The sequence below is a fragment of the Acinetobacter sp. CIP-A165 genome (genome assembly GCF_000367985.1).
Lineage (GTDB): Bacteria > Pseudomonadota > Gammaproteobacteria > Pseudomonadales > Moraxellaceae > Acinetobacter.
Map to the genome: position 1 here is coordinate 420,260 of NZ_KB849200.1, position 171,603 is coordinate 591,862.

At 41.2% G+C, this 171,603-nt stretch carries 154 protein-coding genes, 2 tRNA genes, 9 pseudogenes, 1 riboswitch and 2 other annotated features (1 of these 168 running past the window's edge); of the genes and pseudogenes, 94 read left to right on the forward strand and 71 right to left on the reverse strand.

What is annotated here, in order from left to right; translation table 11 throughout:
* Positions 1-1,354, forward strand: the 3' portion of a protein-coding gene (locus F991_RS01850; RefSeq protein ID WP_004668407.1) for a polyphosphate:AMP phosphotransferase. Its footprint begins 65 nt before the window's first position; 1,354 of the gene's 1,419 nt are visible here — the last part of the coding sequence; its start codon lies off the left edge, out of view; the stop codon is at positions 1,352-1,354.
* Between the two features lie 38 nt (positions 1,355-1,392).
* Here F991_RS01850 and F991_RS01855 read toward each other — a convergent pair whose 3' ends face one another.
* Both F991_RS01855 and F991_RS01860 read right to left on the reverse strand, forming a co-directional pair.
* Positions 1,393-2,706 carry an MFS transporter gene (locus F991_RS01855; RefSeq protein WP_004668409.1) on the reverse strand — a complete coding sequence of 438 codons (1,314 nt, stop codon included), beginning with the start codon at positions 2,704-2,706 and terminating at the stop codon, positions 1,393-1,395.
* 261 nt (positions 2,707-2,967) lie between these two features.
* A complete protein-coding gene (locus F991_RS01860; RefSeq protein ID WP_004668411.1) occupies positions 2,968-3,468 on the reverse strand; it encodes a hypothetical protein in 501 nt (166 codons plus the stop codon).
* A gap of 213 nt (positions 3,469-3,681) precedes the next feature.
* On the opposite strand from F991_RS01860, the gene F991_RS01865 reads away from it, so the two are divergent.
* The 3 genes from F991_RS01865 to recD all read left to right on the forward strand — a co-directional run bounded on the left by F991_RS01865 (position 3,682) and on the right by recD (position 12,912).
* A complete protein-coding gene (locus tag F991_RS01865) occupies positions 3,682-7,344 on the forward strand; it encodes an exodeoxyribonuclease V subunit gamma (protein WP_004668414.1) in 3,663 nt (1,220 codons plus the stop codon).
* Between the two features lie 3 nt (positions 7,345-7,347).
* Positions 7,348-11,061: a UvrD-helicase domain-containing protein gene (locus F991_RS01870; protein WP_004668417.1), complete on the forward strand. Its 3,714-nt coding sequence runs from the start codon at positions 7,348-7,350 to the stop codon at positions 11,059-11,061.
* Between the two features lie 99 nt (positions 11,062-11,160).
* Positions 11,161-12,912: an exodeoxyribonuclease V subunit alpha gene (gene recD, locus F991_RS01875; protein ID WP_212749343.1), complete on the forward strand. Its 1,752-nt coding sequence runs from the start codon at positions 11,161-11,163 to the stop codon at positions 12,910-12,912.
* A gap of 704 nt (positions 12,913-13,616) precedes the next feature.
* Here the strand turns inward: recD and F991_RS01880 are convergent.
* Complete coding sequence (locus tag F991_RS01880) at positions 13,617-14,915, reverse strand: serine hydrolase domain-containing protein (protein ID WP_004668420.1); 1,299 nt, start codon at positions 14,913-14,915, stop codon at positions 13,617-13,619.
* A gap of 238 nt (positions 14,916-15,153) precedes the next feature.
* On the opposite strand from F991_RS01880, the gene rpsO reads away from it, so the two are divergent.
* Together rpsO and pnp are read left to right on the forward strand one after the other, a co-directional pair.
* Entirely contained in the window at positions 15,154-15,423 is a 270-nt protein-coding gene (gene rpsO / locus F991_RS01885; RefSeq protein ID WP_004668422.1) for a 30S ribosomal protein S15, read from the forward strand.
* Positions 15,424-15,682: 259 nt separating this feature from the next.
* A complete protein-coding gene (gene pnp / locus F991_RS01890; protein ID WP_171063386.1) occupies positions 15,683-17,770 on the forward strand; it encodes a polyribonucleotide nucleotidyltransferase in 2,088 nt (695 codons plus the stop codon).
* 44 nt (positions 17,771-17,814) lie between these two features.
* Here pnp and F991_RS01895 read toward each other — a convergent pair whose 3' ends face one another.
* Both F991_RS01895 and F991_RS01900 read right to left on the reverse strand, forming a co-directional pair.
* Complete coding sequence (locus tag F991_RS01895; protein ID WP_004668424.1) at positions 17,815-18,141, reverse strand: chaperone modulator CbpM; 327 nt, start codon at positions 18,139-18,141, stop codon at positions 17,815-17,817.
* 11 nt (positions 18,142-18,152) lie between these two features.
* Positions 18,153-19,103 carry a DnaJ C-terminal domain-containing protein gene (locus F991_RS01900; RefSeq protein ID WP_004668425.1) on the reverse strand — a complete coding sequence of 317 codons (951 nt, stop codon included), beginning with the start codon at positions 19,101-19,103 and terminating at the stop codon, positions 18,153-18,155.
* 143 nt (positions 19,104-19,246) lie between these two features.
* Here F991_RS01900 and F991_RS17735 point away from each other — a divergent pair, with 143 nt between their 5' ends.
* On the forward strand, positions 19,247-19,393 hold the full coding sequence (locus F991_RS17735; protein ID WP_004668426.1) for a DUF6881 domain-containing protein: 147 nt from the start codon (positions 19,247-19,249) through the stop codon (positions 19,391-19,393).
* Between the two features lie 38 nt (positions 19,394-19,431).
* On the opposite strand, the gene F991_RS01905 is transcribed toward F991_RS17735, so the two are convergent.
* The 3 genes from F991_RS01905 to F991_RS01915 form a co-directional block, all read right to left on the reverse strand.
* A complete protein-coding gene (locus F991_RS01905) occupies positions 19,432-20,304 on the reverse strand; it encodes an Hsp33 family molecular chaperone HslO (RefSeq protein ID WP_004668427.1) in 873 nt (290 codons plus the stop codon).
* A 120-nt stretch (positions 20,305-20,424) separates the two neighbouring features.
* Entirely contained in the window at positions 20,425-22,242 is a 1,818-nt protein-coding gene (locus F991_RS01910) for a cation:proton antiporter domain-containing protein (protein WP_004668428.1), read from the reverse strand.
* 288 nt (positions 22,243-22,530) lie between these two features.
* Positions 22,531-24,756, reverse strand: coding sequence for a primosomal protein N' (locus tag F991_RS01915; protein ID WP_171063375.1), 2,226 nt, complete (start codon positions 24,754-24,756; stop codon positions 22,531-22,533).
* Positions 24,757-24,970: 214 nt separating this feature from the next.
* Between F991_RS01915 and gspF the strand changes: the two genes are divergently transcribed.
* The gene (gene gspF, locus F991_RS01920) at positions 24,971-26,176 is read left to right on the forward strand and encodes a type II secretion system inner membrane protein GspF (RefSeq protein ID WP_004668430.1); all 1,206 of its coding nucleotides are present in this window, start codon (positions 24,971-24,973) and stop codon (positions 26,174-26,176) included.
* Between the two features lie 8 nt (positions 26,177-26,184).
* Positions 26,185-26,718: a type II secretion system major pseudopilin GspG gene (gene gspG / locus F991_RS01925; RefSeq protein WP_004668431.1), complete on the forward strand. Its 534-nt coding sequence runs from the start codon at positions 26,185-26,187 to the stop codon at positions 26,716-26,718.
* Positions 26,719-26,941: 223 nt separating this feature from the next.
* Here gspG and F991_RS01930 read toward each other — a convergent pair whose 3' ends face one another.
* Positions 26,942-27,280, reverse strand: coding sequence for a transposase family protein (locus tag F991_RS01930; RefSeq protein WP_000543647.1), 339 nt, complete (start codon positions 27,278-27,280; stop codon positions 26,942-26,944).
* Positions 27,281-27,372: 92 nt separating this feature from the next.
* Positions 27,373-27,777: a transposase family protein gene (locus F991_RS01940; protein WP_000669095.1), complete on the reverse strand. Its 405-nt coding sequence runs from the start codon at positions 27,775-27,777 to the stop codon at positions 27,373-27,375.
* A 159-nt stretch (positions 27,778-27,936) separates the two neighbouring features.
* On the opposite strand from F991_RS01940, the gene F991_RS01945 reads away from it, so the two are divergent.
* Complete coding sequence (locus tag F991_RS01945) at positions 27,937-28,281, forward strand: hypothetical protein (protein WP_004668433.1); 345 nt, start codon at positions 27,937-27,939, stop codon at positions 28,279-28,281.
* Between the two features lie 52 nt (positions 28,282-28,333).
* Here F991_RS01945 and lnt read toward each other — a convergent pair whose 3' ends face one another.
* Both lnt and F991_RS01955 read right to left on the reverse strand, forming a co-directional pair.
* On the reverse strand, positions 28,334-29,893 hold the full coding sequence (lnt, locus tag F991_RS01950; protein WP_004668434.1) for an apolipoprotein N-acyltransferase: 1,560 nt from the start codon (positions 29,891-29,893) through the stop codon (positions 28,334-28,336).
* Positions 29,890-30,729 (reverse strand): HlyC/CorC family transporter, encoded by an 840-nt coding sequence (locus tag F991_RS01955; protein ID WP_004668435.1) that lies wholly within the window; start codon positions 30,727-30,729, stop codon positions 29,890-29,892. The genes lnt and F991_RS01955 overlap by 4 nt, the downstream gene beginning before the upstream one ends.
* Positions 30,730-30,904: 175 nt before the next feature.
* Here F991_RS01955 and tusA point away from each other — a divergent pair, with 175 nt between their 5' ends.
* Positions 30,905-31,162: a sulfurtransferase TusA gene (gene tusA / locus F991_RS01960; RefSeq protein WP_004668436.1), complete on the forward strand. Its 258-nt coding sequence runs from the start codon at positions 30,905-30,907 to the stop codon at positions 31,160-31,162.
* Between the two features lie 65 nt (positions 31,163-31,227).
* Here tusA and F991_RS01965 read toward each other — a convergent pair.
* Positions 31,228-31,842 (reverse strand): annotated as a pseudogene (locus F991_RS01965) (DoxX family protein).
* 163 nt (positions 31,843-32,005) lie between these two features.
* On the opposite strand from F991_RS01965, the gene F991_RS01970 reads away from it, so the two are divergent.
* The 4 genes and pseudogenes from F991_RS01970 to F991_RS01985 all read left to right on the forward strand — a co-directional run.
* On the forward strand, positions 32,006-32,314 hold the full coding sequence (locus F991_RS01970; protein ID WP_004668438.1) for an HvfA family oxazolone/thioamide-modified RiPP metallophore: 309 nt from the start codon (positions 32,006-32,008) through the stop codon (positions 32,312-32,314).
* Between the two features lie 79 nt (positions 32,315-32,393).
* Complete coding sequence (locus tag F991_RS01975) at positions 32,394-33,248, forward strand: HvfB family MNIO-type RiPP peptide maturase (RefSeq protein ID WP_004668439.1); 855 nt, start codon at positions 32,394-32,396, stop codon at positions 33,246-33,248.
* Between the two features lie 9 nt (positions 33,249-33,257).
* Positions 33,258-34,007, forward strand: coding sequence for an HvfC family RiPP maturation protein (locus tag F991_RS01980; RefSeq protein WP_004668440.1), 750 nt, complete (start codon positions 33,258-33,260; stop codon positions 34,005-34,007).
* A 1-nt stretch (position 34,008) separates the two neighbouring features.
* Positions 34,009-34,419 (forward strand): annotated as a pseudogene (locus F991_RS01985) (sigma-70 family RNA polymerase sigma factor); the annotation flags it as partial.
* A 4-nt stretch (positions 34,420-34,423) separates the two neighbouring features.
* Here the strand turns inward: F991_RS01985 and F991_RS01990 are convergent.
* Both F991_RS01990 and cadR read right to left on the reverse strand, forming a co-directional pair.
* Positions 34,424-35,496, reverse strand: a pseudogene (locus tag F991_RS01990) (IS3 family transposase); the annotation flags it as partial.
* Positions 35,252-35,368: a sequence feature (AL1L pseudoknot), on the reverse strand. It overlaps the preceding pseudogene by 117 nt.
* A gap of 45 nt (positions 35,497-35,541) precedes the next feature.
* Positions 35,542-35,982: a Cd(II)/Pb(II)-responsive transcriptional regulator gene (gene cadR, locus F991_RS02000; protein ID WP_004641918.1), complete on the reverse strand. Its 441-nt coding sequence runs from the start codon at positions 35,980-35,982 to the stop codon at positions 35,542-35,544.
* 85 nt (positions 35,983-36,067) lie between these two features.
* Between cadR and F991_RS02005 the strand changes: the two genes are divergently transcribed.
* The 4 genes from F991_RS02005 to F991_RS02020 all read left to right on the forward strand — a co-directional run bounded on the left by F991_RS02005 (position 36,068) and on the right by F991_RS02020 (position 43,208).
* Complete coding sequence (locus tag F991_RS02005; protein WP_004641917.1) at positions 36,068-38,476, forward strand: heavy metal translocating P-type ATPase; 2,409 nt, start codon at positions 36,068-36,070, stop codon at positions 38,474-38,476.
* Complete coding sequence (gene lspA, locus F991_RS02010; protein ID WP_004641914.1) at positions 38,473-39,549, forward strand: signal peptidase II; 1,077 nt, start codon at positions 38,473-38,475, stop codon at positions 39,547-39,549. The genes F991_RS02005 and lspA overlap by 4 nt, the downstream gene beginning before the upstream one ends.
* A 129-nt stretch (positions 39,550-39,678) precedes the next feature.
* Positions 39,679-40,236: a recombinase family protein gene (locus tag F991_RS02015; RefSeq protein ID WP_004213590.1), complete on the forward strand. Its 558-nt coding sequence runs from the start codon at positions 39,679-39,681 to the stop codon at positions 40,234-40,236.
* Between the two features lie 2 nt (positions 40,237-40,238).
* Entirely contained in the window at positions 40,239-43,208 is a 2,970-nt protein-coding gene (locus F991_RS02020; protein WP_004213592.1) for a Tn3 family transposase, read from the forward strand.
* 32 nt (positions 43,209-43,240) lie between these two features.
* Here F991_RS02020 and F991_RS02025 read toward each other — a convergent pair.
* Positions 43,241-43,393 (reverse strand): annotated as a pseudogene (locus tag F991_RS02025) (IS3 family transposase); the annotation flags it as partial.
* A gap of 51 nt (positions 43,394-43,444) precedes the next feature.
* On the opposite strand from F991_RS02025, the pseudogene F991_RS02030 reads away from it, so the two are divergent.
* A pseudogene (locus tag F991_RS02030) lies at positions 43,445-44,527 on the forward strand (hypothetical protein); the annotation flags it as partial.
* Between the two features lie 182 nt (positions 44,528-44,709).
* Entirely contained in the window at positions 44,710-46,200 is a 1,491-nt protein-coding gene (phoA, locus tag F991_RS02035; RefSeq protein ID WP_004668447.1) for an alkaline phosphatase, read from the forward strand.
* A gap of 157 nt (positions 46,201-46,357) precedes the next feature.
* On the opposite strand, the gene F991_RS02040 is transcribed toward phoA, so the two are convergent.
* Positions 46,358-47,577, reverse strand: a protein-coding gene (locus F991_RS02040) for an IS3 family transposase (protein WP_155757136.1) whose coding sequence is annotated in 2 segments (ribosomal slippage) — positions 46,358-47,301 and positions 47,301-47,577 — 1,221 coding nt in all. Because the reading frame shifts where the segments join, the coding sequence is not laid out codon by codon here.
* Positions 47,186-47,302 (reverse strand) — a sequence feature (AL1L pseudoknot). Its footprint overlaps the gene before it by 117 nt.
* A 49-nt stretch (positions 47,578-47,626) precedes the next feature.
* Here F991_RS02040 and F991_RS02050 point away from each other — a divergent pair.
* Positions 47,627-47,872: pseudogene (locus F991_RS02050) on the forward strand (sigma factor-like helix-turn-helix DNA-binding protein); the annotation flags it as partial.
* On the forward strand, positions 47,866-48,057 hold the full coding sequence (locus F991_RS02055; protein ID WP_004668449.1) for a zf-HC2 domain-containing protein: 192 nt from the start codon (positions 47,866-47,868) through the stop codon (positions 48,055-48,057). The pseudogene F991_RS02050 and the gene F991_RS02055, both read left to right, overlap by 7 nt.
* Before the next feature lie 152 nt (positions 48,058-48,209).
* On the opposite strand, the gene F991_RS02060 is transcribed toward F991_RS02055, so the two are convergent.
* Positions 48,210-49,922: an electron transfer flavoprotein-ubiquinone oxidoreductase gene (locus tag F991_RS02060; RefSeq protein ID WP_004668450.1), complete on the reverse strand. Its 1,713-nt coding sequence runs from the start codon at positions 49,920-49,922 to the stop codon at positions 48,210-48,212.
* A gap of 188 nt (positions 49,923-50,110) precedes the next feature.
* On the opposite strand from F991_RS02060, the gene F991_RS02065 reads away from it, so the two are divergent.
* The 5 genes from F991_RS02065 to F991_RS02085 all read left to right on the forward strand — a co-directional run bounded on the left by F991_RS02065 (position 50,111) and on the right by F991_RS02085 (position 54,538).
* Positions 50,111-50,722 carry a DUF1285 domain-containing protein gene (locus tag F991_RS02065; protein WP_004668452.1) on the forward strand — a complete coding sequence of 204 codons (612 nt, stop codon included), beginning with the start codon at positions 50,111-50,113 and terminating at the stop codon, positions 50,720-50,722.
* 44 nt (positions 50,723-50,766) lie between these two features.
* On the forward strand, positions 50,767-51,645 hold the full coding sequence (murI, locus tag F991_RS02070) for a glutamate racemase (RefSeq protein WP_004668454.1): 879 nt from the start codon (positions 50,767-50,769) through the stop codon (positions 51,643-51,645).
* A 103-nt stretch (positions 51,646-51,748) separates the two neighbouring features.
* The gene (locus F991_RS02075) at positions 51,749-52,777 is read left to right on the forward strand and encodes a DUF4062 domain-containing protein (RefSeq protein WP_004668455.1); all 1,029 of its coding nucleotides are present in this window, start codon (positions 51,749-51,751) and stop codon (positions 52,775-52,777) included.
* A gap of 70 nt (positions 52,778-52,847) precedes the next feature.
* Entirely contained in the window at positions 52,848-53,864 is a 1,017-nt protein-coding gene (hemH, locus tag F991_RS02080) for a ferrochelatase (RefSeq protein ID WP_004668456.1), read from the forward strand.
* A 29-nt stretch (positions 53,865-53,893) separates the two neighbouring features.
* A complete protein-coding gene (locus F991_RS02085) occupies positions 53,894-54,538 on the forward strand; it encodes an MBL fold metallo-hydrolase (RefSeq protein ID WP_004668457.1) in 645 nt (214 codons plus the stop codon).
* Positions 54,539-54,604: 66 nt separating this feature from the next.
* On the opposite strand, the gene F991_RS02090 is transcribed toward F991_RS02085, so the two are convergent.
* Entirely contained in the window at positions 54,605-56,341 is a 1,737-nt protein-coding gene (locus tag F991_RS02090) for a hypothetical protein (protein ID WP_004668459.1), read from the reverse strand.
* Between the two features lie 446 nt (positions 56,342-56,787).
* Here F991_RS02090 and pqqA point away from each other — a divergent pair, with 446 nt between their 5' ends.
* The 6 genes from pqqA (at position 56,788) to F991_RS02120 (ending at position 61,118) form a co-directional block, all read left to right on the forward strand.
* Positions 56,788-56,862 (forward strand): pyrroloquinoline quinone precursor peptide PqqA, encoded by a 75-nt coding sequence (pqqA, locus tag F991_RS02095; RefSeq protein ID WP_001982218.1) that lies wholly within the window; start codon positions 56,788-56,790, stop codon positions 56,860-56,862.
* 75 nt (positions 56,863-56,937) lie between these two features.
* Positions 56,938-57,849: a pyrroloquinoline quinone biosynthesis protein PqqB gene (gene pqqB, locus F991_RS02100; RefSeq protein ID WP_004668462.1), complete on the forward strand. Its 912-nt coding sequence runs from the start codon at positions 56,938-56,940 to the stop codon at positions 57,847-57,849.
* Between the two features lie 9 nt (positions 57,850-57,858).
* A complete protein-coding gene (gene pqqC, locus F991_RS02105; protein ID WP_004668463.1) occupies positions 57,859-58,620 on the forward strand; it encodes a pyrroloquinoline-quinone synthase PqqC in 762 nt (253 codons plus the stop codon).
* Positions 58,613-58,897, forward strand: a complete 285-nt coding sequence (pqqD, locus tag F991_RS02110; protein WP_004668464.1) for a pyrroloquinoline quinone biosynthesis peptide chaperone PqqD — start codon at positions 58,613-58,615, stop codon at positions 58,895-58,897. Before pqqC ends, pqqD begins: the two co-directional genes overlap by 8 nt.
* Positions 58,894-60,054 carry a pyrroloquinoline quinone biosynthesis protein PqqE gene (gene pqqE / locus F991_RS02115; protein WP_004668465.1) on the forward strand — a complete coding sequence of 387 codons (1,161 nt, stop codon included), beginning with the start codon at positions 58,894-58,896 and terminating at the stop codon, positions 60,052-60,054. Before pqqD ends, pqqE begins: the two co-directional genes overlap by 4 nt.
* The gene (locus F991_RS02120; RefSeq protein ID WP_004668466.1) at positions 60,054-61,118 is read left to right on the forward strand and encodes a dipeptidase; all 1,065 of its coding nucleotides are present in this window, start codon (positions 60,054-60,056) and stop codon (positions 61,116-61,118) included. Before pqqE ends, F991_RS02120 begins: the two co-directional genes overlap by 1 nt.
* Before the next feature lie 15 nt (positions 61,119-61,133).
* Here F991_RS02120 and F991_RS02125 read toward each other — a convergent pair whose 3' ends face one another.
* Positions 61,134-61,331: a DNA gyrase inhibitor YacG gene (locus F991_RS02125; protein ID WP_004668468.1), complete on the reverse strand. Its 198-nt coding sequence runs from the start codon at positions 61,329-61,331 to the stop codon at positions 61,134-61,136.
* A gap of 91 nt (positions 61,332-61,422) precedes the next feature.
* On the opposite strand from F991_RS02125, the gene F991_RS02130 reads away from it, so the two are divergent.
* From F991_RS02130 to F991_RS02150, 5 genes are all read left to right on the forward strand, one after another.
* Positions 61,423-62,067, forward strand: a complete 645-nt coding sequence (locus F991_RS02130; protein ID WP_004668469.1) for a class I SAM-dependent methyltransferase — start codon at positions 61,423-61,425, stop codon at positions 62,065-62,067.
* Positions 62,060-63,256: a TIGR03862 family flavoprotein gene (locus tag F991_RS02135; protein ID WP_004668470.1), complete on the forward strand. Its 1,197-nt coding sequence runs from the start codon at positions 62,060-62,062 to the stop codon at positions 63,254-63,256. The genes F991_RS02130 and F991_RS02135 overlap by 8 nt, the downstream gene beginning before the upstream one ends.
* 125 nt (positions 63,257-63,381) lie before the next feature.
* Positions 63,382-64,644 (forward strand): C4-dicarboxylate transporter DctA, encoded by a 1,263-nt coding sequence (gene dctA / locus F991_RS02140; protein WP_004668471.1) that lies wholly within the window; start codon positions 63,382-63,384, stop codon positions 64,642-64,644.
* A 128-nt stretch (positions 64,645-64,772) separates the two neighbouring features.
* On the forward strand, positions 64,773-65,186 hold the full coding sequence (locus tag F991_RS02145; RefSeq protein ID WP_004668472.1) for a GFA family protein: 414 nt from the start codon (positions 64,773-64,775) through the stop codon (positions 65,184-65,186).
* A 15-nt stretch (positions 65,187-65,201) separates the two neighbouring features.
* Complete coding sequence (locus tag F991_RS02150; protein ID WP_004668473.1) at positions 65,202-65,804, forward strand: flavin reductase family protein; 603 nt, start codon at positions 65,202-65,204, stop codon at positions 65,802-65,804.
* A 39-nt stretch (positions 65,805-65,843) separates the two neighbouring features.
* Here the strand turns inward: F991_RS02150 and F991_RS02155 are convergent, their stop codons facing one another.
* The gene (locus F991_RS02155; RefSeq protein ID WP_004668474.1) at positions 65,844-67,091 is read right to left on the reverse strand and encodes a winged helix-turn-helix domain-containing protein; all 1,248 of its coding nucleotides are present in this window, start codon (positions 67,089-67,091) and stop codon (positions 65,844-65,846) included.
* Positions 67,092-67,192: 101 nt separating this feature from the next.
* Complete coding sequence (locus tag F991_RS02160; protein ID WP_004668475.1) at positions 67,193-67,525, reverse strand: HopJ type III effector protein; 333 nt, start codon at positions 67,523-67,525, stop codon at positions 67,193-67,195.
* 134 nt (positions 67,526-67,659) lie between these two features.
* Positions 67,660-67,726, forward strand: a riboswitch (Fluoride riboswitch).
* Between the two features lie 131 nt (positions 67,727-67,857).
* Between F991_RS02160 and crcB the strand changes: the two genes are divergently transcribed.
* Both crcB and F991_RS02170 read left to right on the forward strand, forming a co-directional pair.
* Positions 67,858-68,238 carry a fluoride efflux transporter CrcB gene (gene crcB, locus F991_RS02165; RefSeq protein WP_004668476.1) on the forward strand — a complete coding sequence of 127 codons (381 nt, stop codon included), beginning with the start codon at positions 67,858-67,860 and terminating at the stop codon, positions 68,236-68,238.
* Between the two features lie 15 nt (positions 68,239-68,253).
* Positions 68,254-68,583, forward strand: a complete 330-nt coding sequence (locus tag F991_RS02170) for a DUF190 domain-containing protein (protein WP_004668479.1) — start codon at positions 68,254-68,256, stop codon at positions 68,581-68,583.
* Between the two features lie 112 nt (positions 68,584-68,695).
* On the opposite strand, the gene F991_RS02175 is transcribed toward F991_RS02170, so the two are convergent.
* From F991_RS02175 to F991_RS02190, 4 genes are all read right to left on the reverse strand, one after another.
* The gene (locus F991_RS02175; protein WP_004668481.1) at positions 68,696-68,950 is read right to left on the reverse strand and encodes a type B 50S ribosomal protein L31; all 255 of its coding nucleotides are present in this window, start codon (positions 68,948-68,950) and stop codon (positions 68,696-68,698) included.
* A gap of 139 nt (positions 68,951-69,089) precedes the next feature.
* Positions 69,090-70,382 carry an ABC1 kinase family protein gene (locus tag F991_RS02180; protein ID WP_004668483.1) on the reverse strand — a complete coding sequence of 431 codons (1,293 nt, stop codon included), beginning with the start codon at positions 70,380-70,382 and terminating at the stop codon, positions 69,090-69,092.
* A gap of 282 nt (positions 70,383-70,664) precedes the next feature.
* Positions 70,665-72,014, reverse strand: coding sequence for an MATE family efflux transporter (locus F991_RS02185; protein ID WP_004668484.1), 1,350 nt, complete (start codon positions 72,012-72,014; stop codon positions 70,665-70,667).
* A gap of 287 nt (positions 72,015-72,301) precedes the next feature.
* A complete protein-coding gene (locus F991_RS02190) occupies positions 72,302-72,763 on the reverse strand; it encodes a DMT family transporter (protein WP_004668485.1) in 462 nt (153 codons plus the stop codon).
* Between the two features lie 140 nt (positions 72,764-72,903).
* On the opposite strand from F991_RS02190, the gene hemW reads away from it, so the two are divergent.
* Positions 72,904-74,058 carry a radical SAM family heme chaperone HemW gene (gene hemW / locus F991_RS02195; protein ID WP_004668486.1) on the forward strand — a complete coding sequence of 385 codons (1,155 nt, stop codon included), beginning with the start codon at positions 72,904-72,906 and terminating at the stop codon, positions 74,056-74,058.
* A 128-nt stretch (positions 74,059-74,186) separates the two neighbouring features.
* On the opposite strand, the gene F991_RS02200 is transcribed toward hemW, so the two are convergent.
* The 4 genes from F991_RS02200 to F991_RS02215 form a co-directional block, all read right to left on the reverse strand.
* Positions 74,187-74,262: transfer RNA gene (locus tag F991_RS02200), tRNA-Lys, on the reverse strand.
* 97 nt (positions 74,263-74,359) lie between these two features.
* Positions 74,360-74,435: transfer RNA gene (locus F991_RS02205), tRNA-Lys, on the reverse strand.
* Positions 74,436-74,666: 231 nt separating this feature from the next.
* A complete protein-coding gene (locus F991_RS02210) occupies positions 74,667-76,508 on the reverse strand; it encodes a long-chain-acyl-CoA synthetase (protein WP_004668487.1) in 1,842 nt (613 codons plus the stop codon).
* Between the two features lie 189 nt (positions 76,509-76,697).
* On the reverse strand, positions 76,698-80,114 hold the full coding sequence (locus F991_RS02215; RefSeq protein WP_004668488.1) for an Rne/Rng family ribonuclease: 3,417 nt from the start codon (positions 80,112-80,114) through the stop codon (positions 76,698-76,700).
* Positions 80,115-80,902: 788 nt separating this feature from the next.
* Between F991_RS02215 and F991_RS02225 the strand changes: the two genes are divergently transcribed.
* From F991_RS02225 to F991_RS02250, 6 genes are all read left to right on the forward strand, one after another.
* Positions 80,903-81,835, forward strand: a complete 933-nt coding sequence (locus F991_RS02225; protein WP_004668490.1) for an RluA family pseudouridine synthase — start codon at positions 80,903-80,905, stop codon at positions 81,833-81,835.
* Between the two features lie 20 nt (positions 81,836-81,855).
* On the forward strand, positions 81,856-82,530 hold the full coding sequence (locus F991_RS02230; RefSeq protein WP_171063390.1) for an HAD-IA family hydrolase: 675 nt from the start codon (positions 81,856-81,858) through the stop codon (positions 82,528-82,530).
* Between the two features lie 69 nt (positions 82,531-82,599).
* Positions 82,600-83,298 (forward strand): helix-turn-helix transcriptional regulator, encoded by a 699-nt coding sequence (locus F991_RS02235; protein ID WP_004668492.1) that lies wholly within the window; start codon positions 82,600-82,602, stop codon positions 83,296-83,298.
* A 51-nt stretch (positions 83,299-83,349) separates the two neighbouring features.
* Positions 83,350-83,958, forward strand: a complete 609-nt coding sequence (locus tag F991_RS02240; RefSeq protein ID WP_004668494.1) for a glutathione S-transferase family protein — start codon at positions 83,350-83,352, stop codon at positions 83,956-83,958.
* 421 nt (positions 83,959-84,379) lie between these two features.
* Positions 84,380-85,432, forward strand: a complete 1,053-nt coding sequence (locus tag F991_RS02245) for an MBL fold metallo-hydrolase (RefSeq protein ID WP_004668495.1) — start codon at positions 84,380-84,382, stop codon at positions 85,430-85,432.
* Positions 85,433-85,478: 46 nt separating this feature from the next.
* Positions 85,479-85,910, forward strand: a complete 432-nt coding sequence (locus F991_RS02250; protein ID WP_004668497.1) for a GNAT family N-acetyltransferase — start codon at positions 85,479-85,481, stop codon at positions 85,908-85,910.
* Positions 85,911-85,967: 57 nt separating this feature from the next.
* Here F991_RS02250 and F991_RS02255 read toward each other — a convergent pair whose 3' ends face one another.
* Positions 85,968-87,488, reverse strand: a complete 1,521-nt coding sequence (locus tag F991_RS02255) for a catalase (protein ID WP_004668500.1) — start codon at positions 87,486-87,488, stop codon at positions 85,968-85,970.
* A gap of 545 nt (positions 87,489-88,033) precedes the next feature.
* Between F991_RS02255 and F991_RS02260 the strand changes: the two genes are divergently transcribed.
* Positions 88,034-88,483: a hypothetical protein gene (locus tag F991_RS02260; RefSeq protein WP_004668501.1), complete on the forward strand. Its 450-nt coding sequence runs from the start codon at positions 88,034-88,036 to the stop codon at positions 88,481-88,483.
* Positions 88,484-88,562: 79 nt separating this feature from the next.
* On the opposite strand, the gene ptsP is transcribed toward F991_RS02260, so the two are convergent.
* Both ptsP and F991_RS02270 read right to left on the reverse strand, forming a co-directional pair.
* Positions 88,563-90,857 carry a phosphoenolpyruvate--protein phosphotransferase gene (gene ptsP / locus F991_RS02265; RefSeq protein ID WP_004668504.1) on the reverse strand — a complete coding sequence of 765 codons (2,295 nt, stop codon included), beginning with the start codon at positions 90,855-90,857 and terminating at the stop codon, positions 88,563-88,565.
* 92 nt (positions 90,858-90,949) lie between these two features.
* Positions 90,950-91,426 (reverse strand): RNA pyrophosphohydrolase, encoded by a 477-nt coding sequence (locus F991_RS02270; RefSeq protein WP_004668505.1) that lies wholly within the window; start codon positions 91,424-91,426, stop codon positions 90,950-90,952.
* Positions 91,427-91,610: 184 nt separating this feature from the next.
* Between F991_RS02270 and F991_RS02275 the strand changes: the two genes are divergently transcribed.
* Positions 91,611-92,261, forward strand: a complete 651-nt coding sequence (locus F991_RS02275; protein WP_004668508.1) for an HAD family hydrolase — start codon at positions 91,611-91,613, stop codon at positions 92,259-92,261.
* On the opposite strand, the gene F991_RS02280 is transcribed toward F991_RS02275, so the two are convergent.
* The 3 genes from F991_RS02280 to F991_RS02290 all read right to left on the reverse strand — a co-directional run bounded on the left by F991_RS02280 (position 92,258) and on the right by F991_RS02290 (position 94,427).
* Positions 92,258-93,115: a LysR family transcriptional regulator gene (locus tag F991_RS02280; RefSeq protein ID WP_004668510.1), complete on the reverse strand. Its 858-nt coding sequence runs from the start codon at positions 93,113-93,115 to the stop codon at positions 92,258-92,260. The two genes, F991_RS02275 and F991_RS02280, sit on opposite strands and share 4 nt — an antisense overlap.
* 60 nt (positions 93,116-93,175) lie before the next feature.
* Positions 93,176-93,385 carry a DUF2061 domain-containing protein gene (locus tag F991_RS02285; RefSeq protein WP_212749344.1) on the reverse strand — a complete coding sequence of 70 codons (210 nt, stop codon included), beginning with the start codon at positions 93,383-93,385 and terminating at the stop codon, positions 93,176-93,178.
* A gap of 376 nt (positions 93,386-93,761) precedes the next feature.
* Positions 93,762-94,427: a hypothetical protein gene (locus F991_RS02290; protein ID WP_004668515.1), complete on the reverse strand. Its 666-nt coding sequence runs from the start codon at positions 94,425-94,427 to the stop codon at positions 93,762-93,764.
* A gap of 293 nt (positions 94,428-94,720) precedes the next feature.
* Between F991_RS02290 and leuC the strand changes: the two genes are divergently transcribed.
* The 4 genes from leuC (at position 94,721) to leuB (ending at position 98,612) form a co-directional block, all read left to right on the forward strand.
* Positions 94,721-96,139, forward strand: a complete 1,419-nt coding sequence (gene leuC / locus F991_RS02295; protein ID WP_004668517.1) for a 3-isopropylmalate dehydratase large subunit — start codon at positions 94,721-94,723, stop codon at positions 96,137-96,139.
* Between the two features lie 12 nt (positions 96,140-96,151).
* Positions 96,152-96,799: a 3-isopropylmalate dehydratase small subunit gene (leuD, locus tag F991_RS02300; protein ID WP_004668518.1), complete on the forward strand. Its 648-nt coding sequence runs from the start codon at positions 96,152-96,154 to the stop codon at positions 96,797-96,799.
* Between the two features lie 114 nt (positions 96,800-96,913).
* Positions 96,914-97,489, forward strand: coding sequence for a hypothetical protein (locus F991_RS02305; RefSeq protein WP_004668520.1), 576 nt, complete (start codon positions 96,914-96,916; stop codon positions 97,487-97,489).
* A 43-nt stretch (positions 97,490-97,532) separates the two neighbouring features.
* The gene (leuB, locus tag F991_RS02310; protein WP_004668521.1) at positions 97,533-98,612 is read left to right on the forward strand and encodes a 3-isopropylmalate dehydrogenase; all 1,080 of its coding nucleotides are present in this window, start codon (positions 97,533-97,535) and stop codon (positions 98,610-98,612) included.
* 57 nt (positions 98,613-98,669) lie between these two features.
* Here leuB and F991_RS02315 read toward each other — a convergent pair whose 3' ends face one another.
* On the reverse strand, positions 98,670-99,077 hold the full coding sequence (locus F991_RS02315) for a hypothetical protein (RefSeq protein ID WP_004668524.1): 408 nt from the start codon (positions 99,075-99,077) through the stop codon (positions 98,670-98,672).
* A 231-nt stretch (positions 99,078-99,308) separates the two neighbouring features.
* Complete coding sequence (gene infA / locus F991_RS02320) at positions 99,309-99,530, reverse strand: translation initiation factor IF-1 (RefSeq protein WP_001284370.1); 222 nt, start codon at positions 99,528-99,530, stop codon at positions 99,309-99,311.
* A 229-nt stretch (positions 99,531-99,759) separates the two neighbouring features.
* Between infA and F991_RS02325 the strand changes: the two genes are divergently transcribed.
* Complete coding sequence (locus tag F991_RS02325) at positions 99,760-100,770, forward strand: AraC family transcriptional regulator (RefSeq protein WP_004668526.1); 1,011 nt, start codon at positions 99,760-99,762, stop codon at positions 100,768-100,770.
* 46 nt (positions 100,771-100,816) lie between these two features.
* Here the strand turns inward: F991_RS02325 and truA are convergent, their stop codons facing one another.
* From truA to asd, 5 genes are all read right to left on the reverse strand, one after another.
* Positions 100,817-101,614 (reverse strand): tRNA pseudouridine(38-40) synthase TruA, encoded by a 798-nt coding sequence (gene truA, locus F991_RS02330; RefSeq protein WP_004668529.1) that lies wholly within the window; start codon positions 101,612-101,614, stop codon positions 100,817-100,819.
* 15 nt (positions 101,615-101,629) lie between these two features.
* Positions 101,630-102,595: an asparaginase domain-containing protein gene (locus F991_RS02335; RefSeq protein WP_004668530.1), complete on the reverse strand. Its 966-nt coding sequence runs from the start codon at positions 102,593-102,595 to the stop codon at positions 101,630-101,632.
* A 63-nt stretch (positions 102,596-102,658) separates the two neighbouring features.
* Positions 102,659-103,867 (reverse strand): type IV pilus assembly protein FimV, encoded by a 1,209-nt coding sequence (locus F991_RS02340; RefSeq protein ID WP_004668533.1) that lies wholly within the window; start codon positions 103,865-103,867, stop codon positions 102,659-102,661.
* Positions 103,868-103,931: 64 nt separating this feature from the next.
* Entirely contained in the window at positions 103,932-105,359 is a 1,428-nt protein-coding gene (locus F991_RS02345; RefSeq protein ID WP_004668534.1) for a type IV pilus assembly protein FimV, read from the reverse strand.
* A 186-nt stretch (positions 105,360-105,545) separates the two neighbouring features.
* Positions 105,546-106,664, reverse strand: coding sequence for an aspartate-semialdehyde dehydrogenase (asd, locus tag F991_RS02350; RefSeq protein ID WP_004668535.1), 1,119 nt, complete (start codon positions 106,662-106,664; stop codon positions 105,546-105,548).
* Positions 106,665-106,850: 186 nt separating this feature from the next.
* On the opposite strand from asd, the gene F991_RS02355 reads away from it, so the two are divergent.
* The gene (locus F991_RS02355) at positions 106,851-107,987 is read left to right on the forward strand and encodes an endonuclease/exonuclease/phosphatase family protein (protein ID WP_004668536.1); all 1,137 of its coding nucleotides are present in this window, start codon (positions 106,851-106,853) and stop codon (positions 107,985-107,987) included.
* Between the two features lie 248 nt (positions 107,988-108,235).
* On the opposite strand, the gene F991_RS02360 is transcribed toward F991_RS02355, so the two are convergent.
* Positions 108,236-109,171, reverse strand: coding sequence for an LpxL/LpxP family acyltransferase (locus F991_RS02360; RefSeq protein WP_034595334.1), 936 nt, complete (start codon positions 109,169-109,171; stop codon positions 108,236-108,238).
* 136 nt (positions 109,172-109,307) lie between these two features.
* Between F991_RS02360 and F991_RS17940 the strand changes: the two are divergent.
* Both F991_RS17940 and F991_RS17945 read left to right on the forward strand, forming a co-directional pair.
* Positions 109,308-109,415: pseudogene (locus tag F991_RS17940) on the forward strand (RNase III inhibitor); the annotation flags it as partial.
* Positions 109,411-109,560, forward strand: a complete 150-nt coding sequence (locus tag F991_RS17945; RefSeq protein ID WP_416201906.1) for a macro domain-containing protein — start codon at positions 109,411-109,413, stop codon at positions 109,558-109,560. The pseudogene F991_RS17940 and the gene F991_RS17945, both read left to right, overlap by 5 nt.
* 49 nt (positions 109,561-109,609) lie before the next feature.
* Here F991_RS17945 and F991_RS02365 read toward each other — a convergent pair whose 3' ends face one another.
* On the reverse strand, positions 109,610-111,508 hold the full coding sequence (locus F991_RS02365; RefSeq protein ID WP_004668539.1) for an ATP-binding cassette domain-containing protein: 1,899 nt from the start codon (positions 111,506-111,508) through the stop codon (positions 109,610-109,612).
* Positions 111,509-111,540: 32 nt separating this feature from the next.
* On the opposite strand from F991_RS02365, the gene F991_RS02370 reads away from it, so the two are divergent.
* The 10 genes from F991_RS02370 (at position 111,541) to F991_RS02415 (ending at position 120,369) form a co-directional block, all read left to right on the forward strand.
* On the forward strand, positions 111,541-111,786 hold the full coding sequence (locus tag F991_RS02370; RefSeq protein ID WP_004668540.1) for a SlyX family protein: 246 nt from the start codon (positions 111,541-111,543) through the stop codon (positions 111,784-111,786).
* 95 nt (positions 111,787-111,881) lie between these two features.
* Positions 111,882-112,331: a hypothetical protein gene (locus F991_RS02375; protein WP_004668541.1), complete on the forward strand. Its 450-nt coding sequence runs from the start codon at positions 111,882-111,884 to the stop codon at positions 112,329-112,331.
* A 33-nt stretch (positions 112,332-112,364) separates the two neighbouring features.
* Positions 112,365-115,004, forward strand: a complete 2,640-nt coding sequence (gene topA, locus F991_RS02380; RefSeq protein WP_004668544.1) for a type I DNA topoisomerase — start codon at positions 112,365-112,367, stop codon at positions 115,002-115,004.
* A gap of 89 nt (positions 115,005-115,093) precedes the next feature.
* Positions 115,094-115,852 (forward strand): hypothetical protein, encoded by a 759-nt coding sequence (locus F991_RS02385; RefSeq protein ID WP_004668546.1) that lies wholly within the window; start codon positions 115,094-115,096, stop codon positions 115,850-115,852.
* Positions 115,853-116,052: 200 nt separating this feature from the next.
* Positions 116,053-116,625: an HdeD family acid-resistance protein gene (locus tag F991_RS02390; protein ID WP_004668549.1), complete on the forward strand. Its 573-nt coding sequence runs from the start codon at positions 116,053-116,055 to the stop codon at positions 116,623-116,625.
* A 120-nt stretch (positions 116,626-116,745) separates the two neighbouring features.
* On the forward strand, positions 116,746-118,725 hold the full coding sequence (locus F991_RS02395) for an ATP-dependent helicase (RefSeq protein ID WP_004668550.1): 1,980 nt from the start codon (positions 116,746-116,748) through the stop codon (positions 118,723-118,725).
* 64 nt (positions 118,726-118,789) lie between these two features.
* Positions 118,790-119,035: an RNA recognition motif domain-containing protein gene (locus F991_RS02400; RefSeq protein ID WP_004668553.1), complete on the forward strand. Its 246-nt coding sequence runs from the start codon at positions 118,790-118,792 to the stop codon at positions 119,033-119,035.
* Positions 119,036-119,041: 6 nt separating this feature from the next.
* The gene (locus tag F991_RS02405) at positions 119,042-119,398 is read left to right on the forward strand and encodes an ASCH domain-containing protein (protein WP_004668555.1); all 357 of its coding nucleotides are present in this window, start codon (positions 119,042-119,044) and stop codon (positions 119,396-119,398) included.
* Positions 119,399-119,473: 75 nt separating this feature from the next.
* Complete coding sequence (locus F991_RS02410) at positions 119,474-119,977, forward strand: DUF6586 family protein (protein WP_004668556.1); 504 nt, start codon at positions 119,474-119,476, stop codon at positions 119,975-119,977.
* A gap of 113 nt (positions 119,978-120,090) precedes the next feature.
* A complete protein-coding gene (locus tag F991_RS02415; protein WP_004668558.1) occupies positions 120,091-120,369 on the forward strand; it encodes a hypothetical protein in 279 nt (92 codons plus the stop codon).
* Positions 120,370-120,428: 59 nt separating this feature from the next.
* On the opposite strand, the gene F991_RS02420 is transcribed toward F991_RS02415, so the two are convergent.
* From F991_RS02420 to F991_RS02435, 4 genes are all read right to left on the reverse strand, one after another.
* Positions 120,429-122,144, reverse strand: coding sequence for a cation:proton antiporter (locus F991_RS02420; RefSeq protein WP_004668560.1), 1,716 nt, complete (start codon positions 122,142-122,144; stop codon positions 120,429-120,431).
* A gap of 240 nt (positions 122,145-122,384) precedes the next feature.
* On the reverse strand, positions 122,385-122,540 hold the full coding sequence (gene rpmG / locus F991_RS02425; protein WP_003654787.1) for a 50S ribosomal protein L33: 156 nt from the start codon (positions 122,538-122,540) through the stop codon (positions 122,385-122,387).
* A gap of 12 nt (positions 122,541-122,552) precedes the next feature.
* Positions 122,553-122,789 (reverse strand): 50S ribosomal protein L28, encoded by a 237-nt coding sequence (gene rpmB / locus F991_RS02430; RefSeq protein WP_004649871.1) that lies wholly within the window; start codon positions 122,787-122,789, stop codon positions 122,553-122,555.
* Positions 122,790-122,956: 167 nt separating this feature from the next.
* Complete coding sequence (locus F991_RS02435) at positions 122,957-124,411, reverse strand: coniferyl aldehyde dehydrogenase (protein WP_004668562.1); 1,455 nt, start codon at positions 124,409-124,411, stop codon at positions 122,957-122,959.
* 122 nt (positions 124,412-124,533) lie between these two features.
* Here F991_RS02435 and F991_RS02440 point away from each other — a divergent pair, with 122 nt between their 5' ends.
* From F991_RS02440 to F991_RS02460, 5 genes are all read left to right on the forward strand, one after another.
* Complete coding sequence (locus tag F991_RS02440) at positions 124,534-125,232, forward strand: TetR/AcrR family transcriptional regulator (protein WP_004668564.1); 699 nt, start codon at positions 124,534-124,536, stop codon at positions 125,230-125,232.
* Between the two features lie 84 nt (positions 125,233-125,316).
* Positions 125,317-126,180: a formyltetrahydrofolate deformylase gene (gene purU / locus F991_RS02445; RefSeq protein WP_004668566.1), complete on the forward strand. Its 864-nt coding sequence runs from the start codon at positions 125,317-125,319 to the stop codon at positions 126,178-126,180.
* A 242-nt stretch (positions 126,181-126,422) separates the two neighbouring features.
* Positions 126,423-127,181, forward strand: coding sequence for an energy transducer TonB (locus F991_RS02450; RefSeq protein ID WP_004668568.1), 759 nt, complete (start codon positions 126,423-126,425; stop codon positions 127,179-127,181).
* 43 nt (positions 127,182-127,224) lie between these two features.
* Complete coding sequence (locus F991_RS02455; protein ID WP_004668569.1) at positions 127,225-127,845, forward strand: MotA/TolQ/ExbB proton channel family protein; 621 nt, start codon at positions 127,225-127,227, stop codon at positions 127,843-127,845.
* Between the two features lies 1 nt (position 127,846).
* Entirely contained in the window at positions 127,847-128,251 is a 405-nt protein-coding gene (locus F991_RS02460; protein ID WP_004668571.1) for an ExbD/TolR family protein, read from the forward strand.
* A gap of 56 nt (positions 128,252-128,307) precedes the next feature.
* Here the strand turns inward: F991_RS02460 and msrA are convergent, their stop codons facing one another.
* From msrA to F991_RS17790, 6 genes and pseudogenes are all read right to left on the reverse strand, one after another.
* Positions 128,308-128,832: a peptide-methionine (S)-S-oxide reductase MsrA gene (gene msrA, locus F991_RS02465; RefSeq protein ID WP_004668572.1), complete on the reverse strand. Its 525-nt coding sequence runs from the start codon at positions 128,830-128,832 to the stop codon at positions 128,308-128,310.
* A 107-nt stretch (positions 128,833-128,939) separates the two neighbouring features.
* A complete protein-coding gene (locus F991_RS02470; RefSeq protein WP_004668574.1) occupies positions 128,940-129,416 on the reverse strand; it encodes an META domain-containing protein in 477 nt (158 codons plus the stop codon).
* 126 nt (positions 129,417-129,542) lie between these two features.
* On the reverse strand, positions 129,543-130,598 hold the full coding sequence (locus tag F991_RS02475; protein WP_004668575.1) for an Lnb N-terminal periplasmic domain-containing protein: 1,056 nt from the start codon (positions 130,596-130,598) through the stop codon (positions 129,543-129,545).
* 20 nt (positions 130,599-130,618) lie between these two features.
* Positions 130,619-131,128 carry a dihydrofolate reductase gene (locus tag F991_RS02480; protein WP_004668576.1) on the reverse strand — a complete coding sequence of 170 codons (510 nt, stop codon included), beginning with the start codon at positions 131,126-131,128 and terminating at the stop codon, positions 130,619-130,621.
* A 22-nt stretch (positions 131,129-131,150) separates the two neighbouring features.
* Positions 131,151-131,435, reverse strand: a pseudogene (gene thyA, locus F991_RS02485) (thymidylate synthase); the annotation flags it as partial.
* A 341-nt stretch (positions 131,436-131,776) separates the two neighbouring features.
* Positions 131,777-132,004, reverse strand: a complete 228-nt coding sequence (locus F991_RS17790) for a helix-turn-helix domain-containing protein (protein WP_004668581.1) — start codon at positions 132,002-132,004, stop codon at positions 131,777-131,779.
* Positions 132,005-132,081: 77 nt separating this feature from the next.
* On the opposite strand from F991_RS17790, the gene F991_RS16830 reads away from it, so the two are divergent.
* Positions 132,082-132,570, forward strand: a complete 489-nt coding sequence (locus F991_RS16830) for a hypothetical protein (protein WP_004668582.1) — start codon at positions 132,082-132,084, stop codon at positions 132,568-132,570.
* 257 nt (positions 132,571-132,827) lie between these two features.
* Complete coding sequence (locus F991_RS16970) at positions 132,828-132,974, forward strand: helix-turn-helix domain-containing protein (protein ID WP_228127763.1); 147 nt, start codon at positions 132,828-132,830, stop codon at positions 132,972-132,974.
* A gap of 3 nt (positions 132,975-132,977) precedes the next feature.
* On the opposite strand, the gene F991_RS02500 is transcribed toward F991_RS16970, so the two are convergent.
* A complete protein-coding gene (locus F991_RS02500; RefSeq protein WP_004668583.1) occupies positions 132,978-133,520 on the reverse strand; it encodes a hypothetical protein in 543 nt (180 codons plus the stop codon).
* A 163-nt stretch (positions 133,521-133,683) separates the two neighbouring features.
* On the opposite strand from F991_RS02500, the gene F991_RS02505 reads away from it, so the two are divergent.
* The 8 genes from F991_RS02505 to F991_RS02540 all read left to right on the forward strand — a co-directional run bounded on the left by F991_RS02505 (position 133,684) and on the right by F991_RS02540 (position 142,669).
* Entirely contained in the window at positions 133,684-135,165 is a 1,482-nt protein-coding gene (locus F991_RS02505) for a type I restriction-modification system subunit M (RefSeq protein WP_004668586.1), read from the forward strand.
* The gene (locus tag F991_RS02510; RefSeq protein WP_004668588.1) at positions 135,162-136,283 is read left to right on the forward strand and encodes a restriction endonuclease subunit S; all 1,122 of its coding nucleotides are present in this window, start codon (positions 135,162-135,164) and stop codon (positions 136,281-136,283) included. The genes F991_RS02505 and F991_RS02510 overlap by 4 nt, the downstream gene beginning before the upstream one ends.
* A gap of 32 nt (positions 136,284-136,315) precedes the next feature.
* Positions 136,316-139,759 (forward strand): DEAD/DEAH box helicase family protein, encoded by a 3,444-nt coding sequence (locus tag F991_RS02515; protein WP_004668589.1) that lies wholly within the window; start codon positions 136,316-136,318, stop codon positions 139,757-139,759.
* A 70-nt stretch (positions 139,760-139,829) separates the two neighbouring features.
* The gene (locus F991_RS02520; protein ID WP_004668590.1) at positions 139,830-140,351 is read left to right on the forward strand and encodes a toll/interleukin-1 receptor domain-containing protein; all 522 of its coding nucleotides are present in this window, start codon (positions 139,830-139,832) and stop codon (positions 140,349-140,351) included.
* 13 nt (positions 140,352-140,364) lie between these two features.
* Positions 140,365-140,736, forward strand: a complete 372-nt coding sequence (locus tag F991_RS02525) for a TIR domain-containing protein (protein ID WP_004668593.1) — start codon at positions 140,365-140,367, stop codon at positions 140,734-140,736.
* Between the two features lie 11 nt (positions 140,737-140,747).
* Complete coding sequence (locus F991_RS02530; protein WP_004668594.1) at positions 140,748-141,740, forward strand: caspase family protein; 993 nt, start codon at positions 140,748-140,750, stop codon at positions 141,738-141,740.
* Positions 141,741-141,749: 9 nt separating this feature from the next.
* Positions 141,750-142,031, forward strand: coding sequence for a hypothetical protein (locus F991_RS02535; protein ID WP_004668596.1), 282 nt, complete (start codon positions 141,750-141,752; stop codon positions 142,029-142,031).
* A 38-nt stretch (positions 142,032-142,069) separates the two neighbouring features.
* The gene (locus F991_RS02540; RefSeq protein ID WP_004668597.1) at positions 142,070-142,669 is read left to right on the forward strand and encodes a DUF6338 family protein; all 600 of its coding nucleotides are present in this window, start codon (positions 142,070-142,072) and stop codon (positions 142,667-142,669) included.
* A 214-nt stretch (positions 142,670-142,883) separates the two neighbouring features.
* Here the strand turns inward: F991_RS02540 and F991_RS02550 are convergent.
* Positions 142,884-143,629, reverse strand: a protein-coding gene (locus tag F991_RS02550) for an IS5-like element ISAba31 family transposase (RefSeq protein WP_119027238.1) whose coding sequence is annotated in 2 segments (ribosomal slippage) — positions 142,884-143,002 and positions 143,002-143,629 — 747 coding nt in all. Because the reading frame shifts where the segments join, the coding sequence is not laid out codon by codon here.
* Positions 143,630-143,951: 322 nt separating this feature from the next.
* Between F991_RS02550 and F991_RS02555 the strand changes: the two genes are divergently transcribed.
* Positions 143,952-144,803: a thymidylate synthase gene (locus tag F991_RS02555; RefSeq protein WP_004668601.1), complete on the forward strand. Its 852-nt coding sequence runs from the start codon at positions 143,952-143,954 to the stop codon at positions 144,801-144,803.
* A 78-nt stretch (positions 144,804-144,881) separates the two neighbouring features.
* Here F991_RS02555 and F991_RS02560 read toward each other — a convergent pair whose 3' ends face one another.
* The 5 genes and pseudogenes from F991_RS02560 to thyA (F991_RS02580) form a co-directional block, all read right to left on the reverse strand.
* Positions 144,882-145,382 (reverse strand): hypothetical protein, encoded by a 501-nt coding sequence (locus F991_RS02560; protein ID WP_004668606.1) that lies wholly within the window; start codon positions 145,380-145,382, stop codon positions 144,882-144,884.
* Positions 145,379-147,481 carry a site-specific integrase gene (locus tag F991_RS02565; protein WP_004668609.1) on the reverse strand — a complete coding sequence of 701 codons (2,103 nt, stop codon included), beginning with the start codon at positions 147,479-147,481 and terminating at the stop codon, positions 145,379-145,381. Before F991_RS02565 ends, F991_RS02560 begins: the two co-directional genes overlap by 4 nt.
* Positions 147,481-150,348: a site-specific integrase gene (locus F991_RS02570; RefSeq protein WP_004668610.1), complete on the reverse strand. Its 2,868-nt coding sequence runs from the start codon at positions 150,346-150,348 to the stop codon at positions 147,481-147,483. Before F991_RS02570 ends, F991_RS02565 begins: the two co-directional genes overlap by 1 nt.
* On the reverse strand, positions 150,345-151,580 hold the full coding sequence (locus F991_RS02575; RefSeq protein WP_004668611.1) for a tyrosine-type recombinase/integrase: 1,236 nt from the start codon (positions 151,578-151,580) through the stop codon (positions 150,345-150,347). Before F991_RS02575 ends, F991_RS02570 begins: the two co-directional genes overlap by 4 nt.
* Before the next feature lie 95 nt (positions 151,581-151,675).
* Positions 151,676-152,281 (reverse strand): annotated as a pseudogene (gene thyA / locus F991_RS02580) (thymidylate synthase); the annotation flags it as partial.
* 171 nt (positions 152,282-152,452) lie between these two features.
* Between thyA (F991_RS02580) and F991_RS02585 the strand changes: the two are divergent.
* Positions 152,453-153,226 (forward strand): YwqG family protein, encoded by a 774-nt coding sequence (locus F991_RS02585; RefSeq protein ID WP_004668615.1) that lies wholly within the window; start codon positions 152,453-152,455, stop codon positions 153,224-153,226.
* Positions 153,227-153,273: 47 nt separating this feature from the next.
* On the opposite strand, the gene F991_RS02590 is transcribed toward F991_RS02585, so the two are convergent.
* The 3 genes from F991_RS02590 to F991_RS02600 all read right to left on the reverse strand — a co-directional run bounded on the left by F991_RS02590 (position 153,274) and on the right by F991_RS02600 (position 155,574).
* The gene (locus tag F991_RS02590) at positions 153,274-153,849 is read right to left on the reverse strand and encodes a xanthine phosphoribosyltransferase (RefSeq protein WP_034594882.1); all 576 of its coding nucleotides are present in this window, start codon (positions 153,847-153,849) and stop codon (positions 153,274-153,276) included.
* 132 nt (positions 153,850-153,981) lie between these two features.
* A complete protein-coding gene (locus tag F991_RS02595; RefSeq protein ID WP_034595365.1) occupies positions 153,982-154,695 on the reverse strand; it encodes a DUF3108 domain-containing protein in 714 nt (237 codons plus the stop codon).
* Between the two features lie 195 nt (positions 154,696-154,890).
* A complete protein-coding gene (locus F991_RS02600; RefSeq protein WP_004668618.1) occupies positions 154,891-155,574 on the reverse strand; it encodes a hypothetical protein in 684 nt (227 codons plus the stop codon).
* Positions 155,575-155,805: 231 nt separating this feature from the next.
* On the opposite strand from F991_RS02600, the gene F991_RS02605 reads away from it, so the two are divergent.
* Both F991_RS02605 and F991_RS02610 read left to right on the forward strand, forming a co-directional pair.
* Complete coding sequence (locus F991_RS02605; protein WP_034595366.1) at positions 155,806-156,690, forward strand: energy transducer TonB; 885 nt, start codon at positions 155,806-155,808, stop codon at positions 156,688-156,690.
* A 271-nt stretch (positions 156,691-156,961) separates the two neighbouring features.
* Entirely contained in the window at positions 156,962-159,133 is a 2,172-nt protein-coding gene (locus F991_RS02610) for a TonB-dependent siderophore receptor (RefSeq protein ID WP_004668621.1), read from the forward strand.
* 84 nt (positions 159,134-159,217) lie between these two features.
* Here F991_RS02610 and F991_RS02615 read toward each other — a convergent pair whose 3' ends face one another.
* The 4 genes from F991_RS02615 to miaB form a co-directional block, all read right to left on the reverse strand.
* Positions 159,218-159,505 carry an antibiotic biosynthesis monooxygenase family protein gene (locus F991_RS02615; RefSeq protein WP_004668624.1) on the reverse strand — a complete coding sequence of 96 codons (288 nt, stop codon included), beginning with the start codon at positions 159,503-159,505 and terminating at the stop codon, positions 159,218-159,220.
* An 11-nt stretch (positions 159,506-159,516) separates the two neighbouring features.
* A complete protein-coding gene (ybeY, locus tag F991_RS02620) occupies positions 159,517-160,002 on the reverse strand; it encodes an rRNA maturation RNase YbeY (RefSeq protein WP_004668625.1) in 486 nt (161 codons plus the stop codon).
* A gap of 61 nt (positions 160,003-160,063) precedes the next feature.
* On the reverse strand, positions 160,064-161,146 hold the full coding sequence (locus F991_RS02625) for a PhoH family protein (RefSeq protein WP_004668628.1): 1,083 nt from the start codon (positions 161,144-161,146) through the stop codon (positions 160,064-160,066).
* 38 nt (positions 161,147-161,184) lie between these two features.
* Complete coding sequence (gene miaB / locus F991_RS02630; protein ID WP_004668629.1) at positions 161,185-162,636, reverse strand: tRNA (N6-isopentenyl adenosine(37)-C2)-methylthiotransferase MiaB; 1,452 nt, start codon at positions 162,634-162,636, stop codon at positions 161,185-161,187.
* A 248-nt stretch (positions 162,637-162,884) separates the two neighbouring features.
* On the opposite strand from miaB, the gene F991_RS02635 reads away from it, so the two are divergent.
* From F991_RS02635 to F991_RS02650, 4 genes are all read left to right on the forward strand, one after another.
* Positions 162,885-164,843: a lytic transglycosylase domain-containing protein gene (locus tag F991_RS02635; RefSeq protein WP_171063378.1), complete on the forward strand. Its 1,959-nt coding sequence runs from the start codon at positions 162,885-162,887 to the stop codon at positions 164,841-164,843.
* A 47-nt stretch (positions 164,844-164,890) separates the two neighbouring features.
* Positions 164,891-165,559 carry a ribonuclease T2 family protein gene (locus tag F991_RS02640; RefSeq protein ID WP_004668633.1) on the forward strand — a complete coding sequence of 223 codons (669 nt, stop codon included), beginning with the start codon at positions 164,891-164,893 and terminating at the stop codon, positions 165,557-165,559.
* Between the two features lie 166 nt (positions 165,560-165,725).
* Positions 165,726-166,712: a malate dehydrogenase gene (locus F991_RS02645; RefSeq protein WP_004668635.1), complete on the forward strand. Its 987-nt coding sequence runs from the start codon at positions 165,726-165,728 to the stop codon at positions 166,710-166,712.
* A gap of 162 nt (positions 166,713-166,874) precedes the next feature.
* Positions 166,875-167,117: a DUF2789 family protein gene (locus F991_RS02650; RefSeq protein ID WP_004668638.1), complete on the forward strand. Its 243-nt coding sequence runs from the start codon at positions 166,875-166,877 to the stop codon at positions 167,115-167,117.
* A gap of 26 nt (positions 167,118-167,143) precedes the next feature.
* On the opposite strand, the gene F991_RS02655 is transcribed toward F991_RS02650, so the two are convergent.
* Together F991_RS02655 and F991_RS02660 are read right to left on the reverse strand one after the other, a co-directional pair.
* A complete protein-coding gene (locus F991_RS02655; protein ID WP_004668639.1) occupies positions 167,144-167,671 on the reverse strand; it encodes a hypothetical protein in 528 nt (175 codons plus the stop codon).
* Between the two features lie 114 nt (positions 167,672-167,785).
* Entirely contained in the window at positions 167,786-168,394 is a 609-nt protein-coding gene (locus F991_RS02660; RefSeq protein WP_004668640.1) for a 2OG-Fe(II) oxygenase, read from the reverse strand.
* Positions 168,395-168,512: 118 nt separating this feature from the next.
* Between F991_RS02660 and F991_RS02665 the strand changes: the two genes are divergently transcribed.
* Genes F991_RS02665 through F991_RS02675 form a run of 3 tightly spaced genes read left to right on the forward strand, consistent with a single transcriptional unit; the run spans position 168,513 to position 171,320 of the window.
* Positions 168,513-169,370: a 23S rRNA (adenine(2030)-N(6))-methyltransferase RlmJ gene (locus F991_RS02665; RefSeq protein ID WP_004668641.1), complete on the forward strand. Its 858-nt coding sequence runs from the start codon at positions 168,513-168,515 to the stop codon at positions 169,368-169,370.
* 38 nt (positions 169,371-169,408) lie between these two features.
* The gene (pssA, locus tag F991_RS02670) at positions 169,409-170,242 is read left to right on the forward strand and encodes a CDP-diacylglycerol--serine O-phosphatidyltransferase (RefSeq protein ID WP_004668642.1); all 834 of its coding nucleotides are present in this window, start codon (positions 169,409-169,411) and stop codon (positions 170,240-170,242) included.
* Between the two features lie 16 nt (positions 170,243-170,258).
* Positions 170,259-171,320: a DUF6670 family protein gene (locus F991_RS02675; RefSeq protein WP_004668643.1), complete on the forward strand. Its 1,062-nt coding sequence runs from the start codon at positions 170,259-170,261 to the stop codon at positions 171,318-171,320.
* Positions 171,321-171,603: the final 283 nt, after the last annotated feature.

Below are 171,603 nucleotides of genomic sequence, written 5' to 3' on the forward strand. Positions count from 1 at the left end.
GGCGCAGTACGCATTAAAACAAAGCCAAGATCAAAAAAATGCAAAAAGTGTGTTAGTGCTGGTCAGTGGTATTGAGCTGGCAGGCAAGGGCGAAGCGGTTAAACAGCTAAGAGAGTGGGTCGACCCGCGTTATCTCCGTGTTAAAGCGGATGCACCGCAACGTATGTCAAATAGCCAAGCATTTTGGCAATCGTATACGCGCTTTATACCTGCTGAAGGTCAAATCGTGGTGATGTTTGGCAATTGGTACAGTGATTTACTCGCAACTGTGATGCAGGATGCGAAGGCTTTGGATGACAAAGCATTTGATCGTTATGTCGAAAAAATGCGGGCATTTGAGCATGATTTACAACAGAACCATGTGCATGTGATTAAAGTTTGGTTTGATCTGTCTTGGAAAGCATTGCAAAAACGTTTGGATCAAGTAGATCCATCTGAACAGCATTGGCATAAACTGCATGGGTTGGATTGGCGCAATAAAAAGCAATACGAGACTTTGCAAAGCTTTAGTCAACGTTTTACTGAGGACTGGTTTATCATTGATGGCGAAGATGAAAAACGCCGAGATCAATGTTTTGCTCAGTATGTGTTACAGACTTTGCAAGCCTTGCCAGAACATCAAACATCCGCAGCAAAAACATGGCAGCAGGCCGAGATTCCTCAACAATTGATACAACCAGAGCAGCAAGTTTTAGAAAAAGAACGCTATAAAGATGAGTTGAATGAGCTGACCAAAAAAGTTGCTGAAGCATTACGTTGTGATGAACGTAAAGTGATTATTGCGTTTGAGGGAATTGATGCAGCAGGTAAAGGCGGTGCGATTAAGCGGATCGTGAAAAAGTTAGATCCGCGTGAATATGAAATTCATAGCATTGCCGCACCTGAGCGCTACGAATTGCGCCGTCCTTATCTTTGGCGCTTTTGGAATCGACTCAATGACAGTGGCAAAATCACTATTTTTGATCGGACATGGTATGGCCGTGTGTTGGTGGAGCGTGTTGAAGGATTTGCATGTATACCTGAATGGCAACGTGCTTATGATGAGATCAATCGTTTTGAACAGAACTTAATTGATAGTCAAACCGTCATTGTTAAGATTTGGCTGGCGATTAGCAAAGATGAACAAGCATTACGCTTTAAAGAACGGGAACAGACACCGCATAAACGTTTTAAGATCACAGAAGAAGACTGGCGTAACCGTGAAAAATGGGATGATTATTTAAACGCAGCCGCGGATATGTTTGAACGGACCAGTACCAAGAATGCCCCGTGGCACATCATTGCGACCAATGATAAATATAGTGCACGTATTGAGGTATTGAAGGCGATATTAAAACAACTGAGCGTAGATTAAGCGCTCAGTTGTTTATTGACCTTGGAAACTTCAGTCGATTAAGTCTGTTGAACCAAACCCGCATCTATTGAAGATGGTTTAGCGGTAACATTTTTATGCTGGCGGAACACAATGAGTGTGGCAATCAGACTAATGATCGCGGCAAACATCAGCCAAAAAGCAGGCATACTTTTACTGCCAGACTCTTGAACAAGATAAGTGGCAATCATAGGGGTTAAGCCTCCAAAGACTGACGTTGCTAAGCTATAGGCGACGGAGAACCCTGCGATACGCACTGAGCTTGGCATCATTTCGGTGAGTGAAACGACCAGTGCCCCATTGTAGAAACTATAGAGTAGTGATAACCACAACAGCGCCATCAACATATGCGCAAGACTAATGTCATGTGCTAACCAGTTGAGCAACGGATAGGCGCTGATAAAAATCAACACAGTTGTGATGATCAAGAGTGGTTTTCGACCAAACTTATCTGAGAGATGACCACCAATCGGTAACAGTAAAAAGTTGCTGGCACCGACCATAACGGTTGCGATTAAACTTTCGGTACTGCTTAAATGCAGCACTTCCTTACCATAGGTCGGTGTATATACCGTAATAAAATAAAACATGGTGGTGGTGGTCGCGACCATGCACATACCCACCAGTACAATTTTCCAGTTTGCAGCGAGTGTCGCCATGATTTGTCGCGTGCTTGGATGCTCTTTACGTGAAGCAAAGGCTTCTGTTTCTTGCAAAGATTTTCGTAACCAGAAAATGAACGGAATAATGGCGCAACCGACAAAAAACGGAATGCGCCATGCCCAAGCATCAACTTGTGCCTTGGTAAATGCTAAGCTGACCAGATAACCCAATGTTGCAGCAAAAATAACAGCGACTTGTTGGCTAGCAGATTGCCAACTGGTGATAAAACCACGGTTATGTGGTTCAGCTATTTCTGATAAATAGACAGATACGCCACCGAGTTCGACACCTGCTGAAAACCCTTGAGCCAGACGGCCGACGAAGATTAAAACCGTGGCTGCAAATCCAATACTGGCATAACCTGGGGTCAGCGCGATCAGCAAAGAACCTGCGGCCATGATGCTCAACGTGGCCATTAAGCCTTTACGTCTTCCGATTCGATCAACGTATGGACCAAGAACCAAAGCGCCGATCGGACGCATTAAAAAACTCACTGCGAAGACCAAAAAGGTTTTCATCAGTGCGGCATAGCTACTATCGGAGTGAAAAAAGGTTTGACCTATGGCTTGTGCATAAAGCCCAAAAAGGAAGAAATCATATTGTTCGAGAAAATTCCCGCTGGTGACATTAAAAATTGCACGTATTTTTGACGTTGTTGGTCCGTGTTGCACAACGACTCTCCATCATTCATTTGTCATCGTGTGATGGAGCATAAAAATACAATCTTGATCTAAACTTAAAAAATTAAGTGAATATTAATGCTTCTGTTGTTTTTATGTAGTCCGTACTTCCCTGCGAGACTGGTCATTTTACAGGGAACAAAAGACCTCTTTCATTGTGATTCACACCCACTGTGTTGTTCTCTCACTGGGAGAAACAAAAGGGATTGATGAACGAGGTCTAAATCAATATTTTAATGCGGAGAAATTTATTTAATTGAGTGTCAGGCTTTTTTGTTGAATACGTTTGGCTAGGTTATAGCAGTCTTCGATATGTAGTTCGGTGATTTTTTTCATCATAAAATACCCTAAACTTGCTGCAATAATTTGTCCACCTAAAGGAATAAATTTAGTCACTTGTTTGGTCGCAATTTTGGCAAAGAAACCATTAAAGGATTTTTTCATGGCAGTGCGTGCGACAAGGAATCCTGAAAACTCAAAACCACGTTTGCGTAATTCATTCCAATGGATTTTTTTAGTTTCTGGGTCATAGACGCTGATATGTTCAGGTGCAAGACCAAAGCGTGCATTAATATCTGGAATGACTTGGGTCAGCATGCTTAAGTCAACCACAACATCAAAAAATGGAATGGGTATAATCGCTGCACCTGCCGAATAATAAGCGGTTTTTTTTGTACGTTCTAAGCATTCTTTACGGATTTGTTCCAAATTTAAACTTGGGTCAATAAAGTCAGGCGTTTTTTCAATTTTCATAAAGTTATACCTAAGTCTATCCTTTGAATATGGGATTTTTTGGGGTGTATGTATAAATAGTCAACAATACTTTATTCAACCTTATTCAATAACAGTTTTCAAAACAATTTTTATATTTCATTGTTTGATTAACGTGACATAGTTCTACAAGCTTGTATAGTAACAATTATGTGCATGTGAAATGGTGCTTTTTTGATGAGGTTGTATTAACGCATGGCGATTCATGTTATTCAAAGTCAACGCCTTGAAGTATTATTGCAAGGCGTGATGGCATCCATCACTCAACCAAGCGCTACGCCATTTCAAGTGTTTAAAACGCAACACTTTGTTGTCCCTAGTCCTGCTCAAGAACAATGGTTAACGCAGAAAATCGCAGAGCAACAGGGCATGACTGCAAATTATCAATTTCATCAAAGAATCCGTGGTTTCCAATGGTATGCCTACCAACAAGTTCTCGATGATAAAGAGAAGGTGCGTAAAGCCAATATTCCGCGCTTGATTTTAAAATGGCGAATACATCAAGCTTTGCAACCTTTTATTCAAGCAGATCAAATCAGCTTGGCGATGGAACATCCTCTCTATTCAATCGTACAGCGTATCTATGACAGTGCCGATCAGTTGCAACAAGGCACAGAAAAACAGCTTAAAAAGCAAAGTATGTTGTATTGGGTAGCCGAACAGGTTTCACAGTTATTCAATAACTATATGATTTACCGTGGTTATTGCCAGCGCGGTTGTCAACAAAATTGTACTTGTTCAAGTAATTGGTTGTCGACTTGGGGACAAAATCAAGCGCTCGATATTGAAAATTTGATTTCTCACTCAGATCAGCAAATTTCGGCTTTTACGCTTAATCAGACCCAGCAATTAGAAGCATGGCAACGTTGGTTGTGGCACAACTATTTTCATGCTGACTTTTTGGAAATGCAAAGTATTGATTCTGATTTCTGGAAACTTCTGGACAATGAGCAGACAAGATCACAGGCTTTGGCTCAACTTCCGAATCAGGTCATCGTTTTCACGCTTTTGGATCTTCCACCTAGCCAATTACAGTTCTTACGTCGTTTAGGACAATACCTTGAAGTCTTGATTTTGCACTATAACCCGTCACAGGAATATTGGGCGGATAGTGTCGATCCACTTTGGAAGCAGCGCTATGATCTTGGAGTAAAAGAACGTTTCATTGTGAAGAATCCAAAAGCGACGGATGCGCAAATTGCAGCATTTTTTGAAAGCTTTAGCTTGGGTTTTAATGCCTTAAATCGTGAATCTCGTCATCCTTTATTGACTCGTTTAGGCAAACAGGCGCGAGATCATTTCTCGCTATTATCGCAACTGGCCACAGGGGAAGAGGGTAATTGGGTTGATGCATTTGAAGATTACTTTCCAGATAGCTTACTTGGTCAAATCCAGTCGGATATTTTCTATTTGGCTGAACCTATAGCTCAACAATATGAATTAGCACCTGATGATGAATCGATCCAATTTCATGTCTGTCATTCCAGTTTGCGACAGCTTGAAGTGTTAAAAGATCAGTTGGTGCATTGGTTGTCTCAAGCGGACACCATGCCTCGTCGTCCAAGTGATGTGCTGATTTTGACCCCAAACCTAGCAGAGCTTGAGCCTTTAATTCGTAGTGTTTTTCCTGCTGTTCCCAATGAGCATGATGTATTTTTACCGATCAAAATAGCAGGGGTCGCACAGTTAGATGCGTTGAATGCATGGCGGGCGGTGTTAGGTCGTTTGCAGTTGACCCAAGGGCGGTTTACGCAGGATGAGTTTGCCGACTGGTTGAATCTAGCGGCAACACAACAACGTTATGTTCTAGATTATAGTCAAGTCCAACGGATGTTAGCGTTGCTAAGTGATGCTGGTTTCAAACGTGGTTTGGACGCGGAACATTTAAAACAGAGTCTCACTGACGCTGATCAAGACTATCGTTATAGTTTTAAATTTGCTTTAGACCGTTTGGCTTTAGGGATTGCTGTGCCTGTACATGTGATGGTGCAACAGACCTTAAGTTATGCGTTGGTACAGCCGAGTGACTTTGAGTTAATTGGGATTTTGATTCAGATTTATCAAGACTTCGCTGCTCGACGAGACTGGTTAACGGTGCATAATCAAGGTCAGCGTTTGCCTGTAGAAACATGGTTAACACGGATCAAGGCAGATGTTCAGGAGTTTGAACAGGCAGATGTGACGGCTTTAAAAGCCGTCCGAGAAATCGTGCAAAAGCAAGAGCGTATGCTGACCTTGGCCAGTTATTATGACGATGCCGAAACCCAGTTGCGTCAAATTTCATTGCCACTGCCTTATATCATTGAAGAAATACAACGCACTTTAGAAAGTCAGTCGGCACAAGTTGAGCCGACTGGACAGATTACTTTTAGCCAGATCGGACAGATTCGCCCGATTCCTTATCGCTTGATTGTGCTGTTGAATTTAGATACAGGAAAATTCCCAAATCGGGACAGCCATATTCCATTTGATTTGATGGATACATTACGCCAACAGTTAGGTGATCGTTCCCGTTTGGAAGATGATCAAGGTGCATTTTTGGATGCAGTGTTGTTGGCGCAAGAGCAATTATGGCTATTCTATAATGGCTTTGATATTAATGATGGCGAAGTCAGAGAGCCTTCGAGTGTGTTGCAAGGTTTTCGAGATCATTTGGCTTTGATTGTGAAAGCCCCTCTCTCTAAATCTATCCCAGATGGAGAGACTTCCTTTGATTCTTTTGGGGAAGGCTATGAAAAACTCCAGATCCCTGCTCAGCTTTACCCACTTTATTACCTGCATCGCTTACAACCTTTCGATCCACTGGGTTTTATCGCGGAGCGTCCTGTTCGTTATCAAGACCAGTGGTTTAAAGTGGCTTCACAAATTCAGCAAGCGACAGGTGAGCGCCAAGCATGGGTGAATACCCCTTATCCAGTTGAAAACAATGAAATGACGATTTTGGATAGCCGACAATGGATTCAGGATGTGACTTTTCCAGCGCGACTGTATTTAAAAACTTTGGGTGTGGAAAACCTAAGTGCAACAGAGTTAGTTGATCAAAGTGAACCTTTGTTATTAGATGGTTTAGGCAAATATGCGATTCGACATTTTCTCCAGCAGCAAGATGTACAGCAGCACAACCAAATGCTATCACCCCGCATTTTGCAAGATCAACTCCCTGTGGGAAAAGTGCAGCAAAGTGCATGGCAACAAAGTTGTTTAGAGCAACAACGATTGCTTGAGCGGTTGCAGCAATATGCCCCAGCGCCAACAGAAACCACGCAACGTGTTTGGCGCATCTCGAAACAACTCCAGATGAGCTGTATTAGCCCTAAACAAATGACGCAGGATTGGGTCAGTTTGGATGCATCCAGTGCGCGCGCAAAACGTCTGGCCAAAGTTTGGTTGGAATATTTACTTTGGTTGACGATATTGAATCATGACTCGACAACTGAGAAACGCCGTATCGTGGTGTTTAGTGATCAAACCGTGATTTGTGAGGGATTAAGTTCTCAGCAAGCGCAGCAGTATTTACACGCATGGTTACAGCTTTGGCAGACTGCTCAGCAGCAGCCTATCGTTTTACCTGCGGCACTGATTTTAAAACCACTTGAAAAAGCCAAACATCTGGAATGGACTGAACAGAATGATCAACATCATTTAACGGAAGACAGTCAAAAGCAAATATTGAAAGACTGGAATGATACGGGTGATTTTTCTGGTTTTGATATGAGCCAAAATGAAGCTTGTAAACTGCATCGAGATTGGCAATTTATTCTACAAGAACAAGATGCAGCCGCACTATTACAATATGCCTGTAATCATTATAGCTATGCGCTGTATCAACCAATTTTTGAATATTTACGGGTGGAGTAAGACATGCATTCAAAATATCCTGTGTCTTATCAACCGATTGGTGATATTCAATTCGAAGGTTTGCATCTGATTGAAGCTTCGGCAGGTACAGGGAAAACCTATACCTTATCAAGCTTGATGGTTCGGATTTTATTAGAAAAATATCTGCCCAATCAGGTGATTGCGACGACATTTACCCGTGCTGCTGCCGCAGAACTCAAAAGCCGCATTCGTGCGCGTTTGGTTGAGATTCATCAATATTTAGAACCATTACGCACGCGATTAGATGCCGATATTTACAAACTTGCAGCGCAAGAATCTGATCCGCTTAAACAGCATATTTTACAAACATTTGCACCACGTATTGCCTATGCTTGCGAGCGTTTAAAACTCGTCATTGATCAGTTGGATGAATTATTCGTTGGTACATTGGATAGTTTTAGCCAAAAGCTGTTAAGAGAATTTGCTTTTGAAAGTGGCAAGATTGAACGTGCGCAGATTACCGAAGATGCGAAAAGTTATACCCGCCAGTTGATTCATGATGTGTTACGAGAATGGATTCAATCACAGCCACAACAGGTCATTGATGCCTTGTATAGCGTGGGCGGACTGAAAAGTGTCGATCATTTTGTTGGGATGGTGGAAAGCTCGCTGAATTTTAGCTCTGCCCAGTTTAAGTTGCCTGAAATGCCCGAAATTGAGCTGGCGCAGCTACAACAATGGCAACAACAAGCACAGCAAATTGAGCTCAGTACTTTGGCTGAATATTTTAATTTAGACGGCGCTTATTATTCTCATATTAATGGCACGTCTTTCCGTAACAATGCTTTTAATAAATTATTTTGCGAAGCGTTACCACAGCTATTAAAAGCCCTCTCAGATACTGAGAATGTACAAGTGTTTGATGCCTATTTTGCCGATGCACGAGAGGCTGTATTTAAGTTTTTAGATAAGCTCGACCACCAGAAGATTTTTAAGAAGTGTCCTGCTGAGGTGGCGGATGGTTTTTATCAACATCCGATGATTTTACAACTTCAAAAACTTTGCCAATCGCTACAGCGAACACAGCAGCAGTTCGAACAGTTGCAGGTTTATTTAAAAGCCTATTTGTGTCTCGAAGTGAAGAAGCGTTTACCACAAGTATTGCAGCAAAAAGGTGAAACTACTTTTGCTCAGCAAATCAAAACCCTATCAGAAGCCTTAAAAGGTGAGCAAGGACAACGTTTTGCGGTGTTTGTGCAGGCACGATATCCGTTGATTTTGGTGGATGAATTTCAGGATACCAACCAAGATCAAGATGATATGTTGGCCAGTATTTGGCGGCATCCACAGCGCTATCAAAAAGGTTGCATGATTATGGTCGGAGACCGTAAGCAAGCGATTTATGGTTTCCGTGGTGGCGATATGCTGACCTTCCTGAATGCCTATCAAGACATTATGGCCAAGCAGGGGCGTGAGTATAAATTGATTCATAACCATCGTTCGGTCAAAGAATTGGTCGAGGTGGTAGATGTGTTGTTTCAGCGACAAATGGATTTTGGCGAACAGGTACTTTATGACCCGATTCAGGCAGGTTCACGTCCACATCCTGCTCTGATTGAAGATGAGCAGATCAATCCTGCACCTTTACGTTGGTTACAGCTTCAGGATGGCAATGAACAAGCAACCCAAGTGGCTTGGAAAATTCTAAGCTTACTCAATCAAGCCCATTTGCAGCAATTGTACTTAGAAGGTGATGGTCGAAAAGCCATTTGTGAAGATGATATTGCGGTGCTTTCACGTAGCCACCGTCAATTGGATGAAGTGCAATACGTATTGCAGCGCTTGGGCATTCGGGTCAATCGACCATCAAAACGCAGTGTCTTTGATTCAGCGATTGCGCAGGATGTGGGAGCGTTGCTAACCGCTTTGCTTCATCCTTATGATGAAGCAAAGTTAAAACGCGCTTTATTGAGCCGTTTATTTGGTTTTGATCTCACTCGATTATTGGCACTTGAACAAAGTGCGGAAGGACTGAGCCATTATATTCAGCAGTTCGATGAGATCCGTGAAATGTGGTCGAATCAAGGTTTTTTATCTGCATGGCAACGCTGCTTAAATCAGTTTGGTATCTGGCAGCAATTGGTGGCAACTCAAAGCAAAGATAATGAACGCGCTGTGGTGAATTTGCGTCATCTTAGCGATATTTTGAGTCAGCACAGTGAACATGTGCAAGGTATACAGAACCTGTATCACTGGTATTTAAAACAACTGCATTCACCCAGCGATCGCGAGTGGGAATTGGAGCAAAAGCTTTCTAGCGAAGCGGGTGTGCAGTTGATGACCATTCATCAATCCAAAGGTTTGGAATTTAAAATCGTCTTCTTACTCGGAGCGAACAAAGCATTTTCTGAAATGCAGAAGACTTTAAATTTCTCAACGACTGAAATTCAAGTACCCGAGACAGGACAGATACGCACCCAGCGTGTGGTGGCGATCGCCGATAAAAATTTCTTACAACAAATTGAATTGGATCAACATCAGCAACGTGCGCAAGCTGAACAAAATCGTTTATGGTATGTGGCGCTGACGCGAGCCAGTCATCGTGTTTATGCGGTATTTGAGCCTGAAAAGTGCGATAAAAATAAACGTTCAGGTTTGGCGTTTTGGAAGAATCAAGGTGAAAGCTTCCAATATCCTTATAGTGCCGATGAGCACTTGATCTTAGATCGTCCACAAGCGTTGCAGACTCAGCAAGCCCAACAGGAAATCTTTGTTTCTGCACAGCCTTTACCCGAGCAGCGTTTTTATGCTCGGGCTAAAACCAGCTTTAGTTATTTGGCACAGCATCTCAAACACAAAGCCAATCGTGTTGATCGGCTGGCCAATGCGGATCAAGCTTTTGAGCAAGCGGAGGACGAATTAAATCTACAACTTACGACGAACGCAGTAAGCGCTGAGCCGATTGCTTGGATTAAACAATATTTTCCGAAAGGGACGTTGGCAGGGAATTTCCTGCATGAAATCTTTGAACAGATTGATTTTCAACATCCTGAAACATGGATAGAAGAAATTCGCCGCCGTTTTAAAAATACCTATCAAAGCTTATGGTTAGATTTACTGAGTCAATATCAACAACATTTTCCAGAACAGGAGAATGCTGAACAACAATTATATCAATGGATGGCTGTGTGGTTACGTGAAGTATTGGCAACACCTCTGAATCAAGGCTTTCAATTACAACAATTGACGACAGGGCAATATCTTTCAGAATGCCCATTCTATTTGGCCTTGTCTGATCGTGTCCTTGCTATGCAGCGAGTGCAACAACTATTTGAAGAATACGACATCCACATGCCTGAGTTGCTTGAAGCCAAATCAGCGAGGTATCTCAATGGTTCGATTGACTTGGTGTATTTTGATGGGCAGCGTTACCATATTGCTGATTATAAAAGTAATTACTTAGGCAGTGATCAGGCAGATTATCAAGCGATTCAGATTGCTGAAAGTATGTCGCTGTCAAGCTATTGGCTGCAAGCGGCATTATATCTGGTGGCATTACATCGTTATTTGCAGGTGAAATTGCAGAACTATGATATGCAGCAGCATTTGGGTGGCGCGTCGTATCTGTATTTACGGGGTATGAACGGACAAGCACAGCAGGGTTATTTCTACTGGAAACCTGAGGATGAATTTATCCTACGTTTAGATGCAATTCTTGGGTATTTTACTGAAGATAAATCTGGAAAAATGGTGTAGATAAAGTGAATGATTTTAAATTAAACAAAAACTTATTTTGTGGATAAGTCTGTTCATAAACTTGTGGACAAGCGTGTGGGTAAGTTTGAGGATAACTCTGTGGACAAACAAATCAGTAATCAGTCGGAAGCTTTACCTTGGCTAAATACGTGGAGTAGTTATCTCTCACAAGCCCCATTTTCTCAATCTGCACAAGCAGTTAGCGCATCAGTTATCTTACAACAACTGGTTGAAGCTAGCTTAGAAGGCGACAGTTGCATTGAAGTAGATTCAACACAGCTTGAAGCTTTGGGTGATTTGGCTGTAAGCAGCGAAATCGCAGCGATTCAAGTTGCCCCATGCGTCTATGATCAGCAGGGCTTGGCATTATACCGATATTGGAACTTAGAACAACGCCTCGCTGATCAGATTTGTCGATTAAAGCGACAAACGACTCAGGCAATGGATATTTCAAGCTATCAAGCCCTATTGAATGATGAATATCAACAAGCGGCGTTGAAAATGGTAATGCAACAATGGCTCAGCATTATTACTGGTGGACCAGGTACAGGTAAGACTTATACCTTGGCTAGAATTATTGCGGCGCTGAATCAGATAATTCCTGATATTCGTATTGCCATGGCTGCACCGACAGGTAAAGCGGCGCAACGGATGCAAGAGGCACTGCAAAACTCATTTAATGACCCCAAACTGCTTGAATCAGGTTTAGTCACCGATGAATTACGTCATCAAAACACGCAGACACTGCATCGTTTACTCGGTCTAGGGCATCAGCAGATTCCTCGCTTTCACGCCAAACAACCTTTGCCATATGATGTCATCGTGGTCGATGAAGCATCGATGCTGGATCTCAATCTCGCTACTTTATTGTTTGAAGCAGTGCCTGATTCATGTCGTATTATTTTATTGGGTGATGCCAATCAATTGGCTTCGGTCGATGTCGGTTCAGTTTTGGCAGATTTACAACAAGTTGAAGCCTTGACCGAAAATCGAGTACAACTGAAAAATAGTCGCCGTTTCTCTGATGAAGCCAAAATTGGACAGTTGGCACGGTTTATTCAAGCACAGCAAGATCAAATAGAACATCACGCTGTACTGCCCAAACTTGAATCGGAAATCGTAGCACCTTCAACCTTGCAAGCCATTGCACTGTCAGAGGGCATGCCAGACCTGATTCAACTGGAGTATTTGCCACAACAACCTGCTTTTGAGGTTGAACCGTATCAACAAAAATTAATGTATGGTTTTCAGGGCTATGTGGATGCGTTAAAAAATTATCTACAATCGATTGACCCTGAACATGAAATAGAACGAGTCATTCAGTCTTTTGATGATTATCGGATTTTAGCCGCAGTACGACATGGTGCTTTAGGAATAGAGCAACTCAATCGTTTTGCTGAACAATGGTTGAACCAACAACTTAAACAGATTGCAATCGGGGATTGGTACGTGGGTCGTCCTGTGATGATGACGTATAACGACTACCAACTTGGGATTTCCAATGGCGATATTGGAATTTGCTTTAAACATCGTAGCCAATCGCAGCAATTTGAGGTATTTTTTCCGAGTTTAAATAAATGGATTGCTGCACATCGTTTGCCTCGAAATATGCAAACGGCTTTCGCTCTGACCATTCATAAATCACAAGGTTCTGAGTTTAGTCATACGGCAGTGGTACTTGATCAAGCAGCGGAAAAACTGCTTAGCCAAGAGTTGATTTATACGGCGATTACTCGTGCAAAAAAAGTAGTCACACTTTTGGCCGATCCAAATGCGTTATTACAAGCACTTACAATTCGAACGGTTCGTCGTAGTGGTTTAGTACAAAAGATCAATTTGGATGGATTGTGAACTTATACTTCAAAGTTCACAACTTTGTAAGAAAATGCTTACAAGGATTCAAGCAATTGGCGCTAGAGCTATCTGTGTGTTTTTGAGATTATGGACACACAAAGAGCCTAGTAGGGAAAACTAGGTAAATCGCAAAAATATAATAATAACGTCGTGATGACAGCGAACTTACAGTGAAGTAAGTGATAAAAGAGGAAACTTACAGCCGCTAAGCCTTGTAGTTTTGGGAGAGACTACAGGGCTTTTTTATTTTTACAAATAAAAGCCTAAAAATAGTGACCTTTAATATCGGTTGATTTCAAAGCGTGAACATTCACACTTTGATGGATTTTGCTGTTTAAGTGAAACGGAATCGACCCGTTTGATACTTCAATAAATCGTTTTGTTCCCCACTTCATTGTTAGACAGTTATTTTTAATTATTAAGTTAATTGTTATACAGAATCGTACGTTTTAACTTACAAGGAGATAAGAGAAATGCTATTTTTCTCCACAATTGGTTGTGACAGAATGATCAGTATAAAGAGAAGAAAATTCTTTTCAGTTATATAAGAAAAATGATGTGTGAATCTCATTCAGAGGGTTTGAATGATCGTAAATAAAAAGATAAATAACAAAAATAAATAAAAATGAAAACAATAAAAATTAAGCGCAAAGCCCAAGCTAAAACTTGGGCTTTTTTGTATGGATTTGAATGTTAAACCGCTAAACCAAATCATTTTCCGTACGATCAGTTGCAAACAATGAGCGACGTTGATCTTTTGGGATTTTCGGACAATTGCTTGAGATTTGATAGAGGGTTTTTGCCAGAGCAGGTAAATGAGTTCCGACGACAGATTTTCCAGTCGTTAAAAGTGAGACACTGATATCACGCTCAGGATCAGCCCAACATAAAATGTTAGAGAAACCGATATGTCCAAAAGCTTGTCCAGTCATCGGGCCAAATAAACCAATCGGGTTACTACCGAGCATAGGACCTAAAGCATAACGCATTGGTGCCAGTAAAGTGCGATCTAAACTGATCCCTGATGTTGGTAGCGTCGAACGAAAAACCGTTTTGGCACTCATGATTTGTTTGCCCTGATATTCACCACCACTCAACAACATTTCAAAGAAACGACCTGCTTGTTCAGCACTGGTATAAATATTTCCTGCGGGGCAAATCGTATCCATAAACCGAGTATCGTTGGTGACATCAACTGCAAGCTGCAAACCACCGCCCAATACACGATGTAGATAATGATCTGTGCCCAAGCTTGGATGAATGCCTGTTGCGTAGTTGAGCGCGGCATCGGCACGATATTCAGGTTTTAGACCATAGTTAAAGTAGTCCAAGCCCATCGGTTTTTCTATGTTTTTCGCCAAAAACTCACGAACGCTTTGACCTGTGACTCGCTGTACAATTTCACCTAAAATGTAGCCAGCGGTGACGGCATGATAAGCAAGATGCGTTCCTGAAGGCGATACCGGTTTGGCTGCACACAGCAGTTTTAAGATTTCTTCTTGATTAAACAGCAGTTCTGGTGTGACTTCACTGTCAATACGAGGAATGCCACCGCGATGGGAGAGTAGATGGAAGAGGGTCGCACGACGTTTCCCATTTACGCCATATTCAGGAATATAGTAGCTAATCGGATCAAGTAAATTTAGATCACCGCGTTCATCTAACATATGGATCAGCATGGCTGTGACCATTTTAGATGCCGAAAATAAGCAAACAGGTGTATCTGGTGTCCCGACTTTGGCATCGGCGGCTAAGCCATCAGGCGAGTTGCCTTGAGCATGACCAATACTACGGTTAATTAGAATCTGTCCTTTTCGACGTAGACACAAGGTAATCAGAGGATAGTTACCTGTTTTGTACAAGTGTTCGACACTGTTCCAAATTTTTCCAATCTGAGCATCGGTCATTCCCCCGATTTCAGCAGCAACTTCATCTTTGGAGCGAATGACTTGATTTAAATCATGGGGTACATAACAGGTATTGGTTGATAAAATTTTCACGATTCCCTCGCATTTTTTCGTTTTTCTTTCATTTCTGTCATAAATTGAAAACAGAACTCAGCTAGTGTGCATCTTTTTATACGGGCTGTCAGCTGCCGAAATGCCCGTGTCGTTAAAACATTTTTGCAATATAGTCAGAGATCACTTAAAATAGCCAACTTGCTGTAGTGATGCACGGCAGTCAGTTCTTAGAACTGATCAATATCATTTATTTTTTTAAGCATCTCGGAGAAATCGAATGGCTTTAACAAACGCAGATCGCGCAGAGATCATCGCTAAATTTGCTCGTGCTGAAAACGACACTGGTTCACCAGAAGTACAAGTTGCTTTATTGTCTGCTCAAATCAATGATTTACAGAGCCACTTTAAAGAACACAAACACGACCACCATAGTCGTCGTGGTTTGATTCGTATGGTTAACCAACGTCGTAAACTTCTTGACTATTTAAATGGTAAAGATCACGGTCGTTATGTTGCTTTGATCGGCGAACTAGGTTTACGTCGTTAATTCGATTTGGCTTTGTTTTCGGTATTTCGCATGTCACAGTGCTTTATCGCTGAGAAGAAAGTTTCACCTAATCTATCTTAGGTGATTTTATAGAAGGGGCGCATGTTCGCTCCTTCTTTGTGTTTAACTTTTTTAAAAATCTTTGGTCTAGTGCGATGGCTTCTAAGCTTTGTCATTTATCTACACAGCAGTTGTAGTCTGAATGCCAAACCTTAGGGGTCTCACTAGAATTAAAACTAGGAAATTAAAATACATGTCAATGTTTAATATCATTCGTAAAGAATTCCAATTTGGTCAACATCAAGTTGTTTTAGAAACGGGTCGTGTTGCACGTCAAGCGAATACTGTTGTGGTCACTATGGGTGGCGTTACTGTACTTGTAGCAGTGGTAGCTCAGCCTAAAGCAAAAGCAGGGCAAGACTTCTTCCCACTTACTGTTAACTATCAAGAAAAACAATATGCTGCGGGTCGTATCCCAGGTGGTTATGGCAAACGTGAAGGTCGTCAGTCTGAAGCTGAAACTTTAATTTCACGCCTCATTGACCGTCCAATCCGTCCATTATTCCCAGAAGGTTTCTATAACGAAATCCAAGTAACAGCAACGGTTATTTCTTCTGACAAAACGATGGATGCCGATATTGCTGCAATGCTTGGTACTTCAGCTGCAATGTCAATTGCATCTGTTCCATTCCGTGGTCCAATCGCTGGTGCACGTGTTGGTTTGATCAACGGTGAATACGTTCTTAACCCGAACCATGAGCAGTTAAAAGAAAGCGATCTTGACCTTGTGGTTGCTGGTACAGAATCAGCAGTATTAATGGTTGAATCTGAAGCGAAAGAACTTTCAGAAGACCAAATGCTCGGTGCTGTACTTTTTGGTCATGACGAAATGCAAATCGCGATTCAAGCGATTAAAGAATTTGCTGCTGCTGCGGGTGCAGTTGAATCGACTTGGGTTGCGCCAACTAAAAACGAAGCACTGCTTGAGCAATTAAAAGCAGCGTTTGAAGCAAAAATCTCTGATGCATATACCATTGCGGTAAAACAAGACCGTTACGCAGCACTTGATGCACTTTATGCAGAAGCAGTTGCACAATTCGTTCCTGAAAATGACGAAACTGGTATTGCTGACGAAGTAAACGAATTATTTGAAGAGCTTAAATACCGTACCGTACGTGACAATATCTTGTCTGGTAAACCACGTATTGATGGTCGTGATACTGAAACAGTTCGTGGTATCGACGTTCAAGTGGGTGTATTAGGTCGTGCGCACGGTTCTGCATTATTCACACGTGGTGAAACGCAAGCTTTAGTGACAACGACTTTAGGTAATACACGTGATGCGTTGATGGTCGATACACTTGCGGGTACTAAAACTGACAACTTCATGTTGCACTATAACTTCCCTGCATACTCTGTAGGCGAGACAGGTCGTGAATCAGGTCCTAAACGTCGTGAAATCGGTCATGGCCGTTTAGCGCGTCGTGGTGTTCAGGCTGTTCTTCCTGCAGCAGATCGCTTCCCGTACGTGATTCGTATCGTATCTGATATCACTGAATCGAATGGTTCATCTTCAATGGCTTCTGTATGTGGTGCTTCATTGTCACTTATGGATGCAGGTGTTCCATTGAAAGCGCCAGTTGCGGGTATCGCAATGGGTCTAGTGAAAGAAGGCGAACGTTTTGCAGTTCTTTCTGACATCTTAGGTGATGAAGATCACTTAGGTGATATGGACTTTAAAGTTGCTGGTTCTGCCAATGGTATTACTGCACTTCAAATGGACATCAAGATTGAAGGCATCACTGAAGAAATCATGGAAGCTGCACTTAACCAAGCATTTGCTGGTCGTATGCACATCCTCAATGAAATGAACAAAGTGATTTCACGTGCACGTCCTGAAATCAATGCACATGCACCGACATTTGAAGTGATCACCATTAACCCAGACAAAATCCGTGATGTGATTGGTAAAGGTGGCGCAACGATTCGTGCCATTACTGAAGAAACCAAAGCTGCGATTGATATCGAAGATAATGGTACAGTTCGCGTATTTGGTGAAACTAAAGCGGCTGCTAAAGCTGCGATTGCAAAAATCCAAGCGCTTACTGCTGAAGTTGAACCAGGTAAAATCTATGATGGCAAAGTGATTCGTATCGTTGAATTCGGTGCGTTTGTAAACATCATGCCGGGTACAGATGGTTTACTTCACATTTCACAAATCTCGAATGAGCGTATTGCGAATGTGTCTGATGTCTTAAAAGAAGGCCAAGAACTTAAAGTTCAGGTTGCTGATGTAGACAATCGTGGTCGTATCAAATTGACCATGAAAGATATTGAACAAGCGTAATCACGCTGAGCAATACAAAAAAGTCCGCTAAATGCGGACTTTTTTTAATGAAAATGTTTTAACTGTTTACGCAGTTGTTGTACTTCATCAATCAAATCCAGCATAACCGCAACTGCCGATAAACTCGCGTCAAAGTCGCGTTGTAAACGATAAGCACGACGTGCGCGAGCCACATCTTCACCAATAAATTGATAGCTTTGCGGATCAACTTGAACTTGCAAAATATCGTAATCAATCAGTTTAAGTACCCATTCTGTACTTTGACCACAAGTTTCAGCAAAGCGTTCAAGGTCTAGTGCCATTTGTTCATCAATGATTTCAATTTGGCAGTGACCATCATATTGGATTTCTTTGTATTGAATCGTTGTCATGATCTTACTCCTTATCTTGCACGAGGTTGGAAAGAGGAGAAAGCATCAGCAAATTGCTGATAGGCTTGTTGCTCTTGTTCACTATGTGCTGGTGGTAAAACGATGTTAATGATCAGATAAAGATGTCCTGCGATTTTGTTTGGAATGCCTTTATCTTTTAAACGTAATTGTTGCCCATTTTTTGCATTTTTAGGTAAATTGACATTAAGTTGTCCTGCAGGTGTATTCACCCCAATATTTTGTCCTAAACCAGCTTCCCAAGGACTGACATCAATGGTTTGGTATACATCTGCACCTTCTACACGGATGCGATCGGTATCATTGTATTGAATTTCGATATAAAGATCACCGTTTTCACCGCCGTTGATACCACTTTGTCCTTGTCCATTTAAGCGGATTTGTTGACCTTCTTTCATCCCTTTTGGAATTTTAACCTCTAGTGTCTTACGCTGTATTTCTGGTTCGCCATAGGCATTGTAGGTTGGTATTTGCAAACTAATTTGTTGAGTTGAGCCTTGATAGGCGACAGATAAATCGACTTGAATGCTGGCATGTTGGTCTTCACCGCGATAGCTACGTTGTTGGCGTTGCGAACGTTGTTGACCACCACCAAATCCAGAACCGAAGCGACCAAATAAATCCTCAAAACCACTAAAGTCAGTATTGTCTCCCGAACTTTGACGATAAAATTGTGAACTATCAAATCCACTGCCTTGATTGCTATTTTGACCAAAACCTGCAAAGCCTTGTGGGTGATCTAACATCTGATCATATTCAGCTTTCTTTTCGGCATTACTTAAGGTGTCATAAGCGACATTGATCGTTTGCATTTTGGCTTCAGCATCCGCCTCTTTGCTGACGTCAGGATGATATTTTCGCGCCAGTTTGCGATAGGCTTTTTTGATTTCATCAGCTGAGGCATCGCGTGCAACACCTAGTTCTTCGTAATAATTCTTTGCCATAGTCTATTGTCATAATGTTTTACTTTTATTCCATTATTTGACGATTGAGCAAGAAAGAACAGAGAGGATATGTGTTGATATTGTTTCAAAAAATAGAAAAACTAGTATAAAAATAGATCGCTTAATGCACTTAGGGATAATCTATGCGGTATTGGAAAGTACAATGGATTCATAATTTTGTTGATGAACCGTATTTAATATATGGCGAACTAAATGCAACAATGGAAGAAATTCGTAAAATTGAAGTTTTCAGAAATGGTCAATTAGGGTATGCAAGTATTGATGAATGAATCAACTCCCATGTAGATAACACAGGAGTTGTTTTTGATTAACTCAAATGCTCACCAAACAAACCTAAAGCTTCTTCAGCGGTAAACTCATAACGTGTGTTACAGCATTGGCAATCCATTTGAATTGGATTTTGGATTTCAAGGGATTCATGCACCGCCGCTACACCAATTTGAATCAAAGCATTGGCACAACGCTCTCTAGAACAGGTGCAACCAAACTTTAATTGCTCAGCCTCAGGTAAACGCACTTCTTCCTCATTATACAAACGATAAAGAATTTCATTAGCTGAAAGATCAGTGAGTTCTTCTGGCTTTAAGGTCTCAGTCAGCAGGGTTAAGCGTGGCCATAAATCTTCATCAACGAACTCCTGTTCCTCTTCATTACGAGGAAGCAGTTGAATCAATAAACCACCTGAACGTTGACTATTGGTCGCTAGGACAATATGGGTTGGGATTTGTGCGGATAAATCATAGTATTGTATTAAACAACCTGCCAAAGTCGGTTTATCGAGTGGAACAATACCTTGATAGCGTTCGCCATGTTCAGGTTCAATATTGATGAACAAAATTGGATTGGTTAATGATGCAAGCACAGTGCGACTATCTGTACCTTCGGCGAAGCGTGGATCTTCTTCATAATCAGCCAAAGCACGCACTTCACCTAAATGGTTACATTCCGCCATTGCCCATTTAAATGTGCCATTTGCTTGAATTTGTAAGCTAATACGCCCTTGGATTTTCATGGTGCTTGCAAGTAAGGCTGTTGCACTTAACATTTCACCCAATAAGCTTTGTACCGCAGGCATATACTCACGTTTCGCCAAAATGGTTTGCAGTGCTTCTTCTAAATGAACTATTTCACCGCGGATAGGACTATCTTCAATAAAAAAGCGTTGGCGTAAATCAGACATATTTTTCTCCAGCACCCCGTATTGGGGAAACAAAGCAATGCTTTGCCTTGAAAAGCGCTTAGGGCTTTTATAAAAAGGTGAATGGTTATGCAGTCAATAATGGTGTCTGTTTGCTAAAACTCAAGATGTTTCATGCGGTGAATTTGCATCACTTTGTTTAGTTTGTTCATCCGGCACACGATCTTGGGCGATGATTTTTGTATTTTCAAACAAGTATTCGAGTTCCGCAATTGCATTTGGATAAGCACCAATCAAATCATATTCAGCATGTGACCAATGCTGTTGCTCAAACAGTTGCTGATCTTGTTGTTTAAATTGTTCAATCTGTAATTGCGCTTCTTCGTTGGAAAGACCTGTTTCAATTAACGCTTGTTGTGCCATATTCAATGATGATGCGTAGGTTTCACGCCAAATATGTTGAATACCTAAACCATTGAGTAGATGGGTGTGGTGACGATCTCGGGCACGAACCATGATATTCAAGTCTGGATAATTCAAACGCAGATAACGTGCTAGATTCATACTGTCTTCCACATCATCAATGGCAAGGATCAGTAATTTACAATGCTCAATTCCAGCCGCACGTAAGTTTTCAACTTGGCTTACATCGGCATCAATGAAACAATGCCCGTATTTTTGCACAAAATCAGCATCTGGCTGGTTACTGTCAATGATACTGAATTGCTTGCCTTGCGCATGTAAAGCTCGAGCGACCACTTGCCCGAAACGACCAAAACCGACAATCAAAATTGGATGTTGTGGTATATCTTCAGTTGGAATAGCTATTTTTTTCAGCATCATCGGCAATATTTTAGCGTTGAATAACCAATACAATAATGGCGTGAGTAGCATTGAACCAAAAACAATCAGCATGGTCGATTCGAGCATATTAGAGGCGAATACATTTTCACTTTCAGCAATTTTTAGCAGGATAAATGACAGCTCTCCACTTTGTGCCAACGTCACTGCAAGCAGGGTACTTAACTTGGCATGACGATGTTGATAATAGCTGATAGCAGCAACCACGCCTGCTTTAATGATCACTAAAACAAGAATAGATGCGAGGATCAATAACGGTGATTGCAATAGGGGACTAAGTGAAAGCCCCAAACCGATTGCAAGGAAAAACAGTCCAATTGCCGCATCTTTAAAAGGGTGAATAATGCGTTCAACTTCTGCTTTAAATTCGGTTTCTGCGAGTAATAATCCTGCGAGAAATGCGCCAATCAACACATGAATGTTGAGAATGTCCATGATTAAAATAACTGCGACAACCACCAATAAACTCAGTATTGGAATGAGTTCAAGACTATGATGACGGGCCAAGAAGCGAAATGCAGGACGAACCAAATAACGACTGGCCAAGAACAAACCTGAAACAGTGGCAATGATCGCAGCAAAATAAGCAATACCGTGTTGAGTGGTTGCGGTATCTTCTAATAAGGGGAAAAGTGCAATTAAAATAATCGCAATGAAAACTTGAAATTGTAGGGTATTCGAGGCTGACTGCCCAAATGTACTATTGAGTTGTTGTTTTTGATGCAGTAGTTGCTGAATTAAAGTGACTGAAGAAAATGCCAAGGCAATACCGAGAATAATACTGCTGAGAAGATTTTGTAACAACAGAAAGCAGACACTCACCAAAATGATGCTGATAACGCTGAATGGAAAACCACTATTTTTTAAAATGCTGCGACGTTGTGCCCAGAGGTGTCGAGGACGAAAAGCGAAACCAATAAAGAACATCAACATGATCATGCCTAAATCTGTTAATTGGCGAATCAGTTGTGTATCGGTGATCAGTGCGAACACACTTGAGCCAAGCAAAAGCCCTGCAATGAGATAACCCAAAACAGTGCTTGCGGCATAGCGTTTTGCAATTGGAACAAAAATTAAAGTCGCAGCCAGTAAAAAAATGATCGGGAGTAATAAAGACATTAAGCAACCTACATCGGATTTAACTTGTTTCTAATTTTTTAATTCATGGATGATTATGACGGAGTCTTGCAGAGATCTCATCCAATTTTAGGACAAACCTTCGGTTCGACCTACTTTTCTTTCGGGAAAAGTAGGCAAAACCATTTGTCATCCACAAAACCTGTTTACTTCTTTCAGCGATCCAATATATCGCGGAAACAATATATTAAATGAACCATGCAGGTTGTGAATGACATCTTCGAGTTTCATATTTCATGTGAGATTTTATGTCTGACATATTAAGTAGGGTTAACTAAACTCTTGTGGATCTACGTCAATCGACAGTCTGAGTTGATGTAGACGAGGTAAATGTACCACTTGTTGCCACCATTGGCGCAGATAAAAATGCAATTTTGCCCGATCAGCAGACAAAATCACCATGTGGGCACGGAAACGTCCTGCCTTTCTTTCCATCGGTGCTGGGATCGGTCCCCATATATCGACTAGATCAGCAGCCATCGTTCTGAATTGTTGCGCGATTTCAGCTAAGAATTGTTGGCTATATGCTCGATCTTTGGATTCCACACGAACCAACACCGTATAACGATAAGGGGGCAGCATGGCGATCTTGCGTTCTGCCAGCATTTGCTTCGCGACAGTCCGATAGTCATGCTTAATCAAAGTGGTGAGCATGGGATGATCTGGGCGCAGGCTTTGTAAATAAACACTACCTTTATGTTCTCCACGACCTGCACGGCCTGCAACTTGCACAATCAATTGTGCGGTACGTTCAGGCGCACGTAGATCAACACTGAGCAAACCTGCATCAATGTCTAAAATCGCCACCAGCGTCACATGTGGAAAATGATGTCCTTTGGCCAGCATTTGTGTACCTAACAAAATATTAGGTTTGTTCTGTTGAATACGATCATAGATTTTTTGCCAACTTCCGACACGACTGGTGCTGTCACGATCGACTCGAATGACCTCGTGATGAGGGAACAGCTCTTGTAAATGTTCTTCAAGTTTTGCCGTGCCTGCACCGATGGTTTTGAGGGTCTTTTTTTGGCATGCAGGGCAATCATCAGGGAGGCGATGAATCGTACCGCAATGATGACAATGCAAATAATGATAAGGCTGAGAGTGCAGGGTAAAGTGAGCATCACAATGAGGACAATTGGCTTGCCAACCACAACTTTCACACATCAGAATCGGCGCATAACCCCGACGATTGAGAAAGATCAGCACTTGTTCTTTGCGCTCTAAGGTGAGTTTGATCTGCTCGATTAAATTTTGGCTGATACCATGTTTTTTCTTAGCAATTTTTAAATCAATTACATGCATTTTGGGGAGTACAGCGACACCAGCACGTTGATTGAGTTCAAGCAAATGCAGTTTTCCAGATTCCACCAGATGATAACTATCAATACTCGGTGTTGCAGAGCCTAGAATCACAGGGCAGCCTTGCAAATGCCCCCGATATAATGCGACATCTCGGGCATGATAGCGAAAGCCTTCTTGCTGTTTGTAGGAGAGGTCATGCTCTTCATCTAAGATGATTAAGCCGAGATGAGGAAGTGGTGTATAAATCGCTGAGCGAGTGCCGATTATGATTGATGCTTTGCCTGCTTGTGCATGTTGCCATGCTTGCAAGCGTTTCGAATCATTTAAACCAGAGTGCATCAATGCCACATCACAATGAAAACGTGATTTAAACCGAGCAACTGTTTGTGGGGTCAAACCAATCTCAGGCACCAGTACTAATACTTGTTTGCCTTGTTTTAACACTTCATACATCACTTGCAAATACACTTCGGTTTTACCGCTACCAGTTAAGCCATCGAGTAAAAAGGCTTGATAATGCTGTTGTGCTTTCAGTATCTGTTGAATGGCTTTCTTTTGATCTTCATTTGGGGTGAGAGGAACTTGTGCCAATTGCACAGGCGTCGGGGTGAAATCATGCGGTTCAAGACGGCACTCAATCAGCCCCTTTTTTTCTAATGCTTTCAGTGTTGCTGTTTCTACGCCACTCAAATTTAAAATATTTTCAGTCGTGCCCTGCGGATGTAATTTTAATACTTGGTAAGCATCATATTGTTTTTGAGAGCGTTTTAATAACGCATCAGGGTTGCCGTGCGGTACAATACTCCACTGGTGAAATAGAATATCTAAAGCACGTCCTTGTCTTAATAATGTAGGCAAGGCACTTTGCATGACTTCGCCAATGGGGAATTGATAATATTGCGCTGACCATGTCACCAAAGTTAAAACTTGCTGATCTATAATGGCCTGCTGATCGAGTAGTTCAGTGATGGCTTTAAGCTTGAATTGTCCCGTAAATGGCTCGTTAGGATCAACTTTTTCAGTAATAATGCCAACAAGGTTTTGTCGACCAAAAGAAATTGCAACGCGTGCACCCACCTGTGCTTGTGCATATTGCTCAGCACTGACTGTGTAGTCAAACATGTCATACACAAATACAGGTATGGCGACTCGAATACGGTAAAGAATAGCGTTAGAATTTTCGGTAGGCATATAGGCTTTATTCATGTGTTAAATGGTACGATTTCATACCTTGTTTGGATCATTTTAGCTGATAAAGCAAGACATGGATGAAATATCAATCAGCCCTGTGCTACAGTGCTGTGCATAAGGTCAATCTGCCTCAGATGACTTGCGACACTTTGGCTTCTCATCCCTTACAAGGACGCAGCTTAACAACAACATTTTGGACAATTAGAACAGAACCATGCCAGCTTATCAATTTACTGCTATTGATGCTTCTGGAAAGCAACACAAAGGTGTGCTTGAGGGAGATTCCGCACGTCAAATTCGTCAACAGTTACGAGATAAAGCATGGACACCGATTGCGGTTGAAACCGTTGAACAAAAAGATAAACAGCAACAGCACGCATGGTTTAAAAAAGGCTTTAGTGCTTATGATTTAGCCTTAATGACCCGTCAGCTTTCGGTACTGGTTGCTGCAGGTATTCCACTTGAAGAAGCATTACGTGCGGTCAGTAAACAAAGCGAAAAATCGCATGTGCAAAACTTACTGTCATCCGTGCGCTCAAAAGTCATGGAAGGTCATTCGCTGGCACAAGCGATGCAACAATCAGGACGATTCCCCGAACTTTATATCGCAACCGTAGCAGCAGGTGAGCGTTCAGGGCATTTAGATCTGATTTTAGATCAGCTTTCTGATTACACCGAAAATCGTTTTGCCATGCAAAAGAAAATTCAGGGTGCGATGATCTATCCGATTATTCTGATGCTGATGTCATTTGCGATCGTCATGGGGCTGATGACCTATGTGGTTCCTGAAATTGTGAAGACTTTTGAGCAGAGTAAAGAAGCATTGCCTTGGATTACGGTGTTGTTGATGAAAGCCAGTGCATTCATCAAGCAGACGTGGATTGGGATATTGCTGTTGGCTTTTATTGTCATTGTATTATTCACACGTTTTTTACGAACCACCGCAGGGCACTACGCATTTGACCGATTAACGCTCAGACTGCCACTATTTGGTAAACTTTCACGTGGTATAAATGCGGCACGATTTGCCAGCACCCTGTCTATTCTGACTCGATCAGGCGTACCTTTAGTAGAAGCACTTCGCATTGGTGCAGAAGTGAGCAATAACTGGGTGGTGCGTGATGCGATTCAAGTCGCAATGGAACGTGTAACAGAAGGTGGTAATTTGGCAACGCAGTTAGAGCGATGCGGTTATTTTCCACCAATGATGGTACAAATGATCCGAAGTGGTGAAGCATCAGGTGAATTGGATCGCATGTTAGACCGTGCATCTACGATGCAGGATCGCGAGGTCACCACATTTATATCAACGATGTTGGCGTTGCTTGAACCTTTGATGCTGGTTTTTATGGCAGCGATTGTCTTGGTGATTGTCATTGCGGTTATGTTGCCAATTATTAATATGAATAATATGATCTAGGAAATTTGATGTTTGAGATGAAAATGAATAATTTAATGAATAAACACAATGTTGAACATAGTTTGAATTCTGGTACTCGAAGCAAAGCTTCTCGTCTTGCGGCACGTTCGAGCGCTGCTCGAATGAATCGTGCCTCAGGCTTCACCCTCATTGAAGTAATGGTGGTGATTGTAATTTTAGGTGTTTTAGCAGCACTGATCGTACCCAATGTGATGGGGCGTGGTGAAAAAGCCAAAGTGGATACCACCAGCATTACTTTAAAAGGTGTGGCTGGCGCATTAGATCAATATAAATTAGATAATGGCCGTTACCCATCAATGCAGGATGGTGGTTTAGATGCTTTGGTTAATCAACCAGCATCTGCAAAAAACTGGTTACCAGGTGGTTATGTTAAAGGTGGTTATCCGAAAGACAGTTGGGAAAATGATTTGCAATATGTGATGCCTGGCCGAGAAGGTCGTTCATTTGATTTATATTCGTTTGGTGCGGATGGTAAAGAAGGTGGTGAAGGTAATGATGCAGATATTTATTATCAGCCATAATTTTTAACTCAAGATATCACTTCACTCAATCACTAAATAAATCAAGAGTGAAGTGATAATGTTTCTTGATTCAAAAATATAATCTAAATATTTGAAATGTAAAAATATAATAAAATACTGATTATTTGATAGTTATAATAAGAACTATTCCCATATTTAATCGTTACAAGAAAAAGAAATTATGCATAAAAATAGTAGACTTCCTTCATAAATCATTTTTCAATCAATTTAATTGTTTATCTTTCACCCAATCTAAATTGTATATGCCAGCAAGTAAATTAAACCGCAGGTTTAATCTTTTACGACGATTTCTATATACACAAGATAAAATCTTAAAACATTTCATCCTTCCAAATACATGCTCTACTTGAATTCGTCTACGACCAATCTCTTTATTTAACTTTTTTAATTCAGAATCTAGTTTTTCAGTTTTCTTTGCTTTAGATGGCATGAGGCATCCAAAACCCAATTTCTTTATCCCTAAATAACCCTTATCAACGATAAAAAAGGGCTTAAATTTTAATTTCCTCATGCTTTTTTTAAATATTTTAAAATCATGCATGCTTCCATGACTTCCACATACAACTCAGTATTTCACCTGTTATATAGTGCATAGATAGCTGAAATTTAAAGGTATGTCGCTTTTTTTTACCGCTATACCATTTCTTCTGTTTTTTTTGGACGTTGAACTAATATTTCAGTGGCATCAATCACAACAACTTCCCAATCCACTTCATCTCGATTAGGAAGTTGTTTTGGCAAGTTGAATTTTCCAGAACGGATTAAGGTATCTTCAATAACACGTGTGATACGAATTGCACTCGTTTCAGATACACCGTAACTCATACCAAGATGGAAAAATGTTCGATATTCTCTCCAATATTCTATACATAAGAGCAAACGATCTTCCAACGGTAATTTATGCGGTCGTCCTTTACCAATATGACGAGGTAAATGCTTATTTAGCTCGGCCAACATGAGGTTAAATGTAGCCCAACTAACACCGGTAAGCCTACGAAACTTAACGTTTGATAATTTTTGAATATCTTTGAATTTCATCCAAGGATTATCTCTTGAATTAAATAATTTTGCTGATTAATTTAAGATCAAATAAATTGTACGTTTTTTGATTTATGACGGAAGTCTAGTCTTTTCCTTTAGTTCAAAGCTTTGCATAATAAATCTAAATCATAAATATGATATATGGGGAGGTCGCAGATGAAAGCTTTTTTTGTGTTGGATGAACTGAATCAGTTTCATTGGGCCATGCTTAAATCTGTGTTGCTCATTTTAAGCTTGTTGCCGATTAGTCAAGCTGCATTAAATCTATGGCAAACAACAGAAGGCAGTAGCCAAATCATGATTGGCTTTTTTGCACTAAGTATGTTGAGTGCTTGGTTTGTACTTTGCTTTTTAAGTGCTTTGAAAACCAGTGTTTGGGATAATAAAGCATTCATTTCTAATTATGAGCAGCTTTTGTTTAAAGCCTATCGTTATATTCCGATGTTATTTTTATCCAGTTTAGTCGCGTATTTAAGTGTGCAATTATCACTGGTATTTTGATTTTTATTGATTCAAAAAAAAGAGCGTTTTATTTTAAAACGCTCTTTTTATCTTATCGCCGTGACTTGAACGAAACATCCACCTTGCGAGGACGATAGAACCAACCCATTATCAGTAAAAGAACTGAAAAGATCAGGATCGGGTAATCACTTAAACGACTATATAGCGTTTGCCCTTGCATGGCGGGTAAATCGCCACGTAGCACAAACTCTTGATCGACTGGTGCTTGCTTTACAATATGACCATGATGGTCAATAAACGCAGTCACACCTGTGTTGGTGGCACGGATAAACCAACGACCGTTTTCTTTGGCACGCATTTGTACCATTTGCAAATGTTGCCAAGGTCCTGCTGTACCCGTAAACCACGCATCATTAGAAACCGTAATGAGAAAGTCACTATTCAATGCATTACGACGTGTTAGGTTTGGATAGGCAACTTCATAGCAAATCGCCGCAGCTAAAGCATGTCCTTTAACGGTTAAGGGTTTTTGATTCGCTTCACCCCGAGAAAAACCAGCCATACTGACATCATTTTGCATGGCGGGTAGTACCCATTTCAGCAGCCCTGATAAAGGAATATATTCACCAAATGGAACCAAGCGTTGTTTCTTATATAAACCAGAAGAGTCGCTGCCAGACGCCATAATGCTGTTGTAGTATTGAGGTTCACCAACTTGTTGTGATTTAGGTATATCCCAATATGGAATACCTGTGACCCATGCACTCCCTGATGCTTGGGCTTGGCTATCCATTGCCGCTAAGAATTCAGGAATATCTGTCTGGAATAACGGAATTGAAGACTCAGGCCAAACAATCAGGTCACGACCCCATTCTTTACGCGTTAACGTTGCATAAATTTCGAGGGTCTTGATCTGGTATTCAGTTAACCATTTAAGATCTTGTGGAATATTACCTTGAAGCAACGAAACACTGAGCGGTTTAGCGGCTTTAGGTTGTACGAATTGAATATATCCGACAGCCCATGCACCTAAAACCAATAATGCCGATGGAATCACCCAAAACCAACGTCGACTTAAAATCTCGACCAAGGCACAAGCAAGTACAATCACCACGAATGAAACAGCATAAACACCAAACAATGGTGCATAGCCATCTAAGAGTCGTTCAGTAAAGGCATAGCCTGCAAATAACCATGGAAAACCAGTAAATACCCACGTTTTAGCCCATTCAAACAAGACCCAAATTGGTGCAAAAGTTAGTGGTGTTTCTGGGAAAAAACGACGATATAGCCATGTCTGTAGGGCGGTAAATAATCCCATCAACAACGCCATAACGACGATCATCAGCACACTTAGAATCGCACTGGTGTCGCCATAGACGTGAATTGAAGTGTAGAGCCAAAATGCCCCAACAAACCATAAACCAAATCCATAGGCCCAGCCTAAAACAAAAGCTTGTTTAGGACTGCGTTGGCGTAACACCGCATATAGCAATGCGGGTGACAAAATCGCCAACCACCAAAAATAATAAGGTGCAAGAGCCAAACTAAAGATTGCACCCGAAATGAGTGCAATCAATAGTGGAACGATAAAGGGGAGCTGTTTTTGCGGTTGAGAAGGATTTAACAGCTTTTCAAAATATGTTCTCATGAACGGACAGCTCGAATCAGATGAATAGTACGTGCATCTGCTTCAATAATGGTAAATTGCCAGTCATCAAGCTCAATGGTTTGACCTTGTAAATCACTGACTAAACCGATTTCTTGTAGCAGCAGGCCGCCCATAGTTTCAACTTCATCATCAGAAAAATCAGCATTTAAAATTGTGTTGAAATGTTCAATTGGTGTAAGCGCCTGAACGATCCATGTATTGGCTGTGGTTGGGTCATTGTCTGGCACGATATATAAAGCTTCTTCATCTGCAATATCATGCTCGTCTTCGATTTCACCCACAATTTCTTCAAGAATATCTTCAAGCGTCACTAAACCAGACGTTGAACCATACTCATCAATCACAATTGCAATATGTGTTTGTGTGTTTTTGAGCATACGCAACACTTGGTCGGTACGCGCACTTTCAGGGACAAAAACTGGCTGGCGCATTAAGGCGCGAATATCCACTTTAACATTGCGATCAGTTAAAAACGGTAAAAGGTCTTTTGCGAGTAGAACACCAACGACATTATCAGTTTGATCTGCTGAAAATACAGGAAAACGCGAATGTGCTGAATCAATCAGGACATCTAAGATATCAAGTAATTGGTCATCCTCTTGTAAGCTAATCATCGCTGTACGTGGAGTCATGACTTCTCGAATCTTTGTTGCTGGCAGATCAAGAACACCCTCAAGCATAGCAACAGTATCTGGCTCTAAAAAGCGACGTGAGTCTTGGACTAACTTGAGTAATTCATCGCGGGTTTCTGGTGCAGTACCTAACCATTTTCTTAGGCCACGCATACCCCACGACGGACTGGATTCCTCGATCATGATCTTTCCTAAAGACTCTCTATATCAATTAGATGATTTTCATCATACCGAAGAAAAAGCAGATATGCATCAATAAAACGATGCAAGAAACGTACAGTTTTTTCAAAACTTGTAGATGATTTCTAAATCGTCCCTTTATGTTAAAATATGAAAATTCGAATATTTGAGTTTTATGATGTCTGAACAATCAAACCTAGCTACTGTTCAACTCAATACGAGAGGGTTACGTTGCCCCGAGCCAGTGATGATGTTACATCAGGCGATCCGTAGAGCAAAGTCAGGCGACATCGTTGAAGTGTTTGCAACGGACCCTTCCACATCATGGGATATTCCCAAGTTTTGTATGCATTTGGGACATGAGTTATTGCTCAAAGAAGAAAGTCTAGATGAGCATAGCAACACTGAATATCGTTATTTGGTGCAGAAAGGTTAATTGATCTTTGATTGATCAGTATGGCTTGGCATAACCAAGCCATACAATCCTGTTGTGTCATTCTCTTACTTTCTAAATTTATTCATATATCGAGATAGCCAATAATCGGAACTAAAATACCGACCTCCGCCAAGAACAATCAAAGCCAACAACATAATCAAATAAGTTGCAGCAAATTCGATTCCATTATTTAAAATCACCAATGAACCGCTAGACGTCAGCCAATCATAATTTCCATAGTTTTGTTAAATCTCACGTGCTTTTTCTAATTTTTCTGAAGATGCTAAGACTTGCGCATTTGCAAAGGGGGCATTTGCATCCGCAATCGCTTGCCAGCCATTGGGAAGATGTACCGTTAATATTGCAACGATCATGGTGATGATCAGTGGAATACTCACTAAACGAGTAAAAAGCCCAAGTGCTAATAATACTGCGCCACCAAGTTCAGCCGAAGTTGCAAGTCCTGCCATTAGGATAGGAAAGGGCAAATCCAATCCCCAGTCAGTATTGCCGAACCAGGCTACAGTATCATTAAAATGCATGAGCTTATTTTGCCCAGCCATCCAGAAAATAGGAACGAGATAGATTCTTAGCGCGAGCGCAGCAATTCCATCAAGGTGTCTAAAATATTGTAGGCTTTGTTGATACCAGTGCAATACTGAGTTAATTAAGTACTTCATGAGAATTTCACACCGAATAGCATTCAATGATTGTTAGTCGGTTGAAGAGTTAATTTATTACAATAATTTTTTTAGTTTTAACTGTAATAAATGGATTGGTCGCTCGTCTAATGATATGTACCGTAGTACAAACTTAAAAATTGACTCAAAAAGGAACTTCAAAATGAATAAATTAAACTCAATGACTTCAGTCGCTGCATTGGTCGCACTTTCGATGGTTGGTGCAACGACTCAAGTCTCTGCTGCTTCGACTACCACTGAAACACATGTGACCAAGACAGCAGATGCAAAATGTGGTGAAGCAAAATGTGGCGCTGATAAGGCAAAAAAACAACATAAAACGACTGAGGCAAAATGCGGCGCTGATAAAAAAACCGCTGAAGCAAAGTGTGGAGCAACACATAAAGCAACAGATGCAAAATGTGGTGCTGATAAAAAAGCATCTGATGGCAAATGCGGTGCTGCCAAATAGTTTGCTCAAGAATCAACAAGCTAACGAGCGATGCAAATCGATTTAATCTTGATTTGCATCATTCAATAAGGAATATTCCATGGTGGCTTTAACGGGTGTGGGTTTAGGTTTAAGGCGTGATTTTGTTGATACCTTTTTACAGGCGGATCAATATCCTGATTTTATAGAAGTCGCACCTGAGAACTGGATGAACTTTGGCGGTCGACATGCAAAGCTACTCGAACAATGTACAGAAAAAGCACCTTTGATTTGTCATGGTCTGTCTTTATCGATTGGCGGCCCACATCCACTCAATATCGAATTTATTCAACAGATAAAAACATTTTTAAAACGCTATCAGGTAAGTACTTATTCAGAGCACTTAAGCTATACCAATGATGGGGGTTATTTATATGATTTATTACCGATCCCGATGACTGAAGACGCAGTACGCTATGTATCAGAACGTATTCTTCGTGTTCAAGATATCCTTGGGCAAAAGTTAGTGCTTGAAAATGTCTCAACTTATCTGATGCCGCATGCTGAAATGAGTGAAGCAGAATTTGTTACTGAAGTCATTAAGCAGTCGGATTGTGAATTACTTTTAGATGTAAACAATGTCTACGTTAACAGTATTAATCATCATAGCAATCCTTATGAATTTATAACAAAGATGCCCCGAGATCGCATCCGTTATTTGCATATTGCTGGTCATGAGCAAGTGAGTGATGACTTATTAATTGATACACATGGGGCTGAGATCAGTGATCCCGTTTGGAAGCTATTGGCATTTACTTATCAACAATACGGTGTGAAACCGACATTATTAGAACGTGATTTTAATATTCCGACATGGCAAGAATTACAAGATGAGCTTGCCATGATTCAAAGCATACAAAAACAATTTTTACTTACGTCATCATTGTCTAAAACATCATGCTTAACAGGATCATGAGGATATAAGATGAATAAGAAACTCCAGTCTTTCCAAGAGACCCAACACGCATTTTGTAATTGGATACGCGATCCCAAACAACCGATACCTCAATCTTTTGAAACTGAGCGTATGCGTGTCTATCGAGAATTATTATTCAATAATGTCAGTTCTTTTGTCGACTTAGTTTATCCAGTTACGCGATCAATCTTGTCAAAAGAAACGTGGCAATGTCTTTTAGACGAATTTTTTCAAAAATCTATAAATCAATCACCTTTCTATAATGAGATTTCACTACAATTTAGAGAGTATTTAAGCGAACAGCAGCATCCAGTTTTACAGAATTATCCTTGGCTCGCTGAATTACTACAATATGAATGGCTAGAGCTTTATTTAGATACTTTAGACATCTCAGAGAAGCAATGTGTTCAAGCACCTGTATGGCAATTTAAAACTCAAGTTTGGGTTTTAGTATATCAATATCCAGTTTATCGATGGGCACTCAATCAAACTGATCTTGAGCAAGATCCAAGTGCAATCATGGTATGGCGAAATCAAAATGATCAGGTTTGTGTCGAAGCGCTTTCACCATTATTTGCTTTTTTAATTGAAAAACTACATAAACAGCCTTTATCTGAGCTTGAGCTTTGCGAGCTTATAAGTGCAACACTCCCTGATTTGTCATCACATGAAATTCTTTTACAAGTTCATACTTTATCCGATTTATTAACTCAGTTGGAGTTGATTGATATGCCCAAAAACTCGATAACCGAGGATTGAAATGTCTCTAGCCTCAGTTGAAAATGTTGATCTGAATCAGCAATTAAAAAATACAGAATATTTAACTGATCTTAGACAGCAAATGATGAAATTTGCAGTTTTACAACTCGCATCATTTCATCAAGCTGAGGATGTGGTTCAAGAAGCTTTGCTGAGCGCCTTGCAGCATGTTGCATCTTTTTCTGGCCGTGCTGCTTTTAAAACTTGGGTATTTGCGATTTTAAAAAATAAGATTGTTGATTTAATTCGGCAAAAGACTCGCCTCGTTACAATGAGTGAGTTATTCAATGATGATGAAAGTGAGCTAAGTGTCGATGCATTATTTGACGCTGCTGGGCACTGGCACAAATCCGAAAGACCTCAAGCATGGCAAAGTCTGAACCGTACCGGGTTTATCGGAGACTTTTTTATTTAAGTTAGGCCACCTGACCTAACGGATTAATCTTATCATAGTACATTGCTTCAAACTCAAAAGGCGATACATAACCCAGTGCACTGTGTACACGCTTTTTATTGAACCAATCTACCCAATTTAATGTCGCAAGTTGTACATCCGCTAAACCTTGCCAATCTGCTTTTAAATATTCAATCACCTCTGTTTTGTATAAGCCATTCACCGTTTCAGCCAGAGCATTATCGTATGAATCACCCGTTGTACCGACTGATGCTCGTAAATTTGCTGCTTCTAAACGATTGGTATAGCGAATGGAAAGATATTGCACACCTCTGTCGGAATGATGAATCACATTCTTTGGCATGCCTCGATCATGCAATGCTTGCTCCAGTGCATCAAGTACCATATCTGTATTCATCCGTGTTGATACTTTCCATCCAACAATTGTTCGCGAGAACACATCAATAATAAATGCGGTGTAGACCCAGCCAGAATTGGTTTGAATATACGTAAAGTCACTGACCCATAATTGGTCAGGTCGATCAGCACTAAAATTCCGTTTCACTAAATCATCTGCTCGTTTTTGATCATCTCGGCTGCGGGTAGTTTGTTTGTTCTTACCACGCCAAACACCTTGTATATCTAGCTTTTTCATCAATCGAGCAACTGTACAACGTGCAATAACATAGCCTTCACGTTTCAATTTTTGCCAAACTTTACGTACACCATATCGACCTAAACTTTCTTTCCAAATACGTTTGATTTGCTCTGCATGATGTAAATCATGCAGAGCACGTTTCGCTCGATGTTCTGGGTTATCAACGAGATCTAAAGCCCGATAATAGGTCGAAGCTGCAATCGGTAAAATTCTACAAATCGCTTCAACACCATATCGATCTTTATTGTTATGGATAAAATCCACCATTATTTGTGTGGGCGGTCGAGCTCCGCCTGGGCGAAAAAAGCGGCTGCTTTGCGTAGAATTTCATTGGCACGCTTTAATTCTTTAATTTCACGTTCCATTTGCTTCATTTTTTCTTGGTCAGATATCTGTTGTACTTTGGCAGGATTTAGTTGATCCATATGCTTTAAATAGGGGTCGCCTCAGAAAACGGAAAATAAAGCACGCTAAGCCCTTACTTACCCAGATGTTTGACTGTTCGTGGCACTTTCACCATGGCAATTGCAATTGCCCAACCCTTGCAAAATGCCGCACGCCTCTACAGATCGAGAGCCAGAACACTTCTCGCGCAAATCAACCAAGTGCCGTTTTAACTGCAACAGCGCGGACACACGCATTTCCACCTGTTGAATATGGGCCTCCAGCAGCGTGTTGACCTCCCCACAGTCCTGCATCGGGTTGTCTCGCAGACCCAGCAATGCGCGAATCTCGCTCAACGTCATGTCGAGCGAACGGCAATGACGGATGAATTGCAAGCGCTCAATGTGCGCCTCACCGTACAGCCGGAAGTTGCCACCGCTTCGCGCTGGCTTCGGCAGTAGCCCTTTCTTCTCGTAGTAGCGGATGGTCACGACCTCGCACCCAGAGCGCTTGGCGAGGTCGCCAATTCTGATTTCCATGCCTCAATCTCCATTTTTCACTTGACTCTATAGCGACTATAGAGTTTTTAATGGAGGCTGAATAGACGATTTGAAGGAGTTATCCATGAGCGAATGCGCTTCAAAGGGGTGTGGCTGCTCGACTGGGCCAATCATCCAACCCACGGCACAAGCCCCGCTGGCAACCGGATCGGCTCAAGCGGTGTACCGCATCGAGAACATGGATTGCCCCACGGAAGAGGCGCTGATCCGAGGCAAGCTGGCTGGGCTGGCGGGTGTGGTTGGTCTTGAGTTCAACCTGATGCAGCGTACCTTGGCCGTGCGGCACGAATTGCCTTCGCTGTCTCCCGTTGAGCAGGCACTGAAGGCCATCGGCATGCAAGCTGTGCGCATGGATCAGGCGTCGGCCGAGCAGACGACCAAGCTGTCCATTGCCAAGATGGATTGCCCGACCGAAGAGGCGTTGATCCGCAACAAGCTCGGCACCGTGGCCGGGGTTGCCAATCTCGATTTCAACCTGATGCAGCGCACGTTGTCGGTACGCCATGCTGACGGGGTTCTGCCGGATGTGCTTGTGGCACTACAAGCACTCGGATTCGAGGCGCAGGTCGAGGACAAGGCCGTGGCCGCGTCGCCATCCGCGTCCCCTGTGACAACGCCGACCAACTGGTGGCCGCTCGGCATTTCCCTCATCGCTGCATCGGCGGCCGAAGCGGTCTACTGGTTCCACGACGGCAATCATTGGTCAGTCGTCATCCTGGCGCTTGTCGCGGTCTTGACGGGGGGGCTGTCCACCTACAAGAAGGGCTGGATCGCGCTCAAGAACCGTAACCTCAACATGAACGCCCTGATGTCGATTGCCGTCACGGGTGCTATGTTCATCGGCCACTGGCCCGAAGCTGCGATGGTAATGGTGCTCTTCGCGCTGGCCGAGGTGATCGAGGCCAAGTCATTGGATCGCGCCCGTAACGCCATCCGTGGACTGCTCGACCTGACCCCGGAGCAGGCCACGGTGCAGCAGCCTGACGGCACTTGGCGAGAGGTAAGTGCCAAGCAAATCGCCATTGGCAGCCGAGTCAGGGTCAAACCGGGTGAGCGCATCGCGCTCGATGGCGAGGTGCTAGACGGACGCTCCACGGTCAACCAAGCCCCGATCACGGGCGAAAGCCTCCCGGTCGAGAAGTCCCCCGGCGATCCGGTGTTTGCGGGCACGATCAACGAATCTGGTTCCTTCGAGTACCGCGTCACCGCCTTGGCCAACAACTCCACTTTGGCCCGCATCATTCACGCGGTAGAGGCTGCACAAGGTAGCCGTGCGCCGACCCAGCGTTTTGTCGATCAGTTCGCCCGTTGGTACACGCCTCTCGTGTTCGCCCTAGCCATTGCCGTCGCACTGCTGCCCCCGCTTTTCATGGGCGCGGCATGGATGGACTGGATTTACCGTGCACTGGTTCTGCTGGTGGTTGCCTGCCCATGCGCCTTGGTGATCTCCACGCCGGTCAGCATCGTCAGCGGCTTGGCCGCCGCTGCCCGCCACGGCATTCTCGTTAAGGGCGGTGTCTATCTGGAAGAAGGCCGCAAGCTGCGCTGGCTGGCTCTGGACAAGACCGGCACGATCACGCACGGCAAGCCTGCTCAGACCGATTTTGTCGCATGGGGCAACGCACTCGCCGCCTCCGATAGCCGCAGCATCGCTGCCAGTCTGGCGGCCCGCTCAGACCATCCGGTATCCAAAGCGGTGGCGCAGGCTGCGCAGCGGGATGGGGTTGCCTTGCTCGACGTGGCCGAGTTCAGCGCGCTGCCCGGTCGGGGTGTGCAAGGCCAAATCGACGGGGAGACCTACTATCTGGGCAACCACCGAATGCTTGAAGAGCTGGGGCAGTGCACACCAGAGCTGGAGCAGCGCATCGCTGCGCTGGAAACCGCTGGCAAGACCGTCGTGATGTTGGTAGGCGCAAAAGGGGTACATGCCTTATTCGCCGTAGCGGACACCATCAAGGACAGCAGCAGGAGCGCTATCGCCGAGCTGCACGCACTGGGCATCAACACCATGATGCTGACCGGCGACAACCCCCATACGGCACAGGCCATTGCCGCACAAGCCGGAATCGACCGTGCGCAAGGCAACCTACTCCCAGATGACAAATTGCGCGAAGTGGAGCAACTGGCCCGAAGCGGCAAGGTTGGCATGGTCGGTGATGGCATCAACGATGCACCGGCCTTGGCGCGTGCGGATATCGGCTTTGCCATGGGAGCCGCTGGCACCGACACCGCCATCGAAACGGCTGATGTGGCGCTGATGGACGATGACCTGCGCAAAATTCCGACCTTCGTGCGCCTGTCGCGTGCGACGGCGCAGGTGCTGATGCAAAACATTGTGCTGGCCCTTGGCATCAAGGCAGTCTTTCTGGTGCTCACCTTCACGGGTCACGCGACCATGTGGATGGCTGTGTTTGCTGACATGGGGGCCAGCTTGCTCGTCGTTGGCAATGGCTTGAGGCTGTTGCGCCGATGAGTTGGAAATTCTTTCTCTATGACTGGGGTGGTCTGAACATCGCGATGTTTCAAGCCATCAACACGGGTACGCCTGCCGCGCTGGGGCCGCTGGCGTGGTTCTTCAGCCTCGTGGGAAGTTACTGGACAGCGCCGCTGATGCTGCTGGGTCTGTGGTGGTGGTCGAAGTCGGCCACCAACCCGACGCATGGCAGGGCCGTTCGGCATCGCCTTATTGGTTTTAGCGCAGCCTTCTTGCTGGCGTTACTGGCCGCCACCATCTTGAAGCTATGGCTCAACTTTCCACGCCCGCCTGCCGTCCTTGGCGACATGGTGCGCGTCATCGGGGACATCGAGCTTCACTACAGCCTGCCCAGCGGGCATGCCACCTATGCCGCGCTGGTGGTCGGCGCGCTCTGGCCTTTGATAGGCCGTCGTGGCCGCATCGGCTTGGTGTTGTACGCCGCATTGGTCGGTTGGTCACGCATCGCAGCCGGAATGCACTTTCCTGCCGATGTGCTGGCGGGGTGGGTACTTGGATTGAGTTGCACGGCGCTCGCCGGGTGGCTGATGCCGCTGGCCGTCCCTGTGTGGCAATCGGCTCGCCGCACATCGACTTGGGTCTGGTTCGCAGTGGCCGCCAGTGCTGTCATGACCGATCAGCTCGCAAAGTTCGCCATCACCCGCACGTTTGCCTACGGTGAACAGGTCGAAGTCACGCCCTTCTTCAACTTCGTCCATGTCCTGAATCCCGGCGCGGCATTCAGCTTTCTGGCGAACGCTGGCGGCTGGCAACGTTACTTTTTCATCACGCTGGGCCTGGTCGTTTCTGCTTGGCTGGGACGCATGCTGTGCCAGCAATTGCCCCGTCTCGAAGCGATGGGATACAGCCTGATCCTCGGCGGTGCGCTGGGCAATGTCGCGGATCGTGTGCTGCGTGGACAGGTTGTTGATTTCCTTGACTTCCATTGGCGACTTGCGCACTGGCCCGCCTTCAACCTCGCTGATGTGGCGATAACTATCGGAGCGCTCTGCCTGTTCTTGACGGTTGTACCGAAAAGCAGTAAAGGCACAGAGGCCGAGGTGTCCGGTTAAGCTATACCCTAACCTGATGTCAGATGCTTGGCGCAAAGCACGTCAGAATAGAGTTGTAGTTTGTATTTATTGACACAAGCCGCCAAGGGTAATGGATTTCATCCTGACACTTTTACCTTTGGAGGCACCTTGCAAGGTCAACGCATTGGCTATATCCGCGTCAGCAGCTTCGACCAGAACCCTGATCGGCAACTGGAGCAAATCGAAGTCGGTAAGGTATTCACCGATAAGGCTTCCGGCAAGGACACGCAACGTCCCGAACTTGAAAGGCTGCTGGCCTTTGTGCGCGAGGGCGACACCGTGGTGGTGCACAGCATGGACAGGTTGGCACGCAATCTCGATGACCTGCGCCGCATCGTTCAGGGGCTGACACAACGGGGCGTGCGGATGGAGTTTGTCAAAGAAGGGCTGGCGTTCACCGGCGATGACTCACCGATGGCCAATTTGATGCTGTCGGTCATGGGGGCTTTTGCGGAGTTCGAGCGCGCACTGATCCGCGAACGCCAGCGCGAGGGAATCGTGCTGGCCAAGCAGCGCGGTGCCTACCGGGGACGAAAGAAATCGCTGAACAGCGAACAAATTGCCAAGTTGAAACAGCGAGTCGCGGCAGGCGATCAAAAAACCTTGGTGGCCCGTGACTTCGGCATCAGTCGCGAAACCTTGTACCAGTACCTGCGGGAAGACTGATCATGCCGCGCCGCTCAATCCTGTCCGCCACCGAGCGCGAAAGCCTGCTGGCACTACCAGATGCCAAAGACGAACTGATACGGCACTACACGTTCAACGAAACCGACCTATCGGTGATCCGCCAGCGTCGCGGCGCTGCGAATCGATTGGGCTTCGCCGTGCAGCTTTGCTACTTGCGATTCCCTGGCATCTTCTTGGGCATCGATGAGCCTCCGTTTCCGCCCCTGTTGCGCATGGTGGCCGCACAACTCAAGGTGCCGGTGGAAAGTTGGAACGATTACGGCCAGCGCGAGCAGACGCGGCGGGAGCACTTGGTCGAGCTGCAAACGGTGTTCGGGTTCAAGCCCTTCACCATGAGTCACTACCGGCAAGCCGTGCATACATTGACCGAGCTGGCCTTGCAGACCGATAAAGGGATTGTGCTGGCCAGCACCCTTGTCGAAAACCTGCGGCGGCAGAGCATCATCCTGCCCGCCATGAATGCCATCGAGCGCGCGAGCGCCGAGGCCATCACCCGTGCCAACCGGCGTATTTACGCGGCGTTGACCGATTCTTTGTTATCGCTCCACCGTCAGCGCCTGGACGAACTTCTCAAGCGCAAGGACGGCAGCAAATTGACGTGGCTGGCATGGCTGCGCCAGTCGCCCGTCAAGCCGAACTCTCGGCATATGCTTGAACACATCGAACGCCTCAAGGCTTGGCAGGCGCTTGACCTTCCCGCAGGCATCGAGCGACAAGTTCACCAGAACCGCCTGCTCAAGATCGCCCGTGAGGGTGGGCAGATGACGCCTGCCGATCTGGCAAAGTTCGAGATGCAACGACGCTATGCCACTCTGGTTTCGCTGGCCATTGAAGGTATGGCCACCGTCACCGACGAAATCATCGACCTGCACGACCGCATCATTGGCAAACTATTCAACGCCGCCAAGAACAAGCATCAGCAGCAGTTTCAGGCTTCCGGCAAGGCGATCAATGACAAGGTTCGGATGTATGGCCGCATCGGCCAAGCCTTGCTGGAAGCCAAACAGAGCGGCGGCGATCCGTTCGCCGCCATCGAGGCCGTAATGCCGTGGGATACCTTCGCCGCCAGCGTCACGGAGGCGCAAAAGCTCGCGCAGCCGGAGAGCTTCGACTTTCTGCATCGCATCGGTGAAAGCTACGCCACGTTGCGCCGCTACGCGCCGCAGTTCCTGGACGTACTTAAGTTACGGGCGGCACCAGCCGCCAAGGGCGTACTCGATGCCATCGAGGTGCTTCGCGGCATGAACAGCGACAACGCCCGCAAGGTGCCCGCCGACGCGCCGACCGCATTCATCAAGCCACGCTGGGCGAAACTGGTGCTCACGGACGATGGCATTGACCGGCGCTACTACGAGCTGTGCGCCCTGTCAGAGCTAAAGAACGCGCTGCGATCAGGCGATGTCTGGGTGCAGGGTTCGCGCCAGTTCAAGGACTTTGATGAGTACCTGGTGCCGGCCGAGAAGTTCGCTACTCTGAAGCTGGCCAACGAATTGTCGCTGGCAGTGGCCACCGATTGCGATCAGTATTTGCACGACCGACTGGCATTGCTGGAACAGCAGCTTGCCACCGTCAACCGCATGGCGGCGGCCAATGATCTGCCGGATGCCATCATTACCGAGTCCGGCCTGAAGATCACGCCGCTGGACGCGGCGGTGCCGGAGACCGCACAAGCCCTAATCGACCAGTCGGCGATGCTGCTGCCACACGTCAAGATTACCGAACTGCTGATGGAAGTTGATGAGTGGACAGGCTTCACCCGGCATTTCACGCATCTGAAGACCGGCGACACGGCCAAGGACAAAACCTTGCTGCTGACGACGATCCTGGCTGATGGCATCAATCTCGGGCTAACCAAGATGGCCGAGTCCTGCCCAGGCACGACTTACGCCAAGCTGTCGTGGCTGCAAGCCTGGCACATCCGGGATGAAACGTACTCAACGGCGCTGGCCGAACTGGTCAACGCGCAGTTCCGGCAATCCTTTGCCGGAAACTGGGGCGATGGCACCACGTCATCGTCGGATGGCCAAAATTTCAGAACCGGCAGCAAAGCGGAGAGCACCGGGCATATCAACCCGAAGTATGGAAGCAGTCCAGGCCGGACGTTTTATACCCATATCTCCGACCAGTACGCGCCCTTCAGCACCAAGGTAGTCAACGTCGGCGTGCGTGATTCAACCTATGTGCTCGATGGCCTGCTGTACCACGAGTCGGACTTGCGGATCGAGGAGCACTACACCGACACAGCGGGCTTTACCGATCATGTCTTCGGCCTGATGCACCTACTGGGCTTCCGATTCGCGCCACGTATCCGAGACCTGGGCGACACCAAGCTATTCATCCCAAAGGGCGATGCCGCCTATGACGCGCTCAAGCCGATGATTAGCAGCGACCGGCTGAACATCAAGCAGATACGCGCCCATTGGGATGAAATCTTGCGGTTCGCCACTTCGATCAAGCAGGGTACGGTGACGGCCTCGCTGATGTTGCGCAAGCTCGGCAGCTATCCGCGTCAGAACGGACTGGCCGTTGCACTGCGCGAGCTGGGGCGCATTGAGCGCACGCTGTTCATACTGGATTGGCTGCAAAGCGTGGAGCTGCGCCGCCGCGTGCAGGCCGGACTCAACAAAGGCGAGGCGCGCAACGCGCTGGCCAGGGCGGTGTTCTTCAACCGACTGGGCGAAATCCGCGACCGCAGTTTTGAGCAACAACGCTACCGGGCCAGCGGCCTCAATCTGGTAACGGCGGCCATCGTGCTTTGGAACACGGCCTATCTGGAACGGGCAACCAATGCTTTGAACGGGCACGGCAAACCGGTAGACGAGACGCTGTTTCAATACCTGTCACCGCTGGGGTGGGAACACATCAATCTGACCGGCGATTACCTCTGGCGCAGCAGCACCAAGGTCGGCGCAGGTAAGTTCAGACCGTTGCGACCACTGCCACCGGCTTAACGTGCTTTATTTTCCGTTTTCTGAGACGATCCCAAATACCAAACACGCAATGTTTCAGGAGTACAACCGATTTTAGGAGCAATAGCTGTGATTGCTGCCCAAGTAGAAGGATAATCTTTTTCAGATTCAATTAGTAATTGAACCGCTCTTTCTCTAATTTCGGGGGTATAGTTTGGTTTTTTCATCGGAATAGTCTCTCAGAATATTGAGTCTCCGACAAACCTGGTACGGTTCAAAGTTCTGAAGCGATATATCAAAGAGCATTGGTACGTTCAGGACAATTACCTACTGATGAAAACCAATATCCTATGCTCATCACAGCAAATCAACTTGATCTTGCGACAGGTGATGTAGATGCCGCACTATTAAGTGCCTTTAAAAATCTTGATATCCCAAATGTAGAAGCAACTACTCTTTTTCACGTATTTTCACCTCAAGATGCTCATTTAAAAACTGCTTTATACGCAAACACCTATCTGAGTTTTGGTTATTTACGTCAGTGGGCCAACACATACCCGGACAATAGCTTTGTCGAATTTGCTCATAATCTGGCTATTGATTTAAGAGATGGTTACCTGGATGGAAAAACGCTTCGTGGTGATCCAGCACCTTTAACCTCACTGGTCGCAACCACACCTGACAACATTGATCCCGCCAAAAACACAATTATTGGTATTGGAACCACTCAAAAAAATGCGCGTGAGCAATATGCAGCTTCATTAAAGCAGGCAGTGCTTGAGCTTGCTGACTCTTTTAACCAAAGCAGCACTAATCCCAAAAACTACAGCAACTTACAACAACGCACTTATGCTGGTGTCATGCCAATTGCTGATCCATCCACACCCTCAAGTGTTCGCTTGAATGGTGCTGGTGATTATCGTCGTGCTGTCGGTTTTGCAGATACCAGTGCAACATGTAATGGCTCAATCTACCCTTGTAAACAAGGTTTAATCGGCATCAATCTGATTAATCACTCTTTACCAACGATTGAATATCTCATTGGTCATTACCAAGACAGTACCCAAAATTGTCAGCTTAATGTTCGAGCCGATGGCTGGATTGAACTTATAAAAGATAATCAAAAGTTTCGATCCAAGTTAGATGGTGACAGCACAGATAATTTATTAAGAGTGAATAAAGCTGATCACGAGTATCTACTAAATAGCAGCTCCCCTGAGCCTAAGCAAGGCGAACTTCAATATGAATTTGTTCAATTACACCTTAAAGAAAATCAAGTATTAAGTGCCAGTGCAGGTTTGGATAGTCGAAAAGCACCAGACCAATTACAAAGTACACAGTTACAATGTAATTTCAGCTAATCATACTTAAATCAGGCAATTGAAACATCATTTTTGATTGCCTGATTTAGATTAAGAAATCAAATTTTCATTCATTGTTAGAAATATTAATTTTTATTGTCATTAAACCGTCATCAAATGTTAACCAAAACTTCATATCTATTAATTAGTTTACTTATTAACTAATTTTTAGAGAAAAAACTTTGAAACTAAAACCATTACTTTTACCTATATTAATCACCTCCCTATTATTTACCGCATGTGGCGGAGATGACAATAATTATTCATCATCAAATCAACCTTTAGAAAAACCAAAGCCACCCGTAACAACACCTCAATTTGATGGTGAACTTCTTGAAGTTGGTGCAAATGGTAATGTTAGTGAATTTGGCGGAGCAACTCGCTTAAAAAAAGAACGTACTCAAGCAATGCGAGAGTCTCTGAGTGACAAAACCGTCAAGCATGTAATTCTATTTATTGGTGATGGTACGAGCGATTCTGAAATCACCGCAGCACGAAACTATGCAGAAGGTGCGGCTGGTTATTTTAAAGGCTTAGACGTCTTACCTTTCACTGGAAGCTATACGACTTATTCATTAAATAAAGATGGCAAAGTTGATTACGTGACCGACTCCGCAGCATCCGCAACTGCATGGGCTTCTGGAATTAAAACTTATAACAATGCCTTAGGCCTAGATATTCGCGGAAACCATCATGCAACACTATTAGAGCTAGCAAAAAAAGCTGGATTTGCAACAGGTAATGTAACCACCACAGAACTGCAAGATGCAACCCCTGCGGCTTTAGTCTCGCATATCAGCGCACGTAAGTGTTATGGACCAAATGAAACCACTAAACGCTGTCCTGAAAGTGCATTGGAAAATGGTGGATTAGGTTCGATCACAGAACAGCTTTTAACAACACGTGCTGACGTTACTTTAGGGGGCGGCAAGAAAACATTCTATGAAGTTGCAAAAGCTGGTCCTTTCAAAGATAAGACCTTACTTGAACGCGCAAAATTAGAAAATTATCGTATTGTTGAAGACCTAAACTCGTTAAAAGCAGTTGATAGTGCCAATCAAAACCAGCCTTTACTCGGCTTATTCGCCGATGGCAACCTTCCCGTTATCTGGAGTGGTCCAGTAACACAATTAAATGGACATAACAAAGGTGCTGAAAGCTGCCGAGATAATAGTGCCTTTTCTATTCAAACACCACGCTTGGCACAAATGACAGAAAAAGCGATCGAGCTATTAAGCAACAATGAAAAGGGCTTCTTTTTACAGGTTGAAAGCGGTTCTATTGATAAACGAAATCATGCAGCCGATCCATGTGGACAAATTGGTGAAACTGTACAGCTTGATGAAGCCATTCAAGTTGCTCTTAAATTTGCAAAAGAACACGGCGAGACATTGATTGTTGTAACAGGTGATCATGCACATACAAGCCAAATTATACCAATAAATGGAGATAGCCCAGGACAAACTGCAGCTCTGAAAACCAAAGATGGGGTTGCAATGGCAATCAACTATGGCACCGCTCCAGAGGGTTCAAGTCAACATCATACTGGTGCACAAGTCCGTATTGCGGCTTATGGACCACGTGCTGCGAACGTATCTGGCTTACTAGATCAAACAGATTTATTCTTTATTATCCGTGATGCGTTAGGCATTCAACAAAACGCCTCAAGATAAACAGTACCAATTAAGGCGACCACAATATTTGTGGTCGTTTTTATCTATGGAAATTGAGTCATGCACATAAATAACCATTAATGTGAATGCTATACTCTTTCCAACATGATGATTCAAGTGAACCGTACCGGGTTTATCGGAGACTTTTTTATTTAAGTTAGGCCACCTGACCTAACGGATTAATCTTATCATAGTACATTGCTTCAAACTCAAAAGGCGATACATAACCCAGTGCACTGTGTACACGCTTTTTATTGAACCAATCTACCCAATTTAATGTCGCAAGTTGTACATCCGCTAAACCTTGCCAATCTGCTTTTAAATATTCAATCACCTCTGTTTTGTATAAGCCATTCACCGTTTCAGCCAGAGCATTATCGTATGAATCACCCGTTGTACCGACTGATGCTCGTAAATTTGCTGCTTCTAAACGATTGGTATAGCGAATGGAAAGATATTGCACACCTCTGTCGGAATGATGAATCACATTCTTTGGCATGCCTCGATCATGCAATGCTTGCTCCAGTGCATCAAGTACCATATCTGTATTCATCCGTGTTGATACTTTCCATCCAACAATTGTTCGCGAGAACACATCAATAATAAATGCGGTGTAGACCCAGCCAGAATTGGTTTGAATATACGTAAAGTCACTGACCCATAATTGGTCAGGTCGATCAGCACTAAAATTCCGTTTCACTAAATCATCTGCTCGTTTTTGATCATCTCGGCTGCGGGTAGTTTGTTTGTTCTTACCACGCCAAACACCTTGTATATCTAGCTTTTTCATCAATCGAGCAACTGTACAACGTGCAATAACATAGCCTTCACGTTTCAATTTTTGCCAAACTTTACGTACACCATATCGACCTAAACTTTCTTTCCAAATACGTTTGATTTGCTCTGCATGATGTAAATCATGCAGAGCACGTTTCGCTCGATGTTCTGGGTTATCAACGAGATCTAAAGCCCGATAATAGGTCGAAGCTGCAATCGGTAAAATTCTACAAATCGCTTCAACACCATATCGATCTTTATTGTTATGGATAAAATCCACCATTATTTGTGTGGGCGGTCGAGCTCCGCCTGGGCGAAAAAAGCGGCTGCTTTGCGTAGAATTTCATTGGCACGCTTTAATTCTTTAATTTCACGTTCCATTTGCTTCATTTTTTCTTGGTCAGATATCTGTTGTACTTTGGCAGGATTTAGTTGATCCATATGCTTTAAATACCAAACACGCAATGTTTCAGGAGTACAACCGATTTTAGGAGCAATAGCTGTGATTGCTGCCCAAGTAGAAGGATAATCTTTTTCAGATTCAATTAGTAATTGAACCGCTCTTTCTCTAATTTCGGGGGTATAGTTTGGTTTTTTCATCGGAATAGTCTCTCAGAATATTGAGTCTCCGACAAACCTGGTACGGTTCAGTCCTGAGGAAATGATGGAGCAGCATGATTTTTGGGTTGTTCTTGATGCCTGTTTAAATCATTTGCCTGCGAAGTATGCGCAAGTATTTATGTTGAGAGAGATGATTGAACTGAGTTCTGATGAAATATGCGCAAAGCTAGGACTCAGTACTTCTCATCTTAATGTTTTGATGTACCGTAGCCGAGCAAGGTTACGTGAGTGTTTGGAAAATAAATGGTTACTCAAGGAGGATTGCTCATGTTGACTTGTCGACAAGCGACGCAATTACTTTCTGAACAGCAGGATAGGCAATTGGTATTTAAAGAGCAAAGTGCTTTGCAGCTCCATGTAATGATGTGCCGTTCATGTCGTCGTTTTGGAAAGCAAATGAAAATATTAAGCCTACTTACTAAAGAATTTAAAAAAGTTGATGAAGTGAAAAAAGATTAGACAATAAAAAGCCTCAACGAATTGAGGCTTTTATGGCACTTACATATTCGGATAGTTTGGACCACCGCCACCTGAGGCAGGAAGAACAAAGCAACGCTTTGTCCTGCCGCAAGTGTAAAAGCTATGCTTTTGCAGAGAAGGTAGCTGTTCTATTACATATTTGGATAATTCGGACCACCGCCACCTTCAGGTGTTACCCAAGTAATGTTCTGTGATGGGTCTTTGATGTCACACGTCTTACAGTGAACACAGTTCGCAGCGTTAATTTGGAAACGCTTAGAACCATCATCATTTTCCATGACTTCATACACACCAGCAGGGCAGTAACGCTGTGCAGGCTCATCCCACTTCGGCAAGTTAACCTGAATTGGTGTTTCAGGATTGGTCAACTTTAAGTGAGCCGGTTGGTTTTCTTCATGTACTGTATTCGATACAAATACAGATGATAAACGGTCAAAAGTAAGCTTGCCATCTGGTTTTGGATAGTTCGGTTTGAACGTTGTGGCATCTACTGTTTTTAGTGTTGCATAATCTTGTTTTAAGTCATGCAAGGTAAATGGCACTTTAAAGATATTTTGGTCGATAAAGTTAAATGCACCACCCACCCATGTCCCAAACTTATGCATCGCAGGACCGAAGTTACGCGCTTTATATAACTCTTCTTTTAACCAAGAATTGTCATATTTTTCAGTATAAGCGGTGAGTTCTTTGGCAAAGTGATCGTCGCCTTCAGTTACACGTGCAATCGCAAGATCACCACCTTTAGCAACACCCGCAGCAATCGCTTCAAATACTGCCTCACCACATAACATGCCTGACTTCATGGCAGTGTGTGAGCCCTTGATTTTCGAGAAATTCAAGAAACCAGCATCATCACCGATCAAGCAGCCGCCTGGGAAAGTCAATTTAGGTAGCGAGTTAAAGCCGCCTTTGACTACAGCACGTGCGCCGTAAGAAATACGTTTACCGCCCTCTAAGTACTGTTTGATGACTGGATGAGTTTTCCAACGCTGCATTTCCATAAACGGATACATGTGTGGGTTTTCATAAGAAAGATCGACAATCATACCCAAGGTCACTTGGTTGTTTTCAGCGTGATATAACCACCAACCGCCAGCAGAGCCAGTTTCAGACAATGGCCAGCCAGCACCGTGCATCACTAAACCTTCTTTATGTTTAGCTGGATCGATTTCCCAAAGTTCTTTGATCCCGATGCCATAATGCTGTGGGTCAACATCACGATCCAGTGCAAAACCTGCAATCAAGCGTTTGCCGAGATGACCACGGCAACCTTCAGCAAACAAAGTGTATTTGGCATGTAATTCATAGCCCGGTGTGAAGTTATGCGTTGGCTCACCATTTTTGCCAATGCCCATATCACCAGTTTGAATGCCTTTTACCGTACCATCTTCGTGGTAAAGGATTTCAGATGCAGCAAAACCAGGGAAGATTGATACTTCTAATTCTTCAGCTTTTTGACCTAACCAACGCACCACATTGCCGAGAGAAATAACATAGTTCCCTTCGTTATGCATTGATTTAGGTACCATCCAATACGGCATCTTTTGTGATTTAGTATCAGACAATAAGAAATAAGTTTCGTCGCCAGTCACAGGGACATTGAGTGGCGCACCTTCTTCTTTCCAATTTGGGAACAATTCATTCATGGCACGTGGTTCAAGTACAGCACCAGAAAGGATATGCGCACCTACTTCAGAGCCTTTTTCAACAACACAAACAGAAAGGTCAGGTAGGTTGTTTTCAATCGCTAATTGACGAATTTTAATCGCAGCAGATAAACCCGCAGGCCCTGCACCTACGATCACTACGTCAAACTCCATCGCTTCACGTTCGATGTGTTCCATGTAGGACTCCTCATATTTTTAGGGGTGGCAACCGTAATATTGTGATTCGGTGCTGCCATGAGTGTTCTGAATTGCCAAACACAAAAAGAATCTATTGTGCTTGCAAACGTTTGGGATAGTATAGTTTTAAACCTTGATCTCGCCAATTGGCTGAGCGGTCATATTTTCTCGTCAGCAAGGCATAAACTATGATAAATGAAAATGATTCTTCACAGAATACAGGAAAAATCGTGTTTCCTGATGATAAAAACTTAATGAACATTGCACAATACTTAAAAGATGTACAGCAAAGTCACAAAAGGTCAATTCCACCTTTAGACCAATGGCATCCAAAGCATTGTGGCAAAATGGATTTGCAGATAAAAGCCAATGGTGAATGGTGGCACGAAGGTCAATTGATCAAGCGACAAGCATTACTTGATCTGTTTAGTAAAGTGTTATGGAAAGAAGATGGAAAGTTTTATCTCAAAACACCTGTAGAACAGATTGAAATCGAGGTTGAAGATGAGCCTTTATTGATTAATCAGGCCGATCAGATTGAGATCGAAGGCAAGACCTATTTGCAGCTCACAACGACCAACCAAGATGTGGTGATTGTGGATCAACAACATCCTATTTATATGCGTGAATATGAGGGAGAGCTACGCCCTTATGTACATGTGCGCTTTGGGATGAATGCCTTGATTCAGCGGCAGAGTTTTTATCATCTGATTAACTACGGTAACTTGTCTGAAAATGCGCAAGGTGAGGCAGTTTTAACATTAAAAAGTGGTGATTTGGTCTTGCATTTAAGCACCTGAGGTTTAAGCTTAAAAGAGCGAATAAACAAGTACCAATGATTTGTATGACTGCCGTTCAAGCGATGCCGCTTTTATTAGACCCTATGCCTCATGCATGCTCAGATGCACCGATTGGGATTTTTGATTCAGGGGTCGGTGGACTGTCGATTGCGCAAGAGATTGCTCAGCATTTACCAAATGAACGGATCCTTTATTATGCTGATACCAAGCATGTGCCTTATGGCGCTCGTTCAGATCAGGAGATTCGTCAACTCACAGCGCAAGCGATCGAGTGGTTATACCGCCAAGGTTGTAAGGTTGCAGTGGTGGCCTGTAATACGGCTTCAGCATTTAGTTTAGATTATTTGCGTGATCATTATGGCGAGCGCTTCCCGATAATCGGTTTAGTTCCTGCATTGAAACCTGCGGTGATCCAAACGCAGACCAAGGTGGTTGCTGTGTTGGCGACGCCTGCTACGTTTCGTGGACAACTGATTAAAGATGTGATGTCTCATTTTGCTGAACCTGCAGGCGTGAAAGTGTTAACCGTGACCAGTTTAGAACTCGTACCTTTTGTTGAGGCTGGGCAGCAATTGAGCGAAGCATGCTTGTCAGTACTACAGCAAGTTTTGCAACCTGTGATTGATCAAGATGCTGATTTTTTGGTGTTGGGTTGTACTCATTATCCATTTTTAAAAGAGGCGATTCGTCAGGTTTTTGATGAAAAGTTAAAATTAATTGATTCAGGGCAAGCAGTTGCGAGACAAACTGCATATATTTTGATAAAAAATAGGTTATTATCTGACAAAATGCGTCATAGTTTTGCACGTATTGAATGTTTTGTCAGTGGTAACAATGCTGTCGTATTAGAACCCGTACTACAGCGTCTTATACCAAAACAAATAACATGGACGATTCAAAATTTGGATGTTGTGAGCACATGAAAGTGCCAAATCGAACCATATTTTATATTTTATCGGGGTTATCTTTTAACAAAAATCAAGATTAGAACTTGATATTATTGATAAGTGAATTGGGGCTTAGCCTATGCAAGATACTCGTTATCAAGTCTTTATTTCGACATCTGGTCATGAAATGCAGCCAGAACGAGCGGTTTTAGCCCAGACTTTGGTTGGTATGGGTTTTTTCTCATGGGGGTTAGAACAGCGAACACCGCTTAGTACCTCGATTGCTCGTCGTCAGATTGATGACTGTGATTATGTGGTGATTTTATTGGGAAGTCAGTATGGTGAGCAGTCAGTTTCAGGTGTGGGCTATATGCATCTGGAATATATTTATGCCATGACCAAACAAAAACCGATTGTTGTGTTTATGCATGAAGAGCCTGAATCTAGGGAGGCGCAATTGCATGATCATAAAGCTGAATTAAAAGAAAAATTCAAAGAGTTTAGAAAGCAGCTGCAACACGAAGTTGATCAAGTGTTTTGTTATCGTACTTTAAGAGATTTGGAACTTGCAGTACGTTCGGCTATGCCGCAAATGTTAGAGCGTTATCCTGTGGTTGGCTGGGTTCGTCCTCAAAATACCCAAGTGTTACGTGATGAAATTGATACTTTACGCGCTAAAGTCAAACAACTTGAAACAGAGCTTGGTAGTCGAGAAGCAGATCCACTGACCAGCGTACCGAAAGTCTCGATGTATGAATTATATGCATTTGAATATCGGATGCATGCTTATCAGGATGGTAACTTCAAAGAAGTGAGACCTCATCGAAAAATGACATGGGCGCAGTTGTTAAATGTACTGGGGACTGCGTTTGTAATCCCAACGCCAGAAGAATATTTTTCGAAACGCATGAACGAGTATTTAAATGAAACAGGCTTGGATGATGCGCGAAAAGAAATGCCAAGAGCGCATGCGGTATCACGTGCTCAACTGAATATTCGAGCGTTGCACGAGATCAAGTTACAAATGCGCCAAAATGAATGGATTATTCCGACAGGACGGGATGATCGCCAGCGTATGCTTTGGCAATTGACCACAAAAGGGCAAAAACTTTTAGAAAGTAATGTATTGGATAGTAATCGGGTTTTTCAGTTTAAGACAATGCATTAAACCAATTTATAAAAAGGCGCGAAAACTGCTAAAGTAATTGAATAAACTCAATGAAAAGCGGATGCGATCTATGTCAGCGACACCAAAACCTAAAGTGACTGTGGTTCTGGCAAATTTAGGTACGCCAGATGAACCTACTGCGCCAGCAGTACGTCGTTTCTTAAAGCAGTTTTTATCTGATACGCGTGTGATTGAGATTCCTAAAGCACTTTGGTGGATTATTCTACGATTATTTGTGCTGACTTTTCGTCCTAAGCGTGTGGCCGAAGCTTATGCATCGGTTTGGTCAAAAGATTCCCCGATGCGAGAAATTGTGCTTGAACAAGCACAATTGATTAAACAACGTTTAGAAGATGAAAATCATCATTTTGATCTGAATGTTGTTCCTGCCATGACCTATGGTCAGCCGAGTATTTATAACGTTCTAGCACAACTTGAACAAGATCCGCAGGAGCATGTAATTTTATTGCCTTTGTTTCCGCAATACTCAGCTACATCAACCGCACCGTTGTTTGATGCTTTTGCTAAATGGATGCCTAAGCAACGTCATTTACCGGGTATCACCCTCATTAAAGATTATTATCAGCACCCTTTATTTATTCAAGCATTGGCAGACAGTGTGACCAACTACCAGCTTCAACATGGTAAGCCTGAGAAATTACTCATGTCTTTTCATGGCATTCCGCAACCGTATGCTGACAAAGGTGATCCTTATGCAGATCGTTGCCGAGTCACAGCACGTTTAGTAGCTGAAGCCTTGCATTTAAATGAGGATGAATGGGCGATTAGCTTTCAGTCACGTTTCGGTAAACAAGAATGGGTCAAACCCTATACCGACACGCTGCTTGAGCAGTGGGGTGAGCAAAAAGTTAAATCAGTTCAGGTCTTGAGTCCTGCCTTTTCAGCGGACTGTTTAGAAACGCTGGAAGAGCTTGCGATGCAAAACAAAGAAATTTTCCAGCATGCTGGAGGCGGAGAATATGCTTATATTGCGGCACTCAATACTGATCAGGCACATATAGATTTGCTTGCCAGTCTGGTTCAGGCTAATCTTGACGCACTCACCCATACCTTAGCCCATCGTTAAGTCGATGCTTTACTCTGCCAGAGGTTGTTATGCTGCAAGTCAAAATCGTCCCTGTTACTGCATTTGTTCAAAATTGTTCTATCCTTTGGGATAGTGAGAGCAAAGAAGCGGTTTTGATCGACGCAGGTGGGGATGCTGCCGTTCTCAAAAAAGAAGTTGAGGATTTAGGCTTAAAGGTGAAAGCTTTGTGGTTAACCCATGGACATTTAGATCATGCGGGTGCAGTCGGGGAGCTTGCTGAAACATGGAAAATTCCTGTGATCGGTCCGCATAAAGAAGATCAGTTTTGGTTGGATATGATTCAGGAAGTTTCGGCTCGTTATGGATTTCCCATTCCGCAACCTGTCAAAGTCGATCAATGGTTAGAGGGTGGAGAGGTACTAAAACTGGGTGAGGATGAATTTGAAGTTCGTTTTGCACCGGGTCATACGCCGGGTCATGTGATGTTCTACAATGCACAGCATGGTTTACTTTGGACAGGTGATGTTCTGTTTAAAGGTTCAATTGGACGTACCGACTTTCCAAAAGGCAATCATCAGCAATTGTTGGATTCAATTCAACGTGAGTGCTTTAGTTTGCCTGATGAAACTCAGTTTATTTCAGGTCATGGTCCGATCAGCACCATTGGCTACGAAAAACAATTTAATCCATTTGTTGCCAGTAAAGCGGGTTAAGCCGTTGAAATATGCTTCTGTATAGCAGTTATACAGAAGCATATTTCCATCATTTCGGTGAGCAGATCAAATCGTTTCAAGCCATTTCTGATTGGCTAGGCTCATATCAAAATTCAAACTATTACAAATACTTTGCAAATCAAAAGAGGCTTTGTCTTCTGGAATTTGGATCAGAATAGGTAAACGGGTAATGCCATTATCGCCTGTTGGAAAGGCATAGTGTCGCTCTTTGTGATTCACCGAGATCAGTGATTCAAACTCTAAATAAACAATTAACGAAGGAAAGCGTCGTTGCATACGAATGATTTCCTGATGTGCATTTTTCTTAATTTGAGACGTTTTTTCTTTGAGCTTGAGGATCTTGTCCTTTATTTTTTGTGGTTTGTTGAATAGCTTGTTTAAGAAGCTAACACTTTGCTTTAACTGGCGTTGGTTTTCTTTTAGTTCCGAGAAAGCATCCTTGTATTCTTGTAAAGAGTGCGTACTAATATCTTTCAGCATATTGGTCGGTTCGAGTGCCTCTGCATGATGCTTTTTCCATTCATCATAAGAAAATACCGTGAAAATATCGGCGTGCCGTTTGTGCAGCAGCGTTGCATAAGATTTGAGTCGAGCGACAAAAAGGTGGACGTGTTTATTGCAGATGATCGAAGGTTGTGATTGGAACGCAATAAAATGGCGGATAATCTCATCCAGCGTTTGTTTCATACTGATATATAAATAATGACATTCGTCTGTGTGATGTACTGAGTGCTTTAGCGCATCTGCAATCGGCTCAAGAATATTACGACATAATTTTTGCTCAAAATCGATCAACCGTTGTTCTACCAATTTTTCAATAAAAATACCTTTTGGGTTGAGTGGTTCCATCAAGAAGGGCAGCAGTACTTTGTCTGTATACAGTTCGATATTACGAACAATATCGGACACATAGTGGTTCACTTGTTTATCGATGGTAATGATATGGTTGATCTGCCAGAGGAACTGCTGTTGCTGTGAGCTATCGTCGATTTGATCGAGATGCAGGATTGCGGCATTCACATAGATATTTTCACAGGCTTCAAATTGCTCTTCTTGTAAAAATCGTCGAATCGAAAAGGTATTTACAATACCTTTGGTGCTTGGTGCAAGTGCGAATATATATTTAGAGGTTTTGACGATATCCAGTTGTTTGGTTTTTTGTTGCTTATACAGGACGTATTTAAGGAGATGGTTTTTTTCCTCTCTTAATTGATGTGAGCGAATAATATTAAACGTGTATTTTAAAAGCTGTTGTTTGAGAAAAACCTCAGTAATAAATGTCTTGATAATATCGTTATTAATACCTCGATGGTTGTTTGGAAGCGCGATATGTTCTTTGGCAAGGATCATTTGTGCAGCGACATAGATAAACTCCTTTAGAATCTGATTTTTCTGTGCTTGCAAATCAAAATCATCTTCCGTGTCTATGTTATTGATCTGACTTAGGATATTCTCAAGATAGTCTGAGATTTCGTAAATATCATGGTACTGTCGGAGTCTTTCTAAAGAATCAATGATCTTGTTGAGCAACATTTTAATATACGGATAGTGAATTTTTTCGCTCAGCACATTGAGGTCAGGCTTTGTCAGTGATGAGAAGGTATTGTCTTTTCTATTCCAGTGGATTTTCTTGTGTTGCAGGATGTGTTGGCAAATGTTCTCACGATCTTGCGGAGAAATGTCGGAAAATAAAGCTTGTAATGAGCGCTGCCAATCTTGATCTAAGTGGGGATCAATTTGTGTTGCCAAAACTTTAAGCTGATAGGGGATATTATTATTCATTTACACATCCTGTTAAATTTTAATATTTTTTATAAACTGGGCCGATATCAAACAATGCGATTGGATCAGCATGATGTACACGTTTTTGGGCTTAAACCCTATTTGTTTATCTATGCAACATTGGATTAAGATTTGCACAGCATCATGAAAAAGTAAATTACTGTGATGTAATTCACATATTTTAAAAGTGTAAGTTTTTATTGCTTAATTTCTTTTAATTTATCTTTTTGATTTTTCTATTTATTCTTTGATATAAGCTGAATGCGTGGTGGATTGCGCTGTGATGAATACTAAAATTTGAACAAAAATCACAATTATCGAACAATATCTTCGTACAAGCTTGTCTACAAAGCCGCTATTTTTATTTAGAATGATTTTTTGAATACTTCATTTAAATTGAATCAAGTGTTTAATTTCACAAGATGAATCTCATTGGAGACGATTTCATGCAATGGACTAAACCAGCTTTTACTGATTTACGTATCGGTTTCGAAGTGACCATGTATTTCGAAGCGCGTTAATCACCTTCATTCGAATATTTCATAAGCCCTAGTCATGTTCTAGGGCTTATCTTTTTCTAATAAGATATTAATTTTATGCATATTTATGTTTTAGGTTCGGCAGCTGGAGGCGGCTTCCCTCAGTGGAATTGTAATTGTCCCAACTGTCATGGCGTTCGTACAGGTACGATTTCCGCCAAAGCGCGTACTCAGTCTTCGATTGCGATTTCTGAAAATGGCACAGATTGGATTTTGCTGAATGCATCGCCTGATATCCGCCAGCAATTGTTTGATTTTAAAGCCGCACAGCCTGCTCGTCAGTTACGTGATACTGGAATTCGCAGCGTCATTTTAATGGATAGCCAACTCGACCACACCACTGGCTTACTTACCTTGCGTGAAGGTTGCCCAATGGATGTTTGGTGTACCGAGATGGTCTACCAAGATTTGAGCAGTGGTTTTCCTGTTTTTAATATGCTGAAACACTGGAATGGTGGACTGCAATATCACCAGATTGATCCGAAACAGGCCTTTAAAATTGATGGTTTTGAGCAGCTCGAGTTTTTGCCTTTCATTATCCAAAGTGCCGCGCCGCCATACTCACCTCATCGCCATGATCCGCATGAAGGCGATAATATTGCCTTGATCATTAAAGACCATAAAACGCAAAAGCAATTGTTTTATGCACCGGGGCTTGGAAAAATTGATGAGTTGATTATGCAGATTATGCGTGATTCAGACTGCGTCATGATTGACGGCACACTCTGGACTGATGATGAAATGCAGCAAACGGGTGTAGGGGTTAAAACGGGTCGTGAAATGGGGCATCTCTATATCAGTGGTGAAGGTGGTTCGTTGTCTTATTTGAATCAGCTTGAGCGACCTAAAAAAGTGCTGATCCATATTAATAATACCAATCCAATTTTAAATGAAGATTCTGCTCAATGTGCTGAACTGAAAGCGCATGGGGTAGAGGTTGCCTATGACGGCATGCAGATTGAACTCTAAGGTGAATATATGACACAAACACCTGAAGCATTCAGTACAGAACAATTTAGACAAGTCATTCTGGATAAGGGGCAGTATTACCATATTTATCATCCTTTTCATGTGATGATGTATGAGGGCAAAGCAACCCAGCAGCAAATTCAGGCATGGGTGGCAAACCGTTATTATTATCAAATCAATATTCCACTCAAAGATGCAGCCATTATGGCAAATTGCCCTGATCAGCGTGTTCGTCAGGAGTGGATTCAACGCATGCTTGATCAGGATGGCGAATATCCTGATGGTGGCGGTCGTGAAGCATGGTTACGTTTGGCGGAAGCCGTTGGTCTGAGTCGTGAGCAAGTAATTTCAGAAGAATTGGTTTTGCCGGGTGTACGCTTTGCCGTTGATGCTTATGTCAATTTCGCGCGCCGTGCCACATGGCGTGAAGCTGCCAGTAGTTCGCTAACCGAATTGTTTGCACCACAAATTCATCAGTCTCGTCTTGATTCGTGGCCACAGCATTACCCGTGGATTGATGATCAAGGTTATGAATACTTTCGTTCTCGTCTCAGTCAGGCGCGTCGAGATGTTGAGCATGGGATGAGTATTACGCTGGATTCATTTACCACATATGAACAACAACAACGCATGCTAGAAATATTACAGTTTAAACTGGATATTTTATGGAGTATTTTAGATGCGTTGACACTGGCTCATGTTCACCATCAAGCGCCGTATCATCCTGTGACGACAGAGCGCGTATGGCATAAGGGGTTATTCCGTGAATAATGCAGCATTTGATTTAAAGCTGATCCCAACTTGGCGACAAGGTTATCGTTTTCAGTTTGAACCTGCTCAAAATGGTTTTGTGATTTTGTATCCAGAAGGCATGATCAAACTGAATGAAAGTGCAGGGGCAATTGGTCAGTATATTGATGGGCAGAACAATGTCTCTGCGATTATTGCCGAATTAAAACAACAGTTTGGTGATATTGCTGACATTGAGCAAGATGTGGTTGATTATATGTTGGTTGCTCAGCAGCAACATTGGATTGATTTACGATGAACGAAGGTGTTGGTTTGCCTTTATGGTTATTAGCGGAGCTGACCTATCGTTGTCCGTTGCAATGCCCATATTGTTCAAACCCTTTGGATTATGCACAGCATAAGCATGAATTGACCACACAAGAGTGGTTCGATGTGTTTGATCAAGCACGTCAGATGGGCGCGGTACAATTGGGCTTTTCTGGTGGTGAGCCGTTGGTGCGTCAGGACTTGGAACAATTGGTTGCCCACGCACATCAACAAGGCTTTTATACCAACCTGATTACCTCTGGTATGGGGCTGACCGAACAACGAATTGCGGGTCTGAAACAGGCAGGTCTTGATCATATTCAAGTCAGTTTTCAAGCCAGTGATGCGGTGGTCAATGATGCTCTGGCTGGTTCCAAACATGCCTTTGAACAGAAGTATCAGATGTGTCGACTGATCAAGCAGTATGATTATCCGATGGTCCTGAATTTTGTGATCCATCGGCATAATATTGATCAAATTGAACAGATTATCGAACTTTGTCTTGAGCTTAATGCCGATACTGTTGAGTTAGCGATTTGTCAATTTTATGGCTGGGCATTCTTAAATCGACAAGGTTTGTTGCCGACTCAAGAACAACTGATTCGTGCAGAACGAATCACCAATCAATATCGTGAAAAATTACGCCAGCAAAATCATCCGTGTAAGTTGATTTTTGTGGTGCCCGATTATTATGAAGAGCGTCCCAAAGCCTGTATGAATGGCTGGGGGAAAATTTTCTTTACCGTTGCACCTGATGGCGTTGCGCTTCCGTGTCATGCAGCGCGACAACTGCCGATTGCGTTCCCCAATGTTCGTGAGCACAGCCTGTCCGAAATTTGGTATGAATCGACTGGTTTTAATCATTTTCGGGGTGAAGCTTGGATGCCTGAAAGTTGCCGAAGTTGCCCAGATAAAGCGCGCGATTTTGGTGGATGTCGCTGTCAGGCCTATATGTTGACGGGGGATGCTGCCAATGTAGATCCCGTCTGTGGTAAATCTGCCTATCATCCACTGATTGAACAAGCACGTTTGGAAAGTCATCAAGATTCATCGCTCGAACAATTGCTATTTCGCAACAGTAAAAATTCCAAACGATTTATAGCTCGACAGCTTATCCCTGTTCAAAATATTCTAGATGAATCATTGTGATGGAAGCGATCAGCATAAATCACGGCAACATGCCCATTTTTGATGGTCATAATGATGCGCTAACACGACTATGGCTCAGTAATGACCCTGATCCCGTGCATGCTTTTATTCATCAGCGGTTAGCAGGACATATGGATTTAAAACGTTGTCAACAAGCAGGTTTTGTTGGCGGAATGTTTGCAATTTTCCTACCGCCATATGCCTATGTAAAACAACATCATCCGAATAAATTATTTGACCCACATGCGACTGATTTTAGCCAGCAGCAGATTGAGCAGATTTGTTTAGAACAATTGAACTTAGCTCAGCAGTTAGCGCAACGCTCTCATGACATTCAAATTTGTACATCGGTTGAGGAGATTCAGCGTTGTCGTGCGCAGCAAAAGTTAGCGATGGTACTGCACATGGAAGGTGCGGAATCTTTACAGCACAATCCAGATTTGCTCGATGTGTTTTATCAGGCAGGGCTACGCAGCATTGGACCACTGTGGAATAGACCGAGTCGGTTTGGTCATGGCTTGAATGCAAAGTTTCCACATTCACCTGATACTGGCGCAGGACTTACGGTAGAGGGCAAAGCTTTTCTAAAGCGTTGTGCTAATAAAAAAATCGCGGTTGATGTGTCTCATATGAATGAACGTGCTTTTTGGGATAGCATCGATATTTTACAGCAGCCGATTGTGGCAACGCATTCCAACGCCCATGCTTTATGTCCGCAGGCACGAAATTTGACCGATGCACAATTGAAAGCCATCCGTGATAGTCAAGGAATGGTGGGCATCAATTTTGACGTGGCATTTTTACGTGCGGATGGGCAGCGTAACGCCGATACACCGATTGATATAATTTTAGATCATCTGGACTATATGATGGATCGGCTTGGTGAAGAGTATATTGGTTTTGGTTCAGACTTCGATGGCGCATTGATCAGTACAGCGCTTGAAGATGTCACAGGTATCTCCAAGCTGATTGAGCGAATGCAGCAGCGTCATTATTCAAGTGAATTGATTGAAAAACTGTGCTGGCGTAACTGGCTAGATGTACTGAATCGAATTTGGGTTTAGAAAGAGAGAAGAAGATTAATCTTCATACTCATCTTCACCACGTTTTACATCAGCTTGAGGCGACTCTTGGGTTGGGATTTTATATTCATCGCTTGCCCAAGCACCTAAATCAATCATTTTACAGCGTTCAGAGCAGAAAGGACGGAATGCGTTGCCTTCCCAAGTGCTGGCTTCTCCACAACGCGGGCAGGGAAAGGTACGAGGTGTAGACATAGAAAATTCCTAAGAGGTGAAACAAATAGATTAGGCAAAAGTAAAGTCAGTTGATAGACTTATGCCGATTTATAGATAGTTTGATGGGATTATGTCGATTCGTCAATTTCAAGCACAACGCATGCAAGCACCACGTGATTTTATCACAATTCCAAACACCCCGATCTGTGTCGAAATAGGTGCGGGAAAAGGCAAACATGCGCTGTTATTTACTGCCCAAAATCCACAAACAGCATTGTATGCGATTGAACGGACCAAAGAAAAATTTGTGGCCATGCAAAAACAGCATCAGCTTGAGCCTCGTGACCACTTACATCCTATTCATGCTGATGCATTGCCTTGGGTGGTACATGCTTTGTTTCCTGCTCAGGTGGAACAATTTTTCATTCTTTATCCAAACCCAGAACCGCATAACCCAGCACAGCGTTGGTTGAATATGCCGTTCTTTGAGTTTTTACTGTCACGTCTTCAGCCAAATGGCTCAATTACCTTGGCGAGTAATATTCCTGAATATATTGATGAAGCAGAGCAGCAGTTAATTGACATGTGGAAGCTACCATATCAGAAACAAAAAATTGCAGCGGATTCTGCGCGAACACATTTTGAAATCAAATATTTAGAACGTGGTGAGCTTTGCCAGCAATTGATTATCACTAAACCTGAAGCTTATACCACTCGCTTTGATGATTTTGCACCTTTACAAGGACAAAACACGCAAGAGACACATGATGCCTAAGCGGGTTGCAATTATTGGCGCAGGACCAGCAGGCTTAATGGCGGCTGAAGTTCTCAGTCAATATGGTTATGAAATCGAAGTATTTGAACAAAAACCTTCGGCTGCGCGAAAGTTTCTCATGGCTGGCAAAACAGGCTTGAACATCTCGCATGCAGAGCCGATGACGCACTTTTTACAGCGTTATGATCATGCCGAATGGTTAGCGCCTTGGGTCAAACAGTGGGATGCGAAGTGGATTCAAAACTGGATGCAAGGTTTGGGTATTGAATCCTATATCGGTAGTTCAGGTCGGGTGTTTCCTGTGAAAATGAAAGCCGCTCCTTTACTTCGGGCTTGGTTAAAACGATTGATGGCAGATGGTGTCAAGTTTCATTATCGACATCGTTGTGTTGGCTTATCCAATAATCAATTGACCATCGAAAATCAAAGTCAACGTTTTACCACAGCTTATGATGCGATTGTATTGGCCTGTGGAGCGGTGTCGTGGTCGCAACTGGGTAGCGATGGTCTATGGCAGCAATGGTTGTCGAATGATGAGATAGAGCCTTTCCAAGCCAGCAATGCTGGTGTATTAAAAGCATGGTCGCCATTTATGCAGGATTGTTTTGGGCAGCCACTCAAACGCGTTGATGCGTGGGTAGAGTCAGCGCAGAAGACACACGGTGATATCGTAATCACGCACTATGGTTTTGAAAGTGGTGTGATTTATAAATTGGGACGTGATTTAAGAAGCAAAAATTCTCAGAAGCAAAAATTAGCACTTTATTTAGATTTACTGCCCGATGTAAGCCTCGAACAATTAGAAAAGAAACTACAAGCAAATAAAAAACAGTCTCTCACCAATATTTGGCGTAAAGCAGGTTTGGATCAAGTCAAAATTAATCTCCTTCGTGAAGTGGTTGAAAAAAGCCTATGGTCAGATGCAAAACAGATGGCACAGCAGATTAAACATCTCAGCATTACTCTTGATGGATTCCGTCCAATAGAGGAGGCGATTAGCTGTGCAGGTGGAGTGAAGCAAGCGGTACTCTCGCCGCAACTACAATTGCAATCAAATCCTCATGTATTCTGCTGTGGTGAAATGCTGGATTGGGATGCACCAACAGGTGGCTATTTACTGACGGCGTGTTTTGCGACTGGGCGTGCAGCGGGCGAAGGTGTGCATCATTTTGTGAGCAGAACCATTTAAGATGATGTTTTGCAAAGCATTGCTTAAATTTTTTGTATTTTTCATGTTCTAAATATTCTTTATTTTCGGGTGTTGGCGGGTTTTTTGCACTGTTGAGATTTATCATTTTGGTTGATGAATTTACGATGTGGCAAAAGCTTAAATCCAGTTTATTTCTTCAGGTGGTTCTGGCATTAATTCTTGGGATTATTGTGGGTATCAGCTTTCACGATTTCTCTTTAGCATTGAAGCCTTTAGGCGATGGCTTTATTTCTTTAATCAAAATGTTGATCGCACCGATTGTTTTCTGTGTGGTGGTGCTCGGTCTATATGGTGCCAATGACATCAAGAAAATGGGAAAGGTCGGTGCAAAAACGATTTTATATTTTGAGATTGTGACCAGTATTGCGCTGGTTTTGGGCATTGTCATTGCTTATGTATTTAAACCTGGTGTTGGGATGAATATCGATATCAGTAAACTCGACGGAAAGGATCTTAGTGTTTATACCGAACGAGCACATACGATGGGTACAGGATCCGATTTTCTTCTACACATTATTCCAAAAACTTTTGTTGATGCATTTGCCAGTGGTGACATTTTACAAGTTTTACTGATTGCGATTTTGTTTGGTATTGCACTCTTGTTGATCCCAAAACATTTGGGTGATTTGGTCTGTCAGGCACTTGAAGCATTTTCTGAAGTATTCTTTAAAATGATGGGCTTGATCATACGGCTAGCACCAATTGGGGTGTTGGGTTCAGTGGCATATACCACCGCAAAGTTTGGTGTCGATTCACTGCTTCAACTCGGTTATCTGGTGTTGTTGTTTTATGTGACTTGTATTTTATTTGTGCTGATTATCTTAGGTGGGATTCTTAAGTTGGCAGGGTTAAATATTTTTAAATTCCTGAATTATTTTAAAGAAGAGTTGTCCATCGTATTGGGTACTGCATCTTCTGATTCTGTTCTGCCACAGATTATGAAAAAGCTCAAAAATCTAGGAATTAAGGATTCCACAGTTGGCTTGGTCATTCCAACAGGTTACTCGTTTAATTTAGACGGATTTTCTATTTATTTAACACTGGGTGTGATTTTTATTGCTCAGGCCTGCAATATTGATCTATCCATGCACGATCTTCTGGCTATTTTACTGGTGTCATTGGTGACCTCAAAAGGTGCACATGGTATTCCTGGCTCTGCATTGGTTATTCTGGCAGCCACTTTGTCGGTCATTCCGAGTCTTCCAACCATAGGTTTAGTGTTGTTATTATCCGTGGATTGGTTTATCGGGATTGTACGTGCTTGTACCAATCTGATCGGGAACTGTGTGGCTACAGTCGCAATCGCGCATTGGGAAAAGGATATTGATCATGCACGTGCACGGGCAGTATTGGATCAAAAGGTTTAGCTGGCGCTTTATTTTGAGAAGAATAGTTTGAGTAAATTGAAAAGTCTCATCTAAATGCTATTCACGATTTGCATGGTGTGCTGATCTCGCCTATATTTTTACGTGAAAATTCATTTAAGGAATAAGAAATGTCTCAGACTACACCTGTATATCATGGTCGTTGTTTATGTGATGGGATTCATTATGAGATTCACGGTGAAATTGGCGAGATCATCCAATGTCATTGCCAACGTTGTCGTAAAGCCAATGGAACAGCCTTTGCAACCAATGCACCGATTAAAATAGCTGATTTTAAAATGACGAAGGGCGAGCATTTACTGAAGAAGTTTCAGTCCACTGAAACTACACAACGTTGTTTCTGCGTTGAATGTGGCTCTCCAATTATGAGTATTAAAACCGATACGCCTGAACATTATCGGTTAAGAATTGGGACTTTAGATACACCGTTACAGCAAAAACCAAGTATGCATATCTTCACTGCATCCAAAGCCGAGTGGGACTGCATAGCCGATGATTTACCACAATATGCTGAACGTCCTTAAACGAAGTATCTGATTATGATTTTTGAGACATCGAAATTAGAGGCAAATGAAATCTATAGATTATTGGTGGGCGGAATTACCCCTCGACCGATTGCGTGGATAAGCACTGTATCTACTGATGGGGTTGCCAATCTCGCACCCTATTCTTTCTTTAATGTAGCAAGTTGCAATCCTCCTATTCTTTGGTATTCGCAAGTAAATCCAAGAACTGGCAATGATAAAGATACCTTGAGAAATTTAATCGACACCAAAGCGTGTGTGGTACATATCGTCAATGCTCAGTTACTTGAAAAGATGAATTTGACCTGTGCTTCACTTCCACCGGAACAAAGTGAATTTGATTTTGCTGAGATTGAGTCCTGTCCAAGCCATCAAATGCAGCCTTTGTTGGTAAAAGATTCTATGATTCGATACGAGTGCCATCTAAGAGAAGTGATTGAACTGAGTACGTTGCCATCGGGTGGAACAGTCGCCTTGCTTGATGTGAAATCCATATATGTGGATGATCGCTTATGGGATGGCAAAATGATTGATCAACAGCAACTCGACAGTGTCGGGAAAATGGGTGGTGATTTTTATAGTTTGACCACTGAATTGCGAGAACTCAAACGACCATAACAGAGTAGATAGAATAGGAGCTAAGACACCTCCTATTTCTTATTTTGTTGTTAAAATTTCATTTTCAAACTGAATGTTATCCCAACCATTTTTAATAAACTCATGAATCGTACTTGATAATTCAATTGGGCTAATACGTGATATATAAATTGATTGGCAGTGATTAAAAATTACAAAACGATGTAGTGTTTTTAGAAATGGTGTTAGCCACAATGCGATATCAATTTCTGTATTTTCAATATGCAGATGAATTAACTCAAACTGAGCGCTTTTACGGTGAGCTTTACAATCAACCCGACCAATAAAAACATCACCAAATAAAATAGGCAAACAAAAATATCCATATTTTCTTTTTGCTTGCGGCGTGTAACATTCAAGACGAAAATCAAAGTCAAAGCAGGTTCTTACGCGTTCACGATGAATGATTGAGTTGTCAAAAGGTGAGAGTAAGCAAAGGTTGCTATGATTCGTGTTATAGGTTTTTTCAAGTAAATCGGTGCGTACATAGATCGTTTGTATTTCATCTACTTCGAACTTTTGGATGATTTTACCCTCAAGCATTTGACTTAGAATTTTTTCAACATTTTGACGTAATATTTGTCCCTTTTTTAAATGTGTTATTTGCTTGATGGTGGTAAAGCCATACGCTCTAAGATAAGTCTTGACCAGATATTCAGCGTATTCTAATGCTGTTGGTGGTGTTGTATTGATCGTACTGGGTAGCACCCTTTCACTCAGATCATAAACTTTTTCTATGCCATTTCTGGCACAAATCATGAGATCTCCTTGCATAAAAAGCTGCTCAAGTGCGATTTTAGTCGGTTTCCAATTCCACCAACTGCTATTACTTTTGCTTAAGCTTTCAAAATCTCTGGCTTTTTGCGGTCCCTCAATACGGATTTTGTCGTACACATTGTGCATGACTTGAGGATCCGCTTTAAAATAACGAGATTCACCATTTTTAATGCTTAGCATTTGTGGTAAAGCATAGCGAAAATCTTGCATGGACAAATACGACGCAGCATGAAACCAGTATTCAAATATCTGACGTTCGGCGACTAATTGATCAAGAAGTTGTGGCTGATAATCTGGAATTCGTGTCCAAAAAGTATGATGATGTGCCCGAGAAACCACCGATAAAGTATCAATCTGTACATAGCCAAGCTGTTGTATGGCCGCAAGAACAGCTGCTTTTCCTGAGCCAAAAGGTTTTTTTTGATTCAGCCCTTGCACTTCTAATGTAATTTGTCGTAGTTTTTTTGCTAGATCAGTTTGTGCAATCGACATTATTTCCCTCAGGTGTTTTTTTAAAATAGTTTTTATTTCACTTGTAATGCTATGCAGTATTTTAAAATCTTACTGCATAGCATGATGATTTTTATAATCAATTATTTCGCGATTAAGGCTTCACCCTCAAATTTCACACCATCCCAACCATTTTGCATAAATTGACGAATGTTTTGGTGATCCGTTCCTTCTGGTGTCGCAAGCACAGAAGCGTAATGCTCAGCAAATAAACTTAAGGTTTCTTCAGCATTTAAGCCTTCGATTTTGGCAAAAGAAAATACTTTGGCACTGCCTTGGTTTTCTGTTGCAGCATTGAATTGTGCACCATTTTGAAAAGCGGTTGGGTTATGCTGATAACGTGCTTCAATAAATGCCAACACATCTGCAAACTTGGCAGAACCTGCTTTTAATTGCGCTAATAATGTTTGAGCCATTTTAAAATTCCATGTGTATAAAATGAATGCGAGCATCATAACATGAGGAAACTGTGGATAACTGAATGCTTATGCACAGTTTCATTGCAACTCAAAAAGATCGGTTGAGTTGTCTAAAAATTATGTTATTTTAGAAAAATAAAGGAGATGGTATTCCTCCTATTACAAACCGCCGTTGTGGCTAATGATGCCTACGTGACCCTAAACAGGGGGCGTAGCTGTGTGCGTGCTCTGTTTTAATTTAGGAGTTCGCCGATGAAAAGCTTCCAGAAGAATATTGATCAATCCATGCAGAATACTTTTTCTTCTCCAAGTTTAATTTTGGAGTCATGATGTATTATTCCTTAATTTCAATTGCAATGGGTTCTGTGCTCGGTGCATGGTTGCGTTGGTTTATTGGTTTAAAACTCAATCCCATCTTTCCCAATATTCCTTTAGGTACGGTCACCGTGAATTTTGTTGGTGGCTTTATTATTGGCTTTGCGATTTCATATTTTTCACAAAGTTCTTTGAGTCCCAACTATAAACTGTTTGTGATTACAGGATTCTGTGGTGCACTTACCACCTTCTCAACCTTTTCTGCTGAGATCATTGCTTTGTTGCAAAGTGGCAAATTGGAATATGCGGCACTCACCATTTTAATCCATGTTTTGGGATCATTGTTGTTTACGATTTTGGGCATGAGCTTACATCAATGGCTAAGTACGGCTTAGTTTTGGAGTGATGAAATGAATGGATTTTTAATTACTTTTTATACGGCTCAGAATCGACAATATGCAGGTCAATCAATTGTAGAGTGGTTGTTGGCGATCGCAAAACAGATGAATCTACGTGGTGCAACAGTGATCAATGCCAGTCAAGGTTTAGACCATCGCGGTCAATTTCATTCTGCTGGGTTCTTTGAGCTAGCGGATCAGCCTGTACAGATACAACTTGCAGTGACTGCTGAACAGGCAACTGAATTATTAAATTATCTCAGTGATAAACACGTTGCTTTGTTCTATGTCAAAACACCGATTGAGTTCGGTTTTATTGGGCAAGCGTCACTCGACGTTTAACCAATAGATGTCATAGATAAAATTTAGACATAAAAAAAGAAGTCTAAGCGGAGGAGATAATAGCCTTAGACTTCGAATTCTTTTACTTTAATCGTTTAACCTTAAAATTAGATTAAGACTTACGATTAAAACGTGCAAAGCGTTTGTTAAAGCTTGCAACACGACCTTCATTGCTTGCTTGACGTACTTCACCTGTATAGAACGGATGCGATGCGCTTGAAATATCCAAGGTTACATATGGGTAAACTTGACCTTGATATTCTTTAGTTTGTTTCGTTTGAAGTGTGCTGCCAATCAAAAAGTAAGCATCAGCATTGGTGTCATGAAATAGCACTTGTTGATAAGCAGGATGAATATCTTTACGCATTTGAAATACTCCTATTGTTTATGGAAATGTTATAACATAACAAGATATGGAGTCAATCTAATCTATTTCAAGTTATAGTTTCAATTGGAGCGAAGCGTAAAAAGTCTTTTATTCATGCTTCGAAAAAAAGCTATGTTTATTAACTTGGTACTAACTCTTCAAACAGATCATTCAGATTATCATGCACTTTAAGGTGAATTAAGTTCCAGTAATGTCCTGAAATGGTACGGTTCACCATTAAGGTATCTGGAGAGGGCTTAAATACATCCCAATATTTCAATGATTTTTTCACCAGACGCATACCATCATGGTGAGATGAATTTTCTGCAAAGTCATAATGTGTACTTAATGGACGCAATAAAATTTCGATCCATTGCACATACAGCTCACTTGGGAATTTTTGCTTTTCAGCAATCGAGTTTAATTCAACCAACAAATCTTCGACTTGGTCAATATCTTCGTGGCGGGCGGCGTTTACCAATGCTTTAAAATGCTGAATGATCTCAGGAGATAGGGTTTTAACACTGCCATAATCGTAAATGATGACAGTTCCATCTTCACGAAAGGCAAAGTTCCCCGGATGAGGATCACAATGGAAACGTTTTAAGAAAAACATTTCTTGTCCTAAAGCACGAATTAAGCGACGACCGATTTGATTACGTGTGTCAACCGACCAAGTGCTTGCGGTTTCAATGGATTCACCTTGTTCTAAACTTAAGGTCAGCACTCGACGAGAAGAATATTCTTTAAAAACGCTTGGAATGATGACTTGATCATCCAGACTTTCATGGAAAGTTCGAAACACCTCTAGATTTTGTGCTTCAATTTCATAATTCAGTTCAGCAGAGAGGCTATCTTGGATTTCTTGAAACAATTGATCTTGCAGCTTTTTATCTATTTTTAAAACACCCATCAGGCGTAAGGCTAAACGGACTTGTTTTAAATCACTTTCGCAGGCTTGGTCGACACCAGGATATTGCACTTTGACCACAACAGCTTGCCCATTTGGCAGCACTGCTCGATGCACTTGACCGATTGAGGCTGCTGCAAATGGTTCTGACTCAAAAGAGCTAAAGATATCTTTTAGAGGTTTTCCGAGTTCTTTTTCGACTTGTTGCTGTATCGCAGCAAAAGGCATGGCAGGGGCTTGGCGTTGTAGTTTTGCGATTGCCTTAGCAACTTCAGGTGGAAAAATATCTTTATATTGCGAAGCAATTTGTCCAACTTTCATGACCGCGCCTTTCATTTCTCCAAGCGTATCGGCAATTTGTAGACCGACCTCTTGAAAGAATTGACTACGTGCGGCATTTTTTTGTTCTTCATCTGCGGTGAGATTTCGAATCGAATTGGCAACACTTTTGCTGGCAATACTTGCGGTCATGCTAGCCAGTTTGAAAAAACGTTTACTAGGAGAGCTTGCATGTTTTGCCATATTACTTGACCTCATACGATCCAGTTTTAAAGTGATCCTTTGATCATAGGCGACAAAACTTAAATTGCCTATAACAAAATGTTAAGTGATGTAAGTATTGAATCATGATGCGCTGAATAAGAAAAACTTGCACAGCTTCATTTTTATGGGTGAAATTGAATATTAAGTGTATAGGCATTGGCGGCATCCATGCCACCTTCACGATCGCTGTTGCTGATTATAAAAAAGTACTTAATCTTCAATAATATATGTGCAATATATAATATTGAAATTCAATGTAATTTATGTGGAATTTGCCAGTCGTTTATTATTTAAATATAAACGTCCAATCAAGAATACACAGGCAATACTTAAGCCAATAATCAGTCCTAGCCAAACCCCTGCCACGCCCCAAGCGGTATAACGAGCCAAATATAAGCCGATTGGGAAAGCAATCACCCAGTACGCCATCAAGGTAATCCACATCGGTGCTTGCGTGTCTTGCATGCCGCGTAAACAACCTGCTGCACTAACTTGCCATGCATCCATCAACTGATAAGCCATTGCAAACCAAAGCAAATACATCGCGACAGGAAACACATCTAAATCAGTGGTATAGACTGCTACGATATACGGTCGTGCAATCGCGATCAGGATCATGGTACATGCTGCAAAAAAGGTCGCACTCATCAGTCCAATTTTTTGAACTTGGCGCATGGCTTGCCAATTTTTCTCACCATAATACATCCCGACGCGAATGGTTAATGCGATCGCTAAGGACAATGGAATCATAAATAGGACTGAGGTGACTGAGATTGCAATCTGATGCGCTGCAATCGCATTTTCCCCTAAAGGACTTAATACCAGTGCACCTGTGCTAAAAATACTAACTTCAAAGAAAATTGCCAAACCAATCGGTAAGCCTAAGAGTAAAATCCGTTTTGTCCATGCTGGATCAATTTTTTCCCATTTTGTAAAGATTGGAACGTGTTGGTAGGCTTTGGCTTTGGAAATATAAAGGGCTAAACTGATCAGCATCAACCACTGTAAAATCGCAGTAGCAAAGCCGCAGCCAGCACTACCTAACGCTGGAATTGGACCCAAGCCATACATAAAGATTAGATTCAATGGAATCAGCGCCACCAGTGCAACTAAGCTGATCACCGTGACAGGGCGGGGATGACCCAATGCTTCTGAATAACTCCGTAGCGCGGCATACATCATCACCGCAGGCATACCAAAACCAATCGCATGTAAAAATAAACTGGCTTTCGGTACGAGGCTTTCAGGTACCCCAAATACTGGTAATAACCACGGCAGCGTTTGCATAATTAACAGGGCAATTGTACCCAAAATAGCGGCAACCCATAACGACTGACGGGCAATAGTCGGGATTTTTTCAGGCGTTTTAGCACCTCTTGCTTCTGCGACAAGCGGAGTCGTTGCAATCATGATACCTGCAAATAACAGCATAACGGGCATCCACAAACCGACACCCACTGCGATTGCTGCGAGATCGGCAGCAGATAAATGCCCTGCCATAATGGTATCAATGAGGCCAAAGCCTGCCTGAGCAAACTGTGTCATTAAGATGGGTAACATTAAATGAAACAGATGTTTAAGTTCAAACCGTGCGCTGGTGATGTGGGACACTAAAAATACTCTTAAGGAATAAGGGCTTATTGGTATTTCAGCCATGCATTGCGTTATTGGCTAAAACGACATAAACGAGGCATGAAACGTAGGCAATGGCGGCTCCCTTGTCAAGTTTCATAACGAAGTTTAGAGAGGTTTTAGCCATAACCCTTCGGGACTGGGAGATTTTTTGCCGTTACTACGTTATGTTTATCTCATTTAGAATGACTAAATTTCGTTAAACATGCCTTGTACCATCTAAAAAATCTCCTCTGTCGCAAGCATCTGTGAAATATCAATAGGCCCTAGCGCTGTAACGTGAGTAAAACACCGATAAAAATCACGATACTGCCAAGGAGACGTTGCCAATTGATCGGCGTTTTATCCGTACCCAACCAACCAAAATGGTCTAATAACATTGAAATAACCATTTGTCCGAAGATGACCAGACCTGAAAATGTGAGAAATCCCAGTTTGGGAGCAGTATAAATGCTCATACTGATCGCATAAACCCCAAGTAAGCCTCCGACCCATAAAAACCAAGGAATATGTGAAAGTTCACTTAAATCAGGTTTTGCTGCACTTTGAAAATAGACTAAAAATCCCAAGATCACTGTACCGACTAAAAATGACAGAAATGCAGCTTGCAGTGGAGAATGTAAATATTCTCTCAGTTGAGCATTAATCGCAGTTTGAAAAGCCATTGCCACACCGACACCTAAGGCAAGGGGGAGAAAAAGGAGCAATTGGCTAGAAATTTTCATCATATGATTGGTCTAATTGTTATTTATGCTGACAGTCTAACTGAATACAAACATGATGGTAAGTCAGTTGGCATGTTTGAAGTCACAACAGCGTCTAAGGTAGTCGTGTTAAAATAATGAGGTTCTGTTATTGAGCCTGTACTTTGAGTCATTTAAATCCAGCAAATATTCCACTGTCACTGTATATCCATATGCCTTGGTGCGTGCGTAAATGTCCTTATTGTGACTTTAATTCGCATGCGGTACCTGACGGGCAATTGTCCATGGATTTAGAGCAGCAATACTTAGCTGCATTGGTGGCCGATTTTGAAACGCAAGTGGAAATGGCGCAAGGACGTGCAATTCATAGTGTATTTATTGGGGGAGGTACACCATCTCTCATTTCTGCCCAAGGTTATACATGGCTCTTTGATCAGCTCAAAGCACGTCTTAATTTTGAAGCAGGATGCGAAATTACCTTAGAAGCCAATCCCGGCACCGTAGAACATGATCCCTTTGCAGATTATTTGGCTGCGGGCATTAATCGCTTGTCGATTGGCGTGCAGAGTTTTGATACCGAACATTTACAACGCTTAGGACGGATTCATTCCGCCAACAATGCGCTTGATGCGATTCAGCAAGCCCGACAAGCGGGTTTTGAACGGGTCAACGTGGATTTGATGCACGGTTTGCCACAACAGACGCAAGAACAGGCTTTAATGGATCTTAGGCTTGCGGTTGAGCACGGGGCAACGCATATTAGCTGGTATCAACTGACCATTGAACCGAATACGGTTTTTTTCCGAACTCAGCCAGTATTACCCAAAGATGATGTTTTGGAATATATCCAAGAGCAAGGTGAGGCGTATTTAAAAGCCAATGGTTATCTCAATTATGAGGTTTCTGCATGGCGTAAAGAATTGCCATCGACGCATAACTTGAATTATTGGCAATTTGGGGACTATTTAGCGATTGGAGCAGGGGCACATGGCAAAGTCACTTATCCTGATGGCGTTTATCGTTTCCAAAAAACACGTTTGCCTAAAGATTATTTAGCCAAGGTTCCTGCCGATCACGTACAAATGAAACGAATTGAAGCAGATGAGTTGCCATTTGAGTTTATGATGAACGCCTTGCGTTTAAATGACGGCGTAGATGCTGAGTTGTATGCGCAACGAACTGGGCTGGATTTGAATGATTTGAGCGAAACCTTAAATCAACTTCGTGACAAGAAGTTATTGGTTGCAGATCTCAATAAAATTGCTTGTACTGAACAAGGGCATGTCTTCTTGAATTCGGTATTAGAAAAGTTTTTATAAGAAGAGGGTGACTTTGAGTAAAAGTACTTGAAGTCATTCAATATATTTTGTCATCGTTTAGACATATACAATTTATATGATAGCCAATAAAAAAAACCTCATCAAAAATGATGAGGTTCTTTAGAATTTGGTGGGTCGTCCGCGATTCGAACGCGGGACCAACGGATTAAAAGTCCGCTGCTCTACCAGCTGAGCTAACGACCCTGAAAGAATTTTAGAGTAACACTCTAAAATTTTTGCAAGACAAGCGAAGCGCGTAGTCTTACAAAGTAAATCCTTTTCAGGAAATCAAAACTTAAAGTGGTGGGTCGTCCGCGATTCGAACGCGGGACCAACGGATTAAAAGTCCGCTGCTCTACCAGCTGAGCTAACGACCCTGAGCGAGGATAAGTAAAACAACGTTTTACCCGAGCGCAAGAGAAAATCTAAGATTTTCTTTAGCATTCATACTCGAACTGACTCAGAGAGAAGTAAAACTTCTAAACACTGTATCGTTTTGATGCTGCGTATTCTAGCAACTTATTCAGCTAACACAAGAGGAAATTTAAAAACAGTCGCATGATTGTTTATAAAAAGCACGATTTCCTCTTGTTTAGTTAAAAAACGAACTAGAAACGGTATTGATAACTTTGAATATTGTCAAAGATTTCAGCATTTACATCACTATACTGCGTTGCGCCTGGTAGTAAAACCAATAAACGCTCATCGGTTTTACTTGGATTAAAGCCATCATCTTTCAGCTTATTCTTTTGATATTTAAAAGTACCTGTGGTTTCAACTTTAGCCTGTACACGTAGAAATACTGGGATTGCGTATGCAGGTAAGCATTTCTTGAATACATCGACCATATCAGTGAGGTCGGATTCATTTAGCTTTTCACCATCTACAAGTGTGATGGCTGCCATACCTGCACGACCATTGGTATTTGGGATTTCTACCCCATACACGACTGCTTCGACAATTTTGTCATATTCGCAAACCATGTTTTCAACTTCAGTTGTAGAGACATTTTCACCTTTCCAACGGAAGGTATCTCCTAAACGGTCTACAAACTGCGCATGACGGAAGCCAATATCACGAACTAAATCGCCAGTATTGAAGTATGAATCGCCTTTGACGAAGACATCTTTCAAGATCACAGATTTGTTCTTTTCTGGATCAGTGTAGCCATCAAATGGAGAACGGCTGGTAATTTTACCAACGAGTAAGCCAACTTCACCTGTCTTCACTTTCTTGCAGTAGCCTTTTTGGTCACGAACAAGTTCATTCTTTTCTTTGTCAAACTCAACAATGGCATAAGGCGTAGGAGAGAAGCCAACGGTATTGTCAAAGTTGAAAATGTTGCTAAAGCCAACGTTACCTTCGCTTGAGGCATACAGCTCAAGGACTTCTTCAACACCAAAGCGCTCTTTGAACTTGCTCCAAATATTTGGACGCATACCGTTACCAATCATTTTGGTGACACGATGGTTACGATCAAGCTCTGTGACAGGAGCATCCATGAGATATCGGCATAATTCACCAACATAACCAATCGCTGATGCATTGAATTTTTGTACATCTTTCCAGAATGCACTGGTTGAGTATTTACGGCGTACCGCTAATGTTGCGCCACCTGCAATAACACCACACCAACAAACCACGACACCAGTGGCATGATAAAGGGGCAATGTCACGTACATCACGTCATCTTTACCTAGATTGAGGATATGACCGTAAGTACCATAAGCCAGCGTCCAGCGGCTATGGGTAAAGATTACAGCTTTAGGTAAGCCGGTTGTACCTGAGGTGTAAATATAAAATAAACCATCTTTACCTATTACGGTACGTGTGGTTGAAGGATTGAACTTTGGAAATTGATCAATTTCTTGAGCGAGGTTGGCATAGCCTTTAGGTGCTGTTCCAGCATCTTTAAGCGTTTCTTGATCCGCAAACCAATGAAAGCGATCTTGAGCAACCTTGAGGTCTTGACGAGCTTCATCAATTGCAGCACGAACTTCTTCACCTGCAATCACGGCGATTGGGTTGACTAAGTTGATGCTATGCGCCAGCACTTTACCAATTTGAGAGGTATTGACCAGTGCAATAGTCACTCCAATTTTTGCTAAAGCAACGATCGTGGCAATCAATTCAGGACGGTTTTCCACCATCACCGCGATGACATCACCTTTTTTTGCACCAAGCGATAAATAGTAATGCGCAATTTGGTTGGCCCATTCATTCAGTGCTTGGTAGCTGTAGCTTTGATCTTCAAATAATAACGCGATACCTTGCGGGTTGCGCTTTACTGCTTTTTCAAAAGCGACCCCTAAGCCAGCTGGAGAAGTTGGCGTTCGCAAATATGCTTGTTTAAGACCATTCAGAATATGAGGTACTTTGGTGAGAAAGTTTGGAAGTCGAGTTGCGACATCACCAAGAGTAATAATATCGGTCTGCGTAGTTTGGCTCATATCAATCCTATTTATTTTTCGATCAATCCAAAGGTGGCTATCTGTGAGAACATAACCATTAACATCATTGTTAGCGATGTTGTTTTTAATCGCAAGTTCCTAGAGCAATCAACCTAATTTGACAAAATAACAAAAAAGCCTAGTCACCGAAATGACTAGGCTCTTGATTATTGAGTGCGATTTAGCAAATTACTCATTGCTAGGAACACTCTTTTTCGGTGGACGTCCACGTGGGCGACGAGGGCGGTTAGATTTTTCTTTCTCGATTCTAGCCGCAGCCTCTTCTTCTGATTCTGGTGTTTCAGGATCTGAAGTTGGCTCCTCAGTTTCAGTCGCTTGTGTTGGTTCTACTGTTTTCTCTACAGCAACTGCTTTTGATTTCGCAGCAGGTTGTGGTTTTTCAACCGTTTTAGCAGGAGTTGCTTCAACTTCAGAAACTTCGGTTGTTGCCAGTTCTAGCGGTTGTTGCTCAGGCGTTACCGCAACGGTTTCCTCAGCGACAGCAGCAGTGACTTCTGTTTCCTTCACTTCTTCTTTAACGTCAGTGTTTTCTACAGGTACAGGCACCGCTTCTACTGGAGCTGGAGCCGCCGTTGAGCTTAAATGCGCTTCTTTGGCTTGCTCAGCAGCAAGTTTAGCTAAACGACGACGCTCACGAGGGTCATTTGCAACACGAATAGAAGATGCTTCAGGTGGCGTGAGTGCTAACACTGGTGCAGGTTCTGCTTCTTCGGTTGGTTTTTGGCTCGGAAGTTCAACGTCACGAGTGACTGGACGTTTCTCCTCAGTTTCGGATGTTTCAACCACGAGGCTGCTTGCATATTGTTCAGCGAACTTTTGTAAAGCACGATTGAACGTCGTAATTAAACCAAATTGCTCAATTAAAATGGTGCAATCTTCACCATAAACATGACGAATCAAGCTGCTAAGTGTGTATTGTCCCAAGCTTGGAATTTGCGATGGGGCAATTTTCGGCACCGCTTTTTGGTTCGTTTGAGCTTTACGCTGCTGACGATGGCGCGAACGTGGATCATTCGCTGCACGTTTTGCTGGTGCTTGTGCGACTTCAGCGACTGGTGTTTCTACAACCACTGGTTGTTCTGACACAGGTGCTGTCTTCGCAGTTTCAACCGCTGCTGCCACAGATTGAGCTGGCTCTGCTTTTACTGCAGGAGCAACTTTCTGTTGTGGATTAAGTGCAACAATTTCACTTTGACCTTGATCAATGTTCACAATTAATGCTGTGTTCATTGGTTCAGTACGTGGCGCATCAATCACAGCAACTTTAACTTGTTGTGGATTCTCTGCTGCTGGAGCAGCAGGTGCTTCATTTAAAACGCTTTGATCACGGTGACGATTTGGTCGATTTGGTCGTTGTTGATTGCGTTCACGACGTGGCAACGGTGTAGCATCATTTCCATGAGCAGCATCATTCTGCTGTTGTTGGTTTTGAGGCTCTTGTGGTTGCTGACGTTTCTGCTGGCGCTTCATCTCACGTTGTTCGTGACGCTGTTCTTGACGAGAGAGCTGTACGACTTCTTCATGCACAGGAGCAGACGCTTGTGGTTCATGTGCATGCACGTGTTGTTCGCGTTGCTCTTTGTGTTTACGCTTCTTCTGATTTTGCGATTGGTTTTGCGATTGGTTTTGAGATGGATGTGGGCGATGTGGTTTTTCGTCTTTATCAAAAGATTCGCGTGCTTCTTGTTTCACAGGCGGCTGTGACATATAAGCATTGTTGCTTACAGGTGCTGTTACCACTTCTGATGCAACAGGTGTTGGGATCGCGACTTGACCAAATTGGCCACGACTGATCGCACCATTGTTCACCATTTGTTCAATGCTTGCCGCAGCATTTTGTGCAGAACGAGACTGATCAGTGGTTTGTGCTTGTTTTTGAACAAATAAGTTCTCTAACCATGCACATGGACTCGTTGAAGTCTGTGGTTTTGCTTGTGTTTGTGATGGTTGTTGAGCGGCTTGCGTTTGACCAGCTTTTTTCTGTGGTGCTGCTGTCTGGTTTTTGACAGGTGCAGCATGTTGGTGCTCAGCATCCTCTATATGCCATTCAGAAGATTCATAGCCCAGTTCTTTTTCACTTGAGCGAGTTGCTTCTGTACGTTCATAGCTTGAAGGTGCAAAACCTTCTGGATTGAACTGGATTTGATAATGCGGTGTTTCTAAGTGTGGGTGAGGAAGGATCGTAACCCGCACATTTGAGGTTTGTTCAAGATAAACAAGACTATGACGCTTTTCATTCAATAGGAATGCTGCGATTTCAACAGGCACTTCAACTTGAACTTCACCTTGACGTTCACGTAATGCAATTTCTTCAACTTTACGCATGATCGAAAGTGAAAGAGAACGTAAGTCACGAACCATACCTGTGCCATGACAGCGAGGGCAGACATAACCTGTTGCTTCTTCTAAAGAAGGACGTAAGCGTTGGCGGCTCATTTCCATCAAACCGAAACGTGATAACTGGCCGAACTGAATACGTGCGCGATCGCTTTGCGTTGCTTCACGGAGTTTAGCTTCAACCATACGTTGGTTGCGGTCTTTGGTCATGTCGATAAAGTCGATCACCACCAATCCACCAATATCACGTAAACGTAATTGACGAGCGATTTCTTCCGCAGCTTCTAAATTGGTATTTAAAGCAGTTTCTTCAACATCATGTCCGCGTGTTGATTTTGCAGAGTTGATGTCAATCGAAACAAGCGCTTCTGTTTGATCGATCACGATTGAACCACCAGAAGGAAGCTTTACTTCACGTTCATAGGCAGTTTGGATTTGGCTTTCGATACCAAAGTGAGCGAATAAAGGCTCATTCAAGGTATAGGTTTTCAATTTGTCGAGTTGACGTGGCATGACTGCTTTTACGAAGTTATAGGCTTCGTTATACGCCTGTTCGCTATCAATTAAGATTTCTGAAACATCATCACGTAAGTAATCACGGATTGCACGTGTGACCACACCTGCTTCTTGATGCACCAGCATCGGTGATGGACCAGTGCTTGAGGTGCTTTGAATTTGAGCCCAAAGATCAAGTAAATGTTGCAAGTCGAGTTGCAGTTCTTCTTGCGTACGACCGATACCGGCAGTACGTACAATCACGCTCATGCCGCGAGGAAGGTTTAATGACGCTAAAATTTCTTTCAGTTCTTCACGCACTGAACCTGAAATCTGACGGCTAATACCACCACCTTTCGGGTTGTTTGGCATTAATACTAAATAGCGACCAGCAAGTGAGATGAAGGTTGAAAGTGCAGCACCTTTGTTGCCACGTTCTTCTTTTTCAACTTGAACCAGTAACTCAGTTCCTTCGGTGATGAGTTCACGGATATTTGAGGTTTGGCGAGGGTCAGCTTTGAAATACGAGTTTGCAATTTCTCGCATTGATAAAAAGCCTTGACGCTGTGCGCCGTACTCGACGAAAACCGCTTCTAAAGACGGTTCAACGCGAGTGACATGACCTTTATAGATATTTGATTTTTTCTGTTCACGAGTACGATTTTCTAAATCGAAATCGTAAAGACGATTATCAGTGATAAGTGCAACGCGAACTTCTTCGGCGTGGGTTGCATTAATCAACATACGTTTCATGGGTGTGACACCTAATAGTGATGCACACAAACAACGAGCTCAATACTTTTGAACAAACATCAAGTTGGCGCGATCAAGACTCAGAAGCAACTTTATATATGATGCTCTGAAACCACTGACTGTAATATCCAGTTTCGGGCTTTGATACGATTCTTTCGATGTAAGCAATTCTGCTTCAATCTTGGAGCTATTGGTATTTCATCCATGTCATGCATCTGTGAAATACCACTAGACCCGATGTAATCAAAGTGTCCTGTACGCTTCACTGGCGGGTGAGCGGTGCATTGGATGGTGACTTTCATTGTCTTAAGCATTGAAGTCGATCCATCTGGAAGTCTCGATACGGAATGATCATCGTATCTGTGCTTGGCAGTTCCAATGCATCAACGCTTTAGCCTGAATGCGACATCAGGGAGCAAATTGTCTGATGTGGATCAGTTTACGTTTAATAACCAACAAATTTGCTGGCGACATATTTTTTATGAACAAACTGTATGTGCAGATGCACAATTAAACGCAACAGTTTGTCATTTTGCCGATATAATAAGCCTTCGGCGTCGGCATAATTCTTTAGGACCTATTCGAGCTATTGGTGAGTTTCTCATCTATTTGAAATTTTAACTAAATAAAATTTTTGATTTGACGCTCACTTACGAGGGTATCCGTGTGATGAATATACCAAACCTTGCGGCATCTGCCTATGGGCTAAGTTTAGGTTTCTTGTGAAATAACTTAGCTAAATGATCATTTTTTAATCATATTTAGTAAATCTTGGATTAATCGAGCGTATGAATTCTACACAGCAATGGCAAAGTGTCACTTGGTTTGAAGTGGATGAGCATCAATTAGGGCAGCGAATTGATAACTTTTTATTTACCCGATTAAAAGGTGTGCCAAAAAGTCGAATTTATCGTTTAATTCGCGAAGGGCAAGTTCGTATCAACAAAAAACGCGTGAAAGCAGAGACGCGTTTGGCGATTGGGGATCAAATTCGTGTCGCACCAATTCGCTATGAACAAAAAGATGACAGCGATGTACCTGTGAGTGATGGTGTGGCGCAAAGCTTACTCAGTCGTGTCGTGTATGAAGATGAAGGACTGTTGGTGGTGAATAAGCCATCCGGTATCGCAGTACATGGTGGTAGTGGTGTTGCGTATGGCTTAATTGAGGCTTTACGTGCCGCGACGGGGAAAAAATATTTAGAGTTGATTCACCGTATTGACCGTGATACCTCTGGTTTGGTGATGATCAGTAAAAAGCGTAGTACCTTAAAACTGCTACAGGATTTACTGCGCGAGCATAAAATACAGAAAACCTATACTGCGATTGTAAAAGGGCAAGTCAGTTTGGATCAACAAATGATTGATGCACCTTTACTTCGCTATGAGCTTTCTAACGGCGAGCGTCGGGTTCGAGTCACCAAAGAGGGTAAACCGAGTAAAACAGAATGGAAGGTGGTAGAGCGCTTTAAGACAGCAACCCTGATCAATGCCTCACCGTTATCGGGTCGTACTCATCAAATTCGTGTGCACGGTTTAAGTATTGGTCATCCGCTGATTGGCGATGATAAATATGGACACAACACACCTTATGCGGGTCCAGAAGCAAGACGCTTGTGTTTACATGCGATGCGTTTGGAAATACCAAACTATCCCGTGATTGAAGCGCCGATGCCTGAGGATATGCAACAGGTGATAGATGAGTTGAGAAAAAAGCCTTGAGCCAAATTGATAAAATAGCAATCAGTCACAGCATTGAGCTGGTGATTTTTGATTGGGATGGCACTTTATTCGATTCCGTTGGGCAGATTGTGGCAAGCTTGCAACATGCAGCACAACGATTCGAGCAACCGTTAACGGATGAAGCTGCGAAAAGTATTATTGGTTTAGGCTTGCCTGAAGTGATGCAAATCTTATTTCCTCAAGTGCCACATTTACAGCAAGATATTTTGCAATGCTATGCAGATCATTATGTTGCTAATTCTAAAGGTGATGCTTGGTTTAGTGGCGTTGCTGAATTACTCATGGATTTAAAGCAGCAAGGTTTGAAACTTGCGGTTGCCACAGGAAAAAGTCGGAAAGGTTTAGATCGTGTACTCAGTCAAACCAGTAGCCATGATATTTTTGATATTACCCGTGCTGCCAGTGAAACCAAGTCCAAGCCAGATCCGTTGATGCTGCAAGAAATTCTTGCCGAAATGCAGGTGGATGCGGCACGTGCGATTATGGTGGGAGATACCAGTTATGATCTTGAGATGGCACAAAATCTGAATATGCATCGTATCGGTGTAAGTTATGGTGTGCATAGCATTGAAACTTTACAACGTTATCAACCTTTAGCGATTGCTCATAATGTTCAGGAATTACAGGGTTACTTACAGCGTATCTTGCAGGTGAATGCTTTAACAGAAAGTTAAGCCATTTGAAAATGATAAAAAGATGGGGAAGTACGCTTTCCCATTAGCCATAATAAAAATAGGAAAACCATGAGTCGTTCAATTCGTTTACTCAACCTTTTACAACTGTTAAGAGAATATCGCTTTCCTGTGACTGCACAGGTATTGGCTGAGCGCTTGCAGATCAGCCAACGTAGTATTTATCGTGACATTGAGAGTTTACGAGCACAAGGGGTCAATATAGAGGCTGCCGCTGGTGTAGGTTTTCAACTTAAAGAAAATTTCTTACTCCCGCCGATGACCTTAAATGAAACTGAAATAGAAGCCATTTTCTTGGCTTTAAATTGGTTGAATGACATTCCAGATCAAGCCTTAAAAGCTGCATCAACTTCGGTGTTAGCTAAGTTAAATGCAGTATTACCTGAACATTGCCAGCATTTATTGCAGCAGACGACATTAAGGTCAATCCAAACATGGCTACCTGTCGATGAGCGATTGGTTGAACAAGTTCGAGTCGCTATTCGTCAACAAGTCAAAATCTTGGTCGATTATGTAGATGAGCAGCAGCGAGTGAGTTCAAGAGTGCTGTGGCCATTTGCGCTCGGGTATTTTAATGATCGTATTGTGTTAGCGGCTTGGTGTGAGTTGCGTAACGGATTTAGACATTTCAGAATTGATCGAATACTACAACTGAGTTTAAGCCAAGAATTATATCCGCACATTAAACAACAACTTTTCCAACGATGGTGGCTACAAGAAGTCTGCCATTCGACTACTGACAAAAACTGACAATCAAAACCATTACATTTAAATAAGACCAACAAACAAGGAAAAATGAAAATGACACTTAAACTTTATACCAATTCTCAATCTCGTGGTGTGGTGGTCGATTGGCTACTGATCGAACTTGGCATTGAATGTGAACGCATTGAAGTTGCCTTTGAAACCGAAATGAAAACGCCTGAATATTTAAAAATTAATCCCTTTGGCAAGGTTCCTGTTTTGGTTGATGATGGGGTTGTCATTTATGAGTTAGGCGCTATTTGTGCTTATTTGGCAGATAAGTTTATAGAAAAAGGTTTAGCACCTGCATTGGATGATCCTCAGCGCGGTATTTACTATCGTTGGCTGATGTTTATTTCTGGACCGTGGGATGCTGCATCGACCAATAAAATGCTCGGTATAACTATAAAACCAGAACAGAAGATGTTTGTTGGATATGGTGACGATCAAGATGTTTATACTGCTTTTGTGCAGGGCTTAAGTGAAGCGGATCCATATTTATGTGGGACCCAATTTACTGCGGCGGATGTGATGGTTGCCGCGATGTTATTTTGGCAGTTAAAAATGAATGAAATAGAACCTCATCCTGCAATAGAACATTATTTAGAAAATGTCAGCCAACGACCAAGTTATCAACAGTTCGCTGCATTTTTTAGTAACGTATAAAAAATAGATTTCTTTCATCAATTCCCTTGCGAAACTTCAATCGTTCCTCATGCCCCTATGGGAGAAATATAAAGAGGCTAAATAGTGATGAAACAGTTCTAATAAACTAAAGCAGAAAACAGTCGTATTAATCGGCTGTTTTTTTATTCATTTTAGGTTTTGGAAAAAATGGATTACGTCAGCTTACATAAATTAAGTAAACAATGAGGATCAGCAATAAAATTATATTGACTCGACTAGAGAAAATCAGCATAACTAAGAACCTTATGTGAGGATTGAAGTCGATGATTTGGATGAAATAAAATCCTTTAAAAATTATACAATCTATTGATTTGAAAAAACTTAGATTGAAAGACTTCTTATCATTTAATACATATTCGCTGATGCCTCATGCGATTGGATTCCACCAAAGAAGACGTACATGAAAGATAAGCCGACATTAACCTATCAATTGCCGACACAATCTTGCTTGAGCCACACTTGGGAGAAACCTCCATTTCCACACGAGGCTTCTGAGCATTCTGGTATTGATCGTTTTTATAATCTAGAAAGACCTTTAACATCGTTGGGTCGTAAAGCTTTATTTAAATGGCTTGCGACGCGTAAGTCTTTTACATGGCGTGTTGATCCTGCGCAAGAATTGAATCTGCGTAATCAGATGTTGGAATTGCCGCAAAACCGTCCGCATGCAGATCTCAATGATTGGCAAATGTGGTTTATTGGTCATGCTACTGTTTTGATTCAAATCGGCCCTTATAATTTTTTGACTGATCCAGTTTGGTGTGAATATGCCAGCCCAAGACAAGGGCGAGGGCCGCAGCGTGTGTGTACCGCAGGCATAGCTTTAGAGCATTTGCCAACTATTCATGGGGTTTTGCTGAGTCATAATCATTATGATCACATGGACTTAGCAACTCTGGATTGGTTACATCAGAAGTTTGAAATGCCAATTTATACAGGTTTGGGCAATGGCTATTACATGCCGAAGCACTTTCATGTCATTGAAATGGATTGGTGGCAGGAGATACCGTTTCATGATGAATTAAAGATCGCTTATACCCCTGCGCAGCATGCTTCTGGACGAGGATTTAGAGATCAAAATCGGGCGTTATGGGGTGGCTTTTCACTTTTAGCTAAAACGGGGCATTGTTTCTTTGCGGGTGACTCGGGCTATGGGGGACACTTCAAACAAATTCACGAACGTTATGGTGATGCAAGGGTTGCATTATTGCCTATTGGTGCATATGAACCGCGTAAATTGATGCATTATGTGCATATGAATCCACAGGATGCATTCCACGCTCATTTAGATCTCCATGCCCACCGTTCTTTGGCGATTCATTATCGAACTTTTCAGTTGACGGATGAAGACCGTGATACGCCAGAACATGAATTGATGCATGCAATGAAATCATCTTCAAGATTGATTAGTCCTTTTTATTGTATTCGTGAAGGGCATTTCATACGCGCTTAACATTTAAGCTAAATCTTGATTTGTTATTTTTAAATATGAGAAAACTATGCTCCTAGACGCTGTACATCCTGAAAACTATGCAGAACTACTAGCCGTTTGGGAGGATTCTGTTCGAGCAACACATGATTTTATTAGTGAAGATGATATTGCCTTTTTTAAGCCAATCATTATAGAACAGGCTTTTCCAGCAGTTACTTTAAAGTGTATGAAAAGTGATACAGGTGCGATTTTGGGCTTTGTTGGTGTGGCAGAGAAAAAGATTGAGATGTTGTTTATTCGAAATGCAGCACGAGGTCAAGGCATTGGCAAGCAGTTGTTATTTTATGCTGTTGAACAGCTTGGTGCGACTAACGTAGATGTCAATGAACAAAATCCACAGGCAGTGGGTTTCTATGAATGTTTAGGCTTTAAAGTCATTTCTCGTTCCCCACTGGACGGATTGGGCAAACCTTTCCCAATTTTGCATTTGAGTTTGTAGCTTTAAATTGTTTGGGTAAAAAAGCCATCCGAGGATGGCTTTTTTGTACTTCAAAAATTAAAGAAAGCTTGGTAAATGTCTCGCTGGATCGGTTGCTCGTGCGGCTTGAGCATCGGCCACCGTTAAACCTAATGCTTGTGCAACACCTTCACCATAAGCGGGATGACACGCATAGCAGTTACGAATATGGCGATATTTAATAAAGTCTAGTGCATCACCCATCGCGCCTGCTGTATTGTCAAACAATGCCTGTTGTTGTTCAGGTTTCATCAGTTCGAACAGGGCACGGGGTTGGCTAAAGTAGTCGTTATCATCTTCACGGAAGTCCCAGAAATCAGCATCGCCATTGATTTTTAATGGTGGCTCTTTGTATTGCGCTTGCTCTTGCCATTGACCGAAACTATTTGGTTCGTAGTGTGGTAAAGCACCGTAATTGGCATCAGTACGCCCTTGACCATCACGGTGATTGCTGTGAACAGGGCAGCGCGCCGCGTTGACTGGAATTTGTTGATAATTCACACCTAAACGATAACGTTGGGCATCAGCATAGTTGAATAGACGTGCTTGCAGCATTTTGTCTGGTGAAACGCTAATGCCAGGAACGAGGTTGCTCGGAGCAAAAGCGGACTGTTCAACATCCAAGAAAAAGTTTTCTGAATTACGATTTAACTCAAACTCCCCAACTTCGATGAGTGGGTAGTCACCATGAGGCCAAACTTTGGTTAAATCAAATGGATGGTAGGGAACTTTTTCAGCATCTTGTTCAGGCATGATTTGTACACACAACGTCCATTTTGGATAGTCGCCACGTTCTATCGCATCAAATAAATCCCGTTGATGGCTTTCACGATCTTGACCAACCAATTCACCTGCTTCTGCATCAGTGAGGTTTTTGATGCCTTGTTGTGTTCTAAAGTGGAATTTTACCCAGTAACGCTCATTGGCTGCGTTAATAAAACTATAGGTGTGGCTACTAAAGCCATGCATATGACGATAGCTGGCAGGAATTCCTCGGTCTGACATTACGATGGTCACTTGATGCAGTGCTTCTGGCAGTAAAGTCCAAAAATCCCAGTTATTGGTTGCGCTACGAAGATTGGTTTTAGGGTCGCGTTTCACTGCTTTGTTTAAATCTGGAAATTTACGTGGGTCACGTAAAAAGAACACAGGCGTGTTATTCCCGACCATATCCCAGTTGCCTTCTTCAGTATAAAACTTAAGGGCAAAACCGCGAATATCACGTTCCGCATCAGCGGCACCACGCTCACCAGCAACGGTGGTAAAACGGGCGAACATTTCAGTTTTTTTGCCGATTTCACTAAAAATTTTAGCGCGAGTGTATTGGGTAATATCGTGGGTGACTGTAAATGTACCAAATGCACCTGAACCTTTGGCATGCATACGACGCTCAGGAATCACTTCACGCACAAAGTTGGCAAGTTTTTCATTTAGCCACAAGTCTTGGGCAAGGAGTGGTCCTCGCGCGCCCGCAGTTAAACTATTTTGGTTGTCAACGACGGGTGCACCAAAGTCTGTTGTAAGTTGGCTATAAGGACATTTTTTGTCATCTTGGCTCATGTTTCTTCTCCATCAGGGTGATCTGCATGAAATCAGCCTGACTATTAGACCGTTATGAAAGTTGGACCGTTACAGCCTAATCATGGCTCGATTGAGTATCGTGATAGATGCCTAAATAATATTTACCATGATTAGGTGTAGCCTTTGTACTTTTTACTCTAGGCGCATAAAACTCTTTTTTCCAATGGATTAAAGTTGATGTCTTAAATGCTTTATTCGATTGAAGCTGTTTAAATCTTAAACGTTAACTTAACTTGTGTTGATATATGAATTGTTAAGGAAGTTAAAAAATATTTAAAAAATAAATGTTTATTCTATATTTTTCTGGGATGGTAGCGGTCAAAATGAAAAACTGCTTGCATGAAGACAGCATGAATATATTTAGACGTTATAGCGCAAATACATGTTGGTGTTGTGTAAATAAGGTGATTTCGCAAATTCAATTGATATGGAATTTCTAAGCTTAAATGCTAGAAATATGTAAGTGAAAATGAATTGATTTTATTTCATGGTATTTTTGAGTCTAACTGTTTTGGGATAGAAAAATGAAAAAAATTGCTTATGGCTTAGGTTTGTCAGTGACTCTTCTGGCTGGTTGTAGCTCAGTTGCTCCCCATAGTGGCTTGAAACCCACTCAATCAAATACAGTAACGGTCGAATTTGTTGGAAATAATATCTATAGCGTGCCGGAACAGCAGGGTACAGTCAGTTTATATGCTTTGGAAACAGGTTTGGCCGATGCGCCTGCGACCTTAATTCAACAAAAGCAAGTGCAGGTTTCTCAAGTTCCGTTTACTGTGAATTTTACAGTGCCAGCAGATCATAAAAAGCTGATTCAACCGACGGTCCGCGGGGACGCTGAGATTACTTATTACGTGACATGGGAGTCGGCTACTCAGAATTTGACAGGCAAAGATGCGATTGTGATTGACTACGACCGAAAATTCCCTCGTGTTAAATTGGGAAGCGGCAAGCAACAGATTTATTTAAAATAATAAGATGTGACAAGAAAGGGTGACGCTCAGAAGAGGATCACCCTTTTTTATTTGTGTTGATACGCTAGATTTCTCTGTTCTAGGCGTTCACCAAACGATTTGATTTAACCATATCCGCTAAACCATGTGTTCTAAAATAATGCTCTAACCAGCTTTTAATCAGCAGTGGATTATTCATACGTAAGACTTCATCTAATAGCCGTTTTGCATCACTCATTGGAATATGACAAATCGCCTTTCGGACCCTTAAAATATTACTTGAGCTCATAGAAAGTGTATCGAAGCCCATTGCCATCAACAGAATTGCGGACAAGGGATCACCTGCCATTTCCCCACAAATACTGATCGGTTTTTGATACTTATGGCAGTCTTGTACCAGTTGTCGCAATGCGCGTAAAACCGAGGGATGCAGATGTGAGTAGACATTGGCCACATGCGGGTTATTACGATCGACTGCCAATAAATATTGCGTTAAATCATTTGAACCCACAGAAAAGAAATCAACCAGTTCCGAAAACTCATCAATTTGAAACAGCACGCTTGGCACTTCAACCATAATTCCGAGTTTGGGTTTGGTGATTTTGACTTGTTCTTCTTCTTGAACTGCAATCCAGTCACGCTCAAATAAGTACAGCACTTCTTCCACTTCACTGACACTGGTCACCATTGGCAGTAAGATATGAAGGTTGTTTAAACCAATACTGGCTTTTAGCATCGCACGGATTTGTGCAGAAAAAATCTCAGGATGATCCAGCGTAAAGCGCAAGCCACGCCAGCCCAATGCAGAGTTCTCTTCTTCAATACTAAAATACGGCAGATCTTTATCCGCACCAATATCCAGTGTTCGCATAGTCACAGGTTTATTGGCGAAATGACTGAGTTGTTGGCGGTAAATCGCACGTTGTTCTTCTTCACCAGGGAAGCGTTCACGCAGCATAAATGGAATTTCACTACGATATAGCCCGACACCTTTGGCACCGCGTTGCACCCCACGCACCACATCAATCATTAAACCGGTATTGACGAACAAGGGGATCGCGACGCCATCGGGTGTGATCGCATCTTTGGTCTCATACTGCTTTAAATCTTTGGCAATTTGTTCTTCTTCTTTTTGGACTTCTTTATAACGTTGGCGTAATCGACGTGGTGGATTGACGAAGATCCGTCCTTGATAGGCATCGACAATCATCTCAATGTCGTCAAGCGTGGTAATCGGTAACTCGGTTACGCCCACAACTGTTGGAATCCCGAGTGCACGTGCCACAATCACCATATGTGAATTGGCTGCACCTTCGGAGGTCACAATCGCTGCAATATTATCAACAGGAAGTTCAACGAGCGCAGCGGTACTGATTTCTTCACCAATGAGGATGCTATCAGGGCTAAGCTCACGATGACTGGTATCATTTTCCTGCAAGCAAGCGAGAATTCGACGACCTAAGTCTTTAAGGTCGGAAACTCGTTCTCGTAGGTAGTCATCTTCCATTTGTGCAAAGAGGGCGATGTGTTTATCAATCACCTTCCGCACCGCACCTTGTGCCCAACTTCCTGAGCGAATATGGTCTTTAATTTCACTTGGCAGTGCATTTTCATCCAACATCCGTAAGAACACGCTAAATAAAGCACGCTCTTCCGACATGAGGGAATCTTGCATTTTTTCATCTAAGGACTGAATTTCTATACGAACTGAAGCAATCGCTTGATCGAGTAATGCTAATTCATCGCTAATGTCTTCAGCTTCGCGATCTGGAATCACCGCTAAATCAGCAGGGGGATAAAGTACAATCGCACGACCTAAGGCGATGCCACCCGCACCAGATACACCCTGAAAGGTTTTATAGGTAGAGCCGCCGTTAGGTTTGCGGAAAACGTCAATATTCCCTACAGCATGGGCATGCGCGATCACACCAGATAGTTGTGCACATAGCGTGACCAAAAAGGATTCAGCCGCTTCACTAAAGTCTTGTGATTCCTTATTTTGGACCACCAAAACACCCATAACCTTACGGCGATACATCACGGGTACGCCAAGGAATGAGTTAAATAATTCTTCACCTGTTTCCGGCAAATAAGCAAAGCGTTCATGTTTTGGTGCATTGTCTAAGTTGACAATTTCTTCGCGTTGACCGACTAAACCGACCAAACCAGTACCGACACTTAAAGAGACTTGTCCAACGGATTCAGGGTTTAAACCTTTTGAGGCCATCAACACATAACGACGATTACGCTCATCTAAGAGATATATAGAGCATACATCCACGTGCATCGCTTCAGCCACATGATTGACCATAATGTCCAAAGAGTCATGCAAACTGACGGACGCATTGATTTCTTGCACAATGCGTCTGAGGGTGTCGAGTTGCATGTTTGACATGGATGTTTACTCCAATTTATAAATCGTTATATGCCTATTTATAACAGCTCTCTTGTTTAAAATCATTGCTTAAAATGATGATTCTATAACAATTAACGCTGAGGTAATTGTATGCACAATTCCATCATGGCTTTACGGTAAACATCACGTTTGAAGTTGACCACTTGACCTAATGGATACCAGTAACTCACCCATTGCCATTCATCGAACTCGGGTGGGTCTGATAGGTTTAACTGAATATGATGGGGCGAAGCCGTTAATTTCAGTAAAAACCACTTTTGCTTTTGTCCAATACATATCGGATCTGAATCTGACCGAATGTACCGATGTGGCAAACGATAACGCAGCCAACCTTTAGTTTGCGCTATAATTTGGACGTGTTCGGGCAATAAACCGACTTCTTCTCTCAGTTCACGGTAAAGTGCCTGCTCAGGGGTTTCTCCAAACTGGATACCTCCTTGTGGAAATTGCCAAGCATTGTGACCAATGCGTTTTGCCCATAAGACGTGTCCGTCATCGTTTGCCAAAATGATCCCGACGTTGGGTCGGAAACCTTCTGAGTCGATCATTTGGCTACCTAAATTTTGTCTATATCGTTGACTTTGATATCGGGGACAGTCACGCTTGCACGTCCAACTCGAAAAAGATCAAAGTAAAATGTTTAAAATTGCTATGATCTTAACGAATTTTTAGTGACTTACGGAAATAGATTTACGTTTTTTTTCTTTAATTTGCATTTAAATGAGCATTTATATGAAATTGGCTTTGTTTGATTTAGATCACACCCTGTTAAATACCGATTCTGACCATTCGTGGGGTGAATTTTTGGTCAATGAAGCTTTGGTCGATCCAGTTCATCATCGTCAAATGAATGACAAGTTTTATGAAGACTATAAAGCAGGGCAACTTGATCCGATTGCTTATAATGAATTTGTTTTTGAGTTTTTGACCAAACATGACAATGCGTATTTAACGGAACTTCATCAGTTATTTATGCAAAAAGTGATTCGTCCACAAATGCGCCCTAAAGGTTTTGAGGCAATTCAACGACATCAAGCGTTGGGGCATGCGATTGTTGGGATTACTGCGACTAGTGATTTTATTACTGCACCGATTTTCCGTGAATTTGGCATTACCGAAATTATTGCCACCAATGCTGAAGTGATTGCAGACAAATACACGGGTAAAGTAACGGGCGTGCCATGCTATCAAAAAGGTAAGTTGGTGCGCTTGGATCAATGGTTAGCAGGTCGTGAAGTAGAGGAGTCTTGGGCTTATTCGGATTCGATTAATGACCGTTTCTTATTAGAGTATGCAACCCATGCCATTGCGGTGAACCCAGATGACCGTTTAGAAACACTCGCTCAAGAGCAAGCATGGGAAATCCAAGACTGGTCGATTTAGGTCATCATCCTAATTAACTCTTCAGCAGCTTTAGACTGAATGCGGGCAGGGTGCCACACCATGCCCAATTTGCGCTGCATATCTAGATTCAAATCTAATTGTTGTAAATCATGATTGAGTAAGGTCTTTGGTAACACTGACCAACCTAAGCCAATCGAAACCAACATTCTGATGGATTCTAACGGGTTATTGCTCATGCTGATCTTAGGCTTTAAGCCTTTTTTCTCAAATTCAGCCAGAGTGATTTGACTGGTATAAGTGTGTGCTGCTGGAAGTAAGCTTGGGTAGGCAATCAGGTCTTCGAGCTTCAGGTTTTGTTGTTGTGCTAAAGGATGAAAGGGCGACGCGACAAAAACCAAAGGATCATTCCAAATCGTCACATAACGCAGACGATCATCCCCAACAGGTGGTAAGGTCAAAAATGCAAGTTCTAATTCGCCAGCGAGTACGTGCTCATGCGCTTGTTCAGAATCGACGAAATGAACATCTAAAGTGACTTTGGGAAAATGCTGCACAAAGTTTTTGAGTGGTTCTGCCAAATGATGCAAGCCGATGTGATGGCTGGTCCCGATTTTTAAACGACCTTGTACCTGCGCTTGCTCATGGCTTAAGGTGTGGTGAATTTCGCCAAGTTCGTTGAGCCAACCCCTTACTTTAGGCAACAGTGAGTGTGCAGCATAGGTGGGTTGTATACCCCGTCCTGCGGATTCAAATAGCTTGACATCAAAATACTGTTCTAAGCTATGAATCCGTTTGGTGACCGCAGGTTGTGTTATAAATAATTGTTCTGCCGCGATAGAAATAGAACCTGTTTCCATCACTTTTACAAATGCTTCAAATGCAGCAAGGTTCATAGGGATGTATCCAAGAACATTTTAAAAATTTAACCAAGAGCTTGATTTACTTTATGTCATTTAACCAAAACGACTCCACACTTTTTCATGGAAGAAAAAAGCAAACGCCTGTACGGTTGGTTCAAGTAAGCTCAAGGTTGCAGACACGAGTAAGTTTCCTGTAATCGCATAGGCGACCAGCATAGCAACACTAATATGTAAGATATAGTAACTCAAGGTCTTTTTGAGCGTCCGTTGATTGTTTATTACGAATTGTTGAATATTCGCCATTGTGAGCACCATCGTAAATTTTAATTATTTAAATGATAATCATTATTGTTTGTAAGGTAAAAAAGAAATTTTGATTTATGGTGATTGGATTTGTGAATGTATCTTTTACTGGTGTTGTAAAATTAACAACAACTTGAACACCCATTCTTATTCTAGTTGGATACTTTAATATACTTACTCATAAATTAAAGCGTCGCTTTACTTGGACAAGTTTCAAAAACTACACGACTTTTTATCCCATTTTTTGCGCATAGGCTCACTCTCCAAATTGAATATATGTGATCGCTTCCCTTCGACATGCTCAGGGGACATTACGCTGAGCATGTCGAAGGTTTTTTAATTGAATGACTACTTTTATGGATGAGCTTATGAAATTTTAGATTGAGCCTAAAGCATTTGTTTTAAATTCACTGATACATTCATCCGCATGTGATTTAAGAGCAGCCTTTAACACAGCAGCATTATTTGCAATTAATTGGTCATAAGATGGTGAATTTTTTTTGTCGTCTTGTTTTTTTGAACAAATGCTTTCAGCAATGACTTTTTTATTCTTAGTATCAATCAATCTTAGTTTTGCAGCGTATACAACTCGATAGTTATTCCAATCTGAAGTGTAGTAAATAGACTGCCAGTATGTTGTTTGAACATCGAGTAGAATATCTGCCTCTTTGTGCTGTTCAGCAAGTGTTTTAATATTATTCGTTGCGGTCGTAGATGTGCTTGTTGTGATATGCGTTATCCCTAGTTGGCTCTCTAGTGTTTTCGCTAGTTCATTCGCTATATAGATCGCAGGATCTTCTACCTGATTTTCGTTGATGATCTTGTTGCCACTAGATATCTGAGCAGCCAGTCCAAGAAGAGCAAACTGTACATTTAATGCCGTAGTTGCTAAGAAAGATGGTTTTTCTCTTTTGGAGATAATCAAGGATGTTGGATTTGATGCTTTTACAGTATTTACATTAAGTTTCTGAGTTGGGGTGCTTGCACATCCAGTGAAGAGAGAGACGAATATAAAAATAGATGGGAATATAAGTTTTTGCATTGATTTTGTATCCGAAAGGCGTAAGTTGCTTTATAAATTTCTGAGGAATTATACAAAATTAGTTATTTTTTGGTTAACTATATTTTTTTATGAGTTATTAGATAGGTATTGTCGTCTTATCTCATGGTTGATGTATTTAAAGTACATTAAATTTTATCAAGGAAATCCTAAGTCATTCCAAAAAGTTTGTTAATTTATAAAAATGATAAATTAGATTTATGTAAAACCATTGTTATAATCAGCTTAAGATTAAATTACCCAGTCCTATGACAAGCACGATGGAGAGCGACGACATGGCAGGCAAAACATTGTATGACAAATTATGGGATGACCATTTAGTAACGCAACGCGATGATGGTTCGTGTTTGATTTATATTGACCGTCACTTATTGCATGAAGTCACCAGTCCTCAAGCCTTTGAGGGTTTACAGCTTGCTGGGCGTCAACCATGGCGTTTAAGTGCCAATGTCGCAACACCTGACCACAACGTTCCAACCTCTAAAAAAGAGCGTGAACAAGGGATTGCAGGAATTGAGGACGAAACCTCTCGTATCCAAGTGCAAACCTTAGACGATAACTGTAAAACATTTAATATCGTTGAATTTGGGATTAATGACATTCGCCAAGGGATTGCGCATGTTGTAGGCCCAGAGCAAGGTTTAACTTTACCGGGTATGACCGTGGTTTGTGGTGACTCGCATACTGCAACGCATGGTGCTTTTGGTTGTTTGGCACATGGGATTGGGACATCAGAAGTTGAACATGTATTGGCAACACAATGCTTAGTACAGAAAAAATCTAAAAATATGTTAGTCCGTGTGGATGGTGTATTGGGCAAAGGCGTGACATCGAAAGATGTGGTTTTGGCCATCATCGGTAAGATTGGTACGGCTGGTGGTACAGGTTATGCAATCGAGTTTGGCGGACAAGTGTTCCGTGATATGTCGATTGAAGGCCGTATGACAGTGTGCAATATGGCAATCGAAGCGGGTGCGCGTGTTGGTATGGTTGCAGTGGATGACAAGACTATTGCCTACGTGAAGGATCGTAACTATGCACCTAAAGGCGAACAGTGGGAACAAGCGGTAGAATATTGGAACACTTTACATTCTGATGAAGACGCTGAGTTTGATGCTGTCGTTGTATTGAATGGCGCAGAGATTGAGCCACAAGTATCTTGGGGAACTTCTCCAGAAATGGTGATTCCAGTTACGCAAGCAGTGCCAACTTTAGAACAAGCCAAAGATGATGTACAACGTAATGATTGGACACGTGCTTATCAATATATGGGCTTAAACGCGGGTCAGGCTTTGGCTGATATCCAATTGGATCGCGTCTTTATTGGTTCATGTACTAACTCTCGTATTGAAGATATTCGTGCCGCTGCCGAAGTCGTGAAAGGTCGTAAAGTCGCTTCAAGTATCAAACAAGCGATGATTGTTCCGGGTTCTGGTTTGGTTAAACAGCAGGCAGAGCAAGAAGGTTTGGATCAAATTTTCTTGGAAGCAGGTTTTGAATGGCGTGAACCGGGTTGCTCAATGTGTTTGGCGATGAATGCAGATAAGTTACAACCAGGTGAGCATTGTGCATCAACCTCAAATCGTAACTTTGAAGGTCGTCAGGGCAATGGTGGGCGTACCCATTTAGTCAGTCCCGCGATGGCAGCTGCGGCAGCGATTGCAGGTCATTTCGTTGATGTTCGTTCATTCTAAGGGAGCAAAATCATGGAAAAATATACTGTAGAACAAGGTATTGTTGCACCTTTAGATCGTGCCAATGTGGATACTGATTTAATTATTCCGAAACAGTTTTTAAAATCAATTAAACGTACGGGATTCGGCGATAATTTATTTGATGAATTACGCTATTTAGATGAAGGCTATTTAGGTCAAGACATTAGTAAACGTCCTAAAAACCCTGATTTTGTTTTGAATCAGCCTCGTTACCAAGGCTCAACGATTTTGTTAGCGCGTACCAATTTTGGTTGTGGTTCAAGTCGTGAACATGCACCTTGGGCGTTAAATGAATATGGTTTCCGTACCGTGATTGCGCCAAGCTTCGCAGATATTTTCTTTAATAACTGTTTTAAAAATGGCATGTTGCCTGTGATCTTGTCTGAAGAGATTGTAGATCAGTTATTTAAAGAATGTGCTGAAGAAGGTTATCAATTGACCATTGATTTGGAAGCACAACAAGTACGTACGCCAACAGGTGAAGCCTTCAATTTTGAAGTTGATCCATTCCGCAAACATTGTTTGCTGAATGGTTTAGATGACATTGGTTTAACTTTACAAGTGGCTGATGAGATTCGAGATTTTGAAGCGAAAGCCAAACAAGTGCGTCCTTGGGTATTTGATGAAATCAAAGCCTAATTGTTTGAATACAATTTGAACATAATCATGGCATAGCGATACAACTCTTGTTAACATGCAAACAAAGATTAATTTGCTTGCATGTTGATATGACATGAGGACTGGGCCCGAACAATGAGAAGGATATTAGCACGCAATATTTTGCTGTGTTTATGTGTTGGTACGACTTTAACTGCCTGTCAGAATACACAAAATGTGGTTGATCAAGTTCGTATTGCTCAAAATACTTTAGAGCAGAGAGCGAATAACGCAACTTTATATTGTTCAGGCGTAGAAAATTGTGAATTTGCACGTATCGATGATACTGAGGTGATTAATGCGACCTCGCATCGCATCAGTCGAGAGGCGATGGAGCGAGGCATTGTGAGACTACAAGGTTCGGTTTTTAGTCGAAAACAACAAGTCTATCTGAGTGTTCCTGCCAAAGAATATGAAGTCGTGATTCGCTTTTATCCAATCTCTTTAGATCGTGCGGAGACTTTTCATGTCATTCATGAATTCAAGCCTTATTTAAACTATACCTTTAAAATGTATAGAGATAGGCCATCTGGTTCGGGGAGTTTATTAAATGTCTCTGCACCTGACCCGCTATGTGTTGATTTGCAGCAGGAACAACGCACGATTCGCCGTTTTTGCCGATCTTATGATGTCCGTAAAGGCTTAGGCGAGTTTGTTGAAAGAAGAGTTTAATTGGCTTGCAGTGTAAACTGCTTATATCAAACTGGAAAAATAGATGTCTAAACATATTTTAATTTTAGCGGGTGATGGTATTGGCCCTGAAATCGTGGGCGCTGCTGAAAAAGTTTTAACCAAGGTCAATCATAAATTTAATCTAGGTTTGACATGGGAACATGGTTTGCTCGGTGGTTCAGCAATTGATGCACATGGCGAACCCTATCCAGCTGTGACCAGTGAACAAGCCAAAAAAGCAGATGCAATTTTATTAGGTGCTGTAGGTGGTCCTAAATGGGACAGCATCGAACGTTCGATTCGTCCTGAACGTGGTTTACTCAAAATCCGCAGTGAGCTGAATTTATTTGCCAATTTGCGTCCAGCGATTTTGTATCCACAATTGGCTGACGCTTCAAGCTTAAAACCAGAAATTGTTGCAGGTTTAGATATTCTGATTGTGCGTGAGCTGACAGGTGGTATTTATTTCGGTCAGCCACGTGGTATCCGTGAACTCGAAAACGGTGAAAAACAAGGCTACAACACTGACGTTTATTCCGAAAGCGAAATCAAGCGTATTGCTAAAGTCGCGTTTGAGCTAGCTGGCTTACGTGGTGGTAAAGTGTGTTCAGTCGATAAAGCCAATGTGCTTGAAGTGACCGAGTTGTGGAAGCAAACAGTAACCGATTTACAGCAAGCGCAATATTCAAATATTCAGTTATCGCATATGTATGTCGATAATGCTGCGATGCAATTGGTTCGCGCACCTAAACAGTTTGATGTGATTGTGACAGGTAATTTATTTGGCGATATTTTGTCGGATGAAGCCGCAATGTTGACGGGCTCAATTGGTATGTTGCCTTCAGCATCATTGGATGAAAAGGGCAAAGGCATGTACGAACCATGTCATGGTTCTGCACCAGATATCGCAGGTCAAAATGTCGCGAATCCACTTGCCACTGTGCTTTCGGTTGCAATGATGTTGCGCTATACCTTCCGTGAAGAAGCAGCAGCCAAAGCGATTGAAGATGCTGTTGGTCAAGTATTAGATCAAGGTTTACGTACCGCGGATATTATGTCTGAAGGCATGACCAAAGTGGGTACAGATGCGATGGGTGAGGCGGTTGTTTCAGCACTGAGCTAGAGTCTATATTGAAAAAACGCAGCTAAAAAGGCTGCGTTTTTTATTTGGTATATTGATTTAGCACGCTTTACCTTCATAGCGAATTGAACGCGCAATTTGTTGCTGATCTAACTCAAAAATAATATGACAATAAAAATTAACATCGTAGGATTGTTGACCCGTTTGAACCGCACCTATACGTGCAGAACTCCCCATGCCTGAACCAGATTCACCAAATGATTGTGGCATCGGTACAGGAATGTTGATTGGACGCAGTACGGTGAAAATCAAAGAACGATCAGTTTTTTTAGGTTGTTTTAATGTTTGAAAGCCTAAATCGTTCAAATTGAGCTTGTGTTGAATGTCATCGGCTGACTGCCCAATATAAGGCTGTAAGTAATCTTGCAGTTGAACAGATTGCCATCCCGGTGTTGCGCAACCTTGTAATAGTAATGCGAAGAAAATAATAAAAAATTTATAATGCATTGTGACTATTTCCTTATTTTTGGAATAAATAATTTTTATATTTTTGAGCAGCGAGCGTGAGAGACGTATTTAAATCTATCCGTTCTGGAGACGATATTATATTACAGCAATACTGACATATCGCTGAGGATACCTTAAACATTTAAGTGATTGCTAGACCGTTAAATAGCGCATTCGCTTATCGCTTGTAAAAAAAGCCACGAGATGTGGCTTTTTTGCATTCACTAATTCTTAGCGCGCACGATAAGTGATACGACCCTTTGTCAAATCATAAGGTGTCATTTCAACTTTTACACTGTCACCTGTCAAAATACGGATATAGTGTTTACGCATTTTACCAGAAATGTGAGCAATAACTTCGTGACCGTTTTCTAAACGTACACGGAACATCGTATTAGGAAGCGTTTCGGTGACAACGCCTTCGAACTCAATGAGTTCCTCTTTATTGGCCATAGCCTACCTGAGATCAAATTGGAAAGGCGCAAATTATAGTCAATTTATTTAAAATTTACAAGATATAAGCTAAGCAAGGCTGTCAGATATTAATCAAAAGAACTGTCAGACAATTTATAAATTTTTTTTAACAAAAGAAGCAGAATAGTGTTGTCAGTTTGGTCAATCAACGTTAATCTAAATTTATTGTTCATTGTCACAATAAAGTATCTACAGGGAAGGGCACTGCGTGGGTCAGTTAACAGATGCATCGGTTGTATTGCGCTTTGGTTATCAGGCAATTCGTAAAGCAGGATTACCAACCGAAGAGATTTTAACAAAGGCAGGGGTTGCACTCAATCAAGTTGATACCAATGCGAGAACGCCATTAAGTGCACAGCATGCATTTTGGATTGCTGCTCGGGATGTGAGTAATGATCAAGATATCGGGCTGCATTTAGGGGAATATTTACCGCTATATCGTGGTCAAGTGATTGAGCATTTATTTATCAGTAGTGAAACCTTTGGTGAGGGCTTAAAGCGAGCACTGGCTTACCAACGTCTGATTAGTGATGCTTTTGATGCGAAACTTATTGTTGAAGATGGGCGCTGTTATTTAAGTAACGGTGAACAATTATGGCCTGACCAATTTGTTAATCGTCATTTTTCTGAATGTGTATTTTCTGGTATTTTACGTTTCTTTAAGTTTATTACTGAAGGTCAATTTCAGCCAATTTATATTGATTTTAATTTCAGTGAAGGGGCTGAGGATGACGAATATTTTAGAGTATTTGGCTGCCCCGTTAGCTTAGGACAAAAAGAGACCCGACTTTATTTTGATGCTGCGGTGTTAGATTATCCTTTGTGGCAAGCTGAACCAGAGCTACTACAATTGCATGAACAGCTTGCCATTGAAAAATTACAAGAGCTTGCGCGTTATGATCTCGTTGGTGAAGTTCGTCGTGCGATTGGTTCGACCTTGGAAAGCGGTGAGACGACCTTGGAAACTGTTGCAGCGCAACTCAATATTACACCGCGCCGCCTAAGAACGCAGCTCAGCGAAGCAAATACTAGTTTTCAGCAAATTCTTTCAGATTATCGCTGTCGTCTAGCGAAAAAATTACTCGCAAATACCACTGAAAGTGTCGAGCGTATTGTGTATTTAACTGGTTTCTCTGAACCAAGTACTTTCTATCGTGCATTTAAACGTTGGACCAATGAAACTCCGGTGGAATATCGTAAACGTAAACAGCGTCAGTGATTTAAATTGATTCAGCAAAGCCTTATCTCGAAAGATAAGGCTTTTTTTATTCAGCCAAGTTTAACCACTGCGGTCCCAGTGGCGGCTGTGGTAAGTCAAAGTGCTCTGGATAATACGCCTGAATAAAATAAAGTCCATCCGCTGGTGCTGTTACACCAGCCGCCTTGCGGTCTTCAGCAGCAAACATGGTGTCAATATGTTCAATCTCATAGAGCCCTTGTCCGATTTCAAGCAAACATCCCATAATATTTCGGACCATATGATGTAAAAAACCATCGGCTTGAATATCGAGGACGAGATAGCGACCATGTTCAAACAGACGACAATGTTTCACATGACGCACGGGTTGATTGGACTGACATGCTGCGGCGCGGAAAGATTCAAAATTATGAGTTCCTTCAAACTTTGCTGCGGCAGCGATCATTTTTTTCACATCTAAGTTTTGATAGAGATGAGTGACTTGTTTGTGTAGTAGCGCAGGTCGCATTGGAGCGTTATAAACAACATAGCGATAACGTCGCGCAATTGCTTTAAAACGTGCATGGAAATTTTCATCCATACATTTGATCCATTGAATCGAAATATCTTTAGGAAGTTGACTATTTGCACCCATGATCCAACCACGTTCAGGGCGGATGGCTTCAGTATCAAAGTGCGCCACCATATTGGTGGCATGTACGCCTGCATCGGTACGTCCTGCACCATGTAAAATAATGGTTTCGTTGGCGACTTTGCTGAGGACTTTTTCAATGGTTTCTTGAACACTTGCAATGCCCGCTTGTTGGGTTTGCCACCCACGGTATTGAGTACCGCAAAATTCAATACCGATTGCATAACGTTGCATGTCTTAACCTCAAGATTAGTGTTGCTGCCAATGCTCAAACCATTGATCATGGGTCGGGTATTTTAAATACATTTGCAGCACTTTTGCATATAAATCAGCATGGCAGTGACAATCATTGATCAAAACTTTAGCTGATTTAATCCAAGCACTCACCGCATAGCGCTGATCAAGCTGCCCAAAGGTCACTTGAGTGCTAATAATTGAAAGGCATTGCTTATGATAGAGTGCGTCAAATAACGCTAAAATCTCATCATTCACTGCGATATTGCCTGTGCCGAATCCTTGTAACACGAGGAAATTTGGTGGTGCAGCCAAGATATTATTTAACTGCGATAACAGTTGCTCTTTGCCAATCGGTTGTAGCATAAGATTGAGCATACTGAGTTGTGCGGCTTGTTCAATATGTTCATTTTGAACAATAAAATAATCAGCCGTCGTTTTACAGGTTTGATTTGCATCTTTACCTGCAAAAGCATCAAGTTCAGTAGTGTGAACCTTTAATGTCGTTTGTGCGTGGAAAACTTGATGATGGAATGCCAGATAAACCCCAGCAGGCCGTTGTATGACTTGCTCAAGTGCAAGAGATAAGTTGCTCAATGCATCTGTGAACTCTCTGGTATCATTGCCTTCAATATTGAGTAAGGGGTATTGGCTGCCCGTAATAATCGCGTGGCAAGAATGCCCCAAAAAGCGTGCAAGCGTTGCTGCCGCATAGCTTAAAGTATCAGTGCCATGAATAATCACGAAATGCTGATAATTTTTGAGTTGTAACTGTTGAATTTGTTGTACTAACTGCAACCAATCAGTCGCTGTACATGCGCTACTATCTTGAATACTGGGTGCGGCAAAACACTCTACATCTAAGTGAGGTGGAATCACTTTTTTGAGTGCTGGTAAAAAATTTTGTTCTGGCATTGGCATCAGTGGTTCACCCACACAGCCAAAAGTTCCACCCATATAAATTAAAGCGATCTTTTGCATAATAAAAAGTTTTTCATCATAAAAAAGCAGTCATAGAGACTGCTTATATTAGACCGATACGCTTCAAGACGCTATTTTATTGAGTAATTTTTCTGAACGTTGTTGTTGTTCTTGGTTGAGTTGAAGCTGATGGTTTTGTAATAGTTCACGGGCAGATGCATAAGCACCAAGCTCAATATATTGTTCAGCTAGATCTAAGTTAAGTTCAGCTTCATCTAACTGTTGTAAATCTGGGAATGATTGAGCTAAAGGATCGTTGAGTTCTATAGTTGGTGTTTGTGGAATCGGCTCAGCGACTTCTAGGCTTGGTTCAGTAGCTGTGGTAGGTTCTGCAAGGTCAAAAGAAAACTCAGTTTTTTCAGTCGCTGCTTGTTTTTCACTATGATATTGTGGTTGATCAATATTGAAATCTAAGCCAGGCGTTTCGGTAATATTGTCATTCTTGATTTCACTTTGGCTAGATGTTGCATCTAAATTAGAGAAATTAAAATCTAATTCAGGCTTTGCGTCATTGCCCGATAATGCTTCAGTCGCAGGTGCTGAGTCGGATGAAAAGTCTAAAGCAGGTTGCTGTTGTAGCTCAGTCGTCGGTTTGACAGTTTCTTTCTGTTCAAATGAAAAGTCGAAATCTAAAGCTTGAACCTGTGCCGATGCTTCAGCAGGTTTCTCTTGCTCAGCAGGAGCAGTGTATTCAGATTGTATATCCTCAAAAGTCGGTTTAGCCGATGTTTGGACTAATGCATCAAAGTCGGCCGTTTTATTTGGTATTTCTGCTGTTTCAACAAATGATGGTGTTGAATGCGATTTGAAATCGATACTATCAAATGATTGCGAATTTTTGATGCGTTCTTGATTTTTTGCTTCAGCGGCTTGTGCAATATCCGCGAGCTTTAGTGCGTGTACATGCTTGATCAATTGATCAATCGCAAAGTCATCTTTTTGCGCTAAATGGATATCAAGTAAAAATAGATAAAGCTCATGTTGGGAGTTATCTTGTTTTAAAGCTTGATTGATCTGTGCTTCGGCAGATTGATAGTTACCGCTTTGAATTTGTTGCGTAAGTTTTTGACGCAAGCTTTCTGAAATTGCAGTCGTTGCTGGAGGGGCAGACTCTCGTTCTTCACGTGCGAGTGCAGTGCGCGTCGCTGCTTTCTTTGCTGTCTTGCTGGCACTTTTCTTGGATGCCGCATGATTTTGAGTGTTCTCACGTTTCTTTAAAACGATCGCAACGACCAATACGATGACGAGCAATACAATTATTATCGTTGACATGATCCATACCCCTTAAAAAATAGAACCGCTTTTATCCAAATCTTTGAGAATCTTCTTCCATAACTCAGCGTGTTGGTTTTTTAGTTTCCTGCTGCGCTTTCAGTTGATCTTGCAGCTCAGCAAGTCGAGCATTTAAAAGCTGAATCCGTTGATCCTTCTGGCGTAAGGCCAATTCCAACTGTGTTACGTTTCTTTGTAATGTAACGGTTTTTTCCCGTGCTGTCATAACTTTTAATGATAAGTCAGCGCTGGTTTTCTGTTGTAATGTGTCTTTTTTGGCACTTCCTGTGCTCGAATCTTGATTGCTTTCAGCGACCAAAGACATTTCTGCTTGTTGTAAGCGATATTTGGCTTTTTCGGCAGTTGCAGCTAAAGTTTTTGCTGCAACTTGATTGGCATTTTGATTTTTGCGAGCAGGGATTGAATTAAGATCGAAGTTTAAATGTGAGCCTTGTCTAAGTCGGCTGGCACTTCCTCCGATAAAGGCATGTTCATTTTGTGCTTTAATCTGTTTCATTACTTGTGGGAGGGGTTGTTGGGTTTCAGCAGAAATCCGCTGAGCAATACTCCACAATGATTCATTGCGTTGAACTACATGCTTTTGGTTATTTACGAGTGTTGAATGGTCTGCTGCGGTTTTTTTCTTTGCTGGTGGAGTGGTATTTTTAGCTTGGTGTTGAGTTTTACTGTTTTGTTGCGCATTTTCAATCTCCGTGCCCTTCAGCTCGCTCTCAGAGATTATAGGCTTCATTTGCGCTGGAGTACTTACTGTTTGATTTTCTGATGCGAATGTTGTGCTGTCATGCTTCACGGCTGTTGCTTGTTGGTCTTGGGCTGTGGAAGCAACGGAGGCCACTTGAGTCTTCGTAGTTTGTTCGATTGGCTGCACTGTGGTATTGGTGGTTGTAGCAACGCGGGTCTCAGAAATATTCAATACCGGCGGAAGTGCAAAGGGCACATTCAGCAGTTTTTCATGTTTTAAATCAGCTTGGGTGCTTGCGATATAGCGTGTGCTTTCAGGTAGATTTAAGGCAATATCTTTTTCACTGACAATAAACTTGGGTGTCAGTGATTTCTCACTACTGGTTTTGGTCTCTGATGCAGTTATTGTATTTTTACGTATTGGTTGTCGAATATGCTTTAAGTGTGCAGATTCGCCTTCTTTAATTTTAAGGATAATATTCAGTTCAGGATCAATCATCGGGCGTGATGAAGTAATGACAATGACTCCTTCACCTCGATTATTGTGACGTGTAAAAAAATTGAGTTGTGACGGAGGTTGATGCATAGCCCCCATCATGCGTAAATCCTCTGGTGTGGCTAGACTTACGTCAAATTTAGAATTTCGATCTGCTTGATGGAAGCTCATTTCTGCATAAAGTAACTCACCCGGTGCAGACTTGATTTGCAGTGGGTCAAAGGTAATCGCATAAAGTTGTTGCGAAGATAAAATGGCTAAAATGGCAATTTTTAATTTGTTATTAACAGTCATCTCGATCCATGAAAAGTGATGTTTTAGTTAGGTCATAAAGCCTGCTGATATTTCAGCCATGGTGAAAGATCAACAAGGTCTGAGTATACATTACCGTGATGTAAATGAATTGTAAATTGTTCATATTTAATAATAATAAAAAGCCGATCAAGTGTGATCGGCTTTTGGTTTTTGGTGTTATTTTGCTTAGGCGTTCTTGTATTCAACTAAAATACGTAGCATACGACGCAATGGCTCTGCCGCACCCCAAAGGAGTTGATCGCCTACTGTAAATGCGCCTAAATACTCTTTACCCATATTGAGTTTACGTAGACGGCCGACAGGAACTGTTAAAGTACCCGTTACCGCTACAGGAGTAAGATCAGTCATCGACGCTTCACGAGTATTCGGAACAACTTTCGCCCATTGGCTTGAGTTGCGAATCATCTCTTCGATTTCATCAAGTGGCACATCTTTTTTGAGTTTCAATGTGATGGCTTGAGAATGGCAACGCATTGCACCGATACGAACACAGTGACCATCAATTGGAACGATTTGCTGATTACCCAAAATCTTGTTGGTTTCGACTTGACCTTTCCACTCTTCTTTTGATTGACCACTTTCGAGTTGTTTGTCGATATATGGAATCAATGAACCCGCCAATGGCACGCCAAAGTTTGCTTTAGGGAAATCGTCGCCACGTTGTAAGTCAGCGATTTGACGGTCAATATCTAGAATCGCAGATTTTGGATCATCTAATAATGTTTTGGTGTTGTTATACAAATAACCCATACCCGTGATCAGTTCACGCATATTTTGTGCACCAGCACCAGACGCTGCTTGATACGTCATCGAGGTTGCCCATTCCACCAAATTATTTTGGAATAGTGAACCTAAGCCCATCAACATTAAAGAAACGGTACAGTTACCACCAACGAAAGTTTTAGTGCCATTGACTAAACCATCTTTGATCACATTTAAATTGACAGGATCAAGTACAATGATGGCATCATCAGCCATACGCAGGGTTGATGCTGCATCAATCCAGTAACCGTTCCAACCTTCTGCTTTCAGTTTTGGAAAAACTTCAGAGGTGTAGTCACCACCTTGACAGGTTAAAATGACATCCATTTGCTTCAGACTGCTAATGTCTGTTGCATCCATAAGTGCTGGGGCAGTCTTACCACCAAATGAAGGAGCTTCGCCACCTGCATTACTGGTAGAGAAGTAGAATGGCTCAATGTGAGCAAAATCATTCTCTTCAACCATACGTTGCATCAGGACAGAACCAACCATCCCACGCCAACCGACCAGACCTACTTTCATGTCATTTGCCTCGGTATGTAAAAACTTTTAAGGGGCTTGAGTGTATCAAAAGTGAACGCAACTGCAAGTGTTACATGAATAAAACAGTTGATTTATTGTGTGGAATTATTTGTTTGTGTTAGATGAAAAATTGATAAAGCCGTAACTTTATTGAAAATCCACGAAATCTCCAAGAGTAAAATGAACATGATATGGATTGAGATTTGCGCAGTATTGGTTATTTGGTTAAGTGTATGGTCCTTGATTCCCCGTGATGAATGGTGGTTTAGGGGAGCAGACTTTCCTCGATTACAGATCTTAGCGTTTGGAATAGCGACTTTAGTTGCTTTACTTTTTATACCCGCTGAGTGGACTTTACAAAGAGAAATATTACTTTTAGGTGTGATCGCAGCAGTCGCCTATCAATTAAAAATGGTGTTGCCTTATACCCCGATATGGAAGAAACAAGTTCAACAGGTGGGTCAGGATCAATTAAATCCTGAACAACAAATCTCTTTACTTGTTGCCAATGTCTTAACACCCAATGATAAATATCACTTATTACTGCAACAGATTGAAAGTTTAAAACCTGATGTTGTGTTAACACTTGAGTCAGATATTGCTTGGCAAGATGCATTAAAGCCGATAGAGGAAGATTATCCCTATCGAGTAGCAGTGCCGTTGGATAATCTTTATGGCATGCATCTATATAGCCGTTTGCCGTTAAATAACACTGAAGTTAAATTTATTTTAAGTGATGAAATTCCATCGATTCATGCAACTTTACAGTTACGTTCAGGGGTTCAGGTTCAACTATATTGTTTACATCCTAAACCACCGAGCCCTACTGAAGCCAAAGATTCGACCTTGAGAGATGCTGAGCTTTTAATTGTAGGTGATCGAATTAAAGACTTAGATCAAAGCTGTATTGTGATGGGTGATTTAAATGACGTGGCTTGGTCAAGAACGACTCGCTTGTTTCAGCGTATCAGTGGTTTACTCGATCCACGAGTAGGTCGCTACTTTATGAATACTTTCCATGCCGATTATTCATTATTACGGTGGTCTTTGGATCATATTTTCCATAGTGCTGATTTTGGTTTGGTCGATATGAAGCGATTACCTTATATTGGTTCAGATCACTTTCCTGTCTATGTTGTATTGCAGACGGGGCGGATCTTTGAGCAACAGCAGCAAGAGTTGGAGCAAACGCAAGCCGATGAAGAAGAAGCACAGCAAGCAATTCAAGAGGGAATAGAAAAGGCGGAGCGAGAAGAAAAGGCTGTAGTAGATGAGCTTGCTCAACCACATAAGGCGATGATGGCGACGCCAGATAAACAATGAACGGTGTAAGCAATATCGTACAATGATTTAGGTCTGTAGCGAATAGTCCTACAAGTTTAAAAGGTTTATTCTAAATACATCAGCACAAGGACGCAGGAATGGATTTCCGCTTAAGGATAGCAACGCTGAGATGGAAAAAGTCATCATGGATATGATGCATGCGATGGAAGCAAGATAATAAAAAACAGAGCGAAAGCACAACCTCATTTGCCCGAGTTTTGCAGGATGCAGAACTCGGGTTTTAATTTTTAATAAATCTGCTCATACCCTTCAGCACGTGTTTTAAAACGACGATGGAACCACATCCATTGTGTTGGCGCGATTCTGAGTTGTGCTTCAATAATTTTATTGACACGAATCGCATCAACAACTTCATCTTCGCTTGGCATATTTTCCACAATAGGTTCAATCAACACTTTATATTTTGGGTTGCGTATATCACCGTAGCGATAAAAATAAAGCGGGATTGCCACAGCGTTAGAAATTTTTAATAAACGACGATGGGCAGTGACGGTTGCTGCGGGTACGCCAAAGAAAGGAGCCATTACCCCTTGTTTTAAACCAAAATCTTGGTCTGGGCTATACCAAATCGCACCGCCATTTTTGAGTCTGCGAATGAGTCCACGCATATCATCGTGATCAATTTGATGATTATAAATCGTGGCTCGACATCGATAAATAAACATATCCAGCATCGGATTATCTTGTGGGCGATAAACCACATCTGGTTCAAAGTATTGAGAACACAGATAGCCTCCTGCATCGAGTAGGGTACTGTGCGTTCCTAGCAATAGTACGCCATGACCTTGTGCTTGGGCATTTTGAATGTGTTCCAGACCTTCAATATGGTGACGGTTCTTAAACCATTTGGGGCTATACCACGCATTCAGGGTTTCAAACATGCCAAGCATCATGTCAATGAAGACTTTTTTTGCATTGGTTTCAACTTCCGCTGCCGACCATTCTGGGAAACATACTTCTAAATTCCTTAGCGTGGTTTTACGACGTGATCGGAGTAAAGACCAACATATATGCGCCAAGCCATGTGCCAAGCGCCATTGTATTGCCCAAGGAAGGATTGCCAATAACACGAGAAAGAAAATGCCAATCCAATTCTTCCAATATTTTGGTAATAAAAATTCCCATCGAAATTCGCCAGGAATATAAGACTGTTGTTGGCTCATAGAACTTTGATATGTGAATAGTTGAATTTTTGAAAAGTGTAACATGAAGTGGGTTTTTAATTCACGAATGTAACTGCAGAATCAATCTATTCTATTGTAGAGTGTATATTTGAAAGTAAATCGGAAAGGAAAAATTTTGAAAAAAATAACAATTGAACAAGGTGATATTACTCAAATGAGCGTTGATGCAATTGTCAACGCAGCAAATACCTCTCTCTTAGGCGGTGGAGGTGTGGACGGTGCAAATTGCATTGGAAATCATAAGTGATGAATTGGATAAAGCAGATTTTGTTCAAGAAGTTATTTTTGTATGTTTTGATGATGAAAATTTTAGAATTTACCAATCGCTTGCAAGTGAGTTTATAGTCAAAGGAATTGCATTTAATTAAATTGAGTGAGCATCTACTCTCTAAAGAATAGACGCTCAGTGAGTTTAGCTTAATTGCCTTTCGACATATTTTCTAAGATATCCCAACGCTCTAACTTTTCTAACAACAATTCTTCAATTGTTGCGAGACGTTGGCTCGCCAATGTCGCGGCATTGGCATCACGAAGAAACCACGATCCATCAGCTAGCTTTTCTGATAGTTCAGTTTGTTCGGCCTCTAGTTTTTCCATTTCTGCTGGAAGCTGCTCTAACTCACGCTGATCTTTATAACTGAGTTTGACTTTCTTTGGTGCAGTTGCGGCTTCAGCCTTGGCTTGAGCTTTTTTAACATCACTTTTCTGATCAACCACAGTTTGATCAGGGCGCTGCTCTAAATAGTCTTGATACCCACCAACATACTCATCAATATGACCTTTACCATCAAACACCCAAGTAGATGTCATGACATTGTCCATAAAGGCACGATCATGCGAGATCAATAAGAGTGTGCCTTTATAATCAGAAAGCATTTCTTCAAGCAGTTCAAGCGTGACCATATCTAAGTCATTGGTTGGCTCATCCATCACGATTAAGTTCGATGGTTTAAGCAATAATTTTGCTAACAAGATACGGTTTCGTTCACCGCCAGAGAGCGCTTTTACAGGTGTGCGGGCACGTTCTGGTGAGAATAAAAAGTCTTGTAAATAGCTATAGATATGACGACGATTGCCATTCACATCGACAAAGTCAGAACCCTCTGAAACGTTTGCCATGACTGACTTTTCAAGATCTAAGGCGTTACGTAACTGGTCAAAATACGCAACTTCGAGTTGTGTGCCTGTTTTAACTGAACCACCATGTTCGATTGCGCCTAAAATCGCTTTGATAAGTGTGGTTTTACCGACACCATTGTCACCGACCAAACCAATACGGTCACCACGTAAGACCAATGCTGAGAAGTCTTTAATAATCGGTGCATTGTCGCCAAAAGTGACACTGAGATGTTCAATATCAAATACCAACTTGCCAGAACGGTTCGCGTCCTGAGTTGCCATGCTGACTTTGCCTTGTTGCGAGCGACGCGCTTTAGATTGTTCACGTAAATCTTTCAACGCACGAACACGACCTTCATTACGGGTACGACGTGCTTTAATGCCTTGGCGAATCCAGGTTTCTTCTTCAGCTAACTTTTTGTCAAATAATGCATTTTGTTTTTCCTCTGCTTCCATTTGCTGTGCTTTAAGCTCTAAATAGCGAGAGTAGTTACCGTCATAGCTGCGTAATGTGCCACGGTCAAGCTCCACAATACGGGTCGCAATGCTGTCAACAAATGAACGGTCATGCGAAATGAACAGCAAGGTTAGATTATTTTGGTCAAGCAAGAATTTCTCTAACCATTCAATACTTTCAACATCTAAATGGTTGGTTGGTTCGTCGAGTAACAGCACATCAGGCTGGGTTAACAGCGCACGTGCCAATAACACACGACGTTTACGACCACCCGATAAATCTGCCAAATCCGCATGTGGATCCAGTCCCATTTTACTCAGAATAGAGTTCACTTTATTTTCTAGCGCCCAACCATCTAACTGATCGAGCTTATGTTGTAACATGCCCATCCGATCGCAGGCATCCATATCGCCAAGTACACAGCTATCGCTGGCTTCGTGATAGGCTTTGAGTACCGCTGCTGCTTCGCCGGCACCGTCAGCTACAATGTCAGCGACCTTGCCTGAATCCATAGGTACATCTTGGGCTAACATCGAAACAGTTAAACCATTTTGAATCGAAACTTCGCCGCTATCGGGCAATAAGCTTCCCTCAATCAGTTTAAGTAAAGTAGACTTACCTTCACCATTACGACCGATTAAACAGACTCGCTCGCCACGTTCTAGGTTAAAGTGTGCGCCATCGAGTAGGGCAGGCCCACCAAATGCGAGGTGGACATCCCTTAAAGTAATATAGGCCATAATGTTTCCTAAAAGCTCAGATGAGGTCTGAAATGACTAAACAACAAAATTTTGATGATCAAGCGTCATTGTCCGCACCCATTGAAGATTTGCAAGTCCGAATTGCATTTTTAGACGATTTAGTTGAACAACTGAACCAACAATTGGTGATTCAGACACAAGAAATTGCAGATTTAAAAAAACAAATGCAGTTCTTGTATCGTCGCATAGAAGCATCGGATTTGTCAGAGGGCATTGCAACTTTTGATCCAATGAGTGATAAACCACCGCATTATTGATTGAAATAGGCATCCTGAACACATACTGTAAGGAAAACTTGCCTTTTAACTCAAACTTATGTAACGCTAATAAAAGGACGTTTTGAGCGACTTTAATGAGTAATGTTGGAATTTGGATCACGGTAGCGATTGTACTGTTTGTACTTGGCTCGATTTTTGGTTTGCGTGTTAGCCCTCGAGAAAAAGCACTCGGTATAATGCGTGACCAAGCGCGAAAAATGGGTTTGCATCCGCGCGTCATCGTTGCGCCAGAGTGGACCAAGATTCCAATGGCAACCGAAAATCGTGCCAGTATGGTGACTTATTATAGTGTACTGATCCCAGATGCTCGATTGCCACTTATGCGGGCAAGAGTGGTCGATGGGAAACTCCAAGTCGTGCAAGGTGAGCAGAAATTTAATGACTTAGCTATTGCATTAAAAGGAGTTTATGCTATTGATATGCAGGCGAACTGTGTCGGCATGTACTGGGATGAAGAAGTTGATCTTAGAGCTACACAACTCGAAGCTATGAAAGCTTATTTATATGAATTAGCTCAGCGCTAATTATTTGATTTACCACAGGAAAAACGGTTCATTATGGCGAATACTCCACGCTCTGCTGCAAAAAGCACAGCAGCTTCAACCTCTGCTGCAACTAAACGTGCCTTAGTGATTGTGGAGTCGCCTGCAAAAGCGAAAACCATTAATAAATATTTAGGTTCACAATTTATCGTGAAATCATCAGTAGGTCACGTTCGTGATTTACCGACTGGTGGGGGAAGTAAGGCAACTGAAAAGAAGCCTGTTACCCGCGTTAAACTCACCGATGAACAAAAGGCTGAGAAAGCACAATCAGCACTGATTAATCGTATGGGTGTCGACCCAGAACATGATTGGGTTGCACACTATGAAGTGTTACCCGGTAAAGAAAATGTCGTTGCCGAACTGAAAAAACTCGCCAAAGATGCTGATGCAATCTATCTCGCAACGGATTTGGATAGAGAAGGGGAAGCGATTGCTTGGCATTTAAGAGAAGTCATCGGTGGCGATGATAGCCGTTACCATCGTGTGGTCTTTAACGAAATTACCAAAAACGCCATTCAAGAAGCTTTTAAGCAGCCAACACGCTTAGATTTAAATCGCGTCAATGCACAACAAGCACGTCGTTTTCTTGACCGTGTGGTTGGCTTTATGGTTTCGCCGTTGTTATGGGAAAAGATTGCCCGTGGTTTATCGGCAGGACGTGTTCAGTCAGTTGCGGTTAAGCTCGTCGTCGAGCGTGAGCGTGAAATTCGTGCATTTATTCCAGAAGAATACTGGCAAGTCTTTGCAGATACTAAATCGAAAAAAGATGACATTCGCTTAGAAGCGGTGAGACAAGCAGGTAAAACGCTCAAGCTTAAAAATAAAGCGCAAACTGATGCTTTGCTCAGCGTATTAAAAGATGCTGAATATAAAGTTGCATTGCGTGAAGACAAACCAACCAAAGTTAATCCAAGTGCACCTTACATCACTTCGACCTTACAGCAAGCAGCAAGCACACGCTTAGGTTTCTCAGTCAAAAAAACCATGATGCTGGCGCAACGGTTGTATGAAGGTGGTTTTATTACCTATATGCGTACTGACTCGACTTTTTTGAGTGATGACGCAGTCAATATGGTACGTAACCATATTCAGCAAACCTTTGGTGATCGATATGTGCCTGAAAAGCCAAATCGCTATGGCAATAAAGCGGGTGCACAAGAAGCGCATGAGGCGATTCGTCCATCTGATGTGGTATTAACTGGCGATAAACTTGCTGGTGTAGAGCGTGATGCTCAGCGTTTATATGATTTGATTTGGCGTCAATTTGTTGCGTGTCAAATGACACCAGCCGAATATTTATCTTCAACTTTAACTGTTGAAGCGGCAAATGTAGAGCTTAAAGCCAAAGGTCGTACTTTAGTCTTTGATGGTTTTACCAAAGTCCGCGGTGCCAATAAATCTGATGATGATGTATTACTTCCTGCTGTTAAAGTCGGGGAAGTGCTGAAATTAGAACAACTTGATCCAAGCCAGCATTTTACCAAGCCACCTGCACGTTTTACAGAAGCATCATTGGTTAAAGAATTAGAAAAACGTGGCATTGGTCGTCCATCGACTTATGCTGCGATTATCTCGACCATTCAAGATCGTGGTTATGTCAAACTTGAAAACCGTCGTCTGTTTGCTGAGAAGATGGGTGAGATCGTTACAGATCGCCTCGATGAAAGCTTTAACAACCTTATGAATTATGCGTTTACCGCAGATTTAGAAGGGCAACTTGATAAAGTGGCAATGGGTGATCGGAACTGGAAAGAGCTACTGGATGAATTCTATGGCGATTTCAAAAAGCGTTTAACCAATGCACAAGGCGAAAGCGGTATGCGCCGTAATCAGCCTGTCGAAGTGGCTGACGTGCAGTGCCCTGAATGTTCTCGTCCGATGCAAGTGCGTACTGGTACAACTGGGGTATTCCTCGGCTGTTCGGGGTATAACTTGCCGCCTAAAGAACGCTGTAAAGGTACATTGAATCTGACACCTGTTGAGTCTTTAGCTGTGCTGTCCGATGATGATGGCGCTGAAACAGCAGACTTGATGTCAAAACATCGTTGTCCGAAGTGTGGCACTGCCATGGATAGCTATGTGATTGATGGTGGGCGTAAGTTACATGTTTGTGGTAATAACCCAGACTGTGATGGTTATGAGCTTGAGGAAGGTCAGTTCAAGATCAAGGGTTATGATGGTCCAACCATTCCATGTGATAAATGTGATGGCGAGATGCAGCTTAAAACAGGTCGCTTCGGTCCGTATTTTGCGTGTTCAAGCTGTGACAATACCCGTAAAGTATTAAAGAGTGGTCAGCCTGCGCCGCCTCGTGTTGATCCGATCAAGATGGAACATTTGCGTTCAACCAAACATGATGATTTCTTCGTGTTACGAGATGGTGCAGCAGGGTTGTTCTTGGCAGCAAGTAAATTCCCGAAAATTCGTGAAACACGTGCACCAAAAGTGGCTGAGTTACGTAGCGTGGCTGAGCAATTGGACGAGAAGTATCAATTCTTATTGCAAGCGCCTGATGTAGATCCTGAAGGCAACCCAACAGTGGTCAAATTTAGCCGTAAGAATCAAGTGCAATACGTGGGTTCTGAAACGGCAGAAGGTAAACAAACCAAGTGGAGTTTGGTCTTCCAAAACGGAAAATGGGTTGAAGCTTAATCATTGATAAAATAAAAATGCTAGCGATTTGCTAGCATTTTTTATAGAACAAATAAAAGCAATAATTGAATTCTACTTGGGGTTAAGCAATGTGGAAAAATATTCGAGTGGCATGCTTATTGATGGTGCTCTTGGTAGTTGCGGTGAATGCTTATCGAGATCAAAATCAAGATTGGAATCAGCCGATTATCATCCTTTTACATCCGATTAATGCCGATGGTTTAGACACAACGCAACACTATATTCAGCAATTACGATTAGATGACTTTATTGAAGTAAAACAATATTTAGAGCGCAATAGTCAGCACTATCGAGGGCAAAGCAGTTATTTTATGCTGCAAATTGGGCGTGAGCTTTACCATACACCTCCCGCAATGTCAGAGCAGCAGAGTATCTTCAAAAATATTTTATGGAGTTTGAAGTTTCGGTTTTATGCATGGAAACAACGTCAATCGATTGATGGTTATCCAAGTTTAACCTTGTATTTGAATTTTCATGATCCAAAGCAAACCAATATGTTAAAGCATTCTACTGCATTGCAACGTGGTCGAATTGGTTCGGTGAATCTGTTTGCATCACAGAAACAAGCTGAGCAGAACAATGTGGTACTTGTGCATGAGTTACTTCATGGGTTTGGTGCCACCGATAAATATGCTTTAGATACGGGTGAGCCCATTTTCCCAATGGGTTATGCGCAAGCAGATCAGAAACCTTTGTACCCACAAACCAAGGCTGAGATTATGGGTGGGCGTATTCCACTTTCAGAACACAAAAGTAAAATGCCAAATGATCTAGAGCAAACGATGGTTAGTATGCTTACGGCAAAAGAAATAGGTTGGATTAAGTAAAGTGAAGGTAACTGGAGTGAATTTGTGGATAAGTTTGCATTTACCCACATATAAACAAAATACCCATTCAGATAAAAATGATTAAATAAAACACCAGTTTCCCTGACATTACATCATGAATTATCAACATGCCTTATACAGAAGTTCGGATAAAAGACGCTCAGAATATAAATATAAACTTGATGATAAAAGAGTAAATAATGATGAAAACAGTGGGTAACGACCTGATTCGCAATCAGCTACACGCTGATCGTAAATGGTATCTGTTATTGGGCGTGGTATTGATTATTATTGGTCTGGTTCTTTTGGCTGCTTTGCCTTTCGCAACGCTCTCAGCCGTTCTTTTATTCGGTGTACTCATGATGTTGGGCGGGGCTTTACATTTTCTTGCCGCATTTATGGTCTTCAAAGGTGGTACACGCTGGTTGTGGGCATTGTTTGGTGTGTTGTATCTCATCGCAGGTTATTTTGCATTTACCACACCTGTGATTACCGCCGTGGTTCTGACTAGTTTTTTAGCAATTGCTTTAATTATTGCAGGGATTATTCGGACTGTGAACGCCTTTATCCTGAGACCGATGTCGGGTTGGGGCTGGGTGCTTTTTTCAGGTGTCGTAACGTTATTCACTGGGGTTTTGATCTTATCCTCGCCAAGTTCACCTTTCTGGGTACTCGGTATGTTCCTTGCGATTGATATCTTATTTCAAGGCATCAATTATCTGACCTTTGCTGGAGCAATTAAGCAACTCCCACATAGCTCGACTGTGGTTTAAACTGAGTTGTTTGGGTATTAGGAGCATGTGTTGAGCATGCTCTTTTTGTTTTTGTAGCGTGAAATGTTTCATTTCCCTTAGTCTGCTAAAATACCACTTCACTTCTAACTTACCGACTTTATGACGCTTGCCAAGCTAATTGATGAACTGAATCCACAACAGAAACAAGCCGCAACCACGGCAGCACAAAACTGCTTGGTTTTAGCAGGGGCGGGTTGTGGGAAGACCAAAACCATTGTGGCTAGAGCAGCGTATTTGATCGATCAGGGCTTAGCAGCACAACAGATTCAGATATTGACCTTTACTCGTCGTGCAGCAAGTGAAATCGTTACCCGTGTGGAGCAGCATATGGGCGCACAAGCCAAGGGTTTACGGGCATCAACATTTCATACTTTTTGCATGTATTTACTTCGCCGCAATCCTAGAGCTTTTGGTTTAACACAATTTAGTATTATTGATCGTGATGACCAGTTGTTGATGTTTCGTTTATTGCGTGGCAAAGATAAAGGCAATGTGCTACCCAAAGCGGCTGAACTTTGTGATTTGTATTCCTATGCGCGTAATACCAAGACCAAACTTTCCGATGCACTGATTCAACAGCTTCCTCAGGCAGTCGAATATAAAACGCAAATTGCTGAACTGATGCAGGCTTATGAACAGCGCAAGCAAGCACGAAATTTTCTTGATTATGATGATATTTTATCGATTGTCGCAGTGCACTTACAAAGTTCACCTGAGTTGGTGAAATGGGTGACAGGCTTCTGTTCTGCTTTATTGGTTGATGAGATGCAGGATACCAATCCACTGCAATGGGCTTTGCTGCAACCCTTAGTTGGAAAAGTGAAACTGTTCTGCGTAGGGGATGATGCTCAGTCGATTTATGGTTTCCGTGGCGCAGATTTTGAAAATATTCATCATTTTAAAGAACGAGTGCCTGATGCTGAGGTGCTTACTTTGGCAATGAATTATCGTTCAACGCAGGAAATTTTAGACTTATCTAATTGGTTATTAGAGCAGAGCCAGATTCGTTATGACAAACACTTGTTGGCTTATCGTGGTAAAGGGTTGAAGCCACAATTACATATTTTAGGCAATGAATTTGAAGAAGCCAATTGGATTATTCAAGATTTAAATCAACGACATTACCAAGGCGCAGCGTGGGCTGAACACATGGTTTTACTCCGTTCAGGGTTTAGTGGTCGATATTTAGAAGGGGCTTTAATTGCTGCCAATATTCCGTATCGTTTTATTGGTGGGGTGAAACTACTTGAATCCGCACATGTCAAAGATGTCTTAAGTTTTCTTCGGGTCAGTGTCAATCCGCAGGATGATTTGGCTTGGATGCGATTTCTGACCTTATGGGATGGTGTTGGCGATGTTGGTGCGAGTAAATTGGCGCAAGAGTTGATCCAACTCGCAGACATTGATGCGCGTTGTCAACGTTTAGAGCGACATGGCAAAGTGCCACAACACGCAATTTTAATCTTGAAGCAACTCGATGTATTGCAGCAGCATGTTGAAGCCTGTATTGGCTTGGCACTGGATGCGTTGAGTGAACAATTAGAAAATAACTATAAAAATAAAGATTGGAGTCGTCGGGTTAAAGATTTTGATCTGGTAAAACAACTGGCACGGAAACATCAGTTGCTGGGCGAGTTCTTGGAAGAATATGTGCTTGATCCTATTTCTGTTTCCGAAATAGATAAAACCCCTGATCAAGATCTAGTGACTTTGATTACGATTCATTCCGCCAAAGGGACGGAACAAAAAGTGTGTTATGTCCCGCATGTTTCGCCGAATCAATATCCGCACGCACGGGCGCAAGGTGATTTTGATGATGTAGAAGAGGAGCGCCGTGTGCTCTATGTGGCACTTACACGTGCCGAAAATGAATTGATTTTGACCAAACAAAATTTAAATCTATGGTCACAAGATCAATATGATGAGCTAGGGCGGAAAGTAGAAAGCTATTTTCTTAATGATTTACCTCAACATTTGCTAGATGTGCAGATTCATCGTCAAGTTCCGTCTTCATTTAATAAAAGTAGTTGGCAGCGTAACTCAGCAATAAGTTTAGGTTTTGGTATTGATCTCGATTAAACTAGGCATATTCAATTATTTTGATTCATTTCTTTAAAAAATGAATTATTTTTTAGGTTTTAGCATGAAAATTTTAGTTCGTAATTTAGATCGTTCCGTGACCGATGCAGAAGTCCTTGAGTTATTCAAGCAGTATGGCAAAGTTGAATCTTGTGTCGTGGTGAAGGACGAGGCAACAGGAAAATCTAAAGGTTTTGGCTTTGTAGAAATGACCAATCCAAGAGAGGGTGTCAAGGCGATTAAAGGTTTAAATACCTTACGTGTCAAAGGTGTTGGCATCCGAGTGAAAGCTGCGGACGATAAAGCTTAATTCTTAATGTTTAAGCAATATGCAGCTTTATCTATTGTTGCACCGAACGGTGAGCGAATTGCACAAGGGCTTAAAACTTTAGAAGTTCGCTCATGGTTACCTGAGGAATTGCCGCTCAGAAATCTCGTTATCGTAGAAAACCAAAGCTATCTGTTGAAAGATGGCGATGAGGAAATGGGCAGAGCGGTTGCTTTGGTTGACATTGAATCTGTGCATGCTTGGCAACAACATGAAGTTGAAGCAGCACAGGCATCTCGTTGGGCTGAAGGTTATTATGCTTGGGTGATCAGCAATGTTCGTCCTTTTGCTGCACCTGTAGCATGTATTGCAAAGCGTAGAATTTATCCTGTCGAATTGATGTGATGATCACTATTTGTTTAATCGTCAATTCGCTTTACAATTGCTCATGATTTAAATGAAATAAAATAGGGATTTAAGATGTCTCGTGTTGCTCGCTACCATGCCGATCGTACCAATCAAAAACTTTATTTTGCTCGACTTGCATGTCAACAAGCAGAGCAAACTGAACATATTCAACAGGCACAAGCTTATCGTGAAGCTGCGGTATTTCATTTGCATGGGGCGATTTTAGCGTTCTTGCAAGAATTGGTGCGTTACTACCGTCTCAATGATTTACAACCGACCTTTAAATCTATTGAAGAGCATATGGCGGATAAGGGGCAGGTCTCTCCAGAAATTTCAGTCTTACAACATTTGGCAAAAGATGGTTTTGTGGCTGAATTAAAACGTGCTTATCGGATGTGCCAATATGCGCCAGAGCCGACTTCGCCAGAGCCTGAGAATGAAACCTCATCTAATTTGATCATTAAAGTGACTCAAAGCCCACAAGCATGGTTACCTGATGCCAAAATTTTGCGTGAATGGCATCGCGAGTTAAGTCACTTAATTGATGGTTTTCGTAACGAAATGGTTGAGTTCTAAGTTAAACCAGTGAGATACTTGAAATTCATGCAAACAGCACTTATATAAATAAGACGTGAGATCGCAAAGTACACACGTGCTTTGCCACCATGATTGAAGCATGGAGAATATATATGTCAATGCAGCAGTTAAAAGAATTATTTGGTAACCAAGAAGCGGTGCTAGAATTGGTTCAACTCGAAGGTGGTGAGCTCGCGTTACGTAATGCCGGTTCTGAACAAGAGCCTTTAGTAAAGATACAATTTAGTGACGAAGTGAAAGAAATTCTTGGCGATCAAACACCAGCAGTCGCGCAACATATGATTCAAGCGGCTTTATTTGGTTTGCTAGAAAAGCAAATGAACCAGTGGCAAGCGGAAGTTATGGATGAGCAGCCACCTCATTTAAGCTAATATTTATAAGCAAAAAAGCGTACTTGAGAGTACGCTTTTTTTTATGGTATCTAAAGCGTTTAATAGCCGGTGGATTGGTGCGCCAGCTCGATCCGACTTAGGATGAGATGGCTCATATTCTTTGCCATTTCCTCTTTCGCATAGAAGACTTCACCGATATTTTCCTCTCGAATCACCGCCGCTTCTTCCTTACTTTCAGCACAAATCAAGACTTGGATTTCAGGATTTAACTGTTTGGAAATGTCGACGATCCGATGAATATCCAAAATATCCATTGGGGAAATAACCAATAAACGCGCATGCTGAATATGTGCCTGAATCAAAACATTTGGTTCGGTGGCTTCACCGCTGACCGCAGCGATCCCTTGAGTACGCAATCGTTCCACGATCTCACGGTTTTCTTCGGCGATCACTACTTTGATATTTTGTTGTATTAGATTGTCACTAATGCGACGACCGACCCCACCATAACCAATAATCACCACTTGATCGCGTAAATAGTCTTGATCGACCTCATCAGGTAGCATCGCCAGTGGATCGCTACTGCGCTCTAATAAACGTGCTAGATGCGAACGTTGGCGAATCCACTGTTGTGTTGGTTCGATAGCGGAGAAAATAAACGAGTTCAAGGTGATGGAAAATAGTGCTCCTGCCAGAATCAGATTTTGAGCCTCTAAGGTCAGTAAACCGAGCGCAACACCCATCGTGGCTAAAATAAATGAGAACTCGCCAATCTGAGCGAGACTTGCACCGACAGTTAAAGCGGTGTTGATCGGATAACGGAAGAACAAAACCAAGGCAATCGCTGCCAATGTTTTACCCACCATAATAATCGCAACCACAGCCAGAATATGTAATGGCTCTTCTAGCAGAATGCTTGGATCAAATAGCATCCCGACTGATACGAAGAATAAAATCGCAAAGATCTCACGTAAGGGGAGGGTTTCTTCTTCTGCTCGATGGCTAAAGTCAGACTCTTTCACCACCATGCCTGCGAAGAATGCACCGAGTGCCATCGAAACACCAAAAACGGCATAAGACCCATAGGCAATCGATACTGCGGCTGCTACAACGGTTAAGGTAAATAATTCGCGTGAACCGAGACGAGCGACAAACTGTATAATCATCGGAACAAGACGTTTGCCCACGATTAACATAAAGGCGATAAAACCAACGACTTTTAATAAAGTAATGCCAATGGTCATCCAAATACTTTGCGATGTATCCGTAGCATGTAAAGCTTGTCCACCCAGTAGCACGGCGATAGCGGGTAAAAGCACCAATGCCAACACCATGACCAGGTCTTCAACCAAGAGCCAGCCAACAGCGATTTTACCGTTAACGGATTCGAGTAAGCCTCGATCGCCGAGTGCTTTGAGCAGTACTACGGTACTGGCACAAGATAAGCTTAAACCAAAGACGAGGGCCGAACCAAAGCTCCATCCCCAAAGCATGGAAACTCCCACACCGAGTAAGGTTGCGACGCTGATTTGCAGAATTGCACCAGGTATGGCAATACGGCGGACTTGAAGTAAGTCTTTGATAGAAAAATGCATGCCCACGCCAAACATGAGAAACATGACACCAAGTTCAGCCAACTGATTGGCAAGTTTGATATCCCCCACAAAACCTGGGGTGTTCGGGCTAATAATAATGCCCGCAATAAGATAACCAATTAAAGGAGGTAAGCGTAAACGTGCTGCGATATAGCCAAAAATAAGCGCAAAACCAAAACCAACAGCAAGTAATATAATTAAACCAACATCATGTGGCATTAGAACTCCTTAATCGTTGCGGTTAAGGTATAAATAAATCAGCATAAAACATGCCAACAAGAAATCGAATAAATTGTAACAAGTAAAATAGAAATTGTTGATGACAATTTTTTTAATTATCAAAAAAAATCATGTAAATCTCGATTATGTTGCTATAAGCGCAGTTGACTGTGGGGCTGCTACTTTTTTAGAGCAAAAAAAACGACCTCAAAAGAAGTCGTTTTTTTAAAGAAACCAAAATTATTTAATTTTAGCTTCTTTGAAGATTACGTGTTGACGGATTTTTGGATCAAATTTTTTGATTTCCATTTTTTCCGGCATTGTACGTTTGTTCTTAGTCGTGGTATAGAAATAACCAGTACCAGCGGTAGAAACGAGACGGATTTTATCACGCATTGTTCAGACTCCTTAGATCTTTTGACCTTGAGCACGGAGATCAGCAACAACTTTCTCAATACCCAATTTATCAATAATACGCATACCTTTAGTGGTTAAACGAAGACGTACAAAACGTTTTTCGCTTTCTAACCAGAAACGGTGGTGGTGCAGGTTCGGCTCGAACCGGCGTTTGGTTTTGTTGTTTGCGTGCGATACGTTGTTACCAACGATAGGACGCTTGCCGGTAACTTGGCAAACCTTAGACATGGTGAACTCCATTGCTAGTTTTATAGCACTGTTTCGTGCAACTAGCCATTCAAGTAAACGGATGAAATCATTCAAGGGGCGTTTTATACCAAAAATACGATTAAAAGACAAGCGAAATTGGTAAAAACAAGGCATGAACTTGTTTGATAGGTCATGCCTTGATCAGCCTAGCGAAATAGTGTTTTCAAAAGCAGTTTGTGCGCCGCTTTATTATATGGCGGCAGAATGAATTTTAAACTATAAAGTTTAGGGCTTACAGGATTAGACATCATCGAGCGTTCATGTGAGAAACTAAAGAATCCTTCCTTACCATGATATTTGCCCATACCTGATGCACCGACACCACCAAATGGCAGGTCGTCTTGAGCGACATGAGTTAAGACTTGGTTAATACCAAAATGTCCTGAATGAGTACGCCCCGCAACATATTCTGCACGCGCACTGTCAACATCGAAATAATAGAAAGCCAATGGACGAGGGCGACTATTAATGAATTGAAGCGCATCTTCGATGTGTTCATATTCTAAAATAGGCAGAATTGGACCAAAGATCTCATTCTTCATAATTTCCATGTCAGTGCTGACACCAGTCAATAAAGTCGGTGCTATTTTACGAGCTTCAGTCAAAGACTCATTCTTGCTGTTTAACTCAACAATATGAGCACCTTGCTTTTGTGCATCCTCAAGATAACCTTGTAGACGGTTATATTGTTTGTCATTAACAATCGAGGTGTAGTCATTGTTGTCAGCCAAAGTCGGATACATGCTATTTACAAAGTCTTGATAATGCTTCGTGAATTCAGCCGTCTTACCTTTAGGCAAGAACATATAATCTGGTGCAACGCAGGTTTGACCTGCATTCCAAAGCTTTCCAACCGCAACGCGTTGAGCGACATCACGAATATTCATGGATGAGTGAACGAGTGCTGGAGACTTACCTCCCAGTTCCAAAATAACCGGAACAAGGTTCTGAGCAGCAGCGGCCATGACCGTTTTACCGACAGAGGTCGAGCCAGTAAAAATCAGTTTGTCGAATGCAAGATGACTAAATGCATCTGAAATAGGACCGCCACCATTTACAACGGCAACTAATTCTTGAGGTAAGGCTTCTGAAAGCGCATTTTCGAGCGCATAACCAAAGTTTGATGATGCACTAGAAATTTTAATCATGGCATGATTGCCCGCAGCCAATGCACAAATCAGTGGGCCAACGGAGAGCAATAGTGGATAGTTCCATGGTGCAATAACACCAATCACGCCTAAGGGCTGATATTGTACCCAGCCTTTAGCAGGTTGGTGTAACATGCTGATATGTCGTTTAGATGGTTTCATCCATTCGGTCAAGTTCTTGCTATAGTATTTAATATGTTCTAAGCAGGTAAGAACTTCACCAATTTTGGTTTCCATAATGGCACGATTGCCATAATCTTGACTAATTGCATTCGCAAATTCATCTTGGTACTTTACCAAGATGTTTTTAAGTCGAGTCAAGCGCTCAATACGTTCTTTTGCGCTTGGGACAGGATGACGTTGGTAAGCAACTCTTTGCTGTTCAAGCAAATCATGTAGCCGTTTTACATCAACATGAGGTGTCATTGCGGTTGTTTTTGTTTGACTGTTCATAGGAGTAGACCAAAAGAAAACTTATTTACTTTTTCATTTTTAGAGTAAATACTCTAAAGTGTCAAGTCGCCTTGTGGGTTTGTTTTATAACTCATTGATAATCTTATAGATGGTTAAAAACGATGTCGAATGCTAAACCGAACAAAACTAAAGACAAAATTTTGCAGATCAGTTTGCAGCTATTTAATGAGCGTGGCGAACGTTCCGTCACGACCAATCACATCGCGGCTGAACTCGGTATTAGTCCAGGCAATTTGTATTATCACTTTCGTAATAAGCAAGAAATCATTAAGGAACTTGCGCTGCAATATCAGGCTGAGACCTTAGGTATGTTGGCGTTACCTGATGATCGTCAACTCAATGCCAATGACAAGATTAGTTATTTTCAGGTGTTAAGCAATCAACTTTGGGCTTATCGTTTTATTCATCGTGATGTTTATCATCTCGTTGAAAATAATGATGATTTTAGAAAGATTTATCCGCGTTTTGCGGGGCAGGTCATGCAACAAGGGCAAAGAATCTATCGTGCATTCGTTGATGCTGGGTTGATGAAAATGACTGATTCTGAAATCGAAGCGTTGATTATCAACTTATGGATCGTGCTGACCAACTGGACCAATTTCCTCTATATGTCAGGTCATATTAGTGACAACAACCACTTAGAAGAAAAGTGGGTATGGCAAGCATTACGACAAATGTTGTTTTTAGAAGGACCTTATTTAATGGGTGAAAGTCGTCAGACTTATGAGCTGTTACTTCAATCGCTTGGTCCTTCTGATCTTTTTGCAAGCTTGTCAATGCTTAAAAATGATGGTGGGTAGGCGACAGCTATTTAGTCCGTGACAAAAAAGCGTTAGAATGCTCGGCTTGATTTTAATTTGATTTGAATAAGTGATATTAACCACATGAACACGACTACTGCCCATACAGCACGACTACTGATTACTTGTGAAGACAAGCCGGGCATCGTGCAAGCTGTATCGAGCTTTTTGTATCATCAGGGAGCAAACATTACCGCACTTGATCAGTACGCAACAGAAGCTCAAGGCGGACGTTATTTTATGCGTGTTGAGTTTGAGTTAGATCATTTGCAGTCTCGCAAAGAAGCTTTGATGCAAACTTTTGCTGCGAATGTTGCTGAACGTTATGGAATGCAATGGAAACTCGCATTTGTAAATGAGCTGAAAAAAGTCGGGATTTTAGTCTCTAAAGTTGACCATGCTTTGCTTGAGCTGTTATGGCGTCATGCCCGTGGTTCATTGGAGTGTGAAATTACCCATGTGATTTCAAATCATGAAGATTTGCGAGAAGCAGTTGAGAATTTTGGTATTCCATTTACCGTGATAAAAGTGACCAAAGACAATAAAGCAGAAGCTTATGCGCAAATCAATGAGATGATGCAAGGCAATGATTTACTTGTTTTAGCACGTTATATGCAAATTTTGAGTGAAGACTTCGTCGCGAAATGGGAAATGAAGATCATCAACATTCATCATTCATTCTTGCCTGCTTTTGTTGGTGCGAACCCATATAAGCAAGCGTATGAAAAGGGTGTGAAATTGATTGGTGCAACCGCGCATTATGTCACTGCGGACTTGGACCAAGGGCCAATTATTGAGCAGGATGTTGAGCGTGTTAGCCATGATTATAACGTTGAACAATTACGTGAGTTAGGCGAAGATGTTGAACGTAATGTATTGGCACGTGCAGTCAAATGGCATTTAGAAGACCGTATTATTGTCGATGGAAATAAGACCGTCGTTTTCTAATAGACCTAAAGCTCTATGTCATAAGAAAGAACATGCCGATTGGCATGTTTTTTTACCACACGGTATTGTTATGTTATAATATTTCGTTTTAAGTGGATTGAGTTATTAATTTAAGTCATATTCACAAAAAAATAGTTGCAAATGAAAACACTTCTCATTTATTATTGCAGCACTTTAATTGTTCTATCCGATGTGTGTGATCGTTTTTTTACGAATACCATCTATTAGGTACTTTGATTTTTATGAGTCCATCTCCTGCAGCATTCAACACGTCAAGCCCGATGAAAAAGAAAATCATCACTGCCTTAGTTGCAGTTGTGATTGGACATGTGGGAGTTTTGTGGGCGGTTAGCCACATCAAAACGATTGAGTTGAAACCAATCGAAAAAGAGCCGCTTAAGGTTAAATTCGTTAAAATTAAAGAACCTCCAAAAGCTGAACTCCCTAAACCTAAAGAGACACCAAAGCCTGAACCTAAGAAAGAAGTGAAAGAGGTTAAGGTTGTTGAAAAACCATTACCTCCACCACCGAAGAAAATTGAAAAAGTGCAGCAAGTAAAAGCTGAAGCACCTAAGCAAGTGATTCAAAAAACCGAACCAAAAGTTGAAACGAAGATTGAAACGACAGTTGTTAGTACAACTGTAACGGAAAAGGTGGTTGAAAAACCAAAACCTGTTCAAGAAGCCGCTAAACCTCAACCTGCTGCTGATCCATCACCAAAAAGTGTATCAATTGGGGGTGCTGGTATCCAATGGAGTCGTACACCGAAGCCAACAGCAACTGCAAAAGACATGGAAAACCAACCACGGTCTGCTGTGGTCGCGATTGAAGCAGATGAGAAAGGCAAGATTACTAGTGTTCGTATTGTACGTAGTACCGGTTTACCTGCATTAGATGAAAAGCTGGTAAGGCAGGTTCGAAGTGGAAGATTCAAACCGTATATGGAAAATGGCGTTGCTTATCCGATTAAAGCAGAGCTACCATTAGATTTAACCCTTTAAAAGATTTAAGCCTTAACGGCTAACTTTAATTAGGAGTTCGAGTATGAACTTTTCAGTTTATTGGCAACATGCAGATGCAGTGAGTAAGACGCTGTATTTCATTCTTCTAGCAATGTCGATTGCGACGTGGACGATTTTTATTCTACGTATTTTAGGAACACGCCAATTAAAACAACAGGCTTATGCTCAGCTTGCTCAGGCTTTGACGACGCTTAAAGCGAAGTTACAACCATTAACCTTTGAGCAGCGTAAAGCAGTCGCTGAACAAGCCCTACTGCGCCAAATCTCTGCTGAGAAATCACAAGCAGAAAAAGGCGTATCAGTACTTGGGACAATTGCTTCACTTGCACCGTTCGTTGGCTTGTTTGGTACAGTGTGGGGGATCTTCCATGCACTTGTAGCGGTCGGTAAAAGCGGTCAGGCAGGTTTAGCACAAGTTGCGATTCCTGTTGGTGAGGCATTGATCATGACGGGTCTAGGTCTTGCAGTGGCGATTCCTGCGGTATTGGCTTACAACATCTGTATGCGTTTCAATCGTGGTTTGGCACATGATTTACAAGATCAGGCACATGGCTTGTTGATTGATACCATGTTGCAGCAAGAAAGCACCGCAAAGACTGAAACTAAAGCGACTCAACAAAGTTTAGTTGGAGGTCAAGCTTAAAATGGGCTTTCAATTGGGTGAAGATCACGACAGTGGCATGAATGAGATGAACCTCATTCCTCTGATCGATATTATGTTGGTATTGATGATTATCTTTTTAGTCACGGCAACGGTTGCTAGCCCATCAATTCCATTGAGCTTACCAAAGACAACGGCTGAAATTATAGATCCGCCACCAAAAGCAATTACCATTAGTATTAATGCGAGTGGTGCGGTGGCTTGGGATACGCAAATTATTAGTTTAGATGAGCTAGAACAGCGTTTCCAAGAGGCAGGTCAAGCAGAGAATAAACCGACTGTACAATTACGCGCAGACAAAGAATCAAAATACGATACAGTTGCGCAAGTGATGTCTCGTGCCAGTGAAGCAGGCTTAAGTGATATTGCTTTTGTTAGTGAAAATTAATTTAATTCAGCCTGATAAAAAATTGAAAGCAACGCCAAGCGTTGCTTTTTTTATGTCTACTCGGTTTTGAGTAAATCCATAAACTTTGCCCGCAATTTAGAGAGCTTCGGCGGAATGCTAAAGTTGCAATAGCCTTGTGAGGGATTGCGCGCATAAAAATTTTGATGCTCATCTTCAGCAGGATAAAAGATCGGGGCAGGACTCAGTTCAGTGACAATATTTAAGCTTTCATCTTCCAAACTTTGAATCACCTGCTCTGCAAGTTGTTTCTGTTCATCATTAAAGTAATAAATAACAGAACGGTATTGTGTACCGATATCGTTGCCTTGACGGTTCAATGTGGTTGGGTCGTGCGTGGTGAAGAATACATTTAAAAGTTGAACATAGCTGATTTGTTGTTCATCAAAATCAATGAGTACGACTTCAGCATGTTGAGTCGTGCCCTGACAGACTTGCTCATAGCTTGGGTGTTGAACAATTCCGCCAGCATAACCACTGACCACTTTCTCAACACCTCTGAGTTGTAGAAATACAGCTTCTACACACCAAAAACATCCACCACCAAACAGTGCTTGTTGCATAAAGTTCCCCAATTTTTATTTTTTAAGAATGTGTCTAAAGTAAACCAAGTGCTCAAAAAGTAAAAGCCCGTGTTTGAAACGAACTTTTACTTTTTTATGATAAAGCATTAAGGCAATGGTTGAGTCACTGTCATGAAACTGACGAGGGCTTTGCCAGAACTGTCTAAGAGTTGAAGTTCGTGTCCTTTGATCTTATAGCTTGTAGTATTGGTTAAGGCGTCGGAATATTGACGAGAAAGGGTCGCATTGTCGTTGCCGATGCACGCCATCCTAGTGGATGCAATTGGACCAAGTTGTAACTGTTTAGCACTACTTTCAAAGCTACCAAAAATTTTGTTACAGCCGTCAGCACCAGAGAAACGCTTGGTGTTGGCATCAAACTGGATAGCTGGTTTTTGATGAGAAGGGCCATCAGTTTTGATGTCGACACCATTGATCTGTGTCGCGACCCAAGTGTGGTTATATAAACCAATACTTTCTTTTTGAGATGCATTCGATGAAATATGCAGCGATTCAGTGGCTGCACAACCAGACATGACAACCGCAACCGCCAAAGTACTAGAAGTTAACAATGTTTTTAACATAAAAATTTAAATCCAAGTCGTTGTGTTTATATGGTTGTTATTTAAATCAATATTGATGTAGAAGCATGGTATGTAGCGTATTCTTTTGTAAATATTAATTTATTTCTAATATAACTAGTATGAGCTTTATTCAGTTTTAGGCAGGCCAGCACGAATAACGGCCGAAAAAAACTCACTGCTTTGATTGGATTGTTTAGCGTATCGTTCTGAACGAGGGTTGATATGAGCCAGTTGATACCACTCTTTCATACTGTAGTTTTGATTCAGTGCTTTCAGATCATGTAAATAATTGGGTAAATAGCCCGAAGCTAAAAGGCGGTAATCTTTCGGCAATCTGTGTGGGTTGATGGCCTGTGCCATGTCAAAAATGAGGGTGGTACAGTTACTGGTTAGCGTGTTGTACCATTTTGCTTCAGCACGCAATTCATCTGCTTTATTTAGATATTCAATAAATAAAGCCTTGCGCTCATCAGCAGGCATTTTGATGGGGAATAGATAGACTTGTTCATTACGAATATTACTTCGCGTATACACAATATCTTTTTCATCAGAGGCAATCAGGCTCAGTTCATATTTACGAAAGAAACCGCCAATTGCTGAAAATGATTCGCCTTTTTCTTTGCGGATTTCAATCGAGAAGACCAATGGTTTTTGGTCTGCGAAATCGAAACTAACCAGCGTGTGAGCAATCTGTGGCCCCATCCAATATGAAGCAATGACATTGATGCCTGTAATTTTACTCAGGTCAACAGTGCGGTCTTCCCAGCGAACATCATAACTGCCGTCGGCATGCCAGTTAAAATTGCGAACATGATGTAGCGTGACAATATCACCCTGTTTTTCATAACTGAGTTGTTCTGCAACCTCAGGATCCCATTCACGATCTTGTCTTGCATCTAATGAGAAATACCAAAGCAGTGAACAAGCAAATGCACAACAATAGAGGATAATGTCAGTCCGTCGACTGAAAATGTGACCACTAATATAAAAACCAATTAAGCTCAGTGCAAATAAGACCCAAAGCAGTATGATCAGACGACTAAAGACACTGCCAAGGGGTTGTTGAATCCAGAGCGCTAGGCACAACCATGCACTTGAAAGGATCACGAATAGGGTAAAAGTACTATGTAATAGTCCAATTCCTAACGCAATGAAAAACTCACGTGATCCAATGTCATGCATAACAATTCGCGATCCATTTTTTATTTTTGATAAGTTGCAAACTCAAAGGTGATATTTGATTTTTCATCAATATGCTGTTCTGAGTTTACTTTATGAAAGTCCTCAGAGATTTTTGGATAATGTGCATCGCCTTGTACATCCAAATCCACATGCGTGAGTTCCAGACGATCGGCAATCGCAAGTGTTTGGTTAAAAATCTCTCCACCCCCAATAATAAATAAGGATGCTTTTTCAGAGTGTTGTACGTCTGTAAGTGCAGCATTTAATGCATCTTTGATGCTATGCGCAACCTTAACCCCATCAAACTGCCAAGATGGGTCACGAGTAATCACCCAGTTCACGCGATTTGGCAGCGCTCGTCCCATGGATTCAAGCGTCTTGCGGCCCATGATCACTACGCCGCCTTGGGTAATGGCTTTGAAATGCTTAAGATCGGCAGAAATATGCCACGGTAGTGCATTGCCTTTACCAATACAGTTTTTTTGGTCCATTGCCACAACGTGTACAACTTCAGTTCCTTGCCATGCCATCTGGTGTTCTCTCTTAAGATAATTAAACTGCGACAGGTGCTTTAATTGCAGGATGTGATTCATAGCCAACAATTTCGATATCTTCAAATTTAAAGTCGAAAATATCGTTGATCTCTGGATTGAGTTTTAATTGACACAAAGCTAATGGCTCACGAGAAAGCTGTAATTGTGCTTGTTCAAAGTGATTGGCATATAGATGAGTATCACCACCTGTCCAGACAAAAGCACCAACATCTAAGCCACAGACCTGCGCAATCATATGCGTGAGTAGGGCATAGCTGGCAATATTAAATGGCACACCTAAGAAGTTTATGCCCCTGAATTTTTGCACAATATGCTTTCCAATAAGGGTTTTACCACCAAATTATAACTGTGCATTATTTATTTTGCACATTTGGTAAGCCCAAGCATATTCTAGAACGGTTAATTAGAACCAACTACTCATTTAAGTGTAATTAAATAAGTTTTTCCTAGAAAATTAATTATAGATATAGTTAATGCTTTTAGCCATCCTTTAATTCCAAAAAATTGAATCTCATAGCCAAGTTGTCACTTAAACTTGAGTAACCAAGAAATGCTCTATCTTTAGAATTTTATGCAACAAAGCCTCATGTAATTATAACTTCCCGTACATTACTATGTAAAAATCTATAATTTATGAGTTAGAAAAGTTGTAATATTTTCATCTAAATGCATTAACCAATCATTTAGCTCAATAAAGTCTAATCTTCTCTCACAGTTTTCAACTTTAGCAATATAGGACTGTGGCTTTTTTAAGGACAAGGCTAGTTGTACCTGCGTCATATTTTTATATTCACGCAGTTTAATCAATTCTGTAATAATTTTCCTATACCTAGGATCGTGTATTGAGCTCATAGCTCAAAATGGTGTACTATTTCAACAAATATACCAAAATGGGATATTTTATTTGTGAGTAAGACGCTGAGTTTTTTATGCCTAAAAATCATAAGCTTAATTATTGTTTAATCAAGTTTTTATCAAGTCACAATTTTTTAAATAGTGAGTTTAAAACAATATTTGATGGTTTTACGAGTGAGTATCCTGAATTTTGTGGCTATCACGGTTACCAGAGAACCTATAATATAATCAGAAGCTTAGCTAAAATTAATTTGATTACAATTATTCGTCGTAAAAATCAAAGTTATGAATATTCATCAAATTATACAACGTCAGAACTTAACGCATATTTATTGAATAAGGGTATAAAGTTTGATTTTCAAATTGAATTTGAGAAAAAGCTCAACATTTTGAAGGTAACGATGGAGAAGACACAGTTAGAAATTCAGTTTTTTGATCAATATATAAAAGAATTTCCACTGTTAAGAGATACTCTTATTGTATTTAAAAAAAATAGTGAACAACAGCTTAAGAAGCTAGAGTCTGAAATCAGTGTTCTTAATAAGATAAGTGCTCATATATAACATGAGTGCTTATTTGAAATCACATCCAAATTCAGTAGGGTCTGTTTGCAAATACTATGCAAAAAAATAGCGAGAAAACAGAATTCAATTGACAAACTAGATTCACTCCACGCTATACCTCGTACAATTCTCAAAGATCAAAACTTGTCTAAGTTGAAATCGATTCTCTCCAATTTCGGTATTTATCTCAAATATAATTTATGGTTGTTTATCGAAGCTATGGTAAATTAATACGCAAAAAATGAAAAGAGAAAAAAATTACACAAGAAGCTTTAGCGTTACAGTGTGGTATTGACCGCAGTTATATCGGTCGCATTGAGCGTGGTGAAGTAAACCTTACTGTTGAAAAGCTGTATGAAATCGCCACCGCACTAGAAGTAGACATGAAAGAATTATTGCCATAATTTTTAGCGTTTTTTTCCAGTACCATATCCTCCAAATACAGTCCGACCACCAATTTTCATAGACGTGTTCTCTATCAAGTCAAATTCGTCACGGGGTTCTTTAGAGTATTTTTTGTATTTTTCTATATAGACTTCTTCGATCTCTGCTTTTTGTGATTTAATTTCAGGTAATGGCCCTTTGTAAGTTTTTAGAAACTCCCCAAACATTTGATAATTCTCGTCTAAAAGAGTATTACTCTTACTCTTCTTTAATTTGTTATCTTCGATAAAAAAGCATGTACCAGTTCTATATTCAAACCATCTTACTGCTTTTAGATATTCGGTCCCTTTCAATTTTGTGAAATCCAAAACTTGCATAATAGGCGTGCTATTACTGTGTTCTTTATAATGCATCGCAGCAAAGACTGCTATTTGATGAAATAGCGTGGAATGTAAGAATTTTTTATGATCCAAAAATGGAGCTAGTTCTGATTTGGATATTTCACTTACAGTACTCAAAAGTTTCTGAAATTTGTCTTTGTTGCGTTTATATTCCTCACTTTTCATGCTCCTTCCTCTTTAGCGAATAGTTTATTTAATTTCTAATGTAGATGAATTTCTTGCATCTGTGAATATAGGAGACAAATCATGTCGTTTCCCGATCAGAACTATTCGCTTTTTTAACTAAATTTTAAGACAATACTCTCAAAGAAATTTGAGAGTCATCAGCGTGATTACAGGCGAGATTAAAAGCAAAATTGACCAGATTTGGAATGCATTTTGGAGTGGCGGTATTTCCAATCCTTTAGAAGTCATGGAGCAAATGACTTATTTGCTATTTATTCGCCGACTCGATGAAATTCAGATCACCAAAGAAAAGAAAGCCAACCGTTTAAAGAAGCCAGTAGAACATCCAATTTTCACGCCTGAGCAAGATCATTTACGTTGGTCGAAATTCATCACTTTAGGCGATGCTGCAACTTTATATAATACCGTTGCCAATGAAGTCTTTCCTTTCATTAAAAACTTAGGTGCAGAAGACGAAACCACCTATAGCCACCACATGAAGGATGCACGTTTTACCATTCCTACGCCTGCGCTTTTAACCAAAGTGGTGGATTTAGTTGCCGATGTGCCCATGGATGATAAAGACACCAAAGGCGATATTTACGAGTACATGCTTGGTAAGATTGCCTCAGCAGGTCAAAACGGTCAGTTCCGTACTCCTCGTCATATCATCAAAATGATTGTGGAGCTGATGCAACCAAAACCAACCGATACCATTTGTGACCCTGCGTGTGGTACAGCGGGCTTTTTAGTCGCTGCAAGTGAATATTTAAATGATCATTACAGCACTGAGATTTTTGCCAATCCTGAAGCTGCAAAGCGTTTTAGTGAAGAAACTTTTTTTGGTTATGACTTTGACAGCACCATGCTTCGTATTGGTTCAATGAACATGATGCTGCACGGTGTTGAAAACCCACGAATTGAAAACCGTGATTCTTTAAGTGAAGCACATTCACATATTGCTGAAAAATACAGTCTGATTCTTGCCAATCCTCCATTTGCAGGCAGTTTGGACAATGAAAGCTGTGCCAAGAACATTCAAGCTGTCGTAAAAACCAAAAAGACTGAATTACTGTTTTTAGCCTTGTTCTTACGTTTGTTAAAAACTGGTGGTCGTGCTGCGGTGATTGTGCCTGATGGCGTGTTATTTGGTTCATCAACTGCACATAAAGCATTACGTCAAAAGATTGTGGAAGAACAAAAGCTAGAAGCCATTATTTCCATGCCATCTGGTGTTTTTAAGCCTTATGCAGGTGTTTCAACTGCGATCATGATTTTTACCAAAACCATGTCGGGCGGTACGGACAAAGTTTGGTTTTATGATATGCAGGCGGATGGTTATTCGCTTGATGATAAGCGCAATGAGCTAGATAGTTCAAAGCATGAAAATAACAACATTCCTGACATTATTGCCCGTTTTAAAAATTTAGAGGTTGAAAAAGACCGTAAAGCCACAGAGCAAAGCTTTATGGTAGATAAAGCTGATATTGCTGCCAATGGTTATGATTTGTCGATTAACCGTTATAAGGAAGTGGTATATGAGCAGGTGGAATATGAAGCACCAAGTAAAATTTTGGCGGATTTAGAACTGCTTGAGAAGGATATTTTAAAAGGAATGGCTGCGCTTAAGGAGATGCTTAAGTGATTGAGACACCATTATTTGAAATTTGTCGTCCAAAACAATGGAAGACAATATCTTCAAAAGATTTATCAGAACATGGTTATCCTGTTTATGGTGCAAATGGGATAATTGGATTTCATTCAGAATATAATCATGAAAAGCCAACCATCTTAATAACTTGTCGTGGTGCTACTTGCGGCACTATTAATGTCTCTGTGCCATTTTCTTACATTAATGGCAATGCGATGGCTTTAGATGATCTTGATGAAAATAAAGCTTATATCAACTACATTTCATATTATTTGAAATATAGAGGGCTTGCCGATGTTATTTCAGGTTCTGCCCAACCTCAAATTACAAGAGAAGGATTACAGTCTGTAAAAATCCCACTCCCACCACTTGCAGAACAACGCCGAATTGCCTCTATTTTAGATCAAGCGGATGAGCTACGCCAAAAACGTCAGCAAGCGATTGAAAAGTTAGATCAGCTTTTACAAGCCACCTTTATTGATATGTTTGGCGATCCTGTCAGTAATCCTAAGGGATGGGATTTGGTAAGAGTTGGGGAAGTAGTTAATGAGTTTATTGGTGGGAAAAATATTGAATGCCCTGATGAAAGCGACTCTGATTATAAAATTTTAAAAGTTAGCGCAGTAACTTCAAAAGTCTACAAACCCCATGAAAGTAAATTTGCACCTAACACATTTGAACCTAATCCTTTAGCAATTGTAGAAAAAGATGATTTACTTTTCAGTCGAGCTAATACAACAGAGTTGGTTGCGGCAACTGCATACGTTTGGGAAACTCCTGAAAATATTGTTTTGCCTGACAAATTATGGAAATTCTCTATTTCAGATGAATCTAAAGTAAATAAACTTTATTTGTGGGATTTATTTAAAAATATAGAGTTTAGAAATGAGCTTTCAAAATTATCAAGTGGTACGAGTGGCTCAATGAAGAATATTTCCAAAGGGAAATTGAATGAGTTAAAAATGCCATTACCTCCTAAAGAACTTCAAGATAAATTTGCGGAATTTTCAACAAAACTTTGGGGGCAAATTAAGACTTTTCAGCAATCTTCTGATAGTTTGGATTCATTATTTAATTCATTACAAAACCAAGCATTTAACGGCACTTTATAAAATTTAATTAAAAAATATGAGGGATTATATACATGAGCAATTTTCAGTTTTTAGAACCTGAATTTAAAAGCTTGGCAGCCACTGCCAAAGAAGCCGAAAAGCTCACGTATATATCCCCACAATTTGCCCTTGCTGCTGCTCGTACCTCGCTTGAAAACCTTGTGCTATGGCTGTATCAATACGATAAAAAACTGACTCAGCCTTATGATGCTTCACTACATAACTTACTCAACGACCTCAAATTTAAAGACCTGATTCCGCCCTATATTTGGGACAAAATGGACAACATCCGCATGGTCGGCAACAGTGCCGTACATGGGAAAAAGTTCAAACAACTCACCACCGAAGAAACGGTAAAACACATCAGCCATTTATTTTTGATGTATGTGTGGTTTGAACGTAACTATGGTTCACCGTCAAAAGACCGTTCACAGCCACATATCTTTAAAACCGAACTAATTCCTAACGCAGATAACACACAGCAAATCACCGCCAACCAAGAACAACTGCAAAAAGAAACAGAAGCTAAAGAAAAACAGTTTGCAGAACAACACAAAGCCCTACGCGAACGTGAACAAAAACTATTTGAACTGTCCGCAAGTTTAGAAGAGCGTGAAAAACTACTTGCCGATATTGATGCTGAACTTGCACAAAAACGTGCTGATGTTGAACAAGCCAAAATTGCCAACAGCAAAATCGAAGACCCTACCGACTATAAAGAAGACGAAACTCGAAAACTTAAAATTGACCTGATGCTTGAAGAAGCAGGTTGGGAAATTGGTACATCGGTTCGAGAGGAAGTTGCTGTAACAGGTATGCCGAGTCCATCGGGTAAAGGTGCAGTGGATTATGTGCTGTATGATGCCAATGGCTTGCCTTTGGCTGTGGTTGAAGCCAAACGCACATCAACCGACCCTGATATTGGGCAACAACAAGCCAAGCTGTATGCAGACTGCTTAGAGCAACAAACAGGACAACGCCCTGTCATATTCTATACCAATGGTTACAAAACCCGAATCTGGAATGATGTGCAAGGTGGCCCACCACGCTTAGTTCATGGCTTTTATACGCAGGCAGAACTCAAACGTCTGATCGAAAGACGCAAAAATAACCCTGATTTAAGTAGCTTCCCGATCAATGCGGACATTGTCGAGCGTTACTACCAAACTCGTGCCATCAAAGCCATGCTTGCAGCCTATCAACGTAAAGAACGTGCAGGCTTACTGATTATGGCAACAGGCACAGGTAAAACCCGTACCGCCATTGCACTGGTCGATGTGCTGATGAAAGCCAATGTGGTGCAAAAAGCATTATTCCTTGCAGACCGTACTTCACTGGTCAATCAAGCGCACAACGCCTTTAAAGCCAATTTAAAAGATGCTTCATTCGTCAATTTACTTGAGGATAAAAATCAGGTTGGTCGAGTGTATTTCTCGACCTATCAAACCATGATCGGCTTAATTGACGAAAAAAATGCCGATGGTACACGCCAATTCGGTACAGGCATGTTTGACCTGATTATTATTGATGAAGCACACCGCAGCGTTTACCAAAAGTTTGGCGAGATTTTTAAATACTTCGATAGTTTGCTTGTTGGTTTAACTGCAACGCCACGAGATGAAGTTGACCGTGATACATACGCACTGTTTGGCTTAGAAAGCGGTGTCCCAACCGATTACTACGACCTCGATCAAGCGATTGCCGATGGTTATCTTGTACCACCCAAAGCCTATTCTGTGCCACTTAAATTCATGCGCGAAGGCGTGATATATGACGAACTTTCCGAAGAGGAAAAACAACATTGGGATAGTCTGAATTGGGGCGATGAAGATGCACCTGAAGAAGTTTCAGCATCCAAGATTAATAAAGAGCTGTTTAATACAGGCACCATTGATTTAATGCTCAAGCACTTGATGGAAAATGGCATTAAAACCGAAGGCGGTGATCGTCTTGGTAAAACCATTATCTTTGCCGTCAATCAAAAACATGCCCAGTTTATTGCTGATCGCTTCAATGAAAACTATCCGCAATATGATGGTAAGTTTGCCCGTGTCATTACCCATGCCACTAAGTATCCACAAAGCTTAATTGATGACTTTAGCAAGAAAGATTTAGCTGAGCCACAGATTGCGATTTCAGTGGATATGCTCGATACAGGCATTGATGTGCCTGAAGTGGTCAACTTAGTATTCTTTAAAGCGGTTCGCTCTAAAGTCAAATTTATGCAGATGATTGGGCGTGGCACACGCCTCTGCAAAGAACTGTTTAGCCCTGAAAAAGATAAAAAAGAATTCTTTATTTTCGATTATTGCTCTAACTTTGAATACTTCAATGAAAACCCTGATGGTGCGCCTGTTGCGACCACAGAGCCTCTTGGACAACGCTTGTTTAAAGCACGTTTAAATATCCTGAGTTTACTGAATGCAAAGGACGATGCCACCGAAGAATTAAAAGCTGTACAGCAAGATCTACGTCAAAGCTTACAGACTGAAGTGAAGTCAATGAACAATGAGAATTTCATTGTGAAATCTGAACTTGAGCATGTCGAACATTTCAAAAATGATGATGCTTGGAACAACCTGGATGACCTTGCCATCGGTACATTACGAGAACACATTTCTAAACTACCGAATCAACTTGAGCCTGAAACCTTAGAGGCCAAACTGTTTGATATGCTTTGTTACAACCTTGAGTTGGCAGTATTGGAACAGAACAATACAGCGATTCAGAGCTATGCCAATAAAGTGATTGAAATTGCTTCAAAGCTGGAAAGCAAAGAAAATATTCCTGTTGTTGCAGAACAGATTGCTCTTATTCAGGAAGTGCAAACGGTTGACTATTGGAAAGGCATTACCTTACCTATGCTTGAATCAATGCGTAAACGTATTCGTGGCTTGGTGAAACTGATTGAAAAATCCACATCGACTGTTGTGTATTCCATGCTAGATGATGAAATTGGAGATATGCAAGCAGTTGATATCCCAGTGGTATCAAGTGGCGTAAATCTAGCCCAGTACCGTAAACGAGTTGAAAGCTTTATTAAAGCCAATGAAAACCATATTACCATCGCAAAGTTAAAGCGTGGTTTAGCACTGACACCGACCGATCTAAGTGAGTTAGAACGCTTTGTTTTTGAAGCTCAGGAAGTTGAAAGCCGAGATAAATTTGAAGAATGTTTTGGGACAGAAAAGTCATTACCGTTATTCATTCGCTCTTTGGTGGGATTAGATCGTCAAGCGGTTCAGGAAGCTTTTTCTAAGTATTTGCAAGGTTCAACCTATAACGAGAAGCAAATTCGTTTTGTGGAAATGTTGATTGAGCATTTGACACAAAATGGTGTGCTAGAAGCAGCACAGTTATATGAGCCACCGTTTAATCAGATCCACTATGAAGGGATTGACGGTGTGTTTGATGATGGCGATGCTGACAACATATTTGGGGTTGTTGAAGCGTTTAATGGAAGTGCTGTGGCTTAGATTTTGAAGATATATTCTTTTTTGTATTGTTTTTTTTAATATTTTTGGTTTATTTTATAAGGAATTTAGCATGCCAGTATTTATTAGTTATCGTGCTAAAGATAGAGAAATAGCTTTGAAAATTGCTAGAAAATTTCGAGAATATAGTATTGAATTTTATCTCGATGTCATTGATGAGGAATCAATCAATAGTACGTCGAATATTACAGAGATAATTACGAAAAATATTAAGAGATGTACTCATTTAATAGCAATTATTTCACCAAATACTAAAGGATCGTGGTGGGTTCCCTTTGAAATTGGAGAAGCAAATATTATCAACCGAAGAATTTGTTCATTTGCATATAATACTAATGGGTACTCTCTAACCAAATCTAATATGTATCTATACAAGAGCTTTTTGCCAGAATATTTGCATAAGTGGCCAATATTATTGAATGAAAAAGATGTTGATAATTTTATATTAAGATATAATCAAGATAATCGAAATAATGTCCTTTTAGATAGTATTAATGGGGACTCTAATCGATTCGGCACTCTTACTAAGGAAGGTGCTGATGATTTCCATAACAAACTTAAGGCTATGCTTTAAAAAGAGTACTAATATGACTGATAAGAAAGTGGTTTTTGTTGCCTTTGCAATTGAAGATGAACGTCAACGAGATTTTTTAAAAGGACAGTCTCTTCATCCGAGAGCACCTTTTGAATTTATCGATATGTCTGTAAAAACACCATATGATACCGAATGGAAGCAGAGAGTGCGTACAAGAATTAAAAGATCGAATGGCATAATTGTTCTTGTAAGTAAAAACTCTCTAAGCTCAAGTGGCCAAAAATGGGAAATTCAATGTGCTAAAGAAGAAGGTAAGCCTATTCTTGGAATATGGGCTTACTCGACTGATAGAACTGCTATTTCAGGAATTACTACTCAGCCTTGGAGTGATATTAATATTAGTTCATTTATTGACTCACTGTAAGCGAGATAATTATGCGTAAAGCGCTCATAGTAGGAATTGATTATTACAGTAAGCTATCTCATTTAAGTGGCTGTGTTAACGATGCTCATGCGGTAAAGAATACACTCGAAAGGCATGCAGATGGCACAATTAACTTTGCAAATCCTCGTTTAATGACTAGTACTAGCAGTTCTGATGTAATAAATAAACACTCATTAAAAGAAGCTATTAGAGAGCTATTTAGGGATGATTCAGACATAGCTCTTTTATACTTTGCTGGTCATGGTTATATTGAAGATACAGGAGGATATCTTTGTGCAGGAGATTGTCAGACTGGAGATGATGGCCTAGCTCTGCATGAGATCATGGTTTTAGCGAATCAATCAAAAGCTAAGAATAGGGTAATCATTTTAGACAGTTGTCATAGTGGTATAACTGGAAGTAGTTCAGGAAGTTCATGCTTCGCAGATTTAAAGGAAGGAACAACCATTCTGACAGCTTCAACTGCAGAACAATATGCTATGGAGGTTGAAGGTGGTGGTGCAGGAGTATTTACAACTTTATTTGTTGATGCATTAAATGGAGCAGCAGCGAATCTAGTTGGCGATGTTACGCCAGGAAGTATTTATGCTCATATTGATCAATCACTTGGTCCTTGGGCACAGAGACCGGTATTTAAAACAAATGTCAAAACTTTCGTATCATTAAGAAAGGCAGTCCCTCCCATTGAATTAGCTGATTTACAAGCTCTAACGCAACTGTTTACCAGCGCAGATCATCAATTTCCTTTAGACCCATCTTTTGAGCCTGAACGCTCTCAAGAACAATTAAATGATCCTGCCATTCCTTTACCTAATCTAGAAAATACAGCAAATTTTGATAAGCTACAAAAATTTGTTAAGGTGAATTTAGTTCGACCAGTTGGAGCTCCACATATGTGGCATGCAGCGATGAATTTTCAAAGCTGTGAACTTACAGTATTGGGACAACACTATTGGAAATTAGTAAAAAATGGACTCCTTTAAGGGCATACCATGAGCCAAGATGATTCATCGAAACAATATAAAGAGTTAATTGAAAAACTCGCTGCTATCGAGCATGAACGTTGGGCTCATTGGCAAAGTTATTTACATTCTAAATGTCTTAAGAATGATAATGGCTCATTAACAATTCCAGCAGAATTAGTAGAAAGATGGAATAAGCAAATTAATACTGGATATGAGGAATTGACAGAGGATGAAAAAGAAAGTGATAGAGAGCAAGTACAGAAGTATTTTTATTTATTAGTTCCATTCTTATCTGATCAAAATAAATAGTTTTATGAATCCAGAATTCATGTTTTAGAGTGTGTTAAATGGAATTGATTGATGAAAATAAGCTAGCATTTTTTATTGCATTTATTTTGCCCGGATTTATTTGTATGAGAGTTTATAGTCTCATATGTCCTAGACAAATATCTGAATTTAATCAGAAAATTTTGGATTCTTTAACTTATAGTTGTTTGATTTACGGCTTTAATTTTGGTTTTATAATTTGGGTTGAAAAATCAAATTTATCATCAAGTAATTCATTTTTATACGGTTTATTCTATTTTTATCTGCTTTTTTTTAGTCCTATTCTGCTAGCTTTAATTTGGTATAAATTAAGAACATCACAATGGCTTCAAAAAACAATGCCCCATCCTGTATCTTTACCTTGGGACTATGTTTTTAGCAAAAGAACGGCCTGTTGGGTCATTGTAGTATTAACAGATGGTACAAAAATATATGGAAGATATGGTCCTAACTCTTTTGTCTCTAGTTATCCCTCAGAGCCTCAAATTTATTTAGATGAGTGTTGGGAGTCAAATAGTGAGGGTGGTTTTGATCGTAAACATAATGCTACTTCGGGAATCATTATATTATCTAAGGATATAAAAACCATAGAGTTTTTTGAAGATGATTCTCCAGCATGATAGTTCAATTTTATATAATAGGAATAATTGAAATGAGTAATACGAAAAATCTTGATAATTTAAATCGACGTGGATATACACCTCAGCCTTCGAAACCAACCACAACCAATAATACTGATAGAACGGCTGGTTATACTCCACCACCTATACAAGATATTTCTAAACCACCTAAAAAAATATAGGGTCTGTTGACATTTACTGTTCATAATTAACCCTATAAAGGTAGCCATAAAAATATACAGGCTAAAGCAACAGAACTTTGATAATTTCTTTTGAGCTTGTCATATCGAGTAGCTATTTCTCTAAATTGCTTTAATCTACAAAACATATTTTAACTAAATGCCTGATTTTATATAAATACCAGTCCATATGGTCATTGTTCGATTGGCTATTTGTTTTCTTTGGTATATTCGCTTTAGTCCCTGTTTTCCTGATCTGTTCACGCAGTGGTTCTGAATCATAGCCTTTATCTGCACATACCACTTTTGTCTCTTTTAAATCTAATGTTGATATTAAATCAGGTGCAACTTTAACATCATGTGTGGTTCCATCGGTAATCATGAAATCAATAGGATTGCCATGTGTATCAACAATCAAATGTATTTTTGAGGAGTTTCCTCCTACACTTTTAGAAATAGATTGATTCGCTATGCCGGCAGAATGTTGATGAGCACGTACATGAGAGCCATCAATAAAAATCCACTCCATATCGGGGCATGAGGCTAATAATTTGAATAATCTAAGTAACTTACCGCTGCTTGACCAACGATTAAAACGTTTGAAAATAGAGTTTGAATGACCAAAACAAGAAGGAATATCTCGCCACGGACAGCCTGTTCTAATTCTATAGAGAATAGCTTCAATAAAATTGCGTAAATTTGAGTTGTGGTGAATGGATAAATTACGCAGAATAACTTTCAACTTTTGCCAGTGTTGATCTGTCAGCATGGTACGAGGCATAGCGAATAGTAAAATTGGGTTTGGCGATTTGATTTTACTACTTCGCTATTTTTTTAAGCTAAAAGTGTCAACACACCCTAATTTTACAGGTTTATATATTGTAGGCATTAATTACTTAGCACAGCAGCTCAACATACGTATTTGTGTAATAGAGTCTCGAAACTCTATAATACAGTGTAAATATTTTGGATGACTTAGATTTGAAAGTTGATTTAGGTCAGCAAATAATCTCAGAGTAGAAATTGAACTGTGTCTATCAGAGAAAGGTAGTTAACCTAATTGTTATCAGATCGATTTATGTCTATAGAGCTAAGGTGGTTAAATGAAGCAATATCTAGATTTGTGTCAACGCATAGTTGATGAAGGCGTATGGGTTGAAAATGAACGAACTGGAAAGCGTTGTTTAACCGTTATTAATGCTGATTTAGAGTACAACGTAGGGGCGAATGAGTTCCCTCTAATTACGACTCGAAAAAGTTATTGGAAAGCTGCGATTGCAGAGTTACTCGGTTACTTGCGTGGGTATGATAATGCTGCACAGTTTAGAGCTATTGGCTGTAATACTTGGAATGCAAATGCTAACGAAAATGGAGCTTGGTTAGCTAACCCTTATCGTAAAGGTGAAGACGATATGGGGCGAGTATACGGAGTCCAAGGGCGTCATTGGCGTAACTCAGAAGGTAAAGAATTTGACCAACTTCGTAAGATTTACGATGACTTGCGAAACGGTATTGATGATCGTGGTGAAATTCTGACTTTCTATAACCCAGGCGAGTTTGAAATGGGATGCTTACGACCTTGTATGCATACTCACACCTTCTCTTTGGTCGGAGATACACTTTATTTAACATCATCACAACGTTCGTGTGATGTTCCATTAGGTCAAAATTTTAACCAGATTCAAGTCTTCACGTTATTAGCCCTCATGGCCCAAATTACAGGACATAAGGCTGGAAAGGCTTATCATAAAATTGTGAATGCACATATTTATGAAGATCAGTTGAAGCTTATGCGTGATGTTCAGCTTAAACGTGAGCCTTATCCTGCACCAATACTTCATATCAACCCTGCGATTAAAACGCTAGAAGATATTGAAACGTGGGTAACGTTAGACGATTTCGAGGTAGAAGGGTATCAGTATCACGAACCTATTGCTTATCCATTTTCAGTGTAAGTAATATTTATTCATAAAAGAGTTCTCTGTTTGATGAAAACTTAAAGTCATCATCCAAACAGAGACCTCTTTTTAAAACTAATGTTTAAGTAGTTCTGGGTTAATACCTTTAGTGTCTAACAGTTCTTTTAAGCGGTTGATTTCTAACTCAGCTAAAACAACTTGCTTTTTATGTTTTTCATACATCTCTCTATAGTAATTATTCGATTCTTTTAGTTTTTTTAACTGATTATTTGTATTTTCAAAAGAAAGCTTTATATCTTGGTATTGATTAAACCAATAGATAACTTCATTTTGTGTTAGAACTAGTTTTTCACCCAACGAAATTTCATTAACCACCATATGGTTTTTACTTTCTTCATCCTTGAGTTTTCTTTTTTCTTTGATTTCTTTTAGTTTCTGGATAGGCCAATCACGGTTTGTAATTGTATTTCGATGAATACCTGTCATTTTTGATAATTGTGCAATAGTGGCCTTGAGCTTTGGATCTTGCTCGATTTCTAATAGTGCTTTGTTAATACTTAACGTATTCATTTCATAGTTTTCACTATTTTTTTGATCATAAGCTTGATTATTCATAGTTCAACCATTTCACCAAGACTATTTAAAACCATTACAGCTTCGTCAATTGCTGCCTGAATTTGCTCCCTATTATGAGCATATTCTGGTTTATTAAGATTTGCTTTATTTAAGATGTAGACTTCACGCCATTTCGGAGCATGTTTACTGGTGACAATAGCTTGTGAACATCTAGCCGGATTACATCTTAGGCTGCCGATGCAAGGTAAAGTCGTATCGTATTCTTCATTTCTATTACCATAACAAATGCCTTGTCCAACATACACAATAGCCATTCCTTGGTCAGCCATTGCTTCATACACTTCTTCTTCGGTGTAGCCTTCAGCCATATAGCCTTGAAACAACTTTATCAGATTAGTTTTATGCTCAACAGCTCTACCACCATAATATGTACCATTTGGATTGTGAACAGTTTTAACAGCTTCTAATTCAGCAGAGCGTCGCAAGGATTTATTACCTGTTCGGCTTCCATCCTTTGAGAGCATTTCACCAATCTCTCCATAGCCTAACGTAACTGAAGAAGTTGCTCCAAGTGAGGTAAATTTACTCACACTGTCTACGAAGTGCTTTAATTGAAAAGATATTAAAGGTAAACCGACTTCTGCTCTAAATAATTGATAGGTCAGAGTGTGGCGTAGCATATATGGATAAAATTTAATTTGATTAGCTACAGTAGCATCCAAAATTTTCACAATAAAATTATTCATCTGATGGGTAATGCCAGTACTGCCCATCGGTATAGGTGAATTACTAGAGCTCACTGTGTCCATATTTGAGATAAGATAAGGTGATGATTTAATTTTTGCTATATATGATGCTGCTAATATTGCATCTCTAACAATAGGTATAGCTACCCATTTGTCATCAAACAAACCTGTATTAATCTCTTGTTGATGCTTTTTTACAGTACTTTTAATTAGCCAGACTTCATGCTCCTCTACTAAACATGAGCAATCTTGTACTTTTACTTCTGCTAATTCAGATGGCCTCATACCTGTATATTGAGCCACCAAGTACACGCATGAATATGAGACTAGATTGAAGTATTCACGGAGTTTATCTAATTGGTAGTTGCGACTAGTTAGGGCTTTCCTCAGTGTTAATCCACATGCTAGGCCATTTTTATTTAACATCCAATCATAGGGCTCGATTATGCTTAAAACGGAACTTGATGAGTACCCTTTATTTCTCAATCGAAGTGCAATATAGGCATTCAAAATTTCATGATTAACTCGTACTTGATTTGCCCAAGAAGAATATTTACTAGAGTATAAAGCTTCTAAAGAATTGATATCCAAGATCTTTGATTTTTGACCTGTCGCATTCAAAAAGTCCACTACGATTAAAGATGCTATTTTGGATAAATTTTCAAATACATTATCGGGTAAAACTTTTTCCTTATTCTTTTTTTCAGTACTTGGAAGTTTCCTCCAATTTAAACTATTTAGTTCAACATAAGCTAGAGGCTTATCAAATACATATTTAACAGCACTAGGGCTACGTAAGTATTCAAAAAATTGATCTAATTCTCTACCTTTTACATATTCGTATTTTTTGGCAGCTTCATGGTAATGCTCGGTATTTACCTCGGAGAGTGTTTTAATCTGTGTTTGAACAAACTCATAACCTAGCTCTTGACTTATTTGTATGAATATTTGATTAATAAATGTTAACCCTTTCTCAAAAATAGGAATCAAAGAATTAACTTTTAGAGTCCCTTTTTTATTATTTTTCCTGCTGTTAAGTTTAGGTCGGAAAATAAGATTGTTAAGTAAAGCAAGTTCTAAGATGATTTTTAGTTCTGTTAGTACAAACTTTGGAATATTTTTGTATTTTAAAAAATTAATGCGCAGTTTTGCGCCTTTTACATTTTGTGCTGCATTAGGATAATCAGAATTAAAATCCCAAACATTATCGGAAAATTTAGATATTTTTGAGACAGATCTTTCCATAAGAGCGTTTATGTATGTAGTGGACTCTATAGATTCTTGTGGATGAAGATCACTATCTAAATTCTTAGCAGTGTTTAGCTCATTCATTATATAGCGGCGATGATTAACAAAACCCGTCAATATACTTATTTTCGCTTCCTTATCCATTACACTACTCCATCAATTGTTATTGTAGATCCAAGATAGTTGGATCTATTTTTTCCAATTTCTAGTTCTTCCTTTGAAAAATCTGAAGTTTCAGGATCTGTAATATAACTTAGGAGTTCTAGGTTTTCTTTGATAATTTTTCCGTAAGGAGTATCCATCACTCGTGAATTTTCTAAAATAGCTAGGTAATCACGCTTCATTGCAAATAGCTCAGGAAGATAATTTGCTGTAATAATGACGTTGTCACAACTTAAGCATTTGTTATATTGCGAGCAGGGCGTTCCAGGAGTATAAGAAGCCATTTTTTTTACAAAGTCAGGTGGATCAAAAATATTTCTGCATGCAGCCAGATTGGTTTTAAATGTTACTCCCAACTCTTCCTCATTTTTGATTTCTATTGTTTTAATTTTTTCTTCGGAGCGACTATTTAAAGTTGATTGATGAATTTCCATCAATTTCTCATTAAGCCTCTTTCTGCTAATGGAATTAAAATCTAAAGAGTCGATATAGCCAATAGTTGTATGCAAGGATGAGTGACCAAGCATCAATTGAATCTCATTTATAGGTACATCAGCTTCAAGCATTTCACTTACGAAACTTGGTCTAAACCGACTTATTGTAAGGATTATAGGTTGGCCATGGTCATTTTTTAATTGATATTTATCAATAAATCTAGCAATACTATGACCTAATGGACTCGCATTTTTTTCGTTAGTTCCAAGTAAAGAACTGATTTGTCCGTGTTTTTTAGTACTATTTGATTGATAAATGAAGAGCCTATCCTTAATCATGCTATCCTCGATATTTTCACGGATGCAACTAGTCATTTGAATTACCTGTTTGAAAATTTCTTTTACAGAGCTAGATTGGCTTTCTGTGAGCCAAGTTATCTTCGCCTTGATAAGATCAAGGTGATACTCTTTATACCCATCGGATCTCTCTTTCCAATATCTTAGGCATGGTCTAGATGTGGCTGGATGGCGAGTTTCAAAATCCTTTATGTCTAGGGATAGTATGGAATCAGTATTTAGACCTGTAACTTGAGCGAGTCTTAGAATATAAGGCACTAATAAATCTATTCCGATCATCGGTGTGACTCCCCATTCTTCATAGACCTCCTTCAGACCTTTTTTCGAATCATTAATAATACTGAGAAATGCCTTTTCAATATGGGTTTTAGCTGTATTGTGATGAACAGGTTTACAATCCAAAAAATTTTCAAACAACCAACGAGCATTATCTAGGTTTGATAGACCTTTTATTCTATTTCCATGTTGATCCAGAGGATTTATTCCGATACCTGTTTTTTTATAGGGTTCTAAACTTAATTGAGTTTCAGAAATCGCTTTTTCGATAGCCTCCAATATTTGAATTCGTTCATTCTTACTAAAGGGTTTTTTTGTGTCCGTTTGCCTATGGACATCGAATCCCTGTACATCAAAAAAACTGTATTCTAAATTCTTTACTTTAGTCAGTCTATTCAATGTCACACGTACTGAACTTAAAATAGTATTTGCATGATGGCTTGATATATTGTTTTGTATTATTTTGTCCTCAATATAACTTCTATATTTGGATAATAGATACTCATCAAAAGTGTCAATAATTCGTAAAGGGCTAGATCCGTATAATTCAGATAGAAATTCTACAAATAGGCCGCATGCATTTGTGTAGTTACTTCGTCCTGAATTAGAAGGTAGGGTTTTCATCTGTGAGGCAAAAAGTTGTTCAATCTGAATAAAAGGCTCTAACTCAGAAGGTTCGATGAAGTCGAGTACACTATTGAGTTTGAGAGTAGCTAATCTGTTGAAACGCTCCTTCATAGTTTCACGAGGTATATCTAGAAGTTTCTTCCTTTCATGATTTCGTTCAGAAACACTTTTATAATTCGTATTTAATAAACCAAGTTTTTCGAGATCTTTGTGAATGAAATCCCAAGCATCTATGACAATATCAAAACGTAAATCACTTTTAGTAATTGGAGATTGCTTTGTATGCATTTTCCCAAGTGAAATTTTGTTACCAAAAATTGGTAACTGGCTTTTTTCTTTCAAGTTTAGCTTTCTGTACCAATTTAGCAGTTTCCTCCTGCTTTCAACGGCTCCAGCTCCTGAGTTGCCTTTTGGATATACTAAAATTCCTTTTTCAATCATTTTTTGAGTTAATGGATAAGCTAACTCTCTATAATTGTTAGCTGAGCTCTTCGAAATGCCTAGAACGGTTTGAATATGTTCGATTGCTACGTTAAAACCCAAATCTGTATTGGCTTTTGTAACTGGTATATCCCACATGGCGTCTATATCATCAGATATGGTTGATACCCATTGGCTGATAACGGACTTAGCATCTTTAATTGCTCTCTTACGACTTTTAATTGTTTTGAAGTCTGCCGAGATAATTCCTAAGTTATGAAGGTCTTCATGAATGTAATCAATTACTTCTGCGATCCATTCATATTGAGTTGATAAAGATGCCCAAGAACGTTGTTCACTACCTATTGATTTAAAACAAATATTACTCGGATATAAAGCTAAGCGGGGGAGGTTTTTTTTATCATCGAAGCTCAGATTACTATACCAATCGAGTATTCTCTGGCGAATCAAATTCTCTCTGCTTGATGCTTCTTCTACAATAATTTGCATTTCAGCCATCTTTTCTATTAATGGCATTGTAAGGTGTTTTCTATGTCGAGCCTCGCTCAGAGTAATAGGTAGCTCTTTTGATAAAAAATCAGACAGAATATTAACCCCCCAAGGGCTCTTAAAATCATTACTAAGTGGTAACTTTAATAGATGATTTGGGGACTGTAATAGGTTGTCTACCCATATTTTTACTAGGTGATCAGTGGCTTTCCCATTATTTTTCACTTTATATCCTTAATACAGATCTTTAACTGAGTTTTTTCACTTAAACGTTTCATCTTTTCAGCTCTAGTTAAGAGATCACCTTTTTCATCACACATGGAGTTATAGATATCTTGAGGAATACTGGTATATATTTGAGTGGTATTCAGGTGATTATGACCTAAGTTTTTTTGTAAAATCACAAGTCGATCTAAATAGTCACTCCCCAAGTCATTTGATTGTAAAATTGCATAAGCATTACCATGTCTGAGCTTATGTGGGGATATTTGTCTATCAAGACGACCTTGCTTAATAGCACGCTTGCTTAGTCGTTCTAGTAATTTATTGATGGCAGATGGAGTGTAAGGAGTCCCTTGAGCATTTAAAAATGCAGGAGTCTCAGTAGGCGTAGCATATTTTCTTGCATATTTTTTATATAGTGGGGAAGCATGATATTTTTGAATACGCTCAATAGTTGCTGAGCTGATTAACGTCCAACGGTGTTTGATTTCATTTCCACGACCTTTACTACCTTGAACTTCAAGTGGTACGTAATTTAGACAGATTACTTTGTCTGATTCTCGAGATATAAATTTTTGAGAATTAAAATTTACAGCATCCTTAAAGTGTTTAAGCGTAACACGTGGAAGTTCTGACCGACGAAGGCCTGAGTCGTACAAAAATTGAAGTAAAACTCTTTCTCGTTCAGATGAAGTTGATTCAATTAATATGAAAAGATCATCTAGATTACAAGCAATTATACCTGTTCGTTTTGGTGCTTTTGATAGATAGCCTTTCTCGTAAGGATTATCTTGTCTAAGTGGCTTACGACCTTCTGTAGATGAGCATAAGAACTCTATAAAAGCCCGTATAGAGGCATCACGATTTCTAACAGTAGATGAGCTAATATTTTGATCGCGACTTAAAAAAGTCAAATATTCTTGTATTACGTATGAAGGAACAGTAATAAATACATCATCACTTTCATCATCATTATAATCTTGGCGGGTACGGATATATTGCAGGAAGTAAGTTAGATTTTTACCGTAAGTACTTGCGGACTTATATGAAATTTTTTCATGCTTGGAGTAATAGGATAAATACTCAGAAATGAGAGGAAGAACCTTAACGTTATCGTCGAATACAACGACTCCATTAACATTTATTGTTTTATCAATTTTTATGTTCTGAGCATGATGATTTAAACATGACTTAGATAAGTCTAGTTTTATATTTGAACAAACTCTAACATCCATAATGTACGCCAAATTACTGCATAGACTAAGTTATATAACATACTGTGCATAATTTAAACGTTAGTATAAACGTAAAAAAGTAAGAGGTTCTAAGCAGTTAAAACTTCGTACTGTGAATTATTGATTTGGGGGAATAAAAAGAAGACATCGGCACTACGTTGATAGAGCTGACATGACAGTTTGTTATCTTGTACAAAAAATTGGAACAGGGTATGACAAGGCGGGAGTGCAACTTTCCCAGCCTCGTTTGGATTCCATCCAGATACGATTAGACGGCGTGAATTTGGATTGGTTTTGATTTCATTCACCAGCCATTTGATTTGATCAAAACCATTTTGCTGATAGCTACCGTCATCATTTTGAGTCGCGCCAAAGTTGCGCCATTGGTGTCCATAAACAGGACCGAGTTCGCCTTCAGGACGACCAAAACGAGCAGTTTGTTCTGCGGTTGCCCATTCATCCCAAATTGAGACTTTGTGGTCTTTTAGATATTGCACATTGGTATCACCCTTCAGGAACCAAAGTAGTTCAATCACAATCGAACGAAAGTGGACTTTCTTGGTGGTTAATAAGGGGAAACCTTTGGAGAGGTCAAAGCGCATTTGATGACCAAATACTGAACGTGTCCCAGTTCCTGTGCGGTCTCCTTTGTCGCCGCCATTGTCGAGAATATGTTGTAAAAGGTCTAAGTATGTGCGCATCGTCATTCCTATCGCAGATTTTGCTCGGGCTAATCTTATCAGAATTTATGTGATAAATAATGGGGCAATTGAGCGTCACTAACTGTCGCAGTACAGACTTTGTTCTCTGTTTTAATTTAGCTGCTTGTTTTATATTAAGTTCTATAAATAGCGACATGGATAATCAACAAAATGAAACTTCAACCTGAGAATTTACCGAGTACTTTGCATCCATACTTAGAAAAAATTTCAGCAACTATGCTGCCGACTGTCACCATGCAGCTAACACCAAGTGATGATTTAACTTTATGGCAAAGTAAGATTGGTGGGCAGCCTTATTTACCGCTAGACATCACTTATCCTGTCGATTCGAATGGCAATCCATTAGTTTTATTGGCGCAGTTCAATTTTGCTGAAATTCCAAATTTACCTAATTTCCCAGACAAGGGGATTTTGCAGTTTTATATCGCTGCCGATGATTTATATGGGATGAATTTTGATGACCAACAGCAGCAATCAAGCTTTAAAGTTTTATATTTTGATCAGATTATTGAAGATGCAACACACTTAAAACAGGATTTTTCCGAGCTTGAATTTGATGAAGATGCTTATTTGCCTTTTACTGGACAGTATTCGATTGAATTTACTTTAACATCCCAGCCAATCAGTGCTCAAGATGATGGGTTTAATATTGGAATTGATGAAGATGAAGTTTATGAGTCATACAGTGAAACCTTTGCTTCAACAGGGCATCGATTAGGTGGCTATCCATTTTTTACGCAAAGTGATCCACGTGGCTATAAGGAAAATATTCAAGACTATATTTTGCTATTTCAATTGGATACGGATGATGCCGAAAACGATATTATGTGGGGGGATTCTGGTGTCGGCAATTTCTTTATTCACCCAGAAGATTTAAAGAAAAGAGATTTTTCTAAAGTCCTCTATAACTGGGACTGTTGCTAAATAAAAAAGCGGATGAGTGATCATCCGCTTTTTCTAGATATTGAATCTTATTCAGTTACAAAAGTTACTTTGCCATCGACTAAAGATTTAACTCGCGCCAAAGATTCAACACGATAGCCTTTTTCAATGAGTAAATCACGACCTACTTGGAATGATTTCTCAATCACGATACCAACACCGACCACTTCAGCATTGGCTTGATGGATCAAATCAATCAGACCAAGTGCAGCTTGACCATTTGCCAAGAAGTCATCAATCACCAGTGCTTTATCACTTGAGTTGATGTGCTTGTTTGAAATCGCAATAGTACTTTCAGTTTGTTTGGTAAATGAAAACACTTTAGAACGGTAAAGATCATCTTTAAGCGTTAATGATTGGTATTTACGAGCGAAAATCACAGGTACACCGAGTTCTAGTCCAGCCATGATTGCTGGTGCAATCCCTGATGCTTCGATGGTAATGATTTTGGTAATACCTGCGTCTTTAAAGCGAGCAGCAAACTCTTTACCAATCAACTGCATAAGAACAGGGTCGATTTGGTGATTTAAGAAAGCATCAACTTTTAAGACTTGATCAGATAGAACGATACCTTCATTTAAGATTTTCTGTTCTAAAGCGTACACGGGAGAATCCTCTAAAACGGATGCTTTTTCAAGCAAAGGCATATTTTAGAAAGCATCGAAAAAATTGCAAGCCAAAATTACAGAGTTTGGTGATATTTCACATAAGTTTGCGATATCTGGTTGCTTTAGCGATTAATTGGATTTACCTGAATAGCCCGTTAATAATAGCCCATAAGATGATTTGCCATCATTGTGCGCCATTTTTACTGGAAGATAGTCAAGTTGTGGTGCTAACCAAAATACGGTATTGCGTTCAGGCTTGTCGTGTTGCATCACGACTTTAATCGTATTAAAGGTACCGTAATTGGTCTTGATCGTTTCGGTTCCTTGTCTTACAAAGCGACGATCATCCAATGCTTTTGCATCGGCGATTTGGTATTTGGTTCTGAGGGTATTATTTTTCAAATCTTCACGGATTTGCAGCTCAGCATTGAGTTCATCTAATGCGCCTGCTTGCCATGCAAATGAGCGAGATTTGTCATCTTTTTTAGTGTTGATGACATTACTGTTCGGATTGAAGTTAATACTCATTGTATTGTTGTGGATTAAAATTTTGCTACTGCGACTAAATTTCTGAGAAATAATTTTATTGTCGACAAAACCAAACTGACTGGTTTCAGACGCTGAAGCAATACCACCCGCTTTCGCTGTAAATTGATAAGTCCAGTTGTTGCCTTGTTGAGACAAGGTACGAGTAGCTGAACCTAAGTTTTTATTGTTATAGCTAAATTGATAGCTTGCTTGGAAGGGGGTCATTGCCAAAGCATGGCTCGATAAGCTTGCACACAAGATTGCAGCGGAGCTTACGGTGGTGATACCAAGAACTTTCGATAATTTCTTTGTCATAATACGATGTCCTTTGAGTAAATACATTATGCATCACTCGCTTATCAGGAGGATTTATAATTATTATGCCTGTAGATTGTGAAGAAAAAATCAGGCTTTTTACTCAGCACTTGTTAATTTTCGTATAGATCATGGTGTTATATGTTTTATTGGCGGCAAGAACCTAGAGGTTACTTGCCTGATTGCGAGTGAATCTTATTTTTTCTTTAAGTTCTTTTGCAGGATAGGTGTCACTGTGGTGTCTTCTATATCCTCATCATCAAAGCGATCATCATCCGATGGATATAACATTGCAGCAAGATTGACATTGCCCCATACAATGAGTTCTGCTGGGCGAACCCGAGCACGATTGACGTGAACTTTACTGAGTGTTTCGATAATGCTTGGTTTTTTACCAAACCAGCGATTTAAATCAAGATATAGCAAATCATCTTTGACGGTCACAATTTCAAAATGCGCTAAAATCTTGCCTAGAGGATCTTCTTCTTTGAATTTTTGATAGTACCAAATGGCAATATAGAAGCCCCATTTTTGGAAGATATTTTTAAATTTTGCTTCGATGACTTGGGTATTACTAATTTGCTCAAACACCATTAATTGTACATGTTGATTCATTTCCATCTGAATCAGTTTTAAGTCTACAGAAAGTGTGGTGTGTAAACCTTTAACATCCAATGTAGTGTATAAACGTAGCCAACCATCATACAGATCTGCATGTAGGTCTTGCATGATCTCTACATTTTCTGTGACGTAACGCTCCATGGTTGCATTCACAAATACTTGTGAAAGTGGAAATTCTCTTTCTTCTTCGATGAATTCTTCGGCTTTTTGGTAAACTTTACGTAGACGTTTAACGACGGATGAGAGTAGCGTTTGCATAAAAGTTGTTCCAGAAAGTGAATGGTTTATTCGCCATCTTTTATTAACTAAAAAATAAAATTAAATTTGTAGCTTGCAGTGTAGCAAAATTAATTGCTACATTTTCATAAAATGAAGGTATGGAAACACTGCAACCATAAGTGGATCACATTTTTCTTAACTTTTGAATATTGGTTTGGTTTTTATACGGTGAGTGCCGTTGGGGATGCGACTTTTTGTCGCTTAAATACCATGTGGAATAAAATAAATTTTCGTACTGAGTTGTCTCATCATTGGTGGCAAGATCCAATTTTTGTTGGGGCTGTTGCTTTAGCGATGCTGTTACATGGTGGTGTACTGGTGACTCAGTTTGCGATGCCATCTCCATCGGATACTTCGACCAAAGAAATCGCGGTTTCGGTTCGCTTAAGTCAAGAAAAAGTCAAAGATGCAGATTTTTTAGCGCAAGCTGATCAAACCGGTTCAGGTGACTTTCACAAAGCACATCGTATGTCGAGTGATATGCCATCACCGATGCAAGCTGATGCAACAGCAGGTGAAAACGAACTGGAGAGCCTTGAAACTATACAACAAAAGCGAGAGCTAAAATTTGAAGAAAAAGTGCTCATGACCGTACTCAGTTGGCAGAAACAAGCAGAGCAAAGTGAGCGTAAAAAAGCTTTAGAAGAATTGCAAAGTCAGTTCCAAGCAAAAGCAGCGATGGTGGCAAGCTTAGAAGCGCAATATTTACAACGACAACAAAATTTCAGCCGTAAACAACGCATTAAAACCGTTGATGGTATTCAGGCCAAACAAGATGCATCAGCGGCATATTTGGATAAGTTCCGCCAAAAGGTAGAATTGTATGGCAATCGCTATTATCCAGATGCAGCGAAGCAACAGCGTTTAGCGGGTGAAGTTCGCTTAATGGTGATTTTAAATGCGCAGGGTGGTATTCGTGCCATTCGTTTAATTGAGAGTTCTGGACACTCGATTTTGGATGAAGCTGCGCGCGCTTCGGTTCGTCGTGGAGCGCCATTTGGTGCTTTTGATGCGGGTATGAAAGAGATTTCAGAATTACGTATCATTCGTACATGGCGTTTTGATCCCGTAGATGCCGAGTTTGAAGTGCATTAATTAAATGTGCTTTTGATAGGAATCCTAATGAAAAAAATTAATTAAAAAAAGTAGGTTGTGTCTTATAGATTCTTTATTTCGTTCCAAAACTTAAAAAAACAAAGAGTCACTTTTGATAGATGACCCTTGAATTGATAATAAAAACGATTATCATTTGCGTGATATTTTCTGTTCATTTCCTTTAGGGCGTAAATGCATCCTTCTTTAAAGTTTCGGGGGGAGGTGATGCATCTCTCCAAGTGCTCTATACCTTTAATAAGGACATATTTTCATGCATCAATATTCGGCGTTTAGCATTTTTAAAGCGCACCCACTTGCACTAGCAATGGCGACAGTGTTATTACCTTCACTGGCTTTTGCTGAATCAAATAATGAAAGTGCTCAGTTGCCAACAATTATAGTAAAAGCAGAGGGTGATAAAGCTTCTGCATCTTATACAGCTGAAACAGCATCGACAGCATTACCTTTGAATTTGAAGTTAAAAGAAATTCCTCAATCAGTATCTGTCATCACTCAGCAACGTATGCAAGATCAAGGCTTAACTACACTGGTTGATGTAGCTGAAAATGTTACAGGTCTGACTGTAAATCGTTATGAGACCAATCGTGGTGGGATATATTCTCGTGGCTTCGTTGTAGATAATTATATTATTGATGGTATTCCGACAACGTATAGCTTGCCTTGGTCTTCGGGTGAGATTTTCGCTAGTACAGCGGCTTATGATCATATTGATGTTGTCCGTGGTGCAACAGGTTTAACGACTGGTACGGGGAATCCATCAGCTGCAATTAATATGATACGTAAACGTGCAACGAGTAAAGTTCCTGCAGCCAATATTGAAGTGAGTGGTGGCAGTTGGAACAATTATAGTGTCATGGGCGATATTGCAAATAGTTTAAATGATTCTGGAACATTGCGTGGGCGAGCAGTTGCAAAATATGAGGAAGGGGATAGTTTTACTGATCTGTTAAGTAAAGAACGTTTAAGCTTATTACTTACAGGCGAAGCTGATTTAACAGATTCTACTTTGCTATCCGTCGGAGTAAGTTATCAAGAAGATGACCCGCGTGGACCAATGTGGGGCGGCTTACCTGTTTATTTTAGTGATGGCACACGTACAAACCTATCGAAAAAAACGACAACAAGTCAAGATTGGACGCGTTGGCAGGTTAAATATACAAATTGGTTTGCGGACCTTACGCAACAAATTAATGACAACTGGAATGTAAAGCTTTCTTATGCGCATGGTAAACGAGAAGCCGATTCTAAACTGTTTTATGTCTCAGGTTATCCGAATCGGCAAACAGGCTTGGGTTTATCTGGTTTTGCGGGTTCCTACGATGTAAATGTTGATCAAGACAATCTTGCATTGCAGATTGATGGTCGATTTGATTTATTTGGTCGAGATCATAAGGTCGTCACAGGCTATCAATATTCAAATCAAGATTTTACCGCACTTGGTCGCACGGGTACTATGACACAACCTATAGAAAGTATCTATCGTTGGAATACGTCTCTGGCTGAGCCAATATGGGGGGATTGGGCATCTTCAGAAAAATACACAGTAAAGCAAAATGCAGTTTTTGCTGCAGCACAATTATCTTTACTTGATCCACTTAAACTCATTGTGGGGGGACGTGTTACAGATTATGAGAAAAAGCTGACTTTAAAAAATAGCAGTATTAAGCACGATCATGAGTTTATTCCTTATGCTGGGTTAATTTATGATATCAATCCAAACTATTCAGCTTATGCCAGCTATACCAGTATCTTTCAACCACAAAGTCAAAAAGATTTTAGTGATAACTACCTTGATCCGATTAAAGGTAATAGTACTGAAATTGGTTTGAAATCATCATGGTTTGATCATCGATTAAATGGGACTGTGGCGATTTTTAATATTAAACAGGATAATTTGGCACAGGCTGCGGGGCAGATAGAGCGAAAGATAGGTGAAACAAAGGTTTTAGAAACATATTACCGTGCTGCAAAAGGTGCTGAAAGCAAAGGTTTTGAGCTTGAGCTTAGTGGTCAGATCACACCGAATTGGAATCTAACAGCAGGATATAGTCAGTATGAGGCTTCCGATGCAAAAGGAGACGATATCAACACTGAATTACCGCGTAAATTGATTCAAACCTATACCACTTACCAACTTCCAAATAAATGGGATGCGTTAAGTATTGGTGGTGGTATTAATTGGCAGAGTGATACTTATCTTGTTGCAAAGAATCTCCCTGCTGGTGCAGATCCTAAGATAGTGCAAGGCTCATATGCTTTAGTTAATTTAATGGCTAAATATAAAATCAATAAAGATTTCTCAGCCCAATTAAATATCAATAATGTATTTGATAAAGATTATTACGGTGTATTTCCAGCGTATGGGCAAATCACTCATGGCGCGCCACGTAATGCAACCTTAACGCTACGTTATCAGTTCTAAATATCGGATGAAATAAAAAACGGCTTAATGAAAGCCGTTTTTTATTGTGTATGTGGATAAGTTATTCATTATCCACAATCCATTTTATGCTGAGTATGAGCGTTCTACTTTGCAGATCTCAACACTAAAGCTTTGATACCATTTTTCCTTACCTAGATGCTGAGCAACTTGATGTTCTGCATCTTGTTGCCAGAGCTTTATATCTTCCAAGCAATTCCAGTATGAAAGCGCAATTTCAAAGCCATTTTCACTACATGCTTCAAACTTTACACAGTTAAATTCCGTTAAAGCTTTATTTCTTAGCTTTTGCGCCATTTCTGAATAAGTTGCATCAAGTTGTTTAATCGTGGCTTTAAAAATGACGATATACATAGATACTTTACTCAGATCTCATCGGCTTGGTATGGGTTTGCAACCCCGAGCTTTTTAAGAATCGCGATTTCCAAAGCTTCCATTTCTTCAGCATCTGTTTCATTGGTTTCGTGATCGTAGCCCAATAAATGTAAAACACCATGAACAAGTAGGTGAGTGAAATGTTGGTTCGGTGTTTTTTGTTGCTCAGTGGCTTCTTGTAAAACCACAGGAATACAAATAACCAAATCACCCAGAGGCTCTGCATCCAGTAGGTTAAGCATTTCTTCTGGGATATCACTTGGAAAAGACAGTACATTGGTCGGTTTGTCTTTTTCACGATATTGCAAATTCAGCTCATGGCTTTCAGCAACATCTACACAAGCAATGCCTATTTCGCAGTCAACCTCGAAACCAACATGACGTAATGCTGTTTCGAGCTGTTTTTTGATTTGACCACGTTTTAGGGGGAGTTCAGCCGTTTGAAAGTCTTGTTGAAGACTTAGATTGATTTTCAAAAATAGATCCTTAATTAATCGTCCTCACCCCCACTGTTATAAAGCAGGGGTGAGGTTTTTCTTAAATGTGTTGTGCATCTGCTGCGGAGTCATTCTCTGCAATCAGTGCTTCTTGTTTGGCTTTACGTTCGGCACGGGCTTCAGCGGATAAACGCTGTTGCTCACTGTCCCAGCCTTCGTAAGCTTCAACAATCTTTTGTACCAATTGATGACGAACTACATCACGAGAGTGGAAACGTGTGATATGGATTTCATGTACATTTTCTAGGACACGCAAAGCTTGTGCTAAACCAGATTGCTGACCACGTGGTAAATCGACTTGCGTGACATCACCCGTAATTACCGCACGAGAACCAAAGCCCAAACGAGTGAGGAACATCTTCATTTGTTCAGGCGTGGTGTTTTGCGCTTCATCTAAAATCACAAAAGAGTGATTTAAGGTACGACCACGCATATAAGCAAGCGGGGCAACCTCAATCACTTGACGCTCGATCAGTTTGGCAACTTTTTCGAAGCCAAGCATTTCATATAAAGCGTCATAAAGTGGGCGTAAATATGGATCAATTTTTTGGGTTAAATCACCAGGTAAGAAACCAAGTTTCTCACCTGCTTCGACAGCAGGACGAACCAATAAGATACGTTGGATTTCATTACGCTCAAGCATATCGACGGCAGCAGCAACAGCTAGGTAAGTTTTACCTGTACCTGCTGGACCAATACCGAACGAAATATCACTTTGTAGGATACGTTGCACATAGCGTTTTTGGTTTGTGCCGCGAGGATTAATTCGGCCTTTACGGGTCTGGAAATAGACATCTAAGGGGGTCTCCTCTTGATCTATTCCTTCACCGACTAATTCGAAGTTTCGGTCGGTTTGGGAGGATTGGATCATAAGATGGAGTAAATCAGCACTGACTTGTTGTGATGTTTCAGACTCCGCATAGAGCCGTTGCAATAATGCTTCGGCTCTTTCGACCGTTTCAATCTCACCGTCGAGGTAGAAAGCATCGCCTCGGTGAGTAATTTTGACATCTAAACGTTGTTCGATTTGTTTTAAATGCCCGTTATACGCACCGAGCATGCTTTTTAAGCGTTCCATTGAAATCTCAGGGAACGTTACTGTACGTCGAATCGCTGCAGTCAAGAGAAACCCTCTTATTGACTTATGAGAATACCTCTACATTACGCCACGTCAGGTTCAAGATTCAAGAGTTCACCATAAACTAAATTTAAAGTTTTAATTTCAGTAATCTCAATTTCTGCGAAACGTCCAACCCAAGTTGCATCACCGATAAAGGCAACTAAACGAGTATTGTCAGCTGTTCCCATTAATACATTCGGATCTTTATCAGATACTTTTTCAATCAGCACACGTTCGATTTTACCCAGCATGGCATCGGTTTTATCTATGCTCGATTTTTTAATCACTTGCTGCACTTGTGCTAAACGATCTTTTTTCACTTGATCTGGGGTGTCATCAGCAAGGTCAGAAGCAGGTGTGCCCGGACGTTTTGAATACACAAAACTATAAGAGTGGTCAAAATCTAAGTCTTTAATAAACTGTAAGGTTTCAGCAAAGTGCGCATCAGTTTCACCTGGGAAACCAATAATAAAGTCACTGGATAAGTGCATATCTGGACGGACTTTACGTAGTTTGGCGATTTTATCAATATACACATCAATGGTGTGATTACGTTTCATTGCTTGGAGTACATCATTTGAACCGCTTTGTACAGGTAAATGCAAATGCGACACCATTTGTGGTAAGTCACGGTAGCATTGAATCAGTTCATCAGAAAATTCAAGTGGGTGAGAGGTGGTATAACGCAAACGTCCAATTCCAGGGATTTCAGCCACTAGGCGAAGTAGTTCTGGGAACGTACAGATATCACCCTCAAATGTTTCACCACGATAACCATTGACGTTTTGACCAAGCAAGCTGATCTCACGTACACCTTTTTCTGCGAGTCCTGCAATTTCCGCCAAGACATCATCCAGTGGGCGAGAAACTTCTTCACCACGAGTATAAGGAACGACACAAAATGAACAGTATTTAGAACAACCTTCCATGATCGACACGAAAGCTTTAAAGCCTTCCACGCGTGGTTCTGGTAGAAAGTCGAACTTTTCAATATCTGGGAAAGAAATATCAACCAGTTTAATTTTATCTTTTTTCGGTTTTTCGATTTGGGCCTGATGCTGATCAAGCATTTGCGGTAACCGATGTAGGGTCTGTGGACCAAAGACCATATCGACATAAGGTGCGCGTTTCTGAATGTTGTCGCCTTCTTGCGATGCAACACAGCCACCAACACCAATCACGAGATCTGGATTCTGTTCTTTGAGTTTGCGCCAACGTCCCAATCCGCTAAAAACCTTTTCTTGAGCTTTTTCACGAATAGAACAAGTGTTCATCAGTAAAATGTCAGCTTCTTTGGGATCAGTGGTCAGTACATAACCGTGTGAATCGCCGAGTAAATCTGCCATACGGTGACTGTCATACTCATTCATCTGACACCCTTGCGTTTCAATATAAAGTTTTTTAATTGAAACATCAGTGGTGTGCATTGGCTGGGTAACAGTGTTTTCTGAGGCAGCTTTTAAAGCACTTGGAATGAATGTTTGAACCGTCATGCAGGCTCCTGAACAAGGTGAGTTTGAACAAAGCGCGGATTATAGCAGTATTTTTGTATGTGCGGAGAGAATAAAAAACTGACAAAAAAAGACAGTTTGTGATGAAAATTGTATAAGCGTTAATGAATATGAATCAGTAAGTTACATAACACAACAATAGAGGAAAGCTAGACTTATTACACTATCACCGTTGGGTGAATTGGGCATATTGATTGATGACGATGAAAAAGCAAGGTGATTTTATAACGATGGAAAGTAATAAAGTGAACAACAAGAACAACTTCCGCCGTTTTATCGCAATGGGTGGCTTGCTAGCGTGTTCATCCGTCTATGCTTTAGATGCACAGTTTAATGATGCTTTACGTGCCGCCAATGCCAGTAACATTGCGATGCTCGATCAATTTCAAGAGCAAATGCAAAATGATGTATTGGGCTATTATCCAGAATACTGGAAATTAAATACCAATCTTGGTTTTCAGCCTGCATCTGCCATTATTAGTTTTGCCCAACGCTATCCGCAATCTGCGATGGCAGAAAAGTTGGCAGCAGATTATGTTGAGGAAAAAGTTAAACTTGCGAGTTTTGCTGAAGCTAAACCCGTATTAAGTTATGTGACCAATCCTGACCAAGCAGAAAGCTGTGCCATCGCGCAAGTCAGAGCGAGAACTGGAGACAGTTTAGTTTTTGCTGAATATAAAGACATTTGGTTGACCACAAATTCTCAACCTGAATCATGCAATGGTTTAGGTCGAATGATGCTTTCTAGTCCATTAATGACCGCACAAGATCGTCAGCAAAGATTGTGGGGACAGTTACGTGCAGGGCAGTCAGGGCCAGCTATCGCAACTGCACAAGCACTTGGATTGAGTTTATCTTTAGCACAGTTCAATCAGATTCAAGCCAATCCATTAGAGTATTTATGGAGTGCGACCAAAAGCAATGATGCTGATTATGCTTATCTCATTTTCGCTATCGGGCGGCTTGCGGATAATGACCTAACCAATGCATTGGCCAATCTTCCACGTGCTGTTCAAGACACGCCACCTGCAGTACAACAGTATTTGTATCGTACAGTGGGCTATGTCGGCGGTACTACGGTCATGAAAAATGGTTTTAATCGTAGCGTGCTGAATGCTTTCGATCAAAGTTATGGTTATCCATTTAGTCCTGAAGAAGCGGAAATTTATGCGCGTCAGTCGATTCGATTTGGTTCATGGGAAAGTCTGATTCGTGCGATTGATGCGATGTCGGTAACCCAGAAGCAAGAAGATCGTTGGCAATATTGGCTGGCTCGAGCGTCTGAGCAACGTTCAGATGCAGCATCTAAACAAGCAGCCCAGCAGATTTATCGTAGACTGGCTCAAGCTGGTGATGACTATCATAATTTACTTGCCAAAGATCGTTTAGGCGAACGGTATAATCATAAGCCATACGATGAACAACCAAGTTCACAAGATATTCAAAGACTCAACCAAAATATTCATTTTAAGCGGGCATTTACATTAAGAGATGTCAATGCACCTGCAACATATACCAATAGAGAATGGAATTGGGCTGTTCGACAAGCCTATTTGCAACAAGATGATGGCCTATTATTGGCAGCGGCAAAACGCGCACATGATATGGGTTGGTATGATCGAGCGATTTATGCGGCTGATCGAACCACATCGAAACATAATGATACCTATCGTTATACTACCCCGCATCGTAGTAATGTGAGCAGTCATAGCTACAATGCTGGCGTTGATCCTGCTTGGGCTTATGGTCTGATGCGTCAAGAAAGTCGTTTTGTCACTTCAGCTCGCTCGCATGTTGGCGCAGGTGGCTTAATGCAAATCATGCCAAATACAGCGAAGTTAATTGCGCGTCAAATGGGTGAAACCTATAACCCAGCAGCATTAAGTGAAATGAATACCAACATTCGTTACGGCACCTATTATCTTTCTATGATTCAAGGGCAACTGAGTGGGAATGCAGTGCTGGCAACAGCAGGTTATAACGCAGGTCCGAATCGTGCGCGACGTTGGCAACCCGATGGTCAAACCATTGCTGCGGATCAATACACAGAAAGCATTCCATTATTGGAGACACGTGACTACGTTAAACATGTCATGACCAATGCAACACATTATGGTGTGGTGCTCGGACAGGGTCCTCAATCCCTAGAAAAAAGGATGGGGGCGATTCCTGTACGCAATACCCCTTAAAAATACAATTGGATGTTTAATTTGAAATCATGAAGTTTTGGCATTTGATGAAATCGATAGATTTACTTGAAAGGCGGTTGACAAGATTGGGGCGGGCATTGCTCTGTTGCATCATCTTGTCATTTGGCACGCCATTATATGCAGCAGATCGCCCGAATATTGCTGGCTATATCTTGCATGTGCAAATGACGCCTGCTGTTTGTGCCTTAGATTCTTCAAAACAAAAACAACGTAAATGTCTAGAGGGATATTCGCTTACAATTTCAAGTCTACTTCCAGAAGTTCCTGTAAACCGTAATTGTGAAACGAAATCATCTGCTCAGCTTTCACCGCTGCAAGCAACCGTGGTTGCACGTGTGATGCCAAACGAAAATGAACGTGTACAGCTTTGGCAGAGTGTAGGGGGCTGCGTTCCGATGAATGCCAGTCAATATTTTAGGACGATTATTAACTTTGCAGAGCGCTTAAAAGTTCCAGCAGATCTAACCAGTCCAAATACAATTGCGGTTCAGAAAGAAAGTCTTAGACAGCAATTCACCAAATTAAATCCATCCTTACCAGCGAATGGTATTCGCTTTAGCTGTCAATCCTCAAAATCAGATTCGATTTTAACGGAAATACGCGTCTGTTATCAGAAAAATGGGCAATATAAACAATGTGCTAGCCATGTTGTGACAGGATGCCCAAATGAATTTACGATTAAAGGCAGTTATTAACTTTTTGACTGGCTTGATTTGTATTTTCTATCAGACTTTTGTTGAAATCATTCTCTTTTACATGCATAAGATGCTGCTTTAGAGTACAATCTTTGCCGTTTATGATAATTCGATTGAGTCACAACTGAACTTAATCGTGCTAACGCACCTCATTGGAGAATATCACATGAAGCAACCCGTTCGTGTTGCCGTTACAGGCGCTGCAGGTCAAATTGGTTATAGCTTATTATTCCGTATTGCAAGCGGTGAAATGCTAGGTAAAGATCAACCTGTAATTTTACAATTGCTTGAAGTTCCTTTTGAGAAAGCTCAACAAGCGCTTAAAGGCGTGATGATGGAACTTGATGACTGTGCTTTCCCATTATTGGCGGGCATGATCGGGACTGATGATCCTAAAGTTGCATTTAAAGATGCTGACTATGCTTTGTTGGTCGGTTCTCGTCCACGCGGTCCTGGTATGGAACGTGCTGACTTGTTGAAAGTCAACGGTGAAATCTTCATTGGTCAAGGTCAAGCATTAAACGAAGTTGCGAGCCGTGATGTTAAAGTATTGGTTGTAGGTAATCCTGCAAACACCAATGCTTATATCGCAATGAAATCTGCTCCAGATCTTCCAGCGAAAAACTTTACAGCAATGTTACGTCTTGATCACAACCGTGCTTTGACTCAAATTGCTCAAAAAGCGGGTGTTGCTGTTTCTGATATCGAAAAATTAACAGTTTGGGGTAACCACTCTCCAACGATGTATGCTGACTACCGTTTTGCAACTGCAAATGGCGAAAGCTTAAAAGACAAAATCAACGATGCAGAATGGAATAAAGATACATTCCTTCCGACAGTTGGTAAACGTGGTGCTGCGATCATCGAAGCACGTGGTTTGTCTTCAGCTGCTTCAGCTGCTAACGCTGCAATCGATCATATGCGTGACTGGGCGTTGGGTACAAACGGCAAATGGGTAACTATGGGTATCCCATCTGACGGTTCTTATGGTATTCCAGAAGGCGTAATGTACGGTGTGCCAGTAACTTGTGAAAATGGCGAATACACACGTGTTGAAGGTCTTGAAATTGATGAATTCAGCCGTGAGCGTATGAACATCACACTTCAAGAACTTGAAGATGAACGTGCGGCAATTGCTGACATGTTAAAATAATTTATCTATTTTTAGATAAGTTTGAGAACGCCTTCATTTGAAGGCGTTTTTTTATGCGTTAAAAATGATAAACACAAAAAGCAACAAGAAAATAAATGTCTTTTCTGCAACGACTTCTTGTTTGTTGTTAAATTGGATATAGAAGATTAAAGGAGAAGAAAAATGTTTGAGCAACAACCGACATTAGAATTATTGTTTGAACAGCTAGGACTTGGCGCCAATGAAGCCGCAATTGAACGTTTTGTCCAAACACATCAACTCAGTGCTGGACAAAGGCTGCATGAAGCTGAGTTTTGGAGTGCAGGACAAAGAGATTTCTTGAAAAGTCATATTGATAAAGATGATGAGTGGGCAATAGTCATTGATGAACTGAATCAACAACTACACCTTGATAGTACGCATTAAAAAATCAAAAAATAAAGCTCACATGATTAGTGAGCTTTATTTCGTATGAGAGCTTTAAACCAGTCTTCCTGACGGATTAACTTAAATGCTGAATGTTCTTGTAATAACGCTAAATCATAGTCGATACATGACACATATTTTTTCAACCAGTGTTGAGTTAAAGCATGTTCTTTTTTAGCGGTAGAGGCATAGGCCAAAAAGAAATAAATATCCACATGATGGTTATGTGCCAAAGGTTTTAAAATTTGCTGGGTAATTAAAGCAAAGCGCTGCTCTTTGGTCAGTTCAAAGTACATCATATATGCTTTGGCTAAATATAAAGACAAATTCAGATACAAGCTCAGGGGCATTTCATCATTTGCAATGCGTGCCTGTTCAAGCAGGACGATGGCTTCTTGTAAAAAATGCACTTGTTCCTGACGAATATGGCTCAGCATGACCAATTGCAAGCGCAAGTCAGCACGTTCTAAAGCCAGCTCTGGTGTGTCACTCGATAGATAGAGTTGATCTGTTTCACCAATACGAGCAATTACATCTTTGGTTTCATTCGTCATTCATTGATCCAAAATCGTCAGTTATGCTTAGATATATAAGGCTATTTGTCGCAATTTAAAGGTTGATATACCATAAACTTCACAACCTTACTTTATGTGTGTATTTAAGCGGGGCTATCCATTCCAAATCGAATTACTACTCCGTAGCCACGCTGTAATGGATAAGCGCTGTTGCTTTGACCGCAAGACTTCATGTAATAAATCACTTTGGAAGATGACAAGACGGTTTGATACAGGTTGGATGATGTGCCATTGATCATTTTTATCTTGGAGTCGTAACTGACCACCCCAATCTTCTTGCCAGCTTTCGTGTAAGTAAAAAACGGTTGAAATCATACGATCATTCTTTTGTTGAGGATTGTCGCGATGCAATGCGTAAAACTCACCTGCGTTATAACAAGCAAAATGAGCTTCGACTTCTTTAATCCCCAAATAGAATGCTTGATTCAATGCCTGCGATAAGTTTTCTAAAGTGTTGATATGCTTTTCAGCAATTGGGAGTTGATCATCAATCCACAAAATATGATCACTTCGAATATGGCTGACCACACCATTTTGTATACCTGCTGCTCGAAATGCTTCCAAATTTGAACTACATTCTTGAACCAGATCTCGCACATATTCATGTGGGTATACATCGTCCACCAAAGCAAATCCAGACGTATTTAAATCATCTAAAATTTGATCAATATTCCAAGATGTAGGAAGCGAGGTGAATTGCATACAGTTCCAGTTAACATTCATTTGATTACAGTACAATTTTAGATGATCACATCAACGTTAAAGAATAGCCTTTATTTTCATGATAAACTATCCTTTGAATTGAGGAATAATTGTCAACATGAATTACCGTCACCATTTCCATGCAGGTAACTTTGCCGATGTTATGAAGCATGTACTTTTGCTTCAACTGCTTACTCGTTTAAATGCTAAAGATAAACCATATCGGTATATCGACACCCATGGTGGGGCGGGTAAATATAATTTATCACTTGCACCATCACAAAAATCAGGTGAGTTCCTCACGGGAATTCATCGTTTAGTACAATTAAGTGAGATGGAAAAACGCCAAGCACCTGAGTCCATTCAGGAGTTTTTAAAACTGGTTGGCAAGATACGCGAGCAGGAAGGTAAGGGGAGTTACCCAGGTTCACCTTGGTTTGCTTTACAGGCAATGCGAGATATTGATAAAGCGACTGTATTTGAAATGCAGCGCGATGTATTTGCTGAGTTACGTCACAATATTCATGATAAACGCATGGGCTTACACGAGCGTGATGCTTATGAAGGCTTATTTGGAGTTATTCCGCCAAAAGAAAAACGCGGATTGGTGATGATCGACCCACCATACGAATTAGAGCGTAAAGACTTTCCGCAATTGGTTGAACTTTTACAAGTCGCGCATAGCAAGTGGCCAACAGGTGTATTTGCGGTTTGGTATCCAATTAAAGATCGTGCCATGATTGACCGTTTTGAAAAGAAAATGTTTAAAACAGGGATTCGTCGTCAATTGGTTTGCGAAATTTGTGTATGGCCTGATGACACGCCAGTGGGATTAAATGGTTGTGGTTTACTGGTGATTAATCCGCCATGGAAATTCTCAGAAGATGCAGATCAGGCTTTACAATGGTTATTTCCACATTTGCGTATGAGTGAAAATGGTGGTCATGCCGCAGTGCGTTGGTTGGTGGGTGAGTAACCCGCCAACGTCAAAATATTGTCGAGGAATTGAAAATAATGACAAATTCTCCTAAACCTGATTCTGATTCAAATAAAGATGGACGTTCTTTTGATCGCATTACATTTGAAGTGGAAGAAGAAGAGCATACGCACGAAGGGCAAAAAGTAAAACGCCGTGGTATTTATCTATGGCCAAACTTAATTACAACAGCGGCGCTTCTATCTGGTTTTTACTCAATCATTGCGAGTATGAATGGAAACTTTAATCAAGCGATCTATGCGATTTTCCTCGCTGCATTGCTTGATGGATTAGATGGACGAGTGGCGCGTGCGATTGGTGCACAGAGTGCCTTCGGTGAACAATATGATTCATTATCTGATCTGCTGGCTTTTGGGGTTGCACCTGCAATCTTAATGTATAGCTGGAGCTTACATGATTTGGGACGTATTGGTTTAGCGTGTTGCTTTATTTATACCGCATGTGCGGCATTCCGCTTGGCACGTTTCAATGTGCAAATTGGTGTGGTGGATAAACGTTACTTTATTGGTATCGCTAGCCCACTTGCTGCGGTCACTGTGATTTCACTGGTTTGGGTCGGACGCGATTATCCATTTATCTTTGATTTAAAAGATATTGTGATTCAAGTTATTAACTCTGTCGTTATGGTAGGAATAGGGTTGTTGATGATTTCAAATATCAAGTATTACTCATTTAAACAAATGGATCGTAAACGCGTACCATTTGTCGTGATGTTGCCTGTAGTCTTGATTTTTGCTGCGATCACGTACAACATTCCAGTAGGTATCTTGATTGTATGTATCCTATATGTGCTCTCAGGGTTTGTAACGACTTTATTTGCGAAAAAGAATGACTCAAAAATAACAACTTAAAATCGGGAGGTTCAGTATGCCAATGTTGATGAGTAACAATCAATTAAAGCAACTGAACCTCAATAAGTCAGATGCTTTAACTTTCTATCCGCCCAAAGGTTTATTTAAAATCGTTTATCAGGCGTTGATTCTGCCGAATCTGCCTGCACCTTTTCATTATCTGAATTTCATTAGTTTAATTGGTCAGCCACGTATTCCGATTTGCTATAACGCCAGTGCGATCACCACAACAGCGATTGATACGGCAACGGTATTAGTGAGCAGCAGTGTAGCAACAGTTGGACATCTCAAAAGTTATAGTGCCAAAGAGCAATGCCAATTTGAAATTGATCGCTATCAATTTCTTGATATTGACGATATCCAAGTCGAATCACCCAATTATTATTTTAAACGATTTGATGAAGAATTAAGTTGTCAGTTAAAAGTAAATACCTACACTGAAATCGAAAATCATTCAGCTTTGCAATGGGGTGTCGCTGACTATTGGTATGCAAGGTGCCAGTGTGAAGGTGAAATTACCTATAAAGAACAAAAATATCAAATAGAAGCACAAGGTATTCTGAAGCATGCCAGAGCAGTTTATTTGCCATTTATCGCCTTTCATTTTTTTACTTATCAAATTATTCAAATTCGTTCAGATCTTCAAATCATACTTTCTGAGTTAAGAAATCAATGGAATAACATCATTTTTTCAAGAATTGAAATCCAGCACAACCAACAACAGACCATACTTTATGATCAGCACGTTATTTTTGATGTAACACGGGTTTATCCTAAAATCCAAACACCAAATGGGCGTGATATGTATTTAGCTCGAGAGTTTATTTGGCAATGTCAGGAAAATAATCAAGTTACTTTTCACCTGAAAGCACAAAGTCGAGGCGATTATAAATTTGGTTTAGCCGCAGGTTATGTGGGAAGTTTTCACTATCAGTTAATTTGGAAAAATGAATCATACGAAGGCACGGGGTATTGTGAATATATCGATTGCCGCCCTTTGCATTGGCAAGAAAAGAGTAAAACTGAACAAATATTAGATCAAATTCCACATTTTCAGCCTTATTTGTGCAAAAAATAGACGCTCGTCACAATAAATTAAAAAAAGGGGTTGTGTGGTATTGGAAATGCTGTAGAATGCACATCCATCGGCGGTGATGCAGATAAAAACTTGTTGAGAAACAAGGATTTGGATTGAAAGGTTTGAATCTTGGGTTTGAGAATAAGTTTTAAAAATATCTAAATTGCCTGTTGACTTTTAAGAGATTAAGAGTAATATAGCCGACCTAGCTTGATGGTGACGAATCATCGAGAAGATCATTAAGAATTGAAGAAGAACAACTTGTGTGGATTTTTACTGGTTA

What these genes read in the sequence shown, in the direction of transcription:
- F991_RS02125 (WP_004668468.1), bottom strand. Translation starts at nt 61,331, where the DNA reads ATGTCTACACCTCGTACCTTTCCCTGCCCGCGTTGTGGAGAAGCCAGC.
- F991_RS02145 (WP_004668472.1), top strand. Translation starts at nt 64,773, where the DNA reads ATGTCTCAGACTACACCTGTATATCATGGTCGTTGTTTATGTGATGGG.
- F991_RS02060 (WP_004668450.1), bottom strand. Translation starts at nt 49,922, where the DNA reads ATGGAACACATCGAACGTGAAGCGATGGAGTTTGACGTAGTGATCGTA.
- F991_RS01910 (WP_004668428.1), bottom strand. Translation starts at nt 22,242, where the DNA reads ATGTCTTTATTACTCCCGATCATTTTTTTACTGGCTGCGACTTTAATT.
- F991_RS02135 (WP_004668470.1), top strand. Translation starts at nt 62,060, where the DNA reads ATGCCTAAGCGGGTTGCAATTATTGGCGCAGGACCAGCAGGCTTAATG.
- F991_RS02450 (WP_004668568.1), top strand. Translation starts at nt 126,423, where the DNA reads ATGAGTCCATCTCCTGCAGCATTCAACACGTCAAGCCCGATGAAAAAG.
- leuC (WP_004668517.1), top strand. Translation starts at nt 94,721, where the DNA reads ATGGCAGGCAAAACATTGTATGACAAATTATGGGATGACCATTTAGTA.
- F991_RS02410 (WP_004668556.1), top strand. Translation starts at nt 119,474, where the DNA reads ATGTCTCGTGTTGCTCGCTACCATGCCGATCGTACCAATCAAAAACTT.
- crcB (WP_004668476.1), top strand. Translation starts at nt 67,858, where the DNA reads ATGTATTATTCCTTAATTTCAATTGCAATGGGTTCTGTGCTCGGTGCA.
- leuB (WP_004668521.1), top strand. Translation starts at nt 97,533, where the DNA reads ATGTCTAAACATATTTTAATTTTAGCGGGTGATGGTATTGGCCCTGAA.
- F991_RS02595 (WP_034595365.1), bottom strand. Translation starts at nt 154,695, where the DNA reads ATGACAAAGAAATTATCGAAAGTTCTTGGTATCACCACCGTAAGCTCC.
- gspG (WP_004668431.1), top strand. Translation starts at nt 26,185, where the DNA reads ATGTTTGAGATGAAAATGAATAATTTAATGAATAAACACAATGTTGAA.
- F991_RS02460 (WP_004668571.1), top strand. Translation starts at nt 127,847, where the DNA reads ATGGGCTTTCAATTGGGTGAAGATCACGACAGTGGCATGAATGAGATG.
- hemH (WP_004668456.1), top strand. Translation starts at nt 52,848, where the DNA reads ATGTCAGCGACACCAAAACCTAAAGTGACTGTGGTTCTGGCAAATTTA.
- F991_RS02175 (WP_004668481.1), bottom strand. Translation starts at nt 68,950, where the DNA reads ATGCGTAAAGATATTCATCCTGCTTATCAACAAGTGCTATTTCATGAC.
- F991_RS02335 (WP_004668530.1), bottom strand. Translation starts at nt 102,595, where the DNA reads ATGCAAAAGATCGCTTTAATTTATATGGGTGGAACTTTTGGCTGTGTG.
- pqqE (WP_004668465.1), top strand. Translation starts at nt 58,894, where the DNA reads ATGAACGAAGGTGTTGGTTTGCCTTTATGGTTATTAGCGGAGCTGACC.
- F991_RS01915 (WP_171063375.1), bottom strand. Translation starts at nt 24,756, where the DNA reads ATGCCTACCGAAAATTCTAACGCTATTCTTTACCGTATTCGAGTCGCC.
- F991_RS02560 (WP_004668606.1), bottom strand. Translation starts at nt 145,382, where the DNA reads ATGAATAATCAAGCTTATGATCAAAAAAATAGTGAAAACTATGAAATG.
- F991_RS02170 (WP_004668479.1), top strand. Translation starts at nt 68,254, where the DNA reads ATGAATGGATTTTTAATTACTTTTTATACGGCTCAGAATCGACAATAT.
- F991_RS01860 (WP_004668411.1), bottom strand. Translation starts at nt 3,468, where the DNA reads ATGAAAATTGAAAAAACGCCTGACTTTATTGACCCAAGTTTAAATTTG.
- F991_RS02400 (WP_004668553.1), top strand. Translation starts at nt 118,790, where the DNA reads ATGAAAATTTTAGTTCGTAATTTAGATCGTTCCGTGACCGATGCAGAA.
- F991_RS02535 (WP_004668596.1), top strand. Translation starts at nt 141,750, where the DNA reads ATGAGCCAAGATGATTCATCGAAACAATATAAAGAGTTAATTGAAAAA.
- F991_RS02395 (WP_004668550.1), top strand. Translation starts at nt 116,746, where the DNA reads ATGACGCTTGCCAAGCTAATTGATGAACTGAATCCACAACAGAAACAA.
- F991_RS02655 (WP_004668639.1), bottom strand. Translation starts at nt 167,671, where the DNA reads ATGACGAATGAAACCAAAGATGTAATTGCTCGTATTGGTGAAACAGAT.
- F991_RS02365 (WP_004668539.1), bottom strand. Translation starts at nt 111,508, where the DNA reads ATGGCCTATATTACTTTAAGGGATGTCCACCTCGCATTTGGTGGGCCT.
- pqqC (WP_004668463.1), top strand. Translation starts at nt 57,859, where the DNA reads ATGACACAAACACCTGAAGCATTCAGTACAGAACAATTTAGACAAGTC.
- F991_RS02355 (WP_004668536.1), top strand. Translation starts at nt 106,851, where the DNA reads ATGATATGGATTGAGATTTGCGCAGTATTGGTTATTTGGTTAAGTGTA.
- F991_RS02515 (WP_004668589.1), top strand. Translation starts at nt 136,316, where the DNA reads ATGAGCAATTTTCAGTTTTTAGAACCTGAATTTAAAAGCTTGGCAGCC.
- F991_RS02290 (WP_004668515.1), bottom strand. Translation starts at nt 94,427, where the DNA reads ATGCAAAAACTTATATTCCCATCTATTTTTATATTCGTCTCTCTCTTC.
- F991_RS02360 (WP_034595334.1), bottom strand. Translation starts at nt 109,171, where the DNA reads ATGAGCCAACAACAGTCTTATATTCCTGGCGAATTTCGATGGGAATTT.
- F991_RS02675 (WP_004668643.1), top strand. Translation starts at nt 170,259, where the DNA reads ATGCCAATGTTGATGAGTAACAATCAATTAAAGCAACTGAACCTCAAT.
- F991_RS02215 (WP_004668488.1), bottom strand. Translation starts at nt 80,114, where the DNA reads ATGAAACGTATGTTGATTAATGCAACCCACGCCGAAGAAGTTCGCGTT.
- F991_RS02225 (WP_004668490.1), top strand. Translation starts at nt 80,903, where the DNA reads ATGAATTCTACACAGCAATGGCAAAGTGTCACTTGGTTTGAAGTGGAT.
- pqqB (WP_004668462.1), top strand. Translation starts at nt 56,938, where the DNA reads ATGCATATTTATGTTTTAGGTTCGGCAGCTGGAGGCGGCTTCCCTCAG.
- rpsO (WP_004668422.1), top strand. Translation starts at nt 15,154, where the DNA reads ATGGCTTTAACAAACGCAGATCGCGCAGAGATCATCGCTAAATTTGCT.
- asd (WP_004668535.1), bottom strand. Translation starts at nt 106,664, where the DNA reads ATGAAAGTAGGTCTGGTCGGTTGGCGTGGGATGGTTGGTTCTGTCCTG.
- F991_RS02235 (WP_004668492.1), top strand. Translation starts at nt 82,600, where the DNA reads ATGAGTCGTTCAATTCGTTTACTCAACCTTTTACAACTGTTAAGAGAA.
- F991_RS17790 (WP_004668581.1), bottom strand. Translation starts at nt 132,004, where the DNA reads ATGAGCTCAATACACGATCCTAGGTATAGGAAAATTATTACAGAATTG.
- lspA (WP_004641914.1), top strand. Translation starts at nt 38,473, where the DNA reads ATGAGTTGGAAATTCTTTCTCTATGACTGGGGTGGTCTGAACATCGCG.
- F991_RS02390 (WP_004668549.1), top strand. Translation starts at nt 116,053, where the DNA reads ATGATGAAAACAGTGGGTAACGACCTGATTCGCAATCAGCTACACGCT.
- F991_RS02415 (WP_004668558.1), top strand. Translation starts at nt 120,091, where the DNA reads ATGTCAATGCAGCAGTTAAAAGAATTATTTGGTAACCAAGAAGCGGTG.
- F991_RS02455 (WP_004668569.1), top strand. Translation starts at nt 127,225, where the DNA reads ATGAACTTTTCAGTTTATTGGCAACATGCAGATGCAGTGAGTAAGACG.
- F991_RS01870 (WP_004668417.1), top strand. Translation starts at nt 7,348, where the DNA reads ATGCATTCAAAATATCCTGTGTCTTATCAACCGATTGGTGATATTCAA.
- F991_RS02120 (WP_004668466.1), top strand. Translation starts at nt 60,054, where the DNA reads ATGGAAGCGATCAGCATAAATCACGGCAACATGCCCATTTTTGATGGT.
- murI (WP_004668454.1), top strand. Translation starts at nt 50,767, where the DNA reads ATGACTGCCGTTCAAGCGATGCCGCTTTTATTAGACCCTATGCCTCAT.
- rpmG (WP_003654787.1), bottom strand. Translation starts at nt 122,540, where the DNA reads ATGCGTGATAAAATCCGTCTCGTTTCTACCGCTGGTACTGGTTATTTC.
- purU (WP_004668566.1), top strand. Translation starts at nt 125,317, where the DNA reads ATGAACACGACTACTGCCCATACAGCACGACTACTGATTACTTGTGAA.
- F991_RS02475 (WP_004668575.1), bottom strand. Translation starts at nt 130,598, where the DNA reads ATGCATGACATTGGATCACGTGAGTTTTTCATTGCGTTAGGAATTGGA.
- F991_RS02645 (WP_004668635.1), top strand. Translation starts at nt 165,726, where the DNA reads ATGAAGCAACCCGTTCGTGTTGCCGTTACAGGCGCTGCAGGTCAAATT.
- F991_RS02540 (WP_004668597.1), top strand. Translation starts at nt 142,070, where the DNA reads ATGGAATTGATTGATGAAAATAAGCTAGCATTTTTTATTGCATTTATT.
- F991_RS02065 (WP_004668452.1), top strand. Translation starts at nt 50,111, where the DNA reads ATGATAAATGAAAATGATTCTTCACAGAATACAGGAAAAATCGTGTTT.
- lnt (WP_004668434.1), bottom strand. Translation starts at nt 29,893, where the DNA reads ATGAGAACATATTTTGAAAAGCTGTTAAATCCTTCTCAACCGCAAAAA.
- cadR (WP_004641918.1), bottom strand. Translation starts at nt 35,982, where the DNA reads ATGGAAATCAGAATTGGCGACCTCGCCAAGCGCTCTGGGTGCGAGGTC.
- F991_RS02600 (WP_004668618.1), bottom strand. Translation starts at nt 155,574, where the DNA reads ATGCAAACGCTACTCTCATCCGTCGTTAAACGTCTACGTAAAGTTTAC.
- F991_RS01955 (WP_004668435.1), bottom strand. Translation starts at nt 30,729, where the DNA reads ATGATCGAGGAATCCAGTCCGTCGTGGGGTATGCGTGGCCTAAGAAAA.
- F991_RS02260 (WP_004668501.1), top strand. Translation starts at nt 88,034, where the DNA reads ATGAAAAAAATTGCTTATGGCTTAGGTTTGTCAGTGACTCTTCTGGCT.
- F991_RS02480 (WP_004668576.1), bottom strand. Translation starts at nt 131,128, where the DNA reads ATGGCATGGCAAGGAACTGAAGTTGTACACGTTGTGGCAATGGACCAA.
- F991_RS02635 (WP_171063378.1), top strand. Translation starts at nt 162,885, where the DNA reads ATGGAAAGTAATAAAGTGAACAACAAGAACAACTTCCGCCGTTTTATC.
- infA (WP_001284370.1), bottom strand. Translation starts at nt 99,530, where the DNA reads ATGGCCAATAAAGAGGAACTCATTGAGTTCGAAGGCGTTGTCACCGAA.
- F991_RS02640 (WP_004668633.1), top strand. Translation starts at nt 164,891, where the DNA reads ATGAAATCGATAGATTTACTTGAAAGGCGGTTGACAAGATTGGGGCGG.
- F991_RS02575 (WP_004668611.1), bottom strand. Translation starts at nt 151,580, where the DNA reads ATGGATGTTAGAGTTTGTTCAAATATAAAACTAGACTTATCTAAGTCA.
- F991_RS01895 (WP_004668424.1), bottom strand. Translation starts at nt 18,141, where the DNA reads ATGACAACGATTCAATACAAAGAAATCCAATATGATGGTCACTGCCAA.
- F991_RS01865 (WP_004668414.1), top strand. Translation starts at nt 3,682, where the DNA reads ATGGCGATTCATGTTATTCAAAGTCAACGCCTTGAAGTATTATTGCAA.
- F991_RS02565 (WP_004668609.1), bottom strand. Translation starts at nt 147,481, where the DNA reads ATGGATAAGGAAGCGAAAATAAGTATATTGACGGGTTTTGTTAATCAT.
- F991_RS01945 (WP_004668433.1), top strand. Translation starts at nt 27,937, where the DNA reads ATGAAAGCTTTTTTTGTGTTGGATGAACTGAATCAGTTTCATTGGGCC.
- F991_RS16830 (WP_004668582.1), top strand. Translation starts at nt 132,082, where the DNA reads ATGCCTAAAAATCATAAGCTTAATTATTGTTTAATCAAGTTTTTATCA.
- F991_RS02285 (WP_212749344.1), bottom strand. Translation starts at nt 93,385, where the DNA reads ATGGCGAATATTCAACAATTCGTAATAAACAATCAACGGACGCTCAAA.
- pssA (WP_004668642.1), top strand. Translation starts at nt 169,409, where the DNA reads ATGACAAATTCTCCTAAACCTGATTCTGATTCAAATAAAGATGGACGT.
- F991_RS02440 (WP_004668564.1), top strand. Translation starts at nt 124,534, where the DNA reads ATGTCGAATGCTAAACCGAACAAAACTAAAGACAAAATTTTGCAGATC.
- F991_RS02345 (WP_004668534.1), bottom strand. Translation starts at nt 105,359, where the DNA reads ATGACTGTTAATAACAAATTAAAAATTGCCATTTTAGCCATTTTATCT.
- gspF (WP_004668430.1), top strand. Translation starts at nt 24,971, where the DNA reads ATGCCAGCTTATCAATTTACTGCTATTGATGCTTCTGGAAAGCAACAC.
- F991_RS02075 (WP_004668455.1), top strand. Translation starts at nt 51,749, where the DNA reads ATGCAAGATACTCGTTATCAAGTCTTTATTTCGACATCTGGTCATGAA.
- F991_RS02340 (WP_004668533.1), bottom strand. Translation starts at nt 103,867, where the DNA reads ATGTCAACGATAATAATTGTATTGCTCGTCATCGTATTGGTCGTTGCG.
- F991_RS02405 (WP_004668555.1), top strand. Translation starts at nt 119,042, where the DNA reads ATGTTTAAGCAATATGCAGCTTTATCTATTGTTGCACCGAACGGTGAG.
- F991_RS02660 (WP_004668640.1), bottom strand. Translation starts at nt 168,394, where the DNA reads ATGCAATTCACCTCGCTTCCTACATCTTGGAATATTGATCAAATTTTA.
- F991_RS01970 (WP_004668438.1), top strand. Translation starts at nt 32,006, where the DNA reads ATGAATAAATTAAACTCAATGACTTCAGTCGCTGCATTGGTCGCACTT.
- F991_RS02245 (WP_004668495.1), top strand. Translation starts at nt 84,380, where the DNA reads ATGAAAGATAAGCCGACATTAACCTATCAATTGCCGACACAATCTTGC.
- F991_RS01930 (WP_000543647.1), bottom strand. Translation starts at nt 27,280, where the DNA reads ATGCATGATTTTAAAATATTTAAAAAAAGCATGAGGAAATTAAAATTT.
- F991_RS02055 (WP_004668449.1), top strand. Translation starts at nt 47,866, where the DNA reads ATGTTGACTTGTCGACAAGCGACGCAATTACTTTCTGAACAGCAGGAT.
- F991_RS02605 (WP_034595366.1), top strand. Translation starts at nt 155,806, where the DNA reads ATGTGGAATAAAATAAATTTTCGTACTGAGTTGTCTCATCATTGGTGG.
- F991_RS02375 (WP_004668541.1), top strand. Translation starts at nt 111,882, where the DNA reads ATGAGTAATGTTGGAATTTGGATCACGGTAGCGATTGTACTGTTTGTA.
- dctA (WP_004668471.1), top strand. Translation starts at nt 63,382, where the DNA reads ATGTGGCAAAAGCTTAAATCCAGTTTATTTCTTCAGGTGGTTCTGGCA.
- rpmB (WP_004649871.1), bottom strand. Translation starts at nt 122,789, where the DNA reads ATGTCTAAGGTTTGCCAAGTTACCGGCAAGCGTCCTATCGTTGGTAAC.
- F991_RS02665 (WP_004668641.1), top strand. Translation starts at nt 168,513, where the DNA reads ATGAATTACCGTCACCATTTCCATGCAGGTAACTTTGCCGATGTTATG.
- F991_RS02005 (WP_004641917.1), top strand. Translation starts at nt 36,068, where the DNA reads ATGAGCGAATGCGCTTCAAAGGGGTGTGGCTGCTCGACTGGGCCAATC.
- F991_RS02420 (WP_004668560.1), bottom strand. Translation starts at nt 122,144, where the DNA reads ATGCCACATGATGTTGGTTTAATTATATTACTTGCTGTTGGTTTTGGT.
- msrA (WP_004668572.1), bottom strand. Translation starts at nt 128,832, where the DNA reads ATGCAACAAGCACTGTTTGGTGGTGGATGTTTTTGGTGTGTAGAAGCT.
- F991_RS02610 (WP_004668621.1), top strand. Translation starts at nt 156,962, where the DNA reads ATGCATCAATATTCGGCGTTTAGCATTTTTAAAGCGCACCCACTTGCA.
- F991_RS02250 (WP_004668497.1), top strand. Translation starts at nt 85,479, where the DNA reads ATGCTCCTAGACGCTGTACATCCTGAAAACTATGCAGAACTACTAGCC.
- F991_RS02370 (WP_004668540.1), top strand. Translation starts at nt 111,541, where the DNA reads ATGACTAAACAACAAAATTTTGATGATCAAGCGTCATTGTCCGCACCC.
- F991_RS02520 (WP_004668590.1), top strand. Translation starts at nt 139,830, where the DNA reads ATGCCAGTATTTATTAGTTATCGTGCTAAAGATAGAGAAATAGCTTTG.
- F991_RS02650 (WP_004668638.1), top strand. Translation starts at nt 166,875, where the DNA reads ATGTTTGAGCAACAACCGACATTAGAATTATTGTTTGAACAGCTAGGA.
- F991_RS02085 (WP_004668457.1), top strand. Translation starts at nt 53,894, where the DNA reads ATGCTGCAAGTCAAAATCGTCCCTGTTACTGCATTTGTTCAAAATTGT.
- F991_RS02240 (WP_004668494.1), top strand. Translation starts at nt 83,350, where the DNA reads ATGACACTTAAACTTTATACCAATTCTCAATCTCGTGGTGTGGTGGTC.
- F991_RS01980 (WP_004668440.1), top strand. Translation starts at nt 33,258, where the DNA reads ATGAATAAGAAACTCCAGTCTTTCCAAGAGACCCAACACGCATTTTGT.
- topA (WP_004668544.1), top strand. Translation starts at nt 112,365, where the DNA reads ATGGCGAATACTCCACGCTCTGCTGCAAAAAGCACAGCAGCTTCAACC.
- F991_RS02555 (WP_004668601.1), top strand. Translation starts at nt 143,952, where the DNA reads ATGAAGCAATATCTAGATTTGTGTCAACGCATAGTTGATGAAGGCGTA.
- F991_RS02210 (WP_004668487.1), bottom strand. Translation starts at nt 76,508, where the DNA reads ATGAGCCAAACTACGCAGACCGATATTATTACTCTTGGTGATGTCGCA.
- F991_RS02150 (WP_004668473.1), top strand. Translation starts at nt 65,202, where the DNA reads ATGATTTTTGAGACATCGAAATTAGAGGCAAATGAAATCTATAGATTA.
- F991_RS02470 (WP_004668574.1), bottom strand. Translation starts at nt 129,416, where the DNA reads ATGTTAAAAACATTGTTAACTTCTAGTACTTTGGCGGTTGCGGTTGTC.
- F991_RS02090 (WP_004668459.1), bottom strand. Translation starts at nt 56,341, where the DNA reads ATGAATAATAATATCCCCTATCAGCTTAAAGTTTTGGCAACACAAATT.
- F991_RS02280 (WP_004668510.1), bottom strand. Translation starts at nt 93,115, where the DNA reads ATGAACCTTGCTGCATTTGAAGCATTTGTAAAAGTGATGGAAACAGGT.
- F991_RS02255 (WP_004668500.1), bottom strand. Translation starts at nt 87,488, where the DNA reads ATGAGCCAAGATGACAAAAAATGTCCTTATAGCCAACTTACAACAGAC.
- F991_RS17735 (WP_004668426.1), top strand. Translation starts at nt 19,247, where the DNA reads ATGCGGTATTGGAAAGTACAATGGATTCATAATTTTGTTGATGAACCG.
- truA (WP_004668529.1), bottom strand. Translation starts at nt 101,614, where the DNA reads ATGCAACGTTATGCAATCGGTATTGAATTTTGCGGTACTCAATACCGT.
- F991_RS02160 (WP_004668475.1), bottom strand. Translation starts at nt 67,525, where the DNA reads ATGGCTCAAACATTATTAGCGCAATTAAAAGCAGGTTCTGCCAAGTTT.
- F991_RS02530 (WP_004668594.1), top strand. Translation starts at nt 140,748, where the DNA reads ATGCGTAAAGCGCTCATAGTAGGAATTGATTATTACAGTAAGCTATCT.
- F991_RS02500 (WP_004668583.1), bottom strand. Translation starts at nt 133,520, where the DNA reads ATGAAAAGTGAGGAATATAAACGCAACAAAGACAAATTTCAGAAACTT.
- F991_RS02190 (WP_004668485.1), bottom strand. Translation starts at nt 72,763, where the DNA reads ATGATGAAAATTTCTAGCCAATTGCTCCTTTTTCTCCCCCTTGCCTTA.
- F991_RS02020 (WP_004213592.1), top strand. Translation starts at nt 40,239, where the DNA reads ATGCCGCGCCGCTCAATCCTGTCCGCCACCGAGCGCGAAAGCCTGCTG.
- F991_RS02315 (WP_004668524.1), bottom strand. Translation starts at nt 99,077, where the DNA reads ATGCATTATAAATTTTTTATTATTTTCTTCGCATTACTATTACAAGGT.
- leuD (WP_004668518.1), top strand. Translation starts at nt 96,152, where the DNA reads ATGGAAAAATATACTGTAGAACAAGGTATTGTTGCACCTTTAGATCGT.
- F991_RS02155 (WP_004668474.1), bottom strand. Translation starts at nt 67,091, where the DNA reads ATGTCGATTGCACAAACTGATCTAGCAAAAAAACTACGACAAATTACA.
- F991_RS02435 (WP_004668562.1), bottom strand. Translation starts at nt 124,411, where the DNA reads ATGAACAGTCAAACAAAAACAACCGCAATGACACCTCATGTTGATGTA.
- F991_RS01900 (WP_004668425.1), bottom strand. Translation starts at nt 19,103, where the DNA reads ATGGCAAAGAATTATTACGAAGAACTAGGTGTTGCACGCGATGCCTCA.
- F991_RS02585 (WP_004668615.1), top strand. Translation starts at nt 152,453, where the DNA reads ATGAAACTTCAACCTGAGAATTTACCGAGTACTTTGCATCCATACTTA.
- miaB (WP_004668629.1), bottom strand. Translation starts at nt 162,636, where the DNA reads ATGACGGTTCAAACATTCATTCCAAGTGCTTTAAAAGCTGCCTCAGAA.
- tusA (WP_004668436.1), top strand. Translation starts at nt 30,905, where the DNA reads ATGTCTGAACAATCAAACCTAGCTACTGTTCAACTCAATACGAGAGGG.
- F991_RS02525 (WP_004668593.1), top strand. Translation starts at nt 140,365, where the DNA reads ATGACTGATAAGAAAGTGGTTTTTGTTGCCTTTGCAATTGAAGATGAA.
- F991_RS02385 (WP_004668546.1), top strand. Translation starts at nt 115,094, where the DNA reads ATGTGGAAAAATATTCGAGTGGCATGCTTATTGATGGTGCTCTTGGTA.
- pnp (WP_171063386.1), top strand. Translation starts at nt 15,683, where the DNA reads ATGTTTAATATCATTCGTAAAGAATTCCAATTTGGTCAACATCAAGTT.
- F991_RS01975 (WP_004668439.1), top strand. Translation starts at nt 32,394, where the DNA reads ATGGTGGCTTTAACGGGTGTGGGTTTAGGTTTAAGGCGTGATTTTGTT.
- F991_RS02180 (WP_004668483.1), bottom strand. Translation starts at nt 70,382, where the DNA reads ATGGCAAAACATGCAAGCTCTCCTAGTAAACGTTTTTTCAAACTGGCT.
- F991_RS02130 (WP_004668469.1), top strand. Translation starts at nt 61,423, where the DNA reads ATGTCGATTCGTCAATTTCAAGCACAACGCATGCAAGCACCACGTGAT.
- F991_RS02305 (WP_004668520.1), top strand. Translation starts at nt 96,914, where the DNA reads ATGAGAAGGATATTAGCACGCAATATTTTGCTGTGTTTATGTGTTGGT.
- F991_RS01905 (WP_004668427.1), bottom strand. Translation starts at nt 20,304, where the DNA reads ATGTCTGATTTACGCCAACGCTTTTTTATTGAAGATAGTCCTATCCGC.
- F991_RS02615 (WP_004668624.1), bottom strand. Translation starts at nt 159,505, where the DNA reads ATGTATATCGTCATTTTTAAAGCCACGATTAAACAACTTGATGCAACT.
- F991_RS01940 (WP_000669095.1), bottom strand. Translation starts at nt 27,777, where the DNA reads ATGAAATTCAAAGATATTCAAAAATTATCAAACGTTAAGTTTCGTAGG.
- ptsP (WP_004668504.1), bottom strand. Translation starts at nt 90,857, where the DNA reads ATGTCAAACATGCAACTCGACACCCTCAGACGCATTGTGCAAGAAATC.
- F991_RS02270 (WP_004668505.1), bottom strand. Translation starts at nt 91,426, where the DNA reads ATGATCGACTCAGAAGGTTTCCGACCCAACGTCGGGATCATTTTGGCA.
- F991_RS02275 (WP_004668508.1), top strand. Translation starts at nt 91,611, where the DNA reads ATGAAATTGGCTTTGTTTGATTTAGATCACACCCTGTTAAATACCGAT.